This window comes from Janthinobacterium sp. LM6 (assembly GCF_002002885.1).
In the GTDB taxonomy this organism is placed as follows: domain Bacteria; phylum Pseudomonadota; class Gammaproteobacteria; order Burkholderiales; family Burkholderiaceae_D; genus Janthinobacterium; species Janthinobacterium kumbetense.
This window is the reverse complement of sequence record NZ_CP019510.1, coordinates 3,323,637-3,554,322: the sequence shown is the minus strand read 5'-3', so window position 1 is coordinate 3,554,322 and position 230,686 is coordinate 3,323,637. Positions and strand designations below refer to the sequence as shown.

Sequence of the window (230,686 nt, the reverse complement as noted above, 5' to 3'; positions counted from 1 at the left end):
CATTTCGACCGGGCGCACGACGCCGTCAGCGCGCAGATGGAACACCAGGGCAGGTCAAGCTGGATACGCAGCCAGCGCGACGAGTACGACAACGCCATCCGCTATGGCGATTATGTGCTCGGTACGCTGATCGGCATGACGGAAAAGGCCAAGACCGACCGCGCCGCGTCGCTGCTGTTCGTTTCCGACCACGGGCAGGAAGTGGGCTACAGCCGCAACCACGCGGGCCATTCCGCCTCGGACAAGAGCGGCTATGAAATTCCCATGTTGATCTGGAACAACCAGCACACGCCGCAATCGGCGGCGGCGCGCGCCGCGCTGGAAAACCGGCCCTACCAGACGGACAAGCTCGATGCGACCGTGCTGGGCTTGCTGAAGATCGAGACGCGCTATTACGCGGCGCAGGACGATATCCTCAGCAGCGCCTTTTTGCCCGTACAGCGCTTCATGAATGGCTTGCGCTACCAGCGCGCCGCGCCGCTGGCCCGCTGACGCGGCAATGAAAAAGGCCCGGCGCCGCCGCAGTGTGCGGCGGGACCGGGCCCAAGAGTATTGCGGATGACTGGCGGATTACTTCTCGGCGAACGCGCGCTCGACAACGAAATCGCCAGGCGTCGAGGTATTGCCTTCCTTGAAGCCACGCGCTTCCAGCATTTCCTTCAGGTCGCGCAACATGTCCGAGCTGCCGCAGATCATGACGCGGTCTTCGGCAGGATTGAGTGCCGGCACGCCCAGATCTTCGGCCAGCTTGCCGTTTTCGATCAGTTCGGTGATGCGGCCCATGTTGCGGAAGTCTTCGCGCGTCACGGTCGGGTAGTAGCGCAGCTTGTCGCTGACCATTTCGCCCAGGAACTCATGCTTAGGCAGGTGCTCTTCCAGCAAGTCGTGGTAAGCCAGCTCATCGACCTGGCGCACGCCGTGCACGAGGATCAATTCGTCGAAGCGCTCGTAGATGTCCGGATCGCGCACGATGCTGAGGAAAGGCGCCAGGCCGGTGCCCGTCGACAGCATGTACAGGCGCTTGCCTGGCAGCAGGTAATCGGACACCAGGGTGCCCGTCGGCTTGCGGCCGACGATGACGGTGTCGCCCACTTGCAAGTGTTGCAGACGCGACGTCAACGGACCGCCCGGTACCTTGATGCTGAAAAATTCCAGGTGGTCTTCGTAATTGGCGCTGGCGATACTGTAGGCGCGCAGCAATGGCTTGCCGTCGACGCGCAGGCCGATCATGGTGAAGTGGCCATTCGAGAAACGCAGCGACGGGTCGCGCGTGGTGGTAAAGGAGAACAGGGTATCCGTCCAGTGGTGCACGCTTAAAACGCGCTCTTCATTCATCGAACTCATAGTATTTGTTGGCTGGTCAAAAAAATGGTTAGTTGCTGGCAACTGCTGGCAAAAGTGAAACCCTGTGTAGGCCCAGACGCTATTGTACCGGCCTCCACACGAAATTGTTACCGTCTATCGCCGCCAATGCTGCCGCACACGGTGCCAACATTATAGTGCGGCTGGCAAGATCGGGCTGGAATACGCCTTGAAACAGGCGGGCGGCAGCCAGAGTCTTGACCTGGCTCAGTTTTTGAGGCCCAAGTCACCGCGCCGGGTTCGGCAAATTCCTGCATGGTGACCAGTCTTATTGTCAACTTCAACTCACATGTATATTTGATAAATTTATTGATTGCAGGAAAGAAAACTGCATTACAATATCAAAACGTCAATCTACCATTTAATACCATGACACTGGATGAAAAAAGGCAAATAGCCGAGATAGAGAAGTTGAAGGTTGAACGCCTGAAGACCATGGGAGCACTGGGTGTTGGTGCTGGTTCGGCACTGGGCGTCGCAGCTATTTTCACATACTGTTTTTTTGTAATTGGCTTCTTTCCGACAGGCTTGAGTTTAGGCGATAGTTTATTTTTTATTTTTATTGCACTTGGCTTTTCTATTACGGGAGCCATGTTGGCGGGTTTTGGATTCATGGCCTATGTTCCATGGGTAATGCAAAAGCCCAAAGCGACTGGCGGGCTAAAAAGCAGCAATTACATAATTGCAATTTTTATATTTTCCTCAATAGGTTTCTACATTTCCTATTTGTTGTTTGAAGATATTTTTACGGATGCAGACAAAGACTATATTTGGTGTCTTTATATAATTTCGCCTTTGATAATTGTGGCATTTATCTGCATAGCCTATAGATTGGTGGAGGACTTTTCGGCAGCAATTTTCTATAGTATTCCATGGTTGATTTTCACGTTATCGACGGGCTTGATCGTGGTAGGCGTAATTATTGACAACAAGGAAAATTCAAATCAAATACTACTGGCATCCTTGATTATTTTGGTTTCAGGTTTCCTTCTGGCACTGGGTATTTCAGTGCTTTCTGACCCAACACCTGTAGTGGCCGGCGCTCCCCCGCCCAAGAACAGACTTAGCGTCAGTCTGATCTTGATTTTTATTGCTGTGCTGTTGCCGTATATCGCCGCTGCCACGGGTTCGCACCTCTTTAACTATGTATTGGGACGTTTAGGCCTGCAAGTTGATTCCATATTAATTGTAAATAAATCTAATTTATTGGTTTTACAGGCTTCTGCCGACACGGAAGGAATGCCACTTTATAGTTGCAAAATGGATTCTGATAGCTTTTCCGTGAGTAATGTACGGGTATTGTGGCATGGCATCGGAGTACGTAGCTATATTGAACTGAAAGATATGGATAATCTGCCTAAAGAGAGCGTTACACAGAAAAGGGAAGGTATACGCGTCGAACTTGATAGTGCAGGCGTAAAAATTTCTAGAGGGGGCAAGGCAGGTTCATGTGCAGAGTTTAAGAATGGCATTTATTTTGATTCTGGCAAAGATGTATTTGTCAATGATCAATCCAGCCTTTCCACCCTTTCCATTAAAAATTTTTTGCAATCGATGAAAGCCAAAGAAAGAAAGATTATTATTGTCGGTTATGCTGATCCCATGCCGCGTGGGAAGGAAGGCAATTTTTCATTGGCCCAAGCAAGGGCCTGCACCGTATTTAAACAGCTGGAAAAGGACGACTTGATCGATGCGCCTGGGGCGTTGATTGATGTGCGCTTGGATCGCGATGGCATAAGTACATGCAGCGACATGAAGGATGCCGGGAAGCAGCGGGCATGTTTTGAGCAAAGTCGGCGTGTAGAACTCCAAGTCGTCAATGACGGCAGTACATTTTTCCGTATGGGCACAGCAGTAGCGGCACAGGTTTGTGATGAGAGTAAAAAAATGGAGCAAGCGAAACGGCTCAAACCGTAGCATACGCTGACATACCGTACGCATGGGGGGAAATTCATCGTCCAGATCAACGATTTGAAAGTTAGTTGAGGCGGGCGGCGTTGCAGGGCGGGGGCGCACCAGCCTTGCGTGTATGATATTGCCGAACAGAATTGTTGGGCATCTGTCATCTTGCGGGCGCGTGGTTTGTGCGCCTTCCAGCCCATGAATCTGCGTGCACGATTCCGACCGCGAGGATGCCTGACCCACAGCGAAAGGTAATAAAGATGTATAAAACAGTGCGCGACATGTTCCTGCATTTCAAGGAAGCCGTCCCATTCCGCCTCGTTCCCGCCCTGATTTGCACGGCCTTGCTGGTGAGCATGCTATTGCTGCCGGCGCCGGACGGCTTGACGCCCAAGGCCTGGGGCCTGGTCGCGATCTTCCTCACCACGATTCTGGCGATCATCCTGAAAGTCATGCCGATCGGCGTGATGGCGATGATGGCCATCGTCATCGTGTCCTTGTCGCAAGTGACGTCGACCTCGTCCAAGGGCGCCATCACGGATGCGCTCAGCAGTTTTTCGAATCCCCTGATCTGGCTCATCGTCGTGGCGATCCTGATTTCGCGCGGCTTGAAGAAGACGGGGCTGGGCAGCCGCATCGGCCTGCTGTTCATCTCGCTGCTGGGCAAGCGCACCATGGGCATCGGCTATGGCCTGGCGATTTGCGAACTGGTGCTGGCGCCATTTACGCCAAGTAATACGGCGCGCGGCGGCGGCATCGTCCACCCCGTCATGAAATCGATCGCCAACGCCTTCGACTCGGACCCGGCCAAGGGCACGGAAAAGAAAGTCGGCACCTATCTGGCCCTCGTCAACTACCATGCCAACCCGATCACGTCGGCCATGTTCCTGACGGCCACGGCGCCGAACCCGCTGGTGGTCGACTTCGTGGCCAAGGCCAGCGGCCAGAGTTTCCACCTGACGTGGACGACCTGGGCCCTGTGCATGCTGCTGCCGGGCCTGGTCTGCCTGCTGGCGATGCCGTTGATCATCTACTGGCTGTCGCCGCCGGAACTGAAAGCCACGCCCGACGCCGTCACCTATGCCAAGGCGGAACTGAAAAGCATGGGCCCGCTGTCGCCGTCGGAAAAAGTCATGCTGGGCACCTTCGCCTTGCTGCTCTTGCTGTGGGCTAACGTGCCTGCCATGCTGTTCGGCCCCGCGTTTTCGCTCGATGCGACGGTGGTCGCCTTTGTCGGCTTGTTCGTGCTGATTATTACCGGCACCATCGACTGGGATGACGTGCTGTCGGAAAAGAGCGCCTGGGATACCCTCGTGTGGTTCGGCGCGCTGGTCATGATGGCCGAGCAACTGAACAAGACGGGCGTGATCGCCTGGTTCTCGGCCGGCATGAAGGCGGCGATTGTCGCCAGCGGCATGGACTGGCTGCCGATCGCCGGCGTTCTCGTGCTGGTGTTTGTCTTCTCGCATTACTTCTTTGCCAGCACGACGGCCCACATCAGCGCCATGCTGCTGGCCTTCCTGACGGTGGGCCTGCACCTGATCCCGGCCGAATACCACGTGCCGTTCATGCTGATGATGACGGCCGGCTCGGCCATCATGATGACTCTGACCCACTATGCCACGGGCACGTCGCCCATCATCTTCGGCAGCGGCTTCGTGACGATGGGCAACTGGTGGCGGGTCGGCTTCATCATGTGCGTGGTGGAACTGCTGATCTTTGCCGTCGTGGGCACGACCTGGTGGAAAGTGCTCGGCTACTGGTAACGCAGGCGATAACCGCCGCTACAGCTGGCGCGCCAGGCTCTGCACCGTCGCCAGGCACTGCTTGAGCTCGCCGCCGACGCTGCGCTTCCACAGGACGGCCGCCTGCGACCACGCTTTTTGCGCCAGCAAGTCCTTGATTTCGCTCTGCAATTCGCCCGGCAAGCCGCCGAACTGGCGCAGTTCCAGTGTACGGGGCTGGCCGTGGCGGCCTGCCGGATCGCTTTCTTCCAGCGCATCATGCAGGCTGCCGGGCCGGTGCGGCGCGCCGGCCTCATCCACATACGCCAGATGCACGTCGGGGGCATCGGCGACGTCGTAACCGAGGTCGCGGCAAGGCTCGTCGACCAGCTGGGCGATGTTATAGATAGTCAATACCTGCGCGGAACGCACGACGTCCGTCAGGTCATGCACGTCGACGCCGGCGTCCAGCAGGCGCTGCAGGGCAGGGGAGTTGATGAAGGGAAAGCCTGATTCTCCCAGTTCGCGCCAGCGTTCCAGCCATTGCGGCCGTGGCATGGACTCGTCGACGACGTCGGACCACAGGCCGCGCAGCAGCAACTGCTGCAGCAAGGGGCCATATTTCTTCTGTTGAATATCTTGCGCCAAGGCATCTACTTGCCCGGCATCGACGCCGGATTCCTGCAATCGTTGTGTTATGGTTGTCATGGTCCGCCGCCGGCCTTTTCCTGTCAGTGTGTACAGGCGGCATCATATACGCCAGTTGCCCCGTCACGGCAGCTGGCCGCGCACGACGTGCAGCAGATATTCGCGCGCCGCGTGCCGTTCCATGCCTTTTTCTTGTAGAAGCGGCAACAGGCGCTCAAACAGCTGGCGCCGTTGCTGGCTGGCTTCCGACGTGCCGCGCCGGTCCGAAAAGAAGTCCATCAGGGTCGAGCCGCACAGGCAGTTGCGGTAGACCTCGACGATGGCCACGTTGTTGTCATCGAAGCTTTGTTTCAGCCCTGAAACATTCTGGCGCATCGCCTGCGTCTGCAAAATGAACTCGTCCGCCGTGGCGAAGACGCGCCCGCAGCAGGCGCAATGCTTGGGAAAGGCGGCTTCGGCCAGGGCGCGCAAGCCTTCGAAGAACAGCAGCTCCTGCATGATGGCTCCCGGTGGCGCGCCTAGGCGGCACGGTTGCTGATCTCGATGCCATGCGGCCCCACTGGCGGGCGCTGCACGCCCGATTCGAAACGCTGGAAGGCTTCGCGCAAATGGTCTTTCAGCAGGGTCTCGTCCCACGGTTTGGTGATGAACTTGTACACCGAGCCTTCGTTGATGGCTGCCGTGACCGAATGCAATTCAGGGTAGCCGGACAACATCACGCGCACGATCTCCGGATAGACGCCCTTGATGCGGCGCAAAAGCTCGCTGCCGGACATGCCCGGCATGCGCGCATCCGTGAGGATCACGCCCACCGCGTGGGCGGCCACCAGTTCCAGCGCTTCCTGCGGCTTGCTGGTACTGAGTATCTGGTAGCCTTCCTTGCGCAGCGAGCGGCGCAGGGAAGACAGGATATGCTCCTCGTCGTCCACCAGCAGCAGCACGCGTTGCGGCGCGTCGGCGTGGCAGTTTTCGGGCGGCAAATGGGTGCCGGCATACAACATCAGATCCATCTCGGCGCCGGGCAGCGGGCGGCTGAAGTAATAGCCTTGCATGGCGTCGCAGTGGTTGGTATTGAGAAATCCCAATTGTGCTTCCGTTTCCACGCCCTCGGCCACCGTGGTCATGCGCAGCGACTTGGCCATGGCGATGATGGAGCGGGTCAGCGACGCGCCGTCCACGCTGTCGGTCACGTCGCGGATGAACGATTGATCGATCTTGACGACGTCGATGGGGAACTGCTTGAGGTAGGACAGGCTGGAGTAGCCGGTGCCGAAGTCATCCAGCGACAAGGTGATGCCGATTTCCTTCAACTGTTCCAGCGCCTTCACCACGAGGTCGCGGTTCTGCATCAGCACGCTCTCCGTCAGCTCCAGTTCCAGGCAGTGGGCCGGCACGCCGCTGTCGGCCAGCACTTCGCGCACCAGTTGCGGCATGTCGGCCTGACGGAACTGGCGCGCCGACACGTTCACCGCCATCGTCAGATGCGTAAAGCCGTAGGCATGCCAGACGCCCAGTTGCGCGCAAGCCGTGCGCAGCACCCATTCGCCGATGGGCACGATCATGCCCGTTTCCTCGGCCAGCGGAATGAAGCGGTCCGGCGGCACCATGCCGATGCCGGGCCGGCGCCAGCGCAGCAGCGCTTCCATGCCATAGACTTTTCCACTGACCAGGTTGACCTTGGGCTGATAGTGCAGTTCCAGCTCGCCCAGCGCCAGCGCCTGGTGCAGCGCGTGCTCGATTTCGGCGCGCTCTTCCACCAGCACGCCCATCTTGTGGTTGTAGAATTGATAGCCGTTGCGGCCCTTGTCCTTGGCGCTGTAGAGGGCGGCATCGGCCGTTTTCAGCAGCATGTCGCCGCTGTCGCCGTCGGACGGAAACACGCTGGCGCCGATGCTGGTGCTCACGTGCAAGGTATGTTCGCCCAGCACGAAGGGATCGGCGAACACCGCCAGCACCTTTTTGGCGATGTCTTCGGCGGTGTCGCTATCGGGCAAGTCCGTCAGCAGGATGACGAACTCGTCGCCGCCCTGGCGGGCCACGGTGTCGCCTTCGCGCACGGCCAGCTTGAGCCGGCGGGCCACTTCCTGCAGCAGCGCATCGCCCACCGGGTGGCCATAGCTGTCGTTGACGAACTTGAAACGGTCGAGATCCAGCATCAGCGTGGCCAGGTGCAGCCGGGTGCGGCGGGCATGGGCGATGGCCTGGCCGATGCGGTCGTTCAGCAACTGGCGGTTGGGCAAATCCGTCAGCGCGTCGTGGTTGGCCAGGTATTCGATGCGCCGCTGCTGCAGCTTGCGTTCCGTGATGTCCTGCACGGTACCGCGCATCAGCAGCACCTGATGGCCTTCGCGCACGGCCTCGGCCTGGTGAAAGACGATGCATTCGCCGCCGCCCGGCTGCAGCACCTTGTGTTCCAGGCCGTAGCTGGTGCCGCTGGCATGCAGTTCCATGAAGGCATCGAGCAGCAGGGGGCGCTGCTCTTCGGGCAGGCATTGCAGCAGGCGTTCGAAGCTGGTGGGGCCGGAATCGGCATCGAGGCCCAGGATGCGCAGCAGTTCCGGCGACCAGTAGCCGTCGCCATCGGCGACCCGGTATTCCCAGTTGCCCAGGCGGGCCAGCGCCTGCGCGTGGCTGAGGCTTTCCTGGATGCGGCTCAACTCGGTCAGGGCGCTGCTGGCCCGCAGCAGGTAGCGCAGCCGGTGCGCCAGCAGCCGCCATTGCATCGGCTTGGAGATAAAATCGCTGGCGCCCGCTTCCAGCGCCTGCTTGATGGAGTCGTCGTCGTCGTTGCCGGTCAGCACGACGATGGGCACGTGCGCGCCGCCGGGCAGCCGGCGCAGTTGGGCGCAGCATTCGAAGCCGCTCATGCCGGGCATGGCGACGTCGAGCAGGATCAAATCGGGCACGCCGCGCTGGAAGGCGGCCAGCGCTTCCAGGCCGCTGGCCGCTTCCTCGATGCGGAAGCCTTCCGGCTCCAGCGCTTCCGTCACCAAAATGCGCGTCATGGTGTCGTCATCGACCACCAGGACCAGGGGTTGCGGGGGCAGTGCGGTATTCATATGGCTTCCTTCTCAAGGGCCAGGGCGGCAAGGACACGGTCGAGTTCTTGCTGGATGCCGCGGATATGGTTGAGTGCGCTGCCGACGTCATTGCCGCGCGCGTATTGTTCGATTTCGCGGCAGGTGGCCGACAGGCCCAGCGCGCCGACGTTGGCGCAGCTCGACTTGAGCGTGTGCGCCGCCAGCTGCAGGGCTGCCGCGTCGCTGGCCTCGGCCGCCACTTCCAGCTGGCCCAGCAGGCGCGGGGCGTCGCTGTAGAACAGGTCGATGATGCGGCCCAGCACGTCGGGACGGCCGGGACGCCGCATGGCGCGCAGGTTTTGCAGGGCGGCCGCGTCGAGGATGGCGGCCGCTTCCGCCGGGGCCGGCGCCGTTTCTATGGCTGCCGCCGTCCCGGCTGCCGGCGGCGCGGCGGACGCCGGACGCCAGCGGGCCAGCACGGCCAGCAGGGCGGCGCGCGTGTACGGCTTGGCGAGATAGTCGTCCATGCCCGCGTCCAGGCACAGTTCGCGGTCGCCGAGGATGGCATTGGCCGTCAGGGCGATGATCGGCGTGCGGACGCGGCCTTGCTCGGTTTCCATGCGGCGCAAGCGCCGGGTCGCTTCGAAGCCGTCCATTTCCGGCATCTGGCAATCCATCAGGATCACATCGAAGGTCTGCCGCTCCCACAGGGCCAGCGCGCGCCGCCCGTTGTCGGCCGGTGTGGCTTGGTAGCCGCTATCTTCCAGCATGGCCAGGGCGATTTCCTGGTTGATCGCATTGTCTTCCACCAGCAGCATGCGCAGCGGCGCCTGGCCTGCGGCGGCAGTGTCCGGCGCCGCGCGCAGGCCGGGCAGCGCCGGCGGCGGCGGCGCGTCTCCGGGCGCCACGCTGCCCACGGCGACGGTGACGGCAAAGCTGGAACCCTGGCCCGCCACGGATTTCAGCACGATGTTGCCTTCCATCATCTCCGCCAGTTGCTTGATGATGGCCAGGCCCAGTCCCGTGCCGCCGTATTTGCGCGAAGTGGTGCTGTCGGCCTGGCGGAAGGGCTGGAAGACGGCCGCTGCCGCTTCCGGCGTCATGCCGATGCCCGTATCGCGCACTTCCAGCCGGATCTGGCCGGCGGCGGGGCGGCTGACATCGACGGCAATCTCGCCCCGCTCGGTGAACTTGGTGGCGTTATTGAGCAGGTTGGTGAGGATCTGCCGCAGCCGCACGGGGTCGCCGCGCACGTGCTGCGGCACGTCGGCGGCGATGCGGCAGGTAAATTCGATGGCCTTGCGCTGGATGCCGTTGGCAAACAGCGCCACGACATCGTCGATCACCTGGCGCAGGTCGAAGGGGATGTGTTCGAGCACTAGCTTGCCCGCCTCGATCTTGGAAAAGTCGAGGATATCGTCGATGATGCTCAGCAAGCTTTCGCCCGAACGGTGCACCGTGTGCACGAAACGCTGCTGCTTGGGACTCAGTTCTGTACGCTGCAGCAGTTCCGTCATGCCCAGCACGCCATTCATCGGCGTGCGGATTTCGTGGCTCATCTTGGCCAGGAATGCCGACTTGGCGCGGTTGGCGGCGTCGGCCTCGGCCTTGGCCTGCTTGAGCGCCAGGTCGCGCTGTTCGACGTGCTCGAGCATGCCGTTGAAGCCCAGGATCAGCTGCCCGAGTTCATCGCTGCCATGCTGCGCCACGCGCACCGACAGCGCCTTGCCGTCGCGGATATGGGCGATGGCATGGGACAGGCGCGCCAGCGGCCTGGCGATGGAAGCGCTGATCAGTCCGGTGATGGCCACGCAGGCCAGCAGCAGGACCAGCGCGATGCCGAAGATCAGCACGAACGCATGGCGCACGCCCTCGCGCACCTTGGCCACCGCGTCCTGCTGCTGGCCCGTGATGCGCGCCACCTGCTGCGTGGAATAGGCGGCCTGCTCGCGCTCGAAGGCGCGCACGTGGGCGATGACCTCGTCCAGCGCCGTCTGGCTGTCCAGCACGCTGCTCTTGGCCTGCACCAGCCGCTGTCCCGCGCGCTCCACCGCATCGAGCTGGGTGTTGACGCCGCGCGTTTCGGCCAGCAGGACCAGCTGGCCTATGCTTTGCAGCAAGGTCTGCATGGTCGCCATGTCGCGGTGCAGGGCGCTGATGCGTTGCGCGATATCCTGCCCCAGGCGCGTGACGTCGCCGGCTGCCGTGGCAAGCATGACTTCGCCCACGTCGATGCTGATGGCGTCGACGGCCAGGTTGATTTCGCCGCTGGCATCCTCGATGCGGGCCGAGGTGTGCATGTAGCGGCCGGCCTCCGCCAGCCGATCGCGTCCGATGGCCAGCTGCAGTTCGATGGGGTCGAGCTCCTCGGCCAGGCGCAGGTGGGCGCTGGCCAGGGCGCCGCTGGTGTGCTCCTTCAGGGCGGCATAGGCGGCCTGCTGCGCCGCGCTGGCGCCGCCCTCGGCCAGCAGACCGGCGCGCAAGGCCAGCAAGCCGGCGGCGGGATCGAGCATCTGGCGCGCCGTGGCCAGCAGTTTTGCCCGCAGCGCCTGCTGCGCCAGGCTGATGTCGCGCTCGCTGGTTCCCGCCAGGTGCGCCATCGCCGCCGCCAGGCGCTCGCGCAAGGGGGCGATGCGGAAACGGTTCTTCACGGCCTCCGTTTCGGCCAGCGCGATCTGCATGTCGTGGATGCTCTTGCGCAGGTCGGTCAGGTAGCGGGCGTTCTCGTTCAGGCGCTGGCTTTCCAGTTGCACCTCGGCGGCCGTGGCCTGGGCCTGGCTGTCGACCAGGCGGATCTTGCCCCGCGCAGCCTTGGCGGCGGCCTTGATCTGCGCCAGCACTTGCCGCATCTGCGTCGCCTGCGCCTTGTAATAGGCCTCGTTTTCCAGGCGTTTGCGCACGGCGACGCGCATGCGCTGGAATTCCTGTTCGAAGGCCGTGTGATAGCGCGGCGCCTGCGACTCGCCATGACGCCGCAAGTCCTGGCTGATGCTCTCGGCGGTCCGGATATTGGCGACGATCTTGCTTGATACCTGCTCCAGCTGCGCCAGGTCTTCCGCCTTGCCCAGTTCGAAAAAATCCGACGCCATATCCTGCACGGTATAGCGCAGGCGCAACACTTCCGTGTACAGCGGCACGGTCCGGTCGGTCAAGCCGTGCACATGGGTTTCGATGCCTTTCACCAGCAGCAGGCTGGCCGCCGCCATGGCCGCCACGCCCGCCAGCAGGACGGTGGTACTGATGATCAGCTTGGTCCTGATTTTCATGCCAGGCTCCAGGAGAGGGACGCGCGCATCACTTCGCGCCGGGCACCGGGTCGGCAGGAACGATCCTGCCGTCGGCGATGCGGGTCAGGAAGACGGCCGTCGACGCCTGGTGGTTGTCCGGACCCAGCGTCACCCGCAAGCCGCCCAGATCGAGCCGGTCGAACGTTTCGAAGCTGCGGATCAGGCGTTCGCGCGTGAGGTCGGCGCCCGCACGGCGCAGCGCCGCCACCATCAGGGTGGCCGAGATGCAGCCTTCGAAACTGACAAAAGACAGCCTGGCAGCCGGCACGTGCCTGGCCAGCAGGGCGGCGCAGTCGGCGGCGATGGGCAGCCGGTGCTCTTCCGGTAGGGGCACTACCTGCGAAATGACGATGTTGTCGCCTTCCTTGCCCAGCAGTTGCAGCAGGCTGTCCGTGCCGACAAACGACACCGTGGACAGGGCCGCCTTCAGCCCGGCCTGGCTGGCCTCGCGCACGAACGCCGCCACCGGCGTGTAGGGGCCGGCCATGACCACCGCTTGCAGGTCATGCCCGATCAGCGCCGCCAGGCCCGCCTTGACGGCCGTGGTGCCGCGCTGGAAGGAACCCTTGGCAACGAGCGCCATGCCGCGCCGCTGCAGGGCGCGCACGGTACCGTCGAGCACGGCATTGCCGAAACCGTCATCCTGGTACAGGACGCCAAAGCGCTTGACGCCCCGGCTGGTGAAATACTGCACCAGGGCATCGGACTCATCGTCATAACTGGCGCGGAAGTTGATGATTTCATGCACCACGGGGCGGCGCAAGGTCATCGCGCCCGTAAATGCGCCCACCAGCGGCACCTTCATTTCCTGGACGATCGGTATGACGGCGTTGGTGGTGGGCGTGCCCACGTTGCCGAACAGGGCGAACACCTGTTTTTCCTCGACCAGTCTGAGCGTTTCGCTGATGGCGCGGTCCGGATCGTAGCCGTCGTCGGCGACCACCAGTTCGATGCTGCGGCCATGGATGCCGCCGCGCTGGTTGGCCTCCTGGAAAACGGCCGTCGCGCCGTCGAGCATGGCCCGCCCCAGCCCCGACGCCGCCCCCGTCTGGGCATTGACCATGCCCAGACGGACTTGCGTCTCGGTGACGCCCGGTTCGGCGGCATGGCCGATGCCGGCCCCCAGGGTGATCGCGAGCCAGCAGCATTTCCGGAAAAAGCGCATGAGCTACCTTTATGGAGATTGAGCGGTATCAATAGGCATGGGGTTGACAACGAGTATGGAGGAAATTGCCAACAAAAAACTCACACATAGTCACGGCGTAAAAAGCAATCCAGGGGTAACTCAAGGCACGGCCAGTTGCACCACCACCTTGCCCCGCGCGCGCCCCTGCGCCAGGTAGGCCAGCGCCTGTTTTGCCTCAGTAAAAGGAAACACCTTGTCGATGACGGGACGGATGGTGCCCGCTTCGAGCAGGCTGGCGATCTGCGCCAGCTGGCTGCCGTCGGGACGCACGAAGTGGAAGGCATAGCTGGCGCCGCGCCGCGTCGCCAGGCCGATGATCTTGCGGCTGAGCAAACCAAATACCAGCTTCAGCACCACGTTCATGCCGCGCGCGCGGGCGAAAGCGGCGTCCGGCGGGCCGACCAGCGAGACGACGTGGCTGCCAGGCTTGACGATGCGCAAGGCTTTTTCCAGCCCGTCGCCGCGCACCGTGCCCAGCACGGCGTCGTAGTCGCGCAGCACGTCCTCGAATGCCTGTTGCTTGTAGTCGATGATGTCATCGGCGCCCAGGCCGCGCACCAGCTCCACGTTTGCCGTGCTGGTGGTGGTGCCCACGCGGGCGCCCAGGTGTTTGGCCAGCTGGATGGCAAACGTGCCGATACCGCCGGACCCGGCCGGAATGAACACTTTCTGGCCGGCCGTGAGCTGCATGCGTTCCTGCATGGCTTGCCAGGCCGTCAGGCCCACCATGGGAATCGACGCCGCCTGCACGAAATCGAGGTTCGCCGGTTTCAGCGCGGCCGCCTGCTCGGGCACGACGGCAAACTCGGCAAGGCTGCCGTATTGCGTGTCGAAAATACTCGCATACACGGCGTCGCCCGCTTGAAAACGCGTGACGCCGCTGCCGACTTCCACCACCACGCCGGCCAGGTCGCTGCCCAGGGTGGCCGGCAAGCGCATTTTTAAAATCGGCTTGAAGTCGCCCTTGGGAATCAGGTTGTCGATGGGGTTCAGGCCCGCGGCGCGTACCCGCACCAGCAGTTCGCCGGGGCCGGGAGTGGGGCGGGGCAATTCGGTAAACGCCACGTGATCGGGGCCGCCGTATTGTTTGAGTTGCAATGCTTGCATGAAGTTCTCCCTGATAGCTGAAAAGGACGCCGGGGCTCAGGCCAGGCGCAGGTCCTTGCGCAAGCCGGCGTCCAGCAGCGCGGCGGGCAGGAAGCGGCGCATCAGGCGCAGGCGCGCCGCCAGCGGCCCGGCCGTGTAGCGCAATTTCGGCTGGCTTGCCTGTGCCGCCGCCAGCACGGTATCGGCCACGACGCCAGGGTCATCGGCTGCGGCCATCAGCGCTTGCAGCCGGCGCGTGACGGCCGCGCTCACCTGCCGGTAGGCGGACAGCGGGGTGTCGGGCGCCAGCAGATTGGCTTCGAACGTGGTTTTCGTATAGGCCGGCTCGATGACGCTGGCGCGGATGCCCCAGCCCCGCACTTCATGGTCGAGCGATTCCGTGTAACCCTCGATGGCGTGCTTGGTGGCCGAATACAGTGCGCCGTAAGGCATGGGCAAAAAGCCGACGACGGAACCGATATTGAGGATGCGCCCGCCGCCCTGGGCCCGCATGTGCGGCAGCACGGCTTGCGTCATGCGCACGACGCCGAAGAAATTCGTGTCGAAGATGGCTTGCGCCTGCGCCATGCTGCTTTCCTCGGCGCCCGCCGGGGCCACGCCGAAACCGGCGTTATTCACCAGCAGGTCGATGCGGCCGTCGCGCCGCATCAGCTCGGCCACGGCGGCGGCGACGGACGCATCGCTGGTGACGTCGAGCGCCAGCATCGCATGGCCGGGCGCGGCCGCCTGGTCGCCGCGGCGGCTGGTGCCGTACACCGTATAGCCCGCTTGCGCCAGGCGCTGGGCCGTGGCTGCGCCGATGCCGGACGAGGCGCCGGTAACCAGGGCAATCTTGTTTTTCATGGCAGTTCCTTCAGTGGTTGACAGTTTTGGAAGTGGAATATGATGATCGTCATATTGTTGCTTGAAAAAAAGCCCGGGACGGATCAACGCCACGGGCGGTGCGATTAGCTGGTCGCTTGCAAGTGCGCCAGCGTGGCCGCGCACAGCGCGTCCGACAGGGCCGGTTCGTCGACGGCGCGCGCGAGGATGGTCGTGCCGATCATGGCGCACACCGTCGCCATGGCTTGCGCGTGCGCTTCCGGCTGGCCCCAGTTCGGCAACTGGCGGGCGAACAGGTCGATCATTTCCTTGATGTGGATGGTGGCGGCGCGCCGCACTTCGGGCGCCTGGCGCGGCATTTCCGAACCCAGCGCCGAGACGGGGCAGCCCACCTCGATGGCGGCGATGTGTTCGGGCGACAGATACGCGGCCAGCATGGCTTGCAGGGCCTGGCCAGGCGGGGCGGCAGCGGCCACCCTGGCCGCCAGCGCCACCGATTCGGCGCCCGCGCGGTCGCCCGCTTCGGCCAGCAGGGCGTCGCGCGAGGCGAAGTGGGCATAGAAGCCGCCGTGCGTGAGGCCCGCTTCCTTCATGATGTCGGCCACGCCCGTGCCCGCATAACCGCTGCGGCGGATGGCGCGCGTGGCCACCTCGACGATGCGTTCGTGGGTGGCTTCCTTGCGGCTTTGCGCCGTGATTTTGGCCGCTGACTTGTTGGGTGAGTTCTGCATGATGGTCATCATATCGCAATTTCCAACACGGTGCAGGCGATGCGCTGCGCCTGCTGGCAGCGCGCACCGGCTTGACCTTGCTGGCGGGGGATGGCGGCGGCGCGCCGCACTTCGGGCGCCTGGCGCGGCATTTCCGAACCCGGTGCCGACACGGGAGGACCAATTGCAGGCGTTCGATTTCAGCGCCGTGGCGCTGCCCGCGGACGGGTTCCACGACTGGCTGGGGCCGTTGACATAAGGAATATGGCGAATGACACGGAGGGCAATGAATTGTTGCAGATCAAAGCCTGTTCTGCGGGCATACGCTAATATCCCTTAAATAGGCGCAGTCAGCGCAGTTGAATATTCAGCCTGATACACGGGTATTTCAAGCGGCAGCAGACATTTGCCTGAGCCGCTTGAATAGACGCTTGAATATACAGAAGAACGATTAGTTCTTCAGGCTGCAAAAGGAAGCATAGTGGTCCTGCGTGTAATAGCGTTCCACCAGCTTGCGTTTGCCCGCCGGAGTCTGCACGAGCAATACCGCGCGATGCGAGCCTGCTCCGCCATCGCCGCCGATGCCCAGATAATATTCATAATAAATCTCGTCCTTGCCGGCGGCAGGGAGACGCTTTTCATTATTATTGAAGACGGTATTGCCCGGACCGCCCGCCACCGCGCTCGTTTTCGCGTTGCGGTATGCGTCGTATTCGCTATTTTGCGGGGTGGGCAGGGTTTTGCTCGGTTCCCTTTTGCCGCAATCGGGGATTTTCGCCGCATAGGCATGGGAAGAGAACAGGGCGCCTGCCACGATAAGACCAAGCGACCAGGTTGTTGCGCGTTGAATTTTCATCGGTAAGCTTTCGTTGGTGCTGCGTTCAATGGATGGGCTATTGCGGATGCGGCCGGAATCCGGGCGGCCGGTGTCATCACTGCAATGCTGAATATAGTCGGATTTTTAAAAGATTTACTATTCAATTGTCACTCTTCGATAAATGGCCATATATTTCCTTCAGGGAAACTATATCGAAGAACATGGCAAAAATAAATGCAAGGCAAGGAATGGAAATCAGCCGCGCCGCCTTTTGCATTAACGTGACAATGTTTGAGTTTTTTTGATCGGCAATTCGTTATGCTTCGAAAAAAGTTACTGGCAACAAGCAAGCCAGTCCAGGCGTTGCGTTCTTCCGATATTCTGTTGTTGGGTATATTCGAGCCGGAATAAAGGATGACTTCATTGATTTAAATCATTAACCTCTGATAGGAATCTGCATGAGCCATGACCACCTCGGTTGCGCCTGCTGCAACCTGCCACACCTGCCTACGCTGACAAGCGGCCTGTTGACGGGAACCGCACTCAGCGGTGAACTGGACGCGGCGTTCCAGCAGGCATATCCCCAGCACGCCCAGAAACTGACGCCGCAAGCGACGATTTTCCATAACGGCAACATTCATACCATGGCTGCGGATGGCAGCGACCAGGTGGCGGCGCTGGGTATCGCCGGCGGCACCATCATTGCCGCCGGCACGCTGCACGAGGTGCGCCAAGCCATGCAGCCGCACCAGGCAAGCGAGGTGGACCTGGACGGCCGCACCTTGCTGCCGGGCTTCGTCGAACCCCATATGCACATCCTGCCCAGTGCGCTGTACAAGAGCTGGCTGTCGCTCACGCCGTTCCAGGCCGCACCCCGGCAGCAGGAACTGGATCCGGAATACAGTTTCAAGAGCATCAGTTGGCGGATTGGCGCGGCGCTGGGGCAGCCGGACCAGCTGCCGAAAGACAAGAAAGGCAACCCTTGGGTGCTGGGCTTCGGCGTCGATCCTTCGCTGATGCAGTCATGGGAAGACATCACCGCCAGCGAGCTCGATACGCTGAGCAGCACGGTACCCATCCTGCTGATGAACTCGTCCGGCCACCTGGCCTATCTCAATACTGCGGCACTGAAGGCGGCGAACATCGAGGACAGCCCTTCCGGCGTGCTGACCGAAATCAGGATCGCCAAGGCGTTGCAGGTTGCGCCGTTGCCCAAGCTGCCGGAATTTATCGCGTGCCTGAAGCAGGTGCTGGACAACGCCTCGGCCATGGGCTTCACCAGCGTCTTCGACGCGGGCCTGGGCGCCACCGATGCGCCGCTGGTGGAAATCGGCTTGCTCAAGCTGGCGGCGCATCTCGGTCCCGTGCGCATCGGCGCCGCGCTGTTCACCAAACCCGACGAAAAGGCACTCGACAATTGGCTCGATCATTACAAGCCGGACCTGGACAACCACGGCGACCAGCGTTTCAGCATCAAGGCGATCAAGCTGATCGCGGACGGCTCCAACCAGGGCTTGACCGGTTACCAGAGCCAGCCCTATGCCTGCTCGGATGAACACGCGATACCTGAGGTGCCGCCCACCGGTTTGAGCAACTACCCCGACACGTCCGTGTTTTCCCGCATGCTGGACAAGGCGGTGGGGCGCGGCTGGCCCGTGCTGGTGCACGCCAACGGCGACAAGGCAGTGGAATATGTGCTGCACAGCTACGACAAGGTACTGACGCCACGGCCGGGCGGCATCAGCGAAGAGGAGGCGAAAAAGCGGCGCCAGCTGCGCCTGCGCGTCGAGCACGCCTCGCTGCTGAATGATGAGGCCATCACGAAAATGGCGACACTGCAGCTGAACCCCAGTTTCCTCATCGGCCACGTCGGCTATTGGGGACACACGTTCCAGCAAACCATCTTTGGCCAGGAGCGGGCCCAGTTGCTGGACCGTTGCTACTCGGCATTGAATGCGGGCATGCACATCAGCTTGCACTCGGACCATTTCGTCTCGCCGCTGGGCCCTTTGCGCATGATGGAGCAGGCGGTGTTCCGCACCATGGAAGGGGCGCCAGGGAAAGAGGTGCTGAATCCGGACGAGCGCATCAGCCGCATGGCGGGATTGCGTGCCGTTACGCTCGATGCCGCCTGGCATTGCCACATGGATCATCTGGTCGGTTCGCTGGAAGCCGGCAAGCGGGCCGACCTGGTGATCCTGGCGCAAGACCCGCTGGACGAGAACGTGCGCAAGCTGCGCGACATCGTGGTGGAGGAAACCTGGCTGGCAGGGGTGAAAGTGCACAGCGCTGCCAAATCCCCAGGGGCAATGACGCGATAAGCGGCCGTAATGTAAAAGCCCCCGGTAGCTGCAGGCAGCTACCGGGGGCTTTCAGTTACTGCGGGGCGTCACAGGGTCAGGCCAGCTTGTGCTTGCCTGCCGAGTAACGGTTCCAGCCATAGCCGGCGATGATGATGGCCAGGATGGCCGCCTGCGCCAGCAGGGTTTCCGCCGTCGGCAGGATGCCCAGCAAGTCGATGCGCATGAAGTCGACGGGGGTGACGCCGATCCAGCCCGCTTCCTGCAGCGCGGCCACGCCTTTGCCCATCAAAATCACGGCCAGCACGGCCACGAAGGCGGACGTCCACGAGAAGAACTTGCCGATAGGCATGCGGGCGCTGGTGCGCAGCAAGGCCCAGGCGATGACGACCAGCAGCACGATGGCCACCAGGAAGCCGCCCAGCAGGGCGCCGCCGTTGCCATCCGCCGCCAGGGCGGAATAGAACAGCACGGTTTCAAACACTTCGCGGTAGACGGCGATGAAGGCCAGCGCGAACAGGCCCCAGGCGGAGCGCCGCGTCATGGCCGCCGTGAGTTTCTCGTGCAGGTATTCCTGCCAGCGCCCGGCGCTGCTCTTCTGGTGCATCCACAAGCCCACGCTGAGCAGGACCAGGGCGGCGAACACGGAACCGAGCCCTTCGCTCACTTCCCGGCTGGCGCCGCTGATGGTCACCAGGTACGTTGCCGCCACCCACGTCAGGCCGCCCGCCACCAGCGCGCTGATCCAGCCGCCATGCACGTAGGGCATGACATCGTTGCGCTTGGCCTTGCGCAGGAAGGCGATGATGCCGATCACGATCAGCAACGCTTCCACGCCTTCGCGCAGCAAGATCGTCAGGGCGCCGATAAAGGTCGTCATCGGCTCGGCCTTGGCGTCGCCCAGCTCCGCTTCCACGTGGGTAAACAGTTGCTGCAGCTTGTCGCCGGCCGCTTCGGCGTCGGCCACCGTGCCCTTGGCAACGGCGGAACGGTAGGCCAGCATGGCGTTTTCCACGGCCAGCAGCAAGGACTTGTTGCGCGCGCCGACCATCGGCTCGATCGGCTCGAAGCCGTCCAGGTAGGCCGACAGGCCCAGGCGCGTGGCGCCCGCGCGGTCGCCCGCGTGCACGGCGGCCAGGCTTTCGGCCAGGCGCAGGCGCGACAGGGCCAGGCCCGTGGGCTTGTGCGCCTCGGCCTTGTCCGGGTGGCTGCGCAGGTACGCCGTCAGCGCATGCGCCTCGTCCGCGCCCAGCTTGGCCGCCGCCGCTTCCTGCGTCAGGGTCGTCACGGCGGCCAGGTCCGCGTACAGCTTTTTACTGCGCGGATCGTCTTGCCACAGCTTTTCGCCGTGCGCGCGCGCCGCCGCGTCGTGCGACATGCCGCCCACAAAGAAGGCCAGGTCCCAGCGCTCGTTTTCGGACAGCTGGCCGAAACTGGCCATCGAGGTGCCGGCCACGCCTTGCGAAATGACCTGGTACAGCGCCATCACGCTACGCGACTGCGCCCGCTCGGCATCCGTGAAGGCGATCGGTTTCGGTTCCAGGCTGGCCGCCAGGGGACCGTCGCCGCCGCCGGCCACGCCGTGGCAGGAAGCGCACTGGGCCGCATACAGGGCCGCGCCGCGCGCCAGGTTGGGCAGCACTTTCGGCGCCACGGGTATCGGGTAGGCGGCAATCAGCAAGCCGTTCGCGTGGTGCGCCAGGCGCTTGACTTCCACGCCGTCCGCCTTGGCGACAACCGCTTTGCGCAGGTCGGCGATGGCGGCGGCAATGGCCGCCTTCGAGGCGTGGGCGGGCAGGGCGGCGATCTGCGTCGTCGCGTTGTCCGTAAAATCGAGCATTTCCGCGTATTCCGCCTCGCTGACCACTTTGCCGTGCTCGACGGCGCCGCTGTAATCGACGGCAACATAATCGATCAATTGCCACAACTGCTTGGCGCCGGCGCCCTGGTCGGCCACTTGCGCTTGCGCGCCGCCGGCCAGTAACAGGCTGAGGCTGGCAGCCACGAGCGGATAACACACGAGCCATTTCTTGATAGAACTGAACATGATTCTCATTCTCATTTGTCGTTAACCCGGCGACTATAGGACAGACAGTGCGGGGTGTCAACGGCGCACGGGCGTGCGCGGGCGCAAACAGCGCTGTCCTGGTCAATATGCTTGACCAGGATGGCGTGCCTGGAGAATGGAACGAGGGGGGAAGGTTATTGCTTCGATGCCGGTTTCGCGTACAAGCCCCTGGCCAGTCCGTTGTCCGCATCGTCGACCTTCAGCCCGCCCTTGACGACGCGCAAGGCCAGCTTCTGGAACGCCTGGCCCCGCAACCACTTGGCGTCGGTGACGGCGAACGCGGCGATGCGTTCCTGCGCGCGCGCGGGCGGCACGGCCAGCCATTGATAGTCGGCCTTCGATCCCTGGCGGCGCAAGCCGGCCCGCACCCAGCGTTCCGACGCCGGCATGCGGACGATGGCGTCGCCGTTCGCCACGCTGACGGCCGTGGCCGTCTTGCCGCTTTGCGCTTCGAACTTCACTTCCACGCCGGGCATCGGCCCCACCTGTGGGTAGCCGACGATGGCCACCCACACGCCCGCTTCGGCGGGTTTCTGGATGCGCATTTCCGATTCCTCGAACACGCGAAACTGCGGCTCCTTGCCGCCGTTGCCCGCCTCCAGGGTCACCAGGTCGCCGGAAACGCGCCACTCGCCGCTGGCTTGCTCGTCGGTATTGCCGTAACTGAGCATCCATTCGAAGGTGCCGTCCTTTTTCAGCAGCAGTTCGGAACCCGCTTCCATGACGCCTTGCAGGTAATAGTGTCCGGGCAGCGCAGCCGGGGCCGGCTCGGCCGCGCTGGCCACGCCCGCCGAAACGGACCAGGCGAGGGCTGCGCAGGCCAGCAGGCCGGAGAGGGATTTCTTCATCGGTATGTCCTTGGTGTGTCTTTTATGAAATGCCATCATAGCAACATCAATCTCATTGCCGTCGCACGACACACCGCGCAGCCTGCCGGCGGCGTGCCGCTCAGCTGCCGCTGAAATCGAGCACCACGCGCGAGGCAACCTGGCCATGTTCCAGCCGGCTGAAGATCTCGTTGATGGCCGACAGCGGCTGCAATTCCACGCCGGCCTTGACCTTGCCGGTGGCGGCGAAGGCGAGCGCCTCGGCCATGTCCTGGCGCGTGCCCACAAAAGAACCGCGTATCGTCACGCAATTGGCGACGACGTCGAACAGCGGCGTCGGGAAGTCGCCCGGCGGCAAGCCGACCAATACGCAGGTGCCGCGCTTGCGCGTCATCGCCACGCCTTGCTGGAAGGCATCGATCGACGGCGCCGTGATCAGCACGCCGTGGGCGCCGCCCCCGGTCGCTTCGCGCAGGGCCGCGACCGGGTCGCCCTGGCGCGCATTGATGGTCACTTCGGCGCCCAGGGCGCGCGCGTGCTCCAGCTTGCCTTCATCGATGTCGACGGCCGCCACGCGCAAGCCCATGGCCACCGCATATTCGATGGCCAGGTGGCCCAGGCCGCCGATGCCGGACACGGCCAGCCACTGGCCCGGCCGCGCGCCCGTTTCCTTGATGCCCTTGTAACTGGTCACGCCGGCGCAGATGATGGGCGCCGCCTGCACGGGGGACAAGCCGGCCGGAATGTGCGCGACGTAGCGCGGGTCGGCAAGGATGTATTCGGCGAAGCCGCCATTCTTGGTGTAGCCGCCGAACTGCGCCTCGGCGCACACGGTTTCCCAGGCTGCCAGGCAATGTTCGCAATGGCCGCAAGCCGAATAGAGCCAGGGTACGCCGACCCGGTCGCCCAGCTGCACTTCCGTCACGCCCGTGCCCATGGCCACCACCAGGCCGATGCCTTCGTGGCCGGGAATGAATGGCGGCGTCGGCTTGACGGGCCAGTCGCCGCGTGCCGCATGCAAGTCCGTGTGGCAGACGCCGCATGCTTCCGTCCTGACGAGGATCTGGCCGGGGCCAGGCACCGGCACGGGTACGTCGCGCAGCACCAGCGGCTGGCCCAGTTGCTCGACAACGGCGGCTTTCATGGTTGTGGGTGTCATATCATTCCTTATCAAGTTGATCATGCGTAGTGCTGCCATAGTCTGTTCAACAGACATTTGCGTATGGTCACATTCTGCTGCATGCAATTCGAAAATAGATTGATCTACATCAATATATTAAAACGCGCCACGTTCAATGCCCCGAATGCGGTTTCGGATAAATCCCCCTTATTTAAAACAGCGTAAGCACTATGCCGCCGAGCGGATGGCGCCGACCAAGGGACGGCACCGCGCGGCTGCCAATGGGAAGGAGGCGGCCAACGTCACAATTGGTCACTTCTGGTGGGTATTGGTGGTTTGTTATTTAAGTAACGGAGTCACTATACTAAGCAAATCAGGGACGGAAAGATAATTGAAAGATAATGGAAATATAAAAAGTACATTATTCAAGCCGATTTTCCATCCCTGGCTGGCGATAAAAATAAATCAAAAGAACTCGCTGGGCACCGCAATGAAAGCCGCATATAAAAACAGCATGATTTTTTACCCGGCGAATACCGTCTTATTCACGAAGTTCTTGGCATAGAAAGAGACCATGTCAGCACATTTTGATGTTTTTCAACAGACGTTTGCCCTGTCCTTATTATCGAATCTGGCTTCCAACTATATCGCCAGGGACCGCTATGTTCCGGGCACGCATGGCGACCCGCTGGAAGCCCAGCTGGCGGCGAATATCCAGGCTGCCTTGCCTGAGCCGGCGGTCTCGGCTGGCCTGGGGACTGGCTGGGAAATCGTCTGGGGCCCGGCGGTCTGGCGCGGCGCGAACTCCAGGGTGGCAGAGAATGCCGCCGTTGTTTTTTATAATCCGGAAGTCGCGTTCGAGGATGGAACGACAGCCGCAAGCTATGTGGTTGCCATTGCGGCCACCAATTTCATCTCCGGCTATGACTGGATCGTGGAAGATTTTACGGTGTCGTCCACCGTCAACTGGGCGCAATATGATCCGGCCATGCCGTTTGCCGATGCCGCTGCGCCCAATTCCGCCATGCCGCTCATTTCCAAAGGCACGGCGACTGGCGTGCGGCACCTTGCCGCATTGACGCCGACCGATCCTGCGCATGGAACAAGCAGCCTTGCCGATTTTATCGGGCAGCTCAATCGCACGGCAAGCGCCGGGGCGCGCATGATCTTCACCGGGCATAGCCTTGCCGGCGCGCTGGCGCCGACTTTTGCCCTGTACCTGAAGGAACACGGCGCCTTGTCCGCATTCGAGCGGGTACGCGTTTATCCGACCGCGGGCGCCTCTCCCGGCAATACCAGCTTTTCCAGGCGCTTTGCCGATGCCTTTCCGCGCCAGTCCGCGGGCGGCAAAGCCTGGCAGAGCTGGAATGTCCTGATCCACAATCAGTACGATATCGTGCCGCATGCCTGGACCCTGGGCACGCTGCTGCAATTGCCGACCCTTTACGGCAATTCCGATGCCGAAGGCGGGGTAAAACTGCCGGAACAGATCTATGGCGTGGTGCTGCTTGCCCTGGCCGATTCCGCCGCCTCGAAAACGCTCTACGCCGCTCTGCCGGGTGCCGCATTTTCAGGTGCCGCCCCGGGGCCTGCCCCTGCCACCGCTGCGGCGTACCTGACCATGGCCGGGGTGCAGCATGTCAAGACGTACATCGAAGAGATACTCGGCCCGGATTTTCTGGCAATCGAGCACGGGCCAACTGTTCCTGGCGTTATCGAATTCAAGGATGCCACGCGCCGTATCGCGGAGATCGTCGAAATACTGGAAAAGATCCTTCACCCGGATACTGGCAGCGGGCTGCGGCCAGCGGAGCCACTGGCGACGGGGCAGGAAGCCTGAGGCCCGCCTCGCACATCTACGTTTGCTTCACAACAAGGGGAAATAAAAAATGAAATCGGTAGTCAAGAAACACTTTTCTCGCGCCGCACTGATCGCCGGCATCGTCTCGGCAGCCTGGGCGCCCAACAGTTTTGCCTGTTCCGACAGCCCCATCCTGGCGAGCATCTGCATCATGGCCGTGCCATACAATTTCGGCAGTTTCAATCGGCAGTATGTGCTGGCTGACGGACGCGATATGTATATCAATACCAATGTGGCACTGTATTCCCTGATCGGTAACGCTTATGGCGTCGTTACCCAGACGACGTTCAAGCTGCCTGACCTGCGCGGCAAGTTCGTCATCGGCGCCAACGGCGAGGACTACATGGCTGGCGACAAGGGCGGTGCAAATGCGATCAAATTGAAGGTTGCACAACTGCCGCCCCATACGTTCGCGCTGGCCGCGGTTCCCGTCGACCTGAGCAAGCTGAAGGTCGGCGTGGCCTTGCCTGCGCTGACGGGCACGGCACTCATTCCCAGTACCGTTGCGACAGGCACGGTAGCGGACTTGAAAATGAATGTGTCCGGTAGCGCCAATGGGGGCTCCTCGCCATCGGGCGCTTATCTGGGCAAGGCAATCTCTGCGTCCTCCAACATCTATTCCTCGACGGCACCGGATGCGACACTGAATGCCGGCGCCATCACCGGTGGCACCGTTTCGGTCACGGTGCCTGGCATGGCGGGAACCGTGACTACGGTTGGTCAGGCGCTGGATGGCGTCATCGGCGGCACCGCAACGGCCAGCGGCCAGACGCTTCCCGTCGGAAGTGGCGATGCAATCGATATCCGGCCATCTTTTATCGCCTTGACGTATTACATCGCGGCCTCCAATGGCCTGTATCCAAACAGGGACTAGCACTTTGCGTATTCTCGCCGTTACAACAATGGCCGCGCTGCTGCTTGCCGCGCCACAGGCCGGCGCCGCGCCGCGCGACCTCAGCACTGAGCTGAAGCGCGCCGACAAGGCGCTGGCCGCCCAGGACTACGGACTCGCCTACAAGGAGTATGCGCGCGTCGCCGCCCGCAATCCCCTGGCGCAATTCAATCTGGGCTTGATCGAACGCGAAGGATGGGGTCGGGCGCGCAATGGGGCAGCCGCCTGCGGCTGGTTCGGCAAGGCGGCGCAGGGCAACATTCCCGCTGCGCAACAGTTTTTTGGCGATTGCCTGGCTGCAGGCATCGGCCAGGCGGCTGACGGCAGGGCGGCCGAAGCGTGGTATCGCAAGGCGGCGCAGGCGGGCATCGCCTATGCGCTCTGTTCGGCCGGTCAACTGTATATCGGCGGGCAGGCCGTCGGCAAGGATGTCGGGCACGGCCTGGGGCTGTGCGCGCAAGCGGCGCAGGCCGGGTCGGTGCCGGCCATGCTGCGCATCGCCGACTATTACAAGGATGGCAAGGACGTGCCGAAAGACCTGGCGGCCGCGCGTCATTGGTATCGGCAGGCGGCGGAACACCGCGAGCATCAGGCGCAATACCGCCTGGGCGTGATGCTGGCGCAGGGCGAGGGCGGCGATGTCAACCTGGCGCTGGCCTTGTCATGGCTGGAGCATGCGGCCTCCGAAGGCTATGCGCCCGCCTATTTGCCGCTGGCCATCCTGTACGCCAACAGCGCGCCCGACCCGGCCACTGGCGCGCTGACGCCGGCCAGCCTGGCAAAGATTTACATGTGGAACAGCGCTGCCAAAGCCACCACGAAAAATACCGCGGAACTGGCCGAGATCGAACGTATCGCGCAACTGGTGGATCAGGTGATGCCGGCACAGTGGAAGCCTGCACTGGACCGCCGGGTCGCCGAACATCTGGGCCGATTTTCCGCAAATTAATACATATATAACAAGCGGCATGCCATCCGCGCAGCGCGCCGCCAACCAGAGAAAACCATCATGCGTCATGCCTCTATGAACAGAATCTATCGACTCATCTGGAGCCATGTGCACCATGCATGGGTCATCGTCCCGGAACGCACGAAGGGCCGGGGCAAGGCGGCGAATCGCAGCCTCGTGTTCAGCGCCTTGCTGGCGGCCACCCCTGTTGCCATGGCGGGACCGACAGGCGGCCAGGTGACAGCCGGCAACGGCACCATCAGCCAGAGCGGCGCCACCACCACGGTGACGCAAGCGAGCCAGAACCTGTCATTGAATTGGCAGTCTTTCAACACCACGAGCCAGGAAACCGTCAATTTCGTCCAGCCGTCGGCCAGCGCCATTGCCGTCAACCGCATCGGGGACACGAATGCCACCCGCTTCTTCGGCCAGCTCAACGCCAATGGCCAGGTCTACCTGATCAATCCGAATGGCGTGCTGTTCGGCGCCGGATCGCAAATCAACGTGGGCGGCCTGGTGGCCTCGACGCTCGACACCAGCGATGCCGGCCTGGGCGGCGCGACGCGCCATTTCAGCGGCAGCGGCACGGGCGGCATCGTCAACCAGGGCACGATCAATGCCGCCAAGGGCGGCTATGTTGCCTTCATCGGCAATACGGTCAGCAATACGGGCACCATCAACGCCGCAGCGGGTGCGGCGGCGCTGGGCGCGGGCAGCGACGTCACGCTGTCGTTCTCCGGCGATAGCCTGGTCAATCTGCAAGTCAAGCAGAGCACGCTGAACAACCTGGCCGAAAACGGCGGCCTCATCAAGGCCGACGGTGGCGCGGTCTGGCTCTCGGCCGGCGCCAGGGATGCGCTGGTGGCCAGCGTGATCAATAACACCGGCATTATTCAGGCGCGCAGCGTGCAGAACGTCAACGGTTCCATTGTGCTGACGGCTGGCAATGCCGGCACCGCAAGCAATGGCGGCACGCTCGATGCTTCCGGCAGCGGCGGCGCAGGCGGCGGCAGCGTGAAGGTGCTGGGTGGCACGGTCAAGCTGGCGGCGGGCAGCGCGATTGATGTGTCAGGCGAGGGCGGCGGCACGGCTTTGATCGGCGGCAATTTTCTTGGCAGCGGCAGCGAGCAACGCGCGCACACGGCCATCGTCGACGCCGGCGCCTCGGTCAAGGCCGATGCCATCAGCCGCGGCAATGGCGGTAATGTCGCCGTCTGGTCCGATAACAGCACGCAATTCAATGGCAGCATCACGGCGCGTGGCGGCGCGGTGTCAGGCAACGGCGGCAAGGTGGAAACTTCGGGCAAGGCCTTGAAGGTCAACGCCAGCGCCTCCGTCAGTACGGCGGCGCCCCATGGCGCGGCGGGAGAATGGCTGCTGGATCCCGACGATATCCTGATCGGCAATGCCAGCATCTGGGGAAATGACTACGGCATCAATGTCGATACGCGCGTCCTGTCGACGGCGCTCAATAACGGCAACGTGACCATCAAGACCACAGGCGCTTCCGCCAGTTGCACGGGCACGCCGTGTGCCCCGGGCAAGCCCGGCAATGGCGATATCATCATCCTCGACGGCATCGGTTACGGCAATGACTACTCCGTCAATGGAAATCCCAGCATCCCTAACTGGACCAGCAACACGACGCTGACGCTCAGTGCCTATCGCAATGTGCAGTTCAAATTGACGAATAATGTTTCTTATGGGGGAGCAATCGGCAATCTTGGCGGAGGCATCGTGGCTGAAGGGGCGGTCAATATCGTGCTGAAGGCCGACAATGGCGGCAGGGGCACGGGCACAGTCTTTTTTGACGACCTTTCCGCCATTGATAGCAATATTTTCCTTGCAAATAATGCCGGCACTGTCAGCATCTATTACAACCCCGGCAGCTACAACACCCCGACGGACTTTACCCCGTACCTCAATAATCCAGCTCAGCTGACCGCCTATATGGCCGTCAATCTGAACGCTTCGATTGCTCCCAAGGTCTATGACGGCACGACGACCGCTGGATTGGCCGGGGTCAGCAGCCTGCTGACCATGCCCACCGGACTGACGCTCGATACTGCCGGCCAGGCAGCCACTTTTGCCGACAAGAATGCCGGCACCGACAAGGCCGTGACCATCACCGGCGTCAGGTTCACTGGCGGCGGCACCACGGTTGCCTATAATGGCCAGCACTACTACCTGAATGGCCTCGACAGCAAGACGGGGACGATCACGCCCAAGAGCATCAACGTCAGCGGCGTTTCCGCCAGCGACAAGACCTACGATGGCACGGCCACCGCCACGCTCACGGGGGCAGGCATTTCGTCGTCCGACCTGGTCGGCGGCGATGTCGTTTCGCTGGCAGGCGGCTCCGCCACGGGGACGTTTGCCGACGCCAACGCCGGCGGCAACAAGAGCGTCGCCGTCAGCGGCTATGCGCTGACGGGCACGGATGCGTCCAACTACAACCTGGTCCAGCCGGGCAGCGTGACGGCCACCATCCACAAGGCCGATCTGGTCTTGTCCGGCGGCAAGACCTATGACGGCAGCACAGCGGCGGCGGGCGGCACGCTGACGGCCACGGGCGTGGCGGGACAGACTTTCAGCGTCGGCGGCGCCGGCGATGTATCGAATCTGGCCAGCAAGAACGTGCAGGCCGGCGCGGCGCTGGGCAGCACCACCGGCCTCGTGCTGGGCAGCAGCGGCAATGGCGGCTTGTCCGGCAACTACAATGTGCTCGGGACGGCCGGCAGCAGCTATACGGTGACGGCCAAAGGCATCACTTTGACCGGCATCGGCGCCATGGACAAAACCTACGATGCGACGACGACGGCGACCCTGAATACGGCCAATGTGGCGTATTCCGGCATGGTCGCGGGGGATAACGTCAGCCTGGGCGGCCAGGGTGTCGGCAGCTTTGCGACCAAGGATGCCGGCGCCAACAAGACCGTCAGCGTTTCTGGCTTCACCTTGAGCGGGATCGATGCCGGCAATTACGTCGTCACGCAACCGAGCGGCATGACGGCGACGATCAACAAGGCCGACTTGGCGGTAGCGGGCATCAGCGCCTTGAACAAAACCTATGACGCGGGCACCGGCGCGACCTTGAGCGGCACGGCCACGGTGAGCGGTTTTCTTAATGACAACGTTTCCGTCGTCGGCACGGGGACAGGCAGCTTTGCCGACGCCAACGCCGGCGGCAACAAGAGCGTCGCCGTCAGCGGCTACACGCTGACGGGCACGGATGCGTCCAACTACAACCTGGTCCAGCCCGGCAGCGTGACGGCGACCATCCACAAGGCCGATCTGGTCTTGTCCGGCGGCAAGACCTATGACGGCAGCACTGCGGCGGCGGGCGGCACGCTGACGGCCACGGGCGTGGTGGGACAGACTTTCAGCGTCGGCGGCACCGGCGATGTATCAAATCTGGCCAGCAAGAACGTGCAAGCCGGCGCGGCACTGGGCAGCACCACCGGCCTCGTCCTGGGCAGCAGCGGCAATGGCGGCTTGTCCGGCAACTACAATGCGCTCGGTACGGCCGGCAGCAGCTATACGGTGACGGCCAAGGGCATCACTTTGGCCGGCATCGGCGCCATGGACAAAACCTACGACGCGACGACGACGGCGACCCTGAATACGGCGAACGTGGCGTATTCCGGCATGGTCGCAGGCGACAGCCTGAGCCTGGGCGGCCAGGGTGTCGGCAGCTTTGCGACCAAGGATGCCGGCGCCAACAAGACCGTCAGCGTTTCTGGCTTCACCTTGAGCGGGATCGATGCCGGCAATTACGTCGTCACGCAGCCGACAGGCTTGAGCGCGACGATCAACAAGGCCGACCTGGCGGTATCCGGCGTCAGCGCCTTGAACAAAACCTATGACGCAGGCACCGGCGCGACCTTGAGCGGCACGGCCACGGTCAGCGGCTTTCTTAATGACAACGTTTCTGTCATAGGCACGGGGACAGGCAGCTTTGCCGACCCCAACGCCGGCGGCAACAAGAACGTCGCCGTCAGCGGCTATGCGCTGACGGGCACGGATGCAAGCAACTACAACCTGGTCCAGCCGGGCAGCGTGACGGCCACCATCCACAAGGCCGATTTGATTCTCTCTGGCGGCAAGACCTATGACGGCAGCACTGCGGCGGCGGGCGGCACGCTGACGGCCACGGGCGTCGCGGGACAGACCTTCAGCGTCGGCGGCGCCGGCGATGTATCGAATCTGGCCAGCAAGAACGTGCAGGCCGGCGCGGCGCTGGGCAGCACGACCGGCCTCGTGCTGGGCGGCAGCGGCAATGGCGGCTTGTCCGGCAACTACAATGCGCTGGGCACGGCCGGCAGCAGCTATACGGTGACGGCCAAAGGCATCACTTTGACCGGCATCGGCGCCATGGACAAAACCTATGACGCGACGACGACGGCGACCCTGAATACGGCCAATGTCGCGTATTCCGGCATGGTCGCAGGCGACAGCCTGAGCCTGGGCGGCCAGGGTGTCGGCAGCTTTGCGACCAAGGATGCGGGCGCGAACAAGACCGTCAGCGTTTCCGGTTTCACCTTGAGCGGGATCGATGCCGGCAATTACGTCGTCACGCAGCCGACAGGCTTGAGCGCGACGATCAGCAAGGCCGACCTGGCGGTATCGGGCGTCAGCGCCTTGAACAAGACCTATGACGCAGGCACCGGCGCGACCTTGAGCGGCACGGCCACGGTCAGCGGCTTTCTTAATGACAACGTTTCTGTCATAGGCACGGGGACAGGCAGCTTTGCCGACCCCAACGCCGGCGGCAACAAGAACGTCGCCGTCAGCGGCTATGCGCTGACGGGCACGGATGCAAGCAACTACAACCTGGTCCAGCCGGGCAGCGTGACGGCCACCATCCACAAGGCCGATTTGATTCTCTCTGGCGGCAAGACCTATGACGGCAGCACTGCGGCGGCGGGCGGCACGCTGACGGCCACGGGCGTCGCGGGACAGACCTTCAGCGTCGGCGGCGCCGGCGATGTATCGAATCTGGCCAGCAAGAACGTGCAGGCCGGCGCGGCGCTGGGCAGCACGACCGGCCTCGTGCTGGGCGGCAGCGGCAATGGCGGCTTGTCCGCCAACTACAATGTGCTCGGTACGGCCGGCAGCAGCTATACGGTGACGGCCAAAGGCATCACTTTGACCGGCATCGGCGCCATGGACAAAACCTATGACGCGACGACGACGGCGACCCTGAATACGGCCAATGTCGCGTATTCCGGCATGGTTGCAGGGGATCAGCTCGCTTTGGCAGGGCAGGGGGTCGGCCATTTTGCCAGCAAGGATGCCGGCGCGAATAAATCGGTTGCCGTATCCGGTTTCAGTTTGAGCGGGGCTGACGCCGGTAATTATGTTGTCACGCTGCCGACAGGCTTGAGCGCCACCATCAGCAAGGCTGAGTTGTCGCTGGCGGGCTTATCTATCGCAGACAAGGTCTACGATGCCACGACTGCGGCGGCAATGAACGGCACCGCCAGTCTTTCCGGTGTCATGCTAGGCGACAGCGTCTCGCTGAGCGGCACGCGCACTGCCAGGTTCGCCGATAAACATGTCGGCGCCAACAAATCGGTGACCATCAGCGGCTACGCGCTGAGCGGCGCGGACGCCGGCAACTACAATATCGTCGACGGCAAGGTGCTGACCGCCAGCATTACGCCCGCATCGATGACGGTCAGCGGCATCACGGCAGCCGACAAGGTGTATGACGCCACCACGGGGGCCACGGTCAATACGGGCAATGCCATGCTTGCAGGCAAGTTCGGTTCGGATGTGATCACGCTGGCCTCGACCGGCCAGTTTGCAGACGCGGCCGCTGGCGACGGCAAGGCCGTTGAACTGCACACTGTTTATGGCGGGGCCGATGCCGGCAATTACATCATTACCGGACAAGCGCGCGCCTTCGCCAGCATCAAGGCCGTGCCTGTCGTCACGCCCGTCACTCCCGTCACGCCGGCCGTGAGCGTCGGCGCCACGCAGCTGCAGCAAATGCAGAGCGCGGTAACGCAAGTGCAGTCGTCCGTATTGCCGCCGCAGGCCCTGGCGCAGCCGCAAGCATTGAACCTGTCCTCGACCCTCGTGGTGCAGCGGAGCGGTGCTGGCAGCAGCGAAGCCGGGCGTGCGCAAGAAGCGGCCGGCGCGCCGCTGCCCAACACCACGACAGGATTCGGCACGCCTGCGCCGATGCTGCACATTCAAAATGGCGGCATACAGTTGCCGCTCGTCGCCACCAGCATCACAGAATAAGAACGACATGACCACCCTATTCAAGCAACCCATGTTGATGAAACCCCTGTACGCCGCCTTGTTGCTGGTGCCACTCGATGCCTATGCCGCCGACCCGCAAACGACGCCGAATGCGGGATCCATCTTGCAACAATTGCAACCGGCGCTTCCTGCCGCCGCGAAGCCGAATGCGCCGACGCTCGAGGTAAAACCGAAGAGCGATGCCGGCTTGCCACCGTCGCAGCCGATTCCAGTGACGGCGCTGCGCATCACCGGCCATACCGCGTTTTCCACCGAGACGCTGCATGCGCTGCTTGCCGACCAGGAAGGTAAAAGCCTGACCTTGCCACAACTCGACGAGCTGGCCGGGCGCATCACGGCCTACTACCAGGACCATGGATTTCCAATGTCGCGGGCCATCATTCCCGTCCAGTCGATTACCGGCGGCGTCATCCTGATTCAAGTCGTCGAGGCGCACTACGGCAAAGTCCGGCTCAACAACCGCAGCGAAGTCGGCGACGCCTTGCTCCAGGCCAGTCTGGCGCCGCTCAGCGGCGGGCAATTGATCGCCGATGCCGACCTCGATCGCGCCTTGCTGCTGCTGTCCGATGTGCCGGGCGTGGGCGTGAATGCGGTTCTCAAACCGGGTTCGGCAGTTGGCACGGCCGACATGGATGTCGAGGCGCGCTACGTCAGGGCACCCCGGGCGAACATTTCGCTGGACAATTACGGCAACCGCTACATCGGGCGCACTCGCCTGAGCGGCAACTTTAATATCGTCAACCCGTTTCATCATGGCGATATCCTGAGCGCTAACCTCGTCAGCACGGGCGAGGGCATGAACTATGGCCGGCTGGGATACGACACCTTGCTCAACGGCCAGGGGACCCGGATCGGCGGCGCGTATTCGGCATTGCATTACAAGCTGGGCAGCACCGCCAGGGCGCTCGATGCGAATGGTACTGCCAGGGTGGCCAGCCTGTGGGCGAAACAGCCATTGATACGCAGCAAGCAATTCAACGTTTATGCGCAATTGCAATACGATGCCAAACAGCTGCGCGATCATATCGATGTCAGCGGCCTGCGTACCGACCGGCATGTGCATAACTGGATCGCGAGCGTGAACGGCGATCTGCGCGACGGCCTGCTGGGCGGCGGCATGAGCATTGCCAGTCTGGGCTGGACCAGCGGGCGTGGCGGCTTCGATAATGGATCGGCGGCAGCAGCCGATGCCGCTACCGCCCGCACCGGTGGCGGCTTTTCCAAGTGGAATGCGAATATCGCCCGTTTGCAGTGGCTGACGCCGCACGACTCGCTGTACCTCAACTTCAGTGGGCAATGGGCCGATGGCAATCTTGATTCTGCCGAAAAAATGACTGCCGGCGGCCCGTACACTGTCCGCGCCTATGACAGCGGCGCACTGTCCGGCGACACCGGCTATGTGGGCACGGTGGAAATGCGCCATGACCTGGGGGCGATGCCGTTCGGGAAATGGCAAGTGCTGGCGTTTGTTGACAGTGCCCATGTCAAGGTCAACCGCCATCCCTGGACCCGGGCGGAGAATAGCGCGACCCTGTCCGGCGCCGGTGTCGGCCTGAACTGGGCCGGCCCCGGCCAGTGGCGCGCCAGCGTTTCCGTGGCAACGCGCCTGGGGGCGGTGCCGTCCATGCTGGCCAGGCCGTCATCGGTGCGCGCGTGGCTGGTCGCGGGCAAGGGTTTCTGATTTTTTTGGCCTTGCCGATCTGGTAAGATAGGCAAGCTAATGGCCGACGCTTGGGCCGGCGGATTCATCCGGCGGCCTTCTTACGCTCCCCGAACAAACTGTCTCCATGGATCATCAAACAGCCAGCATTGCCTTGTCCCTTACACAGTTATGCATTTCGGCGACGATGATAGGCGTCTATTTCGCCGCACCCACCGAGCGTTATACGCGGCTGTGGGCCCTGTCCGGGGTGCTGACCGCTGCCGGAATGACCATCATCATACTCAATGCTTTCCGCCCGCCAGGCTTGCTGTTAATGGTGGGAAATACTGCATTGTTTTCCGGCTGTGTCGTCGTCTGGGTCGGGCTGAGAGCTTTTTTTGGGAAACCGATCAGCCGCTGGGCGTATTTTCTTGTCGCCTTGTTTGCATGTTTGTATTTTCTATTAATAGAAAATAAAGCGGAGTTTTCCTCCCGTGCCTGCCTCAGCAGCGCCAGCCTGGTTCTGGTCTTTATACTGTGCCTGCAAACGTTATTGGCACGCAATCCTGAAGCCGCTTCCGGCAAGCTTGGCTATGCCCGCGAAATGGCGATTGCCGGTTTATTGATGCTGATTGCTGCGCATGTGTTGCGCCTCGTCGTTTTACTCTGCAAACCTGTAAACGTCAGTGCCGCATTACTGTCCCAGATCAATATCATCACCGTCTATCTGGTGCCGCTCGCCGGCACCTTGTTATTTTTCCCGGCCTTGCTGCTGCTGTATTTTGAGCGCATCAAGCATCAACTATTGCTGTCATTGGAAGCCAAGCAGGAAGCGCTGGAAAATCAGACACGCTTCGTGCAGATGTTTTCGCACGAATACCGTACGCCGCTGGCTGTTATCCGCACCAATCTGGATATTCTGCAAAACAAAGATCAGTCCAGCGGCCGGCACTTCGCTGCCAACCTCGAAAAGATGCAGCGCGCGGTATTGCGGCTGCTGGAAGTGGCAGAAACCGCACTGCAAAGGGATCAGCATCATGACGGGCAAGCGGATATCGTCTGCGAACCGATTCTCATGCCGGACTTTCTGCGCAGTGTCATCGAAGAAGCCTCCGACTTCTGGAGCGAGCGTGCGCCGCAACTGGAATTGACGTATGCGCAAGCCATCGTTTTTCATGGAGACCGCAAGCTGCTGAAGACTGCACTGTTGAATCTGCTCGATAATGCGATCAAATATGGGCCGAAACAGGGGATGGTCAGTGTTCAACTGCGGAAAAATAATGCTGCATTGTTCCTCACGGTAGACGACAATGGCACCGGTATTCCAGAACATGAGCTCGGTCTGGTCTATGGCAAGTATTTCCGTGGCAGCCGCACCGGTTTCATTGCCGGCAGCGGCATCGGCCTGTATCTGGTACGGCGCATCATTGCGCAACATGCGGGCAGCATATTTCTGGCGAATCGTCCTGGCGGCGGCACTTCAGCGACGATCACCTTACCATTGCCGATAGAGGAGGCGCAAAGCGGTGCCATCGAATATTAGAGTGTTATTGGTCGAAGATGATGAGGATTTGCGCGATAGCGTGGTGGAATGGCTTGAACTGACGGGCATGCATATCATTGCAGTCCGCAATGCGGCCGAGTTTTATCAGGCTTTGCCGAAATGCGATTGTCAGATAGCCGTGATCGATGTCGGCCTGCCGGATCAGGATGGTTATGTGCTGGCCGAATATGTGCGAGCCAATACCAATATGGGCATCATCATCCTGACCGCCCGCAGCGCGATAGACGACAAGCTCAAAGGTTATCGCTCTGGCGCAGACCATTACCTGGTCAAGCCCGTGGATTGCCGCGAATTGTCGGCGGTAATCGCCAGCATGGCGCAGCGGGTCAAGAAAGCGGGCGTGGAAGTGCCGGAAATTCCGGACCGGTGGACTGTCTTTTCTACGCAGTGGGAACTGCATCTGGCCCAGGATGTTCAGGTAGCGCTGAGTCTGAAGGAATTGATGTTTCTCGAATTGCTGGCAAGCAGGCCTGGTCTGCCGGTACAAAAAAAGACGATTTTGAGCAAGCTGTATCAGCGCGATGACTACCATAGCGGCCGCTCGCTCGATTCGCTGGTGCGCCGCCTGCGTGCCAAAATCGTCAGCCGGACCGGCGTCGATATCCCCATCCGCACCGTGCATTCAGTCGGATACTGCTTCGCCGGCGAGATCGCCCTGGTGGAGGGGGAACCCGCGCAATGCTCATAGCCGGAATGCGGCACCGTGGGCCATTAATAACCGATTAATAGCCGATTATTGGCCGATTAATGTCCCATGAGTGGCTTCGGGGCATACAGCGCGCCTTGAAAATCCGGTACATATTCATATTTCATCAGCTTCCCCAGCTTTAATGATTTGATATAGCTGGAAAAGCTGCCGTCACCCAGTTTCAGGTCGACCGCTTCCACGTTCGTGCTCGATGCGTGGCTGAGCTGGCGGGAAACGGCATAACCGTAAGTGAGCTTGCCGGCGCCATCCTTGTTGGTGAAGCTGTTCGTCACCAGCTCGGCCTGGCGCGACAGGCCGCTCAGCTTTTTGCCTGCAAAAACAAAATCGAGCTTGCCCGTTGCGCTGTCCATGACCTCGAAGGCAACGTGACCTTCAGTATCCTTGCGCTCGATACCGGTCAGCCACTTGGGCAGATTGTAGCCAACGACACCGCGCACCCTGGCCAGTTCCGTGTTCACGGGCAGCTTGAGCACATAACCCCAGAAATCGTTGGACAGCGATTGCCCCAGCAAGGTGAAAGGGCCGAAACTGGTGGTGCCGGGCTTGTTGGTCACGATCGCCAATGAAATTTCATTGTAGCTGTCGTTGTCGCAATATTCATAGGCGTAGGCCGTCAACGCCACCGCGCCGCGGCCCGGCCACACTTGCAGCGGCTGGACTTCCCGCAAAATATCTTCCGGCATCAGCTCCTTCAGCCTCGCCAGGTCTGCCGTGAAGACGGCCGTGATTTTGCTGTTTTTGTAATAAAAATTCGGCGAATACGATTCGAAGCCGATGGCGACCTGTTCTTTTTGAATTCCCTTGAACCAGCTCAGGTCCAGCTCCGGCGCTTCCGCCGCAATCACCGATAAAGGCGGATTCGAGCGAAAGCGGTCGTACAGGCCGCCCGCCGCCACGGGCACGTCATGGCCGGCGATATCAATGAGGACCTGCTTGTTTTCGGCAGGATTGTCAGCCCACGACGGGGCTGCAGCGGCACTCCATAGCAATGCGGATACAGCCGCGGCAATTTTCATGTTCATTTCTTGCACCTTTCGTGTTGGATTGGAATCAATTCAGCGACAAGCCGCCGGGCGCCAGCCTGCTCATCCGGCGGCGATACTGCCAATTCCTGACCTTGGTTTCCAGTTGTTGCATCAGCAGCGCCAGGGCAGGGGCCACATCGGGCCTGGTTTGCTTGCCTTGGCTCAAACGCCGCAGCTGATACTTCACCATCGCCATATAGCCGATCGACGACAGCACCTTGTTTTTCCAGGTGATGGCCCTGAGCGTGGGGCTGGCCGACCGGTCGGAAAGCCATGCTTTCGGCAGCTGCGGATCGATGGCCAGCGCCGTCCCCATGCCCGCCATGGCAATGCCGCTGCCCAGCACTTGCTCGACCACTGGGTAGCGGCGTATGCCGCCCGTCACCATGAGGGGCATCGTGGCCACTGCGGCGATGTCCTTGGCGAATTCCAGGAAATACGCTTCGCGGGCCAGGGTGCGGCCGTCGCGGGTCTGGCCGTGCATGGCGGGGGCTTCATAGCTGCCGCCAGACAACTCAATCAGGTCCACGCCCAGGCTGTTGAGCAGGGAAACCACCTGCCTGGCGTCCTCCTGCGTGAAGCCGCCTTTCTGGAAATCCGCCGAGTTGAGCTTGACGGCGACCGCAAAGCCTTTGCCCACGGCCTGCCGCACGCCGTTGACGACGTCGACCAGCAGCCGTGCCCGGTTCTCGAGCGAGCCGCCCCAACGGTCCGTGCGTTTATTCGTCAGAGGGGAGAGGAACTGGCTGAGCAGGTAGCCGTGCGCCGCATGGATTTGCACGCCCGTAAAACCGAACCGTTCGGCCAGCCGGGCGCTGGCGACAAAGCGTTGTTTCACATCGGCAATATCGGCTTCCGTCATTTCCCGTGGTGCAGCAAACTGCTTGGAAAAATTGCCCAGGTCCATGGGCACGGCCGATGGCGCCATGGTTTCCTGTCCCATGGCGGCCGGCATCTGGCGTCCCGGATGGTTGATCTGCATCCAGATGTGCGCCCCGCGTGAACGGGCGGTCCGCGACCATTGCTCGAAGCGGGCGCCAAATTGCCCGGAATCGAGCACCACCCCTCCGGGTCCCGTCATGGCGCGGTGGTCGATCATCACGTTTCCGGTGATCATCAGGCCAACGCCGCCATCGGCCCACGATTGGTACAGGCGGATCAGTTCCTTTGACGGCGCGTGATCGTTGTCGGCCATGTTTTCTTCCATGGCGGCCTTGGCAAGGCGGTTGGGTACGACTGCGCCATTGGGCAATGTCAGTGCGGTAAAGGGTTTCATGCTGATCTCCAAGGTTGCGATACGCTCACGATAAGCTTTAAGCTAACTTGAAGGTCAAGCCCTGAAATGAGATTTCTTTTGCCTGTGTCCCGTTCGCGACACGGGTTCGCGCACATGCCACCCATCCGCCGCTTGACATTCAAGCTGGCTTCAAGCTTATAGTGATGCACGGCCTATAGATCAGGCCGCGATGGCAAGCCACGATAATTGAGCAGGAATACAACGATGAAAATAGGCGAACTGGCCAAGCGCAGCGGCCTGGCGGCGTCCACGATACGCTTCTACGAATCCAAGGGCTTGCTGAAAGCCGTGGACCGGCAATCGAACGGCTACCGCGACTATCCGCTGGAAGCGGTGGCGGTGCTGTCGATTATCAGCGACGCCCAGCAGGCGGGCTTTTCCCTGGACGAAATCAAGCAAGTCTTGCCGGAGGATATTTCATCATGGAAACATGATGAGCTGATGGTGGCGCTGAAAAAGAAGATAGCCGATATCGAATCGCTGGAAGTGCGCCTGGCCCAGAACAAGGCGCATCTGTTGTCGCTGATTCAATTGATCGATGCCAAACCCGAGGATCTCGACTGCAAGGATAATGCGGCGAGGGTCATGGAAAGCATGGGGATTGTCGGTAAAAAATAAATTCAAAGAAGAAAGCCGTTTTCTGCATAGGGAATGTCGTATTTTGTCGAAAGCCTGGTAAGCCTAAATAATTTCAATGTGCCCAGTCCCCGTTCGTGACCTGCACCGCATCGGCTTTGACGTGGCCGGTGTGTACAAGATAGTCAACTATACTGCAAAGTACTGAGGCAAGGACATGCCAGCAGAGCACTTGACCGGAAGCGCTGCTTCGTTCTAGGATTGGCTCAATACTTGGCCGAAGCCAAGGAACTATCGAAGCATGGAAGACCGACTACAACGAGAGTCGGCCTCACGCGTTCCTGAATGACATGCCGCCAGCTCCGTCAGCTATTCCACAGAGCACGAGCGGGTCACACTGGAGACTTGGTGTACAGATCAATCTCGTGAGTTGCCTTTAGTAATCGAGATTTATCGCATTGATATTGACGGCTATGACTGACATTGCAAACGACAAACACTTGGCCTTCACGCAATTCTCTGACGAGATCGATACATACTTCAGGAAGCGTTTCCATTACAAAAGCCGCTGTGCCTATGCACGACATCCGACCGTGGACATAAGACGCGCAGCAGTCAAGCTATATCTTCGGTTCAGAGTCGGCGATTCCTGGCCAGTCGGATCCATCGTAATCGCAGTTATCGGGTTTCGCAACCAGCGCCGTGGGCAGGGAAGAGCGCTTCTTAATAAGTTGGTGGAAATGTCGTCTACTTATGGCTACCAAAATATCGAGATCGAACAGACCGGCACGGATGTCAGCATTCAGGCTTTTGTGAGAAAGTTTGGTTTCACGAACAGTTTTGATAAACAAAATTGGATTATTTCAGTGAACCAACTGCGCGACTTGTTGACCAGATGAAATCCCCTATGACTAGTCAGCATCAACATCAAATCTTTGCCCGTAGAAGAGGTGTCCGCCTTTGTCGATGGGCTGCTTAGGACGCAGGGCATCCGAACACGCATCAAAGATGGCGTGTATTACCTGGAAATGGCGCCCGCCAGCGCTGATAAAGCCGCGCCCGATTTACCGCAAGCAGCCCTTGCTACCGCTGGCTCACTGCCTGAACGCGAGGGCGCCGCCTTCGATGTGGTCAAGCTTTATGCGCCGCGCCACCGGTCCGCCGAATTCCTAGTCACCGCTCTCAATGCGGCCTTTGGTGCGCCGTATGCGCGGCTGGCTGGCGTCGTCGTGGCGCTCTCCGTGCCCGCCGCACGATCAGCCGATGCGCGCCGCTTGCTCGAATCGCTCGATGAGCGGGGCCGTACCGTCGAAGTTTCCGCGTCGTTTGTCGAGGTGCTGCGGTCTGATTCCACTTCGCGGGGCCTGTCGTTGGTGGCATCCACGCTTGCCGCTCGGTTTGGCGCGGCCTTTTCCACGTCCACCGGTTCGCTGAGCGTGTCAGCGGGCGGCTTCCAGCTGGTGCTCGACGCGCTGCGTGCTGACGGCCGCTTCAAGCAGGTATCGAATTCGCGTGTCCTGGGGGATGAAGCGGAACACTTGCTGCTGACAGTCGGGGACGAGACGCCCACTATCGCCAGTTCGGGCCGCGACAATCAGGGCAATGCCGTGCAAAACATCGTCTACCGGCCATCGGGCGTGATTCTCGATGTGACGCCGCGTGCTGCTGGCCCTGGGCGCTTGTCGCTGGCCGTAGACGGGCAAGTGTCGTCCTTTCAATCCACGGTTAATGGCGTGACGGGTTCGCCCACGCTGCTCAAGCGCCAGGTGAAAACCTCTGTGACGATAGCAGATGGCGAAGTGGTGATTATTGGAGGCCTGGACGACACGCGCTCGTCTACGACGCACAGTGGATTCTCATTTCTGCCGCGCTCCTGGGGCGGTGGCACGTCTTCCGACTCGCATACGGATCTGGTGCTGATCCTGAGCGCCCGCGTGGCCTCCGCGCTCAATTAGCGGCCCTGAATGGCCTTGACAATACAAGCGGCCCGCAGGGCGGGCAAAATCTTTTGGGTATCTGGAATCGGCTGTGGATGTTGGGGTAACAGCCCATTGACTGAGTGGGTATGTGATGCGGCTGGCCCGCATAGTTTAAAAAGTTTTAGCGGGCAGACTTTACGGCTATTTATTTCTCAGGTGTAGCACGTCGAATACAGGCCCCATTCATGAAGACAACATTATCACAGGCAACTTGCGGCGGTCGCGCTGCTAGCAGCGGCGGCCGCCGCAAGGCGGCCTAAATTTATATTAGGGACACTTAAGCACACCACAGGAGATTCGGCACTTGCATTAAAGAACTTAATTATTTCTTTCCATAAAAAAACTCCAAGCATCGGCAAAATGCTTGGAGCCTTCGATAACCCTGCCACACAGGAGTACCGAATGAATGAATTAAATGATGAAAGCACGATTTCGTCAATAGATTTCTCTTCTGTCGAGCAAGATATTGATATAAGCAGGCCCAGCTATTGGAATGATGATGGTATTAAGAATACCTGGAACGATACCTACACGGCGCGACGTCGTGTATTTCCAGACGGACAGTGCGAAGTCACTGTTGTTAAGGAACGTTTCTTTATCGGTCCAGCGCTGCGGCGGAAACAACAAGCGAAACGCGGCGAATCAAGTCAGCGCGAAGCAAATGACGACGATGCGGGCAGACGCGCAAAAAAGAATGTGCGCCTCTGCTGCAAGCAAATCGGCGCTGATCGCATGGTGACGTTGACCTACAGGGAAAACATGCTGGACCGCGAACTTGCATTAAAACACTGGAAGGCGTTTTGTCGAAAACTTGGTAAGCATAAACAATTTCATTATGTAGCAGTCATCGAGGAACAGGCCCGTGGCGCTTTGCATTTTCATGTGGCTGTCGCTGGAAGGCAGATGTATGCGCTGCTGCGCTCCATCTGGCAAGGCATCCTGGGGCGCGGCCCGAACGGTGAGCAGATGGGCCAAGTCCACGTGCGCGACCCGCACCGTTTCGGTTTCGGTGTGGCCGGGGCACACAAGATCGCCAGCTACATAGCGAAATACTGTGGCAAGGAAATGCAGTGCAGGGCGCTTGACCAGAAACGCTACTTCCGCTCCAGGGGCATCGTGGTGCCGGTAGTCGATGTATGGCGGGTGCCGTTTTGTACAAACATGCTGCGCGCTGCGCAGGTCGCATTCCAGGCGCTATCAGGTTATTGCATGGACGGCCTACAGACTTGGTGTAACAACAATCTCGGCGTCGTGTACCTGGCGACAGCCCCGGGATTGCCACAAGTGGTGGACGATTGTCCGTTCTGACAGTTACTCCACCTTGATTGACGGGGAGGAGGGACGTGATATGGCAAATTTTGACGCTAATTCACTGCGGTTACTTGAGCAAATTGAGGATGAGTTCCGCAATCAGTACTGGATTATTCGTAACTCCAGGCGGACAAACTGGCGGGCGGTCAACAGGACTAGGATGCTTGGTGATTTTATGTATATGTTAGGAGTGCCAAAATGGGCTGTGCAACAGGCTCGTTATTGTCTTAGGCTGAGAGTATGTGAACGTTGTTTTAAGGACGAGTTTCGATGCCATGGCCTCTGTAGCCGCGCTAAACGGGGAGACTTCGATATTTAGTGCAGCAGCCAAAAAGATGAATCCAGAAGCGAATTTAGTTGGTTAAATCACACAAAGTAGCTTTAAAGCAATTTTTGCGGTTAGAATGGCAGTACCTCCGCACCTTCTGACAGAAACGTTGGTTACATTCTGTGTAAAAATGGTTGCGGCCGCATTTAATTGAAAAATAAGGTCAAATGATAATTAACATTTGAGGCCTTAAGAAGGAATATATGTCGATGGAATTTGAAGTTGTAATCGAGACCCAACAATATGAAGTAGATATGAAATCTGGATTGGACACATTGACCGGTGTTTCTGACGCTGCACGATGCATAACCCAAACTGTACTTGAACGTAAAGTTCCTATACGAAAAACGGCGCAGGCACCAGTTCGCACGATGATGAAGCGGACATTTCAAGGGTCTTATGGTCTAAAATTCAGCATCGACGTATTTGATGAAATTCTCAAAGCTAAACTCAGAGCAATCGGGCAATCTGTTTTTGCTGAAATTCTTTCCTATTATCTAAATGATTCTATTTATATTGAAGTAACAAAATTATCTGAGAAAGCTCAGGAAACGATTAGATCTCTTGGAAATATATCTCAAGAACTCACGGACCGATTGCGTATTACTGCAGTAACCAACATCCATGCAATCACAAAGAATTTTGGATATGATGTAAGAGTTCAACAAAGGCAACGTGATGGAATAAAATTGCTGGTGGAATTTAACGAGGAATCAGCCAGTACACTTGATCTTGAACGATCCAGTGAAGAGATCGAGATACTAGCTGCAATAACTAGATTTAATACCAAAACCGGAAATGGAAGACTTCAAATAAAAGGGGCCAATGAGACCGTGGCTTTCGGGTTTTCCACGGATTACGAAATTGTCTCACTTGTCGGGAAAAAGAAGTTCTCTATAAATTTAAATGACAATAACGGATTAAGGCCTGAAAATCATATACACATTAGGATTAAGGTTTCGCCGGTGCGGCTTCATAGTAAGAAAATAATTAAATATATTGTGGAGGGGAATGTTGATTAATTGGTATAGGTTGTTTGCCATCATCGCGATGGCCTTAGTAGGTTTAATATATGCTATAAAGTTCTGCGGTTCTGGCACTTCTACAGTGGAAGAATTTGCCATATGGGGGCAGTTTGGCGACTATATGGGTGGATCGCTCAACCCAATTTTAAGCTTCATATCTATTATGCTGCTGATAAAGTCGCTAAATTTGCAAAATGAGACCAATGAGGATCTACGAAAAGAGTTAAGTGAAAATAAAAGAAGTGAGAAGTTGAGGTCGTTAGGGGTTCTATTTTTCAATATGATAAATTCGCAGAAATTGTTGTTAGATAATTTCACGTTTAGCTTTATTGAGGGAGAGACCCCTGAGAAACGTGGTGCTGCAGCGATAATTCACATAGAAGACGGTGTGCAATTGCTTAGGCAGGTAGGTGCAAAAGATTCTGCGATTGCTAATTTCCTATTGGCTCTTGATTCAACGGATCAAATTTATGGAATCCTTCGTGCCTTCTACATTACCGTAAAAATGGTTACAGAGAAATTGAGCGATGAAAATGGCTTTACTAGCGGTGACAGGAAAGACCATCTGTTAACCCTTATTAATTTTACGGACTACGCTCAATTTAGGCTTGTTTTGATGTCAATTCAATTTTTGGATTTTCATGGCTCAAAATATCTTAAGGAAAATAAGGACTTTATGGCGGCATTGGAGGAAGTTAAATCAGGAATAGACCTTTATTGAGTACGTATGGTTAAGGTGCAATCGAGCGGGATGCGAAGTTGCCTTACCCATGTCATGAGGAAAACATCTAAGCACCAAAAGTATCTCCTGCTTCGATCCGCCATTTGACATAATATAAATTATGCGAAGTTATGGACGAATTCGTCAAATGCCCATTTTTGCAACTTGTACAATCGCAAATGCGATTTTAGCCCTTTGCGCGCGCCCCTGGCGCCGGGACTTTTTCGCCATGGTTTCGCGCAATCCCTTTGTGCTTCGATACGCTGGCCAGTTCCAGGCTGGCGCGCAGGATTCCTGGCGTTTGCTGCCGCATGCTGCGCTGCGTGCCCGTCTACCGGTGCAATGCTGGCGCTTCTGCGTGCGCGACTTGGCCTGCCACGCTGCAGCGCTGGTTTGCGCCGTGCCTGGCCGCAGGTCTGGCGTGTCTGTATGGCCGCGCAACTTCGGCCGCGCTCTGCCACGGCTGCCGTGCGCCGGCGGGTTTGGCTTGCGCCGCGGCCATACTGTCCATGCGGGCCATGTCGATGGACCCGGCCAGGCATGGCACGACGGATGCGGCGCGTTGACGGCGCAGCGCAGTGTGTACGGCCCCAGCAATCGCCTGCCGGACGGCTTGCATCACGCTGGCGCCCGGATCTAAAGCAGTCCGAGCAGTACGCCGCCATCGTCCACCTTGCCCACGATTGCATTGCAAATCCATAAGAATCTGCGTGCCGGGACTTGCTCGTGTAAGATTGCCCGCCTTATCTCTCTGCCGGGCATGCCTTGACTTCCTCGATGACTTTCGCAACTACACATAACAATGAAATCAAGGATTTACAGGTAATTATGAAAGCAAAGTATCAAGATGTTTTCGTGGCGCAGGCACGTCGCTCCTTGTTGTCGTCCTGCCAACTTTCGCGCTGGCTGCTGCGTGTAGGCGCCGCGCTGGCCGTCGCGGCAGCTCTGTCCGCCTGTGCCAGCAAGCCCGGTCCATGGCCTGCGCGCGCCCTGCCTGCATCGGCTGCCGTGACGGTCGACGCCGCGCAATTGCTGTCCAGGAAACAGCTGGTGGACTGGCAATACGACCTCGACGAGCGCAACCTGCGCGCCACGGGATCGCCCCGGCATGAAGCCTATATCGACGCGCTGCATGAACGTCTGCTGCGCGCCGGTGTCAAACAACTGCGCTTTGAACCGGTGAACTTGCAGCAATGGTCGGTGGAGGCGGAACACTGGGGCCTGGAAGTGCTCGATGGCGAGCGGCCCGGTGTACTGCCTTCGGCTGGCTACATTCCGTATTCGGGCGTCACGCCGCCGTCCGGCATTGCGGGACGCATCGTCTACCTGGCGCCAGACAGCAAGCCCGATGCCAGCCTGGCGGGCAAGCTGGTGCTCGTCGAGATGCCCAAAGCGGCGTGGAAGGGCCAGGTTTTCCACCAGGCGGCCATGCACGTCCACGACCCGGACCACGCCATGGAAGCGGACACGCCATATGCGCGCCCGTTCCAGATGCTGGGTCCGTTCATCGCTTTGCTGGACAGCCTGCAGGCGGCCGGCGCGGCGGGCGTGATCGTGATTCTGGATACGCCTTCCCTGTCGGCGGACGGCCTGTATGCACCGTGCGACGGCGTGGTGCGCCGGTTGCCAGGCGTGTTTGTCGACCGCGGCCGTGGCCAGCGCCTGCGCGAACGCGTGCTGGCGGGCACGGCGCCTGTGTTGCGGCTGACCATGGCGGCCACCGTGCGGCAGGTGCAGACGCGCAATTTGATCGGCATCATCCCCGGCAAGTCCGAGGAATTGATGGTACTCAACAGCTACACGGATGGCACGAACGGACTGGAAACCAATGGGCCGAACGCCATCGTCGACATGGCCCAGTACCTGACGCGCCTGCCGCAGGACAGCTTGCCGCGCAGCGTCATGCTGCTGCTGACGGGCGGTCATCTCGCGGGCGGCGCGGGCACCGGGCAGTTCATGGACCGGCACAAGGACGACGGCTTGACGCAGCGCATGGCCGCGATGCTCACCATCGGGCAACTGGGGGCGATGGAAGTGCTGCCCCACAGCGACGGCTATTTGCATCTCACGGGCAGGTCCGAGCCGGCCGCCCTGTTTTCGCCGCGCACACCGGCCCTGATGGACGCAGCATCCGCCATGCTCAGGCACGCCAATGTGGCGCCCGCGTTCGTGTTGCCGCCTGCCAATGCCGGCGGCGATGGCAGTGCGAAGAGTGCCGCCTGGCCCGATGCAGGCCGGACGTTGCGGGCTGCGCAAGGCATACCCACGATAAATTACCTCAAGGCGCCGACCTACCAGTTCAGCTATGGCATCGGCACGGTGACCCAGACGGACTACCGGCTGATGCAGCGCGAAACCGTGGCCTTGACGCAGTTGCTGCTGGATCTGTCGCGCGTGCCGTATGCCGATTTACGCAAGAAAACGGCGCCGTAGCCGCCGCAAGAGCTTGCCCGGCGTCCTCCTCCCTTCCCCGCCCTGCTCCCGGCGCCATTGTCGGACACCATACCAGCGCACTGGAAAACAGGCACTGGTATGGCCCGCATCGCCCATCTCCTGGGGTAATGCCGTAACTGGTATTGTGATCTTGCGCAAAGAACAAAACCAGTTGACTACCACCTGCAATGCTTGCACTCTGAAAAATCGGACGGTGTCCAGCCGCCCGGCCATGCTAAAAAATACACAAGGAGATGCAAGTGAACCGGACAGTCATGAATACCCTCATCCTTACCCTCTTCGGCGGCACCCTGGCGGCCTGCGGCGGCGGCAGCGGCGACGGATCCAGCGGCGGCGCAAGCCAGCTGCTGGCCGGCGCGACCGCAGCAGTGGCCTGCTACACACCGTGGAATAGCGGCACCGCCTACAACGGCGGCGGCCAGGCCAGCTACAACAACGTCAATTACACGGCCAACTGGTGGACGCAAGGCAATAACCCGTCGACCAGCAGCGGCGGCGCCGGCAGCGGCCAGCCCTGGACGGCGGTGGGAGACTGCGGCACGCCGACGCCGACTCCTACCCCAACGCCGACACCCACGCCTACCCCGACACCTACGCCGACTCCCACCCCGACACCGACGCCTACACCTACACCAACTCCGACACCCACGCCAACTCCGACGCCCACCGGCCTGGCCAAACACGCGCTGATCGGCTACTGGCACAACTTCACCAACCCCAGCGGCGCCACGTATCCGATCAGCCAGGTCAGCGATGACTGGGACGTGATCGTCGTCTCGTTCGGCGACAACGCGGGCGGCGGCAATGTCAGCCTGACCATCGATCCGGGCGCGGGCACGGAAGCGCAATTCATCGCCGACGTGGCCGCCAAGCGGGCCAAGGGCAAGAAAGTCATCCTGTCGCTGGGCGGGCAAAACGGCTCGGTTTCCGTCGGCAACACGGCCGAAGCGACGAATTTCACCAACAGCCTGTACGCCATCATCACGAAATATGGCTTCGACGGCATCGACCTGGACCTGGAAAACGGCGTGGCGCAGGGCGCGGCCATCCAGACCTATCTGCCGATCGCCGTGAAAAACCTGAAAACCAAGGTCGGCAGCAGCTTTTATTTGTCGATGGCGCCGGAATGGGTGTATGTGGAAGGGGGCTACACGAGCTACGGCAGCATCTGGGGCGCCTACATTCCCATCATCAATGCCTTGCGCAGCGAGCTGACGGTGCTGCATCCGCAGTACTACAACAATGGCGACATCTACACGCCGTACGCCACGGGCGCCATCAAGGCGGGCTCGGCCGACCAGCTGGTGGCCACGGCGCGCATGCTGATCGAGGGATTCAATTATGGCGGCAATACCTTCGCCGGCCTGCGTCCGGACCAGGTGGGCTTCGGCGTGCCGTCGGGCCGCAGCTCGGCCGGTTCGGGTTTTACGACGAATGCCGACGTCAGCAATGCCCTGAATTGTCTGACGCGCCTGCTCAATTGCGGCACCATCAAGCCGCTGCAGGCGTATCCGGACTTCCGCGGCGTGATGACGTGGTCGATCAACTGGGACCGGCACGACAACTATAATTTCTCCGTGCCGACGAAGAATGTGCTGAAGACCCTGCCGTAACGGCCTTGGCCCGACTGCGCATGCGAGCCTTGCCGCTTACATGCGCAGCAGCGCCGCGCCCAGCACGCGCATGTGCAGCGCCACGCCCTGCCGCAACGCCTCCCCTCCCCCTTGCGCATGCTTGATGCCATCCATGCTGGCCACCAGCAAGCCGGCCACCTGCGCGGCAGTCGCGTCCACCCGGCGCAGCGCGATATCGCCCGCCGTTTCGGCCTGCTCCAGCGCGCCAGCCAGCGACGCCACCAAGGTTGCCCGCGCCGTCAAGGTGATGTCGGCGGCCAGGGTGATATTGGCATCGAACAATTCCTGCCCATGGGCGCTGGCGGAAATTTCCGCCATCAAGCCTTGCTGGAATGCCAGCAGCGCCGTTTCGATGCGCGTAAAGACGGGGCCGGGTTCGGCCAGCGCCGCCGCCACCTGCGCCATGACTGTGGCATGGGCCCGTTCGGAGCCGGCGCGGAATACATCTTCCTTGTTCTTGAAGTGCAGGTACAGCGCGGCGCGCGACATATCGGCCGCCTGCGCGATGTCCAGCATGGATGTCTTGCGGTAGCCATAGCGGCAAAACACGGCCAGGGCCGCGTCGAGTATGCGCTGGGTCTTGAGGGTGTGGGGTGACATGCTGGCATATTGACATTATATACATATAGTGTCAATATGGCTTTTGGACAAATTGCGTCAAAGTGTCAATTCCCCACAGCGAAGGATGGAATCATGCAAGAACAGCACCCTGGCTCCGAGGCGGCCATGCAGGAACAATTGCGCGACATCGAACGCGGCCGCCTGCGCGCGCTGGTCGACGGCGACGTGGCGCTGGCGCGCACCCTGCACGCCGACGATTTTCAGCTGGTCACGCCCATCGGCAGCCTGCTGTCGCGGGAGGAATACCTGGGCGCCATCGCGGCGGGCCGCATGCGCTATCTGAGCTGGGAACCGGGCGAGATCGCCGTGCGCGTGCATGGCGATGCGGCCGTGCTGCGCTATCAGGCCCAGCTTGAAATCAACTTCGGTGGCCAGGCCGTGCCCCGCGCGCGCTACTGGCATATCGATAGCTATGAGCGGCACGCTGGGCGCTGGCAAGCCGTGTGGTCGCAGGCGACGGCGATACGCTGACGGCCATGGCGGCTGCGGGAGGTGTGCGCGGCAGGGGCAATTGATATTTCTCAAACCATAGCCTCAATCTATGGGTTCGGTTGAAATATTTTACTTCCTTTTGTAAATGAGAATCGTTACTATCTAAATCAAGGATAAGCGAATTCAACAGAAAGGAGCATCCCTTGTTCACAGCCATCAAAACATTCAGCCAGGTTTGCACGCATATGTCGATCGCCTTCGGCCTCGCCTACTTGCTGACGGGGTCCCTGGCGCTCGGTGGCTTAGCCGCGATCATCGAACCGATCATCAACGTGGCCCTGTTGCCGTGGCATGAAAAAGCCTGGCACGCGATTCGCCGCCGATATGCCGCAAGCCGCCTGGGCTTTGCCGCCCTGGCCGGCGAAAAACTGAGCCAGACGACCCTGCACATGGGCGTGGCCTTCGGCGTCATGTACTGGGCCACGGGTTCCATGGCCTTCGGCGGCTTGCTGGCCGTGGTCGAGCCGATCTGCAACGTGATCGTCCTGCCCTTCCACGACCGGCTGTGGGAGCGACTTCGTTTCCGCATGGAAGGCCGGGGCACGGCGCAGCTGGCTACGATGCCCAGCTGATACTTTTCACCCAAGTACAAGGACTGGGGTCGGACCCGGCGGGTCCGACCCCGGATTTTTGCCGCTGGGTGCAAACCGTGAAGTGACATGCATCATTTGCCGGACCCGCCCATAGCCCTTGCTACACCTTGCCCGCCCACACAGGCGGACGCCGCTGCCCCCACGGCGCCGCCCGTTCCAGCTGGCCCGCCAGGCGCAGCAAGGTTCCATCGTTTCCATACCCGGCCATGAACTGCATGCCGATCGGCAAGCCATCAATGGACATGCCCAGCGGCACGGACATGGCCGGCAAGCCCGCCACGTTGGCCAGCGGCGTGTACGGCGAATGCTCGAACAGGCGCGCCGTCCAGCCCAACCCATCGAGCTGCTCCTCCTTCTCTCCATAGCGCCCCAGCGGCCACGGCATATCCGGCAAGGTGGGCGTGAGCAGCACGTCGTACCGGCCGAACAAGGCGCCCGCGTGGCGCGTGACCGTGTTGCGCACGTCGAGGGCGGCGACGACATCGACGGCCGACACCGTCTGCCCGTACCGGTAGCAGGCCAAAGTGGACGGTTCCAGCGTATCGAGCGACACGCCGCGCCCGCTTTCCCGCGCCAGGCCATCGATCCACGGCACGAGGTTGGCGCACCAGATGCCGGCATTCGCGTGCACGAACGCTTGCCACGACACGCCCAGCGCGGGCGGCACTTCTTCCACGTGGTGGCCCAGGCTTTCCAGCAGGCGCACGGTGTCTTGCAGCGCGGCATCGACGGCAGGCATGGGCCGGGCGCCATTGCAGGCCATGCGCTGCATAGCGATGCGCAGCCGTCCCGGTTCCTGGCTGACCTGCGACAGCCAGCTCTGTCCGGGCGCAGAGGTCAAATATGGCTCGCCCGGCATGATTCCCTGCACGCAATCGAGCAAGGCGGCGCTGTCGCGCACGCTGCGGCTCACGCCCAGCTGCACGCCCAGGCCGCTGAAGATTTCGTCCATGGCGGGGCCGTTCGACACCCGGCCACGGCTCGGTTTCAGGCCGAACAGGCCCGTCGATGCGGCCGGCACGCGGATGGAGCCGGCCGCATCCGTCGCATGGGCCAGCGGCACGATGCCGGCCGCCACGGCCGCCGCCGCGCCGCCGCTGGAGCCGCCCGCGCTCAGGTTGACGTTCCAGGGATTGCGCGTGGCGCCATATAAGAACGGTTCGGTGGTGGTGGCAAACGCCATTTCCGGCGTGCTGGTGCGGCCGAACGTCGCCAGGCCGGCTGCGCGAAACTGCGTCATCAGGTGCGAATCGAACGGGGCGACATGGCCGGCGCCCAGGCGGCTGCCCGCTTCGCTGCGCCGGCCCGCCATCGTGACGGCCACATCCTTGATCAGGAAGGGCACGCCGGCGAACGGTGCCGCGTGGTCGATGGCAGTCAAATCGGCCGGCCACAGCTCGACCACGGCATTGATCAGCGGGTTGACGGCAGCGCAGGCGCGCTGGGCCACGTCCTGCAATTCGGCGGCCGAGACGCTGCCCTCGCGCAGCAGCTGGGCCAGTCCCAGACCATCAAAGCTTGTATATTCATGGAGTTGCATCGGTTAGTTCCTGTAATGAATGAAGAGTGGATGTCACAGGAACTACTCTAGGGCTTGCGCTATCATAGTGGAAATGAATAGTTAATATACAAGGTATAGTCATGGACAATTTACGCAAGCTGGACCTGAACCTGCTGCTGACCCTGAACGCCCTGCTGATCGAGCGCAACGTCACGCGGGCGGCGGCGCGACTGCACCTGAGCCAGCCGTCCGTCAGCGTGCAGCTGGGCAAGCTGCGCGCGGCCTTCGACGATCCGCTATTGCTGCCCGGTCCGCGCGGCATGCTGCCCACGGCGCGGGCGCTGGCCCTGTTCGCGCCGCTGCAAGCCGTGCTGGCCCAACTGGAGCAAGTATTGCAGCCGGAACAGGCGTTCGACCCGGCAACGGCCGAAGTGCGCTGGAATTTGGCGGCGGCCGACGCCACCGAGTATGCGATCCTGTTGCCCATGCTGCCCGCCTTGCGCGCGCAAGCGCCCCTGTCGCGCATGGCCGTGTTCGAAGCCGTGCCGGCGCGCATGGCGCACGACCTGGAAAGCGGCCAGGTCGACCTGGGCTTTTTGGCGCAGGAAGAAGCGCCGCCCGGCTTGCGCCACCGTACCCTGTTTACCGAGCACTATGTGCTGGCGGGCCGGCGCGACCACCCGCTGCTGCAGGCGCCGCCCGACCTCGACCAGTTTTGCGCGCTGGAATTCATCGTCGTCTCGCCCAACGGCGGCGGCTTCCGCAGCAACGTCGATACGGCACTGGAAAAGCTGGGGCGCACGCGCAAGGTGGTGCTGTCCGTGCCGCATTTCCTCATCGTGCCGCCTTTGCTGGAAGCGTCCGACATGGTGGCCTTGCTGCCGTCGCGCCTGCTGAAGAATGCGCTGGACGCGCTGCGCACGTGGGAGCCGCCCGTCGCCCTGCCCGACTACGAAATGGCCATGGTCTGGCACGAGCGCATGCACCTGGACCCGGCGCACCGCTGGCTGCGCGAGCGCATCATGGCCAGCTTGCAGGCGCCCCTACACGATTTTCCAGCGTAAAACACTAGGGAAGATTACCTAGTTGTTCGAAAGAAATTCCCAATTTTCGCCGTGGTGACGAATGCGTAAGCTTGCGCGGAATAATAAAGGGTCACCATGAACGCCATTTCCATCCTGCACCGCGGTTCGCGCCGCCCTCCCGCTTTTTCCGTTTCGATCGCTGCCTGGCTGGTGGCAATGCTCCTGGGCATGCTGGCCTTCAATGCCAGTGCCAGGGCCGCGACCGCCAACATGCCTGCGGCCTCGGCCGAACTGATCAAGCGCGGCGAGTATGTCGCCCGCCTGGGCGACTGCGTGGCTTGCCACACGAGCCCGAACGGCGCCGCCATGGCCGGCGGCCTGGAATTGAAAACGCCGTTCGGCACCATCTACAGCACGAATATCACGCCGGATGCGAAGACGGGCCTGGGCACGTACACCTTCGCGCAATTCGACCGCGCCATGCGCAAGGGCGTGGCAGCGGACGGGCACAATCTGTATCCGGCCATGCCCTACCCTTCCTACGCGAAGATCACGCCCGACGACATGCAGGCCCTGTACGCGTATTTGCAGCGGGGCGTGGCGCCCGTGGCGCAGCAAAACCGCGAAACGGACATGAAATGGCCGTTCAGCATGCGCTGGGGCTTGTCGCTGTGGAACGCCGTCTTCCTCGACGACGCGCCATTCAAGCCCGACAGTGCCAAGTCGGCCATGTGGAACCGGGGCAGCTATCTGGCCCAGGGGCTCGGCCATTGCGGCTCTTGCCACACGCCGCGCGGCGTGGCTTTCCAGGAAAAAACCATGGGCCAGGACGGCAGCAGCGGCAAGCATTATCTGTCCGGCTTCACCTTCGACGGCTGGCATGCCGTCAATTTGCGCAGTCTGTGGACGCCGGCCGACATCGTGCAATTGCTGAAAACGGGCCGCAACAGCTTCGGCACGGCGGCCGGCAGCATGACGGAAGTCATCACGCACAGCACGCAATACTTCACGGACGGCGACCTCGATGCGCTGGCGCACTACCTGCACGGCTTGCCGGCCAAGCCGGGCGCGCCAGTGCCGCAGAGCAAACCGGCGCCCGCTGTCGCGGCCAGCAACGACGCGCTGTACAACACGCGTGGCGGCCTCGGCTACCTGCAGTTTTGCGCCACCTGCCACCGCCGCGACGGCCGCGGCGTGGAAAACATCTTCCCGCCGCTGGCGCAGAACGACTCGGTGCAGTCGAAGGACGCCACCTCCGTCATCCATATCGCATTGACCGGCTGGCAGTCGGCCGTCACGCAGCACTCGCCCCGCTCGTTCGGCATGCCCGCGTATGACCGCCTGTCCGACACGGAACTGGCGGAAATCCTCACCTTTGTGCGCGGCAAGTGGGGCAACCACGGCGCGCCCGTGACGCCCGCGCAGATCGCCAAGGTGCGCAAGGAGCTCAAGCTCAAGGCGCCGGACGCGGGCGGCTTCGTCACACCCCGTTTCGCCGCCCTGACGGCCGATCCGAACGCCAATCAATTGATTCACGGCATGCAGCTGATGACGGAAACGCGCGCCCGCCTGCCGCAAAACGTGGGCAACGACCTCAATTGCAGCAGCTGCCACCTGAATGGCGGCACGGTGGCGAACGGTTCGCCCTTTCTCGGCATTTCCGCCTTCTTCCCCTCGGAAGCGCCGCGCGCCGGCAAGGTCATCAGCCTGGGCGAGCGCATCAACGGCTGCTTCCGCCGCTCCATGCACGGCAAGCCGCTGCCCGTGGACGGCCCCGACCTGCAAGCGATGGTCGCCTACATCGACTGGATGAAGGGCGCCACGCAGGCGGGCGACAAGGTGGCGGGACGCGGTGTGGCGAAGATAGACCGCACCCTGCTGCCAGACCCCGTGCATGGCAAAAAAGTGTATGCGGAGCAATGCGCCGTCTGCCATGGCGCGAATGGCGAAGGCATCCGTGGCGCCAACGGCGTCGTCGCCTTCCCGCCGCTGTGGGGCGAGCGCTCGTTCAATATCGGCGCCGGCATGGCGCGCACCTACACGGCGGCCGGCTTCGTCAAGGCCAATATGGTGATGGGCCACGGCCAGAAATTCCCGTTGGGGCAAGGCAACCTGTCCGACCAGGACGCCGTCGACGTGGCCGAATATTTTACGCACATGCCGCGTCCGGACTTCCCCGACAAGGTCAAGGATTGGCCGAATGGCGGCAAGCCCAAGGATGCGCGCTACTGAGACGCGTGTTTCCCGGGCGGCGCCCCTTCTGGCCGCCGCCCGCCTGTGATACGCTGCTCGCTCCACCACACAGGAGCCACGCATGCAGATTGACAGCGGCCGCGCGGACGCCGCCCGCCAGCAGGCGGCCCCTTCCGACACCTGGCTGGGCAAGCTGGGGCCCGGCCTGATCACGGGCGCGGCCGATGACGATCCCAGCGGCATCGCCACGTATTCGCAGGCGGGCGCCCAGTTCGGCTTCGGCATGCTGTGGACCGTGTGCCTGACGTTTCCCCTGATGCTCGGTATCCAGGTCATCAGCGCCAAGATCGGCCGGGTCAGCGGGCATGGGCTGGCGACGAATATCCGCCGCCATTATCCGAAATCCTTGCTGTACGCCATCGTCAGCTTGCTGCTGCTGGCCAATGTCATCAATATCGCCGCCGACGTGGCCGCCATGGGCGATGCCTTGACCCTGATCATCGGCGGCCCCACGCACCTGTACGCTGTGGCTTTCGGGCTGCTGTCCCTGCTGCTGCAAGTGTTTATTCCCTACCAACAATATGTACGCATCCTGAAATGGCTGACCCTGGGCTTGCTGGCCTATGTGGCCACCGTGCTGACCGTGCACATTCCCTGGGGCGAAGTGGCGCTGCGCACCGTCTGGCCCCAGTTCGCCTGGTCGGCCGCGTCGGTGACCATGATCGTGGCCGTGTTCGGCACGACGATCAGCCCGTACTTGTTCTTTTGGCAGGCGTCGCAGGAAGTGGAAGACTTGCAGGCAGATGCCGGCGCGCAAGCCCTGCGCCGGGCGCCGGAACAGGCGCCGCGGCAATTCCAGCGCATCAAGATGGACACGGCCATCGGCATGGGCTTTTCCAACCTGGTGGCCTTCTTCATCATGCTGACGACGGCCGTGACCCTGGGCGCGCAAGGCATCACGCATATCGACACGTCGGCGCAGGCCGCGTCCGCCCTGCGCCCGATTGCGGGCGAGTTCGCCTTCGCTCTGTTCAGCCTGGGCATCATCGGCACGGGCTTGCTGGCCATTCCCGTGCTGGCCGGCTCGGCCGCCTACGCCATGGCGGGCGCCTTCCACTGGAAAAACAGCCTGGAACTGGCGCCCAGGGCCGCCAAGAAGTTCTACGGCATCATCGTCACGGCCACCGTGATCGGCGCCGCCCTGTGCTTTTCGCCGCTCGACCCCATCAAGGCCCTGTACTGGAGCGCCGTCATCAACGGCGTCATTTCCGTGCCCATCATGGCCCTGATGATGGTGATGGCCTCGCGCCCCGCCATCATGGGCACCTTGACCATTTCGCGCCGCCTGCGGGCGCTGGGATGGCTGTCGACCATCGTCATGGCAACGGCCGTGCTGGCCATGTTCGTCACCATGGCGTTTTGATGCGCATCAAGTCCGTGGCTTGAGCATGCCTTCCACGATGCCCAGCACGGTCTGGCGGGGCAGCAGGCGCGGCAGCCAGGCCAGCAGGCGGTTCGGCCTGCCCGCCACGTGGCTGCTGCGGCCCCGGTCCAGCGCGCGCAGCGCCTCATCGACGACCGTTTGAGGATCCATGCGCTTGCCCACGGCCGCCTCGGGCGCGGCCACCACGTCGAAGAAGGCCGTGTCCGTGGCGCCCGGGCACAGGGCCAGCACGCGCACGCCGCGGCTGCGGTTTTCCGCCCACAGCGCTTCCGAAAACGACAGCACGAACGCCTTGCTGGCGCCGTAGACCGCCATGTAGGGATCGGGCTGCAGCGCCGCCGTGGACGCCACGTTGATGACGGCGCCCCGCTTTTGCGCCAGCATGTGCGGCAAGGCGCAGTGCGTCAGTTCCATCAGGGCCGTGCAATTGACGGTCACTTCGGCCGCCTGGCGCGCGAGAGGGATGGTCTCGAACCTGCCATGCGTGGCGAAACCCGCGTTATTGATCAGCACGTCGGGCGGCATGCCCAGCGCGCAAGCCTGTGCATGGGCTTGCGCGGCGGCGCCAGGCAGGCTCAGGTCCGCCACCAGCGCCTGGGCGCGGATGCCGTGGCGCTTGGCAAGGTCGGCGGCCAGCGTCTCGAGCACGGCGCCGGAGCGGGCCAGCAGCAGCAAATGCGCGCCGCGCGCGGCCAGGGTTTCCGCAAAGACGCGGCCGATGCCGGACGAGGCGCCCGTGATCAGCACGGTCTGCTTGGTGTAGTCGTATGGGAGCATGGTAAAAGTGTCGTAGTTGAAAGTGTTTTTACTGTAAACTGTGGTCTTTAGTCCACGGTCAATAGAAAAACCATGCGTATCGGAGAAATCACCCGCCTGACGGGCGTCAGCAAGGACACGGTGCGCTTCTACGAGCGCCAGGGGCTGCTGGACGAAGCGCCGCAGCCGGGCATGACGAACAACTATAAGGAGTACTCGGCGCAAGCGTTGCGGCGCATCGAGCTGATCGGCCACGCCAAGGCGCTGGGCTTTACCTTGAAGGAAATCGCCGAAGTCATTGCTGTATGGCAGGAAAACGCGCTCGATGCGCAGACCAAACGGGCCATGCTGGAAACGAAGATCGCGCAGATCGATGACAAGGCCCGCTCGATGGCCGTGCTGCGGGCCGGCCTCGTCGATGCGCTGGCCAAGGTGGAGACGGGCTGCGACGATGGCGTGGCGGCCGCAAGAAAATTACAAGGATAATCCATGACCTATTACACGCAGTACCGCCACCTGGCGCTCGAGGGCGCCAAGCCTGCCCCCACGGTGCAGCAGATCGCCGCCATCGAAACCCTGCTGGAAGCACCGTTGCCGCCCGCCTTCCTGGCGTTCTTGCGCGTCGCCAACGGCGCCTGGTTCGATTACACGTGCGATGTGCCGGACGGCAATGGCGGTGTGGAAAAAATGGGCTTCAATACCTTTTTCAGTGCCGACGAAGGCGATTTCTGCGATGAAACCCTCGTGGGCGAGATCCGCGCTGCGCGCAAACATGCGGACATGCCGGTGCGCATCCTGCCGTTCGCCCGCGATGGCGGCAATTCCATGGTCTACCTGGACTTGACGGAAGAAGGCGGTGGCCGGGTGCTGGCCTATGTGCAGGAATTGCCGGAGTGGACGGGCAAGCGCGCCCACGGCCTGATGGAGCTGGCGCCCTCGTTCGACGCCTGGCTGGACAGCCTGTATATCGACCGCGACACGGTGCTGGAGGAACTCGAACACAGCGTGTCGGAACCCTCGCACCTGGACGCGATGGCGCAGTGGCTCGATATCGGCATGCCCGCCTGGCGCCGCGATGCGGGCATCGCCGCTTTGTTTGCTATTAAACAAGTCGAACTGTGCGCTAACGAACAGGACTAGTCCTACGGGCATGGCCGCGCCTGTCCTATGGGTGTGCGCAGGCTGAGGGATTAACATTGTCATCAGCTTGCATAAAACGCCACATTTGAAAGGATTTCCCATGCCTATCTCCACTACCAGTTCCCGTACCCCTTCCCTGAAAAGCGTGGCCATCGGCGCCGCCGTGGCGCTGTTGAGCGGCATCGCCATCAACAGCATCGCCGCCGCCGCGCCCGGTGCGTACGACAAGCGATTCCTCAGCAAGGCCGCCGACGCGGGCAGCACGGAAATTGCCGCCAGCAAAGTCGCGCAAAGCAAGAGCAGCAATGCGGAAGTGAAGAAATTCGCCGATGCCATGGTCACCGATCACACAAAAGTGGCGGACGAGCTGAAACAACTGGCCAGCAGCAAGCAGATCGAGGTCAGCGACCAGCCCGGCGCGAAACACAAGGCGCAGCTCGACCGGCTGGGCCGCCTGGAAGGCCAGACCTTCGACAGGGAATATGCGGCCAGCATCGGCGTGGCGGCGCACAAGGAAGCCGTGAAACTGTTTACGGACGCCAGCCAGAAGGCCAGCGATCCCGACATCAAGGCCTTTGCCGCGAAAACCTTGCCGGTGTTACAACATCACCTGGAGATGGCGAACGCCCTGCAGGCGGCATTGACGAAATAGACGGCCATACCCGGCAATAAACGCATAAATGCTTGCCGTACGTGCTGTACAGCAAGTATTTATGCTCTTGACATACAATGCGGCAACTTCGTTTTCGGCCATGCCATGACCTCATGCAGCTACTCAAGAAAACCGGCTTGATCGCCGCCGCCCTCCTGTTCGCCATTTTGCTGGCAGCCTGGCTATTCATCAAGGTGAGCGCGGCGCGCAATGCCGCCGTGTATGCCCAGGAATGGAATGACCAGGGCACGTGCGTGATCAAGACCTATGTGCCCCACTACGGCGACGGCGTGCCGAACAACATCGTGCGCGCCCTCAGTACTTCCACTTTCTTCCGCGTCTATCACAAGGATGGCACCTTGCTGGAAAGCACCGAATGGGTGCTGGACATGCATGAAGACGGCATTCTCGACCATGCGCGCTGGGGCCAGAACCAGACCCGCGCCATCTACCCGACGGACATGGGCGACGAAGGCTGGACCTTGCCCGAATGCGCGTAAACATTTAGCAATCAAACGAAAGACTCCCATGCTGCGAGGCCCCTGGAGCGACGCTCCCTATCTTCCCACGCTCCACTATTTCCTCGGCCCCTTCGACGTGTATGACCGCGAAGAAACCCTGGGCGTGGAGCTGGATGCCTGGGACATGAACGACCCGCTCCAGCGCGCGGCCCTGATACGGCGCGACATCACCTCGCAATACAAGGAACTCAGCTACCGTCACCGCCATGCGCTGGTGGCCGTGCTGGCGCAGGCGCTGCAAGACCCCGCCTACGATTTCCAGGCCATCCTCGAGCACGACCCCGAAAGCACGCACGCCCTGCCCGCCATGTGGGATGAAATGGCCGATCCGCGCGCCTTTTTCGCCGATATCTACCGTTTGGTGACGCAGGATTGGCGCGATGACCTGGCGCGCGCGGCGGCGGAAGACCCGGCCAGCTGGTAACGCGGCGCACGCGCCACACTATCGACACGATAGGCTGCGCCCTCCTTTCCCCTATGAAATATCCATTGCGGCAATGTGCACGCGTCGTTGCAAAAACGCCCGTCTGAAAAAATATCTGTTGCACCAGCGCATGCCCACTGGCATCGCGCTACCATGAGCCGTCGGCACTTCGATAGGCGCCGCCTTACCGCGCCGGTTCCCCCGCCGGCTTTCCCCTGCCGCACTGTGAAGGAGATTCTCATGCCCAAGTTCGCCCCTGCCGTTTGCCTGTCGCTCTTGCTTGCCGCCGCTGCGCTGCCCGGTGTGGCCAGCGCTGCCGAAGGCGGCGCCACGCGCGCCGATGCCGAAGCCATGGTCAAGAAAGGCGTGGCCTACATCAAGAGCGCCGGCGACGCCAAGGCGTATGGAGAGATCACGGCCAAGTCGCCGCAATTCATCCTGCACGACCTGTACCTGGTCGTGTATAAGCTCGACGGCACGGTTGTCGCGCATGGCGCCAACCCGAAAATGGTGGGCAAGAACTTGATCGAATTGAAAGATATCGATGGCAAGGCCTTCGTCAAGGAACGAGTCGACCTGGCCAAGAGCAAGGGCACGTTCTGGCAGGAATACAAATTCACGAATCCGGAAACCAAGAAGATCGAGCCGAAGGTGATGTATTGCGAGAAACTCTCCGAGACCGTCGTCTGCGGCGGCATCTACCTGTAGCCAGCCGCCGCGCCGCCAGCGCCGGGATGGTTTTCCCCTCTCTTGACGATATGGGTTCCGATGAAAATCGCACAGAAGATGTTGATCGTCCCGGTGGTCGCGCTGGCTTGCCTGCTGGCCATGGGTGCCTTGTCCTATTTCGCCATGCAGCAAAACGAAAGCCGCATGCGCGACCTGAAAGACGTCACTCTGACGGCCGAGCGGCTTGCCAACCAGCAAGCTATTGCCCTGGGCCAAGTCCACGCCGACGTGTATGCGAAGATCGCCATCGCGGCCAGCCTGTCGGATGAGCAGTTCAAGCAATTCGGCGCGCAAACGGATGGCCAGCTGAACGCCATCGCGCAAGGCTTGAAGCAATTGCAGACATTCTCGGGCGCCGCCACGGAAGCGGGCCAGGCGCTGCCGGGTGTCGAACGCTACCGTGCCAGCGTGGCGCAGGCGCTGGACCTGGCGTCGATGGACCCGAATACGGGCGTGGCGGCGATGCAAAATGCCGCCACGCACTACCAGCAAGTGCGCGGGCAGTTGCGCCAGGTGCTGCAGAATCTCGACCACCGCACCGTCGACGCGCTGCAGGAGACAAAAAATGCGGGCCAGCGCGCCGGCTGGCTGTCGCTGGGCACCATGGCCATCGGCTTTGCCTTGCTGGCCCTGATCGCCACCTGGGTGGCCCGTTCCGTGGTGCGCCCCATCGACGAGGCTTGCCGCGCCGCCGAATCGCTGGCCGCCGGCGACTTGACCACGCGTATCGACGCCCGGGGCGACGACGAGGTAGGCAAGCTGGCGCGGGCCCTGGCCACCGTGCTGAAAAACTGGAACACTTTATTGGGCGACATACGCCAGGCGGGCTCCACCATCACGGTGGAAGCGAGTGAAATTGCGCTCGGCAATGCGGACTTGTCGGCCCGTACGGAGTCGCAAGCCCATTCCTTGCAGGAAACGGCCTCGTCCATGCATGCCCTGACCGATACCGTGAGGGAAAACGCCAGCCATGCGCACCAGGCCAACCAGATGGTGTTGTCGACCTCGAACGTGGCGCTGGAAGGCGGGCGCGTCGTGGGTCAGGTGGTCGAGACGATGGGCTCGATCAAGGCCAGTTCCGGGCGCATCGTCGACATCATCGCCGTCATCGACGGCATTGCCTTCCAGACCAATATCCTCGCCTTGAACGCGGCCGTGGAAGCGGCGCGCGCGGGCGAACAGGGACGCGGCTTTGCCGTCGTCGCCACGGAAGTGCGGGGCCTGGCGCAGCGCTCGGCCACGGCGGCGCGCGAAATCAAGCAGCTGATCGAGGATTCCGTTGCCAGGATAGAAACGGGCAGCGAGCTGGCCGACAGCGCCGGGCGCACCATGGGAGATATTGTCGCTTCCGTCCAGCAAGTGACGGAAATCATGAACGACATCACGGCGGCCAGCCAGCGCCAGAGCAAGGGCATCGAGGAAGTCAACAATGCCATCACGGAAATGGACGAATTGACCCAGCGCAATGCCGCCCTCGTCGAACAGTCGGCCGCCGCCGCGCAAAGCATGCAGGACCAGGCGCATGATTTATTGCGCGTGGTCGACGCCTTCCGCCTGGGCGACGGCGGCCCGCCGCTGCTGCCCCGTTAGTGACGTTGCGGCAACGCGGCCTTGGCGCAGGCCAGCATTTTATTGCCCGCTTCGGCCAGTGCCGTATCCGATTCCGCCTGCAAGACCCTGCCCCTGCTGTTCTGGTCATCGTAACTGCCCAGCATGGCCGCATACAGCGAGGCCTGGTCCTGCATGCGCCAGGTGGCGCTGCGGGAATTGCCGGGCGCCGCCGGCATACTGGCGCTGAAGTAGCTATACAGGCCGCCCACCTGCTTCTTGTGCAGCCATTCCATCAATTGCACGATGCGGTACTGTTCCAGTAGGCTCAGCTCGCTGACATTCACGCTGGACAAGGTGTAATACAGTTCCAGCCGGGCCATCCAGTTGCCCTTTTCACCGGCTGCCACCAGCGCATCCCAGGCGGGACCGGAGCGTACGCTGCGCACGGCGCGCGGCGCGCCTATCCAGGCGTCAACAGCGGCCTGGTTCGGCACAGGGCCATACTCAGCGGGCGCGCGGCAGACGAACTGGCGCGCATCTGGCCCGCCATCCTTGAGCGCGTTGCTAATCTGCGCGGCTACCTTGTCGCCGATGCGCAGCAGGCGCGTGCCATAACTCTCTATTGTCCAGTTCGACGGTACGCGCCCCAGCCAGGCCAGCGCATCGTCGTTGGCGCGGGCGGCCACCGCATAGGCGGCGATCCTGGCCTGCATCTTGACTTCCTTCTGCTGCTCCGCCAGCTTGAGCGCCTCTTGCTCCTCGTCATAGCGGCTCGTGGTCTTGGCCAGCTTGACGCAGTCCAGGAAAGCCTCCGGCGCACCCTGCCAGCACCGGGCCGGTACCTTCAGCTGCCAGCGCATGCTGACGGTTTTCAAGATATAGTTTTCTTCGCCCTCTTCCCCTTTGAGATAGGCGCGGCCGTCCGCCTTGGTCACGCCTTTTGTCAGCTGCTTGCCGCCCACCGTGCTCCAGGTGTACGGGTCATCGTCTTGCGGCACGCCGGGGGCGGCGTACAAGGTCAGGTAGTGGCCGGCGGCGGCCGGCGCATCAGCCGCATGGCAAAGCGGCGACAGCAGGGACAAGGCGAGGAAAGTTTTTTTAGGCAACAGTTTCAGCATGTAGCAATCGGTTCAATGAAGTTCGGTATGGCAGGCGCAGTCGTGACCGCTGGCCGCCTCGGACAGGTTTTGCAAAATCGCGCAGTCTTGCGACGGCTGCGGCTGGTCGCACTGGTGGCGCAGGGTCACCAGCTGCTGCTGCAAGGTTTGCAGGTTCGCCATCTGTTCGGCGATGCGCAGAATATGGTGGTCGAGCAATTCATTGACGCTCTGGCAACCTTCGGCCGGGTTGTTCTTAAATTCCAGCAAGGCGCGGATATCCGTCAAGCCGATCTGCAGAGAGCGGCAATGGCGGATGAATTGCAGCCGTTCCTGGTGTTCTTCCCGGTACTCGCGGTAGCCGGCGCTGTTGCGCCCCGGTTCCTGCAGCAAGCCCGCCTTTTCATAGTAACGCACGGTTTCCACGTCACAATCTGTCCGTTTGGCCAATTCTCCGATACGCATGGCATCCCCTTTTTTCATTCCAACTTGCAAATTCCGCTTGACCCTGTAGCGGCTACAGGGTTTCTAATGGAAGCATACACGAAACCGGAAGGACGATGCGATGCCGCACGATAGCCACGATCATACCCACGAGCACGAGCACAAGCACGACCATGAGCATGAGCATGCACCCAAGGCGGCCAGCTGCTGTTCCAGCCAGCATGCGTGCTCGTCCACGCCTGCCGCCGCGTCCGGCCCTGCGCTGCCCAGCGCCGCCATCGCCGGCGCCAACACGGCCAAATACCGCATCGCCAACATGGATTGCCCCACGGAAGAACGCTTGATCCGCAACAAGCTGGCCACCATGGCCGGCGTCGTGGGCCTCGATTTCAACCTGATGAACCGCGTGCTCGACGTGCACCACACCCTGACCTCGCTGGCCACGGTGGAAGCGGCCCTGCACGGCATCGGCATGCAGGCGATCCCGATGGAAGCGGACGCTGCCGTCGCGCGCGACCCGAACGAAGGCAATCTGTCCGGCATGCAAAAGGGCTTGCTGGTCGTTTCCGGCCTGGCCGCGTTTGGTGCCGAAGCGCTGGCGTGGACCACGCACGCAGACAGTTCGCCCCTCGTCATCGCCCTGGCCCTGCTGTCGATCGCCACGGGCGGCTGGCCGACCCTGAAAAAGGGCTGGATCGCGCTGAAAACCTTCACCCTGAACATCAATTTCCTGATGAGCCTGGCGGTTTTCGGCGCCATCGCCATCGGCCAGTGGCCGGAAGCGGCCATGGTCATCTTCCTGTTCGCCATCGCCGAGCTGATCGAGGGCCTGTCCCTGAACCGCGCGCGCAATGCCGTGCACAGCCTGATGCAGCTGGCGCCCGACACGGCGACTGTGGCCGACGCCAGCGGCGCCTGGAGCCAGGTGAACGTGGCCACGGTGGCCATCGGCGCGACCATGCGCGTGAAACCGGGCGAACGCATCGCCCTCGACGGCATCGTGCAAAACGGCGAATCGTCCGTCAACCAGGCGCCGATCACCGGTGAAAGCATGCCGGTGGACAAGACCGTGGGCGACGTCGTGTATGCGGGCACCATCAATGAACGGGGCTTGCTCGACGTTACCGTCACGGCCAACAGCGGCAACAGCACGCTGGCGAAAATCGTCAAGGTGATCGAGGAAACCCAGGGGAAACAGGCGCCCACGCAGCGCTTTGTCGACAACTTCGCCCGCTATTACACGCCGGCCGTCGTCGTGTTCGCCATCCTCGTGGCCGTGCTGCCGCCTTTGCTGCTGGGCCAGCCCTTCATGGCCTGGATCTACAAGGCCTTGGTCATGCTGGTGATCGCCTGCCCGTGCGCGCTCGTCATTTCCACGCCCGTCACCGTCGTCAGCGGCCTGACGGCGGCCGCGCGGCGCGGCATTTTAGTAAAAGGCGGGCAATTCCTGGAAACGGGTTATCGGATCAAGGCCATCGCCGTCGACAAGACGGGCACCTTGACCATGGGCAAACCGGCCGTCACGGACGTGGTGGCATTGGCGGGCAGCGACCGCGACGCCATCCTGCTGCTGGCCGCCAGCCTGGACGCCAATTCCGCCCACCCGCTGGCCGCCGCCATCGTCAAGGCGGGCCCGCCCGCGAGCAGCCACTTGCCCGTCACCCAGTTTGCCGCCCTGCATGGGCGCGGCGTGCAAGGAACGATCGATGGCCATACATACTATCTGGGCAATGCGCGCCTGATGACGGAATTGAATGTCCTGACGCCGGCACTGCAAGCGATTTTGGCGCGGCTGGAACAGCAAGCCTACACGGCCATGGTGCTGGCCACCCCGGCAGGTGCGCTGGGCGTGATCGCCGTGGCCGACGTGCTGCGCCCGACGGCGGCGTCCGCCATTGCCCGCCTGAATGCGCTGGGCGTGACGACCGTGATGCTGACGGGAGACAATTTACTGACGGCGCAGCGCATCGGCGATGAAGTCGGTGTCAGCCTGGTCAAGGCGGAATTGCTGCCAGAAAATAAACTCGATGAAATCAAGGCCTTGCAGCAGCAGTTCGGCGTGGTGGCCATGCTGGGCGATGGCGTCAACGACGCCCCGGCCCTGGCGCAGGCGGACATCGGCTTTGCCATGGGCGCGGCGGGCAGCGATACGGCCATCGAAACGGCGGACGTGGCCCTGATGGACGATGAATTGGGCAAGTTGCCTGAATTCATCAGCCTGAGCCAGCGCACGCGCAGCATCCTCGTGCAAAACATCAGCTTTGCCATCGGCATCAAGGCCGTGTTCTTCGGTCTGGCGCTGGCCGGCATGGCGACCCTGTGGATGGCCGTGTTCGCCGACGTGGGCGCCAGCCTGCTGGTGGTGGCCAACGGGCTGCGCTTGTTGCGTAATAACAAGCAGGCATAGTCCCGCGCAGAAATATTTCCATCTGGACAATTGCTGTAAAAAACGCTACTTTGGCGCTTGATCTCCACCTTCGCCAAAGTAGCCGATGACCTTCCTGCCCCGCCTGACCCTGCTGGCCACTTTGCTGGCTGGCACCTCCCTGCATGCCGAACCGATGTACTTTACCCCCTGCTCCGATACGGCCATGCCCGGCAGCCTGTGCTCGGGTTTGAACGTGCCCGGCAGCTACGATGCCCAGGGCCGCGGCATCGGTGATCCGGACGCCATGCACGTCTTCGTGCGCAAGATTGCGGCCGACGTGCCTGCCGGCAAGCCCGCCAAGGGCACGCTGTGGCTGGTGGCGGGCGGCCCCGGCGAATCGGGCGCCTCGTTCTACAGCTTGCTGCCCACCTTGCGCCGCAGCTTTCCCGGCTTTGAATTCCTCATCCCCGACCATCGCGGCACCGGCCATTCGTCGCGCCTGTGCAAGGTGGAGGAATCGGAACAAAGTCCCGGCGGCCGCGCGCTGGCCGGTGCCGAATGGGCCAGCTGCTTCAAGGGCATCAATCTGATGCCGGAATACGCGGCGCAGTTTTCCATCACGATGGCCGCACGCGACCTGCAAGCCTTGATCGAGGGCGAACGGAGCAAGCGCAAGCAGCCGCCCGTGTATGTATACAGTGTGTCGTACGGCACGCAGCTGGTCTTGCGCACCCTGCAGCTGGGGCCGCTGCCCGTCCAGGGCGTCATTTTCGATTCGCTGGTGCCGCCGCAGACGGATGCGCGCTGGGACTTGAGCCAGCGCTCGCACGTGGTCAACCAGGTCGGCATGCAGGTGCTGGCCCGCTGCGACGCGGATGCGGCTTGCCATGCGGCATTGGGTGAGCCGGCCGCCACCTTGTACCGCCGCGTGCTGGACAAGGCGCAAGCCGATCCCGCGCTGCTGGCGAAGATCCCCGGCAAGAACCTGAAGCACTTCCTCGGCGGCATGCTCGACGTGCCGGCCGCCCGCGCCCGCATCCCCTACCTGCTGCGCGAGCTGGACCAGGGCAAGGATGGGGAGCTGGCGTCCGTGCGCGCCACGTTGACGCAGGCGGCGGCCGGGCTGGGCAGCTATCCCCAGTCGCCGCTGTCGATTCCGCTGGTCAGCATCATCAGCAATTCGGAAAACACTCTGCAGCCATCGTTGCGCCCCAACTGGACGGCTGCCGACCTCGACCGTGAAGAGGCGGACTTGCTGTTGACCAGTCCCCTGCCCCGCATCCTGCTGGGCGGCGGCTTACCCACCTACCCGCGCGACGCCTATTTCGGCGCCTTGCCGGCAAAGGTGCCGCCCACTTTGGTACTGCAGGGCACGCTGGACCCGAAGACGCCCTACGCGGGCGCGCAGGCGCAAGTGCAGGCCTTGACGCAACACAAGGCCGGCAAGGCAGCCCTGTCCACCGTGCACAACGCCCCGCATTTCATCCTGTGGACGGCGCCAGCCTGTTTTGAGCAAGCCAGCACCCGCTTTATTGCCGGCAAAGCGGCACAGGATTGCACATTGTAAGTATTAAACTCCAAGGCAAGGTCTGGGGTCGGCCCCTCAGGGTCCGACCCCAGTTTCTGCTTTCGGGTTGAACGTTTTCCCGATGCATCGTCGTTATGGAACATTCTGTCAGGATAATATGCGCAAAATCTGTTCAGTACTTTCACTACTGTCCTGCCTGGGGCTTGTCCAGGCAGCCGAACCCGCTTTTTCCGCCGGCACCATCTGCGCCTCGCCTGCGCAAGCCGTGCGCGAACAGGGCTATGTGCCGATCAACGGCATCGGGCAATGGATCACGATCACGGGCGCCGCCTGCGGCAATCACGTGATCCTGTTCATCCATGGCGGCCCCGGCAATGCCTTGAGTCCGTTTGCGGACGCCATCTATGCGGGCTGGGAACGCCACTACACGCTGGTGCAATGGGACCAGCGCGGCGCGGGCATGACCTACTCGAAACAGCGCCCGACGGAAGATATCCCCTTGACGCTGGAACAGATGCGCGACGACGGCATCGCCGTGGCCCGCTATCTGCAGCAGCACCTGGGCAAGGACAAGGTCATTTTGATGGGCAGTTCCTGGGGTTCGATCCTGGGCGTGCACATGGCCAAGGCGCAGCCGGACCTGTTCCACGCGTATATCGGCACGGCGCAAGTGGTCAATGCGCGCGACAACGAAACCGGCATGTACCGGGAAGTGCTTGCGCTGGCGCAAGCGGCCGGCGATACCGCCACGGTGGACAAGCTGGCGGCGCTCGGTGCGCCGCCATGGACCGATCCGCGCAACTTCGGCATCCTGCGCCGCTTCGACCGCAAATATGAGGGATTGGCAACGGATGCGCCGCCCAAGCACTGGTGGCAGCCGGCGCCGTTCTATGCCACGCCGCAAGCGCTGGCCGATGCCGAGGCGGCCGATGACTACTCGTACATCCAGTTCATCGGCATGCGCGGCGACGGCATGTTTGCCAAGGTCGACCTGCCCGCGCTGGGCACGCGCTTCGACTTGCCCGTGTTTTTCATCATGGGCGAAGCGGACTTGCTGACCTCGCCCGTCATCGCGCGCACGTATTTCGACAGCATCACGGCGCCCTACAAGAGCTTTACCCTGGTAAAACGGGCCGGCCACGACCCCAACCAGGCCGTGCAAGACGCCCAATGGACGGTCTTGCGCGACCAGGTGGCGCCGCTGCTCAGTCGTTGAGCACTTAAACCGCGCGGCGCGCCCGCAGATGCAGGTGGCGGATGGTAGCGGCGGCCGCCATCAGGATGGCGGATGCCGTTGCCAGCACGACAATAAATGCCTTGTCGAAGGCCGAGCGGGCCAGTTCCGATACTTGCAGGCCCAGTTCGGCCGGTAACTGTTCTGCGGCCAGCAGCGCCGCGTCGAGGGTGTCGTGGGCGTTCGGCAGCAGGCCCGCGCTTTCCGGGATCACCAGCGTGGCGCTGTAGACGGCCGACAAAATCGTGCCCAGCACGGTCACGCCGATCACGGCGCCCAGTTCATACGACACTTCCTCGATCGAGGCGGCCATGCCGGCCTGTTGCGGCGCCACGTTCAGCATCACGGCGCTGGACGCGGCCGTCATGACGGCGCCCAGGCCCAGGCCCAGAATTACCAGGCTGGCCACCTGGGCCGAGACGGCGGCGTCATGCAGCAGCAGATACGATGCCATGCCGATACCGGACAGCAGCAGCGAACCCCACAAGACCTTGGCCTTGTCGGCGCGCGGCAGCATGAAACCCGTCAGCGGTCCGGCAAACACGGACGCCAGCGGCAGCGGCAACAGCAGCAAGCCCGCTTCCAGCGGCGACAATTCACGCACCAGCTGCATGTGCTGGCTCAGCGCCAGTTCCATGCCGATCAGGGCGGCGGACGCCACCATGGCGGCGGCCACGGCGCTGGAAAACGGCAGTTCGCGGAACAGGGCGAAGTCGATCAGCGGCCTGGCTTGCCGCTTCTGGCGGCGCACGAATTTCAGCATGAAGAAGGCGCCCACGGCGAAAGCAAAGGCGGCCAGCGCATACGACGGCTGCGGCTTGCCCAGTTCCTTGATCGCATACACGCCGCCAAGCAGACCCATCATGATTTGCAGCGAACCCTTCAAGTCCCACGGCTTGTCGCGGTTACCGGCCCGTTTCGGCAGGACGACGGTGGCCAGCACCAGGGTCAGCAGGACGATGGGCACGTTGATCAGGAAGACGGAACCCCACCAGTAATGTTCCATCAGGAAACCACCGAGCACGGGGCCGAACGCGGCGCCGCCGGAAGCGATGGCCGCCCACACGCCGATGGCGAACGAGCGCTCGCGGTTGTCCGTAAAGGTCAGGCGGATGATGGACAAGGTGGCCGGCATCATCAAGGCGGCACCGATGGCCAGCAGGATGCGCGAAAAAATCAACAGTTCCGGCGCGGGCGAAAACGCGGCGCACAGCGAGGCGACGCCGAACACGGCCAGACCGGCAAGGAAAACGGGTTTGTGGCTCAAGCGGTCACCGAGGGTGCCGAGGCCGGGCAACAGACCGGAGACGACCAGCGCGTACACGTTGATGATCCACAGTTTTTGCGAGGAAGTGGCCTGCAAGTCGCGCGTCAGCGCGGGCAAGGCGGTGTAGAGCACGGTCATGTCGACCACGATGAGGAACAAGGCGCTGGAGACGATGGCCAGCGTCAGCCATTTTTTCATTGGATGCATAAACAACTCATGGATTTTAGTGTAATTTTTAACAACTGTCGGTGTGGATGAATTTGGTGCTGCGCAAATATTTACGTTCCAGGCTGCCACGGGCCTGGGCTGGTCGGGGGCGGCGGGCGTCAGCCACGGTCGCCATCCTTGTCATCCACGGCGGTCGTCACTTCCGGCGCATCGAGTTCGCGCAGCATGACGACGGACACTTGCTTGAAGCCGCGTCCCTTGAAGAATTGTTGCGCCGTCAGGTTGTGCGCGCCGCATTCGAGGAACAAACGGGCGATGCCGTGGCTGCGCAATTCGCTTGCTACCCACTCCACCAGCTGGCTGCCGATGCCACTGCCGCGCACGGAGGGCAGCAAGACCAGGTCGTCCAGCGCGGCGAACGATTTCGAGGCGCGCTGGCGCGTATCGATGGAGACCAAGGCCATGCCGACGATGGCGTCGCCCAAGGCAGCCACGGCCAGCAGGGTCGAATCACCATGCGCCCAGTCATGCGACAGGGCGGCGCGGATTTCGCCACGGATGACCTCAGGCAAGTCCGCGCGCCAGTTGCCGGGCGCATCGGCGCGCTCGCCCTGCAGCTCCGAATGGGAGATATAGTCGGCGCTGACGTTATCAAGGTAGAGCTGGCACAGCGCATCTTCGGCGGTGGCGTCGTGACACCAGCTGAAGCTGATGGCGGGGTTATGGGCTTGAGCGTTTTTCATGGCGGATCTCGTGTTGTTGAAAATGTAAATGCATTTTATGTCGCCCCTGAATGGCATTCAAGTTAAAATCCATCTGTAAAACAGATAGGTGGATGCCATGCAATGGACTTTGGAACAAATGCGTTACTTTGAAGCAGCTGTCGCGGCCGGTTCTTTTTCGGGCGCGGCGCGCCGGCTGGGCCGCGCGCAATCGGTGGTCAGCACCTCGATCGGGCTGCTGGAAGCGGAATTCGGCGTGGAACTGTTCGACCGTTCGCGCCGCAGCGCCGTGCTGACGGAAGCGGGCAAAGTGATGCACCTGGAAGCGTGCGAACTGCTGCGCCAGGCCGAGCGCTTGCAGCTGCGCGCCCAGCTGCTGAGCGAGGCACCCGAGGCCCAGCTGACCCTGGCCCTGGACGAAGCCCTGCCCTACCTGGCCATCGGCACTTTGGTAAAAGAGCTGGCGGCGCGCTACCCTGCGCTGGAACTGGTGATGCTCAACGCCACGGCGTCCGAGGTGGCGCAGTACGTGGAGCAGCAGCAAGCGGACGTGGCGTTTCACTTCGACCGCGGCCCGATTTCCCCCGTGCTGGAACAGCAGCACATCGGCAGCGTGGCGCAAGGCGTGTTCGTGGCCAAAGGCCATCCGATGGCGCACGGCCAGGAAGTGAGCCGCAACGAGCTGACCCGCTACCGCCAGCTGATCATGGATTCCGAGCTCAACCGCGAACACGCCTTCAGCCCCGCCGTCTGGTTTTCCGACAGTTTTTACAGTATCGCGGAAATGGTCGCGGACGAGCTGGGCTGGGCGATCCTGCCCCTGAACATCGCCAATTACGACAATTACAAGGGCTATCTGCAGGAAGTGCCCTGCCCTGCGCTGGCCTTGTCGCGCCTGCCGGTGCGCAGGCTAGCTATTCATGGGAAAAAGCTCAGCGAGACGAGTTTGTGGCTGACGACCAGGCTGGCGGAGTTGTTGGCGGATGGGCCGCGGGGGTGAGGTCATGTAGTTAATACAGAACATTGGATGCGCAAGCACCCGAAAGACTTGCGTCCACATCGCCACTCGCCCCAAAACATCAAAGATGCTTTGGCTGGAAAGTTGCTACGAAGTTTTTAAGCAGTCACTGAGTTTATTTGTGCAACAAGGTCACTATTGATCGACAAATTCACTGGCCTTGGTCATGACAATATAATTTGAATTTATCCCGTTTATTGAAAGAAGAGTGCGCATTACAATCATTGTTAATCACGATTATAATTCGCCATGATCTTTTTATCTTTCAATTAAAAATTCCATGAATCTACTCGATTTTTTCCGAACGCGTCCCTCGCCAGATTCTTTTGCCTCCCTAGTCATGCGCCAAGCGCGTGCCGACGGCCAGGTACAGAAATTGATTTACGATGCGGAGCAGTTTCGCATTCTAATGGGTGAAAACAGTCAGCATATCTTCAATCTGGATAATGCCTATCACGATTATTGCGCCGCGCCGCGCAAGATGCGCGCGCAAGTGCTGCAAAACTATCTGGCCAGCATGGTCGTGCCCGGCCTGCCTGCCAGCTTTGCCGAAGCCAAACCCTGCCTGATGCCGGTGGTACGCAGCCGGGCACAAGGCGACTACTTGCGCCTGGTGGCGCTGGCCCAGCCAGAGCGCCAGCAAGTGAACGATGCCTACCGCTCACTGGAGGACGATACGATCATCATGCTGGCTTACAACACAGACTCGCACATGGCCATCGTCGGCCAGGCCGTCTTGGCGCAATGGGGCGTGACGTTCGATGCAGCGCTGACGGCGGCCATGGACAATCTGCGCGAATGCACGCCATACAGCTTTACGGATCTGGGCGATGGACTGCTGATGGGCGAATGGCAGGACGACTATGATTCATCGCGCCTGCTGCTGCCTGACTTGCTGAGTCGCGTCTGCAAAGACGCCGAACCGCTGGCGATGATTCCCTCGCGTGGACGTCTCCTGCTGGCATCGTCACATAATGTAGCGGGGCAATTGCGCATGATCTCCCTGGCCGACCAGCTGGTGCAGGACGAGGGACGCCTGGTCTCGGCCACCATGTATCGCATTGAACAGGGAAAAATCGTCGTGTTCCAGCCATCGGACGCGGCCGTGGCCGGAGCCTTGGCGCACTTTCAACAGTTAATGCGCGCACATCACTACGAGCTGCAGAAAGAGCAGTGGGATCGGGTCAACGACAGCATTGGAGAGGATATTTTCGTGGCCACTTGCATGTTGATAAAGTCAAAAGATGGCCAGCGCGTGACGTCTGCGGCAAGCTGGACCCGCGGTGTCAACACGCTGCTGCCGCGTACTGATGTAGTGGCCATGGTGGAACTTGACGATGCCGGCGGCGAAAGCACCACCAAGATGCTGGCATGGAATGATGCATTGGCCATCTGCGGTGAGCTGATGCAGGAAGTCGATTGCTATCCAGTGCGCTACCGGGTACAGGCATTCCCTGCCGCGCAGCATCTTGAGTCGGCGCCAGCCTTTGAGTTGTAGCATTTTATTCAAACCATTGATATTAGCCAAAGTTATTTAAAATTAAATTTCTAGCAGGACATGCAATAATGAAAATAGACTGCGACCATGCAAGAAAAGTTGAAATAGCGGTGGAATTTCCAATTTCAACACTATGCAAATATAATGGCCCTGACAATTTGGATGTGACGCTGGACGATAATATAACATACCTGATTAATGAAGCATTGAGAAAAGCCGGAGCATATGTAAAAAACACGGCAATGAAAACGTATTACTCCGCGGAGAATGAGGAAATTTTAAGTTATCAAGTGACATTGATCGTTCAACCGCCAGGAGTTAACTTGCACTGCATTGTGGATGACCTGACTCAGGAGAATTTCCATCAAGGATTATGCATTAAAATGCAATCTCAGCATCATGGTTTTAGAATGGTCTATCCGCAATCCGCAATCCGCAGTCGGGGGAGGCTGAGCTGAGCATTGATGTACTTCCCAGGCATGAATTCAAGAATTGCTTTTCGACGGAGTACGCTTTGCAGTCGCAGTCATCGCAAGCCCGATTCAGCCGAGAATTTTGCTGTGAATCAGCGGGAAGCCACAACTCAGGAAGTCCCCTGGCCTTGTCGCGCCTGCCCGTGCGGCGGCTATCGATACATGGCAAGAAACTCAGCGAGACGAGTTTCTTGCTGACGACCAAGCTGGCGGAGTTGTTGCCGGATGGGCCGCGGGGGTGAGTGCATGCAAGTCCATGTAGAAATGTGGATGTTTTTAATGCTCAATAGAAGCGAGTTCCTGGGTGCTGATCCGGTACGACAAGGAAGCAGAGTTAAATGCCGAGGTATGGCACAATCCGGAATGGGCTGAACTTGAATGACTGAAAACAGCTGCATGAAATGACAACCGGTGGCATCTTTATTGATACTGGCCGTATTTTCCAGTCAAGGGGCATGATTGGTTAATATTGAAAATTCATTACGGAATTTTATTCTGGCCATGAATGGGCCGTCGAAATATTCTTAAATTCAGTGATTTGCGTGAACGCGAGCCATGCTGCAGTTCCCGCTTCCGGTAGTCACCAGTAACCATAACTAGCGCGGTATCGTCCGCACCATGAAAAGAATGAGTATTAACACCAAACTGAAAAAACTCGAAGATAAGGCCATGGCCAAAGGCGAGTATGCGGTCGCCGCAGCCGCAGCCCATCTGTTGCACGATATTGGCTGCGTGGACAAGCAGATTAACCTGGTCGGGGCGCTGCACGAAGTCGGCTACCTGCAAAATTCATTTTCTCCATACTGGAAAGAATTCAGAACTGATGAATCGGCATGGATAGAACGCTGTTTGGCCAGGCTTGTCACTGCTGATCATGACTATTGGGCGCTTGCCGCGCTTCTGGGCTGCAATGGTCCAACGACCATCAGCATCGCCATTGGCCAGGGTTTCAAATCCGCTGCAACAAGGCTTTACGAACGTTTTGACAAACCCAAGGTCCATGTCGATACTTTATATTTGACAGCCAATGGAGAAGTGCTGCATCCCGTATTGGAAGTCGGCTATGACATCAAAGACATGAAAACTGTCGACATGGGAAGAGCACGGGCACTTAGTCTGAAGAATAAACAATGGAAGCCAGGCGATCGTATGGGCGACGGCGGACTGTCACTTTCCATGCAGGCCAAACTTCCGCATGGCGCATGGCGTTCGGTATGGACGGCTTTTAAAACATGGGATGCATGACGACATGATGAATTGCAGGACAGTCAATGCATGGCTGGAAATGGCGCAAGACGATGAGGTGTTCATTGATGCCGACGACATCAACCGCGAAGCGATGGAGAACATGTGGAGCTTTTCGCCCACGGACGAGGAAACGCCGCAGATTCATGCGGTCGATATCGTTGCATTCATCGGAGAGTTGATCGCGGCACGCCGCAGCGCCCTCGCTGGCGAGCAGATGCTGTTCTATTGCTGGCACGATGCGCAGTGCCGCCAGCTGCGCTTCAGCCTTGTGTCGCGCTCGCATGGGCGGCTGCCGTTTCGCTGCGAGGTGCGCGAAACGCAGGATCTGGCGTTGATTGCCGAGCGGGTGGTGAACGGCGACTGGCGCAACGAGGATTTCATGCAGGCCCCGTCGGAGGAAGGCGATGAGCAGGAGCCGGTGCCGTTCATCCTGCCCGTATTTGTCGCGCCTGTGCCGTAGGAATCGGCGCGGCACGGGGTCTTTACGTCATTTACGCCAGGAAACGCGCGGGCCGGCAAGCTTCCAGGGCTGGCGCTGGCTCGCCGTCGACAATTTCCCCGCTGGCAAGCTGTCCCGCGATAGCGGCCAGCAAGACGCCCGGATGCATGGCGCACACGTACGCCCCTTCGACCTGCGGCAAGTAGCCGATGACGGGCACGCCGTCGACGGGCATGGGGCGCAGGCCGATGCAGGCGAATTCCGGCGCGATGGCGTCGGCTCCTTCCAGTTCATTGCGGATCACGCTGGCCACACGCTGCGCCATGGCGGCCGGCTGGTTTTCCAGGGTGTCGTCCAGGTAATCTTCCGCCGCCAGCATGGCGCCGTCTTCGTCTTGCCGCACTTCCATTGCATGGCTGGAAATAATGCCGCGCACCAAGCCAGGCGGCGCCTGGTAGCGCAGGAAGATGGCGGGCGAGGCGTGAATCGGCAAGTCTACTCCCAGCTGCGCGGCCAATTTGGCCGTGCCTGTGCCCGCTGCCAGCACGACCATATCGGCCTCGATGACGCCAGCGGCCGTTTCCACGCCCGTCACCCGCGCGTCCTGGACGGTAAAGCCCGGCACGGGCGTCTGCATGCGGATGGTCGCGCCGAGCGCCCGGGCCGCTGCCAGCAAGGCGTGAGTCGCGGCGACGGCGTCGAGGGCGCCCTGCTCCGGTTCGTGGAGCGCCTGTTCCGGCGGCTGCCGCAGCTGCGGTTCCAGCTGGGCGATGCGGATGCGGTCAATCACCGTGCAGGAGGGAGAAACGCGCCCATCCTGCGTGCCGTACGACAAGGCGCCATGCCAGCGCACGGCCAAGCCTGGCACCTGCGTTTCCAGCCGGCGCCAGGCGGCGATGGCGCCGCCGCGCAGGGCCGCGATGGGATCCATCCCCGCGCAGGATGCGTTAATCCACGCAAACGAGGTGCCCGTCACGCCGGAAGCGATGCCGCCCGCCTCGACGACGGTAACTTTCGCCCCCTTGCTGGCCAGGTGGTAGGCGAGCGACGCGCCGACGATGCCGGCACCGATGACGACGATGCGTTTTGGGGCTTCATGATTCATATCTGATAACTTTGATTTTATGGCAGGACAGAGTCTACCCCAGCCGCCCGCAAATCCAGCGCAAACCGGTGGCCATCGACGACGTTGTCTTCCACGATGGCAATATCGGGCACGGCCATTCCCTGCGCAAAACCGCAGCGTTCCAGCACGCGGATCGACGCCGCATTGCCATCGATGGCGTAAGCGCACAGGCTGGCCAGCCGCCATTCGTCTTGCGCCAGGGAAATGAGGTACTGCAGTGCGGCCGTGGCCAGGCCCTTGCCCGCCTGCTGCTCGCCGATGCGGTAGCCGACTTCGGCCAGCCCTTGCTCCCGGTCAATGTCCTTGAGGTTGGCGCGCCCGATCAATTGTCCATGTTCGTCCACGATGACGCAGGGGTGCATGCGCCCCTGCGCATGCTCGTCCAGGAATTGCGCGACGTGCGCGCGAATGCCGTCGATGCTGTAAAAAGCGTCCGGACGCCGGTCGATATGGCGCTCGAACCATGCCCGGTTGGCTTGCTCGAAGGCCAGCAAGGGCGCGGCATCATCCGGGCGCAGGGTGCGAATGGTGTGTGTACTCATGGAGGCTCCTGGAAAGGCATGAGTCTAGTGACGCGTGGCCCGGCCCGTCAATCTTGATTCCATCAATCAATATAAAGTGACAGCCGCTACAATGGCCGCCATGAACAACGATCTGTCCGCCCTCGACGCGGCGCGCCTGCTGGGCGTCAGCCTGCCCACCCTGTATTCCTATGTGAGCCGGGGCTTGCTCGCTTCCGTCAGCAATGGGGCATCGCGCCGCAAGCGCTATCCGCAGGAAGACGTGCTGCGCCTGGCGGCCCGTAAAAATGACGCCAAGCGCGGCGGCCAGACGGCCGTGGCCGCCATGCACTGGGGCTTGCCCGTGCTGGAGACGCGCATTTCCCACATCCTCGATGGCCGCTTGCTGTACCGCGGCTGCGATGCGGCGGCGCTGGCGCGGCACGCGACGCTGGAAATGACCGCCAGCCTGCTGTGGGACGATGGTGCGAGTGACTATTTTCAGCAAGACGCGCCTGCCCAGCCGCCAAAGCTGGCCAGCGCGCCCGATGCGCCGCCGCTGGCGCGCGCCATGCTTGCCATGGCCATGCTGACGACAGCGGACATGCCGCACTCGCTGCCATCCGGCCCCGCCGCGATGCGCCTGCTGGCCGCCGCCCTGCTGCAGACGGCGCCGTCCGCCTTGCCGCTGCACCGGCAGCTGGCCCAGACGTGGCAAGCCGATGCGCAGCAGGCTGAATTGCTGCGCGCCTCCCTCGTGCTGCTGGCCGACCATGAGTTGAATGCGTCGACGTTTGCCGTGCGCTGCGTCGCTTCGACGGGCGCCAGCCTGCCGGCCGCGCTGGGCGCGGGCTTGGCAGCCTTGTCCGGCGATAAACACGGCGGCGGCAGCGCGGCGGCCAGGTGCATGTTGACGCAGGCGCTGGCAGCACCGGATGCCGGGGCTGCCATCGTCGCTTATTACAAGACCGTCGCGCCGGAATTCGCCGGCTTCGGCCACCCGTTGTATCCGCACGGCGACCCGCGCGCCGCGTATCTGCTGGGAATCCTGTCTGCGATGTCGCACGGGCACCCGCAGCTGGGCGCCATCCTGGCAGCGTGCGCCACGGCGGGCGAGTTGCTCGCAGTAAAACCGAACGCCGACCTGGCGCTGGCCGCCATGGAACTGGCGTTCGGCTGGCCCGAGGGCGCGGGCATGGTGGTGTTTGCGCTGGCCCGCTCGGCCGGCTGGATCGCGCATGCCGCCGAGCAGGCAGACAGCGCGGCCCTGATACGCCCGCGCGCACGCTACATCGGCCGCCACCAGCGCGACTAGCAATATCCGCTTGATTTATTACGCATGCGTAGTAGTATACTTCGCATGCGTACCAATACCACCCCCACCCCAGACGTACCCGATGCCGCGGCCTGCCCGCTGGGCGAGCGTTCGCCGCGCCTGTTCAATCTGCTCAACCTGGCGCGCCAGAACCTGTTCCGCTCGGCCGATGCCGTTTTCACCAGCGAACTGGGCTTTTCCGGCACGCAAGTGGTCGCCCTGTTTGCCCTGAAGGGCGAAGAAGGCTGCCAATTGAAGGATCTGGGGCGGGCGCTGCAGCTGAAAAACTCGGCCGTGACGGGCCTGGTGGCGCGCATGGAAGAAAACGGCCTGATCGTGCGCGGCCAGTCGGCGCTCGACGCGCGCGCCGGCACCCTGCACATGTCGGCCAAGGGGGGCGAGGTGCTGGCCCATGCCCTGCCCCTGCTCGACAGCCTGAACGAACAACTGAAAGCGGGTTTCAGCGAGGAAGAGCTGGCCGTCGTCGCCCGCTTCCTGCTGCACGCTTCGCGCCTGCGTTTCCAGCAAGACGTTTAATCGGCAAGACGTTTAACCCAACCCTCACCCCACAGGAGTTACCATGCACCCCAATGACATGACCGGCTTGCAACTGATGCAAGCTTTCGCGCAAGGCCTGTTCCCCCGGCCCGGCATTTCCAAGACCATGCCCATGGATGCGCACACGATCGAGCACGGCAGAGTCATTTTCACGGCCACGGCGAATGAAAACCACACAAATCCCATGGGCGGCGTGCACGGCGGTTTCGCCGCCACCGTGCTCGACACGGTCACGGGCTGCGCCACCCACACGGTCTTGCCGGCCGGCGAAAGCTACGGCACGACGGACCTGAACATCAAGATGTGCCGTCCCCTGCCCTTCAACGTAACGGTCTTTGCCGAAGGCAAAGTCATCAATGCAGGCCGCAACCTGGTCATTTCCGAAGGCACGATCCGCGACGAAGCCGGTAAAGTGTATGCGCACGCGACGGCCACCTGCATGATCATCCGTCCCCGGGAACAAGCGGCAGCGTGATGCGGCCCGGCACCATCGCGGAAGCCTGGCAGGTGCTGCAGGCCATTCCCGAGTTCGACCGGCGGCGCAGCCTGGCGCAGCTGCAGGACCGGCTGCCCGCCGGCGCGCTGGTGCTGATCGCGCAAGCGGACGGCCAGCCCGCCGGCTGCAAGCTGGGCTATGGCGCCGAGGATGGCTCCTTGTATAGCTGGCTCGGCGGCGTGCTGCCCGCGCACCGCAAGACGGGATTGGCGCAGCGCCTGCTGGAAGACGCTACACTGCCAAACACCGGCTCAACGATTTGAACAGTGTGTTGCATTGATCGATTGAATCCGCAGCCATAATCTGATTCCCGCCACTTCCGGGAAAAGTTGATTATTTGCAATGCGAGCATGAACTAGTTAAACTAATCGGATACTAACTTCCCCTCTTCAATATTCGTGCCAGTCAACTTAAATTTTAGCGAGACAAAGCCATGGCACTTGATGGATTAATCGAGATTGCATTGCGAGCTGTCGCCGAAGTAATCATTGTCGGCATATTTTATTGGCCGGGATGGCTACTACTGCGGATAATTACGGTAGGTCGCTATCCACCTCCAATTGGCAAACCGCATAACCACATGGCTGTTGGTAGCTTCGGATTTTGTGTATTTTTCGTTGTGCTGATCCTATGTATTCCAGGAGCACGTCAATAGATGTTTTTCATTCTAACTCGTCGTTGCACACTGGTATTCTGCGTCACTGAATTTGGTCGTTGAGCGTGCGCTTTGGCAAAGCAAAACAGACCGGTTTCGGTCGAATCCGGTCTGTCGTAGGGCGCGCTAGATTTTCCATCCGACAACCTGCTATGCTGGTCCGAACGGCCCGGTTCGGCCAGCATAGCAAACTTACCCAGCGTGCAGACTGATATGAGTATTTACTGGTGGCAACAACGGAGCGACAGGCAAGCCACCGCAGCGGATCTCCGCTTCGCCTCCACGGCATGAAGGCCGTGGTGCTGCGCAAAAAATCGACGATGAAATGGAATCAATGCATTTCCCTTTTAATAACATTCGTTGGCAGTTTTATCGCATTTGCCTTCGTTTATTACCTGCTGGACCTTTCCTCAGGATTTCTTGCGCTAGCTCCCAACGGGAATAAGGAACCATTTTTCTTCCAGATAATGGATTTTCTTGATCGCGCTGGCGGCTTTTTTACCGGAGTTCCATTTCACAAAAGAAATGTCGGACGGGCAATCTTATTTTACGCAACAATATTTGCATTGTGGATAACCTTCTTGGATCACAAGAGAATGCAAAACCAAAAAAAAGGACCGTAAATAATGGCTTTGTTGCACAAATAAACTGAGAGTGTAATAGCCCCTTGCCCCTGACGGAATTAGGCTATAGCCACCGTCGTCGGCGTACCGATGAGTATTCTCATCAAGCCGGACACCGATTCTTACACCAAGCTGGACACCCAATGGCATTTGAAGCCGGACACCATTTCTCTTAGCCGGACAGTCACTGGAAGCCGCCGTTGCTGACGACCATGATGTGGATGTTCTTGCCGCCGCCCCGCAAGGCATGTGAAATTCCACGTACTTTTCAGATTGGCAACATGTTATCCTTAGGCGCTACTGCAGCGCTCGGCCATGAGCTGACATTTGTCGCAGGCTATTGCGTGAGGGCGAGTCAGAGCAGTTCTGGCTCACGGCGGTTCTGGTGATATTGTTGACTGTGCCCGTTGCCGCGCTAATCTTTCGATGGAACGCCTTAGGATGACAGTGACCGGTCACAAGCGGCCATGCATTGTTAGCGGCCCCGATACGGGACCAAAATATTTTCTTGACCTCTATGCTCGAAATTTTTTCTCCGTTTAGTTGCACCCCAGATGTCTTGGTCATCGAGTTGCCGAAAGACAGTGCACGATTGAAAATTCAAGCGTTTGAATCAGAATGGGGACCTACGGATGAAATCCTCTGCTATTGGGATGGAATATTGTTCGGCCAAACCACTCCCAACGATAATTTGAGGTTTGCAAAGTTGCTACCCAAGCTGGATCGTCAGAGGAATTATCATTGGCCAAGTGCCGATTCCTATGCATCTGCAATGGTAAGTTTGCTGACCCAATTTCCTCAACTTGAAGTTTGGTGTGAGCGGGACTGTGATCAGTATGATGTTGCCCGCATTGACACAATTGACGAACTGCTTGGACAGCTTAAATTAGTGCAGTCCTATTGTCTGAACGGCCGAATTCAATGTCCAAGTTTCTCGTATCGTCCCGTTGAAAGGAACTAACTTCGAAGTTCTGAACGAGCATATTCGGGAAAGTCCCGAATTGTTCAATTCGAATGCCAGGAAGTGCCAGGAGCGGGCGTCCAAACGTGACGTGACAAGAGATCATCTATTTTAAATTTACACCAGAGGTTGCATGCGCAATTGTCAAAGTGGAAGCTACTTTACGGCTTGTCTGAACATTCGGCCAACGCTGCCATTCGAAGCCACGGTTGTCATTCTGGCTCAGGCACTGGGCATCAGATTCTCGCCTGACGAGGAAGGGAAATACGAGGAATATCCGGCGTATCGCGCCTTCGCGCTTGGACTGGAAATCGCGCTATTGGCGCCTCCACCGCCGGATTTGGATACGCGGGATATCCGCGACAACTGTTTTCAGCTAATTATCGATACCTGCGCGGACGTATCCGATGGCGGTGCGGACGTTGATCTGAGCGCTCTCATTGCGGCGCAATTAAGCTCCGCTACCGAGCTGGAAATTGAGCGTGTCGACGTAGCCCCTGCGTAATCCCCAGGGCACTGCGCCCGCATGGGCATCCGCTGACTGGCCGCTGCAAGATCTTGCAGGGCACCCTCAGCCCGCCGGCTTCTTCTTCCCCTTCAATAAACTGCCGGCCGCATTTTCCTCGAAGCGGCCCGCCTCTTCTATATAGCCATGCACGGTGCCGTCGTGGCGCCAGCCGCCCTGGCGCTTGATGGCCTGGAAATCGGCGCCGGCCCGATGCGCGCTGGTGGCCATGCCGCGGCGCAGGCTGTGGCTCGACAGTTCCGGCACATAATCGAGTTCGGCCAGCCTGGCGCAGTCCGCCAGGATCGTGTTGATGCTGCTCGCGTGCAGTGCTTTCGCGCTCACATGGCCCCACTGATTGACGGGGCGCAATAGCGGCCCCGTGCGGATATGCGCCGCGGCCAGCCAGGCGCGCAGTGCCGTGGCCGGGCAGCAGACGCCGTCGCCGAACGGGATCGCCTTGACGATGCCCTCCCCCAGTTGGTCCGTTTTCGAGCGGGGCAAGGTGATCACCATGCCCTGCGGCTCCCAGCTCACGTCTTCGATAGTCAATCCCGCCAGTTCGCTGCGGCGGAAACCGCCAAAAAATCCCAGCTGCAGCAAGGCGCTGTCGCGCAAGGCCTTGACGCTGCCCAGCGCGGCCAGCCTGCCGACGATCAGCTCCAGGTCTTCCAGCGGCAGGGCCTTGGCCTTCTTTTTCGGCTTGCCGTGCAGGCGGGCGATGCCGGCCAGGGTCTTGCGCACGGTGGGCGTGGATGCGGGATCGGCAAAGCCCTGGTACACATGCCATTGCGACAGGGCCGTCAGGCGCAGGGCCAGGGTGCGCGCGTTCAGGCTGTCCGCATACGCCAGCAGATAGCGGATGACGGTGGATTCGTCGGCGGGCAACGCCCCGCCCCAGGCCTGGAAGTGGCGGATGGCGGAACGGTAGGTGCGGCGCGTGTTGTCGGACGTGGCGGCGGCTAAAAAGGACTGGTGGCGCGCGGCCAGCTCGGCATCGATCAGGGCGCCGCGTAACGGCACAGGAGCCAAGGCGGCGCTTTTGGGCGCGGCGACACGGCGTTTGGAAAGGGGCAAATCGGGCATGGAATCGCTGAAATCGGGCTGGTGTACTGGGAAATACGCAGAATACCATGCAAACCACCCCCATAACCCGCGATAAGCGATCTTATCGCGATATATATTTTTTAAAATTGATCAAAATTTATATCGTAATATTATTCGATATTACGTATCATGTAATACGTTACTAAATTTCGTTCATAGGTGATTTCATGGCCCGCACCGGCATTCTGTACTCTGATGTTATGAAAGCAGCCCAAATCGTCGCTGCCGATGGGCGCAATCCCACGGTCGACAGCGTGCGCGAAGCGCTGGGCAGCACGGGCAGCAAGAGCACCATTGCTCCCCTGCTGAAACGCTGGAAGGAAGAGTTCCAGGGCGCGGGCGCCGTGAAAACGGAATCAGGCTTGCCGGCCGAACTGATGGAAGCGATGCGCGGCGTGTACGACAAGCAGCAGCGCGACGTGGCGCAGCAGCTGGAAACGGGCAGGCGGGAAAACCGCGCCGAACTCGACGCGGCGCTGGAAAAACTGAAGAAGACGGAAACGGAGCGCTTGAAACTGACGGAGGCGCGCGCCGCCCTCACCCAGGAATTGCGCGCCACCCAGCACGCGCTGGCGCAATTGAAGGAAGAACACCATTTCCGCGCCGTCACCCTGGCCACCTTGCACAGCGATAATGCAGGCCTGACGCAGCGCCTGGCCGACCGGGGCGAGGAAATCGCCGCCCTGAACCGCCAGCTGGCGCAGGTGCGTTCGCAGTTCGACCATTACCAGGAAGCGGCGGCAGCCCAACGCAGCGAAGAACGGGCCCAGGCGCAGCAACGGATCAGTCGCCTGGAACAGGAAAACGCCCAGCTGCAGCAGCGCCTGCAAGGCCAGCAAGCGACGCTGGTGCAGCAAGACATGCGCCTGGCGCAGCTGCAGGCGGAACAGGCGCGCCTGGCTGACGAAGCGGCGGCCGATCGCGCGGCGCTGGCCATCGTGCGCCCCGAGCGCGACCAGTTCGAATTTCAATACTTGCAGGCGGCCGCGTCCGCCGACGCGCTGCTGGACAAGCTCGACACGGCCCTGCTGGCGCTGAACGACACCAAGGTGGCGCTGGCCGCGCAAGACCGGCAACTCGACATGCTGGCGGAAAACGGACAACTATCGCAGCAGAAAATGGAAGCATTGGCGCAGGAGCGCGACGGTTTGTTGCGCGACAATGCCGGCATGGCGGCCAGGCTGGGGCTGCTAACCGAGAGCAAGGAGCAACGCCGGGTTTGACCCCCTCCACGTGTGGCCTGGGATATCTGCGACAGTCCCAGGACGGGCATCGCCCGCTATCGGGGCTGCCCCCTTTATTTTGCCTGTCCGATGACGGCCGACGGGACAAATATGTGCCGCATTTCACGTTGACGCCGACCGGCGCGCCGCCCGAGCAAAACTACGACCGTGCTGCCATGGATGCCAGCTTCAGGGAAGCGGACCCGGCTGGCGGCGCCTGCTTGCGCGCTTCCGACACGCCCAGCACGAACAGGACCATCCACAGCACGACGCCGAAATAATCGAGGAAATCGAGGCCGGCGAGGAACACGGCGGTATCGTTCGGGTCGCGCGGCCGGTAATGCACGCGGATGTGCGCGCCTGGCGCCATGCCGGCCAGGCGCCAGGCAGTGACGGCCTGGTCGCGGTGGCAGCCGGCGTTGCCGATCCGCGAGACGCCGATGCGCGAGCTGCGGTAGGCCTTGCCATCCACGCTGTAGCGGTAGCTGAGCTTGACGCACCAGTCCTGCGACTTGCCCGTGCGCTGATACATGCTGCTGCGCACGATCTCGGCGCTGGTCACGGGCCAGGCCGGCGAGGCGAGCTTGTCATACGCGCGCCAGAAGGAAAAATACGCGGCGGGAAGGGCGAGCAGGATCAGGAACCAGCCCATCATTCTCGCCAGGGCGGGGTCGATGGCGCCAGGGTCTTTCATCGCTCAGGCGGTGCGGCGCGGTAGCGCACCCGTATCCACGCGCCAAGGATGTCCACGCCGCCGTCGGCGGCGTCTTCGACCCAGCCCGCGCGCGCATACAAGCGCCGCGCGCCCGTGTTGGCCAGCTGCGTCTTGAGGCTCAGGCGGGGACCGAAGCGCGCCGCCACGGCGGCCAGCAGCCGGGTGCCGATGCCCAGTCCGCTGTGCGCCGGGTGCACGTACAAATGGTGCAGGAAATGCTCGGGCGCGTCGTCCGTGTGCACGGCCGCAAAGCCGGCGACGATGCCGTCACGCTCGGCAACGAGGATATCTTCGCCCTGCGTCGCTGCCGTAAAAGCGGCGACGCTGGCGACAGGGCCGAAGGTGTCGCGCCCCGCCAGCGCCAGGATGGCGGCGCAGGAAGCCGCGTCCGCCAGCGCGAATGGCCGAAGCGTGGCTGGCGTCATGCGGCGGCGCGCAAGCGAGGCGATGCCGTGGCGAAATGAGGACGAAGCATGGCGGGCGTGTATCAGTTATCGGAATGCCATTATATGCTCACAAACGGCGGTTCAGCACGCTGTCGATATCGTGGGTTTTCAGTTCCACTTCGAGCCTGCCGTCTTGCAGCCAGTAACCGTCGCCCCCCTGGCGTAGCGCGTCCAGATCGAGCGTGCCCAGCGCTGGCGGGATGGCGCCGGCGAGAACAGCCGCCGCATCGTCCCAGGCCGCATACAACAGTTTCAGGTACCAGCCGTCGTCGTGGGCAAAGGCGAGGAAGCGGTTTTGCAGGGCGGCCAGCTCCGTGCGCCGCGACGCGGCGGCGCGATAGGCCAGCGCCGCGGCCACGTCCGCATCCTGGGGCGGCGGCGCCGCGCCCCGCCAGTCGGCCCAGGCATGGCTGCCGCAGGCGTGCAGGTCTTCCCGGGCCAGGGCCGGCAACTGCTGCCGCGCCAGGGTCTGGTAGCCGGCCGGCTTCCTGGCCGTCCCGGCGCTGCCCTTGCGCAGCACGATGCCGCCAGCCTCGCCGAGGGCGGGGAGGAAATCCTTGAATTCGATGCCGGAAGCGACCAGCATGCGCTCGGCCGGGTCGTGCCACAGATACAGATAATGTCTCAAGTCGGAGTCCGTTTTGGTTTCGGTGTCGTATTCAGCGCCACGGCGGCGCGTATCAGCGCCTTGAACGCCGCCGTATCGAGGTGCGCGCCTTCATGCAGGTCGATGGCCCGGCGCGTGTTGCCGTCCAGGCTGGCATTGAACAGGCCGGCCGGATCGGGCAAGGCGGCGCCCTTGGCGAAGGTGAGTTTCACGGCCAGTTTATAGGTTTCGCCCGTGCAAATCATGCCCGCGTGCGACCAGACGGGCACGCCGCGCCATTTGACTTCCTCGACCACGTCCGGATCCGCCTGGCGTATCAGCGCGCGCACCGTGGCCAGCGTCTTGCCGCGCCAGTCGGCCAGCGCGGCGATTTTCGCATCGATCAGGCGAGTAGCGGACTCGGCGCTCACCGCGCCATCCTGGGACTGCGTGCTTGGCTCTGCTTTTTTCATGGCGGTGATCTCCTTTCCTGGCTTGCCCGTGTGCGCCTGTCTTACGGCGCGGGATCGGCCATGCAAGCGGCCAGCGAGCTGATGAACTGGTCGCGCAAGGCCCGGTACTGCGCATCCGTCGCGAATTCCCGTTTGTCCGCCGGCTGGTTGAGCAGATAGGCGGTGGCGACCGTCCCGCTGGCGGCATGCAGCAAGGTGTATAAACTGATGATGCCCGCCGATTGCGTGACATTGGGATTGTTCAATCCTAGCACTTCCACGCCCTGGTGCGTGTCCGTTTCCAGCGATACTAATTGCGGCGCCTTGCTGTTGGCGGCCAACTGCTGCATTTGCGCCACGATGGTGTCGCGGTCGGCGGCAAACCTGCCTTCGGCGCTGCGTTCGATTTTCAGGTTCACCAAGGGCAGGCTGCCCTTGCGGAACAGCATCAGCCGATAGCCATCGGCCGTCGATACCTGCCCCTCTCCCGTCGCCAGCTTGACGCTGCGCGTCGTCACGTGCGCGGGCAGGCGGTCCTGCTGCCGGAACTGGAACTCGCTGCGGTTGATGCATTGCGCCAACGGCCCAAGGGGATCGGCCGTGCGGTCTTGCGCCTGGGCGGCCAGGGCGGCGACGAGCATGGGAATGGCAAGCAATGGGCGTTGATTCATGAGCGGTATCAGTCAAGGAGTGAAGGTGCCGCGAGCATAACCGTCCATATTGCCAGAAGGCAAATGTTTAGTTGCCATCCTCTAAAGCCCGCGTGCATGGCTTCTTAATAGGAAATTCACCTGGCCCGCGTAGCATTCAGATTGGCAAGGCTCTCATTGTGCAGCGCCTGCCCTTTTCCGGCAGAATCATGAATGACATCGCTTTAGCTCTGCGCCACGGCGCCGCCGTGCCACCCGCCGTGCAACCACACCCCGCCAGCGGCCACCGCTTGAAAGCGGCGCTGGGCGCCCTCTTCTTTCCCCGCCAGCGCACGCGCTGGCAAGCTTTCCTGGGCAGCATGCCCGGCCTGAGTTCGCTGGCGCAGCTGCATCCCTGTCTGCGCTTCAAGATCTACCGCCCTTACGCCTCGCGCCAGCTCGGTTGCGCGGATAGACTGGCCTTGCTGGAAGGGCATTACCGCTTCCTGTGGCAAGCCGGGGCGCGCGCCCTGGTCGAGCGGGCCGCGCGCCAGCCCCTGGTGCTGGCCGCGTTCGAAGGCAAGGATGGGGCGCTGTACCGCCTGCAGCTGACGGCCATCCACGACAGCTACCGCGAAGGAGAACTGTGCCTGCGCCTGACGCGCGACGGCCAGCCGTTCTACCTGGCCAGCTTTTTGTTCCTGCCGCGCGCCGATGGCGTGTCCCTGCAGCTGGGCGCGCTGCAAGGCTTGCGCTGCGAGGCCGGCAAGCTGGCCGTCAAGGAAGCCACGCGGGCGCTGCACGGTTGCCGCCCGAAAAACCTGATGGTGACGGCCCTGCGCGATTTCGGCGATTTTTTTGCCTGCAATAACCTGTTTTTGATCAGCAACGACAACCGCATCGCCCTGAATGCGCGGCGCCGGCGCCATATCGCCGCCGATTACGACCTGGCGTGGCAGGAATTGCATGCCTTGCGCATGCGCGACGGCAACTATCACCTGCCCTGCGCCCCCTACCGGGCGCCCGACCTGGCCGATGTACCGTCGAAGAAACGGGCCGATGCGCGCCGGCGCGGTGAATTGCTGCAATGCATGTCTGCCGACATGCGCGCGCAGCTGGCGTGCCTGCTGGAAGCGCCGATGGCTGAACATTGAGCAAACGCAAGCCTTGCCATACCGGCAAACATAAAACTCAGGCAACCTTCATGTTGGGCCCGTATCCTTCACCAGGCATGCCAGCCACCTTTCCCATGCGCCGGCGTGCCTTCGATCCACCCTGGACAAGGTTACCCATGACACCCACTTTCGCCCTCCTCCCCCTTTGCCTCGCCGGCACCGTTGCACTGGCCGCCCCTGCACTGGCCGCGCCCGCACTGGATGATGCCGTGCGCCAGCGCGCGGAAGAACTCACGCGCACGGGCCTGCATGCCAGCATCGTCATCGCCGTAATCGAAGGCAAGGACAGCGCCGTGTATGGTTTTGGCAGCAGCCAGGCGGGCAAGAGCGCCAAGCCTGGCGCCGACACCGTCTACCAGATCGGTTCCGTCACCAAGACCATGACGGCCTTGCTGCTGGCCAACGCCGTCGTCGAAGGCAAGGTCAAGCTCGACGAGCCCGTGGCGGCCTTGTTGCCGGACTATACCGTGCCTGCCTTCGATGGAAAAACGATCAGCCTGCTCGACCTGGCCACGCATTATTCCTCGCTGCCGCGCCTGCCAGACAACTTCGCGCCCAAGGACCCGGCCAACCCGTATGCCGATTACACGGAAGCGAAGCAGCGGCAGTTTCTCGCCGCCTACCACCTGCCGCATGCGCCGGGCACGGCCTTTGACTACTCGAACATCGGCTATGCCGTGCTGGGCACGGCCCTGGCGGCCCAGGCCGGCACCAGCTATGAAGCGCTGCTGCAAAAGCGCATCGCCGTGCCGCTCGGCATGCGTTCCACCTCGAACAAGCCCACGCACGGCATGCTGGCGCGCCTGGCGCCCGGCCATCTGCTGTCGGGCGAAGCCACGCCTGCCTGGGATTTGAATGTGGTGGCGCCGGCCGGCGGCGTGTATTCCAGCGCGCGCGACATGGTCGCCTACCTGCAGGCGTATATGTTCAAGCCGCTGCGCCCGTATGCGCTGGCGATCCAGCCGCAGCGTCCGGTGGCGTCCGGCGACGACACGAAAATCGGCCTGTCCTGGCTGCTGGAACAGCGGCAGGGCCAGGCCTACGCCTGGCACAGCGGCCAGACGGGCGGCTACAGCAGCTATGCGGCGTTCACGACGGACGGCAAGCGGGGCGTGGTGGTCCTGACGAATACGGCGCGCGACGTCGATGCGCTGGGCTTGTCCACCTTGCTGCCCGGCACGCCCCTGCCGCCGCTGAAAAAGCCGCAAGCGGCCATCGACGTGCCGCGCGCCGCGCTCGCCGAGTACGTGGGCGAGTATCCATTGGACAAGGATTTCACCTTGACGGTGAGCCTGGGCAAGCAGGGCCTGGAAGCGGCCGGCACGGGCATGGGATCCGCCCCTTTGTTTGCCAGCGCGAAAGACCAATTCTTTTTCCGCGCCATCGACGCGGAACTGGCGTTTACGCGCGATGCGGCGGGCAAGATCGCCAGCGCCGTGCTCAAGCAAAGCGGACAGGACACGGTCTTGCCGCGCAAGCCGTAGCGATCAAGCTGCCGGGTCTTGCATGAATTGCTCGACCCGCGCGACAAATTCCGCCTTGCTGCGCGTGCGAAACTCGCCCAGGAAGGCGTCGCTGCCCTGCACGATCTTGCCGTCGCGGTCGTATGCCACCTTGCCCATCTCCAGTACGAATTCGCCCTGCGGATCGTCTTCCGGCTCGAAGTGCGAATTGAAGCAGAAACCGCTGTCGCGGCAGCTGCCCCACAGCAGCAATGCGCTGCTGAACCATTCCATGGTGTCCGGGCCCGGCTCCACTTCGAACAGGGTATTGACGGTGATGTGCCAGCCGCCCGGTACGCGCAGCGGCTGCAAGGGATAGGGAACGCGTGGCGGTTTCATGGGGACGGCGGCGCGCGGCGCGTTTGATAAAAGGCGAGGAACTCCGCGGCCGGCAGCGCTTTGGCAAACAGCCAGCCCTGGCCGAATTCCACCTTGCGTTCCAGCAAATAATCGGCTTGCTGCTGCGTTTCGATGCCTTCGGCCACGATCAGCATGTTCAGGGTGCGGGCCATGGCGATGATGTGCGGCGTGACGCTGCTGGTGGCCGCGTCCGTGCCGATGGTGTCGACAAACGATTTGTCGATCTTCAAGGCGTCGAGCGGCAGGTTTTGCAGGCTCGACAGGCTGGAATAGCCGGTGCCGAAGTCGTCGATGGCCACGGCATGGCCGCGCGCCCGGGCCTTGTCGATGGTGGCGCGCGCCGCTTCCACGTTGATGAAGCCCCGCTCCGTCGCTTCCAGCCAGATCTGCTGCGCCTCGATGCCGGTGCCGGCCAGCGCGCGTTCGAGCACGTCGAGCACCCTGCCCGTCTCGATATCGCTGGCGCACAGATTGATGGCGATGTGCAATTCGCGGTCGGCCAGCAGCGCGGCGCGCATGTCGGCGATGACGCAATCGATCACCTGGTCCGTGATGGGCAGAATCAGCTCGCTTTCCTCGGCCACGGGGATGAACAGGTCGGGCCGTATCATGCTGCCGTCGGGACGGCGCCAGCGTATCAGCGCCTCGGCGCCCACGCACACGCCCGTGTCAAGGGCAATAATCGGTTGATAATGGACAAAGAATTCGCGCCGCTCGACCGCCGTTTCCAGTTCGCCGCGCAGCGACAGCCGGCGGCGCGACAGCCACACGACGATGCCGACGATGAAGGCGGCCATCAATAAACCCATGGGCAAGAGCAGCAGCTGTTCGCGCCGCAGCCTGTCGTTCAGCTTGCTGCGCGGCTCGATCATGACGGCCGTCAAGCCGTCGCGATACAGCGTCGCATGGATGCTGCCGTCGTGCGCCGCGTCTACGTTCGCCGGCAGTCCGGCGAGCAAGCTTTGCACCAGCGCGGGGTCGGGATGGTGCAAGGTGTCGAGTACGCCTTCCTTGCCGATGGCCACGGCCATCTGGATGTCGCTGTCGACGATGACGTCGGAAAAGCGCACGGGATCGATCAGCACCTTATAGGCGCGGTGGGACAGCCCCACCATGCGCTTGCCGCCGCTGACGACGGGACGCAGGTTGAAATCGAGGCCCATGCCGTTGGCCAGGGTAAAGTCGGCGGGCGTGACGGCGATGCGCTCTTCCTCGATGCCCGTGGACGTGCATTTGAGCAAGCCGTTTTCCACGTAGCCGATATCGTCGATGCTGCGCGTGGTGATGGTGATGCGGCGCAATTGCTGGATATGCGCTTCCGAGCACGGCGCCAGGTCCAGGGCATCGGCGCTGCGCAGGGCCATGCTGGCCGAGGCGATCGAGCGGTGGGCGCGCTCGAGCGCGTAACCGGCCAGCAGGCGCAGGCGTTCCTGCTCGCCCTGCTCGGCGCGCACGGACGACAGATAGAAGGCCAGGCTCAGGGGAGCGGCTACGCCGATGACGGCGACCAGCACGCTGGTCACGATAATGCGTTTTCTGCGCATGCGAATACCTGTGGTAGTTATATGATTGCCATGTATTGCTCGATGGCATCATATTACAAGCAGAGGCGGCGCACGCGCATATTACTGAAGAGTTACACTTTTTCCAGCGGCCTGGCCAGCACGAACACCAGCGCCGCCACCACGGCCGCCAGCCCGCCAGCCAGGTAGAGCACGCTGGCAAAGCCGTCGATGAAGGCGTGCCGGGCCGCTTCCTGCGCCACGGCCTGCATGGCGGGCGGCAGCTGGCCGAAGGCGTCGGCCGCGTTGCCGGCGACGATGCGTCCTATCATCTCGGGCGAAGCCTTCAAGCCGTGCAGCCACGCCAGTTTCTCGAACGAGGCGGCCGTGCGCATGGCCAGCACGGCGCCCAGCGCGCCCACGGCCAGCACGATGCCGACGAAGCGCGTGGTGGTGCTGATGCCGGATCCCATGCCCGTGCGCTCCCTGGGGATGCAGGCGAGGATGGCCTTCTGGGTCGTGCCGTTCAGCAATCCGGCCCCCGCGCCCGTGACAACCATGCCGGCCGCCACCCAGCCGTACTGCAGGCTGCCGGCGGCGAGGGCCGTGGCCACGTTGCCGACGGCGACGATCAGCAAGCCCGTCACTAAAATGCCGCGGTCGTCCAGATGGCGCATGGCGCGCGGCGCCAGGCGCGACAGCACGACCATGGCGACGGCAAACGGCAGCATGGCGCAGCCGGCCAGCACGGCGGAAAAGCCGAAGCCGTTCTGCAGATACAGCGGTAAGAACGTCATCATCACTTGCGCGGCAATGGCGTAGCCGAACATGCCCAGCACGGCGCCGACGAACACGCGCCTCCCAAACAGGCTCAAATCGACCATGGGCGCGCGCTGGCGCCGCTCCGCCAGCACGAACACCAGCAGCAGCGCCGCGCCCGCCGCAAAGCGCAGCATGGTGGCATGGCTGGACCAGCCCGCCACGCTGGCGTCGATCAGGCCCCAGATGATGCAGAACAGGCCGGCGGAAAACAGCAGCGCGCCCGCCGGGTCGAAGCTGGCGTTGGACGCGTCCTTCGACTCGTCCACGTGCCTGCTTACCAGCCACATCAAGATGGCCACGACGGGCAGGTTCAGGTAGAAGATCCAGCGCCAGTCGATGGCGCTCGTGACCAGGCCGCCCAAGAGCGGCGCCACCGTCATGGCCACGCCCATGGCCGCGCCCCACACGGACCAGGCGCGCGCCCGCTCCTTTTCCGCGTGGAAGGTATGGCCGATGACGGCCAGCGCGGACGTCAGCAGCAGCGCGGCGCCGAGTCCCTTGACGGCGCGCGCCACGTTGAGCACGAACGGCGTCCAGGCCAGGCCGCACAGCAGGGACGCCAGCGCGAACACGGCCAGGCCAAACAGCATCACCCTGCGCCGTCCCAGGCGGTCGGCGATGCTGCCGGCAGGCAACAGGAATGAGGCGAACGCCAGCATGTAGGCGCTGACCACCCATTCCACGTCGACGAAGCTGGCGTTGAGCGAGCGGGCGATCGACGGCAGCGAGACGGCGACGACGTTGGTGTCGAGCATGATCAGCGCGCACACGCCCGAGCACGTATAGAGGGTCCAGTTGGTATTCTTCATGCCTGTATTTTAAGCAGGATTGTATTATTTCCTGTTATAAGATGATCGCCTTATAATTTACTGATGGTGAATACAGACAAAGACATGGAATTGCGGCATTTCCGCTGCGTGCTGGCCGTCGCGCACAGCCTGCACTTTGCGCGGGCGGCCGCCGAGCTCGGCATCTCTCCGCCCGCGCTGACCAAGCAGGTGCAGGAAACGGAAAGCCTGCTGGGCACGCGCCTGTTCCAGCGCAGCAAGCGCGCCGTGGCCCTGACGGCGGCCGGAGAATTGTTCGTGCTGGAAGCGGCGCGCGCGCTGGCGCAGCTGGCGCAGGCGCAGGAAGTGGCGCGGCGGGCGGGACGGGGCGAGCTGGGACGGCTGGAAATCGGCTACGTGGCCTCGGCCGCCTACTCAGGCGTGCTGCAGGACCAGTTCGCCAGCTTTCGCGCCAGCCACCCCGGCATCCACATCGGCGCGCGCGAATACGCGATGGATGCCCTGCCCGGCTTGCTGGACCAGGGCCGCGTCGACCTGGCGTTCGTGCGCCCGCCCCTGCACTTGCCGGACGGACTGGACAGCGTGGTCTTGCTGCGCGACCGCTTCGTGCTGGCCGTGCAGGCGGACAGCCCGCTCGCCCGGCTGGAGGTGGCGGGGCCGGCCGCGCTGGCGCAGCAGGTCTTCATCGTGCCGGAACAGGAATTGGGCACCCTGGAGGTGAGCCGGCGCGGCGGCTTTGCGGCGCAGGTGGTGTCGCGCCCGGGCAGCCTGGTGGCCGTGCTGACGGAAGTGTCGCTGGGCGTGGGCTGCGCCATCGTGCCCCACTCGGTGATGGCCAGCGTGCAATTGCCCGGCGTGGTATTCCGCGAGCTGGCAGCGCCGCAGATCAGCTCGGAAATCGCCGCGGCTTTCCGCCGCCACGAACAGGCGCCCGCCGCGCGCGCCTTCATCGCCCAGTTGCGCGCGGCAGCGCTGACTTAAGGTCAAGCTCCTTTCAATACCGCCACGGCGTAGGTGCAAGCGCTGGCCGTTTCATTCCTGAACACGCAGTCGGCTGGCGGGCCCAGTTCCAGGCAGTCGCCCTCGTCCAGCACGTGGCGGGTCTCTCCTTCGAGGAAGACGAGGCTGCCGGTCAGCGACCAGATGAGTTGTCGCCGCGACGCATAGGCGGCGGCCGGCATGGCCACCACGGCGCCGGGCGGCAAGGTAATATGCACGAGGTCGAGCGGCATGTCGGACGCCGGCGACACGTGGCGCCGCACATAGCCGCTCTGCGGGTCGACCCACACGGGCTGCTCAAGCTTGCGCAGCAAGCGCCCCTCGCGCATTTCGGCGCGGGCGATCAATTCGGACATGCTCAGGCCGAAGGCGCCCGACAGGCGCGCCAGCAAGGTGGCCGTAGGGCTGCAATCGCCGCGCTCCACCTTGTGCACCATCGCGCGCGACACGCCCGAGCGGGCCGCCAGCTGCGTCAGCGACCAGCCCAGGCTTTCCCGCTCGAGGCGTACCCTGGCGCCGATGCGCTGGTTCAATTCGTCTGGTTTAGTGGACATACTCAGGATTTATTGGACAAAAGCGTGGGTGGCAATCTATGATTTGTCCATTATAGTAGACGACTAGCAAGGAGAGCAACATGCAGATACGCGATGCCCACGCGGGCGACATCGAGGCCATCACGGCCATCTACAACGATGCCGTCAGCAATACCCTGGCCATCTGGAATGAACGGACGGTCGATGCGGCCAACCGCGCCGCCTGGCTGGCCGACCGCGAAAAGGCCGGCTATCCGGTGCTCGTCGCCATTGATGCGGATCAAAACGTGGCCGGCTACGCCTCGTTCGGCGACTGGCGCCCGTTCGAGGGTTTTCGGCATACGGTCGAGCATTCCGTGTACGTGCGCGCCGATCGGCGCGGCGCCGGCGTGGGCAAGGCCTTGATGGGGGAATTGATCGCGCGGGCGCGCGGCCTGGGCAAACACGTGATGGTGGCGGGCATCGAAGCGGGCAATGCCGGCTCGATCGCCCTGCACAGGCAGCTGGGCTTCGAGGAAGTGGGCTTGATGCGCCAGGTGGGCACCAAGTTCGGCGCCTGGCTGGACCTGGCGTTCCTGCAGCTGCAGCTCGATACGCGCAGCGATCCGGACGGCATCGCGCCGCCCGGTTGAGGTCAAACCGACGTCAGAGATCGCGCATCAGAGATCGCGCCTCAAAGATCGATCTCCGGCGGCGGACGGCGCAATGCCATATGTTCCCACACGGCCACCAATACCAGCACGCAGCTGGTGATGCAGGCCAGGGTCAACGGTGAATACAGCCGGCCGTACGCCATCGGGATCAGCGCCAGGATGATCAGGATGCCCAGCAGATGCGACAGTGGCGGCGTGGCGCGGTCGTTGCTGACCCATTTAAATAAGGCATTACCCAGCAGATACAGGATCGGGCCGCCCAGCAAGGCGCTGATGCCGGCAAAACTGGCTTCGTCCGGATGCACGAGGGCCAGTTCGTCGGCCACGGCGGAAACGATCACGCCGCCCACGATCAGCACGTGGATATACGTGTAAGCCTTGCGGGCGATGCGGCCCGGGTCCTTCGAGTGGGCGATGCGGTGGTGGCCCGCCTCGGCGCCCGTGTCGAAATAAATCCACCACATGGCGATGCTGCCGACCAGGGCCGACAAAAAGCCCAGCCAGTTGGCGGCCGTCCATTCCAGGCCGGCGAAGGTGGCGCCCGTCACCAGCAGCGATTCGCCCAGGGCGATGATGACGAACAGCGCGCAGCGCTCGGCCATGTGGCCGCCGTCGACATCCCAGTCGGCCGTCGAGGAGCGGCCCAGGCCCGGCATGCCGAACTGCATCCAGGGACCGGCCAGGTCGATCAGCAGGGCCGCGCCCCACCAGAAGATGCGCTGCTCGGGCGATGCGATGCCGCCGGCGATCCAGAAGATGCCGGACAGCACGGCCCACAGGGCGATGCGCTGGAAATTGCGGCGGCGCGACAATTCCTCATGGCGCACGGCCCACCAGGCGAACAGGGGCCGGCCCACCTGCATGGCGACGTAGGCGCCCGCAAAACCGAGGCCCCGCGTGCCGAACGCTTCGGGAATCGAGGCCGACATGAGCAAGCCGCCCAGCATCATGGCGAACAGGCTGATGCGCACGGGAATGCGTTCGGGATCGAGCCAGTTGGTGATCCACGACGTGAAGATCCACACCCACCAGACGGCCATCAGCAGCAGGCCCGTCTGCAGCCAGCCCATGGCGGTCAAATGCGCCAGCAAGCCGTGCGACAGTTGCGTGACGGCAAATACGAACACGAGGTCGAAGAACAGCTCGATCATGCCCACCTTGCCGCTGTCCTGCACGCCGCGCTGGCGCAGCAGGGAAATGCGATTATTCATTTTTTTCCTTGCATAAATACCGGACCGGCGCCCGCGGCGCTGGCCAAAACGGCACGATGATAGCAGATGGGGATGGCGGCCATGGCGACGCCCTGCGGTCGGCATGCGTTTGCTCTTCCGGCCGAATTTCGTTACGATGGGTCGCATGCGCGGAACACCACCTCCACCATGTATCAGCTGAATTGGCGCGGCCCCTGGCTGGCTGCCGTGCTGCTGCTATCGCTCGGTGGCGACGCCCCGGCGCTGGCGCGCCAGCTGGCAGAACCGGCCCCCGCGTGCCGGGCGCCGCAAACCATGGCGCTGACGGTCAACAGCGACGCCGTCGCCACGGCCAGCAACGATATCAATGACAACACCCTGGTGGCGCTGCGCGCCAACGGCACCGCGTACTGGACGGTTTTATTGTCGACGGCGAATATCCTGCTGCAGCTGGGCGCCGACCGCGGCGATACCGTCGTGACGTTCCAGAAAGGACTGACCCTGCGTTTCCAGGCGCTCGGTCCGCAGCAATATCAAATCCTCATCGATGGCCCCATCCTCGATGACGGCACGCAATACACGCTGACTGGCAAGGTGGTAGCCGTTTTTGAACGCTGTCCGGCCCTGCCTGCGCCGGCCGCGCAATAAAGCCGCGCATGCCATCTATTTAAATCAATAAACCGTTTATATTCAATTGCATTTCCTATCCCGCTTGCCTGCCGCCGCGAAAAATGGCCGGCGGCGCATTCCCGCACCGCCTCCGGACGCCCCATTATTCTTGCTTTTGCGACAATTCGAGAGAATCGCGCAAAAAAATAGGCATAGAATCGCTACTCGTCATGCGCAAGAGCCGACATGGTTATATTCCGAATAGCCGGAAACTATTTTTTTTGAATAAGCAAATAAGAAATATATTAATCAATTACGGATTGATTAATATCAAATGTCTTGTCTTTATTTGAAATTGCGTATTGTCCCGCCATATTTTTATGGCATGGTCGCAAAGCCGTTGCAATGCCGTTTCCACCGACTTACCCAACTGCCCCGAACCTGTCGGCCACGGGGCGCCCACCGCAAGTGCAGGCCGATATCACCTCATGGAGAATGTCATGTCTAACTTACCTCGCGTCGAAGTCACCAACCATACGCTGGCTTCCGGCCAAAGCGTCACCACCAACACCACGCCGAACAGCATCGCGCTGTCCATCGCCAGCGGCGACAGCAACAACCAGACCGGCATCGCCTTCCAGTTCCAGGGCCGCACCACGTACTGGAATCCCAGCGTCACCACCGGTTTCACCACGGCCAAGCTGGCCAGCGACACGGGCAACGGCGTCGTCACGTGGAAAGCCGGCCTGACGGTCACCTACTCGCCGCAAAGCACGGGCCTGTATAACGTGCTGCTCTCCGGCGACATCGTCGACGGCGGCACCGTGTACAGCTACACGGGCTTCGTGCTGGCCACCTTTACCTCCAACTCGCAGTAAGCGGCGGTTCCGCGCCCGCCTGCGGGCGGGCGCTCTGGATGGCCGCCCGCCACCGCATCCAGGCAAGCCGCCTGGCCATCCGACGCCCTTCCGGGCCCACCCGTTGTAAACGATTGCGTTGCCGCGCGGCAGCCATGCCGCCGCATCGCAGCCCGAGTCGCGTCTTGAGTGGAGGTTGTCATGGGTTTCAGTTTCGTCGCCACCGATCCCGCCAGCAAGGTCAGCCTGTATGAATCGCCGCCGCAGGCGGACCATGCCTGGGCCGGCTACCTGCTGCCGCCCGTCGCGCCGCCGGCCACGCCCCCGGACAGCATCAGCTATGCCGACAGCCTGTCGCCGCAGCGCATGGGCAGCTACGTGTTTGCCAGCGCCCGTCCGGCGGCGCTGGACGCGGCGCCCGGCCCCTTCATCGCCGCCCTCGTCGCCTATATCGACCGGCAGTCGTCGGCGCCGGGACTGAACCTGAACGCGCTGCTGTGGCTGCGCGACACCGATGCGGCGCCGTCTGATTCCTTCAAGAACTACGGCTGCAGCTACACCTATAACCAGCTGACCATGGGCTTTGCCACCAGCACCAACGTCAATTTCCGGCTGGGACAGGACCTGCTGTTCAACGTGCTGTCCGGCGTCGGCCTGTCCATCGACGCCGTCAGCGGCTGTCTGCGGCTGTCCGCGCCGCTGGCGACGCCGCCGGCGCTGGCCTTCCAGCGCAACGCCGGCGACATCGGCATACGCGTCACGGGCAGCGGCAGCACGATCCGCACGTTCGTGCCTTTGGCGGGCGCGAATGCGGGCTGCCTGACGTTTACGGCCACCGTCAACCCTCCCGTCACCTTCGGCCCAAGCGGCCTGGCCGTCGGCTTCCCCATGACCGCGCGCGATACGGCCAGCGGCCAGCTGCAGCAGCTGTTCTACCCGGCGCTGAGCGCGCCCGCCAAGCTGTCGGCCAGCCTGGCCTGGGTCGGCACGGTCGACCCGCTCGATCCCTACAATCAGAAGCTGTCCGCCCAGGCGAGGCTGGAAGGGGTATTGCGCTGCGGCTTGCTGCCGGCCGACCGGCCCGCCTTGCCGTCCACCTACCGCACGGCGCTGGGCCATGCGACGACCTTGCGGCCGCTGGGCGCCGCCAGCGGGCAGCCGCCCGTGATCGGCCTGCAGTCGGGCGCCCTGGCCTTTGGCTGCGCCGCGCGGTCACCGTCTGCGCCCGCGACCAGCAAGGCCCTGCTGACGCCGGCCGGGCGCTTCGGCCTGAGCGCCACCGGCCAGGCTGACGGGACGCAGACAAACTTGTTATGCGGCATCTTCGGCTCGGAACAGCTGAGCATGACCACCTATGACGGCGGCGCGCCGGAGAATGACAGCCTGCTGTTCGTGCCCGCCTCGCCCGCCTACGCGCCCGTCTTCCCGTTCCAGGCCGCGACCCTGGACTTGCCCGATTCCGGCAACGTGGCCACGCCGCTGACGGCCGTTTACCTCAGTTGCTGGGCCAGCGTGCTCAAGGGCGGCGCGGCCATGCCGCAATACCATGCGGAGCCGGCGGGCAGTCCCATGTACGGCCTGCCGCCGGCCGCCCGGGCGGCCGCCTTGCTGCGCGCCGTGGCCGCCGATACCGTGCTCGCCTCGACGCCGCCCGCGCTGCCCGTGCCGCAGGGCGCCGCGCACGCCTTTCCCCTGCTGCCGTATGGCGGCGCCGTCAGCGGCGGCCCGCTGGACATCGACGCCGCCCTGCTGTCGAGCTTTGAAAGCAGCATCGTGGCCGCCACGCGCAAGGCCGTCATTTCCAGCGGCGCCGGCGCCACCTGGCAGGCGCGCGCGGCCGCCAGCCGCCGCGTGCGCGGACTGGCCGCCGGCGAGGCGGTGGCGGAAGCGCCGCACTACCGCACCACGCCGCAGGGAGCGGTCGCCACCGTGTCCAGCCAGGCGCAGGACCAGGACGCCTTCCTGTCGGTGACCCTGGGCCAGACCCTGGGCGGCGGCGGCCAGGTCTTGCCGTTCGGCTTCCGCTTCCCGGACGCCACCTTGCAGGATGCCTTGCAGACCAACCAGCTGTTCCTCGTGGCCGTCAACGCGGCCCACCTGTCGGACGGCGGCGCGCGCTTCGACAATACCGTGGGCATCGCGGGCTGGACCATGCAAGCGCAGGTGGGCGTCGGCGTGACGCCCACGTCCTACCGCAACGTGATGCTGCTCAAGTATTGCAGCGGCAGTGTCAGGGACCGCGTCGCCAATCCGAACGCCTGGTCGGGCGCGCCCGATTTTTCGCTGGCCGCCGACGCCGGCCCCGGCGTCCAGGGCATCGCCTACACGGGGCTGTCGCAGTGGCTGCAGGACCTCATCGAAGCGGCCGAGGTGCTGGCGGCGGACAAGCCCGAATCGCCGTACCGGCATTTCCTGGAACTGGTCAGCGATCCCGCCTGGACGGGCGTGCTGGTGCTGCAGGCGGACCTGGATCCGTCCAGTCTGCCGCCCGGCCTGCAGGGCATCGCGGCCGGCCTCGACCTGACGCGCTTCGTCGCCCACCATTTCGGCTTCACGGCCAGCCGCGTGACGGTGCATGGCGACGGCAGCATCACCCTCGACGGCAATTCCAGCACCTTCGGCCTGGTCGACTATCAGGACCCTGCCTTCGCCGCCGGCCAGCGCAACGGCTTGCCGCCCGATACGCCGATCGCCCTGCCCGACACCGACAACTATGCATTCCGCGTGCTGCAATTGCAGGTGCTGTTCGACAATGCCGTCATCAAGACCTTCAAGAGCTACGTGCAGCTGGCCGTCAACGGCCTGCTCGGCTCGCGCGTGACGGCCACCACCTTCGGCGGCAATGCGATGCCGAACAACGGCGTGGTCCTCGACGGCAGCTATATCGACCAGAACGGCACCGGCATCTACATCTTCGAGCAAGCCACGCCGTCGATATTCAGCCTCGACAGCAATCTGCTGCGCCACGTGGCTTTCCAGCGCATCCAGTTCAACTGCCTGGGCACCACCGACGCGGGCGCGACCGTGCTGAACCGTTTTTCCGTCTGGGGCACGCTGGACTTCGCCAGCCTGGACGACCGCGCGGGCGCCGCGCTGGACCTGCTGTCGTTCGGCGCGCTGGCGCCGGACCTGCCGCCGGACGGCGCAGGCCTGGCCTTTTCCAACCTGGTGATCGACATGCGCTATCCGCAGACGACGCCGTCGGCCGTGCGCTTCGACGAGGTGACGGCCAGCCTGGCCTACGACCTCGACGCCAGCCAGGCCAGGCCGGACAGCCTGTTCAAGGGCTTCGGCCTGGAACTGTCGGGCTTTATCGCGGCCGCCGACGGGCAAAAGCCGGCCGATTTCGGCTTCCTGCCCGTCAGCACGGCGCTGAACCTGGGCACGCTCGACGGGCCATGGCACGGCGTCGTGTACGACGTCACCATGGGCGGGCCGGGCGCGCTCGTCTCGGCCGCCGGCTTCCACTCGACCCTGCTGCTGGCCTGGTCGCCCGCCAGCACGGCTGGCGACGACGAGCAAGCCGTCTTCGTCGGTCTGTCGCTGCCCGGCGCGGCGCCTGGCGCCAGGCTGATCAGCCTGCAAGGCATCTTCAAGCTGGCCATCGACAATATCGGGCTGATGCGGCAAAAAGTGCCCGACGGCGACTCCTACTATTATTGCCTGCGGCTCGACAACATCGCCATCAAGTTCCTCGGCATCGCCAAGCTGCCGCCCGACGCGAACATCCAGTTCTTCCTGTTTGGCGACCCGAAGAATACGGGCAGCCTGGGCTGGTATGCCGCATACATCGCCGATGCGGCCGCCCGCCAGGAGCAGGCACTGGCCGCGCTGCCATTGCCTGCCATTTCATTGGGGAGCGCAGCATGACCAACGTCGTGTACTGGAATATCGAGAACTTCGGCATCAACAAGGTCAACAATCCCAGCCGCAAGCGGCCCCGCTATGGCGAAGGCGGCCGCTGCGGCGGTAACCTGCCGGCCGTGGCCGCGCTGCAGCGCCGCAACCACATCCTGACCATCCTGCGCGCCACGCAGCCCGATATTTTCGTCCTGATCGAGGTGTCGGCCAGCGCGGCCGGCGTCGGCGACCTGGCGCCCGACACGGGCGGCCTGCAGGGCGCGATCTTCCTGCTGCAACAGCTGCGCACCGACCCAGCCGACCCCAACCGCGCTGCCTGGCGCATGGTGCCGCCGCTGAAAGTCGGCACGGGCGGGCGCACGGAATCGGTCGCCGTGCTGTACCGCGGCATATCGGGCACGGTTGGCACGCCCACGGAAGTGCGGCGCTATTTCACGGGGCCGAACGTGTGGACGGGCGGCGGCGTGTCGGCCGTGGCGGCCGGCGCCGTGCCCGCCGCCTACCCGGCCGGGGGCGCCGGCACGCCCGACATCCAGGATTTGCTCAACCCGCAAGGCCAGCCGGCGCGCACCATCCCGGCCGGCGCGCAGTACAACGGCGGCCTGGCCGAGGGCATGGCGGCGGCGCGCATCGCCTTCGCGCCCGCGCCGGCGCCAGCCACGCCGCCCATTGCTGGCGGCCTGGTCAATTTCAACGGCTTGCGCCAGCCCTTCATGGTCAGTTTCGTGGAAACCAACCAGGCCAATGCCATCACGCGCAACCTGACCCTGTTTGCCGTGCATGCGCCGCCCAACCACGGCGGCGCCACCAATTTCATCAATATCCTGCTGCGCGGCGTGCTCGACGTGGCGGCGGCGCCCGCCGGCGCGCCGCACAATGAAATCAAGCTGATCTGCGGCGACTTCAACCTGAACGCCATCTACGCGCAGCCGCCAGCGGCAGGCGGGCGGACGACGGCCTACGACCAGTTGCGCGCGATCAACTACATACCGCTGCTGGACCCGCCGCCCGTCATGCCGGCGGCCGCCAACCTGACGCTGGACGCGTATCAGGGCTATCTGGCCACGCATATCCGCCCCAAGCGCACCAAGCAGCAGCTGACGCAGCAATCGCGCTTCCTGTGGTCCGACAATACGGCCGGCGGCGCGTTGGTGGCGGCGCCGTATCCCGGCTATAACTATATCGGCAGCGATATGGTGAGCAACTTTTTCTCGATCGACAATATGCTCGTCAACCCGCTGGTGCCGGCGAATAACTACCAGTTCACGGTGATGAACCCCGTCTCGGGCACGCCGTTCACGGTGGCGGGCGCCATGCCCCCGGGCGTGCCCACCGGCACGCGCGCCCTGCCCGCGCAATTTCCGAACGTGCCTGCCGGCATGGTCTGGCCGCAATCGCCGGCGGCCGTGTATGCCGTGGGCCAGGCGCGCACGCTGAACGGCTGGGCCAATTACGGCTACCTGCGCAGCACCAGCGACCACCTGGCGCTGTTTGCCGTGCTGTAGACAGAGCGTCCGGGCGGGTGCGAGCGTCCGCCCCGGACATCATGACTGATTCAAGGAGCAAGTTCGTATGGCCACCACCGATACCGCGCTGGAAAACCTGCAGCAAGCCATCGTCAACGCCGCCAGCAGCGGCCCGTTCGCCCTCGATGCCGCCTTCCTGGAAGCGGGCCTGGCCGACCCGGACGTCGCGCCGCCCGAAAAATTCGACGCCATCATCGGCCAGGCATTCCAGATCGACGCGGCGCAGTTCCTGATCAGCTGCGCGCCAGCCGACGTGGGCGCCGTCAGCGACGGCGTGTTTACGGTCAGCAAGGCGAGCCTGCCCTTCATCGGCGGCCTGCTGCACACCCCGGCCACGCTGGTGTTTTCCACCCAGCCTGCCGCCGCGCGCACGCCGGGCGACAACGACGATGACGACGGGGATGACGCGGCCGTGCTGGTGGTGCAGGCGGCCGCCAGTCCCGCCGACTGGAACTGGGACAGCAGCTTTCCCTTCATGGGCGGCTGGCCGTTCAGCGAGTTGCCGTTGTCGGGTGCGCTGCTGGTGTTTTCCAGCGCCGACGGCGTCTATCCATGGGGCGGCGACGGCGCGCTGCCCGTCACAGGGGGCGCCAAGCAGAATCTCAGCGCCAGTGTGGCCCTGCCCGCCTTCGTGACGCCGTTTCTGGAACTGTTTTCCGACCTGGCGGCGCCGCCGGGCAAGCTGCAGATCGGCGGCTACCTGGACATGGCGCTGTACGACGGCAAGACGTTCGAACTGGGCGGCCTGATGCCCAGCGGCGTGCTGTCGGCCACGCTCAGCGAGCTCGACTGCACATTCGCCGGCTACCTGCGCGTGGCCGCGCCCAGCCTGACCGTGACGATCCCGCCGCCCGTCGATGCGCCGCCGCCCGACGCCCTGCTGCTCGACGACGGCATGCAGCTGCTGCTGCGCGGCGAAGGCGAACCGGACGACGAGGAAGCGGCCGACGGCGACCAGGCCGCCACGCTGGCCCTGACGGCCACGCTCAGCGTGGAAGGCGCAGGCGCCGCCGATTACACGCTGTCGCTGCTGCTGCAGCCATCGAACGCCGAAGGCGACGGCAACTACGCGGTCAGCCTGGAAGCGGGCAGCGACGGGCCGCCCCTCAGTCCCGCCGCCGCCATCGGCCTGATCGGCGGGGGCGCCAGCTATTTCCGCGCCACCCCGGCCGTGCTGCAGGAGTTCCTGACGTCGTTCGGCCTCGGCGGCATGACCATCAGCGGCAGCATCCCGCCCAAGGCGGCGCCCACGGTGGACCAGGTCACGCTGCAGCTGCGCAGCGTGCGCGATCTGAGCTGGCAACCGATCCCGGCGCCCACGCCCGAGCTGAGCTTTACCGTCACCTCGTTCTTCCTCGACTGGACGGCGTACCAGCCGCTGGCGAGCAAGGCCAGCGGCAAGTCGCGCTATGAATACCTGTTCGGCACCACCTTCACGCTGTTGCCCACGGTATTTCGCAACCTCGACGGCACGCCGGGCGGCGAATTCGAGGTGCAGTTCAACTCGGCGCAACTGTTCCAGGCCAACTTTCCCGGCAAGGCCACGCTGTCGGATTTCCTGTCCGTCGTCTCGAACGGCCTCGTCAGCCTGCCCGACAGCATCCAGGCCGAGGTGTCGAATATCGCGCTGAGCATAGACGGCGCGGCCCAGTCCTTCGCGTTTTCCAGCGACTACGCCATCAGCCTGTCCTTCCTGACGGTGGGCGGCGCGCCCATCCTGAGCATTTCGGATGGCCAGATCAGCCTGTCGGGCATCAGCGCCACGGTGGCCGCGGACAAGCAGGAAGGCGCGTTGATCCTTGTCGATGCCGGCAAGGCGGGCGCCGGCACGGCCTGGGCCGGTTCCATTTCCGGCTTGCTGGGCGTGGGCGCCAGCCTGCAGGCGGCCGTCAGCGTGGCCTACAGCAGCCAGGAAACGCCGCCCCGCTGGACCCTCTCCGCCTCGCTCGCGCAAGAACTCGACGTGGGCGAGATGATCAAGCAATTCTTTGCCGCCGGCGGCATCTATGATTTCCCGGTCTTCTTGCCGGGCAACCTGAAGATTTCCGCGTTCGCCATCGACGCAGTCATTCCCAGCGGCAAGCCCAGCACGGACCTGGCCACCAGCTACACGGTCGACACCACCTTTACCTGGCTGTTCCTGCTTGGCCAGCAAGAGATCGGCTTGCAGAAAGCCACGCTCTCGGTGCAGTATGACGGCGCCAAGCCGGCCGCGCAGCAATTCTCGGGCAAGGCCGATGCCGTATGGATCTATACCGCCATCAATCTGAAGCTGGGCTTCGGCTATGCGTTCCAGCCGACGGACAAGGGGCCGAACCACACGCTGTACGTGAGCTGGGAAGGCTTCACGGCAACCTATACCAGCGGCAACGAGATGCTCAGCTTCACCCTGGCGGGCTGGTCGCTGGGCAGCCTGATCCAGGCGCTCGTGCGCACGCTGGGCGATCCGTATTTCGTGCTGCCGTCGCCGTGGGACTTGCTGAACCAGGTCACGCTGGACGGCCTGTCCGTCAACGTCTCGCTGAAAACCGGCGAAAAGAACCGCCTCAGCGCCACCTACACGCTCAGTTCACCGCTCAACCTCGGGTTCATCGTCATCCGCAGCATCGTCTTCAAGCGCAATACGGACGGCAAGGTGACCCTGGCGCTGGACGCCACGGTGCCGCCATTGCTCAAAGGCAGCATGGGCGACCTGCTGGACCCGGCCAAGGGCCAGGACGTGGAAGAGATGCCCAGCGTGCCGGGCGCCGGTTCCAGCTATTTCAAGGTCTTCCTGCTGATGCTGGGCCAGCGCGTGGCCATCAACGGCGCGTCCGACTTCAGCTCGACCAAGGCCGTCATCGACGCGCTGGCCGGCGTGCCGCCCACCACGGGCAAGAACAATCCCGTCAACCCGGGCAGCGGCGTGCACGGCCAGCCGTACTACCAGCCGGACAGCAACTGGCTGATCGCCGCGCATTTCGGCGTGCTGCAGACCGCCGGCGTGTGGGCCGTCGACGTGCAGATCGTCTTCAACGATCCCAACCTGTACGGCCTGCGCCTGACCCTGGGCAGCCCCAAGATGGGCGGCCTGGCCGGCCTGGTGGTCGATATCCTGTACAAGAAGATCAGCGACGACGTGGGCCTGTTCCAGATCGACTTCACCTTCCCCGACAGCATACGCAACCTGAACTTCGGCGCCGTCAGCGTGGTGCTGCCGATGATCGGCATCAAGATCTATACGAATGGCGATTTCCTGATCGACATCGGTTTTCCCTACAATATGGACTTTACGCGCTCGTTCAGCTTCAGCGCCATCGTCTACGGCGTGCCGGTGCTGGGCTCGGGCGGCGTGTATTTCGGCAAGTTGTCGAGCGCGACGGCGACGCAGGTGCCGAAAACCGAGCTCGGGTATTTCAATCCCGTCATCGTCTTCGGCCTGGGCCTGCAGCTGGGCCTGGGCTACAACTTCGTCAAGGGGCCGCTGAAAGCGGGCTTCGCGCTGACCGTGTTCGGCATCATCGAAGGCGTGATCGCCACCTACCATCCGTACGACCGCAGCAGCGCGGTCGCGCTGGCCAACGCCGGCGCGTCCGGCAGCGTCCAGGAAAGCAGCTACTTCAAGCTGACGGGCACGTTCGGCGTGATCGGCATGCTGTACGGCGAAGTGGACTTGAAGATCATCAGCGCTTCGCTGCTCGTCAATATCACCGTGTCGGTGCAGATCGGCTACGAATCCTACCGCGCCATCCCCCTGTCCGTAACGGCCTCGGTGCGCATCAGCCTGCGCGTCAAGATCGACCTGGGCATCTTCAGCTTCACCATTTCCGTGGGCTTTTCCGCCACCGTCAGCGCGCAATTCCGCATCGGCAGCGACAGCCGCGCGCCGTGGGATGGCGGCGGCGCGCTGCGCCTGGACAGCCTGGCGCGCGGCCGCGCGCGCACCTTGCCGATGGAATTGCAGGCCGCCATGCTGCGCGCCGGGCCGCGCCGCCAGCCGCGCCGCGTGCTGCGCACCGGTGCCAAACCGGTGCTGCAACTGGTGACGGCGCCGCAATTCACGGTGCTGGCGCCGCAGGGCGCCACGGCCAGCAGCGCGCAGCAAGGCGCGTTCGTCTGCCTGTTCGCCATGGATGCGCCGGACCCGGCCGCCGGCGGCGCGGGCACCGGCACGACCTCGTTCGACCTGCTGTGCACAGCATATTTCCCGTGGCTGCTCGACGCCCTGCAGCCGGCGGTGCGGGCCGACGGCCCGGCGCTGGACCTGGTTGCCGCCGCGGCCGCCAGCGTCACGCTGGCGCAGCTGGTGGCGGGCATCCAGGTGCTGGCCGACCCCGCCATGCAGCCGTTCGGCATGGGTGATCTGCTGCACTTCCTCGGCGACAGCTTCACCGTGAACATCAGCGCGCCGGGCGCCAATATGGACGGCGCCACGCTATTCCCGCTGTTCGACGGGCTGCGGCTGAACGTCCCCGACCCGCAAGGCGGCGCCGGCACGCAAGCGATCGACCTCGAGACCTACGCGACGGCGACTGAGCAGTACCGCAGCACGGTGGCCGGCGTGCTGCGCCAGGTGGCCGCCAGGGTAGGCAAGGCGCCCGCCAAGCCCGCAATGCTGGCGCAGGACGACGCTGAGCCCGAATCGATGGCGGCCTTCATCTTCGTCGACGTCTTCAGCCTGATCGGCCGCGCGCTGCTGCAATCGGCCATCGATGCCTTCGACAATTACAGCTATGCGCTGCAGCCGGGCGACAGCATCGCCGGCATCGTCGCCGCCTTCAACCGGGCCGGCAACGCCATCGACGCGGATGACGTGTCGCTGCCGAATGCCGCGTATCCGCTGAACGGCGCGCTGCCGCTGCAGGTCGGCGGCCTGTCCGACGTGATCCAGGCCGGCGATACGCTGGCGGCCATCGCCGCCCGCTACACGGATCCGGCCGGCGCCGGCGGGCGCTGGCAAACCACCGCGGCCCAGCTGATCGGCGCGAATGCCGAACCGCGCGCGCTGCGCACGGGCGTGACGCTGGTCTTCGACTTCGGCGCCGGCGCCGTCAGCCACGTCACCGCGCCCGGCGACAGCTTCGGCGCCATCGCCGCCGCGCTGGGCGTGCCGCTGGCCGCCCTGGCGCAGCAGGCATCGCTGTATGCGCGCGCCGACCTGCTGCTGCCGACGGCCATCCTCGCCGTGCCGCCGCTGGCCTATACTTCCGTCGCCGGCGATACCCTGTCCGGCATCGCCAGCCGCTTCGCCGCCACGACGGCCGCGCTGGGGCGCGACAATGCCGGCGTCGCCAATCTGTTCGCCGCGGCCCCGGGCCGGCTGGCCATCGCCCGCCTCGACGCCTTGCCGCTGGAGCAGCTGTGGCAAGGCGTGCAGGCGAGCGGCGCCGTGGCCCAGGCCGCCGGCCAGGTCGCGCGCTTCATCACCTATGGCTTGCGCCTGCCCGTGGCGCCGGGCCTGAGCCTGTCGCCATCCTTCCTGTATAGCAAGACGCAGACCGACTACGCGCTGTACCAGCTGACGGGCCAGCAATTCCCCACGCCCGCCAGCGCCGCCGGCGGCTACCGCATCGGCCTGGGACGCAATGCCATGTCGCATGGCGTCGCCCTCGATTTCATCACCTTCGCCGGCGCGCCCGGCACCAGCCTGCCCATCGACCTGGGCGCCGCCTACGGCTTGCTGTCGGGCGTGCTGGCGTATGCGCAGGCGGGCAGCTTCGTGCCGTCGCCTGCGCTGCAGATCCTGCCGCTGGCTTCCTTGCAGCCGCGGCAGTTCCCTGCGGCTGGCTACGCCGCCTGGATCACCGCCGACCTGGCGCGCCTGACGGCCGTGACGTCAGGCGCCGCTTCGGGGGTGCGCGCCGCCGCCAGCCAGGCCGCGCCCGCGCCGTATCTGTGGCAATTGCCCGACGCCATGCTGGCCAGCATCGCCCAGCGCCAGGATACGCTGCAGACGCTGTACCCCCAGGCGCCATACGCGGACATACTCGCCCTGATGCCCGCCTATCGTCCCCGCATCGGCAACACACCGCCCAACAGCAGCAGCACGGTGTTCCAGGACGTGAACGGCTATGCCTACGCCATGCGCGTGGACTTCCAGATCACGCGCATGCCGGCCGCCACTGTGGCCACCAACGACGCCAGCGGCACCGCGCTGGCCAGCGCCGCCACCCTGGCCCACGTCTACGAGCTGGTGGGACCGTCGGCCGCCGATGCCCAGCGCCTGGAATACCTGCTGAGCGGCATGGCCGCCGTGGGCGAAACCCTGGCGGCCGGCCTGTTCCTGCTGTACAGCGAAGGCGGCAGCGACCAGGTGGCGCTGACGGGCCAGGCCGATGCCGACTACCTGTGCTTCCTGACGCAAACCAATCTGTCCACGGAAAGCCATCCGCCGGCCAGCCGCATGCTGCTGGACGCGGCGGGGACGGCCATGCCGCGCGGCATAGCCAACAGCCCCTCGCAATTCATCAAGCTGCTGTGGGAGCAATCGGTGGTGCGCGGCGGCGGCTACTATCTGTATTTCGAGGACATGGTGTCGGGCGCCGGCCTGCCCCCATCCGTCTTCGACGCCACGGGCACGGCCACGCTGACCCTGGTGGTGCCGCTGGCGCGCCAGACGGCGGGCGCCGCCGACACCGTGCCGAACTTCGTCAACGCGCTGTTGACGACGCAGGCGATCGATCCGCAGCAGGACGTGCTGGTGTTCGAATCGTTGAGCAAGCCGGCCAAGAGCCAGCCTTTGGCCCTGGCCGCCACGCGCACCCTGAACGCCGTGGCCGCCACGTACGGCATGGGCGTGGGGCAGCTGGCGCGGCAAAACGCCGTGCGGCCGCTGCGCGCCGGCGCCAGCGTGCCCGTGGCCGGCATCCTGCACCAGCTGAACCAGCAAGACATGGCCGTGCCCGCGCAAGCGCTGGAGCGGCTGGCCGCGTATTACTCGGCAGGCGCCACCCCGCTGAGCGCGGCACAGATCGCCGCCTACAATCCCGGCGTGACGGTGGCGCTGGGCGCAACCATGCGCATTCCGCCGCTCGTCTATCGCGTGCCCGCCGCCTCTGACGGTCCCGGCAATACCTTCGCCGCCCTGGCCGCCTACTACGGCTTGTCGGTGGACGCCCTGGCCCTGGGCGCGGCCGACACCGAAGGCCTGTACGCCGATGGCGCCGTGCTCGACGTCGACAGCCTGGCCCTCGATGCACAAGCGACCTTGGCGCCGGGCAACCTGTCGTTCCAGCTCAAGCGCACCAACGACGGCGTGCCCGTGCTGCCGCCCGATCCCACGCCGCAGCAACAGCAGCAATATGCGCAAGCGACCCTGTCCGCGCTGTACAACACGCTGTCGGCCGGCCTGGGCCGCAACCCGTTTTTCCTGCCCAGTCCTTACAGCCTGCCTTTCGGACCGCAGGACCATGCGAACGACGGCGACGGCGACGGCGGCGACGCCGGCGAAGCGCAGCGCCGGCGCTATGCGGCCGCGGCCCTGGCCGATTACGACTACCGCCAGGCGCTGGGCTACCTGGGCAACGACAGCCAGGGACGGCCGTTCGCCACGCTCAATGCGGCACCGGCCAATCCACCGGCCGGCCTGCCGCCCGCCGCCGACAATCCCTACCTGGGCGTGGGCGGCCATGCGTCGCTGGCCCTGCGCTGGCAAGACCTGTTCGGCAACACCACCGTGACGCCGTTCGAGGCGCCGCCGGCCGGCTACACGGGCGCGCTGGACCAGGCCCCCGCCCCGCTGCGCTACACGGATCGCCTGCTGGGCCTGTCCGCCTGGCCGAAAGTCCAGGCCAGCTACCTGTATGGCACCGATGCGGGCGGCGCGCCCGCGCTGCTGCTGACCTTGCGCATGGATGGCCTGGCCTACGCCACGCCCGCCGATGCGATGCAAGACTTGCCCACCTACCAGCGCCTGTACTTCCAGCTGCACCAGGACTATACGGGCCTGGGCGTGCCCGGACTGAGCGGCAATGCGGTGAGCATCTCGCTCAGCAACTCCCTGCTGGCCACGCCGCTGCAGCCGCTGGGCGAGGCCCAAGCGCGGCAGGTGCGCGACTTCGCCGCCGCCTGCGCCATCTACCTGCAGACCCTGGCCGGCGGCGGCAGCGCCAAGGCGCCCGCCGCCACGCTGTCGGTGCCGGTGCCGCTGGCGCAACTGGCCGGCGCCAACCGCATCGCGCTCGACGTGGCGCTGGTGCTGACGCGCCAGGCCATCCTGCTCGATCCCGCGCTGGCGGCCCTGCCGGACGGCGCCAGCGTGGTCAGCGCCGTGCTGCCGCAGGCCGACACGGATGGCGGCGCGTCCAGCTACACCACGTTTGCCAAGGCGCTCGAAGCGTGCCTGAAGACGCCGCAATGGTCGATGCGCGCGGGCGCGGGACTGACGCGCGTGGGCAGCGCCGGCCAGCAGACGCAGCAGCTGTTCGCCGTGCGGTTCAGCGACACGCCCGGCCAGGGCATCCATTTCCGCCTGGGCCAGCAAGCCAGCTACTACGCGCCGTTGCCCGTCGCCAATTCGCTGGAAAGCCGCACGGTCAGCATCGACGCCTATCCAAGCAATACGCCGCATGCGCTGACGCTAAATAGCGTCGACCTGAACCTGTGGCTGCAAAGCTGTCTCGACGCCATCGACAAGTTCCTCTCGGCCACCTATGCGCCGCCCGCCTACATCCTCGATCGCCTCAACGGCGTCGCCGATCCGCTGCAGAGCGGCCAGCTGGGCCTCGTGCTCAAGGCGAAACAGACGCTGGCCGACGTCATCAGCGCCACGGTCAGCCCTGTGCTCAGCAGCAGCGCCGCGGACGAAGCCACGCGCGTCAGCGCGGCCGCCACCATGCGGCAGCAGCTGCTGACCACCCTGGGGCCGGCCTTTGCCGCCGGCGCCGTGGTGGTGTACGGCGTGGACCAGGTCACGGGCGCGGACGACAAAGACAAGGACGCGCCGCCGGCGCTGTACGGCCAGCCCGCCGGCGCGGGCACAGCCGACGGCGACGGCAACCAGAACTACACCTTGTTCCCGACCCGGCTGCCTTTGCTGGGCACGGCCGTGGCGGACCAGAGCCGGCTGTCATTCAACTTTATCTCGAAGAATGTCGAAGGCCAGGCCTATGTGCCGCTGGACTTGCGCTATCAGATCACGCACATGGAATTCGACCAGCAACCCGTGCCCGGCATCGAAAACTACATGCAAAGCCAGTGGCTGCTGTTCATCACCGGTCCGTTCGAGGTAGCGCTGGGCAATGGTACGCAATACATCCCCGTGCTGAACCGCGCCCTGCCCGTGCCGCCCACGGTCAACCGGCAGACCGCCACCGCGTCCGCCGCGCCGCAGGCCGGCCGCCTGCGCCTGGCCGCCGCTGGCTTGCAGCCGGCCCAGCTGGCACAGTGGGATTACGGCTTCAGCTACACCTATCGCCAGGCGGCGCAGGATGCCGTGCACGTCAGCGTCGTGCTCAACGTGCCGCCGCAGGTTGCCAGGCTGTCCGCGGCGACCGGTCCCGACCTGTTCACGGCGCTGGCCGCCTTCGTCAGCAACTATCCGCTGATCTCGGCCGACCTCGACGCGTTCCTCGCGCCCCTCGACGGCAAGCAGGACACGGCCGATAGTATCGCCAAGGCAACTCTGGCCACCACCGCCTTCCAGCAGCTGGTGACCCAGGTGGCAGCCAGCTATGGCCAGCATTTCGGCGCGGCGCGGCTGGCGGCGGCGCAAGGCGAGACCAGCGTGGCCGTGGAATTCGACGCGCGCCTGGAAGACCATGGCGGCGACGCCTGGTATGCGCTGCTCAATGTCACCGTCGGCGGCGCGCCCGCCACCTACGACCCGCAGGCCGGCACCCTGAGCAACGGCATCGTCAGCGTGCCCGTGCCCGTGCTCGACATCGATGCGCAGCAGTACCGGGCCACGCCGGCCACGCCCACGCCGCCCGATGCGCTGCTGGCCTACCGCTACGCGGCCATCGCCGCCGCCGCGCCCGACCTGTCGTTTGCCGCCGCGCTGGCCAATACCGGCCGCGAGGTGCGCATGCCGGGGCTGAACGTGATGGTGTACAAGAACGCCCAGGCCTCGCTGTACGTGCAGCGCAACCGCTACCTGTGCCCGCCCAGCCAGACGCAGGTGTCGACCATGCCCGCCTTCCTGTACCAGACGCCGGTCGTCAAGTTCAGCGACCCCATCCTGCCACGCCTGAGCTGGCAAGGCTATGATTTGCGGCAAGTCGCACCGGTGGGCGGCAGCGACGTGGCGGCCTATATGCGGGGCTTCTTCAACGCCCTCTTCACGGGCGCCTCGGGCAGCGTGCGCATCGCCATGGATGGCAGCTATTCCTACAGCGTGATGCCGGCCGTGGCGGGTTTTCCCCGCACCTCGCTGCCGGTCAGCCTGCTGCCGGCCGTGCTGGCGCCCATCGATGCGGCCCAGCCGCCCGCCGCGCCCATGGCGCTGGTGGCCCAGGTGCAGCAATGGTATGACACGCAGCAGCCGACCACGGATGGCGGCGCCGCCATGGATTTCCGCCTGAACTTCTTTACGGACGGCGCGCCCGAGCAACTGCTGCTGTCGCTCGAAGACGTGCGCTGGGTGGTGCGGCCTTGACGCGGCGGCAGCGTCAAGGCACGGGTGTGAGCAGCGGCAAGCCGGCAAAGTGGGCGGCCAGGTTATCGACCACCAGTTGCCCCATCGCATGGCGCGTTTCCACGGTCAGGCTACCCACGTGGGGCATGAGCACCACGTTCGGCAAGGCGCGCAGGGCGTTTGGCACGCGCGGCTCGTCCGCAAACACGTCGAGGCCGGCCGCGCCCAGGCGGCCCTGCTGCAAGGCGGCGATCAGGGCGTCTTCATCGACCAGGGCGCCCCGGGCGATGTTGATCAGCGTGCCTTGCGGACCGAGCGCGTCGAGCACCGTGCGGTCGATGCTCTTGCGCGTGGCCGGCGTGCCCGGCGCGCAAACAATGAGGTAATCGCTTTCCTGCGCCAGGGCCAACAGCGATGCGGCGCGTGGCGCACTCGCGCCGGGAATGGCGCGCGGCTGGAAATAGCGGACGTTGACGCCGAAGGCGGCCAGACGCAGCGCGATGGCTTGCCCGATCTGGCCGAAGCCGAAGATGCCGGCCGTCTTGCCGCGCAGGCTGGATGCGGGGGCGATGGCCTCGCGCCGTTCCCAGCCGCCGTCGCGCACGAAACGGTCGAGCGCCACGACGTGCCGCGCGCTGGCCAGCAGCAAGGCCAGCGCCAGGTCGGCCACGTCATCGGTCAAGACGTTTGGCGTGGTGGTGACGGCGATGCCGCGCGCGCGGGCCAGGTCGAGCGCCACGCCATCGAGGCCCACGCCATTCACGGCGACGATTTCCAGGTTCGGCAGCAAGGCCATATCAAAGGCGTTCAAGCCCAGCGCGCCCGTCGTGACGACGGCGCGGATGCCGGGTGCCCGCTGGGCCAGCCAGGCGTGGCGCTCGTCCGCCGGCACTTGCCACGCGTGGTGGCACGTGTATTGCTGTTCCAGCTGCGCGTTGACGGCAGCCGAGGGACTGGGGGCGAGGATGAGGAGTTCGGGTGGCATGGGCGTCCTGGGTCGTGTCGACAAGATTTGCAGACGCAACTTAGCATAGTTGGGAACCAGCCGGGGCTGAGCGCCCGTAATTGCCGTGAAAACCGTGTACCGCTTGGAAACTTTAGCCCGGACAAGGCACGCGTTTGACCTTGCCGCCCGTCCGGGCCGGGTCGGCGCCCGAGCCCGGGTTCTCGGCCATGCCGAAGCACGTGGCGCCGCCGGCGCTGACGACGCGCGTGGCGGGCCGGCCGTCGGCCGTCAGGTAGTCCTCGACGCGGAGGACGGGGCCGCCGCGCCAGGCGGAGGCGACCAGCTTCTGGAAGCTGCTTTCCCCCTTGAGGTCGGCTGCGGCCAGCCAGGGTTTGTCTTGTTTCAGTTCGCCGCGCAGGGCCTTGTCGGCGGCGCCCGCGGCCAGCCGGGCGCGCGTGCGCAAGTCGGCCGTGGAAGGCGCCGTGGCCGGCGCGGCGGGAAATTCCTCGGCCGGTACGGTGATCGCTTCCGCCGCCACGGGCGGCGGCGCGAAAAAGACGGGCGGCGCGGCGGGCGGCGCGACAGCCCGCGCGCGCGGCGAAGGAGCCGGCATGGGCATCGGCAAGGCCATCGGCGGCGTCTGCGGCAGCGCACGGGGCGGCAGCAAGGTCATGAACGCCACTTCCGTGTATTGCTTGAGTTGCCGCGCCGGCAAGAGCAGGAAATACAGGCCCAGCACATGCATGGACAGGATCAGCGCGACGGCCGCGCCCTTCAGGCTCAAGCCGCCCCGTATGCGCATGCGCATGGAAGCGGACGGTAAATGGCGAAGCAATGGCATGCGGTGTCCTGTGGGCGCGGGGCGCGATGGCATATTCTAGCGAAACTTGAATATGTACATTAATAAATCCACAAGGTATCGCCTGGCGCGCCTTTTTCCGCCGGATTCCAGCACCCTGGCCTGCCCGGTGTTGTACGAATGGCGACTTTTTTGCTCGCTTTCTCACACTTTCCCACGCGCTGCGCTGCGCTGGAATATAATGATAATCATTCTCATTAATATCCAAACAATACCATGCGCACCTTCCACCTCGTCCCTACCCCGTTCGCCCTGGCCGCCTTCCTGCTGGCCAGCGCCGCCGCCCACGCGCAAACCGCGCCGGCCGGCGACGCGCAAACCATGCCCACGGTCGTCGTCAATGCCTCGGCCGATGCGTCGGCGGAAGGACTGTCGAAGGCGTATGCGGGTGGCCAGGTGGCGCGCGGCGGGCGCATGGGCATCCTCGGTGCCGTGGACATGATGGACTCGCCATTCGGCAGCACCAGTTACACGCAGCAATTCATTGCCGACCAGCAAGCGCGCAGCGTGGGCGACTTGCTGCAGAGCGATCCGGCCGTGCGCATGTCGCGCGGCTATGGCAATTTCCAGGAAGTGTATGTGATCCGCGGCTTCGCCCTCGATTCCGATGACGTCGCGTACAACGGCCTGTACGGCGTGCTGCCCCGCCAATATGTCTCGCCGGAATTGCTGGAGCGCGTGGAAGTGTTCCGTGGCGCCAGCGCCTTCCTGAATGGCGCGGCGCCGGGCGGCAGCGGCATCGGCGGCGCCATCAACCTGATGCCCAAGCGCGCCGGCAACGCGCCGCTGACGGAACTGACCGTGGGCGTGGAATCGGGCGGCCACGCCTATGCGGCCATCGACGTGGCGCGCCGCTTTGGCGAGCAGCAGGAATTCGGCGTGCGCGTGAACGCCGCCAAGCGCCAGGGCGAGACCGGCATCCAGCGCGAAGACCACGACGTGGGCATGTTTTCGGTCGGCCTCGACTATCGCGGCCGCGGCTACCGCCTGTCGGCCGACGCCGGCTACCAGAATTTCGACCTGACATCGCCGCGCCCGTCCGTCGGCATTGGCAGCGTGGCCGTGCTGCCATCCGCACCCGATGCGTCGAAGAACTTTGCCCAGCCGTGGAGCTATTCGAAGGAACACGATGTGTTCGGCACGGCGCGCGCCGAAGTGGATCTGGCCAAGGATGTCGTGGCCTGGGCCGCATTTGGCTCCCGCTCGACCAGGGAAGCCAACAGCCTGGCCGAGCCGACGTTGACTTCGATCAATGGCGACGCCGAGGTGTCACGCTTCGACAATGCGCGCAAGCAGGAAATCCGCACGGGCGAACTGGGCATTCGCGGCAAGCTCGTTACGGGCGCCGTCAAGCACACCCTGGTGGCCAGCTGGTCAGGGCACTGGAATGAAGCGAAGAACGCGTATGCGATCGGCGACAAGTTTGCCACCAACATTTACGCACCGGCGGATGTGACCGCGCCGCCGACGCCATACACGGGCGGCATCATGAGCGACCCGCGCATCACCCAGAAAACCATCCTCAACAGCTACGCCCTGGCCGACACCATGGCCTTCCTCGACGACAAGCTGCTGCTGACCGTGGGCTTGCGCCGCCAGCAGATCAAGGATGCCGGTTACGACTACAACACCTCGGCGCCGCAAGGCAAGGCCTATGACGAGAGCGCCACGACGCCCGTGGCTGGCATCGTCTTCAAGGCCAGCAAGGACGTGTCGCTGTACGCCAACTACATCGAGGCGCTGGTCAAGGGACCGGCGGCCACGGGAACGTACGTGGAAAACGGCCAGCAGCTCAATGTCGACAACATGGGCGAGGTGTTTGCGCCGTATAAATCGAAGCAGAAGGAAATCGGCGTCAAGTATGACGGCGGCAAGCTGGGCATGAGCGCCGCCCTGTTCACGACAAGCAAGCCTTTGCTGGCCGTGGTCGGCAAGCGGGCCGAACTTGATGGCGAACAGCGCAACCGCGGCCTGGAATTGTCGGTTTTCGGCACGCCGATGCAGGGCGTGCGCCTGCTGGGCGGCTTGACCTGGCTCGATGCAAAGCTCAGCAATACCGGCGTGGCCGCCAACAATGGCAAGAAACCCATCGGCGCGCCGGAAACGCAGATGAGCGTTGGCGGCGAATGGGACGTGCCCGGTGCGCCGGGCCTGACCCTGAACGCCCGCACCATCTACACCTCGACGCAATACGCGGACCTGGCCAACACCAGGCAACTGCCATCGTGGACCCGCCTCGACATCGGCGCGCGCTACCTGACGCAAGTGGCGGGCCGTGACGTGACCTTGCGCGCCCGCGTGGACAACGTGACGGACCGCAATTACTGGTCGTCGGCCGTGTCGTCCTTCAATATCGGCTCGCTGGTGCTGGCCGCGCCGCGCACCGTGGTGGTGTCGGCCAGCGTGGCGTTTTAAAGACCGCGCGCCTGTCGCCCGACGAAAAGCTGCCTTCGGGCAGCTTTTTTTATGTGTGCGCGCCTGTGCCGCAAGCCGCGCTTCGGCGACAATGCCGACATGAAACGACTCCCTGCCCTGCTGCTTTTGCTTTGCCTGTCCCTGCCCGCCGCTGCCCAAAAACAAGCCGCCTGCCCGTATGCGGCCTGGAAAAGCGGCTTCAAGGGCGATGCGCGGGCGCAAGCCACGTGTTTATTGCGTCCCGTCAAACTGTATGCGCGCCTGGGCGACAGCGCGCCGCTGCCGGACTTTCTGGCCGCCCGCATCGGCCAGCGCGCGGGCATCGCTCCGGCCCGCCTGCGCGCCTGGCTGGCGGAACAAGGCATCGCCGAGGCGGACGTGGGCGGCGCCGTCGATGCACCGCTGTCGCGCGCCGTGGGCCGGCTGGCGGCGCCGATGGCCCGCTATTTCGTCATCCACGACACCAGCTACCCGAATTTCTTCTTAGAAACCATTCCCGAGCACATCAACGACGCCAGCTGGGATTTCAACGATTTCACGATACGTAACCCCGCGCTGGGCGGCGGTCCGAAAGGCCATGTCTACGTGAACCGCCTGGGCGGTTCCCTGGCCGTGCGCGACTTCGGCACGGCCGGCTATGCCAGCAAGCTGGAAAAGGACAAGCCGTCGCTGACGGGCCTGTTCCTGCACGTGGAACTGGTGCAGCCGCGCAACTCCGTGCCCGGCGGCGGCAAGGGCAACGATGGCCTGGCGCCCGATCCCGGCTTTACGCCGGCCCAATACGACCGCCTGGCCCTGCTGTATATCGCCGCCAGCGTGCGCAAGGGCACGTGGCTGATTCCCGCCTTCCACGCCGTGCTCGATACAGGGTTTGCGAATGGTCATGATGACCCACAGAACTTTTCGCTGACCGAGTGGTCAGCCTCGCTTTCCCGCCTGTATGCGGCCGTGCGCCAGGCCGATACTGGACAATAAAGCGTTTCCCCGGCGGCTGATTAGGCGCATACTATTGCAAGCATAGTCACTGCGGTCAGGGAGGCCAGGTGAGCATCAGCACGGATCAGCACGCGGGTCGCCAGGCCGGCGCGCACCAGCCATTGCAGCGCGCGCAGCGCATCTTCGCCATGCGCGACGCCGTCCTCGAGGCCTGGGAACAGCGCGTGCGCGCCAGCGTGCGCGGCGCGGACCAGTTGCTCACGCCCATACTCATCAATACCTTGCCGGCCTTTTTCGACAACCTGGCCGAAGCCCTCACCCCCGGTCACCCGCGCGACAACGCCGCCAGCAACAGCAACGTGCCCGCCGTGCATGGCAACGAACGGGCGCGCATGACCAATTACGGCCCGGAACAGGTGATCCAGGAATACCAGATCTTCCGCGACTGCTTCGCCGCCACTGCGCATGAGTCCGGCATCACCTTGCGCAGCAAGGATTGGCAAGTGATCAACAAGTCGATCGACGTGGGCATCCGCGAATCGATACGCGAATTTACCAGCATGCACGAAAGCTTACGGCGCCGCGTCGCGGCCGGCCTGTCGCACGACATGCGCAATCCCCTGGCCGTCATCAGCACCAGCGCCCAGCTGCTGCTGCGGCCAGCCGACCCGGAGCGGGTGGTATTGCTGGCGCACAAGATTGTCGAGCACAGCAAGCGGCTCGACAGCATGATCGAGGAATTGCTCGATGGCCTCAGCTATCACCAGGGCCAGCAACTGCCGCTGGTGCTGAGCCAATTCGATGTGCTGCCGCTGGTACACGCCGTGGCCGGCCAGGTCAACTTGCAGCGGCCGGACAAATGCCGGGTCAGCGGGCAAGCCGTCGTCGGCTGGTGGTGCGAGAACTCGCTGCGGCGCGCGCTGGAAAACCTGCTCGGCAATGCCCTCAAGTATGGCGACGACACGCCCATCAGCGTGCACGTGGAAGCGGTCCACGAACGCCTGATCATCACCGTCCACAATGGCGGCCAGGCCATCGCGCCGGAGCAGGCCGCACGCATCTTCGACTACTTGCGCCGCGAAAACGACAGCCCCGCGCCAGGCTGGGGCATCGGTCTGCCCTTCGTGCAAAGCGTGGCCGAAAGCCACGGCGGCAGCATCGCCGTCGACAGCGCGTCCGAAACGGGCACCAGCTTCATCTTCGACGTGCCCGTCGATTGCCGCCCCTTCGTCCCGTCCGCCGACGTCCCCAAGAGTGGCGCCTAACGCACCGAATTGGTGCGTGGAATGGCGCGACGCCACAAAAGTGGTCATCTTTACACCTGTTCACGCCCGCCCTGTTGGCACGCTTCCTGCTGAGCTATACCCAGACACGGCTCAAGGGAAATCACAACATGGCAAATTTTTTCAATGAAATGACTGCAAATGACGTGGGGACGGACAGCAAGGTACGTGAACACTATCGTGAATTCAGCAATTGGCTGGAACAGCAATCGCCCGAGACCATCGCCCGCAAGCGGGCCGAAGCCGACCTGACGTTCCGCCGGGTCGGCATCACGTTCGCCGTGTACGGCGACGATGCCGGCACGGAACGCCTGATTCCGTTCGACACCATCCCCCGCATCATCCCCGCCGCCGAATGGGCGCAGATGCAGACGGGCCTGGTGCAGCGCGTGCAAGCCTTGAACATGTTCATCCATGATATTTATCATGAGCAAAACATCATCAAGGCGGGCATCATTCCCGCCGAGCAAATCTACAAGAATGCCCAGTACCGCCCGGAAATGCAGGGCATCGCCGTCGCTTCCGACATTTACGCGCATATCGCCGGCGTCGACATCGTGCGCGCCGGCCAGGGCGAATTCTATGTACTGGAAGACAATTTAAGGGTGCCGTCCGGCGTGTCCTACATGCTGGAAGACCGCAAGATGATGATGCGGCTGTTCCCGGAACTGTTCGCGCGCAACCGCATCGCCCCAGTCGACCATTACCCGGACATGCTGCTCGACAACTTGCGTTCCGTCGCCCCGATGGGCGTGGATGACCCCACGGTCGTCGTCATGACGCCCGGCATGTACAACTCCGCCTACTTCGAACATGCGTTTTTGGCCCAGCAAATGGGCGTGGAATTGGTGGAAGGCAAGGATTTGTTTGTCAACGACAATTCCGTGTACATGCGCACGACGCGCGGCCCCAAGCGCGTGGACGTCATCTACCGCAGGGTCGACGACGATTTCCTCGATCCGCTGGCCTTCCGTTCCGACTCCTCGCTGGGCGTGCCGGGGCTGCTGTCCGTGTACCGCGCGGGACGCGTGACCCTGGCGAACGCCATCGGCACGGGCGTGGCCGACGACAAGTCGATCTATCCTTTTGTGCCCGACATGATCAAATTCTACCTGTCGCAGGAACCGATCCTCAACAACGTACCGACGTACCAGTGCCGCAAACCGGCCGACTTGTCCTACGTGCTGGCGAATTTGCCGAAACTGGTCGTCAAGGAAGTGCATGGCGCGGGCGGCTACGGCATGCTGGTGGGGCCGGCGTCCAGCCTGGCGCAGATCGAGGATTTCCGCCAGCGCCTGCTGGCCAATCCGGGCGGCTACATCGCCCAGCCGACACTCGCCCTGTCCGCCTGCCCCACGTATGTCGAGGCCGGCATCGCGCCGCGCCACATCGATCTGCGTCCGTTCGTGCTGTCCGGCAAGACGATTTCCATGGTGCCGGGCGGCCTGACCCGCGTGGCGCTCGGCGAAGGCTCGCTGGTGGTCAATTCCTCGCAAGGGGGCGGCACCAAGGATACCTGGGTATTGGAAGCCACATCCGCTTTTGCAGGAGAGAAAACATGCTGAGCCGCACCGCCGATCATTTATTCTGGATGGCCCGCTACACGGAGCGGGCGGAAAACACGGCGCGCATGCTGGACGTCAACATGCAAACGTCGATGCTGCCCCAGTCCGAGCAGGACGCGGAGCAAGGCTGGCGCGCCACCCTGGGCATTTCCGAGCTGCAAAGCGCCTACGACCACAAATATGGCCGCTTCCACACGCGCGACGTGCTCGACTTCATGGTGCGCGACCCGAACAACCCGTCTTCCATCCTCGCCTGCCTGACGGGCGCGCGCGAAAACGCCCGCGCCGTACGGGGCACCTTGACGACGGAAGTGTGGGAAATCCAGAACGCCACCTGGCTCGACATGCAAAAGCGCCTGAAGAGCAATCTGCTGGAAACGGACCCCAGCCAGTTCTTCGAATGGGTGAAATACCGCTCGCACCTGTCGCGCGGCGTGACCCTGGGCACCATGCTCAAGGACGAAGCCATCCACTTCATCCGCCTGGGCACCTTCCTGGAGCGGGCCGACAACACGGCGCGCATCCTCGACGTGAAGTTCCACGGCGCGCGCGACACGTCGAAAGACATCACCCAGCGCGATTTCTACTACTGGGCGGCCCTGCTGCGCTCCGTTTCCGGCTTCGAGATCTACCGCAAAGTGTACCGCGACGTGATCACGCCGGCCCGGGTGGCGGAATTGCTGATGCTGCGCGGCGACATGCCCAGGTCGCTCTTGGCCTGCATGGATGACGTGGTGGAAAACCTGAAACATATCCGCAACGACGTGTCGGCCGATACGGAGCGTTTCGCCGGCAAATTGCATGCGGAGCTGAAATTCGGCCATATCGACGACATCATGAAGGCGGGCTTGCACCATACATTGACGGAATTTCTGGAAAACATCTATGACCTGGGCAACCGGGTCAGCCGCGACTTCCTCGTTCCCTTGGCGGCCTGATGCAGCTCACCATCCGCCACGAAACCCATTACGCCTATAGTGCGCCGCTGGCCTACACCATCCAGCAGCTGCACCTGACGCCGCGTATCGAGCCGCAGCAGCGCGCCCTGTCCTGGCATATTTCCACGCCGGGCCAGTGCCACGCCTACACGGATGCCTACGGCAATCTGTCGCACATGCTGACGATTAACGGCAGCCATCAGTCGCTGAGCCTGGTGGCGCACGGCGTGGTGGAAACCATCTACCCGCACAAGGGACGGCTGAACCTGGTCGATACCCTGTCGCCGCTATTGTTTACCATGCCGACGCCGCTGACCCAGGCCAACCCGGCCATCCTCGAGCTGACGGCCGCCAGCCTGCCGGACCGCCGCGTGACGGCCGGCACGGGCCATTTGCTGCGCCTGGCCGAGCACATCGTCGGCAAGGTCGCGTATGAAAGCGGCGCCACCATGGTCACCACCACGGCCGGCGACGCCCTGGCCCTGGGGCGCGGCGTGTGCCAGGACCACGCCCATTTGTTCCTCGCGTGCTGCCACGCCTGGGGCATCCCCGCCCGCTATGTGTCCGGCTATATCGATCCGGGCACGACGGGCCACGCGGCCAGCCATGCCTGGGTCGACGCCTGGGCGGAAGACACGGATTTCGCGGGCTGGGTCAGCATCGACGTCACGCATGCGCGGCTGATGACGGATGCGTATTGCCGCCTGGCCATCGGACGCGACTACGATTCGGCCGCGCCCGTGCGGGGCGTGCGCCAGGGTGGCGGCACGGAAACGTTAAGAGTCGATGTGCAGATCGTGCCCGTGTAAACGGACAGGAATGAGGCTGGCCGGGGCTTGCAGGCGGTAGACCGGGCCCGGCTGGTGTAAAATGCTTCCCCTTTTGATTTGATTTACGACAATGACTTATTGCATAGGCATGCGCCTGAACGAAGGCCTGGTCTTCCTGTCCGACTCCCGCACCAACGCCGGCGTGGACCAGGTGGGCACCTTCCGCAAGATGAGCGTGTTCGAAAACCCGGGCGACCGCATGCTGGTCTTGATGACGGCCGGCAATTTGTCGATCTCGCAGGCGATCCGCCAGATCGTGTCCGAACACGTGGATGCGGACGGGCGCAGCATCTGGAACGTGGCCAGCATGTACGACGCGGCCCGCATCGTGGGCGAAGCCGTGCGCACCGTGCACCTGCGCGAAGCGAAGGCGTTGGCCGACTGCGGCATCGATTTCAATGTCAGCATCATTCTCGGGGGCCAGATAGGCGCCGAGCGCTGCCGCTTGTTCCAGGTGTATTCGGCCGGCAATTTCATCGAATCGCACGATGAAAACACGTATTTCCAGATCGGCGAAGCGAAATACGGCAAGCCCATCATCGATCGGGTCATCAATCCATTCACGCGCCTGGACGAGGCTGCCAAGTGCGCGCTCATTTCCATGGATTCCACTTTGCGCTCGAACATTTCCGTCGGCTTGCCGCTGGACTTGCTCGTCTACGAGACGGGCAGCCTGGCCGTCACGCGCTTCGTCACCATCGATGAAAAGAACCAGTATTTCCGCATGATCCGCGATACGTGGGGCGAACAGTTGAAACATGTGTTCGAAGGCATCGTCGATCCCGTGTGGAATGCGGCGCCGGAAACGACGACGAACGTCTTATCGTCGTCCAACATGCAAAGCAAGCCCGTGCGCGTGGCCATCCCCGAGCACGTGAGCCGCGGCGGCCTGACGGTGGCGCCCCTGCAATCCCTGGCGCAGCAGTTCAGCGACGACAAGCAGCATTGACCGTTGACAGGCCCGCTGCGCGGGACGCTGGACAAGTCGCTTTCCGCGTGCTTTTATGGCAATATGGGTTGACATTCAATCCAGATTGACCTGAAAGGCAGGTGGCGCATGGACTTGATCACTTCCGCCGTCGTGGCAGCCATCGGGCATGGCGCGCCCGGCCATGCTCTCGAAGCCGTCGCCAGCCACTATGAACGCCTCAAGCAAGCCATCGCCAAGTTCGACGGCGCCGCCGCCATCCTGGCCGCCATCGCCGCGCTGGAAGCCGAACCGGCCAATACCCAGCTGCAACTGGCCCTGTCGGCCGCCCTGTCGGCCGCGAAAGTGCCGGACGACATGGAAACCCTGTTTGCCGCGCAAGGCTTGCTCGATGCGGTGCAGCGCCCGCCGTCACCGCTGCCGGAGGTGGAAACCGCGCCCGCCCCTGCCGATAAAAGCGCCGTCGTGTCAAACTATGCCGTGGTGAAAGTGTATTTCGCCACAGACCGCCAGCGCGACGTGGGCAAGCCGCCGGCACAGCGCTTCAGCGGCGAACGCAGCAAAGGAGTGAGCAATGGCAATGGCGGCGGCGATGGCCCGCTCAGCTATGGCAGCTGCGACGTCAGCATTCCCCGCGACCACCGCATGGGCCAGCTGGAATCGCCTTCGCTGTGGCGCCTGGAATTTCGCGACGACCCGGCCAAGCACGTGGTGCTGCTGTCGGCCGACGTGCAAGACCGCGACAATTTCTTTGCCGCATTAAGAACGCAGATCCGCGCCTCGGCCGGCAAGAGCGCCTTTGTCTTCGTGCACGGCTACAACGTGAGTTTCGAGGATGCGGCGCGGCGCACGGGACAGATGGCCTACGACCTGGGCTTCGATGGCGCGCCCGTGTTCTACAGCTGGCCGTCGCGCGGCGACGTGGCCGGCTACACCATCGATGAAAACAATATCGAGTGGAGCACGCCCCATCTCGCCAACTTCCTGGCCGACTTTCTCGCCAGCACGGAGGCGGCGCAAGTGTATCTGGTGGGCCACAGCATGGGCAACCGGGGCCTGGCGCGGGCCGTGGCCGATTTGCTGGCCGCGCAGCCGCAGCTGGCGCAAAAGATCACGGAAATCATCCTCTCCGCGCCCGATATCGACGCGGCCGTCTTCAAGCACGATATCGCGCCGAAGCTGGCCGGCGCGCGCAACCCCGTCACTTTATATGCCTCGTCGCAAGATCTGGCCCTGGCCGCCTCGAAAGCCGTGCACGGCTACCCGCGCGCGGGCGACAGCGGCGCCGGCATGCTGATCGTGGCAGGCGTGGAAACCATCGACGCCACCGGGGTCGACACGAGTTTCATGAAGCACTCGTACTTTGCGGAAAAGCGCTCGGCCCTGTCCGACATGTTTTATCTGATACGCAACCATGCGCGCGCCGACCAGCGCTTTCTCGACCCCGTCGATACGGTCGCCGGCCGCTATTGGACGTTCAAACCGTGACGCCGTTCCATCGAGTACGGCACGCATGCTAAGATACGGCCCAGAGGGTGGCAACGGGCACGGCGATGACGCCGCCAGCCGATCCCCCGCAAGCAGGCCTATCATGTTGACATCATCTTCTACACCGCAAGCCGAATCGCTGATCCGCAACACCAACGCCCGCGTCACCAAGACGCGCGTGAAGGTGCTCGACTTTTTAATGGCGCAAAGCCGTTCGCTGACCCACCATGAAATCCAGCAAGCGCTGTCGCAGGACAGCGACATCGATTCCGTCACCCTGTACCGGGTGCTGGAATGGCTGACGGAAAATGAACTCGTGCACCGCATCGCCGGCACCGACCAGGTGTGGCGCTTCAGCGCGGGCGCCGGCCACCAGGCGCACGAACACGCGCATTTCCAGTGCACCAAGTGCGCGAACGTCACCTGCTTCAATGAAGTCAAGCTGCCGCCGCCCGTGCTCTTGCCGGAAGGTTTCAGCGGCGGCGAAGTCGATTACCTGATCAAGGGCCTGTGCCCGCGCTGCAAGTAATCGGCAGCGGCATTACCTGATCAATAAAGCCAGGTGATGCTCGTCATAAAATAGCTCGCCCACGCGCATCGAGCGCGGTTCCGTGCCATATGCGATAAATCCCAGCGATTCATACAGGCCCAGGGCGGCATTGTTTTCCGCATTCACGCTCAAATGCACTTGCATGACGGCGGGGTCGCGCTCGGCCTGTTCGATGCAGGCGTTCACGAGACGCCGCGCCACGCCACGGCCCCGCTGCGCCACATCGACGAACACGCCCCACAGCAAGGCCTTGTGCGACAGTTGCCGCATGGATTCGCGCCGCAAGCCGGCAAAGCCGACCAGGCGCTCGCCATCGAAGGCGCCGAACGCCCGGTGCAGCGGGCCGCCGGCGATGCGCTGCACATGTTCTTCGGGCGTGCGCGCCAGCTCGTCCTCGCGCGACGAGGAAAACGAGCTGGGCGAATCGAGGATGGCGCGCAGGCGCAGCGCGCAAAAGGCGGCGGTGTCGGCCGGCGTCAGCAGGCGGATGACGATTTCAGGTGCGGGCATGGTGGAATCCGGCAGTTTTTTTCCATTATACCCACGCCCCCGCCTCAGGCACGCACGCGGCGCAAACCCAGCAAGGTCCAGCCGTACAGGGCCGCCATCAGCAGCACCATGGCCGCGCCGAGGGCCGCCGTCCAGCTTTCCGGCAGCGACCAGGCGGCATCGAGCTTGCCGGCCGCCATGCAGGCGGCCATGGCCACGCAAATGGCGACGATGGGCCAGCCCAGGCGGCGCCGGAAGGCGCGCACGAGGTCACTCTGGCCGGTGCGCATGACTTTTGCCGTGACCCAGCCATCGAAGGTATCCGTCACGCCCATGCCGACGGCAAATACCAGGCCCGTCAGCAAGGCCGGCTGCATGCCGCCCAGCGCCACGGCCGCGTAGCCCCAGGCGGCCGCCTGCACGGCCGTGTCGAACACAAGCGCGAACAGCATGCCGACGAGAATGGCGCCGAATGGCCCGGACGCACCCCGCAGCCAGCGTGGCAGCAGGCGGCCGCGCACCTCGGCCAGTTGCGCGCCGGCCAGCAGGCTGCGCGCATTCAGGGCCGCGATCAGCAGCAGCAAGGCGATGGGCAGCCATTCCAGCCAGCCGAATACGGTTTCCGACGGTGAAAATTGCTGCGACGCCACGGCGGCCACGGCCACGATGGCCAGCACGGTGACGCCATGGCCCAGCGCAAACAGCGCGCCCATCCACGGCGTCCAGCGCGGCGATGCAGCCTGGCTGCGCAGGGTCAGGCCGTCGACGGCGGCCAGGTGGTCCGGTTCCAGCCCATGCCGCATGCCCAGCAAAAAGATCAGCGCCAGGGCGGGCAAGCCCGCTTCCACGCTCACGCCGCCACCTCGACCGGGCTGTCCGCCTTGGCCACGCAACGGTCCAGGCCACGGGTCAGCATATCCAGCGGCAAGTCGCGGCCGATGAAGATCATCTTGCTGGCGCGCGTCTCGCCGTCGCGCCATGGCGCGCCCAGTTCCGAGCCCATCAGCATGTGCACGCCCTGGAAGACGGCGCGGCGCGGCACGTCGGCCACGTACAGGATGCCCTTGTAACGCATCAGCTGGCTGCCGAACAGTTGCACCACGGCATCGAGAAAATTTTCCACCTGCAGCAGATCGAGGGGCTGGGACTGGTGATAGACGAACGATTGCACGCCGTCGCCATGGCGGTGCCCCAGTTCTCCGAGGAAATCCGGCTCCAGCTCGACGATGGCGTTCAGGTTGAAACCGCGGATGTTCAGGATGTCGCGCAAGGGCACATTGCCGAAGCGCACTTTCTGGATGCTGGCGCGGCCATTGATGGCAATCAATCGCTGGCGCAGCGCGGCCAGCTCGTCCTTGCCGACCAGGTCCGTCTTCGACAGCAGGATGCGGTCGGCAAAGCCCACTTGCTCCTGCGCTTCCTTGTGCGCCGTCAATTGCTGCTGCGCATGGCGCGCATCGACCACCGTCAGGATGGCGTCGAGCATGTAGCACTCGCTGACGGACGGCTCCGCAAAGAAGGTTTGCGCCACCGGGCCAGGCGCGGCCAGGCCCGTCGTTTCGATGATCACGTGGTCGAAGGCGATGGTGCCGGATGCGCGTTTGGCGTGCAGCTCGCCCAGGATGCGGATCAAGTCGCCGCGCACGCTGCAGCAGATGCAGCCATTGTTCATTTCCACGATCTGCTCGTCGCTGTCCTGCACCAGCAAGCCATGGTCGATGCTTTCGGCGGCGAATTCGTTCTCGATCACGGCGATGCGCACGCCGTGATCGCCCTGCAATATGCGCTTGAGCAAGGTGGTTTTCCCGCTGCCGAGAAAACCCGTGATGATGGTGACGGGGATCAATTCTGTCATATGTCTTTCCTATCGATGGTTAATCTTCCAGTTCTTCCATGCGCTGCCACTGCGGGAACGGATCGGGCAGCTTGCGCCAGGCGGCCATGCCCTGGCGCGTTTCCGTATAGTTCAATTGACATTTCTTCAAATCCGCCTCGATGGCGGCCTGGTCCATGTCCTGGCCGATGAAGACGAGCTCCTGGTAGCGGTCGCCATACGTTTCGCTCCAGCCTGCCTTGACTTCCGCCAGCGAGGCCGCATCCGTGGGCCAGCGTTCCTTCGGCACGGACGCCCACCACAGGCCCACGGGTTCGATATTCATCAGCTTGCCCGCGCCGGACAGGCTGGCCACCCATTCGGGCCGGCTGGCCAGCCAGAAATATCCCTTGCTACGCACCACGCCCTTGATCGGCTGGGCAATGTAATCGTGCAGGCGCTGCGCGTGGAACGGCTCTTTCGCGCGGTACACAAAACTGCGAATGCCGTACGTTTCCGTCTCCGGCGCATGCACGCCGGCCAGCTCCTGGGCCCAGCCCGGCATGCCGGCCGCCTGTTCCAGGTCGAACAAATTCGTGCCCAGGATGGCGTCCAGCGGCACGATGGACTGGTTCGTTTCGATGATGCGCGCGCCGGGATTCAAGGCTTTTAAAATGGCCAGCACGCGCAGGCGCTCGTCCGCCGCCACCATGTCGACCTTGTTGAGGACGATGACATTGGCAAATTCGATCTGTTCCGTGAGCAAATTGGCCAGCTGGCGGTCGTCGCCCTCGCCCGCGATCTCGCCCCGCTGCTCCAGGCTGTCTTCGCTGTGGAAATCGTTGAGCAGGTTGGCGCAGTCGACGACGGTGACCATGCAGTCGATGCGCGCCACGTCGTTCAAGCTGTCGCCGTGCTCGTCCTCGAAGTCGAAGGTGGCGGCCACGGGCATCGGTTCGCCCACGCCCGTCGATTCGATCAGCAAGTAATCGAAGCGGTCTTCCGCGGCGAGGCGCCGCACTTCCAGCAGCAGATCGTCGCGCAAGGTGCAGCAGATGCAGCCGTTGGACATTTCCACCAGCTTTTCTTCCGTGCGCGACAGGGCCGCGCCGGCCGCCTCGGCGCTGTCCTTGACGAGCGAGGCGTCGATATTGACTTCGCTCATGTCATTGACGATGACGGCCACCCGCTTGCCTTCGCGGTTGCGCAGTATATGGTTGAGCAAGGTGGTCTTGCCGGCGCCGAGAAAGCCGGACAGGACGGTGACGGGGAGTTTGCGCTGGGTCATGGGTATCTTTCGGATGGGGTGATCGGGTTGTCAAGCAAGGGAGAAATGGACGGCCGCATTTTAAATGCAAGTCGATTGCGTTTGAATTATAATGCAGCCAAGTTGCATTTGTGCGCCAATCTTTGCCTGCCGGCCAGTTACCCGAAAGAACTTCATGCTCCACCTCGCCTCTTTGACCTACGGCTATGACCCCGACCGCCCCGTGCTGGACATCGCCGCCTTTCATTTGCCCGCCGGGCGCCACGCCCTGCTGCTGGGACCATCCGGCTCCGGCAAATCGACCTTGCTGCATTTGCTGGCCGGCATCCTGACGCCCCAGGCGGGCCGCCTCGACGTGGCGGGCACGTCCCTGCCCGGCCTGACGCCGCGCCAGCGCGACAGCTGGCGCGGCCGTGCCGTCGGCTTGCTGCCCCAGCAACTGGCGCTGGTGCCCAGCTTGAACGTGCTCGACAATGTCTTGTTGCCCGCCTACGCCAGCGGCCAGCGGCCCGATCCGGTCCGCGCAGCCAGCCTGCTGGGCCAGTTGGGCCTGGCCGACAAGCTCGACGCCTACCCGCATGCCCTGAGCGGCGGCGAACGGCAGCGGGCCGCCATCGCGCGCGCCGTCGTCCTGCGCCCGCAACTGATCCTGGCCGACGAGCCGACGGATAACCTCGACGACGAGGCTTGCGCCGCCGTCGTCGCGCTGATGGCCAGCCAGGCCGCGCAAGTGGGCGCCTCGCTGGTGATTGCCAGCCACGACGCCAGGGTGCTGGCCGCCTTGCCGCACGCTGTCGTGCTGCGCCTGCCGCGCGCCAGGCAGGCGGCATGAACGCGGCCACCCTCGCCTGGCGCGCCCTGCGCCACAAACCGCTGGCGTCCAGCCTGAACCTGCTGCTGGTCGCCATCGGCATCGCCATGATGACCTTCATACTCGGCGTCTCCGCCCAGCTGGAAGAGCACGCGGAGCGCGATGCGCAAGGAATCGACCTGGTGGTGGGCGCGAAAGGGTCTCCACTGCAACTGATCCTGTCGTCCGTGTATCACGCTGATATTCCGACCGGCAACATCCCCGGCACGGCGCTGGCGGCGCTGGCCGCGCAGCCGCTGGTGAAAGCGGCGATCCCGCTCGCGCTGGGCGACAATTTCCACGGTTTCCGCATCGTCGGCAGCACCGCGGCGCTGCTCGGCCATTACGGCGCGCACCTGGCGCAGGGAACGCCGTTCGCGCAGCCGATGCAAGCCGTGTTCGGCGCCCGCGCCGCGCGCGAGACGGGCGCGGTCCTTGGCGCCAGCTTTGCCGGTTCGCACGGGCTGGCGGCGGGCGGCGAAGTGCACGACCACGCGCCCTACACGGTGACGGGCATCCTGGCGCCCACGGGCACGGTGCTGGACCGGCTGATCCTCACGCCCGTCGCTTCCGTGTGGCAAGTGCATGAAACGGATCCCGATGAACACCCCGCCAGCGCGCCCGGGCGCGAACTGACGGCCGTGCTGGTGCAATACGCATCTCCCCTGGCCGCCCTCAGCCTGCCCCGCTGGGTGAACAGCCAGGCCCGGCTGCAGGCGGCGCAGCCCGCTTTCGAGGCGGCACGGCTGTTCAATCTGCTGGGCGTGGGCATCGCCGTGCTGCGGGCGATCGCCGCCGGCGTGCTGCTGGTGGCGGCCCTGTCGCTGTTCGTGGCCCTGTATGGCGCGCTGGAAGAACGCAAGACCGACCTGGCCATCCTGCGCACCCTGGGCGCCTCGCCCGCCAAACTGCTGCGCTTGCTGCTGGCGCAAGGCTTGCTGCTGTCATCGACGGGCGCGGCGCTGGGCTGGCTGCTGGGCCATGCGGCCATCGGCTTGCTGGGCTGGCTGGCATCGATGCAGGACCTGAACCTGCAAGCCTGGCGCATCATCCCCGGCGAAGCGTGGCTGCCCGTGATCGCCGTGGCGGTGGGCTTGCTGGCCGCGGCCCTGCCCGCCCTGCGCGCCTACCGCACCGATATCGCCGCCACGCTGGCGCGCCCCTGAAAGGAAAAACATGTTGAAAATCATGGCATTAAGCGCGTGCGCGCTGCTGGCAGGCACTGCCGGCGCCACTCCCGCCGACGAACCGCCCTCGTTCTTCGCCCCGCTGACGGACTTGCCCGGCGTCGTGTCGTGGAAGCTGCTGGGCCAGGCCACGACCGTGAAAGCGAAAAAGGGCCGCATGGTGCCGAAGTACACGCCGGCAATCAGCGCGCTCGACAATACTGAGGTGAAAGTGCAAGGCTTCATGATGCCTTTGGAGCCAGGACAAAAGCAGAAACACTTCCTGCTGACCATCACCTCGGCCAGTTGTCCCTTTTGCCTGCCGGCCGGTCCGGAAGGCGTGGTGGAAATCAAAAGCAAGACGCCCGTGAAGTTCAGCTATGCCCCCTTCATCGTGCAGGGCAAGCTGAAAGTGCTGGCCAGCGACCCCATGGGCCTGTATTACCGCATGACGGACGCGGCCGTGGTGCCGCAATGACGCGCTGGGCGGCGTTATTGTTCGTGCTCGCCTGCCAGGCGCACGCCGCGCCGCTGTCCTTCAACTTGCCCCGCCTGGATGCCGGCGGCAAGCTGCGCCTTGATCAGTTCCACGGCCGGGCCGTGGTGCTGAACTTCTGGGCCAGCAACTGCCTGCCTTGCATCCAGGAGTTGCCGATATTCAATGCCCACGCCGCCAGCCAGCCGACACTCCCCGTCATCGGCATCGCCATCGACACGCGGGCGGCCGCACAGGCGTTCCTGCGCAGCCACCCCGCCAGCTATTCCCAAGCCCTGGCTGCGCCCGCCTTGTTGCCCACCTTTGGCAATCAAATCAAGGGCTTGCCGTACACAGTGATACTAACTTCTGAACATCGGATCTGCATCCGGCGCCTGGGGCCCGTCGATGCGGCCTGGCTAGCCAAGGCCGCGGCCGCCTGCGCGCGCCCCTGAATCCATGCGCCTTGCACGGCTGTCATCGCCGCGTCATATGGCGGCGTTACAGTCGCGTCCTTTGAATCTCTCCGAGGGCGGTAATGAAAACAAATTGGGTCATGCTGGCAGCGCTGGCAAGTGCAGGTCTCGTCGGTTGCAACGGCAGTTCGAATACGGCGCCGGCCATTCCCGAAGGCACGACGGTCACCGTCGCCTTGCTGGAAACCACGGATATCCACTCGAATGTCCTCAGCTATAACTATTACGCGCTGGCCGAAGACACGAGCCTGGGCCTGGAACGCACGTCGACCCTGATCCAGGCGGCGCGCGCGGAAAATCCGAACAACGTCTTGCTCGATGATGGCGACGTCATCCAGGGCACCTTGCTGGCCGACCTGCAGGCCGTGGCCGCACCCGTGCCTTGCAGCGGCACCTTGGCCGTGCACAAGGCCATGAACGCGCTGAAATACGATGCGGGCGGCATGGGCAACCACGAATTCAACTACGGCTTGCCTTACCTGAGCCAGATCACCAACACGGATTTCGGTATTCCCGGCGTGGCCAAGCCGACGGGCACGTGCGGCGCGCCCGCCTTCCCTTCCGTGCTGAGCAATGTCGTCGGCGTGTCCAGCGGCAAGCCGATTTTCCAGCCCTACACTTTGCTGCCCCGCGATTTCGCCGCCACGGCGCCCGATGGCAGCAAGCTGACCGTGAAAATCAATGTGGGCGTGCTGAGCTTTGTGCCGCCGCAAATCCTCGAATGGGATCAAAAAGTGCTCGCTGGCAAAGTCAGCGTGACGGGCGTGCAGGAAGCGGCGAAACAATACGTGCCGGAATTGCGCAGCAAGGGCGCCGACCTCGTCGTGGCCCTGTCGCACGGCGGCCTGGACACCAGTCCCTACAGCCCGAAGATGGAAAACGGCAGTTATCATTTGACCAGCACGGGCATCGACGCGCTGATGATCGGCCACTCGCACTTGATCTTCCCGAAAGGCAAGGAAACGGGCGCGGCCGCCCTGGACGCCTCGTTCGCCGCCTTCCCCGCCAGCGCCAAGATCGATGCCGAGAACGGCTTCGTCAACGGCGTGCCCACCGTCATGGCGCAAAGCTGGGGCCGCCGCCTGGGCATCATCAAGCTGACCATGGCCTACCAGGGCGGCAAGTGGGTGGTGCAGCCGGCCAAGACGACGGTGGAATCGCGCGGCTTCAAATACACGGATGGCAAGACCCTCGTCAAAGCCGACCCGGCCATCGCCCCGCTGGTCGCCACCGAGCACGCGGCCACCATCGCCTACGCCAAGCAGCCGCTGGGCATCAGCACGGATTTCGAGATGTCCGCCTACTTCGCGCTGGTGGGCGACGTCAGCGCCATCCAGCTGGTGAACCAGGCGCAGCTCGATTACGTGAAAAATTTCATCGCCACCAGCACGGATGCCACCTTGTCCAGCTACAAGAACATCCCCGTCATTTCCTGCAGCGCGCCGTTCAAGGCGGGCCGCAACGGGCCATCGGACTTCACGGACGTGGCCGCTGGCGCCTCCCCGGCCGCGCCGGTCGGCTTGCAAGTGCGCAACCCGGGCGACTTGTATTTGTATAGCAATAACAACCTGCAAGCCGTGAAAATCAAGGGCGCGGACTTGAAAGCGTGGCTGGAAACGTCGGCCAAACAATTCAACCAGATCGACCCGGCCAGCAGCGCCGAGCAAGACCTGGTGCCGTCGTATGGCACGATCTATAACTATGACGTGTTCTACGCGGAAAACAATGCGCTGACGTACCAGATCGACGTGACGAAAAAGCCGGGCAGCCGCATCGTCAACCTCACGTACAAGGGGGCGGCGGTCGCCGATGGCGATGATTTCATCGTCGCCACCAACGACTACCGCGCCGGCGGCGGCGGCGCCGTGCCGGGCATCGACGGCAGCAAGACCATCATCAAATCGCCCGATGCGAATCAGGCCGTGGTCAGCAACTACCTGGCGTCGCTGAGCACCAAGGGCGGCAAGGTGACCCTGGCCAACAATGGCAGCGCGCGCAGCTGGAGCTTCGTCAAGACGGCCACGGCCGGTCCCGTGATCCTGCGCTCGGCGCCCGGCCATCTGGCGCTGGCGCAAGGCAGCGGCATCACCAACGTGGCGGCCGAAGGCGGACTCGACGCCAGCGGCTTTGCCAAGTACCGCATCGACCTGAGCAAATAAGGTCCGAGGGCCGGAACAAGCGCAGTGCCGGCCCGTTTTGATGAAAGTTGATCCCAATGAAACACGCACTCTCCCTGCCCGCCGTCGTGCTGGCCGCCGTCCTGGCCGCTTGCCAGGCGTCGCCACCGCCCACGGCGGCGGAAATCGAAGCCGTCGCCATGCATGCGCGCCAGGCGGGCGACCACCAGGCCGAGCGCAAGGTGCGCAGCTGGGCCGGCAAGGACATGCCCGTCGCCGAGCGCGAACTGGCGCTGATTTACCAGCCCCGTGCCGAACGCCGTGCCGAGGCCTTGAGCCTGTTCGAACAGGCGGCCCGCGCGGGCGACACGGAAGCGGCCTTCGAGCTGGGCCAGATGCTGCGCGCGGCCACGCCGGCCCAGGCCTGGCTATGGTACCGCCAGGCGGCGCAGCAAGGCCACGCGAAGGCGGCCCTGATGCTGGGTTTGCTTGCGGCGAATGGCGAAGGCGTGCCGAAAGACCCCGTGACCGCCGCGCACTGGCTGGACAAGTCCAGCGAGCTGGGCAATCCACACGCCATGTTCCTGCTGTACAACGCCTACCGCGAAGGCCGCGGCGTGCCGCGCGACCTGGCGAAAGGCCGCGAATTGCTGGAAGAAGCGGCCCATCACGAATACCCGCCCGCCATCCAGGAATTGGCCATGACGGTGCAAGCGGACGACGCCCTGCGCGCCGGCCACCTGATGAAGGAAGCGACGGAGCACCGGCACAATAACTGGAACAAGTTTTAAGCCAGGTCAAGGCCAGCCCATATTGCTGAATGGAATGCTTGCCGGTGGCATAAGCTTGCCTGGCGCGGACAGGTGTTCGCGCACAATTTTACCGGGAGGCAGGCATGGCAGATCACCGGTTGGGGCCCATGACAAAGAGCGACTTGCAGTTCAGCTATCCGGATGGCCCGGCGGCGGGCGACGACCCGGCGCAGCGCGGCATCCCCGACAGCACCTTGCTGAACCGCCACGAATGGTATGAAGTGCTGTACAGCTGCAACAGCTGGTCCGGCGGCAGCCTGGCGACGGCGCTCAAATGCGAACGGCTGATCCAGCGCCACTTGCCCGCCGACATACGCGGCCATGCCGCCGTGCTGACGTGGTTGCGGGCGAACTGGGCCAAATATCGCTGATACCGCCAAAACATATGGCTCTGTCATCGGCAAATAGGGGAAATGCCGGAATCTTCCGTCGGCTGCGCTATCTGACTCTGCATATTCACCATACAGGGAGCAGATCATGCAGCCAGCCGACTGGATCAGCTTTATCGCACAGTTTGCTTACCTGAACCGGCGCCAGCGGCAGGCAGGCATGGCCTTGCTGCGTGGCAACGCGCCACACGACGCGACCGTCGCGCTGCTGGAAAGCGTGGCGCAGCCGCGCTTGGCCTGTCCCGCCTGCCACTCGCATCAGTTGCACCGGCATGGCCATGCGCATGGCTTGCAGCGCTACCGCTGCGTGCCGTGCGGGCGCACTTTCAATGCCTTGACGGGCACGCCGCTGTCCCGTTTGCGCCATAAATCGTTGTGGATCGCCTATGCCGATTGCCTGCTCGATTCCAGGTCGGTACGCCAGGCCGCTCAGCAGCTGGGACTGCACCGCAACACCACGTTTCGCTGGCGCCACCGGTTTTTATCGTTGGCAAAAACGGACCGGCCGCATGGCCTGCATGGTATTGCCGAGGCGGACGAGTTATATGTGCTGGAATCGGAAAAAGGATCCAGGCAGATGACGCGTCCGGCCCGCCGCCGGGGCGGCCATGCCCGTCAGCGTGGCATTTCCGATGAGCAAGTCTGTATCCTGGTGGCGCGCGACCGTACAGGCCAGACCCTCGATTTCGTCACGGGCAAAGGGGCGTTGACGAAGGCACAGCTGCACCGCTGCTTGTTGCCCGTCATCGATAAGGATGTCCTGCTGGTAACGGATGGCCATGCCGCCTACCGGGCGTTTGCCAGGGAAGCGGGCATCAGCCACCAGGCCGTCAACTTGCGCGCCGGCATCTGTGTGCAGGGTGCCGCGCATGTGCAGAACGTCAATGCGTATCACAGCCGTCTGCGGGACTGGCTGCGCCCCTTTCGCGGCGTGGCGACGCGCTACCTGCCGAATTACCTGGGCTGGCGCTGGATACTCGACGCCAGGCGCATCCGCTCAGCAGAAACGTTATTGAAAGCAACGCTGGGAGCATTCCCACACTTGACGGTGACATAACCAAACATATCGCCAATACGTCGGAAAATCACGCTGCGCTTTGCGCTCGGTCAATCGTGTTGGGCTGGACAAGGCCGAGAGGCTATGATGGGCAAGCCGCTTCCCCGGACGCGGCGGGGCTGTTGCCGGCTCCGAAATGGATTACACTGAATTTGCTTTTTAGAAATTTGTTACTCTGGACCAGCCTCGGTGAGCACGTCGTACACGCTCAGCCCAGCCAGTGTTTGGGTAGGCCCTGGCTCGTCCGTTGACCTCCCCTATAAAGAAAGAGTCCAATGAAAAAGCTGACCACCGCCTTTGGCGCGCCCGTAGTCGACAACCAGAACATCCAGACGGCCGGCCCGCGCGGCCCCGCCCTGCTGCAAGATGTGTGGTTCCTGGAAAAGCTGGCCCACTTCGACCGCGAAGTCATTCCCGAGCGCCGCATGCATGCCAAGGGTTCCGGCGCGCACGGCACGTTTACCGTCACGCACGACATCACGCGCTACACGCGGGCGAAAATCTTTGGCGCAGTGGGCAAGAAAACGCCGATGTTCGCGCGCTTTTCCACGGTGGCGGGCGAACGGGGCGCGGCGGACGCGGAACGCGATATCCGCGGCTTCGCCCTGAAGTTTTACACGGAAGAAGGCAACTGGGACCTGGTCGGCAACAACACGCCCGTGTTTTTCATGCGCGACCCCTTGAAATTCCCCGATTTGAATCACGCCATCAAGCGCGATCCGCGCACGGGCTTGCGCAGCGCCAACAGCAACTGGGACTTCTGGACCTCGCTGCCGGAAGCCCTGCACCAGGTGACCGTGGTGATGAGCGACCGGGGCTTGCCGCGCAGCTTCCGCCACATGCACGGCTTCGGCAGCCATACCTTCAGCTTCCTGAATGCGCAAAACGAGCGTTTCTGGGTCAAGTTCACGTTTAAAACCCAGCAAGGGATTCAAAACCTGACGGATGCCGAAGCGGAGGAACTGGTGGGCAAGGACCGCGAAAGCTCGCACCGCGACCTGTACGAAAGCATCGAAAACAAGGATTTCCCCCGCTGGACCCTGTACGTGCAGATCATGCCGGAAAAAGAGGCAGGCACGTATCACCTCAACCCGTTCGACCTGTCGAAAGTGTGGCCGCACGGCGACTATCCGCTGATCGAGGTGGGCGTGCTGGAGCTGAACCGCAATGCCGACAACCATTTCGCGGAAGTGGAACAATCGGCCTTCAATCCGGCCAACGTGGTGCCCGGCATCAGCTTTTCGCCGGACAAGATGCTGCAGGGCCGGCTGTTCTCGTATGGCGACGCGCAGCGCTACCGCCTCGGCGTGAACCACAGCCATATCCCCGTCAACGCGCCGAAATGCCCGTTCCACAGCTATCACCGCGACGGCCAGATGCGGGTCGACGGCAATCAGGGCGGGACCTTGGGCTATGAACCGAACAGCGAACAGGAGTGGGCCGAACAGCCCGATTTCCGTGAACCGCCGCTCAGCATCGAAGGCGCGGCCGACCACTGGAACCACCGTGTCGACGAAGATTACTATTCGCAGCCGCGCGCCCTGTTCCGCTTGATGACCGCGGCGCAGCAGCAAGCCTTGTTCGACAACACGGCGCGCGCCATCTCGGGCGCCTCGGAGCAAGTCAAGCAACGCCACATCGGCAACTGCACCCTGTGCGACCCCGCCTATGGCGCGGGCGTGGCTGAAGCGATCGGCCGCCTGAGCAAATAAGGCGGGCGGATAAGCGAAGCCAAAGGCCTGGCAACAGGTCTTCCTGCGGCTATGCGCAGCCCGGCGGCCTGGCCGTCGGGCTCGCTTGCCTACCAGCGCTGGATATCGATCTGGCCCGTGATGCTCGTTTCTACGGGATAACCGTCGACCTGCAACGGCACGCGCCGCTTGACGGACGAGTCGCGCAGGTACACGACGAGCGCTTCCTTGCCCACGGCCGTCTGCCCCAGGCTGACGCCTTCCACGCCGTCGATGGCCATCAGCGCCCGCTCGTTGCGTCGCCGGGCCGCTTCCAGGCGGCCTGGCGGCGCGGCCTGGGCATGCTGCCCCGGGCCCTGTCCAGGAGGGGCATCCGGCAAATACGGCATGGCGGCGTCCTCGAAGACGGCATATGGCGATTGTGCGAACTTACTGTTTGACATGACACATCCTCCTGATATGACAAACCCTCCCGATCCCTTGCATGATACACCCGCCCATCCGGCGCTGCAGCACGCTTCGCCGGCCAAGACCCTGCGCGGCGGCCGCCCTTGAGCAAGACTTGAGCAAGATCATCATCGTGCAAAAAACAGCGTCAGGCAAGGCGGCGCGGGGCCGCCCGGCCGGCTCCTAAAGCGTGCTCAAGTGTATAAATTGATGTCGAGCGCCGCCACCACGCGCCGCATCTGGTTGGCAAACGTGATGTTGCCGCCGCCGGCAAACAGCAGGCCGACGGGATTGCGCTGCTGGTTCCAGGTCCAGATGGACGAGCCGGAATCGCCGCCCGCGCTGAACGCCCCGCTGACGCCCGTGATGGCGATCTGGTCCTGGAACAGCGCGATCCTGCCGCCGCCGTAATTGACGTTGATGGTCGCGCCCAGGCCCGTGATGCGGCCCTGCGTCAATTGCGTCGTGCGCCCGGACTTGCCGACCATCATGCCCAGTGCGGGCGCCACGAGCGCATTGCTGATGCGGAAGTACGCGGGCACGCCGCCGCTCAGGTAGACCAGTTCCGGACGTACCCTGTCTGGCCAGGCCCAGCCGGTGGCGCAATCGACAAAATTGACGCCGCCGCTGAAATTGATGGGCACGAAACGCTCGAGCACGGCCACCTGGTCTTGCGGGCAGCGGCCGCCGTCGATGGGGCCAGGCTGCACGATGCAATCGTTGAACACGCCGCCGTTGGAATTTGCCAGCACGTGATTATTGCTAAGAATCATCAGGCGGCTGTTGCGCGGCGCGCTGCGCCCCACGGCCAGGCAGCCGATGGTGCCGGCCGTGATGCGGAAATGCCCGACCGACACGCCGCCCGGCGCCGGGCGCAAGCGGAAACGGTGCGGCTGCGCATCGATCACGCCCGTGACGACGATGTTGACGGGCACCTTGTCGCTGGCCATGGCGCGCACGCCCATGGCGCCCACGATGGCGGCCTTGGCGCGGTCGACGGAAGTGGGTTCGGCCACGTACAGGGTCAGGGCCGGCAAGCCCGGTTCACCGGACGAGCTGTCGCTGGCGCCCTCGCCCAGGCCGATGGACACGCCCTGGATATTGCCGCTGTCGCTGAAGGCGTCGGCCGCGCGCGCGCCGCCCGCTTGCGCGATGCTTTGCCGCATGCCGTCCTCGATGCTGCGCTTGATTTCCAGCAATTCCATGCTGACGCCGCTCAGGGCGTCGGGCACGTCCGCGACGGACGCGCTCTCGATCGTATTGTCGTCTTCGCCGGGGACGGAAAATTGGCCGACGGCCTCTTCATCGTCCACGCTCTGGCCCCTGCCGCTGCCGCCCGGCGGGGCGCTGAAACCATTCTCGTTGCCTATCATCGTGTTCTCCTCGTGGGTCGCCGCAAGCTTCCAGTGTGGACGGGCTGCGCGGGCCGGTATTGATCTGGATTGAACCGTGCGGATGCCTGGCTGCCCTGCCCCAATGGGTGCAGCGAGTGCAAAAATAGTTCCCTCGTCAAGGTTGAGCGGGATCAGGCGTGCGGGCAGAGGCGCCGCCGTATACTTGGCCGACAGGCTGGAACCGGGCCTGCTCCACGGCAGCAACGCCAGCAACGCCAGCAACAGCAAGGATGGGGAAACAATGACGAGCCCTGGTATCACACGCCAATCCGACGACGCCCCTGCGGCAGCGGCGTCAGCCGGCGACACTCCAGCCGGCGACAATACGACAGACGCCGGTGGCGCGGCCCAGCATGCGGGTTTCGTGCACGGCATGGCGGCCTGGGCGGAAAAACACCGCATCACGCCCTGGCGCGGCAGTTTTGCCGACTTCCTCGAGCAAATCCTGCCCGGCCGCGCCGCCCTGCTGACGCGCAGCGCGCACCAGTACCTGTGGGACATGATGCGCTGGAATGGCCAGACCGACGGCAACGGGCGCTTCCGCTGCCGCCTGTTCGACGACGAGCTGTTCGGCATCGACGAGGCGATCGACCGGGTCGCCGCCTACTTCAAGGCGGCCGCTGCCGGCTCCGAAGTAGGCCGGCGCATGTTGCTGTTGCTGGGCCCGCCATCGGGCGGCAAGTCGACCATGGTGATCCTGCTCAAGCGGGGCCTGGAAGAGTACAGCCACAGCAGCGAAGGCGCGCTGTACGGCATCGCCGGCTGTCCCGTGCACGAATCGCCGCTGCATCTGGTGCCGCACAGCATGAGGGCCGACTTTCGCGCCAGCTATGATGCAGAGCTGCAGGGCGAACTGTGTCCACATTGCCGCGCCCGCCTGGAAGAGCAGTATGCGGGCGACTTCCTGCGCATGCCCGTCGAGCGCATCCATTTGTCCGAGGCGGGCCGCTGCGGCATCGGCACGTATGCGCCGCACGATCCCACGACGGCCGACCTGGCCGACCTGGTCGGTTCCGTCGACCTGTCGAAAGTGGCGCAATACGGCGACGAAGGCGATCCGCGCGCCTGGTCGTGGTCCGGCGCCGTGTATGCGGCCAGCCGCGGCATGCTGGAAATGATCGAAATCCTCAAGGTCAAGCGGGAATTCCTCTATTTACTATTGACCCTGACGCAGGAAAAGAATGTCAAGGTGTCGCGCTTCCCCCTGATCTACCTCGACGAGACCATCCTCGCGCACACGAATCTGGCCGAATTCCGCAAATTCCTGCAAGAGAGCGAAAACGAGGCGCTGCTCGACCGCATGGTCATCGTGCAAGTGCCCTATACGCTCAATTACCGCGAGGAAGCGCGCATCTACCGCAAGCTGATCCTCGCGGCCGCGCCCGCCTTCCGCGACGTGCACCTCGACCCGCACGTGCTGCATGCGGCGGCCGTGTTTGCCATCCTCAGCCGCATGCCCGAGGGCGAGGACAAGGAGGCCGAACTGGTCAAGAAACTGCGCATCTACGCGAACGAAGATGTGGACGACTTGCAACCTGCCGACCTGCGCCGCATGCGCGAGCGCGACAAGTCGCCCGACGAGGGCCTGTCGGGCGTGTCGCCCCGCTTCGTCATCAATGCCCTGTCGCACGCCATCATTTCCGCCCAGCGCAACAGCCTGTCCACCATGGACGTGCTGCTGGCCCTGAAAGACGGCATCGAAAACGATGCGCGCATCGAACCGCGGCGCAAGCGCAAATGGGTCGATTACCTGGTGCTCACGCGCAAGGATTTCTATAACCGCTGGGTCAAGGCCGACGTGCACAAGGCCTTGTTTGTGTCATTCGAGCAAGAAGCGCAAGACTTGCTGAACAAATATCTCGATGAAGTCGAAGCCATGCTCGACAACCGCCAGATCCGCGATCCCATCACCAGCGAAGAGCGCCGTCCCGACGAGCGCTTCCTGCGCGCCGTGGAAGAAAAAATCCACATCAGCGACTCGGGCAAACAATCCTTCCGGCAAGAAGTGGTGCGCAAGGCCATGAGCGCGTTCAAGCGGGGCGAAGCGTTTGGCCTGGCCAGCCATGCGCAATTGCACGACGCCATCCAGCAATACCTGTTCGAGCAGCGGCGCGACGTGCTGCGCCTGGTCGGCTCGGCCAAGCGGCCCGACGACGACGTGCGGGCCAGGATCTCCGCCGTCGAACAGCGCCTGGTCGATGAATATGGCTATGACGCCCATAGCGCGCGCGAAGCGCTCAACTACGTGACCACCTTGCTGGCGCAGGAATAGCCATGGCCGCCACCACGACGCCAGGCAGCGGCAAACAGGATGCCCGTCCGGCATGGGGTGATTCCACGGCCCCCTCAGGCACCGCAGACCCCGCCGCCACGGCCGGTTGCGCCGGCGCGGCGGCGTCGACGGGCGCCGCGCCAACCCTGGCCCGGCCCTGGTACGCGCTGTTCTCGCGCGGCGCGCGCGACTGGCTGCGCCACAACCAGAAAGTGCGCGAAGCCGTGCAGGCGCACTTGCCCGAGCTGGTCGCCACGCCCGACCTGATCGGCGGGCCGCAGCAGCGCACGGTGCAAGTGCCCATGCGCCTGCTCGAACATGTGCGTTTCCGCCTGGCGTCCGCGCGCAGCAGTCTGGGCGCGGGCCAGGGTGACGGCCAGCCCGGCGATATCCTGCGCCCGGCCCGGCCAGCCGCCACGGGCGGGGCCGGCACGCAAGGTGACGGCGGCGATGGCGAGGGGGCCGTGCGCCTGCTGCTGGAGTTTCCCATCGACGACATACTCGACTGGCTGTGGGACGCCTTCGAATTGCCGCACCTGACGCCGCGCCACCTGGGCGCCATCGATGACGTGCGGCTCGTGCGTAGCGGCCTGGACCGGCATGGCGCCCGTTCGCGGCTGGATCGGCGGCGCACCGTCAAGGAAGCCATCAAGCGGCGCGCCCTGCAAGCGCAGCCTGTGCCCTTCACGAATGAAGACTTGCGCTACCGCCAGGTGCTGCCGCAACCCCGGCCCAGCACGAACGCCGTCGTGTTTTTCGTGCTGGACGTGTCGGCCAGCATGGCGCAGCCCGAGCGCAAGCTGGCCAAATCGTTCTTTTTCTTTGCCTTGCAAGGCTTGCGCCGCAGGTATGCGCGCGTGGAAACGCGCTTTATCGCCCATACGACGCGGGCCTGGGAATTTTCCGAAGCCGAGTTCTTCCAGGTCAATGGCATGGGCGGCACCATGGCTTCCACCGCGTTTCGCCTGAGCCGCGAATTGCTGCAGGAACACTACGCGCCGGGCCGCTACAACGCCTATCTGTTCTATGCCTCCGATGGCGAGAATTTCAGCGAAGACCGGGGGCCGGCCGGCGTGGCCCTGGGCGAACTGGCCGTCTTGCTCAACTATATGGGCTATGTGGAAACCGTGCCCGGCGTGCCGCGCAGCCTGGAAACTGAAATGCACAGCTTGTTCGCCGAGCAGGAACGGCGCGGCTTGCCCTTGCACAGCAGCATCCTCGGCAAGAGCGACGACGTGTGGGAAGCCATCCGCACTTTTTTCCGGCACGAGGCGGCCGATACGGAGGATACGGCATGACGCGGCATGACGCCCCACGCCACGCCGACACGGCCGATACGGCGGACAAAGCGAACACAACTGGCCTGGACGGCTACGCGGCCCGCATCGAAGCGCTGGCGCGGCAGCTGGGGCTGGCGTTCGCCCCCGTCGAGTTCGAGCTCGTACCGGACAGTTTCATGGCCGAGATCGCCATCTATGGATTGCCCGTGCGCATGCGCCACTGGTCGTTCGGCGTGCGCTACATCCACCAGCTCGTGCACCAGAAGATGGGCAACTCGCATATGTTCGAAGTCATGTTTCCCGGCGACCCTTGCCATGCCTACATGGCCGAACACAATTCCGTGGCGGAAAACACCCTCGTCACGGCCCATGTGCTGGGCCATGCCGATTTCGCCAGCCGCAACGCCCTGTTCCTGCGTTTCGGCGCCATGGCGGGCCAGCACATCCTGGAACAGAGCGCGGCGCGGGCGCAACGTCTGGAAATGGCGCTGCAATGCCACGGGCAGGAACAGGTGGAAGCCGTGCTCGACGCTGCACTGGCGCTGGAACAGCACGTGGACATCCACGCCGAGCTGCACCGCGCGCCCTATGCCACGCTGTCCGGACCGGCCGGTGTCGCCGGCAGGCGTGGCGGCGCCGGGGGGGACGATCCGTTTGCACAACGCTACCGGCGCCTGCCCGGCGAAGCGGCCGCGCTGGCGGCGCGCGAGGCGGCACGGGCCCGCGTGACGCAGCGCCCGCTCCTGCCGCCGCAGCCCGAATACGATTTACTATGGTTCCTTGCGCAATATGGGCCGGACCTGGCCGACTGGGAGCGCGATATTTTCCTGGCCGTGCGCGAAGAGTCGTTTTACTTCTATCCCGTGTACGCCTGCCAGATCATGAACGAAGGCTGGGCCTCGTACTGGCATGCGCGGCTGCTGCGCGAAGCGGACTTCCTGCCGCCGGCCCTGTACCTGGCCGCCCTCAAGTCGCACTCCGACGTGGTGCGCCCATACGCGGGCGAGCACCAGCAGGCGCTGGCCGTCAATCCCTATCACCTGGGCTTCTGCATGTGGGAACACATCATCGAACGCGAAGGAATGGCGCGGGCGCGCCAGATTTGCCGCGACGACGATGACTGCAGTTTTATTCGCAACTATCTGGACGGCGAACTGGCTGACCGCCTGGGCCTGTTCGTGCATGAAAGCCGCCGCGACGGCGAAACACGGCTGGCCAGCCGCGACTTGCGGGTCATCCGCGAAGCCATCCTGGCGCCCAAATACAACTATGGCGCACCGTGCATCGCCGTCACCCTGCTCAACGACGACGGCAGCCTGGTGCTGCGCCACGACCACCTGCGCGATGGGCGCGGCCTCGACCTGGAGCGGGCGGAACAGGTGCTGGCGTATATCGCCCGCGTCTGGCGCCGTCCCGTCACCCTGCATACGGCCGACTTTCGGGGCACGCCCCGGGTGCTGCGCAGCAAGAGTGACGGCGTACCCGAGCCGCCCGCGCCGACAGCGTCAGCAACAACATCAGCAACGCCGACAGCGCCGCCCGCGCAACGCTGAACGCCAGGCAGCATGCACCAATCGGTTTCGCGGTTTCGCGGTTTCGCGGCCAGGCGGCAGGCGGCAGGCGGCAGGCGGCAGGACGAGTATCGAGCCTGCGCATCCGGCATGGGTATCTGGTAGGCATATCTGCTACGTATATCTGGTACGTATATCGGGTATGTGCATGTACATCTGGTGCGTATATCGGGCATGCATATCGGGTACATACATCGGGCATGCATATCTGGCAACGAAAAGTTGCCGATGGCCAGTGCCGGACACGGACTGCGTCGGCCGCCTGCGCGCGCACCGCAGCGGCGGCCGGCTATGCCTCCCTGGCCAGCGTGTTTTTCAAGCCCCGTCCGCCTGCGCCGCATACCAGGCGATGGTGTGCCGCAAGCCTTGCGCCAGGTCGTGCGTGGGCGCATAGCCGAGCAAGCGGGCCGCCTTGGCGATGTCCGCCTGCGAATGGCGCACGTCGCCGGCGCGAAACTCGCCGTACTGCGGCGCCTGCGGCACGTGCTGCGGGCGGGCGGCAAGCAGCATCTGCTGCATCGTGGCGTGCAGCTGCGTCAGGCTGGTGCGGGCGTTGACGGCCACGTTGTAGACCTGGTTGACGGCCGCCGGGTCGGTGCCTGTGGCGGCGAGGAGATTCGCCTGCACGGCATTGTGCACGAAGCAAAAGTCGCGGCTGGTGGCGCCGTCGCCGTGGATGTGCACGGCCTCGTTGTCCAGCATGGCGGCGATCCAGCGGGGAATGACGGCCGCGTAGGCGCCCAGCGGGTCCTGGCGCGGACCGAAGACATTGAAGTAGCGCAGCCCCACCGTCTGCATGGCGTAGCAGCGCGCATACACTTGCGCATACAGTTCATTGACATATTTGCTCAGGGCGTACGGCGACAGGGGCGCGCCGATGTGTTGTTCCACTTTCGGCAAGTCCGGATGGTCGCCATACGTGGCGCTGGAAGCGGCATACACGAAGCGCCGCACGCCCGCGTCGCGCGCGGCGGCCAGCATGTTCAGGAAGCCGCTGACATTGACGGCGTGGCAAAGCAGCGGGTCTTCCAGCGAACGGGAGACGGAACCGAGCGCCGCCTGGTGCAGCACATAGTCGACAGCGACGCCGTCACCGGCGCCGGAACCGTCCGGAACGGCACGGCCGTCCGGAGGTTCGCTGCCGCCGTCGCTTGCACCGGCGGCACGACTCGCATGGCGCGCGGCATGAGCGGCGCCGATACCGGCGATGTCGGCACCGGCAACGCCGCCTGCGCCTGCCATGCCGGCACTGCCGGCCATGCCTGCGCCTGCTCCGCACGCGCGCGCGCACGCTTGCGGGTCGCGGATATCGCCTTCGATGAAGGTGAAGCGCCGCCACGCCTGCTCGCCCACGCTGGCGCGCACCTGCTCCAGGTTGTGGCGGTGGCCCGTCATGAAATTGTCGAGGCCGCGCACTTCCTGCCCCAGGTTCAGCAGGGTTTCCAGCAAGTGCGAACCGATGAAGCCCGCCACGCCCGTCACCAGCCAGCGGCGCGGCGCCTGCGCCAGCCGTTCGCAGGCCAGCGCGTACGCGCCGGCAGCCGGGCCGCCAGCGATAACGCCATTGGAAGCGCCAGCGGAGGCGCCTTGCGCCGCGCCCGCCGCCCGATCGAAGGCACCGGCCGCCATCACAGCCGCCACACGTGCAAGCCGCCGTCTTCCAGCGGACGGGGGTCGAAATGCGATTTGATGTCGATGAAGCAGCCGTTTTCCTGCACCTTGGCCTGGAAATCCGCCAACGGGCGGGCCAGCAGGGCCTGGTGCGAGACGGCGCTGATGATGGCCTCGGCCCGCGGCAGCTGCTCCCAGCTTTCCAGGGTCAGGCCGTATTCTTCCAGCGCTTCGCGGCCATCGGCGACGGGGTCGTGCACGTGCACCTGCACGCCGTACGATTGCAGTTCGTGGATCATGTCGACCACTTTCGAGTTGCGCAAGTCCGGGCAATTTTCCTTGAAGGTCAGGCCCAGCACGTTCACGTGCGCCCCCTTCAGTTTGAAACCGGCGCGCACCATTTCCTTGATGGTCTTTTCCGCCACGAACTTGGCCATGCCGTCGTTGATGCGGCGCCCGGCCAGGATCACGTGCGGGTGGTAGCCCAGCATTTCCGCCTTGTGCGTCAAATAATAGGGGTCGACGCCGATGCAGTGGCCGCCCACCAGGCCGGGACGGAACGGCAGGAAATTCCATTTCGTGCCCGCCGCCTGCAGCACTTCCAGGGTGTCGATGCCGATGCGGTCGAAGATGATGGCCAGCTCGTTCATCAGCGCGATATTCAGGTCGCGCTGCGTGTTTTCGATGACCTTGGCCGCCTCGGCCACGCGGATGCTCGATGCCCGGTGCACGCCCGCCTCGACCACGCCTTCGTACAGGGCGGCCACCTTGTCGAGCGTGGCGGCGTCGTCGCCCGAGACCACCTTGCGGATGCTGTGCAGGGTATGGTCGCGGTCGCCCGGGTTGATGCGCTCGGGCGAAAAGCCCACGTGGAAGTCTTCTTTCCAGCGCAGGCCCGAATGCTGTTCCAGGAGCGGGATGCAGATTTCCTCGGTGGCGCCCGGATACACGGTGGACTCGTAGATGACGATGGCGCCGCGCCGCATGTGGCGGCCGACGGCCGCGCTGGCGCCGGCCAGGGCCGAGAAATCGGGATTGTGCGCGCTGTCGACGGGCGTGGGCACGGCCACGACGATGAAATCGGCCAGTTGCAGCTCGGCCGGATCGCAGCCGACGCTCAGCCCTTGCGCCGCCAGCAACTGTTCATGGCTGACTTCGCCCGTCGGGTCGATGTGGCGCCGGTAGCTTTCCACCTTGCGTGCCGACAAGTCGAAGCCGATCGTGCGCTGGCGCATGCCGAACGCCACGGCCAGCTGCAAGCCCACATAACCTAGCCCCACCACCGCCACCACGCCCGCCTTGCCGTCCACCTTGCTATCCGCCTTGCTGTCCATATGCATGTGCTCCGAAGGGTTGCGGCCTGAGCATCGCCGTCCGGGAAATTCTACGGTCGCCGGTCCGGACATTCTTGAGCGGGAACAAGGAACGCGGGGCGGCGGCCGGCAGGCGCGCGGAGAATCGGCGGCTTGTTGAGCGCAATCAAGGAGAGCGGCGGCCATCTTTTTAAGCTAGGCCATGCCTATCCCTCATGCACGCCGCTACCGGAGACTTCCATGGCCCGTTCCCTGCCCCGCCCTTTCCCCGGCCTGCCGGCCGCCGCGCTGTGCTGCACCCTGCTGCTGCCCCTGCTGACGGCTTGCCACGGCACGCAGAGCAGCGAAACCCTGCTGGCCGACGCGCAGCAGTACCGCCAGAAAGGCGAAGCGCGCGCCGCCATCATCCAGTTGAAGAACTTGCTGCAAAAGGAGCCGGACAACAAGGCCGCGCGCTTGCTGCTGGGCAGCATCTACATCGACACGGGCGAAGCGCTGTCGGCCGAGAAAGAATTGCGCAAGGCAAAATCGCTGGGCCTGGCATCGCAGCAAGTGATGCCATTGCTGGGCAAGGCCTGGCTGATGCTGGGCCAGTTCGACAAGGTGCTGGCCGAGATCCCCGACGATGCGGCGCAGCCCGCCAGCGTGCTGGCCCTGCGCGGCGACGCCTTGCTGGCCCTGGGCCGCCAGGACGAGGCGCGCGCCGTGTACGCGCGCCTGCTGGAAGCCCATCCGGACCAGCTCGAAGCCTTGCTGGGCCTGGCGCGCCTGGCGGCGCTGCAGCAGCAGGTGCCGGCGGCCGAGCTGCTGCTGGCGCAAGCGTTGAAAGGCGCGCCCGCCAACCTCGACGCCTTGCGCCTGCAGGGCGACCTGCTGCGCCTGCAAGGCAAGAATGGCGCGGCGCGGCTCGCCTACATGCAGATCCTCAAGATAAAGCCGGACAATACCCAGGCGCACATCGACCTGGCCAACCTCGACATCCTGGAAAACCGCTACCTGGAAGCGGCGGCCCAGCTGGCCACGGCGCGCAAGACGGCGCCCAACAGCCTGGGCTTGCTGCAAACCCAGGCGCTGCTCGATTTCCGCGAAGGCAAGCACAAGGCGGCCTTGCAAGGCTTGCAACTGGTGCTCAAGGCAGCGCCCGACCACATGCCGTCCATCCTGCTGGCCGGCGCCGTGCAACTGGCGCTCGGCTCGCCGCCCCAGGCGGAAAACTACCTGCGGCGCTTCCTGGCCGCATATCCGCGGCATTTGTATGCCGTCAAGATGATGGCGTCGATCGAATTGATGCGCAACAAGACCGACGCGGCGATCGACTTGCTGCAACCGATGCTGGCCGCCTACCCCGAAGACGTGGAATTGCTGTCGCTGGCCGGCGAAGCCCACTTGCGCGCGCGCCAGTACGACAAGGCGGCAGCGTATTTCGAACAGGCCAGCACCCTGGCGCCGGACACGGCCAAGCTGCACGCGGCGCTGGGCATCAGCCGCCTGGGCATGGGCGAAAACAGCCGCGCCATCAGTGAACTGGAACGCGCCCACATGCTCGACAAGAGCACGCCGCAGGCGGGCACCATGCTGGTGATGACCTTGCTGCGCAACAAGCAGAACGACAAGGCCCTGGCCAGCGTCAAGATGATGGAGCAACAGCAGAAAGGCACGAATCCCTTGCTGCTGAACCTGAAAGGCGGCGTCTACCTGGCCTTGCGCGATTTGCCGGCCGCGCGCGCCAGCTTCGAGCAAGCGCTGGGCATGGACCCGGTCTACCTGCCCGCCCTGAACAACCTGGCGCAGCTCGACCTGGTCGAGAAAAAGCCGGAGCAAGCCAGGCAGCGCTTCGAGCGGGCGCTGGCGAAGGCGCCGAAGAATGCCGACCTGTGCGCGGCGCTGGCCAAGCTGGCCGCATCAGAGGGCAAGACGGACGAGGCGCGGCGCTGGCTCGAACGGGCCCACCGCGACAATCCCGACGCCGTCGCGCCGGCCCTGCTGCTAAGTAATTTTTACCTGAAGACGGGTGCGCCCGACAAGGCGCTGGAACTGGCGCGCACCCTGCAGACCGGACATCCGGGCGACGCCGATGCGCTGGCCCTGCGCGCCCAGGTGGAATACAGCGCCGGCCTGGCGCCGGCTGCGCTCGACAGCTACATCAAGCTGGCCAGCATACAGAGCACGTCGGCCCCCTTGCAGATGCGCATCGCCAGCCTGCACATGGCGCTGGGCGACCATCATAATGCGCTGCAAGCCGTCAAGCGGGCGCAGACGCTGGACCCGGCCCTGCTGGAAGCGCGCGTGGTGGAAGTGGCCATGCTGCTGACCCTGAACCGCCAGCGCGAAGCGCTGGCCGTGGCGCGGCAGGTGCAGGAACAGCAGCCGAAGCTGGCGGCCGGCTACAAGCTCGAAGGCGACGTGCTGATGGAGCAAAAGCTGCCGCAGCAAGCCGTCAAACTGTACCAGCACGCCTTCGGCATCAGTCCCATCGGCCCCTTGCAGGTGCAGCTGTACCGCGCCTTGCAGGCGTCGGGACAGGAGCGCGAAGCCGATGCGCGCATGGCCGCGTGGCTGAAAGAGCATCCGGAAGACTTGCCGACGCGCACCTACCTGGCGGGCACCCGGCTAGCAGCGAAGCAATACCGCGCCGCCATCGAACAGTTCCAGTATGTCGTCGCCAAGGATGCGGGCAACGTGGTGGCCTTGAACGACCTGGCCTGGGCGTATCAGCAGGAAAAGGATCCGCGCGCGCTGGCCACGGCCGAGCAGGCGCTGAAACTGGCGCCCGAGAATGCCGCCGTGCTCGACACCCTGGGCTGGATCGCGCTGGAGCAAGGCGACGTCAAGCGCGCCACGACGCTGCTGCGCAAGGCGGCGGGCCTGGCGCCCGCATCGCCCGAAGTGCAGTACCACCTGGGCGCGGCCCTGGCGAAATCGGGCGACAAGGGCGGTGCGCGCAAGCAACTGGAACAACTGCTGGCCGCCAACAAGGACTTTCCGCAGCGGGCCGCGGCGCAGGCCTTGCTGACCCAGTTGTAGGCCATGGCTGTGCAAGCGGCCATGCCCGGCGCGGCGGCGCGGCCGCTGGCCCTGCTGGCGGGCGCGGCCTGCGTGCTGGCCCTGCGCCATTATCCGCTGGGCCACGGCTGGCCCGGCCTGCTGTTTGCCATCCTGCTGCCCGCGTATTTCCTGCTGCTGTGCTGGCGCCCCGCCTGCTGGCTGTTCTGCGTGCCCGCCCTGCTGCCCGTGCTGGACCTGGCGCCGTGGACGGGCTGGTTCTTCCTCGAAGAAATCGACGTGCTGCTGATGCTGACGGTGGCCTGCGGCTATTGGCGCCTGGGCGGACCAGGCCAGCCGGCAGCGGCGCGGCTGTCGCCCGCCGCCCGCCTATGTTTGCTGCTGTGCAGCCTGGCCTGGCTGGCGGCGCTGCTGCGCGGCCTCCTGCCGCGGGCGCCGCTCGACCTGAATGCCTGGGATAATTATTTGAGCCCCTACAACAGTTTGCGGTTGGGCAAAGCCTGGGCCTGGAGCATGCTGCTGCTGCCGCTGCTGCTGCGCGACGCGAGTCCGCACGCCCTGCGCCGCTACGCGCTGCCGGGCATGCTGGCCGGGCTGGCCATGGTGTCCCTGTTCGCCCTGTGGGAACGGGCCGTGTTTCCCGGCCTGCTGAACCTGTCGAGCGACTACCGCATCACGGCGCCGTTTTCCGCCATGCACACGGGCGGCGCCGCGCTGGACGGCTACCTGGCCCTGAGCCTGCCGTTTGCCGCGCTGTGGCTGGCGCGCGCCCGCAGCCGCTGGCAGGCGGCGCTGGCCTTGCTGCTGCTGGCCCTGGCCCTGCACGCGGCGTTCACCACCTTTTCACGGGGCTTGTACGCGGCCCTGGCGGCGGCCATGCTGCTGGCCTTGTGGCAAGCCCTGCGGACACCGCCCGGCGCGGCGCGGCGCCCGCCCGGCCGCCCGCCTGTGCGCGGCGTCTTGCTCAAGCTGCTGCTGGCCGGCCTGGGCACCGCCCTGCTCGTGTACATGTTCAGCCTGGCGGGCTACCGGGGCTTGCTGGCCGCCGCCGTCCTGCTCGCCGCCAGCTTCGTGCTGGCCGCGCGGCCCCTGCCGTGGCGCCTGGCGCCGGCCAGCCTGCTGTGCGCGCTGTGCCTGCAGGGTCTGCTGGCCGCCTGGTGGCCGGAACCGGCCGGCCAGCCAACGGCCGGCTGGCTGAAAGGCCCGTATTTCCTGTTCCTGCTGGCCGCCGTGCTGCTGACGGGCACGCTGTGGCCGGGCGGCGCCGGCGGCAAGGGTCCAGCCAGGCTGGGCCTGGCGATGATGGCGTGGACCATGCTGGCATGCAATCTCGCCTGGATAGGCTGGCACTGGGCCGGTGCTGCCGCCCTGCCGCCGGCCGGCCTGGTGGTGCTGCTGGCCATGCTGATGCTGGGCAACGGACGCTTGCACCCGCCGCTGTGGCGGCTGGACCGGGCCAGCCTGAGCATCGCGGGCGCGGCCGGCATCCTGCTGTTGCTGGCCATCCCCGTGTCGGCCAGCTATTACGCCACCGAACGTTTCGCCACCACGGCCTTCGACATGCAGGGCCGCTTGCGCCACTGGCGGCAAGTGCTGGCCATGCAGCCGCCCGACTGGGGCGACCGCCTGTTCGGCATGGGCAGCGGCAGCTTTCCCGCCACATATTACTGGCACAATCCGGGGCGCGAGGTGCCGGCCAGCATCGCGTATGCAGAGGACAGGGGCGCGCCCGGCAATTATTATGTGCGCCTGGCCAGTCCCGGCTACAGCGCCGGCTATGGCGAACTGCTGCGGCTGCTGCAACGCCTGCGCGTGCAGCCGGCCACGCGCTACACCCTGGCGCTCGACGTGCGCAGAAGCGGCCCCATGCCCGTGCTGCAGGTGCGCCTGTGCCAGCGGCAATTGCTGTATGCACAAAATTGCGTGAAAATCCCCCTGCGCCTGCGCCCGCCCCCGCCCGGCAATGCGCCGGCGGCCTGGCAACACTATGACCTGCCGTTCGACAGCGCCTGGCTGGGCACGGGCGCCTGGCTGCTGCGCCCGCCCGTGCAGCTGGAACTGGCGGCCAGCGGCACGGCCGCCTCGTCCGTGCTGGACGTCGACAACCTGAGCCTGCGCGCACCCGGCGGCGAGGAACTGATCGCCAACGGCCATTTTACGCAGGCTAACAATTACTGGTTTTTCAGCAGCGACCACCATCACTTGCCGTGGCATATCAAGAGCATGGCGCTGCATGTGCTGGTGGAAACGGGCTGGTGCGGCGCACTGTCCTTGCTGGCCCTGCTGGCCGTGGCCGGCCTGCGCCTGCTGCGCCGCGCCGGGCGGGGCGACCCGGGCGCGCTGGCCTGCGCCGCCGCCCTGCTGGGCTTTCTCGTCGTCGGCCTGTTCGACAGCCTGCTCGACGTGCCGCGCCTCGCCCTGCTGTGCTATCTGATGCTGCTGTGCGCGCTGCTGCAGCCCGCGCCCTCCCCGCCTCCTCCCCACCTTGAAAGCGCGCCGCCATGACAGCCCTGTTTTCCGCCCTGCTATTTTGCCTGGCCCTGGCCAGCGCGCCGTGCCGCGCCGACGCGCCGCTGGCGCAAACCATCGCGCGCATCAAACCATCGATCGTCGGCGTGGGCAGCCTGCAAAAGACGCGCACGCCGCCGATGAATTTCATCGGCACGGGTTTCGTGACGGGCGACGGCTTGAGCGTGCTGACCTGTGCCCACGTGATCCAGAAGCTGCTCGACGCCAATCCGAACGAAGTCATCGGCATCCTCACGGGCCAGGGCGAGGCGGCGCAATTTCGCCCCGCCAGGGTCCAGGCGCTGGACACGGAACACGACCTGGCCTTGCTGCGCCTGGCGGGCGCGCCCCTGCCCGCCCTGGCGCTGGGCGACGCGGCCACGGTGCGCGAAGGCCAGGCCATGGCGTTTACAGGGTTTCCGCTGGGCACCTTGCTCGGACTGCACCACGTGACGCACCGCGCCACCGTGTCATCGCTGACGCCGGTGGTCATGCCCAGCGAAAACGCGCAGCGCCTCGACATCCGGCGCCTGGCGCAGCTGCAAAAAGCGCCCTACACCGTGTTCCAGCTGGACGCGACGGCGTATCCGGGCAGCAGCGGCAGCCCCCTGTTCGATCCCGAGACCGGTCTCGTCTACGGCATCGTCAACATGGTGTACGTCAAGGGCCTCAAGGAGGCGGCCATCAGCGCCCCGAGCGGCATCACTTACGCGATTCCGGGCAGCTACATGCAGACGCTCTTGCTGAAAAACAAATGAGTGATCAGTTGCGCCCCTGCCTCAGCCGGTCCGTAATGCCAGGCTCATCCCATGTCGGAAAAAAAAAGGGGTAAAACGACCGTTCACCCCCATGCTGTTCCATCAGGCCACCGTATTTACGGATCTGGGCCCCCATGTAATCGAGGTCCAGCCGTAGCAGCACGGCCGGCGCCCCCACGCGCGTGCACTCGCGCTCGCCGCCGAAGTCCTGGAAACCCAGCATGCGCTTGTAAAACACCACGTGGCGCGGGTTGACTTCGATCACGTAATCCGTAAAGCCGTGAATATTGTGGGCATAGATATAAGAGATATGAATCAGCGCCGCGAACACGCGCTTGCTCACCCCCTTGTCGATGGCCAGGCGCGACGGTTCGCACAGACGCCGGCCTTCCTCGCGCAGGACGTCGAGCTTGTCGCGGAAGTTGTCATCGGCCGGCAAGCCGGTCTCGTCATTGTCGAGGCACAGGGTCATGGTGCCGACCGTGGTGCCGGCCGTTTCCGCAAACAGCGTGATTTTATTCAGGGCATGCGCGATGCCGGGATCGACGGCATAGCCGCGCCAGCCGTACATCTTGCGGATCAGCAAACTGGCCGCCTCGCGCCGGCCGCGCGAATTGGCCATGCGGATATGAAAGCGCTGCAGGTCGAGCTCATGCTCCATGGCCGGGTCGATCTGCCCCTCGCCCACCACCATGTCACTGAAATTGCCCGGCGTGTCGAAGGAAATTATGGGTTCATCTTCAAAGCTCATCTTGTCCTCACGTTCATCGGCTGCCGTCGAGACGGACTGAAGCCAATGCCTTGTGACAAGAGAAAAACTGGAGAAGTTCCCGCGCCAGGCAAAAAAAACAGAAGAAATATGCTATTTAATAGCAAAATTGCATGCTGAAATTTGCCCGCAAGTACAAAATGACAAATATAAATGCTGTTTTGATATTGCCGAGTCCGCTGTTAAAAGAAGCTCTCCGGTATCAGCAGCACGTCGCCCGGGCGCATCATGACGTTGGCGGAAATATCGCCATTCTTCAGCAGGTCGTCGAGGCGCACGCCCAGCTGCTGCTGGTTGCCTTCGCGCATGCGGATAATGCTGGCCTTGTTGCCGGCCGCAAAATCGGTGATGCCGCCCACGGCGATGAGCACGTCCATCAGCGACATGCCCAGCCGGTACGGCAGCGCCTGCGGCTTGGCCGCCTCGCCGATAACCCGGATCTGCTCGCCATACGGGCCCGAGAAATTGGTGACGATGACCGTTACCACGGGCTGCTGGATGAACTTGCCCAACGCTTGCTCTATGTCGCGCGCCAGCTGGGTCGAGGTCTTGCCGCTGGCGGGCAAATCCTCGACCAGCGGCGTGGTGATCTTGCCGTCCGGCCGCACGGCCACCGTCAGCGACACTTCCGGGTTGCGCCAGACGATGATGTTGACGGAGTCGCCAGGTCCGATCAGGTAGTCGTGCATGGGCGCGCTGTCGTCGGAGGGCGCCAGCGGATGGGACGTGCGGCAGGCGCCCAGCAGGCCGGCGGCCAAGGCCAGGCCCAGCGTATTGCAGACAAATGCACGGCGAAACGGATTCATGCGGAGCCTCTTCGAGTCGATGGCGCGTCCATGGCCGGCCCCGCAGAACCAGCCTGGGCCGCGAACTTCCTATGATTATTAAAACCCGGCAAGTCAACCTTGAGGCGTATCAAGAAGCAATCATCTTGGGAAATTTTGCCTCCCAGCCGCCCTATACTTTGCTTACTCAACAGGCAAGCATTTCTTGCAAGACGCCGTCGCCAGCCCATCGACCGTGCAGCACCGTCACCTGAAGGAAGCGACATGGAAGTATTGATACAGCAATTGCTTTCCAGCCTGAAAGGCATCTGGAAGTACCGCTGGCATGCGGTGCTGGTGGCGTGGCTGGTGGCCGTCGTCGGCTTCATCAAGGTGATCACCCTGCCCGACGACTTCCAGACGTCGGCGCGCGTGTTTGTCGATACGCAAACCATCCTCAAGCCGCTGATGGCCGGCATGACCAGCGTGCCGAACACGGAACAGCAGGTGGCCATCATGAGCCGCACCCTGCTCAGCCGCCCGAACGTGGAGCGCGTCATGCGCATGGTCGACCTCGACCTCGATTCGAAGACCGTGCGCGAACACGAGGCCCAGCTCGACGATTTGATGAGCCGCATCAAGATCACGGGCACCAACGCGTATGACATCTACACGATCAGCTACAGCGGGCGCGACCCGAAGCTGGTGCGCGACGTGGTGCAAAGCCTGCTCACCATCTTTGTCGAAGGCAGTTTCCAGGGGAAAAAAGGCGATTCGCAAAAGGCGGTGCAATTCATCGACGAGCAGATCAAGAATTACGAGGACAAGCTGAGCGCGGCGGAAAACCTCGTGAAGGAATTCAAGATCCGCAACACGCTGCTGCTGCCGCGCCAGGGCATCGACTATGGCAGCCAGCTGCAGATGTCGTCCGATAGCCTGAACAATGCCAAGCTGGAACTGGTCGAAGCGGAACAGGCGCGCAAGGCCATCCAGAGCCAGATCGAAGGCGACGAGCCCGTGCTCGACCTGGAGCCGAACGCATCGGCCATCGCGAATCCCGAACTCGACGAGCGCATCGCCTCGCTCAACAAGAACCTCGACAGCCTGCGCATGCAATTTACGGAACTGCACCCCGACATCATCGCCTCGAAGCGCCTCATTGCCCAGCTGGAAGAACGCAAGATCGAGGAAAGCAAGCTGAAAACGGCGGCCGGCGACCCGGGCAAGAACTACAGCCCCATGCTGCAGCAGCTGAAGGTGGCGCTGACGGATGCGGACGCCAAGGTGGCCGCCATCAAGGCCCGGGTGCAGGAATACAACGCGCGCAATGAACGCCTGCTGGCGCAGAGCACTGCCGTGCCCGAGGTGGAATCGCAGCTGGCGCAGCTGAACCGCGACTACATCATCAACAAGGAAAACTATGAAAAGCTGATCGGCCGGCGCGAAGCGGCCAAGCTGTCGGGCGAACTCAGTTCCACCACGGAGATGATGGCCTTCAAGATCATCGACCCGCCCACGGTGCAATATGCGCCCGTCGGCCCGAACCGCCCGCTGCTGTTTTCCGCGGCGCTGGGCGCGGCCCTGGTGGCCGGCGTCGCCGCGGCCTTGCTCATCAGCCAGGTGCGTCCCACCTTCCTCAGCCCCGCCGAACTGCGCGACGCCACGGGCTTGAACGTGCTGGGCACGGTATCGATGAACTGGACGGCGCTGCAGCAGGTGCGCCGCCGCCGCGCACGCTACGGCTTCGGCGCCTGCCTGGGCAGCCTGTTCGTGCTGTACGGCGGGGTCATGACGGCCGCGCTGCTGAAATTCTAGATCCCGGGGAGCGACGATGAGCAGCAAGGACAGCGGCAAGCAGGAACCGACGATACTGGGCGTGGCCGAGGCCGGCGTGCCCTACGTTGCGGCGGGCCCGGATAGCGCGGACGCGGCCCGGTCGCCCCAGTACCGTCCCCTGAACCTGGCCCGGCTGGCGGAGCAAGGCATGCTCACGCAGGAAGGCGGACGCAGCTCGGTGGCCGAGGATTTCCGCATCATCAAGCGCCCGCTGCTGCGCCAGGCGCGCGCCAGCGGCGCCGAGGCCATCCGCCACGGCAACCTGATCGTCGTCACCAGCGCCATGCCGGGCGAAGGCAAGACCTACTGCGCCGTCAACCTGGCCATGAGCATCGCCATGGAAATGGATATCACGGTGCTGCTGGTCGATGCCGACGTGGCGCGCCCGTCCGTGCTGAAAGTGCTGGGCCTGCCGCCGGAGCCGGGGCTGATGGACGTGCTGCTCGACCCGCAACTGGCCATGGGCGACGTGATCCTGAAAACCAACGTGGCCAACCTGAGCATCCTGCCCGCCGGGCGCAGCAACAAGCATGCGACGGAATTGCTGGCCAGCCGCGCCATGAGCCGCCTGCTGGCGGAAATTGCCAGCCGCTACAGCGACCGCGTCGTCATCTTCGATTCGCCGCCCCTGCTGATCACCAGCGAGGCGCACGCGCTGGTCGGGCAGATGGGGCAAGTGGTGATGGTAGTCGAGGCGGAAACGACGACGCAGCACGCCGTCAAGGAAGCGCTGCGCCAGATCGAGTCGTGCGAACACATTCATTTGATCTACAACAAGACCAAATCGTTCCCCGGCAACGACTACTACGGCTATGGCTATTACGACTAGCGGCCGGGTTCCGCTGCCGCTGCTGCCGTTCCTGTCCCTGCTGCTGCCCCTGCCGGCCGGCGCCGTCGACTGGCTGGTGAAACCGTCGCTGCGCCTGCGCGAAAGCTATACGGACAATGCCTTGCGCGCACCGTCCGGCCAGGCGCAATCGGACTTCATCACGGAAATCGCGCCCGCCATCGCCCTCATCGGCACGGGTCCCCGCCTGCGCGTGCACCTCGACTACAGCTGGCGCAAATACCTGTCGGGGCAGCGCGCCGATACGGATACCCACGAACTGCGCGCCTCGGCCGACGCCGAGCTGGTGCAGGACTGGTTCTTCATCGATGCGGACGCCAGCGTGAGCCGGCGCAACATCTCGCCATTCGGCCCGCAACTGATCGACGACCTGCCCGACACGGACAATGCCAGCACCGTGCGCACAACGGGCATCAGCCCCTACCTGCGCCACCGTTTCCGCGGCCTGGCCGCGGCCGAGCTGCGCTACACGCGCAACACGGTCGACAGCGGCGGCGACCTGCTCTCCGTGCACAGCGATGAAATGGAGTTGCTGCTCAACGGCGAGCCGCGCGGCAAGGGCTGGACCTGGAACGCCAGCCACGACGTGCGCCGCACGCAGGACAGCAAGCTGGCGCCCGTGCGCATGCAGCGCAGCAGCGCGGGCTTGCGCTATCCCTTCAGCAGCAAGTGGGCGGCCACGGCCAGCGGCGGCATGGAAAAGGAAGGCTATCTGTCGACCAGCGGCAAGGCGCCGGCGGGCCGCTTCTGGTCGCTGGGCGGCGTGTGGACGCCGTCGCCGCGTACCAGCGTGGCCTTCAGCACGGGCAAGCGCTTCTTCGGCACCACCTACAGCCTGGACGCCACCTTCCTGCAGCGCCATACCAATTGGCAGCTGAGCTACAGCGAAAACATCACCACCATGCCGACGCAGTTTTCGCGCCTGGGCGACCGCGATGCGGGCCGGCTGCTCGATCAATTGTGGCGCGGCATCTTTCCCAATGCGCGCGACCGGCGCTTGCGCATCGATGCCTTCCTGCGCTACGCCAACAGCCTGGGACCGGAACGGGGCGCCATCAATTACTTCAGCCACCGCTATTTCCTGCAAAAGCAGCTGAAGCTGACGATGGCGCGCGCCACGGCGAAAAGCACGATGATCGTCGGCGTCACGGCCGTCGACCGCACGGCGCAAACGGCCAGCGGCATCGACAGCGGCTTGCTGCCCGGCGTGGAATTCGGCAGCGAAGACCGCACGCGCCAGGTCGGCGCCAACCTGGGCTGGGGCTGGCAAGCCAATTCGCGCACCACCGTCAATGTCAATGCCGGCTACGCCGGCGTGCGTTCGCTGAGCGCGCCCCGGCGCGACAACAACATCACCCTGACGGCCGGCTACACGCGCATCCTGCAGCCGGACATGACGGCCAGCATCGACGTGCGGCACACGCGGCACGCCAGCAACCGCGGCGGCGACTACCGCGAAAACGGCGTCAGCGCCACGCTCACCATGCAATTCTAAGGAGCCCGCAATGCCCGACCCCTCGCCGTCATCCGCCGCGCCGGCGCACCTGCTGTGCGTGGTGGCCGCGCGTCCCAACCTGATGAAGATGGCGCCCATCCTGGCCGCCCTGGCGCGCCAGGCGCCCGCCGTGCGCGTGACCTTGCTGCATACGGGCCAGCATTACGACACGGCCATGAACGCGCAGCTGTTTGCCGACCTGGACATGCGCCCGCCCGACATCGCCCTCGACGTCGGCTCCGGCAACCACGCGCAGCAGACGGCCGAGATCATGCGCCGCTTCGACGCCGTACTCGACGCCCATCCGCCGCTGGCGCCCGATGCCGTGCTGGTGGTGGGCGACGTCAATTCCACGCTGGCGTGCGCGCTGGTGGCGGCCAAGCGCGGCACGCCCGTGATCCACGTCGAGGCGGGCTTGCGCAGCGGCGACCGGCGCATGCCCGAGGAAATCAACCGCGTGCTGACGGACCAGTTATCAAGCCTGCTGCTGACCAGCGAGGAAGGCGCGCGCGCCAACCTGCTGCGCGAAGGCATCGCCGCCGAACGCATCCACTTCACGGGCAACGTCATGATCGACAGCCTGCGGCAGCAGTTGCCGCGCGCCGTAGCGCCCGCCGCCACCCTGCGCGCCCACGGCCACGCCTGCCCGCCCGCGTATGGCCTGTTGACCCTGCACCGGCCGTCGAACGTGGATGATCCGGCGCAACTCGAAGCGCTGCTGCAGGCGCTGGGACAGCTGTCCCGCCAGTTGCCGCTGCTGTTTCCCATCCACCCGCGCACCCTGGCCGGCCTGCGCCTGGCGGGCCTGGAACCATTGCTGGCGCGGCAGGCCATCGTCTGCCTGCCGCCGCTGGGCTACCTGGAAATGCTGGGCCTGATGCAAGAGGCGCGCCTGGTGCTGACCGATTCGGGCGGCGTGCAGGAAGAAAGCACGGCCCTGGGCGTGCCCTGCCTGACCCTGCGCGACACGACGGAGCGGCCCGTCACCGTCAGCGACGGCACGAATACCCTGGCCGGCACGCAGCCGGGCGCCATGTTGTCGCTGGCGCGGGGCATCCTGGACACGGGCGGCAAGCGCGGTCGCCTTCCGCCCCTGTGGGATGGCCACGCGGCCGAGCGCATCGCCGCCATCGTCGCGCCGTGGCTGGCGGCGCGCCGGGGGCCGCCATGACGCCGCCGGCGCTGCTGCCAGCGCTGAAGAATGCGCTGACCGTCGACGTGGAAGACTATTTTCAGGTGTCCGCCTTCGCGCCGCACATCGCGCGCGCCGACTGGCCCCGCCTGGAATGCCGGGTCGAGGCGAATATCGAGCGCATCCTGCTGCTGCTGGAAGGCCGGCGCATCCACGCCACCTTTTTTACCCTGGGCTGGATCGCCGAGCGCTATCCGGCCATGCTGCGCCGCGTGGCGGACGCCGGACACGAAGTGGCCAGCCACGGCTATGCGCACCTGCGCGCCTGCGACCAGTCGGCCGCGCAATTCGCCGACGACGTGCGCCGCAGCAAGACCATCCTGGAACAAATAACGGGGCTGGCCGTGCACGGCTACCGGGCGCCCAGCTTTTCCATCGGCGCGGCCAACCTGTGGGCCTTCGACGTGCTGCAGGAAGCGGGCTACCGCTACAGTTCCAGCATTTACCCGATCCGCCACGACCACTACGGCATGCCCGACGCACCGCGCTTCGCCTGGCGCCCGCGGGGACCGCAGGGCGTGCTGGAATTGCCCGTCAGTACCGTGCGCCTGCGCGGGCGCAACGTGCCGGCCGGCGGCGGCGGTTATTTCAGGTTGATGCCGTATGCACTGTCGCGCTGGCTTTTGCGACGCATCAATTCGCGCGACGGGCAAGCTGGCATATTCTATTTTCATCCCTGGGAACTCGATCCCGGCCAGCCGCGCCCGGCCGGCCTCGACGCCAGGACGCGCTTTCGCCACTACCTGAACCTGGGTCGCATGGAAGCGCGGCTGGCGCGCCTGACGCGCGATTTCTCCTGGGACCGCATGGACCGTATTTTTTTGGAAAGCACATGATGCACGAGGCCAGCCTTCCTCCCGACACGCTACAGTGCAGCGCCGCCATCGCCGTGCGCTCGCTGCAGGGGCACGAGCATGCGCGCTGGGATGCCTTCGTCGACACGTGCCCGGACGCGACCTTCTTCCACCGCGCCGGCTGGCACACCATCATGCAGCAGGGTTTCCGGCACGACAGCCATTTCCTGTACGCGGAACAGCACGGGCGCATCGCCGGCGTGCTGCCGCTGGCCCACCTGCGCAGCCGCCTGTTCGGTTCGTCCCTCGTTTCGCTGCCCTTTTGCGTGTACGGCGGCATCGCCGGCGGCAGCGCGGCCGTGCGACTGGCCCTCGACGGCGCGGCGCTGGCGCTGGCCCGGCGCCTCGGCGTGGGCCACCTGGAATACCGCTGGCGCGAGGTGGAACAACAGCCGGACACGGCCTGGCTGCATAAACCCCTGTACGCGACCTTCCGCCGCGCCTTGCACCCCGAGGCGGAACAGAATCTGCTGGCGATCCCCCGCAAGCAGCGCGCCGTCGTGCGCAAGGCCATGGCGGGCGGCCTGCACAGCGCCATCGACTATGACCTCGAACGTTTCTACCCGCTCTACGCATCCAGCGTGCACCGGCTGGGCACGCCCGTCTTCGCGCGCCGCCACTTTGCCCTGCTGCGCACGGTGTTTGGCGGCGATTGCGAGATCCTCACCGTGTACCACGGCCAGCAGGCGCAAGCGAGCGTGCTGCTGTTCTATTTCCGCGATGAAGTGCTGCCGTATTATGGCGGCGGCAGCGTGCTGGCGCGCCGCACGGGCGCCAACGATTTCATGTACTGGGAAGCGATGCGCCGCGCCAGCGCGCGCGGCTGCCGCCTGTTCGATTTCGGCCGCAGCAAGCTCGGCACCGGGGCATACGACTTCAAGAAGAACTGGGGTTTTACGCCGCAGCCGCTGCCGTATGCCTGCCGGCTCGTGCGCGCCAAGGCGTTGCCGGAAGTCAATCCCCTGAATCCGAAATACGCGCTGTTCATCCGCGCCTGGCGCCGCCTGCCGCTGCCGCTGGCCAACCTGCTGGGGCCGCACATCGTGCGGCAACTGGGCTAAGCAAGGGGACATACCATGCGCGAACTGCTCTTCCTCGCCCACCGCCTGCCGTATCCGCCCAACAAGGGCGACAAGATACGTTCGTGGCACATGCTGCAATACCTGAGCCGGCATTTCCGCGTGCACCTGGGCTGCTTCATCGACGATGACGACGACTGGCGGCACGCCAAAAGCGTGGCCGCCCTGTGCGCCAGCACGCGCTTCATCGGCTTGCAGCGCGGCACGGCCCGCTGGCGCGCCATGCAGGCGCTGCTGTCGCGGCAAGCGATGAGCGTGCACTATTACCGCGATGCGCGGCTGCTGCAATGGGTCGACGGCTTGCTGTCCGGCGGCAAGGTGCGCCATGCGCTGGCCTTTTCCGGGCCCATGGCGCAATACATCGACGGCAGCGCGGGCCGCGCCCTGCACCGCGTGATCGATTTCGTCGACGTCGATTCCGACAAGTGGCGCCAGTACGGCGACAGCAAACCCTGGCCCATGTCGCTGCTGTACCGGCGCGAAGCGCAGCTGCTGCTGCAGTACGAGCGCCATATCGCCCAGCAATTCACGGCCGCCAGCTTCGTCTCGCCGGCCGAAGCGGCCCTGTTCCGCCAGTGCGCGCCGATGGCGCGGCGCAAGACGGGCTATTTTAACAACGGCGTCGACACGGCGTATTTCACGCCCATGCAAGCCCAGTCCGGCGTGTATCCGGCCGGCGTGCAGGCGCTGGTGTTTACGGGCGCCATGGATTACTGGCCGAACATCGACGCCGTGCAATGGTTCGTGCGCCACGTCTGGCCCGCCCTGCGGCGCGAGTTTCCCCGGTTGCAGTTTTATATCGTCGGCAGCGCGCCCGTGTCCGCCGTGACGGCGCTGGCCAGGGTGGCCGGCGTGGTGGTGACGGGCAAGGTGCCCGACATCCGGCCCTACCTGGCGGGCGCGGCCCTGGCCGTGGCGCCCCTGCGCATCGCCCGCGGCGTGCAAAACAAGGTGCTGGAAGCGATGGCGATGGGCAAGATCGTGCTGGCCACGCCGCAGGCGCTGGAAGGCATCGCCGCCCAGCCGGGCCTGGAACTGCTGCTGGCGCGCGACGACGCCGAATTCATCCACCATGCCGCGCGCGTGCTGCGCCATGCCCAGGATGGCGCGGCCGAAGCGAGCGGCGCGGCCATGGGCGCGGCGGCGCGCCAGCTGGTCTTGCAGGATTACGACTGGGAGCGCAACCTGCGCGGCCTGGGCGCCATGCTGGGCATATCGGCCGAGGCCGGTTCGAATACGCCTGCCGGCGGCGCCGCCGCGCCTGTGCTGCCCGTGCGGGAACCCTCCACATGAGCGTGCAACTCGACCCGGTGGCCTGCTTGCCGGATGCGGCCGTCCGGCCGGACGGGCATGGCCAGCGACATGCCTTGCAGCTCCTGCTGCTGGCCCTGGCCGCCGTCGTGCTGCTGTACCACGCCACCTTCTGGTCGATGCTGGAATTATGGTCGCGCTCGCAGACCTTCGCGCACGGCTTCTTGATCGTGCCCATCAGTTGCTGGCTGGCCTGGCGCCAGCGCGCGCGCCTGGCCGCGCTGACGCCCCGGCCGTCGCGGCCGGGCTTGCTGCTGCTCGGTGCGCTGGGCCTGGCCTGGCTGCTGGCCGACGCCGCCAACGTGCCCGTGGTGGAACAATATGCGGCCACGGCCATGCTGCCCGCCTGCGTGCTGGCCATCCTCGGCTGGCCGGCCGTGCGCCTGCTGGCTTTTCCCCTCGCGTATCTGTTTCTCGCCGTGCCGTTTGGCGAAGTCTTCCTCGAACCGCTGATCGACTTCACGGCCGCCTTCACCGTCACCGCGCTGCAATGGACGGGCGTGCCCGTGTTCCGCGATGGCAGCAATTTTTCTCTGCCCACGGGCAACTGGTCGGTGGTGGAAGCGTGCAGCGGCTTGCGCTACCTGATCGCCGCGCTGGCCCTGGGCGCCCTGTTCGCGCATGTCCACTTCCACAGCACGCGGCGGCGCCTGGCCGTCATGGCCGCCGCGCTGCTCGTGCCCATCCTCGCCAATGGCGTGCGCGCCTACCTGATCGTGATGCTGGGCCACCTGAGCAACATGCGCTTGGCCGTGGGCGTCGACCACCTGATCTACGGCTGGCTGTTCTTCGGCCTGGTGGCGCTGCTGCTGTTCTGGCTGGCCGCGCGCTGGCGCGAACTGCCGCTGGCGCCGACGTTGCCCCCCACTTTGTCACCGACCTTGCCACCCGCCTTGGCAACCCCGCCCGCCCGCCCCGGCGCCACCCTGCGCGCCAGCGCCGCCTGCCTGCTGCTGGCGGCGCTGTGGCCTGCATTGGCGCTGGCCAGCCACCGCGACGACGGCGCCGCGCTGCCCGCCATCGTGCTGGCCTTGCCCGATCCGCCCGCCTGGCGCCGCCTGCACGATGCGGCACCGGGGAGTATCAGCTGGCAAGCGCCGTATGCGGGCAAGCCCGCGCTGTTTGCCGCCACGTACGCGCGCCAGGACGGCGACGGCGCGCCGGTGGGGCTGCAGCTGCACTGGTATGCGCGCCAGGCGCGCGATGCCGAATTGCTGACGCACCAATCGTCGCCCTACGGCGCGCGCTGGACGGCCCTGGCGCAGCGCGTACGGCAGGTCGGCTTGTCCGGCGGCGCCCTCGACGTGCGCGAAAGCGTGCTGGCCCACGGCGGCGAGCGCCTGCTGGTGTGGCGCGTCTACCGCCAGGGCGGCGTCGTCACGGCCCGGCCCGTGCTGGTGAAGCTGCTGCTGGCGCAAGCCAAGCTGCTGGGCAGGCGCCAGGATGGCGCCGACCTCATCGTCTTTGCCGCCTACGACGAGCTGGCGCCGCCGCCGCGCGCGCACCTGCAAGCCTTCCTGCGGGCGGCGCTGCCCGTCATCGAACAACGCCTGCAGGAGCTGCCGCATGGCCCTTGACACCGAGACGGGCCGCGCGCCGGCGGCCAGCACGGCCCCGCTGATCGTGCACGTGATCCACCAGCTCGACGTGGGCGGGCTGGAAAACGGCCTGGTGAACCTGATCAACCATTTGCCGCCGGAGCGCTACCGGCACGCCATCGTCTGCCTGAAAAACGCCACCGCGTTTCGCCAGCGCCTGACCACGCCGGGTGTCGACATCATCAGCCTGGACAAGCGCGAGGGCAAGGACTGGCGCCACTACCTGCACCTGTACCGCGTGCTGAAACAGCTGCGCCCGACGCTGGTGCACACGCGCAACCTGGGCTGCCTCGAGGCGCAACTGCTGGCCTGCCTGGCCGGCGTGCGCCTGCGCGTGCATGGCGAACACGGGCGCGACATGAGCGACTTGCACGGCACCCGCCGCAAATACCGGCTGCTGCGCAAATGCATGCTGCCGCTGGTGCAGCACTTCATCGCCGTCAGCGCCGACCTGGGGCAATGGCTGGTGGACGCCATCGGCGCGGCGCCCGCGCAGGTGTCGCACATCGGCAATGGCGTCGACAGCGTGCAATTCCATCCGCGCCTGGGCCCGCCGGCCGCCGTGGGCCCGCCCGGCTTCCTGTGCAACGGCGCCTTCGTCATCGGCAGCGTGGGCCGCATGGCCCCCGTCAAGGACCACGCCTCGCTGGTGCATGCCTTTTTACTGTTGCTGGCGCAGCCGGGCGCCCGCGCGCGCCTGCGCCTGATCATCGTCGGCGACGGGCCGTGCCGCCAGGCGTGCCTGGACTTGCTGCGCCAGTCCGGCGTGGCGCACCTTGCCTGGCTGCCCGGCGCGCGCGACGACGTGGCGCAGCTGCTGCGCGCCATGGACCTGTTCGTGCTGCCGTCGCTGGCCGAAGGCAGTTCGAACACCATCCTCGAAGCGATGGCGACGGGGCTGCCCGTCGTCGCCACGCAGGTGGGCGGCAATGCGGAACTGGTGCAGTCGGGCTGGAGCGGCACCCTGGTGCCGCCCGGGTCGCCCGAGATGCTGGCCGACGCCATGCTCGACTACTACAGCATGCCGGAACTCGGTCCGCGCCACGGCGCGCGCGGGCGGCGCCAGGTGCTGGCCGAGCACAGCCTGCCCGCCATGGCCGGCGCCTACCTGGCCGTGTACGACCGCCTGACGGGCGCGCGCCAGCCCTCTCCCCTGTCCACCTATCCCTGAAAGGCCTCCCATGTGCGGCATCAGCGGCATCTTTGATTTGCAGGGCCAGCGCGACATCGACGTGCTGCTGCTGGCGCGCATGAACCACAGCCTGCGCCACCGGGGGCCGGACGAAGGGGGCTTGCACCGCGAGCCGGGACTGGGACTGGCGCACCGGCGCCTGTCCGTGATCGACCTGGCCAGCGGCCAGCAGCCGCTGTTCAACGCCGACCGCAGCATCGCCATCGTCTTCAATGGCGAAATCTACAACTATCGCAGCCTGATGGCCGAACTGCGCCAGTTCGGCCACACCTTCCGCACCAGCAGCGACACGGAAGTCATCGTCCACGCCTGGGAACAGTGGGGAGAGCAATGCGTGCAGCGCCTGCGCGGCATGTTCGCCTTCGCCCTGTGGGACCGCCGGCGCCACCTGCTGTTCCTGGCGCGCGACCGCCTGGGCGTCAAACCCCTGTATTACGGCGAGGCGGACGACGGCACCCTGCTGTTCGGCTCCGAACTCAAGGCCCTGCTCGCGCATCCGGCCATGCCGCGCGCGCTCGACCCGCTGGCCGTGGAAGAGTATTTCGCCTACGGCTACGTGCCCGAGCCGCGCAGCATCTTCCAGCACGCGCGCAAGCTGCCGCCCGGGCATACCCTGTCGATTCGCGCCGGCCAGCCGCTTCCCGCGCCGCAGTCGTACTGGGACATCCCGTTCACGCCGAACCCGCCCGCCAGCGAAGCGCAGGCGGCCGACGAGCTGCTGGCGCGCCTGCGCGAAGCGGTGCGCATCCGCATGGTGGCCGAAGTGCCGCTGGGCGCCTTCTTGTCGGGCGGCGTCGATTCGAGCGCCGTCGTGGCGCTGATGGCGGGGGCCAGCAGCACGCCCGTCAACACCTGCTCCATCTCGTTCGGCGACCCGGCGTACAACGAGGCGCGCTACGCCGACCTGGTGGCGCGCCGCTACGCCACGGCGCACCACGCGCGCCAGGTCGAGCAAGACGACTTCGAGCTGATCGACCTGCTGGCCAACCTGTACGACGAGCCGTTCGCCGACAGTTCCGCCATGCCCACCTACCGCGTCTGCCAGCTGGCGCGCCAGCGCGTCACGGTGGCCCTGTCGGGCGACGGCGGCGATGAAAGCCTGGCCGGCTACCGGCGCTACCGCCTGCACACGCGCGAAGAAAAAGTGCGCAAGGCCATGGACCCGCTGCTGCCGGCCGGCTTGCGCCAGTCGCTGTTCGGCACCCTGGGGCGGCTGTACCCGAAGGCCGACTGGGCGCCGCGCTTCCTGCGCGCCAAGACCACGTTCGAGGGACTGGCGCGCGACACGACGGACGCGTATTTTCACGGCGTCAGCCTGCTGGGCGACGCCATGCGCGCGCGCCTGTTCAGCCCCGAGATGCGGCGCAGCCTGCACGGCTACCGCGCCGTGGAAGTGCTGCGCCGCCACGCGCTGGCCAGTCCCGCGCAAGACCCGCTGTCGCAGGTGCAGTACCTGGACTTGAAAACCTACCTGCCCGGCGACATCCTCACGAAAGTCGACCGGGCCAGCATGGCGCATGCGCTGGAAGTGCGCTCGCCCCTGCTCGACCATGAACTGGTGGCGTGGATGTCCGGCCTGCCGCCGCAATGGAAGCTGCGGCGCGGCGAAGGCAAGTATTTGCTGAAAAAAGCCCTGCGCCCGCTGCTGCCCGACGCCCTGCTGTACCGCCAGAAGATGGGCTTTTCCGTGCCGCTGGCCGACTGGCTGCGCGGCCCGCTGCGCCAGCGCCTGCAGCAGCGGCTGCTGGGCCCCACGCTGGCGCAATGCGGCCTGTTCGACATGGACTACGTGCGTCTGCTGCTGGAACAGCATGCGAGCGGGCGGCGCGACTACAGCGCGCCCCTGTGGGCGCTGCTGATGTTCGAAGCGTTCCTGCGGCAGGTTACAAAGGGGTCAGACCCGTTGGGGGAATATGGCCCAATGGGCCGTATTCCGCTCCCGCAGGGACTGACCACAACATCCGTCCCAGGCTAATCCATGCGCATCCTGCACATCCTCGACCACTCGCTGCCCCTGCACAGCGGCTACACCTTCCGCACCCTGGCCATCCTGCGGCAGCAGCGCGCGCTGGGCTGGCACACGATGCAGCTCACCAGTGCCAAGCAAGGGCCGACGGATGGCGCGCAGCAGCTGGTCGACGGCTGGCATTTCTACCGCACGGCGCCCGATGCGCGCTGGTGGGCGCGCCTGCCCGTGCTGCGGCAGGTGGCCGTCATCGCCGGCCTGGCCGTGCGCCTGCGCCGGCTTGCGCGGCGGCTCAAGCCCGACATCCTGCACGCGCATTCGCCCGCCCTGAACGCCATCGCCGCCCTCAACGCGGGCCGCGCGCTGGGCATCCCCGTCGTGTATGAAGTGCGCGCCTTATGGGAAGACGCGGCCGCCGACCATGGCAGCAGCCGGCCCGGCGGCCTGCGCTACCGGCTCACGCGCGCGCTGGAAACCTACGCGCTGCGCCGCGCCGACGCCGTCACCACCATCTGCGACGGCTTGCGGCGCGAGCTGTGCGCGCGCGGCGTGCCCGCGCATAAGATCACCGTCATCCCGAACGCCGTCGATGCGGCCGCCTTCAGCGCCACCGCCGCCGAAGACCACTGGCTGGCGCACAAGCTGGGCCTGCATGGCCACCTGACGATCGGCTTCATCGGCTCGTTTTACGCCTACGAGGGACTGGCCCTGCTGCTGCGCGCCATGCCGCGCCTGCTGGCGGCGCAGCCGGCGTTGCGGCTGCTGCTGGCCGGCGGCGGCCCGCAGGAAGCGGCGCTGCACGCGCTGGCGGCCCAATTGGGCATCGCCCACGCCGTGGTCTTCGCCGGCAGGGTGCCGCATGCGCAGGTGGCCACGTATTATCAGTTGATCGACATCTGCGTGTACCCGCGCCTGCCGATGCGCCTGACGGAGCTGGTAACGCCCTTGAAACCGCTAGAGGCGATGGCCCAGGGCCGCCTCGTGGTGGCGTCCGACGTGGGCGGCCACCGCGAACTGCTCGAGCATGGCAAGACGGGCATGCTGTTTCGCGCCGGCGACGCCAACGCGCTGGCGCACGCCATACTGGAGCTGCTGCTGGCGCCCGCCAGCTGGCCGGCACTGCGGCGCCAGGCGCGCGCCTTCGTCGAGACGGAGCGCAGCTGGGACGCCAGCGTGGGCCGCTATGCGCCCGTGTATGCGCGCGTGGCGGCGGCCCGCATGGCGCTGAATGCGGCCGGAGTCATGCCATGATCTTCACCGGCTTGCGCATCGCGCTGGTCGGCCCGCTGCCGCCGCCGGCCGGCGGCATGGCGAATCAGACGGCGCAACTGGCGCGCAAGCTGCGCGAGGACGGCGCGCAAGTGCAGCTGCTGGCCGTCAACGGCCCCGTGCTGCCAGCCTGGCTGGCGCGCATCCGCTACCTGCGCGCCGCGCTGCGCCTGCCCGTGCACCTGTGGCGCCTGTGGCGCGCCGCCAATACGGTCGACCTGTTCCACATCATGGCCAATTCCGGCTGGTCCTGGCATTTGCAGGCCGCGCCAGCGCTATGGATCGCCAGCCTGAAAGGCAAGCCGGCCCTGCTCAATTACCGCGGCGGCGAAGCGGCCGCCTTTTTCGCCCGCTCGCCGCGCCTGGTGGCCTTCAGCCTGCGCCGCGCCAGCGCCATCGTCGTGCCCTCGGCCTACCTGGCCGGCGTCTTCGAGCGCCATGGCCATACGGCCCACATCGTGCCGAACGTGGTGGACTTGCAGCGTTTTACCCACGCCGCACGTGCCGCGCCAGCATCGGCCGATGGCCCGTGCATCCTCGTGGCGCGCCACCTGGAAAGCCTGTACGACAATGCCAGCGCCGTGCGCGCCTTCGCCCTCGTGCGACTAAGCTATCCCACGGCGCGCCTGGTGCTGGCCGGCGGCGGGCCGCAGCGCGCGGCGCTGGCGCGCCTGGCCAGGTCGCTCGGCGTTCTGGATGCCGTGCGCTTCGCCGGCCCCGTCGACAACGCCGCCATGCCGGCCCTGTACCAGGCCAGCGACATCGTCCTCAATCCCAGCCTGGCCGACAACATGCCCAATTCCGTGCTCGAAGCGCTGGCTTGCGGCGTGCCGGTCGTCAGCACCAACGTGGGCGGCATCCCCGCCCTGCTGCACGATGGCGTAACGGCGCTGCTGGTGCCGCCCGGCGAGCCGGCCGCCATGGCGCAGGCCATCGTGGCGCTGCTGCGCGACCCGCCCCGCGCGCGGGCCATGGCAGACGCGGGCCTGGCGCATGCCGCCACCTTCGGCTGGCCCGGCATCGCGCCCCGGCTGGCCGCCCATTACCGCCGCATCCGCGCCGCGCCGCGCCCCGGCGCCTACACGCGCTGCGTCGCCCGCTGGCTGTTTCCCCTGCACGAATGGTTGAAGGGCCACCACAGCGCGCGCCTGCTGCGCCGCCTGGAACGCTCGCAGTGGTGGAGCGCGCAGCAGCTGGAAGCGTGGCAGCTGGCGCGCCTGCGCGCGCTGCTGCGCCACGCGGGCGCGCACGTGCCGCATTACCGCGCCCTGTTCGCCCGCAGCGGCTTCGACCCGGAACAGGTGCGACAGCTGGCCGATCTGGCGCGCCTGCCGCTGCTGCGCAAGCGCGACATCGCGGCCGCGCGCGACAGTTTCAAGTCCGCCCGCGCCGTGGACTTGCGCCCGTTCGCCACGGGCGGCTCCAGCGGCGAGCCGCTGCAGTTTTTCCTGGGACGGCGCAGGGTCAGCCACGACATCGCCGCCAAGTGGCGCGCCACGCGCTGGTGGGGCGTCGACATCGGCGACCGCGAAGCCGTGTTGTGGGGTTCGCCCATCGAGCTGCATGCGCAAGACCGCGTGCGCCGCCTGCGCGACGCGCTGCTGCGCACCACCCTGCTGCCCGCGTTTGCCATGTCGCCCGACCGCCTCGACGGCTACGTGCGGCAGTTGCGCCGCTGGCGTCCGCGCATGCTGTTCGGCTACCCGTCTGCCCTGTGCCGCATCGCCAGCCACGCCGGCGCGCGCGACCTGCCGCTCGACGGCCTGGGCGTGAAAGTGGCCTTCGTCACGGCCGAACGCCTGTACGACGAGCAGCGCGCGCAGATCGCCGCCGCCTTCGGCTGCCCCGTGGCCAACGGCTACGGCGGGCGCGACGCGGGCTTCATCGCCCACGAATGCCCGGACGGCGGCATGCACATCACGGCCGAAGACGTGATCGTGGAAATCCTTGATGGCCAGGGACAGCCGCTGCCGCCGGGAGTCACGGGCGACATCGTCGTCACCCACCTGGCCACGCAAGACTACCCGTTCATCCGCTACGCCACCGGCGACGTGGGCGCGCTGGGCACGCAGCCGTGCGCCTGCGGCCGCGGCCTGCCCCTGCTGCAGAAAATCGAAGGCCGCAGCACGGATTTCCTCACCGCCGTGGACGGCACCGTCATGCACGGCCTGGCCCTCGTCTACATCGTGCGCGAACTGCCGCAGGTGCGCAGCTTTAAAATCATCCAGGAAACCCTGCTGCGCACGCGCGTGCTGCTGGTCTGCCAGCCGCGCCTGGACGACGCCACGCGCAACACCATCGTCAGAGGCTTCCAGGCCAGGCTGGGCGCGCAAGTGGAGGTCAATATCGAGGAAGTCGACGAAATCGCGGCGGAGGCGTCGGGCAAGTACCGCTATGTGCTCAGCAAAGTCGCCTAGCCAGGCCACTTGCAGCGATATCATATATTTCCTGTTCACCAGGCGGCCATGCCGGTCCAGTTCTACGGCCTACAGCTCCAGCTCCGTGTTCAAGCGCTTCTCGAACCACAGCGCATCGTCGGCGTGTCTTGGCACGCCGGGCGTTCAGTCGTCCACCAGATCGAAATCGGCAAACAAACCATCCGCCGTCAGGTAAGCCAGCAGCGTGCGCTCCGGCTGGATGCCGCTGACGTGGAAGGCCAGGACGCTGTCCACCTTGCTGCCATGCCGCTCGATCGCGCGGCCAGCGACAGCTTGCTCGTGCAAAAAAGTGAGCGACTTAACATTGACGAGTTCGCCAATCGCCTGCGTGCCAAAGTTGTTCTTGATGCCAGGTGTCGCAAAATCCGAATTGGCCAGGGCGCTGCCGCCACGCGCTATGTCGGAAAGCAAGGCCTGCACACTCCGGGTACGCGCAGGCTGGGGGTCGGTGCGCGCTTTCAAAGTGTGCATCAGCGGGCCGATGCGCGGCGCCGTGCTGGCTTTGTCCTTGGTCGTCACGATAACGTCAGTCACCTCTCCTTGTGCATCGACGACGAACGCCAGTTCGCAATTGCGCGACGTCGAATGGAAACGGTGCGCGCCGGCAGGCACGAAAGTTTCGTCGGGCAAGCCATCGTAAATGCTGCGCAGCCGGCCACCCTGCATATCGAAGGTGCCTATCGTGTTGTTCGCCAACTCGTAGCGGCCCGTGTAGCGGCCGAGCGCCCTGGCATCGATCTTGATGACGGGGTGCTTGCGCAACACGGTGTAATCGGCATCCGGCCAGTGATAGGCGCGGCCGATGGCGGCGGTCAGGCGGTCCATCATGCGGGAATTGTCATTCGCGTTAATCATGATCACGGCGCCCTGGCCCGTGCGGGAAAATGCCGTCAACAAGGTATCGAAGCCTTCGTCACGCCCGCCGTGCGAGAAGCGTTGCGCGCTGCCGCTGCCGTGCAGGAAGACGCCCAGGCCCGCGTTCTCTATTTGCGGGGTCAGCATCTGTTGCGTCAAGGCTGCCGAGATGACCGGGTTGGACGTGCCCGCCAGGGATTGCTGCACGCCGATGGCGAAGCGCGCCAGGTCCGACGCGTTGGTCCATAAACCGGCCGCCGCCATTTCCGGATACACATGCCAGCGTCCCGCCACCAGGCTGCGGTCGGCAAGGTGGCCGCTGGCATTCAGGCGCGCGCGCTCGGCTGGCGGCGGCTGCAGATAGGAGCTCTCCTGCATGCCCAAGGGCGTGAGGACCGCGTCACGCATGTAGTCGGGATACGCCTGGCCGCTCACGTCGGCCACCATTTGTTGCATGACGGTATAGCCGCCACCGGAGTAACGCACCTTGCTGCCTGGAACGATGTCAACGCGGATGGGCGCGGTATTCGCCGGTTGCTCGCCGTTCAGCACCTGGACCACGGTGGGCAGCGGCGCATTGCCGGCGTAGCCGGGGAAGCCGTGCACGGTCAGCCCCGCGTTGTGGCTGAGCAGCCTGCGCAAGGTCACCTTCTGTTCGGCCGTCAAGGCGCTGTCCGGCAGCTTCCACGTGAGCAGCCGGGGATTGACGTCTTCGTCAAGGCCAAGCTTGCCCTGCTCTACCAGGTGCAGCGCCCCCAGCGCGGCTACCGGCTTGCTGACCGAACCGGCCTGGAACAGTGTGTGCGGACCGACCGGCGTCTTGCCGCCCTTTTCCGTGACACCGTACCCTTGCGCCCTGACAATCTTGCCGTTCTCGATGACGGCCAGCGACAGTCCGGGGATTTGCCGCATCTGCATTTCGGCCTTGACGATGTCGTCCAATGCGTCCGCCCGGGCGCCACTTGCAAACAACAGGGTAACGATTACTGCCAAGGAATGAACTCGCATGAACGATTCTTTCAACGGTGATGGACGGATGCCAGGAAGGAAAAGTTGACGATACGTCAGCGCGCCCCGCCGCCATGCAGCATTGCGACAGGCGGTCAAATATCAGTCATGGACGGTCATTTTCCCGGATGAGTGGCGGCCCGCGTTTGCTGGCGTGCCGAATTCCGGCTGCTTGCCGCCGTTGGCAGGTTCTGCGCCGTTGTGGGCCTTCACGAATCGCCGGTACTTGAAATATTCTGCACCATACTTAGCTCCCAGTGCTTTTGCCATTTTTCTGAATCGTCCTGATCGAACCAGTCGGCTACGTAAGAGGATATTTCATCCGCATCCTGCAAGTTCGATTCAGCCAAATATGAAACTGTCGCTTGAAATCCCGCCCCAATAAAAAATTCCACGCCCATTGATGTTCCGACATCCATATTTATATGCTTTGCTACCCAAAGGCTATGGATATCGCTTGTGCTGCCGAGGCGATAAAGCAAGAAGGCACAACGATAAATTCCTTCGTAAGAATCACCATCATCTTTTATTGCCCCCTCCCAAAGCGCAATTCTATACTGCACTTCCTTCTCGAAGACTTGTCGAATTAGCGTGGAGTATGGCGCGAGTGGCCGCTCCAGCAGAATTTTATAGAGTTGTTGGCGCACCCGCGGCGAGTCGAGTTCACTCTCGCTGTCAGGTGTAAGAAGTCCCTGGGAGTTTTCAAAACACTCAAGAATTTTTTCAGCGCACAAGAAGGATATTTTATTTCTTTCTGCAGACCTATTTTGACTTATCTCAACTTCAACCTGCGCCACAATCTGAGGCGTGATAGGCAATTCTGGCGTATTTTTACGCTTAAAAAAATTCCACATTAAACTTGGCCTTTTAGATCCGGTCCGCTCCCACTTTAGCTTCCTATAGCCTCGGCTGATTACTACCTAGTGTGAGTCGTATTTCCAAGCGACCCGTGATAATTTCTCTCGTTTAAAAGTAAAAGTTACTTCACCGTTTTGCTCTCCACCTGTGGCATAAACCCAATCCCCCGACTGTACGTATGTGGGTTCCCCAAGGGTAGCTCTAACTTTCGTTTCAGACTGCCCTACTTTCAAACCGCAGGGTAGCTTGAAACTGGCTGAGGTAGTAGAAAGTTCAAATGGCATCGGTGTGCCGTTCTTATAACGAAAGAAGCTTGCTTGAAAGCTCTTGAACTCCGTATTGTAAAAGTCAATTTTGCTGCCATCGCCAGAAGGGTCATCGACCATTGATACTGAGACTTTATCAGGTTTTTCCGTTACTGCGATATCAACGCTGCCATCCCGACGCGATCCCGCACCGGATACTGGAGCCGCCCCAAAGCGCTAGTAACTCGACGATGGGGCCGGCGCCGCGCACGCCCTGACGGTCTTCGCGCCATAGTCGAAATTGATGCTATTCGTGCCCTGGCCACGATACATGCTCTCACCTTCCCCGATGGTCGCCTGCGCGCCCATCTTGCACAGCACGGCCGGTGCACGCTGCGTCCAGTCCAGCCTGCGCAAGGTGGCGATATTCCTGTCGCGCAGCGCAGCGCTCCAGCCCTCGTCCCTGAAGCGCACCGAATAGACCACACTATGCAGCTGCACCCGGCTAGTCCGGTCGATCACATTGCCGCCGTTCTGCAGCACTTCGGCCAGGTCGCTCTCGATGAACTGCATGACGTCGGGACCGCGCTTGGGCGTGTCATTGCGCCCCAGCTGGGAAAGAACGAAGATCGCGAACACGGCAAAAAGCGTCAGATAAATTTTTCCATCAAAAAAGGACTTCATTCCCGCTTTCCCATGTTGTTCAGCATGTATATCTGCCCCCAGGCCGGAAACGTCAGGCGATGTCCAGCAGCTTTGCCAGCCCAGGCTGATCCCCCGCCGTCACAAACCACGCCGCCTGCCAGCGCTGCGTGCGCTGTGCCTGGATCGATTCAGGCGCGCACCACGGCGGATACACGCGCAGCGCGCGCTTGCCGCCCTGGGCGGCGCGCGACATCACGCCGCGCTCGATCAGCACGCTGCGCGGGAAAATGAAAAAGCCGTGCCGCGCGCCGCCGTCGTCGGCCACGGCGATGATGACGACATCGACGGAGTCCGCTTCGTCCAGCGGGGCGATGTCGGCGTCGGGATGGGGGCGCTTCCAGACGGTGACGAACTGGCCGGTTTTCGTCGGCGTGGTTTTCGCCACGCGCAGGACCAGCCGCCTGCCGTGCAGTTCGGCGCGGCAGGCGCCGTATTCCGCGCTTTCCGCTTCCGGCACGGGGGCTTGCGGCAAGCCCAGGAAAGCCCAGGGACTGGCCTTCATTGCGCGCTGAACTCGGCTGCGGCCTTGGCCGCCCACAGCGCTTCGGCATGGCTGGCGAACGGGCGGTCATAGCCGTCGACCTTGCCATCGTCGTCGACAAAGTACAGCCACCAGCCGTCGCCCTGCTCGCGGATGGCCGTCTGGCCCGGTGCGCAATGGGATTCGATGGCATCGCCGGCGGCCAGGGTGGCGATGCGGATGCCGCGGTGAATAATATGCTCGGATGTCATGACAAAATAGATAGTGCAAAATAAATAATGGCGATAGTGTAGCCGCAGCGGCCCATCCTGGCCAGTGCGCTACACTGCTCTTTCACACGGAGGACGACATGGCATCACAGCAAGGCACGGTGGATTTTTTGCTCGACCAACTGGCGGGCGCGGGCGGCATCAGCGCAAAAAAAATGTTTGGGGAGTATGGCCTGTATTGCGACGGCAAGATGTTCGCCATCGTCGCCGACGACCAGCTGTTCATCAAGCCGACGGACGCGGGCCGCGCCTGGATCAGCGCACAAGGCACGCTGCAGGAAGCGCCGCCCTACCCGCAAGCCAAGCCGTATTTCCTCATCGACGGGGGGCTGTGGGACGAACGCGACTGGCTGAGCCAGCTGGCGCGGCGTACGGCGGACGCCTTGCCGCTGCCGAAACCCAAGCCGCCGCCCAAGCCGAAAAAACCGGCATCAGCTGCTTAAGACGCTGTTCTCGCACGCCTTGCCTTCACGGAAGCACGCCAGGTTGTGATACGTGATGGCGGCGATCTCGCGCAGCGCTTCGATGGTGAAGAAGCCCTGGTGGCCCGTCACCAGCACGTTCGGGAAGGTCATCAATCGCTGGAAGATGTCGTCGTCGATGATGTCGGACGAGCGGTCCTGGAAAAACAGATTGCTTTCCTGCTCGTACACGTCGATGGCCAGGGAGCCCAGCTGGCGCGACTTGAGCGCCTCGATGACGGCGCCCGTGTCGATCAGGCCGCCGCGCGACGTATTTACCAGCATGGCGCCCTTCTTCATCAGCGGTAATGTATCTTCGCTGATCATGTGGCGCGTGCTGTCCATCAGCGGGCAATGCAGCGAGACGATGTCGGACTCGGCCAGCAGCCGCGGCAGCTCCACCATCGTGCCCAGCTGCGCGAACGCGGGCGCCGGATACGGGTCGTGGCCCAGCACCGTGCAGCCGAAACCTTTAAAGATGCGCGCCGTCGCCAGGCCGATCTTGCCCGTGCCGACGATGCCCACCGTCTTGCCGTGCAAGGTGGCGCCCAGCAAGCCGTCCAGCGAGAAATTGCCCTCGCGCACGCGAGCGTAGGCGCGGTGCGTATGGCGGTTCAGGGTCTGCACGAGGGCCAGCGTGTATTCGGCCACGGCTTCCGGCGAATACGCGGGCACGCGCGCGACGAACAGGCCCAGGCGTTTGGCCGCTTCCAGGTCGAGGTTGTTGTAGCCGGCGCAGCGCAGCAGGATGGCGCGCACGCCGTAGCCGCGCAGGGCTTCCAGCACGGGCGCGTCGAGCACGTCGTTGACGAAGACGCACACGGCGTCGGCCCCTTGCGCCAGGACCACGGTTTCCTGGCTCAGCAAGGCGCTGTGGTAGACCAGTTCGATGCCGGCGGAATCGGGCTGGGCCGGCAAGGCTTCGTCGAAGAAACGGCGGTCGTAGGGCTGGCTGGCAAAGAAGGCGATTTTCATGGGGAGTCCTGGAACTTGCTGGATGGCAAAACATTATCATAGCGCAAGCGCCCTGCCCCGCGCCGTACGCCTGGTTCCAATCGCCCCCTATTTGGGTTCGCGGGGCAAGGTCAGCGCGTGGCGCAGGTAGGCCGTTTCCTCGACGTGCTGCGCGTGGTAGCGCTCGCGCGCGGCGCGCATGGCCGCCTGATGGGCGTCGACGCTGGCCTGCGTCAGCTCCACGCCGAAGTCCGCCGGCGGCGGCTCCGGGCCGCCGAACAGGCGCGCCAGGATCATGCGGCCCACATTGTCGCGGTAGTGCGACGCTTCCCAGTAATAACGCATTTCGCGCGCACCCGTCACTTGCGGGATCGGCTCGCTGGTGATGCTGTTGAAGCCGGAAAAATCGTACAGGCGCACGTCGCAGCCCTGGCGCCGGTAGCGTTCGGCCAACTGCGCCAGGTCGCGCTGCCACGCTTCCATGGCGGCCCACTTGCCGCGCCAGTACAGGGCGTCGAGCGTGAGCGCGTGCGTGGGATTGATGTACAGGCGCAAGCGCGTGCCGCCGCGGCACAGTTTCCCGACGCTCGCATCGAAGGCTTGCAGCGCGGGCGCCGTGGGGCCCAGGCCATCGCTGAATTCCTGCAGGCGCGGCGTGAAAGCGCGCGCCGTGCCGGTCCAGGTACGGTTGCGGCTGGTGAGGCAGGATTCGTCGCGCTGGCCGTGCAGGGCCAGGCTGGACAGGCAGACGCCGTCATAGCTGCCGCTGAGGATGCGCCAGGTGTCGCGCGTCATGTCGACAGTCAGGCCGCGCTTGATGTTGAGCAAGGCGCGCCGCGCGAAAAACGCGGGGCCGGGGTCCGTCAGGCCCGGTTCCACGCCGGCCGACCCCAGTTCCAGCGAGAACGAAGGCGCGTCGATGCCCCACACCATGGTGTCGACATGGCTGACCCTGGCCGCATGCTCGGCCAGGCGCATGGCTTCGCCGATGGAGGCGCCCGACACGGCGCTGTTGAAGACGCTCTTGCCTTCGAACAAGGTGCGCACGCGATGCGTCGGCAAGCCCATTTCCGTGCGCGAATTGCCGATGTAGACGACGGCCGGCCGGTAGCGCGCCACGGCATACGTCTTGCCCCACACGCTGAGCTTTTCGGTCGTCGGCCGCAATCGCTGCAGCAGCGGGCTGTCCCACTGGTGCAGCAGATACGGATCGACGCGGTAATTGACGGCGGACACGAGGGCCAGCGCGGCCAGCACGCAGGCGAAGAAGATGGCGAGGTAGCGGCGGGCGGTGGTATCCATGGTCAGCACGGGAAGTAGCAATATGAGTAGAAAAATGGGGTTCAGCGCCGGATCAGCGGCCCGTCCAGCACCCGCCGCGCATAGGCCGCCTCGCGCGCGTGTTCCACGCCATAGCGGTCGCGCGCCGCGCGCATGGCCTCCTGGTGGTCGTCGACGTTGGCCTGCGTCAGCTCCACGCCGAAATCAGCCGGCGGCGGCGTGTCGCCGCCGAACAGGCGCGCCAGGATCAAACGGCCCACATTGTCCCGGTAATGCGACACTTCCCAGTAATAGTGCATGTCGGGCTTGCCGCTGACGAGCGGGGTCGCTTCCGTCGTGATGCTGTTAAAGCCGGAAAAATCATGCAGGCGCACGTCGCAGCCGTGCAGGCGGTGGCGTTCGACGAGCTGCACCAGGCCCCGCTGCCAGGCTTGCATGGCATCCCACTTGCCGCGCCAGTGCAGCGCGTACAAGGTCAGCGCGTGCGTGGGGTTGATGTACAGGCGCAGGCGCAGGCTGCTCCGGCACAGCTTGCCGATGCTGGCGTCGAGCGCCAGTGTCGAGGGCCGCGTCGGCCCCAGTCCGTCGCCGAATTCCTGCAGCCGCACGGGTATCGCATCCTTCGTTCCCAGCCAGTGCCGCATGCCCTTGCGGGTGCACGTCTCGTCGCGCTGCCCGTACAGGGCCAGGTTGGAGCGGCAGACGTCGCCGGCCTTGCCGGTGAGGATGCGCACGCTGTCCTCCGTCATGTCCAGGGTCAGGCCGCGCTTCAGGTTGACGAGGGCGCGCCGGGCGAAAAAGCCGTGTTCGGCGCCCGTCAGGCTGTCTTCCACCCGCGCCGCGCCCATGTCCAGGGAAAAAGTGGGCGCGTCGACGCCCCACACCATGGTCTCGACGCGGCTGACCCTGGCTGCATGCTCGGCCAGGCGGATGGCGTCGCCGATCGAGGCGCCGGACACGGCGCTGTTGAAGACGCTCTTGCCGTCGAACAAGGCGCGCACGCCCGTCGGCAAGCCCAGTTCCGTGCGCGAATTGCCGATGTAGATGACGGCCGGCCGGTAGCGCGCCACGGCGTAAGTCTTGGCCCAGGCGCCGAGCTTTTCATTGAGCTGGCGCGGGCGCTGCAGCAAGGGGCTGTCCCACTGGTGCAGCAGATAGGGGTCGACCTGGTAATTGAGCAACGAGACGGCGCCCAGCACCAGGCAGACGCAGGCGAAAAAGCCGGTAAGGTAATGGCGGGCGGCGGTATCCATGCTCAGAACTGGAAGTAGAGAAACTCGGTGACCCGGTTCATGCCGAAGATGCAGGCGATGAACAGCGCGGCAAAGCCCACGCTCCAGCGGCGCGTGGGGCGCCAGCTGAAGGCCCAGCGCCCCGCGGGCTGAAAGATTCTTTCAATGGCAGGCTCGTAAAGAAAGAATATTTCTTGCGTATTCGGCGCCTTGAAGGCCAGCAACATCGCCGCCAGCAGCACGGGCAAGCCCGGTCCCGCCAGTTCGATCCAGCGGATGCCGTCGAACGCGGGATGCAGGCCCCACTGCGCCAGGCTGGCCCCATGGCTGGCCAGGCCGCGCGGCAGGCTCACGCCGTTCGCGCCCGCCAGCGCGCCCGCGATATCCCAGGCCGTGGCCACATCGGGCGCGCGGAAAAAGATCCAGGCCAGCATGACGGCGAGAAAGGTCAATACGCCCGGCCACCAGCGCAGCCAGCGGTACGCCCGCGCCGCGCCGAAGACCCGCTGCCACGCCTGCTGCAGCACCAGGTACAGGCCGTGCAAGCCGCCCCAGATGACGAAGGTCCAGCCGGCGCCGTGCCACAGGCCGCCCAGCAGCATGGTCAGCATCAGGTTGCGGTAGCGCATCGCTTCGCCGCGCCGGCTGCCGCCCAGCGGAATATATAGATAATCGCGCAGGAAACGCGACAAGGTCATGTGCCAGCGGCGCCAGAAGTCGGCGATATTGGCGGCCTTGTACGGCGAATTGAAGTTCAGCGGCAATTTCACGCCGAACAGGCGCGACAGGCCGATGGCCATGTCGGAATAGCCGGAAAAGTCGAAATACAGCTGGAAGGTGTAGGCCAGCACGCCGATCCACGCTTCGATCAGGGTGGGCGTGGCGCCGGCCGCGAAGACGGGCATGGCCAGCGGCGACAGGTTGTCGGCGATCAGCACCTTTTTTGCCAGGCCAATGGTAAAAATCGACAGGCCGATGGCGAAATTGGCCGCGCGCGGATGGGCGTTGGCCGGGTCGGCGAACTGCGGCATCATGTCGCGGTGGTGCAGCACGGGCCCGGCGATCAGGTGCGGAAAGTAACTGACGAACAGCACGTAATGAATGAAGCGGTATTCGCGCACCTCGCCCCGGTAGCAATCGACGAGGAAAGCGATTTGCGTGAAGGTAAAGAACGAGATGCCGATCGGCAGGATGATGTCGAGGCCGGACCACGGCAGGCTGCCAGCGCCAGCACCAGCAAGCCCGACGACGGCATTCACGCTGTCGATGAAGAAATTTGCATATTTATAGTAGGCGAGCAGCCCCAGGTTCAGGGCCAGCGCCGCCAGCAGCACGCGCTTGCGGGCCGCGCCTGCGTGGGCGCCGATCAGGCGCCCGGCGCCGTAATTGACGCAGATGGACGCCAGCAGCAGCGGCAAATAGCGCACGTCCCACCAGGCATAGAAGAACAACGATGCGCCGGCCAGCCAGGCGGCCGGCGCCAGGCGGCGCCAGCTGGCGGATGCCCCGGCGGTGGCCCAGCGGTCCAGCAGAAAATAGCCGGCCAGCACGATGGGCAGATAGCCGAACAGGAAGGCGAAGGAATTAAACAGCATGTTGCCTCCTGGCAGGCAGCGACTGCGCCTGGTAATAACACTCGGCGATCTGCGCCGCCACCCGTTCCCACGTAAACCGCTCCACCAGGGCTTGCACGCGGGCGCGCGCGGGGGGCAGCGCCAGCAAATCGAGGATGGCCTGGCGCTGCGCGGCGCCATCGTCCCAGCGCACCTTGCGCAGCGCAAACGCGGAATCGGGCAAGTCCAGCGCACTTTGCGCCGTCATGACGACGGGCGTGCCGGCCGCCAGCGCTTCGAGCACGCTCAAGGGAAACACTTCGCCCTGGCTGGGCAAGGCCGCCACGGCCGCCGCATGGTAGGCGCTGGCCAGCAGCGGGTCGGCGTGGTCGAGCGCGCCCAGCCAGCTGACGTGCGGCAAGTCCAGCAATTGCTGCAGATACGCCTGCTGTTCGCGCGGCGCGGCGCCGATCAGCACCAGGGGCCAGCCAGCGCCCGCCAGCGCCTGGGCCAGTCCCAGCTGGTTTTTATACGGCGAAATGCTGCCCACCATCAGCACGAACGGCCCGGCGATGCCTGTCTCGCGCAGGAACAGGTCGCCATTGGCCGTGAAGAAATGCGGGTTGATCCCGTTCGGCAAGACGCGGATGGCGTCCGCCGGCATGCCGAAACCGTGCACGATGGCGTCGCGCTCGGCGTCGCCCAGGGCGACCACCACGTCGGCCAGCTGCAGGGCGCGCCGCGTTTGCGCATAGCTCGTCTGCACCATCCATTCCGTCAATCGCCCCGCCAGCCGGTCGGCCAGCCGCGCGCGCCAGGCGCTGGCCCGGCCCCAGCCCGGCGACAGCAGCGGCGACAGCACCACGGGCACGCCTTGCTCGCTGGCCATTTCCATGATGCGGTAGGTGCCATTGCTCGCCGAAAACACGTGCAGCACGTCGAAATCGGCCAGCCGCTGATGGTTGGCGTCGACCAGCTGCACGGCCAGGGGACGCGCCGGCAGCTGGGGCAGCCGGTTCAGCGCGGCAATGGTTTCGCGTACCTGGATCTGCAAGCCGCCGTCGCGCTGGAACAGCATCGGGTAGGACAAGATACCGACACGCATGGTCATCCTTTCGTCCATTTGACTGCCAGCCAGCGTCCCGCCAGCTTGCGTTGCAATAACAAAAATTCTCCGGCCAGCTCATGCTGCAACAGGAAAATCCCCGCCAGCCAGCACAGCAAGGTGACGAGCGCTGTGCCCGTCAGCGCCAGCAGCGCCGGCGTTTCCACGGGCAGCCACAGCAGCGCAGCGACGGGCGCGACGCCACTGACGCCGCAGAGCAGCAGGCTCTTGCGCAAGGCCCGCGCCAGGATGCGCCAGTCCAGGGCGCTCAAGCGCCGCAGACAGCCGTAGTTCAGCCAGCTGCGCAGCACATTGCTGAGTACCACGGCCCAGGCCACGGCCACCAGGCCGAACGGCGCCGCGGCCAGCAGCAGCGCCACCTTGATGCCGCCGGCGCAGGCATCGAGCCGCACTTGCGCCTGCAGCTGGCCCGTCGCCACGAACAGGTAGCGGGCCATGCTGAACATGCTATACACGGCCGAGGACAGGCACATGATGCGGATCAAGGGCACACAGCCTAGCCATTGCGTGCCGTACAACACCTTGACCAGGGGCAAAGCCATGCAGGCGAGAAAGAGAAAAAACGGCCAGGCCAGCGCCGTCATGTAGCTGATCGTGCGCAGATACACGAGTTCCGCCCCGCCCTGCCCCCCTTCCCCGCGGGCACGCGCCGCGAACAGGGGAAACACCACGGGAGAAATGGCGCTGGTGATGGCCTGGTTAAAGATATTGAGCACGCTTTGCGCCTTGCCGAACAGGGCCAGGCTTTCAATGCCGATCAGCTTGCCGATGATCAGGTCCGGCGCCGCCACGCCCGCCTCGTCGACGAGCCCGCCCCCCGTCGCATACGCGCCGAAACGGCCGATGGCGCCCATGCCGCGCCGTCCCGGCAGCCACGGCAGCTCCTTCGGACGCACCAGCAGGCTCACCAGCAGCGACGCGCAGGAACCGGCCAGCGCCGCCCACACCATGCTCATGTAACTGCAGCCCTGCAGCGCCAGCAGCACGGCCACCAGCAGGTTGACCGCGCTATTGGCCGCGTTGATGGCGTAGATGGCGCGAAAGCGCAGTTGCCGGCGCAGCATCGGCAAGGTCAGCGCGCTGAACGGAATCAGGACAAAATTGATGGCCAGCAGGCGCAGCACGAGGGTCAGCCGGGGTTCGCCATAGAATTGCGCGAGCGGCGCGCTGGCCAGCAGCACCACGCCGGCCAGCAGCCAGGCGACGAGCAGGCTGGTGGCCAGCGCGGCGCGCAATTTCACGGCATCGAGCTGCTTTTCCTGGATCAGGTATTGCCCCACGCCAAAGTCGCGCACCACTTGCGCCAGGGCCACCAGCACGGCACCCAGCGAATACACGCCCACCTCGGCCGGCGTCAGCAGGCGCGACAGCACCATGGTGGCGATGATGCCCAGCAACAGCACCGTGTATTTTTCGGCGAAGGAAAAGAAAAACGAATGGCGGGTGGCATTCATCGCCGTGACCGGCGCCTACACGAGGCCGGCATAGAACTGCCGTAGCTGGCGTTCCAGGCGCGGCATCGAATAGCGCTGCACGGTTTCTTCGCGCGCCAGCCGTCCCATGCGGGCGCGCTGCGGCGCATCGGCCAAAAGCTGCGCCACGGCCGCGCAGGCGGCGTGCTCGTCGTCCAGCGGCAGCAGCAAGCCGCCGGCGCTGTCGTGCAGGATATCGTGGGTGCCCGGCACATCCGTCCCCACGGCCGGCACGCCGCACGCCATGGCTTCGATGGTGGCGATGCCGAAACCTTCGTTCTTGCTCAGCAGCACATGCAGGTCGAAGGCCGGCATCAGCAATTCGACGCGCTGCCGGAAGCCGGCAAACACGACTCTATCCTGCAAGCCAGTCTGTTGCGCCTGCAGCCGCAGCATGGCATCCAGCGGCCCCGTGCCCACGAGTACTAAATATAAATTGGGAAACTGCGGCGCCAGGCGGGCGAACAGGGCCAGCAGCGCTTGCGGGCGCTTCTGTGCGGAAAGCCGCGCCACGCAGCCGAGCACGAGCGCCTCCGGCGGCAGCCCCAGCTGCTTGCGCGCCAGCATTCTCCGTTCCGGCGAGACGATGAACGTCTCCGTATCGACGCCGTTGGGTATCACCGCCAGCCGCGTTTCCGGCGCCAGCATATCGCGGTACAGGTCGAGGAAATGCCGCATGGACGAGGCCGATACGGCATACACGCCCTTGACGGCGCGAAACGCTTCCTGCAGCCGGGGCCGCTGCCAGTCGCTGAACGGCTCCAGGGGAAACGCATTGTGCACGCTGATCACGGCCGGCAGCCGGCATTGCCGGGCCAGCCACAGGATGGAAGCGCCATAGCTGGTCCAGCAAAACGCCACGTGGACGATGTCGGGCCGCAGCCGCCGCAGCCGCCACGCGCCCGTGACCCTGGCGCGCAGCCAGTTCCAGCGCCGCCAGGCCCAGTGTTCGAGAAACAAGGGCGGCTCATACACTTGCACCTGCAGCTGCTGCGCGCGCAAGCCTTGCGCCCAGGCAGTAAAACCGGGAAAGCGCCGCAGCGCCAGCACGCTGTCATAGCCGTTCGCGCCCAGCATCTTCGCCTCTTGCGCCATGCGCAGCTCCATGCCGCCCAGCTCGCCCGAATAGCTGCTGATGACGATGCGCGGCAAGCGTTTGCGCCGCCCCCGCCACGCTTCATGGAAGAAACCGCGCAGCCAGGCCCGTTCCCATTGGCGCAGGAACAGGTCGGCGTGGTCACGCCGCAGCCAGGCCCGCACGGCGCCCAGGGTATCGCGCGCATATCTGCCCAGCATCCAGCGCGGCACGCCGAATAACTCCACGCTGGGGGCGAAGGTCGCCAGCCGGCATTGGCCCCGGCCGAACAGCATGGCGCGGCGCAGTATCCAGGCGCGCTGCACTTGCGGGACGCGGATGATGTGCGCCACTTGCGCCCGCGGACAGAACCACGATGGGTTGCCGGCCGCATGCATCTCCAGGTTGAGCCGGGTTTCGCTGCCCATGGCGTAATTGGCGCCCTGCGGGCCGATGCTTTCGTCATAGCGGGCGCCCGCCTCGAAGATGCGGCGGCGTATCGCCATGTTGGCGCCCCAGACGAGGCCAGGATAGATGGGGGCGTCGCGCAGGTCGGCGCTGGTGATGCCCCACGTCAAGCCGACGGGGGTCAGGCGCAGCAGCCAGTCGGCCGGTTGTTCGCGCCAGGCGGGCACGATGGCGCCGCCGAACAGGGCGTAGCCGGGGTGGGCGCGCGCGCTGTCCTGCAGGCGGCACAGCCAGTCGGATGCGGGCATGGCGTCGTCGTCGCCGAAGACGAACAGCTCGCCGCCATCGCCGCCCAGGCGCAAGGCGTGTTCGACGGCGCCGTTCAGGGCGGGACTGCGGCCGCGCCGCGCCACGTAGATATAGCTCAAGGGCAAGCGGCCGCGAAAGGCGGCGATCACCCGGGCCGTGGCGTCGGTGCTGCCATTGTCGGCGATGACGAGGCGCCAGCCGCCCACGGGCGCTCGCAAGCCCATGTAGGCGTGCAATACCTGGGGCAAGGTGCCGGCGCCATTGTAGGTCGCCATGAGAACGGTCAACAAGGACATGCCTCCTTGGTCTTACCATGACAAAACTGATTGGCAGTTTCAACAACGCCGGGCGGTATTGAACCAGTGTACTGAGCCTGCCCGCCAGCCCGTTGACAGGCATCAAGACCTTGGCAACCCGGGCAACACCAGGAGCATCCCCCTTCATGCGCGACATATTGATCACCGTCATCATCCTGGGTTCGCTGCCCTTCATCCTGAAGGCGCCGGCCATCGGCGGCCTGATGTGGGTCTGGGTCAGCGTCATGAACCCGCACACGCAGGGCTGGGGTTTCGCCACCCACATGCCGTTCGCCTTCATCATCGCCATCGCCACCCTGCTGGGCCTGCTAATGACGCGCGAACCGAAGAACTTGCCGCTGACCCCCGTCAGCGTGCTGCTGCTGCTGTTCGTCGCGTGGATGAACGTGACGGCGCCGTTCGCCCTGCTGCCCCAGTCGTCGTGGGTGCAGTGGAACAAGGTCATGAAGATCATGCTGATGAGCTTTGTCGTGATGATGGTGATACGCTCGCGGCGCGATATCGTGCGCCTGGTCTGGGTGCTGGTGGGCTCGATCGGCTACTACGGCGTGAAAGGCGGCATCTTCACCATCCGCAGCGGCGGCACGGAAAGGGTGTGGGGGCCGGAAGACACGTTTATCGGCGATAACAACGCGCTGGCCCTGGCCCTGATCATCACCATTCCCCTCATGTATTATCTGCAGCAAAACACGGACCGGCGCTGGCTGCGCCACGGCTTGTCCGGGGCCATGCTGCTGTCGGCCCTGGCCGCGCTGGGCTCGTATTCGCGCGGCGGCTTGCTGGCCATCGCCGCCATGGGCCTGTTCATGTGGCTGAAAAGCGACCGCAAGCTGGTGCTGGGCGCGCTGCTCGCCGCGGTCACGCCGCTGTTGCTGGCCTTCATGCCCGAACGCTGGGCCGAACGCATGGACACCATCAATACCTACCAGGACGACGAATCCGCCATGGGCCGCCTGAATGCGTGGCGCATGGCCTGGAACCTGGCGCGCGACCGCTTTTCCGGCGGCGGCTTCGACGTCTCCGACGCCGCCGTCTTCGCCCGCTATGCGCCGAACCCCATGGATGTGCACGCGGCGCACAGCATCTACTTCCAGGCGCTGGGCGAACACGGCTTTATCGGCTTGCTCATTTATCTGGCGCTGGGCATCGCCACCTGGCGCACGGCGGCGGCCATCATCCGCCGCACGCGGGGCAAGCCGGACCTGCGCTGGGCGCACGGCCTGGCCACCATGAGCCAGGCCAGCCTGATCGGCTTTGCCGTGGGCGGCGCCTTCCTCAGCCTGCTGTATTTCGACATGCCGTACTACCTGATGGCCGCCCTGATCGCCACGCGCATCGTCGTCGAACAGCAGGCGCCGGCCCCGACCTCGCGCCAGGCCAAGCCCCGCACGGCCGTCGCGGAGCAGCCATGACGGCCGCCTTGTCCATCCTGATCTACCACCGCGTGCTGGCGCGGCCCGACCCGCTGTTTCCCGGCGAAGTCGATGCGGCCCTGTTCCAGCGCCAGTTGCGCCTGTTAAAGCGATTCTATACGCCGCTGCCGCTGGGCGATGCCGTGCGGCGCCTGCAGGACGGCAGCCTGCCGCCGCGCGCCGCCTGCATCACCTTCGACGACGGCTATGCGGACAATGCGCAAGTCGCCCTGCCGCTGCTGCTGCGCCACGGCTTGCATGCCACGTTCTTTATCGCCACGGGCTACCTGGACGGGGGACAGATGTGGAACGACACGGTGATCGACGCCGTGCGCCAGGCGCCAGGCGCCGTGCTGGACTTGCGCGCACAGGAATTGGGCACCTTCCCTGTCGCCACCCTGGCGCAGCGGCAGGCGGCCATCGCCACCTTGCTGGGCCGGCTCAAATACCTGCCCTTCGCGCAGCGCCAGCGGCTGGCCATGCAGATCCGCCGCCAGGCGGGCGCCCGGGCAAGCGCGCCAGCCATGCTGAGCACGGCGCAACTGCGCCAGCTGCACGGGGCCGGCATGACGCTGGGCGGGCACACGGCCAGCCATCCGATTCTATCGACCCTGGCGGAGCGGGCCGCGCAGCTGGACATCGCGAATGGCAAGCGGCAGCTGGAAAGCCTGGTCCAGGCGCCCGTCACCCTGTTTGCCTATCCGAACGGCAAGGCCGGGCGCGATTATGGCGCGCCGCACGTGGCGATGGTCAAGCGCCTCGGTTTCCAGGCGGCCGTCGCGACGGACTGGGGCGTGGCGCGCCCCGGCGCGGATCTCGACCTGCTGCAGCTGCCGCGCTTTACGCCGTGGGATCGAGGACGGCTGGCGTTTCTGTGGCGCATGCGGCAAAACCGCCGGCAAGCGCACCCAGCGCGCCCGGATGCTGGCTGAGCCACTGTTCCAGCATCAGCAGCAGCCACACCATGGTGCCGTGATAGGCCGGGTGTTCCGCCAGCAAGCGCCCTTGCAGATCGTCGATGAAGGCCGGCCGCACGATGCCGCGCCCGCGCAGCTGGGTCAGGTTGTCGAAGGCAAACTCGCGCAGCGGCACGTGGCTGTGCAGCCACTGGCCGAAAGGCAGGCCGAAACCGTGCTTTTTCTTGCGCACGATGGCCGGCGGTAAGATCTCGGCCAGCGCCCGCTTGAAGAACGGCCGCAAGTTTTGTCCGTCGAGCTTGTCCCGCGGCGCCAGGCGCGCGGCAAACGCCACCATCGCATCGTGCAGGAAGGGAAACGCCGCTTCCACGCCGGCCAGCTCGCACGCCTTGCGCACTTTGAACAAGTCGTTGTCGGCCAGGGTAAAGCGCATGTCCAGGGCCAGCAGTTCATTGATCTGGCTCAAGCCCTGGCCTTGCCGCTCCCAATACGCGCCATTCACGCAGCCAGGCGCCATGCCGGGGTCGATGGTGTCGATAAAGCCCGCTTCCAGCACCGTGCGGTAGCCATGGCGCAGCAGCAAGTTATAGCTGTCGAGGCGGGCCGGCAGCGGCAGGCTGGCTTGCTCGATGTAGCGGCGCGCCTTGTCGCCCAGGCGCCAAGGCTTTCCCTTCTGTTCACGGAACAGCAGCGGTTCGATGATGGCCTGGCGCAAGATGACGGGCAAGCGCTCGTACTGCGACAGCAAGGCCTGGTGCGCATAACGTTCATTGCCGCCAAACAGTTCGTCGCCGCCGTCGCCGCCCAGCAAGCGCGTCACGCCATCCTCGCGCGCCATCTGCGCGCAATAGTAAGCGGGAATGGCCGAGGCATTGCCGAACGGCTGGTCGAAAATGGCCGCCATGGCGGGGATGGCGGCCAGCACGTCGCCTGGCGTCACATAGCGTTCGTGGTGCAGGCTGCCCGCATGGCTGGCGGCCAGGCGCGCATACGCCATTTCGTCATAGCCGGGAAAGTCGAAGCCGATGGAATACGTGCGCGCGGGCCGGCCGGTCACTTGCCCCATGATGGCAGCCAGGGTGGAACTGTCCGTGCCGCCGCTGAGAAACGCCCCCGTGTCCGCCCCATCCGCGCCCAGGCTGCTTTCCACGGCCAGTCGCAGCAGGCGCAGGAATTCCTGCTTGTTGCTGGCAAAGGTGGCCCGCGTGCGCGTGCGCGCCGCCGGCTCCTGGAAGGCCAGCTGCCAATAGCTGCCCTTGCATTGCTTGCCGCCCCGCATATGCAGGTATTCGCCGGGCAGCAGGCGCTGCTGGCCCAGGTAAGCCGTGGCCGGGCCGGGCACCATGTGGAAGTATAAATAGTTATACAGTGCCTGCGGATCGAGCGCGCCCCGCACGGACGGATGGGCCAGCAAGGCGTCCGCCGAAGAGGCAAAGAACAGGCCTTGCGCATTGCCCGCATAGCTGAGCGGATGCATGCCGGCGCGGTCCACGGCCAGCAGGGCCGAGCCGGAAAAGGCGTCGAGGATGGCCAGCGCGAAGGGCCCGGACAGGCTGGCGCAGGCGGCCACGCCCCGGCTCAGCCACAGGGAAGCGAGGCGGTACGCCACGTCGTCGGCCGAGCCGTCGAGCTCGGGCCGGCCCCACAGGGCCACTTGCAAGCCATCTTGCTGATACACATGGCGACTGCCGTCGATGGCGGCCACGGCCACGCCGCCCACTTCGCTCAAGCTGCTGGCCAGCGGCGCGCCATCGAAACGCGACAGGGGCGCCGCCATGCTTGCCAGCGCGGTGGGCGCGCTGGGCGCGGCGCCATCGGACGCCGTGCCGCCTTGCGCGGCGGCAAGGCCGGCAGCGCCGTGCGCCCCCCCGCCAGGCGCTGCCAGCCAACCGCACAGGCCGCTCATACGAGCACCTCGGCCGGCAGCGGATGGCCGAGAAACGCCGTCGGGCTGGCCGTCAAGCCGTACGCACCCGACTGGAACACCACCACCAGGTCGCCTTCCTCGGCGCGCGCCATCTCCATTTGATCGGCCAGCAAGTCCAGCGGCGTGCACAGCGGCCCCACGACGGAGGCCACTTCGCGCGGCCCGCCCAGCAGCCGGTTGCCGATGGCGACCGGATAATTCTTGCGGATCAGCTGGCCAAAGTTGCCGGAAGCGGCCAGGTGATGGTGCAAGCCGCCATCCGTCACGAGAAATACCTGTCCATGCGACACCTTGCGTTCAAGCACCTTGCACACATACACCCCCGCCTCGGCCACCAGATAGCGGCCCAGTTCCAGGTTCAGGCGCGCGCCGGGCGCCGCCTGGTCCAGGATGGCGAGCTGCCGCTGCAAGCCTTCGGCCACGGGTGCCAGGCCGAGCGCCTGGTCGCCGGGAAAATACGGCACGCCGAAGCCGCCGCCGATATTCAGGGTGCGCAAGGGCGACGGCGCGCTGTCGGCCAGTTGCAGGGCCAGTTGCACGCTGAGCGCCTGTGCTTCGGCCAAGGCTGGCGCCGACAGGCTTTGCGAACCCGCATACAGGTGGAAGCCATGAAAATCCAGTCCCAGCTGGCCGATGCGGCCCAGCAGCGCCGGCACCAGGGCCGCGTCGACGCCGAACGGCTGCGCCCCGCCGCCCATGCGCATGCCCGTGCGGCGCAAGGCGAAATCGGGATTCACGCGCACGGCCACCCTGGCCGTCAGGCCCAGCCGTTCGCTGGCCAGCGCCAGGCGTTCCAGCTGGGCGCCCGATTCCACGTTGACCAGCACGCCAGCGGCCACGGCCCGCGCCAGTTCTGCGTCGCTCTTGCCCGGCCCCGCAAAACTGATGCGTTCGGCCGGCATGGGCGTATCGAGCGCGGTGGCCAGTTCGCCGCCGGACGCCACGTCGATGCCGTCGACCAGGCCCGCCAGCCACTGCACCACGGCCGGCATGGGGTTGGCCTTCATGGCGTAATGCACGTGCACGCCGGCAGGCAAGGCGGCGCGCAAATCCGCCACGCGCCGCGCGATGTGCGCCCGCTCATAAGCGTAGAACGGCGTGCTGCCCACCCGCTGGGCCAGCCGGCGCAGGGAAACACCACCCAGCTGCAGCATGTCGTTTTCCACTGCGAACTGGCACAGCGGTGCGTGCGACGGCAATTCCGTATTGTTCGAGCGTATCAAGTCCTTCATGCCGCATCTCCTGATTGGACCGCATACGCATGCGCCAGTTCCCGGGCCAGCAAGGGGCGGTCGATCTTGCCGTTCGGATTGCGCGGCAACACGCCGTCGCGGATGTCTACCCACAGCGGCACCATATAGCTGGGCAGGCGCGCGCGGCAGGCGGCCAGCACGCTGTCGCGCAGCAATTCCACGCCCGGCGCGGGCGTGACGAGCAAGGCGATGGCCTGGCCCAGCACGGCATGGGGCAAGCCCAGCGCGGCCGCCTCGCCCACCAGCCCGCTCGCATACACGACTTCCTCGATCTCGGCCGGGCTGACCCGGTAGCCGGACGTCTTGATCATGTCGTCGCTGCGGCCCACGAAATACAGGTAGCCGTCCGCATCGCGGCGCACCGTGTCGCCCGACCAGACGGCCAGTTCCGGCAACACCAGGCCGCTCGCCTGGGGCGGCAGCGGCTTGAAGCGCTCGGCCGTGCGCGCCGCATCGTTCCAGTAGCCGAGCGCCACCAGCGCGCCACGGTGCACGAGTTCGCCCGGTTCGTCCGTGCCGCATACGCTGCCGTCCGGGCGCAGCACCAGCACTTCCGCGTTGGGGATCGCTTGCCCGATGGAATCGGGGCGCCGCTCCAGCTGTTCCGGCGCCAGGTAGGTCGAGCGGAACGCTTCCGTCAAGCCATACATCAGGTACACCTGCACGCGCGGCAGCGACTGGCGCAGCCGGTCGAGCGTGGAGCGCTGCATCACGCCGCCCGAATTGGTGATGTAGCGCAAGGGCGTGGACAAGGGCCAGCTCAGCTGCGACAGCTGCACCCACAGGGGCGGCACGGCGGCCAGTCCCGTGATGGCTTCCTGCTCGACGGCTTCGACGATATCGCGCAGCAGCAGATAATTCATCAGCACGGCGCAGGCGCCGCTGGCAAACGCCGTCGTCAGCTGGCTCAGGCCGTAATCAAAACTGAGCGGCAGGACGCACAAAATCCGGTCGTCCGGCGTGTTGCGCAGATAGCCCGACACGCTGAGCGAGCCCGCCAGCATGTTGCGGTGCGACAGCACCACGCCTTTCGGCCGCCCCGTGCTGCCCGAGGTATATAGAATGGCGGCCATGTCCGCGTCGATCACCGCGTGCGGCCTGGGCGCGGGCGCAGCGCCGGCGGGCACGTTGGCGGGCACGGCGGTCCACGCCAGCACGCGCACCTTGCCCAGGCGCGATTCGGGCAGCGCTTCGCCCGTCAGCAGCACCGTGCGCAAGTCCGGGCAGGCGGCCAGCGCCGGGCCCAGCTGCGCCAGGCGTTCGCGCGAGGTGACGAGGATGTCCACGTTGCAATCGGCCAGGATGTACGCCACCTGCTCCGGCTTGAGCAGCGGATTGACGGGCACGAACACGCCGCCGGCCGCCGCCGCACCGAACATGGCGCTGACGTTTTCCGGGCGTTTTTCCAGGTACACGGCCACGCGCGCGCCACGCTGCAAGCCCAGGGCCAGCAGCGTGCAGGCCGCCTCGCGCACGGATTGCGCCAGCGCGGCATAGTGCATTTCCTCGCCCTGCCACGACAGGGCCGGCGCCTGCGGCGCGCGCTGCGCCGTTTCAAAGATCAGATCGTGTATCAGTGTCGCCATCGTTTCATCCCCGGGTTGCCATGATTGCCATGCATTCCCCTATGATTCAGACAAACGGCCACAGCGGTCTTGATTTTGATCAATTAACAGTTTCAGCAACACAGCTTGAGCCGGCGCAAGACCGCCGCTGGCCGCTGCGCTCTAATGGACAGCGTTGGCTGCATAGCCGCCCCATCCGTTACCGCCATGGCCCTGTCCCCACGATTTCCCCTGCTGCAACGCCTTGCCGCCAGCCTCGATCAGCTGGGCTGGCGCGACAGCGCCTGGCTGGCCGTGGCGCGCCTGCTGGAAAGCGTGCCGGGCGGTCGCTGCGCGCTATATCGTTATCAATTCGTCGCGCAGGCCGTGGCGCCCGGTTCGCTGTGCCGCGGGCGCGGCCAGTCGATCAAGGTGACGCCTTGCCTGGCGGAAGCGGACTTGCCGCCCGGTCCCGCACGCCGGCCCGGCGCCCTGCGCGAACGCTACCGGCAAGGCGCGCAATGCCTGGTGGCGCGCGACGCGTCGGGCATGCTGGGCTGGATCTGGCTGCTGCGCCACGGCTGCCAGGAAGACGAGGTGCGCGCCCGCTATGCGCTGGCCTCAAATCAGTCGTCGTGGGACCTGGACGTGTGGGTGCATCCCGAACGGCGCGGCAGCCTCGTCTTCGCGCGCCTGTGGGAAGAAGCCAACGCCGTGCTGCACGCGCAGGGCGTGCGCTGGACGTGCAGCCGCATCTCGCGCTTCAACCGCGCCTCGCTGGGCGCCCATGCGCGCCTGGGCACGCACGCGCTGGGCACGGCCACCTTCATTCGCTGCGGGCGCTGGCAAGCGATGGCCGCCAGCCTGCCGCCGTATCTGCACCTGTCGCGCCGTCCCGACGACATCCCCTGCCTGGCCTTCGATACGTCTTCCCTGCCGCACTACCCTTCCCTGGAGCTGACATGCCGCATCTTGAAGCAGTAAAGCACATCCTCGACACGACGCTGGGCTTGAACGGGCGCGCGCTGGAAGCCCACACGCCGCTGCTGGGCAGCGTGCCGGAACTCGACTCGATGGCCGTGATCGGCGTGATCGCCGCGCTGGAAGACCATTTCGGCATCGTGGTCGCCGACGACGACATCCATGCGCGCCACTTCGCCACCGTCGGCACCCTGCACGATTTCGTGTTTGCAAAGCTGCGAGCATGAACCGCGCCGCCTTCGACGCCCTGCCGCTGCTGCCCTTCTTCCTGCCCGCCAGCGGCGGCCAGCGCTACTGCCTGTTGCACCTGCCGCCGCCGGGCCAGGCCGCGCGCGGCGGCATTATCTACGTGCATCCCTTCGCCGAAGAGCTGAACAAGAGCCGCCACGTGGCCGCCGCGCAGGCGCGCGCCTTTGCCGCGGCCGGCTACAGCGTGCTGCAGATCGACCTGTTCGGCTGCGGCGACAGCAGCGGCGACTTTGGCGAAGCGCGCTGGGACATCTGGCACAACGACCTGCACCTGGCTTGCGCGTGGCTGGCGCAGCGCGTCGACGGCCCGTTGAGCGTGTGGGGCTTGCGCCTGGGTGCCCTGCTGGCCCTCGATTTCGCCAGCCGCGCGCCGCTGCCCCTGGCGCGCTTGCTGCTGTGGCAACCGGAACTCGACGGGCGGCGCAGCATCGACCGCTTCCTGCGCCTGCGCCTGGCGAGCCACATGCTGGCCGGGGCCTCGCAGGAAGCGCCCGGCCAGGCGCGCGCCGCCCTGGCGGAAAGTGAAACTGTGGAAGTGGCCGGCTACCTGCTGGCGCCCGAACTGGCGCACGCCATCGATGGTGTCAACGCGTCGACGCTGCAGCCTTCCGTGCCCGTCTATTGGCTCGACTACCGCGCGGCGGACCAGGCCGGTGCCTGGTCGCCGCCGCTGCTGGCGCGGCAATGGCGCGAACGCGGCGCCGCCGTGCACGTGGCCAGCTTCGATGACGGTCCGTTCTGGCACAGCGGCGAGCTGCTCGCGTGTCCGCAGCTGCTGTACGCCACGCGGGAATTGTGCCGCGACTGGCTCGACGAGGAAAGGCCCCCGCCATGAAGCGCGACGACAGCCGGCAGCACCCCGCGGCGCACGCCGTGCGCGAGCTGGCCCTGCGCTTTCGCAGCGCAGCCGAAGACGAGGAAGCGCAGGCGCGCCTGGCCGGCATCCTCAGCCTGCCCGACGCGCCTGGCCCGCGCGGCGTGCTGATCGTCACGGGCGGGCCTCAGTACAGAATCGGCAGCCACCGCCAGTTCGTCCTGCTGGCGCGCGCGCTGGCCGCGCAAGGCTGGCCCGTGCTGCGCTTCGATTTGCGCGGCATGGGCGACAGCGAGGGCGGCGCGCGCGACTACCGCGCCGCCGGTCCCGACATCGCAGGGGCGCTGGCGCAATTCTTCGACGCCGTGCCCTCCTTGCGCGAAGTGGCGCTGTGGGGCTTGTGCGACGGCGCCACGGCCGCCGCCTGCCATGCGCCGCGCGACGCGCGCGTCAAAGCGCTGGTGCTGCTCAACCCGTGGGTGCGCAGCAGCGCCGGCCTGGCGCGCGCCACCTTGCGCCATTATTACTTGGGGCGCCTGCTGCAAGGCGATTTCTGGCGCAAGCTGGCCAAAGGCGGACTGCGGCTGGGCGCCAGCCTGGCGTCGCTGCGCCAGGTGGCGGCCGCCACGCGGGGGCAGGCGCAGACAAAGCAGGAAGACGACGCGCCCGCGCCGGCCCTGCTGCGGGCGCTGGCGCAATTCCAGGGCAAGGTCTTGCTGATCCTCAGCGGCGACGACCTGGGCGCGCGCGAATGGCAGGCGCTGCTCGATGGCGATCCTGCCTGGCGCGCCGTGGCCGCCCGCGCGCAATGGACGCAGGCGCGGGTCGACGGCGCCAACCACACGTTTGCCAGCGCCGCCTGGCGCGGCGCGGTCGAACAGCTGTGCGCGCGGTGGCTGCAGTCATGGTAAAGACCTCGCCGAGCGCGGCCCGACCGAACGCAGCCCGACCGAACGCGGCCCGACCAAAACGGGTGCTGATGGTCGCCTACCATTTTCCGCCCCTGGCCGGCGGCAGCGGCATCCTGCGCACCCTGGGCTTTGCGCGCCATTTGCCCGACTGCGGCTGGCAGCCGCTCGTGCTCAGCCCCAGCGCCAGCGCGTATGCGCAGCGGGGCGATACGCAGCTGGCGCAGGCCGGTGCGCAAGCCACCGTGCGGCGCACCCTGGCGCTGGACGCGGCGCGCCATTTCGCCGTCGGCGGGCGCTATCCGCGCTGCCTGGCGCTGCCCGACCGCTGGAGTTCCTGGTGGCTGAGCGCCGTGCCGGCCGGCCTGCGCATGATCCGCGCCTACCGTCCCGACGCCATCTGGTCGACGTACCCGATCGCCACGGCGCATTTGATCGCGCTGACCCTGCAAAAACTCAGCGGCCTGCCGTGGATCGCCGACCAGCGCGACCCGATGCTCGATGACAGCGACCCGCAGGCGCCGTATCCGTCCGAGCCGCGCCTGCACCGCATGCATGCGTGGATCGAACAGCGCATCGCGGCGCGCAGCGCGGCCATCGTCTGCACCACGCCGGGCGCCGTCGCGGCGCACCGGCGGCGCCTGGCGCAGGTGGCGCGCGAGCGTTTCCACCTGATCGAGAACGGTTACGATGAAGACGGCTATGCGGACACCCATGAACGGACGGGCCGGCGCGACCGCTTCCTGCTGCTGCACAGCGGCGTGATCTACCCGTCCGAGCGCGATCCGCAAGCGCTGTTCGAGGCCCTGGCCCGGCTGCGCCGCGACGGCGTGCTCCACGCGCGCAATTTCCAGCTGGTGCTGCGCGCCACGGGCCACGATGCGTGGCTGGCGGGCCTGCTGGTGAAATACGGCATCCTCGACCTGGTGCGCCTGGAACCCTTGCAGCCGCACGGCGCGGCGCTGCAGGAAATGCAGGCAGCGGACGGCTTGCTGCTGCTGCAGGCGGCCAATTGCAACGGGCAGATTCCCGCCAAGCTGTATGAATACCTGCGCTGCCGCCGGCCCATCCTCGCGCTGACCGACCCGGCGGGCGACAGCGCGGCCAAGCTGCGCCACTGCGGCATCGACACCATCGGCCAGCTGGCCTCCAGCGGCGATTGCGCGCGCGCGCTGCTGCGCTTCCTGGAACTGGCGCGCCAGGGCCAGGCGCCGCTGGCCAGCCCCGCCGCCATCGCCCTGCAATCGCGGCAAGCCCGCAGCAACGCCCTGGCCGCCTTGCTGGACCAGGTCAGTCACAGGAGCCCGACATGAAGCATCGCCTGCTTGCCTGCACCCTCGCCGCCTGCTGCGCCCATGCCGGCGCCGCCGCGTGCCCGCCCTACGTCAAGGGCACCACGGGCGGCGACTACACGAGCGCGGAAGACCGCAAGGACCTGTCCGTGGTCGAACAATTCCATTTTTCGCGCGCCGTGGAAACGCTCACGCAAGGCATGACGGGCAGCCTGGGCGGCGACATCAGCTACACGCTGGAGCACTTCCCGAACCACCACCGGGCGCTGGCGTCGATGGCAAAACTCGGCTTGCGCCTGAAAAGCGCGCAGCCGCATGGCGCCCGCTACACGGTCAACTGCTACTTCGAACGGGCGATCGCCTTCGCGCCGCACGACGTGACGGCGCGCATGGTGTACGGCAATTACCTGCTGGCCACGGGCCAGGACGCGGCGGCGCTGGAACAGCTGGACTCTGCCAGCCGCCTGGCGCCCGACCAGGCCACCATCCAGTACAACCTGGGCTTGATGTACGTGAAAAAGAAGGAATACGACAAGGCCAGCGCGCACGCGCAAAAAGCCTACGCGCTGGGCTTTCCCTTGCCGGGCCTGAAGAACAAGCTGAAGGCGGCGGGCAAGTGGAAAGAACCGCCGCCGGCCGTGCTGGAGGCCAAGGAAGCACCGCAGAAAGCGACAGAACCGGCCGTGCCGCCGGTCGAACAGCCTAGCGGGGAATGACGGCGGGCCGCCGGGCCACGCTCAGGTGGCCCGTCGGCGAGGCGGCCAGCGCGGCGGCCAGGTCGCGCCGCGACTGCGCCTTGTCGGCGGCATTGCCGATATGCGCCAGTTCCGCCGGCTGCAGCACGGTGACGGCGAGCAGCAGCACTTCGCCATACGGCGTGGCGAACGCTGGTGGAAGCGTGGCCGCGCCCTGGGCCAGCAGCACGCCCACCTGTTCGTTTTCGTCTTCCAGTCCTGCCGGCGCCTGCTGCACGTCCAGCACCATCGACACGCTGCCGTGGCGCTGCAGCAGCAAATCGATGGAACCGTGGTCGGCCACGTTCTGGCTGACCTGGTAAATCACGTCGAAGAGCCAGGATTGCGCCACGTCCTGCTCGTCGAAGGCGGACAGCGGCGCTTCGATGCACACTTCCAGCAGGTGGCCGCGCGGGACGAACACGTCGTCGTCATCCTCGAAGGGATCGCTCAAGCCGTCGCTGGCGATGAGGATGGAATCGGCGCGGCGGATCACGCGCCACGCCTGGCGCAGCGACGGCCAGCGCGGGCCTCCCATGAAGGCCGGGTTGACCAGCGGCGCCAGCACGTCGGCGTCGACGCTACCCAGGGTGGCATAGAAGGCGTCGCGCGCGGCGCAGGCCGTGGCCAGCATCTGCGCGCCCGCTTCCTTGCCGACGACGGCGTCGTCAGGTTGCGGTACTTGGGGAATGTCGTTATCAGGCATATCAATACTCGTCGAATTAGTCGGCAGGCGGGAAGTCATGGTAAGAACGGGGCAGATAGCCCCAGATGCGCGCCACCCGGTCGCGCACCTCGAAATCGAAGCCGATGCGTGCCAGTTCCGGCACGATCCACACGCCGTGGTCGATGATTTTCTTCGGCAGCAGCATGGCCACGTGTTCTTCCGAATACAGGCTGATGTCGAACCATTCCACGCCCAGGAAGGGGAACGGCGGGTGGTAATCCCATTCCGTGTCCCAGCGCGAGACGTAGCCGGACACGGAACCATAGCGGTACGACGGCGCCCAGTCGGTGCGCCCGCGCATGAAGGCCAGCAGTTCGTTCCACTTGCAGTCGTTGGCGGCGCCGGCCAGGTTGCGCCGCGCGATGTGGCCGCGCAGCTTGCGCTTGATGTCGTCGCCGCCGGCGTCGGCCAGCGGCAGGCTGTGCTGCGTCGCTGAGGCAGTCATGCGGGGTCCGTTACGGCCACGCGCATGTTGGCCCGCAAATCCTCGACCAGGCGCTTGCGGCTGCTCAAGGCGTATTCGACGGGAGAAAAAGGCATGGCCGCCGCGGCATAGGCATCGATCAGCGCATGCATTTCCTGCGCCTGCTGCTGCGGCAGCAGCGTCTTGCTGCCGTTCCCGCTTTGCTGCGCGAGCTTTTCCTGCAGCACCTCTTTCCAGGCGATGTGGGCTTCCGACATGGAATTGGCCACGCACAGGGAAAACGTGCCGTTCAAAAAATATGTCCAGGCGCTGTCGGTACGGGCCAGTAAACCGTCCGCGATCGGGGCGCCCCTGTCGTCGAAACTGTCGCGCAGGCGCCAGGTCGTCAGGTTCAGGGTCGCAAGCGCGGCCGCATAGCGCGACGTAAATTGCGCCTTCAGGCGCGCTTGCGCCGTTTCCGCCCCCTCGGTGAGGGCGTGGCGCGCAATGGCGATCCACCCCAGCTGGGACGGCGGAAAATAGCGGCCGGTCCTGGAACCGGGCGCCGCCATGGCGCCAAAGACGAAGGAACACAGATTGCCGCCGTCATCGACCACGTATGCAGGCGCCGGAACCAGGCCAGCCCGGATCAGGGCATCGATTTCGTCCATGCCCATGGCGGCGGCTGCCGCCAGCTGCGTCTCGTCCAGATAGTGCTGCGCGAGATAAGTATCGAGTTCCGTCATGCCCCGGCTTCCATGTTGATGACTGTTGTATCCGTAAACAGGCTTACTTCGCCACCGGTTTCACTTTGGACGCGGCCAGCACAGCGCGCGCGCGGGCCGTGTCGATATCGTCGGCCGTGGCCAGCGCCACGCCCATGCGGCGGCGGGCGAACGATTCAGGCTTGCCGAACAGGCGCAAGTCGGCGCCCGGCACGCCCAGGGCATCGGCCACGCCTTCGAAGGCGATGCCTTTCGCTTCCAGCTGGCCGTAGATGACGGCCGAGGCGCCGGGCGAGCGCAGCGCCACGTTGACGGGCAAGCCGAGGATGGCTTTCGCGTGCAGCTCGAATTCGCTCTGCACCTGGCTGGCCATGGTGACCATGCCCGTGTCGTGCGGGCGGGGGCTCACTTCCGAGAACCACACCATGTCGTCCTTGACGAACAGCTCCACGCCGAACAGGCCCAGGCCGCCCAGGTTGTCCGTCACCTTGCGGGCGATGTCGCGCGAACGCTCAAGGGCCAGCGGCGCCATGCGGGCCGGCTGCCACGATTCCACGTAGTCGCCGTGCACCTGCAAGTGGCCGATCGGCTCGCAGAACTGCGTCTCGATCTGGCCCGAGGCACCGACGGCGCGCACCGTCAGCAGGGTGATTTCATAATCGAAGTCGATGAAGCCTTCGACGATGACCCGGCCCGTATCGACCCGGCTGCCGCTGGCCGCATACGCCCACGCCGCGTCCACCTCGGCGGCGCTATCGAGCTTGGACTGGCCCTTGCCCGACGACGACATGACGGGTTTGACCACGCACGGGAAGCCGATCTCCCGGCAGGCATCCTGCAACTCCTGCAGGCTGCTGGCGAAGCGGTACGGCGACGTCGCCACGCCCAGGGTTTCGGCGGCCAGGGTGCGGATGCCTTCGCGGTTCATCGTCAGCACGGCCGCGCGCGCGTTCGGAATGCACGTGATTTGCCCGGCCGCTTCCAGCGCCGCCAGGGTGTCCGTGGCGATGGCTTCGATTTCCGGCACGATCAGATCCGGCTTTTCCAGGGCGATCAGGGCGGCCAGCGCCACGCCGTCGCTCATGTCGATCACATGCGAGCGGTGCGCCACAGGGTGGCCCGGCGCGTTCGGGTAGCGGTCGACGGCGATCACTTCCACGCCCAGGCGCTGCAGCGCGATGATCACTTCCTTGCCCAGCTCACCGGAACCGAGCAGCATGACCTTGATGGCGGTGGAAGACAGGGGCGTGCCGAAAGTGCGGGGCACGATGGTGTTGCTGGTGCTGATAGTCATGGGCAGGGTCAATCTGGCAATGGAAAGATGGCCGGAACTATAGCAAATGCCGGCCATCTTGGACAGGGTGCGCACTATTGTCGGCATGCAGAGTCGCGATGCCGGCGGATGGAGCTGTCTGCTGGCATGGCTAGCGATTCACGCCAAACGTAGTGACATCGATAGGCGACACAGTCATTACCTTGACCTCGTAAACCTTCTCGACATACGTTTGAAAGAACCAGAAACTCAGTGCCAAAATACCAATGCCAATCACGGTACTGCGCAAGTCGAACGAGCCGCCGCCAAACTTGATGCTGATGCTGGAACTGCCGCCTCGCCGAAAATCCACATAAAACTGCAAGGCACTCAGTACGAGGCCAAATCCCACCATGATAAAAACCATAATTGATATGGCGTTGGTTTGCCATTGCTGTTGCGTCAGTTTTTGCTCCATATCGTTCATCATTTTTGCCTGATGCTGGGCGATACGCTGCAGGTAGGCACGTTGAATGTCGTAGGTGGTGTCTCGGTAATTCTGATAGGCGCTCGTATCCGGTGCGGCTTGCACAGGTATAAAAAGAAGTGACATCAACAGCAATACCAGTCCGCATATTTTATTCATGAGGCGACTCCGATCTTGATCGTACTGAGCAACAAAGGCTATTCGCCTTACCTGCCTTGCAACGCTGCGACTGACTGGCCACGAGGACCTTGTCTCCGCTATTGCGCACCATATTGAGCGCGTAGATACAGATACCGATACAGGGCCTTGCTGACCAGCACGTAATCGTCATCCGTCACCCCGGCAGGCAAAGCGGCGCATTTCAACTCTTGCGTTCGGAAAGCATGGGGCAAAGCCGTGTCCTGGGTTGAGGAAGAGCCTCTGGGAACACCCGCGCCATTGGCGCCGATAATAGTGGTTCCACCTATCGTTACGACAGTCGAGCAGCTGGGACAGATGCTCAGCAATTTATTGACCTGCGCTTTCAGTTCAAGCTTTTTCAGGTCACTGATAGTAAAACGGCCTGCGCTGCTTGCCTCCACCTGCAACGGTCGCGAGGCGACAGGTATCCGCGCCCTGAGTGACGAAGACGCGGTGGCACGCCCCGCCATCCCGCCCTGGCCGGACATCTGGCACAGTGCTGGGGATGGTGCCAGGAAGACGACGCAGGCGACAGACAACAGCATTGCAGTAGTCGGCATACATCCTCCATCCCTTTGTCCGGCAGTGTGAACGACAAGCAGACGACAACTGTTGGCAGCTTGCGGCCTGTTCAGCTCGCAGTAAGCATCAATCAACTGGCGCCATATCGATTCACTTTGCACCGTGCAGACGCAAGTAGCAATTTATTTGCCGGCCTAGTTTGAAGCAGATCAAATGCGCAGTGATACCTGTTCAGGCAAAGCTTGCTGTCGCCACTGGTGCGGAAGTGCCACAAGTCAATAGTAGCCCCACGGATACTGTCAGCCCGCGTACGCGCGCTTGATCTGCTCGATGTCGATTTTCTTCATGCCCATCATCGCTTTCATCACGCGCCCGGCCTTGACGGGGTCGGGGTCCGTCAGCAGGCGGATCATGAGGGTGGGCACGATTTGCCACGATACCCCGAACTGGTCCTTGAGCCAGCTGCATTGCTGCGCTTCCGGCGGCCCGCCCCGGGACAGCAGGTTCCAGTAGTGGTCGACTTCATCCTGGGTTTCGCAATTGACCTGGAACGAGATCGCTTCGGAAAACTGGAATTGCGGCCCGCCGTTCAAGCCCGTAAACGTCTGGCCATCGAGCTCGAAGGCCACCGTCAGCACGCTGCCCGGCTCCTGGCCGTGGATTTCCTTGCCTTCCTCGCCGTAGCGCAGGATCTGGCCGATCTTTGAATTGGGAAATATTTCCGTATAAAACCGGGCCGCCGCCTCGGCGTTGCCGTTGAACCATAAACATGGGGTAATCTTTTGTACGCTGTGCATGATGTCTCCCTTGGTCGAAGTAGAAACACCTTCCCTGTGCGGGAAGGCCAGTGCTCCATCATAGTCACTATCGCGCCGTCGAGGCGCGCAATTTGCCGCCGCTTGCGCCACCCTCTTGCGCGATATCGCCGCGTCCCAGCATGCCGGCGCTGGCCAGCAGGCGCAGCCGGGCCGAGCGCCATTCCGCCTGGCAACGGATGCGCTCCTGCTGTGCTTCCAGCAGCGCCGACTGCGTATTCAGCATTTCCAGGATATCCGCCGCGCCCAGGCCGAACTTGCGCTGCACGCTGGCCAGCGCGTCCTGCGCCGCGTCCAGCCATGTCTGCGCCGCGGACAGGTTGGCCAGGGCCGTGCTCGCCTCCGCATGCGTCCTGACCAGGTCCATCAGCGTCTGCTGCTGCACCTCCTGCGCCTCCGCTTCCCTTTGCTCGGCCTGCGCCTGCGCGCCGCGCACCTTGTAGTGGCGCGCAAAACCGTCGAACAGGGGGATGTTGAGCGAGATGCCCACCAGGGTTTCGCGCGTGGAAGCCGGCGACAAGCCCTGGTTGGGGCGGCCGTTCTGGTACAGATTCGCCGTCAAGTCGATGCTGGGGCGGCCTTCCGAGCGGGCAATGTCCACCCGATCGCGCGCCGCCGCCAGCTGCGCCTGCGCCGCCACGATGGCCGGATGGCGCTCCCTGGCCAGCGCCAGCCAGGTGCTCAAGTCGTCACGCCAGCCTGCGCCTGCGCTCGAGCCCGCCCCTGCGCCATCGCCGTCGTCGTCCACCAGCACCGCCGTGCCGGCCGCCAACCCCAGGGTGTACACCAGTACGGCGCGGGCCTTGCGTTCGTCGCCGTCGGCGCGGCTGGCGCCCAAGGCCGCCTTGGCCAGCGCGCTCGTCGCTTGCAAGGTGTCGCTGTGCGAGCCCAGGCCCCGCTGTGCGCGCCGCCGCGTCGCTTGCACCGTTTCCTGGGCCAGCGCCTCGTATGCCTGCCGCATCCGCACGCTGGCCCGCGCCGTCTGCGCGTCGAAATACGCGCTGACCGTCGCCGCCAGGGTCTTTTGCAGCACGGCGTCGCGGTTGGCCAGGGCCGCATCGAGCAAGGCCTGCGCCGACCGCTGGCCCGCCGCGCGGCCGCCAAAGTCGAACAAACGCCAGGACAGGCTGAGCGAACCCGTATTGCTGTCCAGGCTGCTGGAAGCCGTTCTGGCGCCAGGATAGGCCGTGCGGTCATGCACGCGGCTCAGGCTGCCATTCAGGGTGGGCAGATAGGCGGCCCTCGCTTCGCCCACGCCGGCCGCCTGCAGCCGGATGCCGGCCCAGGCGCCGTGCACCTGCGCGTTGCGGCACAGGGCCAGGTCGACGGCCGCCGGCAAGCTCAGCGGCACATGCAATGGCACTTCGGCCTCCCGGCTGGACGGACATGGCGCGGCGTCCAGCTTGCCCGCCAGTTGCGCCTGCGCGGGCAAGGCCCCCAGCAAGGCGGCGGCCAGCAAGGCGGCGCGGCATCTAGCGTTCATGCAGCGCCTCCTTCTGGTGCTGCACCAGCGGCGAGAGCACGTATTCGATCACCCGTCGCGTGCCCGTGCGGATTTCCGCGCGCACGGCCATGCCGGCCGACAGCGGCACCAATTTGCCGTCGACGGCGATGGCCGGCTGCCGCAGCGTGATCCTGACGGCGTAGACGAGGCCCTTCTTGTCATCCTCGATGGCGTCGCGCGACACGCTGCTGACGACGGCGGGCACGGTGCCATACTTTGTGTAGTCGAAGGCGTCGACCTTGATGGCGACCGCCTGCCCTTCCTGCACGAAGCCGGCGTCGCGGTTTTCCAGCATGGCGTCGATTTCCAGCCTGCCCTGGCGCGGCACGATCTGCATCAGCGCCTGCGCGGCCGGCACCACGCCGCCCACCGTATGCAGCTTGAGCTGCTGCACCGTGCCGTCGACGGGGGCCGTCAAGCGCAGCAGGCTGCCGCGGGCGCCGGCGCGGCGCGCATCCTGGCCGCTGGCGGCCGCCACCCTGGCCCCTTCGGCCAGCGCGTCGTACGCATCCTTGCGCGTCTGCGCGACCAGGGCCGCGCGTTCGCTGCGGGCCGACGCCAGCTGGCCCGCCAGATCGATGCGCGCCTGCTCCTTTTCCAGCCACGCGTGTTCGGCCACGTCGCGCGTCCCGGCCAGCGCCCGGTAATCGCTGGCGCGCTGCACCGCCAGCGGCAGCGCCTGCGCATAGCGGGCGATTTCGCCATCGAGATGGGCCAGCCTGGCGCGGAAACTCGCGTACTGGCCGTCCACATGCGCCTGCGCGGCGGCGACGTCGGCGGCGGAAGCATCCGCGGGCGGCGCCAGCTTCGGCGCGCGTACGGCGTCGACAGCGGCGATCAGCGCGCGCGAGCGGGCCATCTGCAGCGCGGCCGCCACGGCGTCGCCGGCAGCCTTGTCGCGCTCGGCGTCGGGGCCGCGGCTGTCGAGCTCCACCAGCAGCTCGCCCGCTTTGACGGCTTGCCCTTCCCGCACGTGAAGGGCGCGCACGGCGGCCACGTCGACGGAAGCGATGGTCTTGGTATTGCCGGACGGAATGATCTTGCCCGCCGCATTGACGATGATGTCGACCTTGCCGAAGACGGCCCACAGCACCACGCAGCCGACGAGCAGCATCAGCACGCGCGCCGTGAAGCGCAGCGACGGCGACACGGGCCGCTCCTGCAGCGCCAGCGCGGCCGGCAGGAAGGCCGCCTCGTCCTCGCTCAGCACGGGACCGCCCAGGGTGGCGCGGATGCGCCAGCTGTGCCGCAGCACCTGGCCATAGCGGGCCAGCAGTTCGCCATACGCGGCCAGGCGGTGGCCGGCGCTCATGTTGCGTCCCCTGTTGCGCTCCCGGTCGTTCCCTGCTGCAAGCCGTACAAATGGGCATAGATGCCGCCGGGCCGGGCCAGCAGCGCGTTATGCGTGCCCAGTTCGGCCACCTGGCCCCGCTCCATGACGACGATGCGGTGCGCCTCGCGCACGGCCGACAGGCGGTGGGCGATGATCAGCACGGTGCGCCCCGCGCAAATGCCGCGCATATTGTCCTGGATGATTTTTTCCGACTCGTAGTCGAGCGCGCTCGTCGCTTCGTCGAAAATCAGGATGCGGGGGTTGCCGACGAGGGCGCGGGCGATGGCGATGCGCTGGCGCTGGCCGCCCGACAGGCCCGTGCCGTGCTCGCCCACCATGGTATCGTAGCCTTCTGGCAACTCGCAAATGAAATCGTGGGCGCCCGCCAGTTTCGCCACGGCGATAATGGCGTCGATGGGCTGTGCCGGGTCGCTCAGCGCGATATTGTCGCGCACGGAGCGGTTGAACAGGATATTTTCCTGCAGCACCACGCCGATCTGGCGCCGCAGCGAGGCCGTGTCGATGACGGCGATATCCTGCCCGTCGATCAGCACCCTGCCACGTTCGGGGATGTACAGGCGCTGCGCCAGCCGCGTCAGGGTGCTCTTGCCGGAGCCGGAACGCCCGACGATGCCGATCACTTCGCCGGGCGCGATGGCGATCGACACGTCGCGCAGCACCTCGGCCGCGTCGGGCCGGTAGCGGAAACCCACCTGCTGGAATTCGATGGCGCCCGCAATGCGCGGCATGCGCGCCTTCTGGCTGCCTCCGTTCAAGCCGCCCGATTCCGTGCGGGCATTCAGGATATCGCCCAGCCGGCTCATGGAAATGCCCACTTGCTGGAAATCGTTCCACAGCTGCGCCAGGCGCAGGATGGGCGTAGCCACCTGCCCGGCCAGCATATTGAAGGCCACCAGCTCGCCCACCGTCATTTTCCCGTCGATGACGAGGGTGGCGCCCCACCACATGATGGCGGCCGTCACCAGCTTGCTGACCAGGGTGACGCCGCCGCTGGCCAACATGCCGATGTTGTTCGCCGACAAGCCCGCCGAGACGTAGCCGGCCAGCTGCTTTTCCCACTGCTGCTGCCAGCGCGGTTCGACGGCCATGGCCTTGATCGTGTCGACGCCGCTGATCGTTTCGACCAGGAAAGACTGGTTTTCCGCGCTGCGGTTGAATTTGTCGTTCAATCGCCCCCGCAGCACGGGCGTGAGCAGCATCGACAGGGCCGCATACACGGGAATGGAAACGAGCACGACCACGCTCAGCGCGGCGCTGTACCACAGCATGGCGGCGATGAAGATGAAGGAAAACAGCAAATCCAGCACCAGGGTCATCGCGTTGCCGGTAAGAAAAGAACGGATGTTTTCCAGTTCATGGATGCGGGCCACGGAATCGCCCACGCGGCGGGCCTGGAAATACGCGATCGGCAAGGCCAGCAAGTGGCGGAACAGGCGCGCGCCCAATTCCACGTCGATCTTGCTGCTGGTGCGCGCGAATACATAGGTGCGTATCTGACCCAGCACGGCCTCGAAGACGATGGCGCACACGAGGCCGATGGCCACCACGTTCAGGGTCTGCATGGCGTGGTTGACCAGCACCTTGTCCATCACCACCTGGAAAAACAGGGGCGTGGCCAGGCCGATCAGCTGCAGCACGAAGGAAATCAGCAGCACTTCGCCCAGCAGCCGGCGGTATTTGACGATGGCGGGAATGAACCAGCTGAAGTCGAAACGGGCCGTCTCGCCCGCGTAGCTGGCCTTGCTGGTAAAAAAGATCAGTTCGCCCGACCAGATGGCGAGGAAATCGTCGCGGCCCAGGATTTGCGGCGGCTGGCCCGGATGCTGAACGAGCACCTTGCTCACGCCGCCGTCGCCCGTGTCGACCTTGCCGAGGATAAAGAAACGACCGTCGTGGCCGATGGCGATGGCCGGCAGCGGCGCCTGCGCCAACCGTTCAGGCGCTTGCGGCACCAGCTTGGCCGTCAAGCCCAGCTGTTTTGCGGCCAGCAAGACGGTTTGCCGCGTGAACACGGACTGGCCGAATGCGTGCTTGAGCTGGGCGCCGTCGGCGGGCACGCCATGCAGGCTGGCCATCAACAGCAGCGACAGCAAGCCCGTGTCGGGCGCGGCAGGTTCCAAGGGGGACGTATCGTGGCGATATAAAAATGCGGTCATCGGATCATGTCAGAAATTCAATGGCGCAGCCGGGCCGGCACGTGCAAGGCCGGCCCGGCTGCGCGGGGGTGGAACTACGTGCTCAAGCGATCAACGTCAGCGATCATTGCGCTGCCGCCAGCTGGATCTGCGTTGACGGGGTGCCGTGGCCGGACCAGGGCGCCGATGCGGCCGTGGGCACGGCAAAGCCGGCCATCGCTTGCACCAGCTGCGCCGGATCTGCTCGCCAGGCAGCGGATCCGCCCTGGCTGGCCGCGCCAAATTGCTGCGCGGCACGCCAGTTCTGCGCCAGCGCAGGCGCCAGGATGACAGCCGTGCCTGCAGGCAAGGTCAGCTGGCCGGCCGGCGGCGGCGTCAGGCCCGCCATGGCTTGCACGAGGTTTTGCACATTGCTGCCCAGCAAGACGCGGCCATCGGCCGTGCGGAATTCCTCGATGCTCGCCCCCGTCGCCGCATACCAGCCCGTGATGCTGATCTTATCCGTGGTGCCGATGGTGCTCACTTCCAGGTTCGTGCCTACCTGGCGGAACCACAGCTGCTCGGCGCTGACACCTGCCAGGAACGACACCACGTCGCGGCTGCCCGCCTCGTTGGCCTCGTTGATCATGTCCGCGCCGTCGCCGCGGGCGAAGATATAGGTGTCGTTGCCCAGCACACCGGCCAGGGTGTCGTCGCCCTTGCCGCCTTGCAAGATATCGTTGCCCAGGACGCCCAGCAGGGTGTTCTTCAGTTCATTGCCGATCAGCACGTCATCGAACTTGCTGCCGACAACCGCGTTGAAATTAGCCACCACATCCACACCCGGACGCGCCGCCAGGGCCGTGCCTGCGGCTGCGAAGGCAACCGTCGCGCCAGCGCTTGCATTGACGTAATTGAGCGCGTTGCCCGCACCGCCGCCGTCGAGCACGTTGCCGCCGGGGGTAGTGACGAAAAAGATGTTGCTGGTGAAGGCGCTGCCCGTCACCGTCAGGCCAGGGGCCCCGAGGCGCACATTCTCGACGTTGTCGGCCACCGTGTAATTGACGCTGGTGTACACGGTATCGTTGCCGCCGTTGCCCGTTTCGGCGATGAAATCGCCCGCGTGGTTGACGTAATACGTGTCGTCGCCGCCCAAGCCTTGCAGCAGATCGGCGCCGGCGCTGCCGTAAAGAATATCGGCATTCGCCGTGCCGGTGAAGGTTTGTCCCGTCGGCTGCGTGGGAGCGTTGAGGTGCCAGGCCTGCGCCAGCGCAGGCGCCAGGGCGGCGGCCGTGGCGGCAGGCAAGGTCAGCTGGCCCAGCGCAGGCGGCGCCAGGTACGCCATCGCCTGCACCAGCGATTGCACGTCGGCGCCGCGCAGCACGTGGCCGGCGGCCGTGCGGAATTCCTCGATGTTCGGCGCGGCCGCGTTCCAGGCGCGGATGGTGATCTTGTCCGTGGTGCCGATGGTGCTCACTTCCAGGTCCGCGCCCACCTGGCGGAACCACAACTGGTCGATGTTCACGCCGGCCAGGAAGGCGATGGCATCGTAATTCGCATCGGCGGACGATTCGGCGATGACGTCGGCGCCGTCGCCGCGCGCGAAGACATAGGTATCATCGCCCAGGCCGCCCGTCAGCACGTCGTTGCCCTTGCCGCCTTGCAAGGTATCGTTGCCGAGGCCGCCGGACAGGCTGTTGTCCAGCTCGTTGCCGGTCAGCACATCGTCATAGGCGCTGCCTGTCGCGCTGGAAATATTGACCAGCTTATCGCTGCCAGGCAAGAACGCGGTACTGCCGCCGACGGGAACGATGGTCGCCGTGGCGCCCGCCTTGGAACCGGCATAGGTGGCGGAATTATTGTTGCCGACGCCATACAATACGTTGCCGCCGGAAACGTCGACGTGGAAGACGTTACCGCTGCCGTTACCTGTCACCCCCAGGCCCGCAGCGGCCAGGTGCACCTCTTCGACGTTGGCGGCCAGGGTGTAGTCGACCGTCGTGTAGACAGTATCGCGGCCACCGCCAGCCTGTTCGATGACCACGTCTGCGCCATGGTTGACGTAATAGATGTCGTCGCCGGCCAGGCCTGCCATCACGTCGGCGCCCGCCGTGCCCTTGATGATGTCGGGGTTTGCCGTGCCGGTGAAAACGCCATTGCCGGGCTGGTTTGGTCCCTCGGTGCGCCAGTTCTGCGCCAGCACTGGCGCCAGGACAGTGGCTTCGTAGATATGCAAAGTCAGCTGGCCCAGCGGCGGCGGCGTCAGGCCCGCCATCGCCTGCACCAGGTTTTGCACGTCGCTGCCCAGCAGCACGCGGCCGTCGGCCGTGCGGAATTCCTGGATGCTGGGCACGATGCCCTCGCTGTACCAGCCGCCGATGGTGATCTTGTCGCCGGTGCCGATGGTGCTCACTTCCAGGTTCGAACCGACCTTGCGGAACCACAGCTGGTCGGCGCTGACGCCGGCCAGGAAGGAAACGACATTGTGCGCCCCCGCTTCGGCCTTTTCGGTGATGAAATCTGCACCGTCGCCACGGGCAAAAATATAGGTGTCGTCACCGCCCAAGCCAATCAGATAATCATCGCCCTGGCCACCGCGCAAGGTATCGTTGCCAATACCGCCCAACAGACTGTTTTTAAGTTCATTGCCAATCAGTACATCATCGAACTTGCTGCCGACGACATTGGCGAAATTGAGCAGCACGTCGCTGCCGGCAGGCGCCGTGTGAGGGGCATTCGGACTCGACAGGGTCGCCGTCACGCCCGTGCCGGAAGCGATGTAGTTGACCGTGTTGCCCGCGCCGCCGCCGTCAAGCACATTGCCGCCGGCTACGGTGACGTGAAAGATATTGTTGGTGTTGACGCCGCCCGTCACCGTCAGGCCGGCGGTGGTGAGGCGCACGTTCTCGACGTTCTCGGCCACGGTGTAGTTGACGCTGGTGTACACGGTATCGCTGCCGCCGTTGGCCAGTTCGACGATCACGTCGCCGCTGTCGTTGACGTAATAGGTGTCGTCGCCCGCCAAGCCTTCGAGCACGTCCGCGCCCGTGGTGCCGGTGAGCACATCCGCGTTCGCCGTGCCGGTGAAGCGCTGCGGGGCGGCCGCGACACCGTTCAGGTATGCCTCGATGGCGGACATGCCATCGTCGGCGGCGGCGGTGGAAGTTTGCGATGCAAATTTTTCAGTCATGTTGCAGTTTCCTGTCATTAAACGTCAAAACCAAGAGTAAATATGTCGGCGCAAGCTGACATGCAAGGCAAAAGTCCCGGCCGCCTCCACTTGCAGTTCAGCGTGCACCTTCAACGGTCCGGCACTTTCGGCGCAGGGACGGCGCGCGATTGAACGCCGCCTCGCATGCACGCCGTATTGACGTTCAAGCGGGTATCACACTGTTATTTGTCATGCAAATGTCACACTGCAGGGAGGGAAGAAGTGGAAGACGGGGAAGGAAGCACGCGGGCGCGCCCGCTGCGATGGGGGTCTGTTTTCAGGCGGCTGGGAGAGAGCTCTCGCCGCGCTGGCCGCCATCGGCGCGCTGCTGGTGCTGATCAGCGCCGATGGCGTGGCGCTGGTGCCGTATTTGCTCAAGAAAAGAGAACTTGACGACGTTTGACAAAACCGTAGCGAGCGGAAGGTAGAGGTGGTCGAGAAGCGCAACCGTACCAGATGAGCATCGCAGGCCGCCCATACCGACGCGCAGCAGGTTTCGGCAGGCGTCTAGGTGTCGAGACCGTAAAACACGGCAACCAGGATGGCGATGTTGTTGCAGGCGCGCGAGAATGTCGTGGTGGCGTAGGCAACGGCCACGCCGGGGCCGCGGTAGCGCAGGTAGACAAAGCTGAACATGGCACCCGAACCGAGCGCGACGATGGCGTGCAGCAAGCCGCCGCTGATGAAATGCACGATGGCCCACAGGATGGCGCCGATAAAAATGCTCAGCTGGCGGCTGGCGCCCAGGCGCCTGAGGATTTCCAGCGGCAGCAGCTGGCCGAGGAAGGTTTCCAGGATGGGAGAATAGATGACGACCCAGAACACCAGCAGCGGCAGCGACATTTCGCGTTTGAACTTGGACAAGCCCGTGTGCGCGCCCCAGTATTCGGGCGGCAACAGCCATTTGGTGAGGAACAGGATGGCAAAGCACAGCATGCAGGTGAGCAAACCCCAGCCGAGGCCGGCAAGGGCCAGCTGCAGCACGGGCGGCGCCGGGTCGTCGTCCGGGCTGGAGAGATCATGGCTGCTGCGCACTTGCATGAGTAGTCCTGGCGGTGATCCAGCGCTCATTGTAGCGCGGAATAGGACTGTTCGCGCATGGCTGTGGAGCGCGGCGCATGGCGCGCCGCGCTGCCGCGCTATCGGCGTCAGGCCGCCAGGCGCAGCGGACCGTTGGCCGGCTTGGCCAGTTTGAAGATGCCCACTTCCTGTTCCAGCTGCGCCGCCTGCTGCTGCAGTTCATGCGCGGCGGCGGCCGCCTGCTCGACCAGGGCCGCGTTTTGCTGGGTCACGCGGTCCATGTCGACGATGGCGCGGTTGACTTGCTCGATGCCGGCGCCCTGCTCCTGCGTGGCGTGGCTGATCTCGGCCATGATGCCCGTCACCCTGCCGATGCCGGCCACCACGTCATGCATGGTGACGCCGGCCTGCTCGACGAGCAAGGTTCCCGTACCCACCTTGCTGACGGAATCGTCGATCAGCAACTTGATTTCGCGCGCGGCGGCGCTTGACCTCTGCGCCAGGTTGCGCACTTCCGTGGCGACGACGGCGAAGCCGCGCCCCTGTTCGCCCGCGCGCGCCGCTTCCACTGCCGCGTTCAAGGCGAGGATATTCGTCTGAAAGGCGATGCTGTCGATCACGCCGATGATGTCGACGATCTTGTTCGACGAGGCATTGATCAGGCTCATGGTGTGCACCACTTCCGCCACCGCCTTGCCGCCCTGCTCCGACACCTTTGACGCTTCGCGCGCCAGGTGGTTCGCCTGCTGCGCATTGTCCGCATTCTGGCGCACGGTGGAAATCAGTTCTTCCATCGACGAAGCCACTTCTTCCAGCGAACCGGCCTGCTGCTCCGTGCGCTGCGACAGGTCGCGGTTGCCCGAGGCGATCTCGGTCGAGGCCGTGGCAATGCTTTCCGTACCGTGGCGCACCTTGCCGACGATGGCGGCCAGGTTGTCGCGCATAGTCTTGATCGCGAACAATAAGCTGCTGTCGTCGCCGTGGCGCGTGTGCACGTCGATGGCCAGTTCGCCCAGCGCGATGCGGCCCGCGATCGTGGCCGCATACGCCGGTTCGCCGCCCAGCTGGCGCAGCAATCCCCGCGTGATGACGGTGGCGACCGCAATACAAATAAGCACGCTGAGGGCGGCCAGCACGCCGATCCAGCGCAGCGACTGGCCATAGATGGCGCGCGCGGCCACGCTGGCCTGCTCCGATTCGCGCTGCACGTTTTTCAGCACGGCATCGATGTCGGCGACGATCCGGCGCCGCAGGGGGCTGCATTCCTCGACGAGGAAGGTGCCGTACTGTTCCATCTGCCCCGTGGCGCGGAACTGGCGCGGACGCTGCAATTCCTGCGCCATGGTTTTCAGGCCCGTGCTGACTTTCTCGAATTGCGCATCGCCGGCGAACTGCGGCGCCAGCTTGGCCAGCGCTTCCAGGTACAGCGCCTTCTGGCTGTCGAGGATGGCCAGCTCTTTTTCGGCGGCGGCCTGGTCATGGAAGATATACGCGTTGCGGGCGGCCAGGCCCGTCTGGTCGAGCGCTTCGCGCGCCACGTACAGGGGTTCGAGTTTTTCCAGTTGGACTTTTTCTTGCGCGTCCATGGCGCCGGAGATGGCGCCGATGCGCAGCAGCGCGAAAGCCGCCAGCACCAGCATCAGTACCACCAGCAGCCCGAAGCCTGCGCTCAGGCGCGCGCCTATCGTCAAACGATTGAATGACATCATTGTTGTTATTGCCCTGTAAATAAAGTTGATTGTTGCTGGTTATTTAAAAACCAGCGATCTGCTCGCCGTCGTGTTGCCTTTCCTGCATGGTGCAGGATGGGTCTCTAACTGGCGTTTTTTGGGCAGTCAGCTTCTAATTTCGGGCAATGCAGGCGCGCGGGACAGACCCTGCGCCATACAACAGCACACTGAATTATAAGCGAACAGCGTTATGGATGATTCCACGTGTCCACTTTTAATGCCTTGACGCATATCAAAAAAGACAATTAACGCTGGCCTGGCGTATCGATGACGGCCATGGTGATGCGCGAGATGCAGCACAGCTTGCCATCGTCGTCGCTGATGCGGATTTCCCAGACCTGGCTGGTGCGGCCCCGGTGGATGGGCGTGGCGCGCCCCGTCACCTGGCCGCCGCGCACGCCGCGCACGTGGTTGGCATTGATTTCCTGGCCCACGCTCACTTGCCGGCTGGAATCGAGGCAGGCATTCGCGGCCATGCTGCCCAGGGTTTCGGCCAGCAGCACGGACGCGCCGCCATGCAGCAGTTTAAACGGCTGCATGGTGCGGTGGTCGACGGGCATGGTCGCCTCGATCCAGTCCGGGCCGAAGGCGCTAAATTCGATGCCCAGGTGGCGCATGGCCGTGCCCTCGCTGGCGGCGTTGAGGGTGGCCAGGTCGAGCGGTGCGTGCCAGATTTCCATTGTTACTCCTTCACAGATGAAATAAACCCATTGTAGGACAGAGCGCCCGCGCGCGCCGCTTCATCTTTCCTTCACCGTGGCACGGGGTGGCGCCGGCATTAACTGGTTATAATTGCCCCATTCTTAAAAAACGAGGTTGTGTATGAAGTGGGCCTTGCTGGGCATTTTTGTGTTTTCTGTTTTACATATTCATTTTCGTGGCAAGGTGCGCCTGCCGTTCCGCCGCCAGATCTTCGATCACTCCTCGTTCATGGCGCCGCTGAACCTGTTCATGCACACCTTTTCCAAGGTGCCTGCCACGCCCTATTTAGCCGTCGAGCAATTCCCGGAACTGGCGCCGCTGCAGCAGAACTGGCAGATCATCCGCGATGAAGCGCTGCGCATGCAGGAAATGAAAAAGATCAAGGCGGCGGAAAAGAACAATGACGTGGGCTTCAATTCCTTCTTCAAGTATGGCTGGAAGCGTTTCTACCTGAAATGGTATGACGCGAACCACCCGTCGGCGCAGCAGATGTGCCCGCAAACCTATGCGCTGCTGCAATCGATTCCATCGATCAAGGCGGCCATGTTCGCGGAACTGCCGCAAGGCGGCAAGCTCAACCCGCACCGCGACCCGTTCGCCGGCTCCCTGCGCTACCACCTGGGCTTGCAGACGCCGAACGACGACCGCTGCTTCATCGACGTCGATGGCGAGCGCCACAGCTGGCGCGACGGCCAGGCCGTGATGTTCGATGAAACGTATATCCACTGGGCCCGCAACGACGCCGACAGCGACCGCATCATCCTGTTCTGCGACATCGAACGCCCGATGCGCTACCGCTGGGCGCAAGGCTTGAACCGCTGGCTGGGCCGCACCCTGATGACGGCCGCCGCCTCGCCCAACGAGCTGGGCGACCAGGTGGGCGGCGTGAGCAAGCTGTTCCAGATTTCCTGGACCATGGGCCAGTACCGCCGCCGCTTCAAGGCATGGAACAAGACGGCGTACCAGGTCACGCGCGTGGCCCTCGTCGTGGGCGTGATCGCGCTGATCTACTTTATCTAGACGCCGGCATCGCCTCTTTGACAAAAACCGCCTTAGGGCGGTTTTTTTTATAATGCGATGCCACTCACCAGGAGAATCTGAAAATGACCGAACGCGACCGCCAGTACGATATCCAGATCGGCGACGACGCCTGGATCGAATTCATCGATCTTGACGGCCGCTATGACCAGGCCGTCGACATCGATGCCCTGCTGGACGGCCTGTGGCCGCTGATCTGCCGCCTGGAAACCTATTGCGTGGCCGGTTGTTGCGGTATGGATGCATTCGATTTCACGCCCGAAGGCATCGCTGCGGCGCTGGTAGACCTTGAGCGCGCGCAACTGCACGCCGCCTGCGCGCAAGCCCGCAAAGCCGTGGCAGCGGCCGCCAGCGACGTCTTCACGAGCAACACGATGAATCACATGGCCGACAAACGCGTGTTCCTGCAATTGCTCGAGCATCTCGCGCGCTGCACGGCGGCCCCTGAAACGGGCCGGCCGGCAAGCCAGCCGCGCTGACATCGGCGATAATACGGGCTCACACCACTCTTTTCTCTTATTTATGCGCGACATCATTGCCGGATTTCTACGTTTCCAGAAGGAAGTCTTTCCTGAACGCCGAGAGCTGTTCAAGACACTGGCCACGGGACAGACGCCCAAGGCCCTGTTCATTTCCTGCTCCGACAGCCGCATGGTGCCGGAACTGGTGACGCAACGGGAACCTGGCGAACTGTTCGTGATCCGCAACGCGGGCAATATCGTGCCTTCGTTTGGCCCGGAACCGGGCGGCGTGAGCGCGTCCGTCGAATTTGCCGTGGCGGCCCTGCAGGTGACGGACATCGTCATTTGCGGCCATTCCGACTGCGGCGCGATGAAAGCCATCGCCACCTGCACCTGCCTCGAGCACATGCCGGCGGTCAAGAGCTGGCTGCGGCACGCGGATGCGGCGCGCATGATCAACGAATCCGTCGAGCACGCCACGGAACAGGACCGCATCGACGGCATGGTGCGGGCCAACGTCGTGGCGCAACTCAACAACATCCGCACCCACCCCTCGGTGGCCCTGGCCATCACGCAAAAGCGGCTGACCCTGCATGGCTGGGTGTACGACATCGAAAACGGCTCGCTCGACGCGCTCGACGAGTCTACCGGCCAGTTTGTCCCGCTCGCGGAACATCCGGCCTCGAAGCTGTAAGCGCAGGCATCCCCGTCAGGCGCAAAATGCGCTTGACCTTGTCCAGACGGGAAGGTGCAAGGTAGCGATATTCAAGGAGATTATCGTATGCCAACCATCACCGTATTACCCCATCCCGAGCTGGCCCCCGAAGGCGCCGTGTTTGACGCGCCGCAAAACATGAGCATTTGCGACGCCTTGCTGCTCAATAAAATCGACATCGAACACGCCTGCGGCCAGGTGGGCGCCTGCTCCACCTGCCACGTCGTCGTGGTGCAGGGTTTCGACTCGCTCAATGCGCTGGGCGACAATGAAGAAGACATGCTCGACCAGGCCTGGGGCTTGCAGCCCCACTCGCGCCTGTCGTGCCAGGCCCGCGTCAGCCAGGACGACCTGACGGTCGAGCTGCCCCGGTACACGCTCAACCACGCCAAGGAATAGTTCCCGGCGCGGCGAGCTGCTTAACCCACGCTTACCACATGATCACGCGCTGCTCGGGCGGCAGATACATCGGGTCGCCCGGCTTGATGCCGAACGCCTCATAGAAGCCGGGCTGGTTTTTGACCGTGCCCTTGGCGCGGAATTCGCCCGGCGAATGGGGATCGCTCTTGATCTGCGCGATGGCCGCTTCCGGACGCAATTTCGCGCGCCATTTCTGCGCAAAGCCGATGTACAGGCGCTGTTCGCCCGTCAAGCCGTCGATGACGGGCGACGGCTTGCCGCCGAGCGAACGCTGATACGCCTTGTAGGTGATCGACAGGCCGGAATTGTCGCCGATGTTTTCGCCCAGGGTCAGCTCGCCGTTGATGTGGTAGCCAGGCACGGGGCTGTAGGCGCCGTACTGCTTGACGAGGCCGGCCGCCAGCGCCTTGAAGGCCGCGCGGTCCTCCGCCGTCCACCAGTTGCGCAGGCGCCCCTTGGCGTCGTACTGGCTGCCGGAATCGTCGAAGGCGTGGCTGATTTCATGGCCGAAGGTAATGCCCAGCAAGCCATAATTGACGGCATCTTCCGCCTTCACGTTGAAGAACGGCGGCTGCAGAATGGCGGCCGGGATCGTGATCGCGTTGAGGGCCGGGCTGTAGCTGGCGTTGACGGTTTGCGGCGTCATCGACCATTCGTCGCGGTCCACCGGCTTGCCCAGCTTGGCCAGGTTTTGCTGGCGGCTCCACGCGCGCGCGGCGCGCACGTTGGCGATCAGGTCGTTCGGCCGCGTCTTCATGCTGCCGTAGTCGCGCCAGGTAGCGGGATACGCGATCTTCGGCTTCAGGGCGGCCAGCTTGAGCTGGGCTTCCTTCTTGGTTTCCGGGCCCATCCAGTCGAGCTGCTCGATGCCATCCTTGAACGAGGCGACGAAATTGTCGAACATGGCCATCACGCGGGGCCGGGTTTCCGGCGGTAAATACATTTCCACGTAGCGCTTGCCGACGGCGTCGCTGATGGCGTTATCCGTGAAGCGCAGCGCCAGCTGCCACTGCGGTTCGCTTTGCGGCACGCCGCGCAGCACCGTGCCGTCGAAGGCGAAGCGTTCCTTGACGGTCGCGCTGTCCAGGTAGGAAGCATAGCTTTCGATGATGCGCCAGCTCAGGTAGCTTTTCCACGCTTCCAGCGGCACGGCGGCCACGATCTCGGCAAAACCTGTCATGAAGCTGGGCTGGCGTACCACGGCCGAGGCGGCTTTCGGCGCCAGGCCGGCAGCCGTAAAGTAGGCGTTCCAGTCGAAGGCCGGCGCCAGCGCGCCGAACTTGTCGAAATCGACGCGGTTGTACGATTTGACGGGGTCGCGCATCTGCACGCGCGTCCATTGCGCTGCCGCGAGACGGGTCTCGATATCGAGGATCTGCGCCGCGTGTTCGGCTGCGGCCTTGTCGCCGCTCATGGCCAGCATGGTTTCGACGTGCTTGAGGTATTTGGCGCGCACGGCTTGCAGCTTGGCGTCGTCCTCCTTCAGGTAGTAATCGCGGTCGGGCAAGCCCAGGCCGGACTGGCTGATGTTGACCGTGTAGCGCTCGGGGTCTTGCGCATCGGGCGCCACGTAGGCGGAAAACGGCGTGGCGACGCCATTGCCTTGCAAATAAGCAAACAGCGCCGGCAAGTCCTTCTTGTCTTTCACGCCAGCCACGCGGGCCAGCTCGGCGCGCAGGGGCTTGAAGCCGGCCGCATTGCGCGCCTTCTCGTTCATGAAACTCGTGTACAGGTCGGCGATCTTGTGCGCTTCGCTGCCCGGCTTGCCGGGGTTCTTGACGGTGGCGTCGATCAGGCCGCGCAGCTGGCCTTGCGCGATTTCGCGCAATTCGATGTACGTTCCCCAGACGGATTTGTCGGCCGGGATGTCCGTATTGCGGGTCCACACGCCGTTGACGTAGCCGTAGAAGTCATCCTTGGGGCTGACGGCCGGGTCCAGGGTCTTCAGGTCGATGCCGGAGACGGGCGCAGTCGGATTGGCGCCTTGCTGGGCGTACAGCGAGGGCGTGGATAAGGCGAGCAAGGCGCAGCAGGCGGCGCTGATAAGCGAACGTTTCACGAAGATTCCTTTAATTGTTTTGACTTCATGTTGGGGAACATGCTGTGTCCAGGCATGAGAGACAGGATTATAGTCGGCCTGCCTGCGGGGCAACAATGACAGTTGAACAATTCCAGGGATCAGCGGATCAGCAGGTCAAACAGATCCAGGCCTTTTTTATCCTGATTTTTCAGCATGTCCGCAAGCGAACCCGGCGTTGGCCCGCCATTGCCGGCCGCATGATTGAAATAATTAAAATCGAGCTTGATCTTGTCTTCCAGGTCGCTCGCATAATTGGCCGGATATTGGGACTGTTCCAGCTGGGGCAATGCCTGGTAATGCGCCAGCACGGATTTGAAGAAATTGGTCGTCTTGCCGGTAGTATTGTATTCATGCATGGCTTGCGCCACGACTTGCGTGCGCCAGGCCTCTTCTTCCTGATACGCCTGCATAAAGGCGGCGCGCCGCTCGTTGATGGTAAATGTCCCGCTGTCATCGTTCGAAATGGCGGACAATTGCTCGCGCGAAAGCCCGGCAAACGGATTGGGGCCCTTTCTCTCGACATAAGCGGTGGCGGCGGCGGCCGACTTTGCCGCTGCCGCATCGTTCGGTTGCGGTACCTGCTTTGCGGCGGCCGCCTTGTGTTCGGCGTCCAGCGGATACAGGATGTCGGTGGTATTGCCATTCACCCACGCACCCAGCGTAGCGTGGTCGTAGCCCCGGATGGTGGCGCTGGTGGCCGTCGCGGCCGCCGACAAACGCCCGGCCAGGGTCGAGATCACGACATCGTCCGCCACGGCGCCGGCGCCGGCCGGCGCTGTCTGGGCCTTGTCCGATGCTGCCTTGCCTGATGACACCTTGCTGCCATCCGCGGCAGACAGTGCCCCGGATTGGATTCCCGCCGTGCTGATATTGACCATTGCCCGCCCCTGGAGAAGTAAATGTTACTATATAAGTAAATATTACCATAGCACAACAAATATCAAACCTGAGCAAGGGAATGGAGCAGCTTGATGCAGGAATACAGATTCAATATTTTCGGCACGCTGATTGCCGTCCGGGGCAATCCGGGCGCCTGGCGCGCCTTCTACCTGGGCGCGGAAGGCAAGCGCCGCCCCGCCGATTTCATTATTCCGGACGATATTCCAGCAGATGCGCTGTGCGACTACCTGGCGGACCTGTTCCATGAAGAGGCGACGCCGCGCAATAACACGGCCACGCCTGTCACTGTGCCCGCATTCCAGGCCTAGCTTATTTCACCGGCTCGAACGTCACCGTCAGCCCGTTGCCCGTGGTCCTGATCTGCGTGGGCACGAATTGCACGCCCGCATAGCGCAATTCGTCCGGCTTGAAGGTGTAGATCGGCGTTTCATGCATGAGCTGGTCGGCCACCAGGCTGGCCACCTTGGCGAACTGGCGCTGCTGCGACTCGTCCATGCCATCGATGGTCACCTTGTCCACGCTCGCTTCGCTCAAATACACCGCGTTGCGCCGGGCGTCGAGCACGAGGCGGCCCGACATGGCCAGGCTGCCGCGCCAGCTCTGGCGTATGAACGGCGGCATCACGCTGGCATCCACGCTGAGGGCGACTCTTTCGCGCTCGGGCTGCAGCGACAGTTGCGGGTGGGTCAGCTTGACGTCCAGCACGGACAGCACCCGTTTATCGATGGGAAAGCGGCGCTCCAGGCCTTGCTGCATCTTGCTCAGCGACACATTCACGTCGCGCGGGCCGATCAGGGTGGAACACGCGGCCAGCACGCTGCAGGCCAAGGCGGCGATGGCGGCGGTTTTCAGCAAGGGACGAAAGGCGGTCGCGGTCATGGATAGTCTCGGTGGAAAGATGGCGCCATCTTACACATGCGCCCGCTTTCACGCAAAAACCGGCGCCCGCCTTGCAGCGGGCGCCGGTTTTTCTCATGTTGGCCCGCTTAGCGGACGAACAGGGCGATCAGTATGACGATGGGCAATGGAATGCCCAGCAACAGCAAGAGGATGGAACGCATGGCAGACTCCTTGATTTTATGGTGGGGGGTTCAGATGGTGACGTGGCGCAGCACGCGCTCATGGTCGCGCTGGCGCCCGCCGAACGTTGCCGCCAGGCTAGCCACGAAAGCGCCGAGCAGCAAGGCGACGAACATCCACAGTGCCGTGTGGGCGCCGGCCTTGCGCGCCGTTTCGGCCGCTTGCTGTGCCTGCGCCTTGGCATCGGCGGCAGCCTTGGCGGCGCGGCCGTAGACGGCGTCGACGCGCGCTTGCGCCTCCGCCTGCGTCAAGCCCGTGCGGCTGGCGACGAGCTGGCCCAGATAGGCGCGGTCATCGGCGGCCAGGCTGCCCGTGGACAGGCTGGTGGCGAAAATCTTGCCGATTTCAAGACGCTGGTCGGCGGCCGTCGCGCCAGGATTCGCCATCGCCGGCGTGCCGGTGGCAGCGTCAGCCGGGGCCGGAGCCGCGCGCAGCAACATGTCCGAGAAATAATCGAGCGGATTGGCGCCACCGCCCTCGCCTTGCCTGGCGCTGGCAGCGCCTGCCGCACCTGCAGCACCTGCGCCCGCCCCTACGGCCGGGCCCACTGCCGCCGCCACCCCGCTGCCCGCGTCGATGGCGCCGCTCAGCACGGCGCGCGTGCCGCCGGCCAGCACGGCCACGGTGATCAAGGTGGCCACGGCCCAGGCCAGCAAACCGTGCGCCGTATCGCGGAAATGCACTTCATCCGTGTGGATGGCACTCCATTTCACGCGCAGCCGCCCCGCCATGTAGCCGCCGATGCCGGACGCGGCCAGCTGCATGAAGGCCAGCCAGGCGATGGTCGACACGCCGATGGCCGTCGCATTGAACGACCACGGCGACACGGACGACAGGCCCAGGCCCACGCCGAGGATCAGCAGGATGAAGGACAAGGCGGCCGCAGCGGCAGCGCCCGCCAGTACGGCGCCCCAGGAGACGCCCGGATTGTTCAAGTCCGAGACGGACAGTTGTGTAGCTTGCATGAAATACTCCCTTGCTTGTTGATTGTTTAAGCCATTCAGGCAGCGACGCCCGTCAGCTGTTCCTTGCGCGCGGCCATTTCCTTGCCCAGCGCATCGAGGTCGACGGCCGTATCGCGCACCTTGGGAAACATATCGCCCTCTTCTTCCCCGACGTGGTGCTCGATCTGCTCGGACAGCACCTTGACCTTGGCGTCGTACAGCTCGTCGGCCGGGTCCATCGCTTCGATCTGCGCGATGAGTTCCTTGGCGCTCGCGTGCTCGACGAGGGCTTCATCCATCAGGTCGCCATCGTGGATGGGGCGGCGCACGGCCGGGTAGAAGATTTCTTCTTCCAGCTGCGTGTGCACGGTGAGTTCCTGGCAGATCTGATCGGCCAGCTTTTTCTTGGTGGCAAATGAGCGGTCGCTCAAGCCTTCGTACTGGGCAAACAAGGCCTTCACGGCTTTATGGTCCTGCATCAATAAACTGATCGCGTTCATGGCGCCTCCTCGTTGTGGATGAGGCAAGGATGCGCCACGGCGGCGCCGGCGTATGTGCGACGCCTTACACAATCTTGATTTTTAATACACTGCCTGCCTACTTGATGCCGTGGTGGCTCATCAGGTCGTACAGGGTGGGCCGGCTCACGCCCAGCAGTTCGGCCGCCTTGGCGATATTGCCGTCAGCCCGCGCCAGCGCGCGCACCATCACCTTGTATTCGGCCCCTTCGCGGGCCTGGCGCAGGTTCAGCGGTTCATCCGGGGCCGCCGCCCGGGCACTGGCGGGCAAGCCCAGGTCGTCGGCGGCGATCTGCGGGCCGTCGCTCATGATGACGGCCCGCTTGATGCAGTTTTCCACTTCGCGCACATTGCCGGGCCAGCCATAGCTTTCGATCAGCTGCAGCGCGCCCGCGCTGAAGTGCAGGCTGCCCCGGCCTTCGCTGGCGCAGAACTTGTTCTTGAAATGATGGGCCAGCAAGGCCGCATCGCCGGCCCGCTCGCGCAGGGGCGGAATGCGCAAGACGATTTCGCTGAGGCGGTAAAACAAGTCTTCGCGGAAACGTCCCTGCTCCGCCAGCACCTTTAAATCCTGGTGCGTGGCGCAGACGATGCGCACGTCGACGGCGATCTCGGCGCGCCCGCCGACACGCTCAATGACTCTTTCCTGCAGGAAGCGCAGCAGTTTCGCCTGCAGCGGCATCGGCATGTCGCCGATCTCGTCGAGAAAAAAGGTGCCGCCGTGGGCCAGTTCGATCTTGCCCAGGGTTTGCCGCGCCGCGCCCGTGAACGCGCCCCGCTCATAGCCGAACAGCTCGCTTTCCAGCAGGTTTTCGGGAATCGCCGCGCAATTGATGGCGACAAAACGCTGCGCATGGCGGCTCGACAGCGCATGCAGTCCCCGCGCAATCAGCTCCTTGCCGCTGCCCGAATCGCCCAGCAGCATCACGCTGGCCGACGAGGGCGCCACTTTTTCCACGTTGCGGCACAGTTTCAGCATGCCGGGGTCGCGGCTGACGATGCCGGCCAGCGGCGAATCGGCCTGCGTCTGCAGCATGCGGCGGTTTTCCTGCTGCATCGCGTGTAAATAGAACGCGCGGGCGATGACCAGGCCCAGCATGTCGGCCTCGAACGGCTTCTGGTGGAAATCGTAGGCGCCCAGCGCGATGGCCTTCAAGGCATGCGCGCGCTCCTGGTTGCCCGAGAGAATGATGACTTTCGTGTCCGGCGCCAGCGCGAGGATCTGCTGCAGGGTGGCCAGGCCTTCCGTGGCGCCGTCCGGATCGGGCGGCAAGCCCAGGTCCATCGTCACCACGGCCGGCTGGTGGCGCCGCACGAGCGCCAGCGCCGCCTCGCGCTCGCCCGCCAGCAAGACGTCATAGCCGTCAAAACTCCAGTGCAACTGCTTTTGCAGGCCGGGATCGTCTTCGATGACCAGCAGTTTTTGTTTCGCCATACGATCACCTACTGTCAGTGGATGACGCCGCGGAATTTTGGGTCAGTCCTTGCGGATTGGAATGCGCCTCATTGAGGCGCATTTCCCCCGGCGGGTCTGACCCCAAAGGCGCATGCAGCGGCAGGATCACGCGAAACGTCGTGCCCACTTGCGGCTCGCTGCGCACTTCCAGGCTGCCGCCCACTTCGCGCAGGTATTCGCGGCTTTCGAACACGCCGATGCCCATGCCCGCCGTCTTGGTCGTGTCGAACGGTGTAAATAGACGTTCGCGGATGAACTGTTCGCTCATGCCCTGCCCCGTATCGTCGAGCTCGACGACGGCCGTATGCTGCACGCGCCGCAAGCGCACGGCCACCTTGCCGTCGCTGGCCGTGGCTTCGATGGCGTTCTGGATCAAATGGCCCAGCACCCGCTCCAGCCGCGCGCGGTTGGCCAGCACCGTCAGTTCGCCATCGACGATTTCCAGGCACGGGGCCGGCGCCAGGCTGGCCTTGGCCGCCACGGCCTGGCGCAGCAAGCCGTCCAGCAGCAGCGGCGCGGGCGCTTCCGGCGCTTCGCCGCGCGCCAGTTTCTGCAGCAGGGTTTTCATTTTCTGCACGGAATGGTCCAAAGTGCCCAGCATGTCTTCCTGGAAGGCGGGATTGGCGCGGTGCTTTTCCGCATTGCTCAATAGCAGGGAGAGTTGAAACACCAGGTTCTTCAAGTCGTGCACGATGAAGGTGGACATGCGGTTGAACGAGTCGAACTGGCGCGCCACCGTCAGGGTGGCGAGCGATTCGCGGTGCGCCAGGTAGCTGGCGGCCTGGCTGCCGGCAATTTTCAGCACGTCGCGGATTTCCCAGTTCAAGCCGATGCGCGTGCGGGGCCGCGCCAGCGCGACAAAGGCGAACAGCTGGCCATGCAGCATCAAGGGCACCAGCAGCCACACGTCGGGCAGCGCCAGCAGCGCGGGCGGCAACGGCAAGCCGCCGTACTGGTCCGGATTCTGCACCCAGTCGGGCACGTCGATCACCCATTGTCTTGCTTCCAGAAACTGGCACAGGGGGCCGGACGCCGGCTCGCTCCACGTGCCCGGCGGCCAGTTCCAGCTGGCCGCCGGCGCGAACTGGCCCTGCTCGCGCAAGATCCACAGCGCGCCGGCGCGGCTTTCCACCAGCTGCGCCATGGCCTGTATCGTGCGTTCGCCCAGGTCCGGTCCGTCTTCGGACAGCGCGCGCGTAAATCGCAGCCATTCCTCGCGGTAATCGAAGATGGCATTGTAAAAATGCTTGTTGATCGTCACCTTGAGCTTGGCGCGCAAGCTGCCGGAAAACAGCACGCCCGCCAGCAGCAAGGCCGCGCCGCCCAGGTAAGCCATTTGCATCAAGGAGCCCCAGGTGCCGCCGAAGTAGCGCAAATAGTAGGCGCTGGCCGCCATGGCCAGCAAATAGATGGCCGAGCCCAGCAAGGCGGCCGAGCGGTACAGCATCTGGCGCGACACGGACAAGCCCAGCGCCCAGCCCGGATTGCGCGCGGCCGAGACCGCCAGCAGGGGCGCGCACAGGGCGTCGACGATGCCGCGCGCGGCCCAGATGTCATCGTTGACCGCGCGAAACAGCAAGGCGTCGCTGTACAGATAGAAATCGTAGGCGAACAGGCCACCGACACCGAGACACGCAAACTTGATGCCCCAGCGTTTCAAGGGCGGCGTATTGCGGTACCACTGTTCCACCAGCAACATGCCCAGCACGGCCAGCAGCAAACGGCAGACACTGGCGATGAGTCGCGCCGGCAAAGGCAGCGCCAGCCAGGACGAGGCCATGGAGAGCAGCCAGGGCGCCAGCGCCGTGAGGGCGATGCCGGTCAGCACCAGGCGCAAACGGGACCGCGCCGGTTCGATCAGCAGCAGCAGGAACACCAGCCAGGCCAGGGTGCGCAGCAGTTCCAGCGCATCGCCGGCCAGCGCCGTGCGCTGCCCCAACAGCACCAGCACCACCGTGCCCGTCGCCCAGCCGCCCGTCGCCAGGCACGCGACCAGCAAGGCGCGCACGTTTTGCCGCGCGCGCCAGTTGCTGATCAGTAGCAGCGCCAGCACGAAGAAGGCCAGCGACGCCAGGCCATGGCTGAGGGCCGCTGCGTCGGCCGCCGCCAGCCAGTCCGACTGCGCCCGCATCATCGGCTGCCCTTGCCAAACAGCACCACCTGCACCGTGTCGAGCAAGATCAGCAAGTCGAGGAACAGGCTATTGTTTTTCACATAATACAAATCGTATTGCAGTTTTTTGACGGCATCGTCGACGGAGGCGCCATATTGATAGCGCACCTGCGCCAGGCCCGTGATGCCCGGCTTGATGCTGTGACGAATGTTGTAGTACGGTACCTGCAGCTTCAATTGCTCGACAAAATAGGCGCGCTCGGGGCGCGGTCCCACGAAACTCATCTCGCCGCGAAACACATTGAGCATCTGCGGCAGCTCGTCGATGCGCAGCTTGCGAATCAGCTTGCCCACGCG

General features: G+C 64.4%; 192 protein-coding genes (2 of these 192 only partly in view). 107 read left to right on the top strand and 85 right to left on the bottom strand.

The window, feature by feature from the left end; genetic code table 11:
• On the top strand, positions 1 to 492 hold the end of the coding sequence (locus tag BZG29_RS15560; protein ID WP_077404567.1) for a phosphoethanolamine transferase. Its footprint begins 1,155 nt before the window's first position; only the last 492 of its 1,647 coding nucleotides appear in the window; the start codon falls outside the window, past its left edge; its stop codon occupies positions 490 to 492.
• Between the two features lie 78 nt (positions 493 to 570).
• Here the strand turns inward: BZG29_RS15560 and BZG29_RS15555 are convergent, their stop codons facing one another.
• A complete protein-coding gene (locus BZG29_RS15555) occupies positions 571 to 1,344 on the bottom strand; it encodes a ferredoxin--NADP reductase (RefSeq protein WP_035818959.1) in 774 nt (257 codons plus the stop codon).
• Positions 1,345 to 1,617: 273 nt separating this feature from the next.
• On the opposite strand from BZG29_RS15555, the gene BZG29_RS15550 reads away from it, so the two are divergent.
• Both BZG29_RS15550 and BZG29_RS15545 read left to right on the top strand, forming a co-directional pair.
• Positions 1,618 to 3,279 (top strand): OmpA family protein, encoded by a 1,662-nt coding sequence (locus BZG29_RS15550; protein WP_150130935.1) that lies wholly within the window; start codon positions 1,618 to 1,620, stop codon positions 3,277 to 3,279.
• Between the two features lie 245 nt (positions 3,280 to 3,524).
• Complete coding sequence (locus tag BZG29_RS15545) at positions 3,525 to 5,030, top strand: anion permease (protein ID WP_077404561.1); 1,506 nt, start codon at positions 3,525 to 3,527, stop codon at positions 5,028 to 5,030.
• A gap of 18 nt (positions 5,031 to 5,048) precedes the next feature.
• Here the strand turns inward: BZG29_RS15545 and BZG29_RS15540 are convergent, their stop codons facing one another.
• The 10 genes from BZG29_RS15540 to BZG29_RS15500 all read right to left on the bottom strand — a co-directional run bounded on the left by BZG29_RS15540 (position 5,049) and on the right by BZG29_RS15500 (position 16,624).
• Positions 5,049 to 5,696, bottom strand: coding sequence for a hypothetical protein (locus BZG29_RS15540; protein WP_150130934.1), 648 nt, complete (start codon positions 5,694 to 5,696; stop codon positions 5,049 to 5,051).
• A gap of 63 nt (positions 5,697 to 5,759) precedes the next feature.
• A complete protein-coding gene (locus BZG29_RS15535) occupies positions 5,760 to 6,134 on the bottom strand; it encodes a hypothetical protein (RefSeq protein ID WP_077404556.1) in 375 nt (124 codons plus the stop codon).
• Positions 6,135 to 6,154: 20 nt separating this feature from the next.
• Positions 6,155 to 8,695, bottom strand: a complete 2,541-nt coding sequence (locus tag BZG29_RS15530; RefSeq protein ID WP_077404553.1) for an EAL domain-containing protein — start codon at positions 8,693 to 8,695, stop codon at positions 6,155 to 6,157.
• Positions 8,692 to 11,922, bottom strand: a complete 3,231-nt coding sequence (locus tag BZG29_RS15525; protein WP_077404550.1) for a hybrid sensor histidine kinase/response regulator — start codon at positions 11,920 to 11,922, stop codon at positions 8,692 to 8,694. Before BZG29_RS15525 ends, BZG29_RS15530 begins: the two co-directional genes overlap by 4 nt.
• Before the next feature lie 28 nt (positions 11,923 to 11,950).
• Positions 11,951 to 13,108 (bottom strand): ABC transporter substrate-binding protein, encoded by a 1,158-nt coding sequence (locus BZG29_RS15520; RefSeq protein ID WP_077404547.1) that lies wholly within the window; start codon positions 13,106 to 13,108, stop codon positions 11,951 to 11,953.
• 120 nt (positions 13,109 to 13,228) lie between these two features.
• Positions 13,229 to 14,236 carry an NADP-dependent oxidoreductase gene (locus BZG29_RS15515; RefSeq protein ID WP_077404544.1) on the bottom strand — a complete coding sequence of 336 codons (1,008 nt, stop codon included), beginning with the start codon at positions 14,234 to 14,236 and terminating at the stop codon, positions 13,229 to 13,231.
• Positions 14,237 to 14,272: 36 nt separating this feature from the next.
• Complete coding sequence (locus tag BZG29_RS15510; protein WP_077404541.1) at positions 14,273 to 15,079, bottom strand: oxidoreductase; 807 nt, start codon at positions 15,077 to 15,079, stop codon at positions 14,273 to 14,275.
• A gap of 104 nt (positions 15,080 to 15,183) precedes the next feature.
• Complete coding sequence (locus BZG29_RS15505) at positions 15,184 to 15,801, bottom strand: TetR/AcrR family transcriptional regulator (protein WP_077404538.1); 618 nt, start codon at positions 15,799 to 15,801, stop codon at positions 15,184 to 15,186.
• Positions 15,798 to 15,941, bottom strand: coding sequence for a hypothetical protein (locus tag BZG29_RS28515; protein WP_253192596.1), 144 nt, complete (start codon positions 15,939 to 15,941; stop codon positions 15,798 to 15,800). The genes BZG29_RS15505 and BZG29_RS28515 overlap by 4 nt, the downstream gene beginning before the upstream one ends.
• Before the next feature lie 278 nt (positions 15,942 to 16,219).
• Positions 16,220 to 16,624, bottom strand: a complete 405-nt coding sequence (locus BZG29_RS15500; RefSeq protein ID WP_077404535.1) for a ribonuclease domain-containing protein — start codon at positions 16,622 to 16,624, stop codon at positions 16,220 to 16,222.
• 419 nt (positions 16,625 to 17,043) lie between these two features.
• On the opposite strand from BZG29_RS15500, the gene BZG29_RS15495 reads away from it, so the two are divergent.
• On the top strand, positions 17,044 to 18,906 hold the full coding sequence (locus BZG29_RS15495) for an amidohydrolase (RefSeq protein ID WP_077404532.1): 1,863 nt from the start codon (positions 17,044 to 17,046) through the stop codon (positions 18,904 to 18,906).
• A gap of 76 nt (positions 18,907 to 18,982) precedes the next feature.
• Here BZG29_RS15495 and BZG29_RS15490 read toward each other — a convergent pair whose 3' ends face one another.
• From BZG29_RS15490 to BZG29_RS15480, 3 genes are all read right to left on the bottom strand, one after another.
• On the bottom strand, positions 18,983 to 20,932 hold the full coding sequence (locus BZG29_RS15490) for a cytochrome c/FTR1 family iron permease (protein ID WP_150130933.1): 1,950 nt from the start codon (positions 20,930 to 20,932) through the stop codon (positions 18,983 to 18,985).
• Positions 20,933 to 21,087: 155 nt separating this feature from the next.
• On the bottom strand, positions 21,088 to 21,801 hold the full coding sequence (locus BZG29_RS15485) for a hypothetical protein (protein ID WP_077404526.1): 714 nt from the start codon (positions 21,799 to 21,801) through the stop codon (positions 21,088 to 21,090).
• A gap of 100 nt (positions 21,802 to 21,901) precedes the next feature.
• Positions 21,902 to 22,939, bottom strand: coding sequence for a zinc-dependent alcohol dehydrogenase (locus BZG29_RS15480; protein WP_253192595.1), 1,038 nt, complete (start codon positions 22,937 to 22,939; stop codon positions 21,902 to 21,904).
• Positions 22,940 to 23,474: 535 nt separating this feature from the next.
• Here BZG29_RS15480 and BZG29_RS15475 point away from each other — a divergent pair.
• From BZG29_RS15475 to BZG29_RS15445, 7 genes are all read left to right on the top strand, one after another.
• Complete coding sequence (locus BZG29_RS15475; RefSeq protein WP_077404520.1) at positions 23,475 to 24,740, top strand: hypothetical protein; 1,266 nt, start codon at positions 23,475 to 23,477, stop codon at positions 24,738 to 24,740.
• 49 nt (positions 24,741 to 24,789) lie between these two features.
• Positions 24,790 to 25,635, top strand: a complete 846-nt coding sequence (locus tag BZG29_RS15470) for a tail fiber protein (RefSeq protein WP_253192594.1) — start codon at positions 24,790 to 24,792, stop codon at positions 25,633 to 25,635.
• Between the two features lie 4 nt (positions 25,636 to 25,639).
• Positions 25,640 to 26,602, top strand: coding sequence for a tetratricopeptide repeat protein (locus BZG29_RS15465; protein WP_253192593.1), 963 nt, complete (start codon positions 25,640 to 25,642; stop codon positions 26,600 to 26,602).
• A gap of 60 nt (positions 26,603 to 26,662) precedes the next feature.
• Positions 26,663 to 32,854, top strand: coding sequence for a YDG domain-containing protein (locus BZG29_RS15460; RefSeq protein ID WP_077404511.1), 6,192 nt, complete (start codon positions 26,663 to 26,665; stop codon positions 32,852 to 32,854).
• A gap of 7 nt (positions 32,855 to 32,861) precedes the next feature.
• Positions 32,862 to 34,556 (top strand): ShlB/FhaC/HecB family hemolysin secretion/activation protein, encoded by a 1,695-nt coding sequence (locus tag BZG29_RS15455; protein ID WP_077404508.1) that lies wholly within the window; start codon positions 32,862 to 32,864, stop codon positions 34,554 to 34,556.
• A 106-nt stretch (positions 34,557 to 34,662) separates the two neighbouring features.
• A complete protein-coding gene (locus BZG29_RS15450) occupies positions 34,663 to 36,060 on the top strand; it encodes a HAMP domain-containing sensor histidine kinase (protein ID WP_077404505.1) in 1,398 nt (465 codons plus the stop codon).
• Positions 36,061 to 36,067: 7 nt separating this feature from the next.
• Complete coding sequence (locus BZG29_RS15445; RefSeq protein WP_171985027.1) at positions 36,068 to 36,769, top strand: response regulator transcription factor; 702 nt, start codon at positions 36,068 to 36,070, stop codon at positions 36,767 to 36,769.
• 56 nt (positions 36,770 to 36,825) lie between these two features.
• On the opposite strand, the gene BZG29_RS15440 is transcribed toward BZG29_RS15445, so the two are convergent.
• Both BZG29_RS15440 and BZG29_RS15435 read right to left on the bottom strand, forming a co-directional pair.
• Positions 36,826 to 37,806, bottom strand: a complete 981-nt coding sequence (locus BZG29_RS15440) for an acetoacetate decarboxylase (ADC) (RefSeq protein ID WP_077409124.1) — start codon at positions 37,804 to 37,806, stop codon at positions 36,826 to 36,828.
• 34 nt (positions 37,807 to 37,840) lie between these two features.
• Positions 37,841 to 39,091, bottom strand: coding sequence for an NADH:flavin oxidoreductase/NADH oxidase family protein (locus BZG29_RS15435; RefSeq protein ID WP_077404499.1), 1,251 nt, complete (start codon positions 39,089 to 39,091; stop codon positions 37,841 to 37,843).
• A 225-nt stretch (positions 39,092 to 39,316) separates the two neighbouring features.
• On the opposite strand from BZG29_RS15435, the gene BZG29_RS15430 reads away from it, so the two are divergent.
• The 9 genes from BZG29_RS15430 (at position 39,317) to BZG29_RS15400 (ending at position 49,119) form a co-directional block, all read left to right on the top strand.
• On the top strand, positions 39,317 to 39,730 hold the full coding sequence (locus BZG29_RS15430; protein ID WP_077404496.1) for a MerR family transcriptional regulator: 414 nt from the start codon (positions 39,317 to 39,319) through the stop codon (positions 39,728 to 39,730).
• A 203-nt stretch (positions 39,731 to 39,933) separates the two neighbouring features.
• On the top strand, positions 39,934 to 40,128 hold the full coding sequence (locus BZG29_RS28745) for an integrase core domain-containing protein (RefSeq protein ID WP_150131124.1): 195 nt from the start codon (positions 39,934 to 39,936) through the stop codon (positions 40,126 to 40,128).
• 33 nt (positions 40,129 to 40,161) lie between these two features.
• Positions 40,162 to 40,587, top strand: coding sequence for a hypothetical protein (locus BZG29_RS15425; protein WP_077404494.1), 426 nt, complete (start codon positions 40,162 to 40,164; stop codon positions 40,585 to 40,587).
• A 51-nt stretch (positions 40,588 to 40,638) separates the two neighbouring features.
• Positions 40,639 to 41,643: a type II secretion system protein GspD gene (locus BZG29_RS15420; protein WP_150130932.1), complete on the top strand. Its 1,005-nt coding sequence runs from the start codon at positions 40,639 to 40,641 to the stop codon at positions 41,641 to 41,643.
• A 426-nt stretch (positions 41,644 to 42,069) separates the two neighbouring features.
• Positions 42,070 to 42,975 carry a hypothetical protein gene (locus BZG29_RS15415; RefSeq protein WP_077404488.1) on the top strand — a complete coding sequence of 302 codons (906 nt, stop codon included), beginning with the start codon at positions 42,070 to 42,072 and terminating at the stop codon, positions 42,973 to 42,975.
• A gap of 540 nt (positions 42,976 to 43,515) precedes the next feature.
• Positions 43,516 to 44,328 (top strand): hypothetical protein, encoded by an 813-nt coding sequence (locus tag BZG29_RS27810; RefSeq protein ID WP_150130931.1) that lies wholly within the window; start codon positions 43,516 to 43,518, stop codon positions 44,326 to 44,328.
• Positions 44,318 to 45,052 carry a hypothetical protein gene (locus BZG29_RS28510; RefSeq protein ID WP_253192592.1) on the top strand — a complete coding sequence of 245 codons (735 nt, stop codon included), beginning with the start codon at positions 44,318 to 44,320 and terminating at the stop codon, positions 45,050 to 45,052. Before BZG29_RS27810 ends, BZG29_RS28510 begins: the two co-directional genes overlap by 11 nt.
• Before the next feature lie 855 nt (positions 45,053 to 45,907).
• Positions 45,908 to 47,485: a PA domain-containing protein gene (locus BZG29_RS15405; protein ID WP_253192591.1), complete on the top strand. Its 1,578-nt coding sequence runs from the start codon at positions 45,908 to 45,910 to the stop codon at positions 47,483 to 47,485.
• Between the two features lie 275 nt (positions 47,486 to 47,760).
• Complete coding sequence (locus BZG29_RS15400; RefSeq protein ID WP_253192590.1) at positions 47,761 to 49,119, top strand: glycosyl hydrolase family 18 protein; 1,359 nt, start codon at positions 47,761 to 47,763, stop codon at positions 49,117 to 49,119.
• A gap of 36 nt (positions 49,120 to 49,155) precedes the next feature.
• Here the strand turns inward: BZG29_RS15400 and BZG29_RS15395 are convergent, their stop codons facing one another.
• Positions 49,156 to 49,740: a TetR/AcrR family transcriptional regulator gene (locus BZG29_RS15395; protein WP_077404482.1), complete on the bottom strand. Its 585-nt coding sequence runs from the start codon at positions 49,738 to 49,740 to the stop codon at positions 49,156 to 49,158.
• 93 nt (positions 49,741 to 49,833) lie between these two features.
• Here BZG29_RS15395 and BZG29_RS15390 point away from each other — a divergent pair, with 93 nt between their 5' ends.
• Together BZG29_RS15390 and BZG29_RS15385 are read left to right on the top strand one after the other, a co-directional pair.
• Complete coding sequence (locus BZG29_RS15390; protein WP_077404479.1) at positions 49,834 to 50,232, top strand: nuclear transport factor 2 family protein; 399 nt, start codon at positions 49,834 to 49,836, stop codon at positions 50,230 to 50,232.
• A 164-nt stretch (positions 50,233 to 50,396) separates the two neighbouring features.
• Positions 50,397 to 50,825 (top strand): DUF2061 domain-containing protein, encoded by a 429-nt coding sequence (locus BZG29_RS15385; RefSeq protein WP_077404476.1) that lies wholly within the window; start codon positions 50,397 to 50,399, stop codon positions 50,823 to 50,825.
• 121 nt (positions 50,826 to 50,946) lie between these two features.
• Here the strand turns inward: BZG29_RS15385 and BZG29_RS15380 are convergent, their stop codons facing one another.
• The gene (locus BZG29_RS15380; RefSeq protein WP_077404473.1) at positions 50,947 to 52,386 is read right to left on the bottom strand and encodes an amidase; all 1,440 of its coding nucleotides are present in this window, start codon (positions 52,384 to 52,386) and stop codon (positions 50,947 to 50,949) included.
• A gap of 101 nt (positions 52,387 to 52,487) precedes the next feature.
• Between BZG29_RS15380 and BZG29_RS15375 the strand changes: the two genes are divergently transcribed.
• The 3 genes from BZG29_RS15375 to BZG29_RS15365 all read left to right on the top strand — a co-directional run bounded on the left by BZG29_RS15375 (position 52,488) and on the right by BZG29_RS15365 (position 56,988).
• On the top strand, positions 52,488 to 53,411 hold the full coding sequence (locus BZG29_RS15375; RefSeq protein WP_077404470.1) for a LysR family transcriptional regulator: 924 nt from the start codon (positions 52,488 to 52,490) through the stop codon (positions 53,409 to 53,411).
• A 189-nt stretch (positions 53,412 to 53,600) separates the two neighbouring features.
• On the top strand, positions 53,601 to 55,604 hold the full coding sequence (locus BZG29_RS15370) for a c-type cytochrome (protein ID WP_253192902.1): 2,004 nt from the start codon (positions 53,601 to 53,603) through the stop codon (positions 55,602 to 55,604).
• Positions 55,605 to 55,686: 82 nt separating this feature from the next.
• Positions 55,687 to 56,988, top strand: coding sequence for an NRAMP family divalent metal transporter (locus tag BZG29_RS15365; RefSeq protein WP_077404463.1), 1,302 nt, complete (start codon positions 55,687 to 55,689; stop codon positions 56,986 to 56,988).
• A 6-nt stretch (positions 56,989 to 56,994) separates the two neighbouring features.
• Here BZG29_RS15365 and BZG29_RS15360 read toward each other — a convergent pair whose 3' ends face one another.
• Complete coding sequence (locus BZG29_RS15360) at positions 56,995 to 57,786, bottom strand: SDR family oxidoreductase (protein WP_077404460.1); 792 nt, start codon at positions 57,784 to 57,786, stop codon at positions 56,995 to 56,997.
• A 72-nt stretch (positions 57,787 to 57,858) separates the two neighbouring features.
• Here BZG29_RS15360 and BZG29_RS15355 point away from each other — a divergent pair, with 72 nt between their 5' ends.
• The 7 genes from BZG29_RS15355 (at position 57,859) to BZG29_RS15325 (ending at position 62,821) form a co-directional block, all read left to right on the top strand.
• Positions 57,859 to 58,251: a MerR family transcriptional regulator gene (locus tag BZG29_RS15355; RefSeq protein WP_077404457.1), complete on the top strand. Its 393-nt coding sequence runs from the start codon at positions 57,859 to 57,861 to the stop codon at positions 58,249 to 58,251.
• A gap of 3 nt (positions 58,252 to 58,254) precedes the next feature.
• A complete protein-coding gene (locus BZG29_RS15350; RefSeq protein WP_077404454.1) occupies positions 58,255 to 58,905 on the top strand; it encodes an SMI1/KNR4 family protein in 651 nt (216 codons plus the stop codon).
• Between the two features lie 100 nt (positions 58,906 to 59,005).
• Entirely contained in the window at positions 59,006 to 59,557 is a 552-nt protein-coding gene (locus BZG29_RS15345; protein ID WP_077404451.1) for a DUF4142 domain-containing protein, read from the top strand.
• A gap of 113 nt (positions 59,558 to 59,670) precedes the next feature.
• Complete coding sequence (locus tag BZG29_RS15340; protein ID WP_077404448.1) at positions 59,671 to 60,057, top strand: hypothetical protein; 387 nt, start codon at positions 59,671 to 59,673, stop codon at positions 60,055 to 60,057.
• A gap of 28 nt (positions 60,058 to 60,085) precedes the next feature.
• Entirely contained in the window at positions 60,086 to 60,502 is a 417-nt protein-coding gene (locus BZG29_RS15335) for a hypothetical protein (protein WP_077404445.1), read from the top strand.
• A 240-nt stretch (positions 60,503 to 60,742) separates the two neighbouring features.
• A complete protein-coding gene (locus BZG29_RS15330) occupies positions 60,743 to 61,210 on the top strand; it encodes a cache domain-containing protein (RefSeq protein WP_077404442.1) in 468 nt (155 codons plus the stop codon).
• Positions 61,211 to 61,270: 60 nt separating this feature from the next.
• Entirely contained in the window at positions 61,271 to 62,821 is a 1,551-nt protein-coding gene (locus BZG29_RS15325; RefSeq protein WP_253192589.1) for a methyl-accepting chemotaxis protein, read from the top strand.
• Here the strand turns inward: BZG29_RS15325 and BZG29_RS15320 are convergent.
• Positions 62,818 to 63,900 carry a hypothetical protein gene (locus tag BZG29_RS15320; RefSeq protein WP_077404436.1) on the bottom strand — a complete coding sequence of 361 codons (1,083 nt, stop codon included), beginning with the start codon at positions 63,898 to 63,900 and terminating at the stop codon, positions 62,818 to 62,820. The two genes, BZG29_RS15325 and BZG29_RS15320, sit on opposite strands and share 4 nt — an antisense overlap.
• Before the next feature lie 12 nt (positions 63,901 to 63,912).
• On the bottom strand, positions 63,913 to 64,344 hold the full coding sequence (gene cadR / locus BZG29_RS15315) for a Cd(II)/Pb(II)-responsive transcriptional regulator (protein WP_034787498.1): 432 nt from the start codon (positions 64,342 to 64,344) through the stop codon (positions 63,913 to 63,915).
• Between the two features lie 100 nt (positions 64,345 to 64,444).
• Here cadR and BZG29_RS15310 point away from each other — a divergent pair, with 100 nt between their 5' ends.
• From BZG29_RS15310 to BZG29_RS15300, 3 genes are all read left to right on the top strand, one after another.
• Positions 64,445 to 66,730 (top strand): heavy metal translocating P-type ATPase, encoded by a 2,286-nt coding sequence (locus BZG29_RS15310; protein WP_077404433.1) that lies wholly within the window; start codon positions 64,445 to 64,447, stop codon positions 66,728 to 66,730.
• An 85-nt stretch (positions 66,731 to 66,815) separates the two neighbouring features.
• On the top strand, positions 66,816 to 68,258 hold the full coding sequence (locus BZG29_RS15305) for an alpha/beta fold hydrolase (RefSeq protein ID WP_077404430.1): 1,443 nt from the start codon (positions 66,816 to 66,818) through the stop codon (positions 68,256 to 68,258).
• 118 nt (positions 68,259 to 68,376) lie between these two features.
• The gene (locus tag BZG29_RS15300; RefSeq protein WP_077404427.1) at positions 68,377 to 69,435 is read left to right on the top strand and encodes an alpha/beta hydrolase; all 1,059 of its coding nucleotides are present in this window, start codon (positions 68,377 to 68,379) and stop codon (positions 69,433 to 69,435) included.
• Between the two features lie 4 nt (positions 69,436 to 69,439).
• Here BZG29_RS15300 and BZG29_RS15295 read toward each other — a convergent pair whose 3' ends face one another.
• Positions 69,440 to 70,918: an MFS transporter gene (locus tag BZG29_RS15295; RefSeq protein WP_290440891.1), complete on the bottom strand. Its 1,479-nt coding sequence runs from the start codon at positions 70,916 to 70,918 to the stop codon at positions 69,440 to 69,442.
• Positions 70,919 to 71,046: 128 nt separating this feature from the next.
• A complete protein-coding gene (locus BZG29_RS15290; RefSeq protein WP_171985026.1) occupies positions 71,047 to 71,631 on the bottom strand; it encodes a GNAT family N-acetyltransferase in 585 nt (194 codons plus the stop codon).
• A 97-nt stretch (positions 71,632 to 71,728) separates the two neighbouring features.
• Between BZG29_RS15290 and BZG29_RS15285 the strand changes: the two genes are divergently transcribed.
• The 5 genes from BZG29_RS15285 (at position 71,729) to BZG29_RS15270 (ending at position 76,307) form a co-directional block, all read left to right on the top strand.
• A complete protein-coding gene (locus tag BZG29_RS15285; protein ID WP_070288548.1) occupies positions 71,729 to 72,610 on the top strand; it encodes a LysR family transcriptional regulator in 882 nt (293 codons plus the stop codon).
• 298 nt (positions 72,611 to 72,908) lie between these two features.
• On the top strand, positions 72,909 to 74,126 hold the full coding sequence (locus BZG29_RS15280; protein ID WP_150130930.1) for a hypothetical protein: 1,218 nt from the start codon (positions 72,909 to 72,911) through the stop codon (positions 74,124 to 74,126).
• Positions 74,127 to 74,194: 68 nt separating this feature from the next.
• Positions 74,195 to 74,584 (top strand): hypothetical protein, encoded by a 390-nt coding sequence (locus tag BZG29_RS27805; RefSeq protein ID WP_150130929.1) that lies wholly within the window; start codon positions 74,195 to 74,197, stop codon positions 74,582 to 74,584.
• Positions 74,585 to 75,226: 642 nt separating this feature from the next.
• Complete coding sequence (locus tag BZG29_RS15275; RefSeq protein WP_077404411.1) at positions 75,227 to 75,844, top strand: hypothetical protein; 618 nt, start codon at positions 75,227 to 75,229, stop codon at positions 75,842 to 75,844.
• A complete protein-coding gene (locus BZG29_RS15270) occupies positions 75,837 to 76,307 on the top strand; it encodes a hypothetical protein (protein ID WP_253192588.1) in 471 nt (156 codons plus the stop codon). Before BZG29_RS15275 ends, BZG29_RS15270 begins: the two co-directional genes overlap by 8 nt.
• A gap of 31 nt (positions 76,308 to 76,338) precedes the next feature.
• Here BZG29_RS15270 and BZG29_RS15265 read toward each other — a convergent pair whose 3' ends face one another.
• Positions 76,339 to 77,391, bottom strand: a complete 1,053-nt coding sequence (locus BZG29_RS15265; protein ID WP_077404408.1) for an FAD-binding oxidoreductase — start codon at positions 77,389 to 77,391, stop codon at positions 76,339 to 76,341.
• Between the two features lie 17 nt (positions 77,392 to 77,408).
• Positions 77,409 to 77,954, bottom strand: coding sequence for a GNAT family N-acetyltransferase (locus tag BZG29_RS15260; RefSeq protein ID WP_077404405.1), 546 nt, complete (start codon positions 77,952 to 77,954; stop codon positions 77,409 to 77,411).
• Between the two features lie 100 nt (positions 77,955 to 78,054).
• On the opposite strand from BZG29_RS15260, the gene BZG29_RS15255 reads away from it, so the two are divergent.
• The 7 genes from BZG29_RS15255 to BZG29_RS15230 all read left to right on the top strand — a co-directional run bounded on the left by BZG29_RS15255 (position 78,055) and on the right by BZG29_RS15230 (position 83,025).
• Positions 78,055 to 79,227 carry a citrate synthase family protein gene (locus BZG29_RS15255; RefSeq protein WP_077409120.1) on the top strand — a complete coding sequence of 391 codons (1,173 nt, stop codon included), beginning with the start codon at positions 78,055 to 78,057 and terminating at the stop codon, positions 79,225 to 79,227.
• A gap of 45 nt (positions 79,228 to 79,272) precedes the next feature.
• Complete coding sequence (locus BZG29_RS15250; protein ID WP_077404402.1) at positions 79,273 to 79,764, top strand: MarR family winged helix-turn-helix transcriptional regulator; 492 nt, start codon at positions 79,273 to 79,275, stop codon at positions 79,762 to 79,764.
• A 43-nt stretch (positions 79,765 to 79,807) separates the two neighbouring features.
• On the top strand, positions 79,808 to 80,260 hold the full coding sequence (locus BZG29_RS15245; RefSeq protein ID WP_070288367.1) for a PaaI family thioesterase: 453 nt from the start codon (positions 79,808 to 79,810) through the stop codon (positions 80,258 to 80,260).
• Positions 80,260 to 80,544: a GNAT family N-acetyltransferase gene (locus tag BZG29_RS15240; RefSeq protein WP_077404399.1), complete on the top strand. Its 285-nt coding sequence runs from the start codon at positions 80,260 to 80,262 to the stop codon at positions 80,542 to 80,544. The genes BZG29_RS15245 and BZG29_RS15240 overlap by 1 nt, the downstream gene beginning before the upstream one ends.
• Before the next feature lie 619 nt (positions 80,545 to 81,163).
• The gene (locus tag BZG29_RS27795; RefSeq protein WP_150130927.1) at positions 81,164 to 81,559 is read left to right on the top strand and encodes a hypothetical protein; all 396 of its coding nucleotides are present in this window, start codon (positions 81,164 to 81,166) and stop codon (positions 81,557 to 81,559) included.
• A 508-nt stretch (positions 81,560 to 82,067) separates the two neighbouring features.
• On the top strand, positions 82,068 to 82,520 hold the full coding sequence (locus BZG29_RS27790; RefSeq protein WP_150130926.1) for a hypothetical protein: 453 nt from the start codon (positions 82,068 to 82,070) through the stop codon (positions 82,518 to 82,520).
• A 133-nt stretch (positions 82,521 to 82,653) separates the two neighbouring features.
• Positions 82,654 to 83,025: a hypothetical protein gene (locus BZG29_RS15230; protein ID WP_077404393.1), complete on the top strand. Its 372-nt coding sequence runs from the start codon at positions 82,654 to 82,656 to the stop codon at positions 83,023 to 83,025.
• A 66-nt stretch (positions 83,026 to 83,091) separates the two neighbouring features.
• Here the strand turns inward: BZG29_RS15230 and BZG29_RS15225 are convergent, their stop codons facing one another.
• Positions 83,092 to 84,111: a tyrosine-type recombinase/integrase gene (locus BZG29_RS15225; RefSeq protein ID WP_077404390.1), complete on the bottom strand. Its 1,020-nt coding sequence runs from the start codon at positions 84,109 to 84,111 to the stop codon at positions 83,092 to 83,094.
• A 221-nt stretch (positions 84,112 to 84,332) separates the two neighbouring features.
• Here BZG29_RS15225 and BZG29_RS15220 point away from each other — a divergent pair, with 221 nt between their 5' ends.
• Positions 84,333 to 85,355, top strand: coding sequence for a DNA-binding protein (locus BZG29_RS15220; protein WP_253192587.1), 1,023 nt, complete (start codon positions 84,333 to 84,335; stop codon positions 85,353 to 85,355).
• 160 nt (positions 85,356 to 85,515) lie between these two features.
• Here BZG29_RS15220 and BZG29_RS15215 read toward each other — a convergent pair whose 3' ends face one another.
• From BZG29_RS15215 to BZG29_RS15195, 5 genes are all read right to left on the bottom strand, one after another.
• Positions 85,516 to 86,049 (bottom strand): DUF3592 domain-containing protein, encoded by a 534-nt coding sequence (locus BZG29_RS15215; protein ID WP_077404384.1) that lies wholly within the window; start codon positions 86,047 to 86,049, stop codon positions 85,516 to 85,518.
• Positions 86,046 to 86,495 (bottom strand): GNAT family N-acetyltransferase, encoded by a 450-nt coding sequence (locus tag BZG29_RS15210; protein WP_077404382.1) that lies wholly within the window; start codon positions 86,493 to 86,495, stop codon positions 86,046 to 86,048. Before BZG29_RS15210 ends, BZG29_RS15215 begins: the two co-directional genes overlap by 4 nt.
• A gap of 88 nt (positions 86,496 to 86,583) precedes the next feature.
• Positions 86,584 to 87,144: a hypothetical protein gene (locus tag BZG29_RS15205; protein ID WP_077404379.1), complete on the bottom strand. Its 561-nt coding sequence runs from the start codon at positions 87,142 to 87,144 to the stop codon at positions 86,584 to 86,586.
• Positions 87,141 to 87,575: a DUF1801 domain-containing protein gene (locus tag BZG29_RS15200; protein ID WP_077404376.1), complete on the bottom strand. Its 435-nt coding sequence runs from the start codon at positions 87,573 to 87,575 to the stop codon at positions 87,141 to 87,143. The genes BZG29_RS15205 and BZG29_RS15200 overlap by 4 nt, the downstream gene beginning before the upstream one ends.
• A gap of 41 nt (positions 87,576 to 87,616) precedes the next feature.
• Entirely contained in the window at positions 87,617 to 88,225 is a 609-nt protein-coding gene (locus BZG29_RS15195; RefSeq protein ID WP_150130925.1) for a hypothetical protein, read from the bottom strand.
• Positions 88,226 to 88,413: 188 nt separating this feature from the next.
• Here BZG29_RS15195 and BZG29_RS15190 point away from each other — a divergent pair, with 188 nt between their 5' ends.
• Both BZG29_RS15190 and BZG29_RS15185 read left to right on the top strand, forming a co-directional pair.
• The gene (locus BZG29_RS15190; protein WP_150130924.1) at positions 88,414 to 89,337 is read left to right on the top strand and encodes a DUF535 family protein; all 924 of its coding nucleotides are present in this window, start codon (positions 88,414 to 88,416) and stop codon (positions 89,335 to 89,337) included.
• Positions 89,338 to 89,474: 137 nt separating this feature from the next.
• Positions 89,475 to 90,842 (top strand): serine hydrolase, encoded by a 1,368-nt coding sequence (locus tag BZG29_RS15185; protein WP_171985025.1) that lies wholly within the window; start codon positions 89,475 to 89,477, stop codon positions 90,840 to 90,842.
• Between the two features lie 3 nt (positions 90,843 to 90,845).
• Here BZG29_RS15185 and BZG29_RS15180 read toward each other — a convergent pair whose 3' ends face one another.
• The 3 genes from BZG29_RS15180 to BZG29_RS15170 all read right to left on the bottom strand — a co-directional run bounded on the left by BZG29_RS15180 (position 90,846) and on the right by BZG29_RS15170 (position 94,353).
• Positions 90,846 to 91,199, bottom strand: a complete 354-nt coding sequence (locus BZG29_RS15180; protein WP_150130923.1) for a hypothetical protein — start codon at positions 91,197 to 91,199, stop codon at positions 90,846 to 90,848.
• Entirely contained in the window at positions 91,196 to 92,764 is a 1,569-nt protein-coding gene (locus BZG29_RS15175) for an EAL domain-containing protein (protein WP_077404360.1), read from the bottom strand. Before BZG29_RS15175 ends, BZG29_RS15180 begins: the two co-directional genes overlap by 4 nt.
• Positions 92,765 to 92,856: 92 nt before the next feature.
• Positions 92,857 to 94,353: an MFS transporter gene (locus tag BZG29_RS15170; RefSeq protein WP_077404357.1), complete on the bottom strand. Its 1,497-nt coding sequence runs from the start codon at positions 94,351 to 94,353 to the stop codon at positions 92,857 to 92,859.
• Positions 94,354 to 94,416: 63 nt separating this feature from the next.
• Here BZG29_RS15170 and BZG29_RS15165 point away from each other — a divergent pair, with 63 nt between their 5' ends.
• A complete protein-coding gene (locus tag BZG29_RS15165; RefSeq protein WP_253192586.1) occupies positions 94,417 to 95,313 on the top strand; it encodes a LysR family transcriptional regulator in 897 nt (298 codons plus the stop codon).
• Positions 95,314 to 95,315: 2 nt separating this feature from the next.
• Here the strand turns inward: BZG29_RS15165 and BZG29_RS15160 are convergent, their stop codons facing one another.
• Positions 95,316 to 95,885, bottom strand: a complete 570-nt coding sequence (locus BZG29_RS15160; RefSeq protein ID WP_077404354.1) for an XRE family transcriptional regulator — start codon at positions 95,883 to 95,885, stop codon at positions 95,316 to 95,318.
• A gap of 80 nt (positions 95,886 to 95,965) precedes the next feature.
• Between BZG29_RS15160 and BZG29_RS15155 the strand changes: the two genes are divergently transcribed.
• Positions 95,966 to 96,496, top strand: a complete 531-nt coding sequence (locus tag BZG29_RS15155; protein WP_077404351.1) for a GNAT family N-acetyltransferase — start codon at positions 95,966 to 95,968, stop codon at positions 96,494 to 96,496.
• A gap of 41 nt (positions 96,497 to 96,537) precedes the next feature.
• Here the strand turns inward: BZG29_RS15155 and BZG29_RS15150 are convergent, their stop codons facing one another.
• The gene (locus BZG29_RS15150; protein WP_077404348.1) at positions 96,538 to 97,728 is read right to left on the bottom strand and encodes a low temperature requirement protein A; all 1,191 of its coding nucleotides are present in this window, start codon (positions 97,726 to 97,728) and stop codon (positions 96,538 to 96,540) included.
• Between the two features lie 168 nt (positions 97,729 to 97,896).
• Between BZG29_RS15150 and BZG29_RS15145 the strand changes: the two genes are divergently transcribed.
• The 5 genes from BZG29_RS15145 to BZG29_RS15125 all read left to right on the top strand — a co-directional run bounded on the left by BZG29_RS15145 (position 97,897) and on the right by BZG29_RS15125 (position 115,133).
• Complete coding sequence (locus BZG29_RS15145; protein ID WP_077404345.1) at positions 97,897 to 98,355, top strand: hypothetical protein; 459 nt, start codon at positions 97,897 to 97,899, stop codon at positions 98,353 to 98,355.
• Positions 98,356 to 98,816: 461 nt separating this feature from the next.
• On the top strand, positions 98,817 to 99,194 hold the full coding sequence (locus tag BZG29_RS15140) for a hypothetical protein (RefSeq protein WP_077404342.1): 378 nt from the start codon (positions 98,817 to 98,819) through the stop codon (positions 99,192 to 99,194).
• A gap of 180 nt (positions 99,195 to 99,374) precedes the next feature.
• Positions 99,375 to 103,043, top strand: a complete 3,669-nt coding sequence (locus tag BZG29_RS15135) for a hypothetical protein (protein WP_077404339.1) — start codon at positions 99,375 to 99,377, stop codon at positions 103,041 to 103,043.
• A complete protein-coding gene (locus BZG29_RS15130; RefSeq protein ID WP_077404335.1) occupies positions 103,040 to 104,539 on the top strand; it encodes an endonuclease/exonuclease/phosphatase family protein in 1,500 nt (499 codons plus the stop codon). Before BZG29_RS15135 ends, BZG29_RS15130 begins: the two co-directional genes overlap by 4 nt.
• 67 nt (positions 104,540 to 104,606) lie before the next feature.
• Positions 104,607 to 115,133, top strand: a complete 10,527-nt coding sequence (locus BZG29_RS15125) for a LysM peptidoglycan-binding domain-containing protein (protein ID WP_216350307.1) — start codon at positions 104,607 to 104,609, stop codon at positions 115,131 to 115,133.
• A 13-nt stretch (positions 115,134 to 115,146) separates the two neighbouring features.
• On the opposite strand, the gene BZG29_RS15120 is transcribed toward BZG29_RS15125, so the two are convergent.
• Both BZG29_RS15120 and BZG29_RS15115 read right to left on the bottom strand, forming a co-directional pair.
• Complete coding sequence (locus BZG29_RS15120) at positions 115,147 to 116,097, bottom strand: 2-hydroxyacid dehydrogenase (protein ID WP_077404332.1); 951 nt, start codon at positions 116,095 to 116,097, stop codon at positions 115,147 to 115,149.
• A gap of 112 nt (positions 116,098 to 116,209) precedes the next feature.
• Positions 116,210 to 116,899, bottom strand: coding sequence for a hypothetical protein (locus BZG29_RS15115; RefSeq protein ID WP_150130922.1), 690 nt, complete (start codon positions 116,897 to 116,899; stop codon positions 116,210 to 116,212).
• 234 nt (positions 116,900 to 117,133) lie between these two features.
• Here BZG29_RS15115 and BZG29_RS15110 point away from each other — a divergent pair, with 234 nt between their 5' ends.
• From BZG29_RS15110 to BZG29_RS15070, 9 genes are all read left to right on the top strand, one after another.
• On the top strand, positions 117,134 to 119,332 hold the full coding sequence (locus BZG29_RS15110) for a TonB-dependent receptor (RefSeq protein ID WP_077404326.1): 2,199 nt from the start codon (positions 117,134 to 117,136) through the stop codon (positions 119,330 to 119,332).
• A gap of 99 nt (positions 119,333 to 119,431) precedes the next feature.
• Positions 119,432 to 120,307, top strand: a complete 876-nt coding sequence (locus BZG29_RS15105; protein ID WP_150130921.1) for a hypothetical protein — start codon at positions 119,432 to 119,434, stop codon at positions 120,305 to 120,307.
• Positions 120,308 to 120,375: 68 nt separating this feature from the next.
• Positions 120,376 to 121,533 carry a HAMP domain-containing sensor histidine kinase gene (locus BZG29_RS15100; protein WP_077404321.1) on the top strand — a complete coding sequence of 386 codons (1,158 nt, stop codon included), beginning with the start codon at positions 120,376 to 120,378 and terminating at the stop codon, positions 121,531 to 121,533.
• Between the two features lie 128 nt (positions 121,534 to 121,661).
• The gene (locus BZG29_RS15095) at positions 121,662 to 123,116 is read left to right on the top strand and encodes a circularly permuted type 2 ATP-grasp protein (RefSeq protein ID WP_077404318.1); all 1,455 of its coding nucleotides are present in this window, start codon (positions 121,662 to 121,664) and stop codon (positions 123,114 to 123,116) included.
• Positions 123,110 to 124,054, top strand: coding sequence for an alpha-E domain-containing protein (locus BZG29_RS15090; protein ID WP_034787425.1), 945 nt, complete (start codon positions 123,110 to 123,112; stop codon positions 124,052 to 124,054). The genes BZG29_RS15095 and BZG29_RS15090 overlap by 7 nt, the downstream gene beginning before the upstream one ends.
• Entirely contained in the window at positions 124,054 to 124,863 is an 810-nt protein-coding gene (locus BZG29_RS15085; RefSeq protein WP_077404315.1) for a transglutaminase family protein, read from the top strand. The genes BZG29_RS15090 and BZG29_RS15085 overlap by 1 nt, the downstream gene beginning before the upstream one ends.
• Positions 124,864 to 124,954: 91 nt before the next feature.
• Entirely contained in the window at positions 124,955 to 125,833 is an 879-nt protein-coding gene (locus BZG29_RS15080) for a peptidase (RefSeq protein WP_077404313.1), read from the top strand.
• A 108-nt stretch (positions 125,834 to 125,941) separates the two neighbouring features.
• Positions 125,942 to 127,300: an alpha/beta fold hydrolase gene (locus tag BZG29_RS28675; protein WP_077404310.1), complete on the top strand. Its 1,359-nt coding sequence runs from the start codon at positions 125,942 to 125,944 to the stop codon at positions 127,298 to 127,300.
• Between the two features lie 103 nt (positions 127,301 to 127,403).
• A complete protein-coding gene (locus BZG29_RS15070; RefSeq protein ID WP_034748338.1) occupies positions 127,404 to 127,829 on the top strand; it encodes a transcriptional repressor in 426 nt (141 codons plus the stop codon).
• 12 nt (positions 127,830 to 127,841) lie between these two features.
• Here BZG29_RS15070 and BZG29_RS15065 read toward each other — a convergent pair whose 3' ends face one another.
• Genes BZG29_RS15065 through zigA form a run of 4 tightly spaced genes read right to left on the bottom strand, consistent with a single transcriptional unit; the run spans position 127,842 to position 131,440 of the window.
• A complete protein-coding gene (locus BZG29_RS15065) occupies positions 127,842 to 128,360 on the bottom strand; it encodes a GNAT family N-acetyltransferase (RefSeq protein WP_077404307.1) in 519 nt (172 codons plus the stop codon).
• A 44-nt stretch (positions 128,361 to 128,404) separates the two neighbouring features.
• Positions 128,405 to 129,193 carry a hypothetical protein gene (locus BZG29_RS15060; protein WP_077404304.1) on the bottom strand — a complete coding sequence of 263 codons (789 nt, stop codon included), beginning with the start codon at positions 129,191 to 129,193 and terminating at the stop codon, positions 128,405 to 128,407.
• Positions 129,190 to 130,194: a GTP-binding protein gene (locus BZG29_RS15055; RefSeq protein WP_077404301.1), complete on the bottom strand. Its 1,005-nt coding sequence runs from the start codon at positions 130,192 to 130,194 to the stop codon at positions 129,190 to 129,192. Before BZG29_RS15055 ends, BZG29_RS15060 begins: the two co-directional genes overlap by 4 nt.
• A gap of 19 nt (positions 130,195 to 130,213) precedes the next feature.
• A complete protein-coding gene (gene zigA / locus BZG29_RS15050; RefSeq protein WP_077404297.1) occupies positions 130,214 to 131,440 on the bottom strand; it encodes a zinc metallochaperone GTPase ZigA in 1,227 nt (408 codons plus the stop codon).
• A 154-nt stretch (positions 131,441 to 131,594) separates the two neighbouring features.
• Between zigA and BZG29_RS15045 the strand changes: the two genes are divergently transcribed.
• The 9 genes from BZG29_RS15045 to BZG29_RS15005 all read left to right on the top strand — a co-directional run bounded on the left by BZG29_RS15045 (position 131,595) and on the right by BZG29_RS15005 (position 140,473).
• Positions 131,595 to 132,251, top strand: coding sequence for an ATP-binding cassette domain-containing protein (locus BZG29_RS15045; protein ID WP_171985024.1), 657 nt, complete (start codon positions 131,595 to 131,597; stop codon positions 132,249 to 132,251).
• Complete coding sequence (locus BZG29_RS15040; protein ID WP_077404291.1) at positions 132,248 to 133,435, top strand: FtsX-like permease family protein; 1,188 nt, start codon at positions 132,248 to 132,250, stop codon at positions 133,433 to 133,435. The genes BZG29_RS15045 and BZG29_RS15040 overlap by 4 nt, the downstream gene beginning before the upstream one ends.
• 10 nt (positions 133,436 to 133,445) lie before the next feature.
• The gene (locus BZG29_RS15035; RefSeq protein ID WP_077404288.1) at positions 133,446 to 133,913 is read left to right on the top strand and encodes a DUF3299 domain-containing protein; all 468 of its coding nucleotides are present in this window, start codon (positions 133,446 to 133,448) and stop codon (positions 133,911 to 133,913) included.
• Positions 133,910 to 134,365 (top strand): TlpA disulfide reductase family protein, encoded by a 456-nt coding sequence (locus BZG29_RS15030; RefSeq protein ID WP_077404285.1) that lies wholly within the window; start codon positions 133,910 to 133,912, stop codon positions 134,363 to 134,365. Before BZG29_RS15035 ends, BZG29_RS15030 begins: the two co-directional genes overlap by 4 nt.
• Before the next feature lie 83 nt (positions 134,366 to 134,448).
• The gene (locus tag BZG29_RS15025; RefSeq protein ID WP_077404282.1) at positions 134,449 to 136,545 is read left to right on the top strand and encodes a bifunctional 2',3'-cyclic-nucleotide 2'-phosphodiesterase/3'-nucleotidase; all 2,097 of its coding nucleotides are present in this window, start codon (positions 134,449 to 134,451) and stop codon (positions 136,543 to 136,545) included.
• 56 nt (positions 136,546 to 136,601) lie between these two features.
• The gene (locus BZG29_RS15020; RefSeq protein WP_077404279.1) at positions 136,602 to 137,294 is read left to right on the top strand and encodes a tetratricopeptide repeat protein; all 693 of its coding nucleotides are present in this window, start codon (positions 136,602 to 136,604) and stop codon (positions 137,292 to 137,294) included.
• Positions 137,295 to 137,422: 128 nt separating this feature from the next.
• Positions 137,423 to 137,686, top strand: a complete 264-nt coding sequence (locus tag BZG29_RS15015; protein ID WP_077404276.1) for a hypothetical protein — start codon at positions 137,423 to 137,425, stop codon at positions 137,684 to 137,686.
• A gap of 106 nt (positions 137,687 to 137,792) precedes the next feature.
• On the top strand, positions 137,793 to 138,761 hold the full coding sequence (locus tag BZG29_RS15010; RefSeq protein ID WP_077404273.1) for an IS1595 family transposase: 969 nt from the start codon (positions 137,793 to 137,795) through the stop codon (positions 138,759 to 138,761).
• A 275-nt stretch (positions 138,762 to 139,036) separates the two neighbouring features.
• The gene (locus BZG29_RS15005) at positions 139,037 to 140,473 is read left to right on the top strand and encodes a catalase (protein WP_077404269.1); all 1,437 of its coding nucleotides are present in this window, start codon (positions 139,037 to 139,039) and stop codon (positions 140,471 to 140,473) included.
• An 89-nt stretch (positions 140,474 to 140,562) separates the two neighbouring features.
• Here BZG29_RS15005 and BZG29_RS15000 read toward each other — a convergent pair whose 3' ends face one another.
• Entirely contained in the window at positions 140,563 to 140,895 is a 333-nt protein-coding gene (locus BZG29_RS15000; RefSeq protein WP_077404266.1) for a hypothetical protein, read from the bottom strand.
• Positions 140,896 to 141,093: 198 nt separating this feature from the next.
• Complete coding sequence (locus BZG29_RS14995) at positions 141,094 to 142,272, bottom strand: hypothetical protein (RefSeq protein WP_077404263.1); 1,179 nt, start codon at positions 142,270 to 142,272, stop codon at positions 141,094 to 141,096.
• Between the two features lie 184 nt (positions 142,273 to 142,456).
• Here BZG29_RS14995 and BZG29_RS14990 point away from each other — a divergent pair, with 184 nt between their 5' ends.
• The 3 genes from BZG29_RS14990 to BZG29_RS14980 are packed head-to-tail and all read left to right on the top strand — an operon-like array spanning position 142,457 to position 147,398.
• Positions 142,457 to 144,565, top strand: a complete 2,109-nt coding sequence (locus BZG29_RS14990; RefSeq protein WP_253192585.1) for a serine protein kinase — start codon at positions 142,457 to 142,459, stop codon at positions 144,563 to 144,565.
• A gap of 2 nt (positions 144,566 to 144,567) precedes the next feature.
• Positions 144,568 to 145,863 (top strand): DUF444 family protein, encoded by a 1,296-nt coding sequence (locus BZG29_RS14985; RefSeq protein WP_077404260.1) that lies wholly within the window; start codon positions 144,568 to 144,570, stop codon positions 145,861 to 145,863.
• Positions 145,860 to 147,398, top strand: a complete 1,539-nt coding sequence (locus BZG29_RS14980) for a SpoVR family protein (RefSeq protein WP_077404256.1) — start codon at positions 145,860 to 145,862, stop codon at positions 147,396 to 147,398. Before BZG29_RS14985 ends, BZG29_RS14980 begins: the two co-directional genes overlap by 4 nt.
• A 333-nt stretch (positions 147,399 to 147,731) precedes the next feature.
• On the opposite strand, the gene BZG29_RS28500 is transcribed toward BZG29_RS14980, so the two are convergent.
• Positions 147,732 to 149,045, bottom strand: coding sequence for an SDR family oxidoreductase (locus BZG29_RS28500; RefSeq protein WP_077404253.1), 1,314 nt, complete (start codon positions 149,043 to 149,045; stop codon positions 147,732 to 147,734).
• On the bottom strand, positions 149,045 to 150,367 hold the full coding sequence (locus BZG29_RS14970) for a nucleotide sugar dehydrogenase (protein WP_077404250.1): 1,323 nt from the start codon (positions 150,365 to 150,367) through the stop codon (positions 149,045 to 149,047). The genes BZG29_RS28500 and BZG29_RS14970 overlap by 1 nt, the downstream gene beginning before the upstream one ends.
• Positions 150,368 to 150,580: 213 nt before the next feature.
• Here BZG29_RS14970 and prsT point away from each other — a divergent pair, with 213 nt between their 5' ends.
• From prsT to BZG29_RS14955, 3 genes are read left to right on the top strand one after another with little or no spacing between them, the layout of a single operon-like run.
• Positions 150,581 to 153,364 (top strand): XrtA/PEP-CTERM system TPR-repeat protein PrsT, encoded by a 2,784-nt coding sequence (gene prsT, locus BZG29_RS14965; protein ID WP_077404247.1) that lies wholly within the window; start codon positions 150,581 to 150,583, stop codon positions 153,362 to 153,364.
• A 3-nt stretch (positions 153,365 to 153,367) separates the two neighbouring features.
• Positions 153,368 to 155,848: a hypothetical protein gene (locus tag BZG29_RS14960; protein WP_077404244.1), complete on the top strand. Its 2,481-nt coding sequence runs from the start codon at positions 153,368 to 153,370 to the stop codon at positions 155,846 to 155,848.
• Complete coding sequence (locus tag BZG29_RS14955) at positions 155,845 to 156,609, top strand: serine protease (protein ID WP_077404241.1); 765 nt, start codon at positions 155,845 to 155,847, stop codon at positions 156,607 to 156,609. Before BZG29_RS14960 ends, BZG29_RS14955 begins: the two co-directional genes overlap by 4 nt.
• A gap of 4 nt (positions 156,610 to 156,613) precedes the next feature.
• Here BZG29_RS14955 and BZG29_RS14950 read toward each other — a convergent pair whose 3' ends face one another.
• A complete protein-coding gene (locus BZG29_RS14950; protein WP_077404238.1) occupies positions 156,614 to 157,360 on the bottom strand; it encodes a long-chain N-acyl amino acid synthase in 747 nt (248 codons plus the stop codon).
• A 200-nt stretch (positions 157,361 to 157,560) separates the two neighbouring features.
• Positions 157,561 to 158,184: an XrtA/PEP-CTERM system exopolysaccharide export protein gene (locus BZG29_RS14945; RefSeq protein WP_077404235.1), complete on the bottom strand. Its 624-nt coding sequence runs from the start codon at positions 158,182 to 158,184 to the stop codon at positions 157,561 to 157,563.
• A gap of 243 nt (positions 158,185 to 158,427) precedes the next feature.
• Between BZG29_RS14945 and BZG29_RS14940 the strand changes: the two genes are divergently transcribed.
• From BZG29_RS14940 to BZG29_RS14885, 12 genes are read left to right on the top strand one after another with little or no spacing between them, the layout of a single operon-like run.
• Positions 158,428 to 159,957, top strand: a complete 1,530-nt coding sequence (locus BZG29_RS14940; RefSeq protein WP_077404231.1) for an XrtA system polysaccharide chain length determinant — start codon at positions 158,428 to 158,430, stop codon at positions 159,955 to 159,957.
• A 16-nt stretch (positions 159,958 to 159,973) separates the two neighbouring features.
• On the top strand, positions 159,974 to 160,807 hold the full coding sequence (locus tag BZG29_RS14935; protein WP_077404228.1) for an XrtA-associated tyrosine autokinase: 834 nt from the start codon (positions 159,974 to 159,976) through the stop codon (positions 160,805 to 160,807).
• Positions 160,791 to 162,320, top strand: coding sequence for a TIGR03016 family PEP-CTERM system-associated outer membrane protein (locus tag BZG29_RS14930; protein WP_077404225.1), 1,530 nt, complete (start codon positions 160,791 to 160,793; stop codon positions 162,318 to 162,320). The genes BZG29_RS14935 and BZG29_RS14930 overlap by 17 nt, the downstream gene beginning before the upstream one ends.
• A gap of 10 nt (positions 162,321 to 162,330) precedes the next feature.
• A complete protein-coding gene (gene wecB / locus BZG29_RS14925; RefSeq protein ID WP_077404222.1) occupies positions 162,331 to 163,491 on the top strand; it encodes a non-hydrolyzing UDP-N-acetylglucosamine 2-epimerase in 1,161 nt (386 codons plus the stop codon).
• Positions 163,488 to 164,348: an XrtA system polysaccharide deacetylase gene (locus BZG29_RS14920; protein WP_077409116.1), complete on the top strand. Its 861-nt coding sequence runs from the start codon at positions 163,488 to 163,490 to the stop codon at positions 164,346 to 164,348. Before wecB ends, BZG29_RS14920 begins: the two co-directional genes overlap by 4 nt.
• A complete protein-coding gene (locus BZG29_RS14915; protein ID WP_150130920.1) occupies positions 164,345 to 165,427 on the top strand; it encodes a FemAB family XrtA/PEP-CTERM system-associated protein in 1,083 nt (360 codons plus the stop codon). The genes BZG29_RS14920 and BZG29_RS14915 overlap by 4 nt, the downstream gene beginning before the upstream one ends.
• Positions 165,428 to 165,442: 15 nt before the next feature.
• Positions 165,443 to 166,738 (top strand): TIGR03087 family PEP-CTERM/XrtA system glycosyltransferase, encoded by a 1,296-nt coding sequence (locus BZG29_RS14910; RefSeq protein WP_077404219.1) that lies wholly within the window; start codon positions 165,443 to 165,445, stop codon positions 166,736 to 166,738.
• Positions 166,735 to 168,333 carry an exosortase A gene (gene xrtA, locus BZG29_RS14905; RefSeq protein WP_077404216.1) on the top strand — a complete coding sequence of 533 codons (1,599 nt, stop codon included), beginning with the start codon at positions 166,735 to 166,737 and terminating at the stop codon, positions 168,331 to 168,333. Before BZG29_RS14910 ends, xrtA begins: the two co-directional genes overlap by 4 nt.
• Positions 168,323 to 169,525, top strand: coding sequence for a TIGR03088 family PEP-CTERM/XrtA system glycosyltransferase (locus tag BZG29_RS14900; RefSeq protein ID WP_077404214.1), 1,203 nt, complete (start codon positions 168,323 to 168,325; stop codon positions 169,523 to 169,525). Before xrtA ends, BZG29_RS14900 begins: the two co-directional genes overlap by 11 nt.
• Positions 169,526 to 169,535: 10 nt before the next feature.
• The gene (locus BZG29_RS14895; protein WP_253192584.1) at positions 169,536 to 171,521 is read left to right on the top strand and encodes an XrtA/PEP-CTERM system amidotransferase; all 1,986 of its coding nucleotides are present in this window, start codon (positions 169,536 to 169,538) and stop codon (positions 171,519 to 171,521) included.
• Between the two features lie 3 nt (positions 171,522 to 171,524).
• The gene (locus BZG29_RS14890; RefSeq protein WP_077404211.1) at positions 171,525 to 172,763 is read left to right on the top strand and encodes a TIGR04063 family PEP-CTERM/XrtA system glycosyltransferase; all 1,239 of its coding nucleotides are present in this window, start codon (positions 171,525 to 171,527) and stop codon (positions 172,761 to 172,763) included.
• Positions 172,760 to 175,198 carry a glycosyltransferase gene (locus BZG29_RS14885; RefSeq protein WP_077404208.1) on the top strand — a complete coding sequence of 813 codons (2,439 nt, stop codon included), beginning with the start codon at positions 172,760 to 172,762 and terminating at the stop codon, positions 175,196 to 175,198. Before BZG29_RS14890 ends, BZG29_RS14885 begins: the two co-directional genes overlap by 4 nt.
• A 144-nt stretch (positions 175,199 to 175,342) precedes the next feature.
• On the opposite strand, the gene BZG29_RS14880 is transcribed toward BZG29_RS14885, so the two are convergent.
• The 5 genes from BZG29_RS14880 to BZG29_RS14860 all read right to left on the bottom strand — a co-directional run bounded on the left by BZG29_RS14880 (position 175,343) and on the right by BZG29_RS14860 (position 179,622).
• Positions 175,343 to 177,016: a serine hydrolase gene (locus BZG29_RS14880; protein WP_171985023.1), complete on the bottom strand. Its 1,674-nt coding sequence runs from the start codon at positions 177,014 to 177,016 to the stop codon at positions 175,343 to 175,345.
• 275 nt (positions 177,017 to 177,291) lie between these two features.
• Positions 177,292 to 177,936, bottom strand: coding sequence for a hypothetical protein (locus tag BZG29_RS14875; protein ID WP_150130919.1), 645 nt, complete (start codon positions 177,934 to 177,936; stop codon positions 177,292 to 177,294).
• Between the two features lie 486 nt (positions 177,937 to 178,422).
• Positions 178,423 to 178,869 (bottom strand): hypothetical protein, encoded by a 447-nt coding sequence (locus BZG29_RS14870; protein ID WP_077404198.1) that lies wholly within the window; start codon positions 178,867 to 178,869, stop codon positions 178,423 to 178,425.
• Between the two features lie 52 nt (positions 178,870 to 178,921).
• Complete coding sequence (locus tag BZG29_RS14865; protein WP_077404195.1) at positions 178,922 to 179,392, bottom strand: MepB family protein; 471 nt, start codon at positions 179,390 to 179,392, stop codon at positions 178,922 to 178,924.
• A complete protein-coding gene (locus tag BZG29_RS14860) occupies positions 179,389 to 179,622 on the bottom strand; it encodes a hypothetical protein (protein WP_077404192.1) in 234 nt (77 codons plus the stop codon). The genes BZG29_RS14865 and BZG29_RS14860 overlap by 4 nt, the downstream gene beginning before the upstream one ends.
• Before the next feature lie 98 nt (positions 179,623 to 179,720).
• Between BZG29_RS14860 and BZG29_RS14855 the strand changes: the two genes are divergently transcribed.
• Positions 179,721 to 180,083, top strand: a complete 363-nt coding sequence (locus BZG29_RS14855; protein ID WP_077404189.1) for a TfoX/Sxy family protein — start codon at positions 179,721 to 179,723, stop codon at positions 180,081 to 180,083.
• Here the strand turns inward: BZG29_RS14855 and BZG29_RS14850 are convergent.
• The 7 genes from BZG29_RS14850 to BZG29_RS14820 all read right to left on the bottom strand — a co-directional run bounded on the left by BZG29_RS14850 (position 180,072) and on the right by BZG29_RS14820 (position 189,801).
• The gene (locus BZG29_RS14850) at positions 180,072 to 181,076 is read right to left on the bottom strand and encodes a 2-hydroxyacid dehydrogenase (RefSeq protein ID WP_077404186.1); all 1,005 of its coding nucleotides are present in this window, start codon (positions 181,074 to 181,076) and stop codon (positions 180,072 to 180,074) included. The two genes, BZG29_RS14855 and BZG29_RS14850, sit on opposite strands and share 12 nt — an antisense overlap.
• Positions 181,077 to 181,163: 87 nt before the next feature.
• On the bottom strand, positions 181,164 to 182,357 hold the full coding sequence (locus BZG29_RS14845) for a hypothetical protein (protein ID WP_077409114.1): 1,194 nt from the start codon (positions 182,355 to 182,357) through the stop codon (positions 181,164 to 181,166).
• A gap of 41 nt (positions 182,358 to 182,398) precedes the next feature.
• Positions 182,399 to 183,589: a hypothetical protein gene (locus BZG29_RS14840; RefSeq protein ID WP_077404183.1), complete on the bottom strand. Its 1,191-nt coding sequence runs from the start codon at positions 183,587 to 183,589 to the stop codon at positions 182,399 to 182,401.
• A gap of 2 nt (positions 183,590 to 183,591) precedes the next feature.
• Positions 183,592 to 185,163, bottom strand: a complete 1,572-nt coding sequence (locus tag BZG29_RS14835) for an MBOAT family O-acyltransferase (RefSeq protein ID WP_077404180.1) — start codon at positions 185,161 to 185,163, stop codon at positions 183,592 to 183,594.
• Complete coding sequence (locus BZG29_RS14830) at positions 185,153 to 186,226, bottom strand: glycosyltransferase family 4 protein (RefSeq protein WP_253192583.1); 1,074 nt, start codon at positions 186,224 to 186,226, stop codon at positions 185,153 to 185,155. The genes BZG29_RS14835 and BZG29_RS14830 overlap by 11 nt, the downstream gene beginning before the upstream one ends.
• Positions 186,227 to 186,228: 2 nt before the next feature.
• Positions 186,229 to 187,701 carry a lipopolysaccharide biosynthesis protein gene (locus BZG29_RS14825; RefSeq protein ID WP_077404177.1) on the bottom strand — a complete coding sequence of 491 codons (1,473 nt, stop codon included), beginning with the start codon at positions 187,699 to 187,701 and terminating at the stop codon, positions 186,229 to 186,231.
• A gap of 15 nt (positions 187,702 to 187,716) precedes the next feature.
• On the bottom strand, positions 187,717 to 189,801 hold the full coding sequence (locus tag BZG29_RS14820) for a glycosyltransferase (protein ID WP_253192582.1): 2,085 nt from the start codon (positions 189,799 to 189,801) through the stop codon (positions 187,717 to 187,719).
• A 152-nt stretch (positions 189,802 to 189,953) separates the two neighbouring features.
• Here BZG29_RS14820 and BZG29_RS14815 point away from each other — a divergent pair, with 152 nt between their 5' ends.
• Positions 189,954 to 191,240, top strand: a complete 1,287-nt coding sequence (locus BZG29_RS14815) for a putative O-glycosylation ligase, exosortase A system-associated (protein ID WP_077404171.1) — start codon at positions 189,954 to 189,956, stop codon at positions 191,238 to 191,240.
• A complete protein-coding gene (locus BZG29_RS14810; protein WP_077404168.1) occupies positions 191,237 to 192,172 on the top strand; it encodes a polysaccharide deacetylase family protein in 936 nt (311 codons plus the stop codon). Before BZG29_RS14815 ends, BZG29_RS14810 begins: the two co-directional genes overlap by 4 nt.
• On the opposite strand, the gene BZG29_RS14805 is transcribed toward BZG29_RS14810, so the two are convergent.
• The 3 genes from BZG29_RS14805 to BZG29_RS14795 are packed head-to-tail and all read right to left on the bottom strand — an operon-like array spanning position 192,081 to position 196,923.
• The gene (locus BZG29_RS14805) at positions 192,081 to 194,063 is read right to left on the bottom strand and encodes an asparagine synthase-related protein (protein ID WP_077404165.1); all 1,983 of its coding nucleotides are present in this window, start codon (positions 194,061 to 194,063) and stop codon (positions 192,081 to 192,083) included. The two genes, BZG29_RS14810 and BZG29_RS14805, sit on opposite strands and share 92 nt — an antisense overlap.
• Positions 194,060 to 195,316: a pyridoxal-dependent decarboxylase, exosortase A system-associated gene (locus tag BZG29_RS14800; protein ID WP_077404162.1), complete on the bottom strand. Its 1,257-nt coding sequence runs from the start codon at positions 195,314 to 195,316 to the stop codon at positions 194,060 to 194,062. The genes BZG29_RS14805 and BZG29_RS14800 overlap by 4 nt, the downstream gene beginning before the upstream one ends.
• Positions 195,313 to 196,923: an acyl-CoA ligase (AMP-forming), exosortase A system-associated gene (locus tag BZG29_RS14795; RefSeq protein ID WP_077404158.1), complete on the bottom strand. Its 1,611-nt coding sequence runs from the start codon at positions 196,921 to 196,923 to the stop codon at positions 195,313 to 195,315. The genes BZG29_RS14800 and BZG29_RS14795 overlap by 4 nt, the downstream gene beginning before the upstream one ends.
• A gap of 186 nt (positions 196,924 to 197,109) precedes the next feature.
• On the opposite strand from BZG29_RS14795, the gene BZG29_RS14790 reads away from it, so the two are divergent.
• From BZG29_RS14790 to BZG29_RS14765, 6 genes are all read left to right on the top strand, one after another.
• Entirely contained in the window at positions 197,110 to 197,865 is a 756-nt protein-coding gene (locus BZG29_RS14790; RefSeq protein WP_077404155.1) for a GNAT family N-acetyltransferase, read from the top strand.
• Positions 197,844 to 198,089: an acyl carrier protein gene (locus tag BZG29_RS14785; protein WP_077404152.1), complete on the top strand. Its 246-nt coding sequence runs from the start codon at positions 197,844 to 197,846 to the stop codon at positions 198,087 to 198,089. Before BZG29_RS14790 ends, BZG29_RS14785 begins: the two co-directional genes overlap by 22 nt.
• Entirely contained in the window at positions 198,086 to 198,946 is an 861-nt protein-coding gene (locus tag BZG29_RS14780) for a hydrolase 2, exosortase A system-associated (RefSeq protein ID WP_077404149.1), read from the top strand. Before BZG29_RS14785 ends, BZG29_RS14780 begins: the two co-directional genes overlap by 4 nt.
• Positions 198,943 to 199,836, top strand: coding sequence for a hydrolase 1, exosortase A system-associated (locus tag BZG29_RS14775; RefSeq protein ID WP_077404146.1), 894 nt, complete (start codon positions 198,943 to 198,945; stop codon positions 199,834 to 199,836). The genes BZG29_RS14780 and BZG29_RS14775 overlap by 4 nt, the downstream gene beginning before the upstream one ends.
• A 68-nt stretch (positions 199,837 to 199,904) precedes the next feature.
• The gene (locus tag BZG29_RS14770; protein WP_077404143.1) at positions 199,905 to 201,146 is read left to right on the top strand and encodes a glycosyltransferase; all 1,242 of its coding nucleotides are present in this window, start codon (positions 199,905 to 199,907) and stop codon (positions 201,144 to 201,146) included.
• On the top strand, positions 201,143 to 201,841 hold the full coding sequence (locus BZG29_RS14765; protein ID WP_077404140.1) for a tetratricopeptide repeat protein: 699 nt from the start codon (positions 201,143 to 201,145) through the stop codon (positions 201,839 to 201,841). The genes BZG29_RS14770 and BZG29_RS14765 overlap by 4 nt, the downstream gene beginning before the upstream one ends.
• Here BZG29_RS14765 and BZG29_RS14760 read toward each other — a convergent pair.
• The 14 genes from BZG29_RS14760 to BZG29_RS14690 all read right to left on the bottom strand — a co-directional run bounded on the left by BZG29_RS14760 (position 201,828) and on the right by BZG29_RS14690 (position 218,583).
• On the bottom strand, positions 201,828 to 202,565 hold the full coding sequence (locus BZG29_RS14760) for a hypothetical protein (protein WP_077404137.1): 738 nt from the start codon (positions 202,563 to 202,565) through the stop codon (positions 201,828 to 201,830). The two genes, BZG29_RS14765 and BZG29_RS14760, sit on opposite strands and share 14 nt — an antisense overlap.
• 16 nt (positions 202,566 to 202,581) lie before the next feature.
• Entirely contained in the window at positions 202,582 to 203,031 is a 450-nt protein-coding gene (locus BZG29_RS14755) for a DUF6678 family protein (RefSeq protein ID WP_077404134.1), read from the bottom strand.
• Positions 203,028 to 203,735: a DUF6058 family natural product biosynthesis protein gene (locus BZG29_RS14750; protein ID WP_077404131.1), complete on the bottom strand. Its 708-nt coding sequence runs from the start codon at positions 203,733 to 203,735 to the stop codon at positions 203,028 to 203,030. Before BZG29_RS14750 ends, BZG29_RS14755 begins: the two co-directional genes overlap by 4 nt.
• A 43-nt stretch (positions 203,736 to 203,778) precedes the next feature.
• Positions 203,779 to 205,008, bottom strand: a complete 1,230-nt coding sequence (gene purT, locus BZG29_RS14745; protein ID WP_077404128.1) for a formate-dependent phosphoribosylglycinamide formyltransferase — start codon at positions 205,006 to 205,008, stop codon at positions 203,779 to 203,781.
• A gap of 130 nt (positions 205,009 to 205,138) precedes the next feature.
• Positions 205,139 to 205,612: a hypothetical protein gene (locus tag BZG29_RS14740; RefSeq protein ID WP_150130918.1), complete on the bottom strand. Its 474-nt coding sequence runs from the start codon at positions 205,610 to 205,612 to the stop codon at positions 205,139 to 205,141.
• A gap of 98 nt (positions 205,613 to 205,710) precedes the next feature.
• On the bottom strand, positions 205,711 to 206,193 hold the full coding sequence (locus BZG29_RS14735) for a hypothetical protein (RefSeq protein WP_077404122.1): 483 nt from the start codon (positions 206,191 to 206,193) through the stop codon (positions 205,711 to 205,713).
• Positions 206,194 to 206,454: 261 nt separating this feature from the next.
• Positions 206,455 to 206,955 (bottom strand): VOC family protein, encoded by a 501-nt coding sequence (locus tag BZG29_RS14730; protein WP_216350397.1) that lies wholly within the window; start codon positions 206,953 to 206,955, stop codon positions 206,455 to 206,457.
• 64 nt (positions 206,956 to 207,019) lie between these two features.
• Positions 207,020 to 208,453, bottom strand: a complete 1,434-nt coding sequence (locus BZG29_RS14725) for a TolC family protein (protein WP_077404116.1) — start codon at positions 208,451 to 208,453, stop codon at positions 207,020 to 207,022.
• Positions 208,443 to 209,786, bottom strand: a complete 1,344-nt coding sequence (locus BZG29_RS14720) for an HlyD family type I secretion periplasmic adaptor subunit (protein ID WP_077404113.1) — start codon at positions 209,784 to 209,786, stop codon at positions 208,443 to 208,445. Before BZG29_RS14720 ends, BZG29_RS14725 begins: the two co-directional genes overlap by 11 nt.
• Positions 209,783 to 211,984 carry a type I secretion system permease/ATPase gene (locus tag BZG29_RS14715; protein ID WP_077404109.1) on the bottom strand — a complete coding sequence of 734 codons (2,202 nt, stop codon included), beginning with the start codon at positions 211,982 to 211,984 and terminating at the stop codon, positions 209,783 to 209,785. The genes BZG29_RS14720 and BZG29_RS14715 overlap by 4 nt, the downstream gene beginning before the upstream one ends.
• A gap of 103 nt (positions 211,985 to 212,087) precedes the next feature.
• Positions 212,088 to 215,132 carry a calcium-binding protein gene (locus BZG29_RS14710; RefSeq protein WP_171985022.1) on the bottom strand — a complete coding sequence of 1,015 codons (3,045 nt, stop codon included), beginning with the start codon at positions 215,130 to 215,132 and terminating at the stop codon, positions 212,088 to 212,090.
• Between the two features lie 528 nt (positions 215,133 to 215,660).
• Positions 215,661 to 216,194 carry a CPBP family intramembrane metalloprotease gene (locus BZG29_RS14700; RefSeq protein WP_077404100.1) on the bottom strand — a complete coding sequence of 178 codons (534 nt, stop codon included), beginning with the start codon at positions 216,192 to 216,194 and terminating at the stop codon, positions 215,661 to 215,663.
• Positions 216,195 to 216,301: 107 nt separating this feature from the next.
• The gene (locus BZG29_RS14695; protein ID WP_077404097.1) at positions 216,302 to 217,882 is read right to left on the bottom strand and encodes a methyl-accepting chemotaxis protein; all 1,581 of its coding nucleotides are present in this window, start codon (positions 217,880 to 217,882) and stop codon (positions 216,302 to 216,304) included.
• 266 nt (positions 217,883 to 218,148) lie between these two features.
• On the bottom strand, positions 218,149 to 218,583 hold the full coding sequence (locus BZG29_RS14690) for a hotdog fold thioesterase (RefSeq protein WP_077404094.1): 435 nt from the start codon (positions 218,581 to 218,583) through the stop codon (positions 218,149 to 218,151).
• Between the two features lie 142 nt (positions 218,584 to 218,725).
• On the opposite strand from BZG29_RS14690, the gene lpxO reads away from it, so the two are divergent.
• The 4 genes from lpxO to fdx all read left to right on the top strand — a co-directional run bounded on the left by lpxO (position 218,726) and on the right by fdx (position 221,218).
• Positions 218,726 to 219,625 carry a lipid A hydroxylase LpxO gene (lpxO, locus tag BZG29_RS14685; protein ID WP_077404091.1) on the top strand — a complete coding sequence of 300 codons (900 nt, stop codon included), beginning with the start codon at positions 218,726 to 218,728 and terminating at the stop codon, positions 219,623 to 219,625.
• 83 nt (positions 219,626 to 219,708) lie between these two features.
• Positions 219,709 to 220,122 (top strand): DUF6331 family protein, encoded by a 414-nt coding sequence (locus BZG29_RS14680; protein WP_077404088.1) that lies wholly within the window; start codon positions 219,709 to 219,711, stop codon positions 220,120 to 220,122.
• A 43-nt stretch (positions 220,123 to 220,165) separates the two neighbouring features.
• Positions 220,166 to 220,798, top strand: a complete 633-nt coding sequence (locus tag BZG29_RS14675; protein ID WP_077404085.1) for a carbonic anhydrase — start codon at positions 220,166 to 220,168, stop codon at positions 220,796 to 220,798.
• A gap of 87 nt (positions 220,799 to 220,885) precedes the next feature.
• A complete protein-coding gene (gene fdx / locus BZG29_RS14670; RefSeq protein WP_077404082.1) occupies positions 220,886 to 221,218 on the top strand; it encodes an ISC system 2Fe-2S type ferredoxin in 333 nt (110 codons plus the stop codon).
• A 31-nt stretch (positions 221,219 to 221,249) separates the two neighbouring features.
• Here the strand turns inward: fdx and BZG29_RS14665 are convergent, their stop codons facing one another.
• Both BZG29_RS14665 and BZG29_RS14660 read right to left on the bottom strand, forming a co-directional pair.
• The gene (locus BZG29_RS14665; protein WP_077404079.1) at positions 221,250 to 223,298 is read right to left on the bottom strand and encodes a M13 family metallopeptidase; all 2,049 of its coding nucleotides are present in this window, start codon (positions 223,296 to 223,298) and stop codon (positions 221,250 to 221,252) included.
• Positions 223,299 to 223,417: 119 nt separating this feature from the next.
• Entirely contained in the window at positions 223,418 to 224,134 is a 717-nt protein-coding gene (locus BZG29_RS14660; protein WP_150130916.1) for a hypothetical protein, read from the bottom strand.
• Between the two features lie 153 nt (positions 224,135 to 224,287).
• On the opposite strand from BZG29_RS14660, the gene BZG29_RS14655 reads away from it, so the two are divergent.
• A complete protein-coding gene (locus tag BZG29_RS14655; RefSeq protein ID WP_216350306.1) occupies positions 224,288 to 224,527 on the top strand; it encodes a hypothetical protein in 240 nt (79 codons plus the stop codon).
• A gap of 1 nt (position 224,528) precedes the next feature.
• On the opposite strand, the gene BZG29_RS14650 is transcribed toward BZG29_RS14655, so the two are convergent.
• From BZG29_RS14650 to BZG29_RS14625, 6 genes are all read right to left on the bottom strand, one after another.
• Positions 224,529 to 225,098, bottom strand: a complete 570-nt coding sequence (locus tag BZG29_RS14650) for a DUF1439 domain-containing protein (protein WP_077404071.1) — start codon at positions 225,096 to 225,098, stop codon at positions 224,529 to 224,531.
• Between the two features lie 212 nt (positions 225,099 to 225,310).
• Complete coding sequence (locus BZG29_RS14645) at positions 225,311 to 226,264, bottom strand: hypothetical protein (protein WP_077404068.1); 954 nt, start codon at positions 226,262 to 226,264, stop codon at positions 225,311 to 225,313.
• A gap of 35 nt (positions 226,265 to 226,299) precedes the next feature.
• Positions 226,300 to 226,743 (bottom strand): hemerythrin domain-containing protein, encoded by a 444-nt coding sequence (locus BZG29_RS14640; RefSeq protein WP_077404065.1) that lies wholly within the window; start codon positions 226,741 to 226,743, stop codon positions 226,300 to 226,302.
• Positions 226,744 to 226,840: 97 nt separating this feature from the next.
• Entirely contained in the window at positions 226,841 to 228,196 is a 1,356-nt protein-coding gene (gene prsR / locus BZG29_RS14635) for a PEP-CTERM-box response regulator transcription factor (protein WP_077404062.1), read from the bottom strand.
• A gap of 4 nt (positions 228,197 to 228,200) precedes the next feature.
• Positions 228,201 to 230,351, bottom strand: coding sequence for an XrtA/PEP-CTERM system histidine kinase PrsK (prsK, locus tag BZG29_RS14630; RefSeq protein WP_077404059.1), 2,151 nt, complete (start codon positions 230,349 to 230,351; stop codon positions 228,201 to 228,203).
• Positions 230,348 to 230,686, bottom strand: the 3' portion of a protein-coding gene (locus BZG29_RS14625) for a TIGR03013 family XrtA/PEP-CTERM system glycosyltransferase (RefSeq protein WP_077404056.1). The gene runs 1,050 nt beyond the window's last position; only the last 339 of its 1,389 coding nucleotides appear in the window; its start codon lies off the right edge, out of view; the stop codon is at positions 230,348 to 230,350. Before BZG29_RS14625 ends, prsK begins: the two co-directional genes overlap by 4 nt.

What these genes read in the sequence shown, in the direction of transcription:
- BZG29_RS15415 (WP_077404488.1), top strand. Translation starts at nt 42,070, where the DNA reads ATGAATGAATTAAATGATGAAAGCACGATTTCGTCAATAGATTTCTCT.
- BZG29_RS15195 (WP_150130925.1), bottom strand. Translation starts at nt 88,225, where the DNA reads ATGAATCAACGCCCATTGCTTGCCATTCCCATGCTCGTCGCCGCCCTG.
- BZG29_RS14940 (WP_077404231.1), top strand. Translation starts at nt 158,428, where the DNA reads ATGGAAGTATTGATACAGCAATTGCTTTCCAGCCTGAAAGGCATCTGG.
- prsK (WP_077404059.1), bottom strand. Translation starts at nt 230,351, where the DNA reads ATGATGCGGGCGCAGTCGGACTGGCTGGCGGCGGCCGACGCAGCGGCC.
- BZG29_RS14640 (WP_077404065.1), bottom strand. Translation starts at nt 226,743, where the DNA reads ATGAACGCGATCAGTTTATTGATGCAGGACCATAAAGCCGTGAAGGCC.
- BZG29_RS15160 (WP_077404354.1), bottom strand. Translation starts at nt 95,885, where the DNA reads ATGTCCACTAAACCAGACGAATTGAACCAGCGCATCGGCGCCAGGGTA.
- BZG29_RS15310 (WP_077404433.1), top strand. Translation starts at nt 64,445, where the DNA reads ATGCCGCACGATAGCCACGATCATACCCACGAGCACGAGCACAAGCAC.
- BZG29_RS14815 (WP_077404171.1), top strand. Translation starts at nt 189,954, where the DNA reads ATGCGCGACATATTGATCACCGTCATCATCCTGGGTTCGCTGCCCTTC.
- BZG29_RS14780 (WP_077404149.1), top strand. Translation starts at nt 198,086, where the DNA reads ATGAACCGCGCCGCCTTCGACGCCCTGCCGCTGCTGCCCTTCTTCCTG.
- BZG29_RS15025 (WP_077404282.1), top strand. Translation starts at nt 134,449, where the DNA reads ATGAAAACAAATTGGGTCATGCTGGCAGCGCTGGCAAGTGCAGGTCTC.
- BZG29_RS14855 (WP_077404189.1), top strand. Translation starts at nt 179,721, where the DNA reads ATGGCATCACAGCAAGGCACGGTGGATTTTTTGCTCGACCAACTGGCG.
- fdx (WP_077404082.1), top strand. Translation starts at nt 220,886, where the DNA reads ATGCCAACCATCACCGTATTACCCCATCCCGAGCTGGCCCCCGAAGGC.
- BZG29_RS15220 (WP_253192587.1), top strand. Translation starts at nt 84,333, where the DNA reads ATGAAAGCAGCCCAAATCGTCGCTGCCGATGGGCGCAATCCCACGGTC.
- BZG29_RS14845 (WP_077409114.1), bottom strand. Translation starts at nt 182,357, where the DNA reads ATGGATACCACCGCCCGCCGCTACCTCGCCATCTTCTTCGCCTGCGTG.
- BZG29_RS15225 (WP_077404390.1), bottom strand. Translation starts at nt 84,111, where the DNA reads ATGCCCGATTTGCCCCTTTCCAAACGCCGTGTCGCCGCGCCCAAAAGC.
- BZG29_RS15170 (WP_077404357.1), bottom strand. Translation starts at nt 94,353, where the DNA reads ATGAAGAATACCAACTGGACCCTCTATACGTGCTCGGGCGTGTGCGCG.
- BZG29_RS14875 (WP_150130919.1), bottom strand. Translation starts at nt 177,936, where the DNA reads ATGTGGAATTTTTTTAAGCGTAAAAATACGCCAGAATTGCCTATCACG.
- wecB (WP_077404222.1), top strand. Translation starts at nt 162,331, where the DNA reads ATGCCCGACCCCTCGCCGTCATCCGCCGCGCCGGCGCACCTGCTGTGC.
- BZG29_RS15380 (WP_077404473.1), bottom strand. Translation starts at nt 52,386, where the DNA reads ATGCAACTCCATGAATATACAAGCTTTGATGGTCTGGGACTGGCCCAG.
- purT (WP_077404128.1), bottom strand. Translation starts at nt 205,008, where the DNA reads ATGACTATCAGCACCAGCAACACCATCGTGCCCCGCACTTTCGGCACG.
- BZG29_RS15475 (WP_077404520.1), top strand. Translation starts at nt 23,475, where the DNA reads ATGTCAGCACATTTTGATGTTTTTCAACAGACGTTTGCCCTGTCCTTA.
- BZG29_RS28500 (WP_077404253.1), bottom strand. Translation starts at nt 149,045, where the DNA reads ATGGCGGCCGGTGCCTTCGATCGGGCGGCGGGCGCGGCGCAAGGCGCC.
- BZG29_RS15540 (WP_150130934.1), bottom strand. Translation starts at nt 5,696, where the DNA reads ATGACAACCATAACACAACGATTGCAGGAATCCGGCGTCGATGCCGGG.
- BZG29_RS14870 (WP_077404198.1), bottom strand. Translation starts at nt 178,869, where the DNA reads ATGAAGTCCTTTTTTGATGGAAAAATTTATCTGACGCTTTTTGCCGTG.
- BZG29_RS27805 (WP_150130929.1), top strand. Translation starts at nt 74,195, where the DNA reads ATGAAAATAGACTGCGACCATGCAAGAAAAGTTGAAATAGCGGTGGAA.
- BZG29_RS14650 (WP_077404071.1), bottom strand. Translation starts at nt 225,098, where the DNA reads ATGACCGCGACCGCCTTTCGTCCCTTGCTGAAAACCGCCGCCATCGCC.
- BZG29_RS15505 (WP_077404538.1), bottom strand. Translation starts at nt 15,801, where the DNA reads ATGATGACCATCATGCAGAACTCACCCAACAAGTCAGCGGCCAAAATC.
- BZG29_RS14675 (WP_077404085.1), top strand. Translation starts at nt 220,166, where the DNA reads ATGCGCGACATCATTGCCGGATTTCTACGTTTCCAGAAGGAAGTCTTT.
- BZG29_RS15110 (WP_077404326.1), top strand. Translation starts at nt 117,134, where the DNA reads ATGCGCACCTTCCACCTCGTCCCTACCCCGTTCGCCCTGGCCGCCTTC.
- zigA (WP_077404297.1), bottom strand. Translation starts at nt 131,440, where the DNA reads ATGACCCAGCGCAAACTCCCCGTCACCGTCCTGTCCGGCTTTCTCGGC.
- BZG29_RS15530 (WP_077404553.1), bottom strand. Translation starts at nt 8,695, where the DNA reads ATGAATACCGCACTGCCCCCGCAACCCCTGGTCCTGGTGGTCGATGAC.
- BZG29_RS14840 (WP_077404183.1), bottom strand. Translation starts at nt 183,589, where the DNA reads ATGGATACCGCCGCCCGCCATTACCTTACCGGCTTTTTCGCCTGCGTC.
- BZG29_RS15490 (WP_150130933.1), bottom strand. Translation starts at nt 20,932, where the DNA reads ATGTTCAGTTCTATCAAGAAATGGCTCGTGTGTTATCCGCTCGTGGCT.
- BZG29_RS15145 (WP_077404345.1), top strand. Translation starts at nt 97,897, where the DNA reads ATGTATCAGCTGAATTGGCGCGGCCCCTGGCTGGCTGCCGTGCTGCTG.
- BZG29_RS15085 (WP_077404315.1), top strand. Translation starts at nt 124,054, where the DNA reads ATGCAGCTCACCATCCGCCACGAAACCCATTACGCCTATAGTGCGCCG.
- BZG29_RS15045 (WP_171985024.1), top strand. Translation starts at nt 131,595, where the DNA reads ATGCTCCACCTCGCCTCTTTGACCTACGGCTATGACCCCGACCGCCCC.
- BZG29_RS15555 (WP_035818959.1), bottom strand. Translation starts at nt 1,344, where the DNA reads ATGAGTTCGATGAATGAAGAGCGCGTTTTAAGCGTGCACCACTGGACG.
- BZG29_RS14910 (WP_077404219.1), top strand. Translation starts at nt 165,443, where the DNA reads ATGCGCGAACTGCTCTTCCTCGCCCACCGCCTGCCGTATCCGCCCAAC.
- BZG29_RS15090 (WP_034787425.1), top strand. Translation starts at nt 123,110, where the DNA reads ATGCTGAGCCGCACCGCCGATCATTTATTCTGGATGGCCCGCTACACG.
- BZG29_RS15335 (WP_077404445.1), top strand. Translation starts at nt 60,086, where the DNA reads ATGCTGCGAGGCCCCTGGAGCGACGCTCCCTATCTTCCCACGCTCCAC.
- BZG29_RS15140 (WP_077404342.1), top strand. Translation starts at nt 98,817, where the DNA reads ATGTCTAACTTACCTCGCGTCGAAGTCACCAACCATACGCTGGCTTCC.
- BZG29_RS15135 (WP_077404339.1), top strand. Translation starts at nt 99,375, where the DNA reads ATGGGTTTCAGTTTCGTCGCCACCGATCCCGCCAGCAAGGTCAGCCTG.
- BZG29_RS15260 (WP_077404405.1), bottom strand. Translation starts at nt 77,954, where the DNA reads ATGAGTACACACACCATTCGCACCCTGCGCCCGGATGATGCCGCGCCC.
- BZG29_RS14830 (WP_253192583.1), bottom strand. Translation starts at nt 186,226, where the DNA reads ATGCGTGTCGGTATCTTGTCCTACCCGATGCTGTTCCAGCGCGACGGC.
- BZG29_RS15460 (WP_077404511.1), top strand. Translation starts at nt 26,663, where the DNA reads ATGCGTCATGCCTCTATGAACAGAATCTATCGACTCATCTGGAGCCAT.
- BZG29_RS15370 (WP_253192902.1), top strand. Translation starts at nt 53,601, where the DNA reads ATGCTGGCCTTCAATGCCAGTGCCAGGGCCGCGACCGCCAACATGCCT.
- BZG29_RS14970 (WP_077404250.1), bottom strand. Translation starts at nt 150,367, where the DNA reads ATGCATATGGACAGCAAGGCGGATAGCAAGGTGGACGGCAAGGCGGGC.
- BZG29_RS14750 (WP_077404131.1), bottom strand. Translation starts at nt 203,735, where the DNA reads ATGACGGAACTCGATACTTATCTCGCGCAGCACTATCTGGACGAGACG.
- BZG29_RS14770 (WP_077404143.1), top strand. Translation starts at nt 199,905, where the DNA reads ATGGTCGCCTACCATTTTCCGCCCCTGGCCGGCGGCAGCGGCATCCTG.
- BZG29_RS14695 (WP_077404097.1), bottom strand. Translation starts at nt 217,882, where the DNA reads ATGATGTCATTCAATCGTTTGACGATAGGCGCGCGCCTGAGCGCAGGC.
- BZG29_RS15185 (WP_171985025.1), top strand. Translation starts at nt 89,475, where the DNA reads ATGACACCCACTTTCGCCCTCCTCCCCCTTTGCCTCGCCGGCACCGTT.
- BZG29_RS14935 (WP_077404228.1), top strand. Translation starts at nt 159,974, where the DNA reads ATGAGCAGCAAGGACAGCGGCAAGCAGGAACCGACGATACTGGGCGTG.
- BZG29_RS15150 (WP_077404348.1), bottom strand. Translation starts at nt 97,728, where the DNA reads ATGAATAATCGCATTTCCCTGCTGCGCCAGCGCGGCGTGCAGGACAGC.
- BZG29_RS14825 (WP_077404177.1), bottom strand. Translation starts at nt 187,701, where the DNA reads ATGAATGCCACCCGCCATTCGTTTTTCTTTTCCTTCGCCGAAAAATAC.
- BZG29_RS15210 (WP_077404382.1), bottom strand. Translation starts at nt 86,495, where the DNA reads ATGACGCCAGCCACGCTTCGGCCATTCGCGCTGGCGGACGCGGCTTCC.
- BZG29_RS15035 (WP_077404288.1), top strand. Translation starts at nt 133,446, where the DNA reads ATGTTGAAAATCATGGCATTAAGCGCGTGCGCGCTGCTGGCAGGCACT.
- BZG29_RS14835 (WP_077404180.1), bottom strand. Translation starts at nt 185,163, where the DNA reads ATGCTGTTTAATTCCTTCGCCTTCCTGTTCGGCTATCTGCCCATCGTG.
- BZG29_RS14785 (WP_077404152.1), top strand. Translation starts at nt 197,844, where the DNA reads ATGCCGCATCTTGAAGCAGTAAAGCACATCCTCGACACGACGCTGGGC.
- BZG29_RS14885 (WP_077404208.1), top strand. Translation starts at nt 172,760, where the DNA reads ATGATCTTCACCGGCTTGCGCATCGCGCTGGTCGGCCCGCTGCCGCCG.
- BZG29_RS15285 (WP_070288548.1), top strand. Translation starts at nt 71,729, where the DNA reads ATGCAATGGACTTTGGAACAAATGCGTTACTTTGAAGCAGCTGTCGCG.
- BZG29_RS15485 (WP_077404526.1), bottom strand. Translation starts at nt 21,801, where the DNA reads ATGAAGAAATCCCTCTCCGGCCTGCTGGCCTGCGCAGCCCTCGCCTGG.
- BZG29_RS14775 (WP_077404146.1), top strand. Translation starts at nt 198,943, where the DNA reads ATGAAGCGCGACGACAGCCGGCAGCACCCCGCGGCGCACGCCGTGCGC.
- BZG29_RS14735 (WP_077404122.1), bottom strand. Translation starts at nt 206,193, where the DNA reads ATGCCGACTACTGCAATGCTGTTGTCTGTCGCCTGCGTCGTCTTCCTG.
- BZG29_RS14790 (WP_077404155.1), top strand. Translation starts at nt 197,110, where the DNA reads ATGGCCCTGTCCCCACGATTTCCCCTGCTGCAACGCCTTGCCGCCAGC.
- BZG29_RS15165 (WP_253192586.1), top strand. Translation starts at nt 94,417, where the DNA reads ATGGTGAATACAGACAAAGACATGGAATTGCGGCATTTCCGCTGCGTG.
- BZG29_RS14795 (WP_077404158.1), bottom strand. Translation starts at nt 196,923, where the DNA reads ATGGCGACACTGATACACGATCTGATCTTTGAAACGGCGCAGCGCGCG.
- BZG29_RS15510 (WP_077404541.1), bottom strand. Translation starts at nt 15,079, where the DNA reads ATGAAAAACAAGATTGCCCTGGTTACCGGCGCCTCGTCCGGCATCGGC.
- BZG29_RS14955 (WP_077404241.1), top strand. Translation starts at nt 155,845, where the DNA reads ATGACAGCCCTGTTTTCCGCCCTGCTATTTTGCCTGGCCCTGGCCAGC.
- BZG29_RS15500 (WP_077404535.1), bottom strand. Translation starts at nt 16,624, where the DNA reads ATGAAAATTCAACGCGCAACAACCTGGTCGCTTGGTCTTATCGTGGCA.
- BZG29_RS15125 (WP_216350307.1), top strand. Translation starts at nt 104,607, where the DNA reads ATGGCCACCACCGATACCGCGCTGGAAAACCTGCAGCAAGCCATCGTC.
- BZG29_RS14800 (WP_077404162.1), bottom strand. Translation starts at nt 195,316, where the DNA reads ATGAAGGACTTGATACGCTCGAACAATACGGAATTGCCGTCGCACGCA.
- BZG29_RS15175 (WP_077404360.1), bottom strand. Translation starts at nt 92,764, where the DNA reads ATGCGCAGAAAACGCATTATCGTGACCAGCGTGCTGGTCGCCGTCATC.
- BZG29_RS15350 (WP_077404454.1), top strand. Translation starts at nt 58,255, where the DNA reads ATGACCTATTACACGCAGTACCGCCACCTGGCGCTCGAGGGCGCCAAG.
- BZG29_RS14810 (WP_077404168.1), top strand. Translation starts at nt 191,237, where the DNA reads ATGACGGCCGCCTTGTCCATCCTGATCTACCACCGCGTGCTGGCGCGG.
- BZG29_RS15065 (WP_077404307.1), bottom strand. Translation starts at nt 128,360, where the DNA reads ATGCCCGCACCTGAAATCGTCATCCGCCTGCTGACGCCGGCCGACACC.
- BZG29_RS14765 (WP_077404140.1), top strand. Translation starts at nt 201,143, where the DNA reads ATGAAGCATCGCCTGCTTGCCTGCACCCTCGCCGCCTGCTGCGCCCAT.
- cadR (WP_034787498.1), bottom strand. Translation starts at nt 64,344, where the DNA reads ATGCGTATCGGAGAATTGGCCAAACGGACAGATTGTGACGTGGAAACC.
- BZG29_RS15470 (WP_253192594.1), top strand. Translation starts at nt 24,790, where the DNA reads ATGAAATCGGTAGTCAAGAAACACTTTTCTCGCGCCGCACTGATCGCC.
- BZG29_RS15130 (WP_077404335.1), top strand. Translation starts at nt 103,040, where the DNA reads ATGACCAACGTCGTGTACTGGAATATCGAGAACTTCGGCATCAACAAG.
- BZG29_RS15155 (WP_077404351.1), top strand. Translation starts at nt 95,966, where the DNA reads ATGCAGATACGCGATGCCCACGCGGGCGACATCGAGGCCATCACGGCC.
- BZG29_RS28675 (WP_077404310.1), top strand. Translation starts at nt 125,942, where the DNA reads ATGGACTTGATCACTTCCGCCGTCGTGGCAGCCATCGGGCATGGCGCG.
- BZG29_RS15390 (WP_077404479.1), top strand. Translation starts at nt 49,834, where the DNA reads ATGCAAGAACAGCACCCTGGCTCCGAGGCGGCCATGCAGGAACAATTG.
- BZG29_RS14700 (WP_077404100.1), bottom strand. Translation starts at nt 216,194, where the DNA reads ATGCAAGTGCGCAGCAGCCATGATCTCTCCAGCCCGGACGACGACCCG.
- BZG29_RS15055 (WP_077404301.1), bottom strand. Translation starts at nt 130,194, where the DNA reads ATGACAGAATTGATCCCCGTCACCATCATCACGGGTTTTCTCGGCAGC.
- BZG29_RS15400 (WP_253192590.1), top strand. Translation starts at nt 47,761, where the DNA reads ATGAATACCCTCATCCTTACCCTCTTCGGCGGCACCCTGGCGGCCTGC.
- BZG29_RS15345 (WP_077404451.1), top strand. Translation starts at nt 59,006, where the DNA reads ATGCCTATCTCCACTACCAGTTCCCGTACCCCTTCCCTGAAAAGCGTG.
- BZG29_RS15495 (WP_077404532.1), top strand. Translation starts at nt 17,044, where the DNA reads ATGAGCCATGACCACCTCGGTTGCGCCTGCTGCAACCTGCCACACCTG.
- BZG29_RS15255 (WP_077409120.1), top strand. Translation starts at nt 78,055, where the DNA reads ATGAACAACGATCTGTCCGCCCTCGACGCGGCGCGCCTGCTGGGCGTC.
- BZG29_RS14985 (WP_077404260.1), top strand. Translation starts at nt 144,568, where the DNA reads ATGGCCGCCACCACGACGCCAGGCAGCGGCAAACAGGATGCCCGTCCG.
- BZG29_RS14720 (WP_077404113.1), bottom strand. Translation starts at nt 209,786, where the DNA reads ATGAGCGCCGGCCACCGCCTGGCCGCGTATGGCGAACTGCTGGCCCGC.
- BZG29_RS15535 (WP_077404556.1), bottom strand. Translation starts at nt 6,134, where the DNA reads ATGCAGGAGCTGCTGTTCTTCGAAGGCTTGCGCGCCCTGGCCGAAGCC.
- BZG29_RS14980 (WP_077404256.1), top strand. Translation starts at nt 145,860, where the DNA reads ATGACGCGGCATGACGCCCCACGCCACGCCGACACGGCCGATACGGCG.
- BZG29_RS14895 (WP_253192584.1), top strand. Translation starts at nt 169,536, where the DNA reads ATGTGCGGCATCAGCGGCATCTTTGATTTGCAGGGCCAGCGCGACATC.
- BZG29_RS15340 (WP_077404448.1), top strand. Translation starts at nt 59,671, where the DNA reads ATGCAGCTACTCAAGAAAACCGGCTTGATCGCCGCCGCCCTCCTGTTC.
- BZG29_RS14755 (WP_077404134.1), bottom strand. Translation starts at nt 203,031, where the DNA reads ATGACTGCCTCAGCGACGCAGCACAGCCTGCCGCTGGCCGACGCCGGC.
- BZG29_RS14930 (WP_077404225.1), top strand. Translation starts at nt 160,791, where the DNA reads ATGGCTATTACGACTAGCGGCCGGGTTCCGCTGCCGCTGCTGCCGTTC.
- BZG29_RS15070 (WP_034748338.1), top strand. Translation starts at nt 127,404, where the DNA reads ATGTTGACATCATCTTCTACACCGCAAGCCGAATCGCTGATCCGCAAC.
- BZG29_RS15450 (WP_077404505.1), top strand. Translation starts at nt 34,663, where the DNA reads ATGGATCATCAAACAGCCAGCATTGCCTTGTCCCTTACACAGTTATGC.
- BZG29_RS15365 (WP_077404463.1), top strand. Translation starts at nt 55,687, where the DNA reads ATGCAGATTGACAGCGGCCGCGCGGACGCCGCCCGCCAGCAGGCGGCC.
- BZG29_RS15430 (WP_077404496.1), top strand. Translation starts at nt 39,317, where the DNA reads ATGAAAATAGGCGAACTGGCCAAGCGCAGCGGCCTGGCGGCGTCCACG.
- BZG29_RS15435 (WP_077404499.1), bottom strand. Translation starts at nt 39,091, where the DNA reads ATGAAACCCTTTACCGCACTGACATTGCCCAATGGCGCAGTCGTACCC.
- BZG29_RS14920 (WP_077409116.1), top strand. Translation starts at nt 163,488, where the DNA reads ATGACGCCGCCGGCGCTGCTGCCAGCGCTGAAGAATGCGCTGACCGTC.
- BZG29_RS15275 (WP_077404411.1), top strand. Translation starts at nt 75,227, where the DNA reads ATGAGTATTAACACCAAACTGAAAAAACTCGAAGATAAGGCCATGGCC.
- BZG29_RS15525 (WP_077404550.1), bottom strand. Translation starts at nt 11,922, where the DNA reads ATGAAAATCAGGACCAAGCTGATCATCAGTACCACCGTCCTGCTGGCG.
- BZG29_RS14865 (WP_077404195.1), bottom strand. Translation starts at nt 179,392, where the DNA reads ATGAAGGCCAGTCCCTGGGCTTTCCTGGGCTTGCCGCAAGCCCCCGTG.
- BZG29_RS14760 (WP_077404137.1), bottom strand. Translation starts at nt 202,565, where the DNA reads ATGCCTGATAACGACATTCCCCAAGTACCGCAACCTGACGACGCCGTC.
- BZG29_RS15230 (WP_077404393.1), top strand. Translation starts at nt 82,654, where the DNA reads ATGCGCAATTGTCAAAGTGGAAGCTACTTTACGGCTTGTCTGAACATT.
- BZG29_RS15200 (WP_077404376.1), bottom strand. Translation starts at nt 87,575, where the DNA reads ATGAAAAAAGCAGAGCCAAGCACGCAGTCCCAGGATGGCGCGGTGAGC.
- BZG29_RS15020 (WP_077404279.1), top strand. Translation starts at nt 136,602, where the DNA reads ATGAAACACGCACTCTCCCTGCCCGCCGTCGTGCTGGCCGCCGTCCTG.
- BZG29_RS15245 (WP_070288367.1), top strand. Translation starts at nt 79,808, where the DNA reads ATGCACCCCAATGACATGACCGGCTTGCAACTGATGCAAGCTTTCGCG.
- BZG29_RS15280 (WP_150130930.1), top strand. Translation starts at nt 72,909, where the DNA reads ATGAATCTACTCGATTTTTTCCGAACGCGTCCCTCGCCAGATTCTTTT.
- BZG29_RS14945 (WP_077404235.1), bottom strand. Translation starts at nt 158,184, where the DNA reads ATGAATCCGTTTCGCCGTGCATTTGTCTGCAATACGCTGGGCCTGGCC.
- BZG29_RS15550 (WP_150130935.1), top strand. Translation starts at nt 1,618, where the DNA reads ATGGTGACCAGTCTTATTGTCAACTTCAACTCACATGTATATTTGATA.
- BZG29_RS15015 (WP_077404276.1), top strand. Translation starts at nt 137,423, where the DNA reads ATGACAAAGAGCGACTTGCAGTTCAGCTATCCGGATGGCCCGGCGGCG.
- BZG29_RS28510 (WP_253192592.1), top strand. Translation starts at nt 44,318, where the DNA reads ATGTTGATTAATTGGTATAGGTTGTTTGCCATCATCGCGATGGCCTTA.
- BZG29_RS27810 (WP_150130931.1), top strand. Translation starts at nt 43,516, where the DNA reads ATGGAATTTGAAGTTGTAATCGAGACCCAACAATATGAAGTAGATATG.
- prsR (WP_077404062.1), bottom strand. Translation starts at nt 228,196, where the DNA reads ATGGCGAAACAAAAACTGCTGGTCATCGAAGACGATCCCGGCCTGCAA.
- BZG29_RS15300 (WP_077404427.1), top strand. Translation starts at nt 68,377, where the DNA reads ATGCGCAAAATCTGTTCAGTACTTTCACTACTGTCCTGCCTGGGGCTT.
- BZG29_RS15290 (WP_171985026.1), bottom strand. Translation starts at nt 71,631, where the DNA reads ATGAAAAACGCTCAAGCCCATAACCCCGCCATCAGCTTCAGCTGGTGT.
- BZG29_RS14850 (WP_077404186.1), bottom strand. Translation starts at nt 181,076, where the DNA reads ATGAAAATCGCCTTCTTTGCCAGCCAGCCCTACGACCGCCGTTTCTTC.
- BZG29_RS15000 (WP_077404266.1), bottom strand. Translation starts at nt 140,895, where the DNA reads ATGTCAAACAGTAAGTTCGCACAATCGCCATATGCCGTCTTCGAGGAC.
- BZG29_RS15355 (WP_077404457.1), top strand. Translation starts at nt 57,859, where the DNA reads ATGCGTATCGGAGAAATCACCCGCCTGACGGGCGTCAGCAAGGACACG.
- lpxO (WP_077404091.1), top strand. Translation starts at nt 218,726, where the DNA reads ATGAAGTGGGCCTTGCTGGGCATTTTTGTGTTTTCTGTTTTACATATT.
- BZG29_RS15480 (WP_253192595.1), bottom strand. Translation starts at nt 22,939, where the DNA reads ATGACACCCACAACCATGAAAGCCGCCGTTGTCGAGCAACTGGGCCAG.
- BZG29_RS15425 (WP_077404494.1), top strand. Translation starts at nt 40,162, where the DNA reads ATGACTGACATTGCAAACGACAAACACTTGGCCTTCACGCAATTCTCT.
- BZG29_RS15030 (WP_077404285.1), top strand. Translation starts at nt 133,910, where the DNA reads ATGACGCGCTGGGCGGCGTTATTGTTCGTGCTCGCCTGCCAGGCGCAC.
- BZG29_RS15040 (WP_077404291.1), top strand. Translation starts at nt 132,248, where the DNA reads ATGAACGCGGCCACCCTCGCCTGGCGCGCCCTGCGCCACAAACCGCTG.
- BZG29_RS15265 (WP_077404408.1), bottom strand. Translation starts at nt 77,391, where the DNA reads ATGAATCATGAAGCCCCAAAACGCATCGTCGTCATCGGTGCCGGCATC.
- BZG29_RS15105 (WP_150130921.1), top strand. Translation starts at nt 119,432, where the DNA reads ATGAAACGACTCCCTGCCCTGCTGCTTTTGCTTTGCCTGTCCCTGCCC.
- BZG29_RS15270 (WP_253192588.1), top strand. Translation starts at nt 75,837, where the DNA reads ATGCATGACGACATGATGAATTGCAGGACAGTCAATGCATGGCTGGAA.
- BZG29_RS15250 (WP_077404402.1), top strand. Translation starts at nt 79,273, where the DNA reads ATGCGTACCAATACCACCCCCACCCCAGACGTACCCGATGCCGCGGCC.
- BZG29_RS15325 (WP_253192589.1), top strand. Translation starts at nt 61,271, where the DNA reads ATGAAAATCGCACAGAAGATGTTGATCGTCCCGGTGGTCGCGCTGGCT.
- BZG29_RS15440 (WP_077409124.1), bottom strand. Translation starts at nt 37,806, where the DNA reads ATGAAAATTGCCGCGGCTGTATCCGCATTGCTATGGAGTGCCGCTGCA.
- BZG29_RS14915 (WP_150130920.1), top strand. Translation starts at nt 164,345, where the DNA reads ATGATGCACGAGGCCAGCCTTCCTCCCGACACGCTACAGTGCAGCGCC.
- BZG29_RS14960 (WP_077404244.1), top strand. Translation starts at nt 153,368, where the DNA reads ATGGCTGTGCAAGCGGCCATGCCCGGCGCGGCGGCGCGGCCGCTGGCC.
- BZG29_RS15520 (WP_077404547.1), bottom strand. Translation starts at nt 13,108, where the DNA reads ATGCGCTTTTTCCGGAAATGCTGCTGGCTCGCGATCACCCTGGGGGCC.
- BZG29_RS14715 (WP_077404109.1), bottom strand. Translation starts at nt 211,984, where the DNA reads ATGACCGCATTTTTATATCGCCACGATACGTCCCCCTTGGAACCTGCC.
- BZG29_RS15305 (WP_077404430.1), top strand. Translation starts at nt 66,816, where the DNA reads ATGACCTTCCTGCCCCGCCTGACCCTGCTGGCCACTTTGCTGGCTGGC.
- BZG29_RS14890 (WP_077404211.1), top strand. Translation starts at nt 171,525, where the DNA reads ATGCGCATCCTGCACATCCTCGACCACTCGCTGCCCCTGCACAGCGGC.
- BZG29_RS15005 (WP_077404269.1), top strand. Translation starts at nt 139,037, where the DNA reads ATGAAAAAGCTGACCACCGCCTTTGGCGCGCCCGTAGTCGACAACCAG.
- BZG29_RS14725 (WP_077404116.1), bottom strand. Translation starts at nt 208,453, where the DNA reads ATGAACGCTAGATGCCGCGCCGCCTTGCTGGCCGCCGCCTTGCTGGGG.
- BZG29_RS15295 (WP_290440891.1), bottom strand. Translation starts at nt 70,918, where the DNA reads ATGAAAAAATGGCTGACGCTGGCCATCGTCTCCAGCGCCTTGTTCCTC.
- BZG29_RS14680 (WP_077404088.1), top strand. Translation starts at nt 219,709, where the DNA reads ATGACCGAACGCGACCGCCAGTACGATATCCAGATCGGCGACGACGCC.
- prsT (WP_077404247.1), top strand. Translation starts at nt 150,581, where the DNA reads ATGGCCCGTTCCCTGCCCCGCCCTTTCCCCGGCCTGCCGGCCGCCGCG.
- BZG29_RS15115 (WP_150130922.1), bottom strand. Translation starts at nt 116,899, where the DNA reads ATGCCATTGCTTCGCCATTTACCGTCCGCTTCCATGCGCATGCGCATA.
- BZG29_RS15010 (WP_077404273.1), top strand. Translation starts at nt 137,793, where the DNA reads ATGCAGCCAGCCGACTGGATCAGCTTTATCGCACAGTTTGCTTACCTG.
- BZG29_RS15545 (WP_077404561.1), top strand. Translation starts at nt 3,525, where the DNA reads ATGTATAAAACAGTGCGCGACATGTTCCTGCATTTCAAGGAAGCCGTC.
- BZG29_RS15240 (WP_077404399.1), top strand. Translation starts at nt 80,260, where the DNA reads ATGCGGCCCGGCACCATCGCGGAAGCCTGGCAGGTGCTGCAGGCCATT.
- BZG29_RS14645 (WP_077404068.1), bottom strand. Translation starts at nt 226,264, where the DNA reads ATGCAAGCTACACAACTGTCCGTCTCGGACTTGAACAATCCGGGCGTC.
- BZG29_RS15395 (WP_077404482.1), bottom strand. Translation starts at nt 49,740, where the DNA reads ATGTCACCCCACACCCTCAAGACCCAGCGCATACTCGACGCGGCCCTG.
- BZG29_RS14740 (WP_150130918.1), bottom strand. Translation starts at nt 205,612, where the DNA reads ATGAATAAAATATGCGGACTGGTATTGCTGTTGATGTCACTTCTTTTT.
- BZG29_RS14860 (WP_077404192.1), bottom strand. Translation starts at nt 179,622, where the DNA reads ATGACATCCGAGCATATTATTCACCGCGGCATCCGCATCGCCACCCTG.
- BZG29_RS15215 (WP_077404384.1), bottom strand. Translation starts at nt 86,049, where the DNA reads ATGAAAGACCCTGGCGCCATCGACCCCGCCCTGGCGAGAATGATGGGC.
- xrtA (WP_077404216.1), top strand. Translation starts at nt 166,735, where the DNA reads ATGAGCGTGCAACTCGACCCGGTGGCCTGCTTGCCGGATGCGGCCGTC.
- BZG29_RS14995 (WP_077404263.1), bottom strand. Translation starts at nt 142,272, where the DNA reads ATGATAGGCAACGAGAATGGTTTCAGCGCCCCGCCGGGCGGCAGCGGC.
- BZG29_RS14900 (WP_077404214.1), top strand. Translation starts at nt 168,323, where the DNA reads ATGGCCCTTGACACCGAGACGGGCCGCGCGCCGGCGGCCAGCACGGCC.
- BZG29_RS15190 (WP_150130924.1), top strand. Translation starts at nt 88,414, where the DNA reads ATGAATGACATCGCTTTAGCTCTGCGCCACGGCGCCGCCGTGCCACCC.
- BZG29_RS14710 (WP_171985022.1), bottom strand. Translation starts at nt 215,132, where the DNA reads ATGACTGAAAAATTTGCATCGCAAACTTCCACCGCCGCCGCCGACGAT.
- BZG29_RS14805 (WP_077404165.1), bottom strand. Translation starts at nt 194,063, where the DNA reads ATGAGCGGCCTGTGCGGTTGGCTGGCAGCGCCTGGCGGGGGGGCGCAC.
- BZG29_RS15375 (WP_077404470.1), top strand. Translation starts at nt 52,488, where the DNA reads ATGGACAATTTACGCAAGCTGGACCTGAACCTGCTGCTGACCCTGAAC.
- BZG29_RS15330 (WP_077404442.1), top strand. Translation starts at nt 60,743, where the DNA reads ATGCCCAAGTTCGCCCCTGCCGTTTGCCTGTCGCTCTTGCTTGCCGCC.
- BZG29_RS15360 (WP_077404460.1), bottom strand. Translation starts at nt 57,786, where the DNA reads ATGCTCCCATACGACTACACCAAGCAGACCGTGCTGATCACGGGCGCC.
- BZG29_RS15320 (WP_077404436.1), bottom strand. Translation starts at nt 63,900, where the DNA reads ATGCTGAAACTGTTGCCTAAAAAAACTTTCCTCGCCTTGTCCCTGCTG.
- BZG29_RS15180 (WP_150130923.1), bottom strand. Translation starts at nt 91,199, where the DNA reads ATGAAACCGCCACGCGTTCCCTATCCCTTGCAGCCGCTGCGCGTACCG.
- BZG29_RS15120 (WP_077404332.1), bottom strand. Translation starts at nt 116,097, where the DNA reads ATGCCACCCGAACTCCTCATCCTCGCCCCCAGTCCCTCGGCTGCCGTC.
- BZG29_RS15515 (WP_077404544.1), bottom strand. Translation starts at nt 14,236, where the DNA reads ATGCAAGCATTGCAACTCAAACAATACGGCGGCCCCGATCACGTGGCG.
- BZG29_RS14950 (WP_077404238.1), bottom strand. Translation starts at nt 157,360, where the DNA reads ATGAGCTTTGAAGATGAACCCATAATTTCCTTCGACACGCCGGGCAAT.
- BZG29_RS15080 (WP_077404313.1), top strand. Translation starts at nt 124,955, where the DNA reads ATGACTTATTGCATAGGCATGCGCCTGAACGAAGGCCTGGTCTTCCTG.
- BZG29_RS15455 (WP_077404508.1), top strand. Translation starts at nt 32,862, where the DNA reads ATGACCACCCTATTCAAGCAACCCATGTTGATGAAACCCCTGTACGCC.
- BZG29_RS14690 (WP_077404094.1), bottom strand. Translation starts at nt 218,583, where the DNA reads ATGGAAATCTGGCACGCACCGCTCGACCTGGCCACCCTCAACGCCGCC.
- BZG29_RS15095 (WP_077404318.1), top strand. Translation starts at nt 121,662, where the DNA reads ATGGCAAATTTTTTCAATGAAATGACTGCAAATGACGTGGGGACGGAC.